General features: G+C 34.5%; 185 protein-coding genes, 1 tRNA gene, 29 pseudogenes and 1 CRISPR repeat array (2 of these 216 running past the window's edge). Of the genes and pseudogenes, 44 read left to right on the forward strand and 171 right to left on the reverse strand.

The genetic code is table 11. The features are described from left to right. The 6 genes from OEI98_RS13780 to OEI98_RS13805 form a co-directional block, all read right to left on the reverse strand. On the reverse strand, positions 1–968 hold the 5' end (the start) of the coding sequence (locus OEI98_RS13780; protein ID WP_003869669.1) for an ABC transporter ATP-binding protein. 1,258 nt of this gene lie to the left of the window's left edge; the window shows 968 of its 2,226 coding nt (coding positions 1–968); its start codon is at positions 966–968; its stop codon lies beyond the left edge, outside the window. Positions 969–1,078: 110 nt separating this feature from the next. Next, on the reverse strand, positions 1,079–1,522 hold the full coding sequence (locus tag OEI98_RS13785) for a MarR family winged helix-turn-helix transcriptional regulator (protein WP_003869668.1): 444 nt from the start codon (positions 1,520–1,522) through the stop codon (positions 1,079–1,081). Positions 1,523–1,683: 161 nt separating this feature from the next. Continuing rightward, complete coding sequence (gene polX / locus OEI98_RS13790; protein ID WP_266038513.1) at positions 1,684–3,396, reverse strand: DNA polymerase/3'-5' exonuclease PolX; 1,713 nt, start codon at positions 3,394–3,396, stop codon at positions 1,684–1,686. A gap of 17 nt (positions 3,397–3,413) precedes the next feature. Then, positions 3,414–3,842: a type VII toxin-antitoxin system HepT family RNase toxin gene (hepT, locus tag OEI98_RS13795; RefSeq protein WP_003869666.1), complete on the reverse strand. Its 429-nt coding sequence runs from the start codon at positions 3,840–3,842 to the stop codon at positions 3,414–3,416. Further along, the gene (gene mntA / locus OEI98_RS13800) at positions 3,835–4,224 is read right to left on the reverse strand and encodes a type VII toxin-antitoxin system MntA family adenylyltransferase antitoxin (RefSeq protein WP_003869665.1); all 390 of its coding nucleotides are present in this window, start codon (positions 4,222–4,224) and stop codon (positions 3,835–3,837) included. Before mntA ends, hepT begins: the two co-directional genes overlap by 8 nt. A 96-nt stretch (positions 4,225–4,320) precedes the next feature. After that, entirely contained in the window at positions 4,321–4,788 is a 468-nt protein-coding gene (locus tag OEI98_RS13805) for a methylated-DNA--[protein]-cysteine S-methyltransferase (protein ID WP_003869664.1), read from the reverse strand. A 310-nt stretch (positions 4,789–5,098) separates the two neighbouring features. Between OEI98_RS13805 and adhE the strand changes: the two are divergent. After that, positions 5,099–7,715, forward strand: a pseudogene (adhE, locus tag OEI98_RS13810) (bifunctional acetaldehyde-CoA/alcohol dehydrogenase). Positions 7,716–7,736: 21 nt separating this feature from the next. Here the strand turns inward: adhE and OEI98_RS13815 are convergent. Both OEI98_RS13815 and OEI98_RS13820 read right to left on the reverse strand, forming a co-directional pair. Then, on the reverse strand, positions 7,737–9,020 hold the full coding sequence (locus OEI98_RS13815) for an SH3 domain-containing protein (protein ID WP_003869662.1): 1,284 nt from the start codon (positions 9,018–9,020) through the stop codon (positions 7,737–7,739). A gap of 300 nt (positions 9,021–9,320) precedes the next feature. Beyond that, entirely contained in the window at positions 9,321–10,454 is a 1,134-nt protein-coding gene (locus OEI98_RS13820) for an aldo/keto reductase (RefSeq protein ID WP_266038518.1), read from the reverse strand. A gap of 143 nt (positions 10,455–10,597) precedes the next feature. Between OEI98_RS13820 and OEI98_RS13825 the strand changes: the two genes are divergently transcribed. Genes OEI98_RS13825 through OEI98_RS13835 form a run of 3 tightly spaced genes read left to right on the forward strand, consistent with a single transcriptional unit; the run spans position 10,598 to position 12,431 of the window. Continuing rightward, on the forward strand, positions 10,598–10,969 hold the full coding sequence (locus tag OEI98_RS13825) for a GntR family transcriptional regulator (protein WP_003869660.1): 372 nt from the start codon (positions 10,598–10,600) through the stop codon (positions 10,967–10,969). Continuing rightward, a complete protein-coding gene (locus tag OEI98_RS13830) occupies positions 10,970–11,671 on the forward strand; it encodes an ABC transporter ATP-binding protein (protein ID WP_003869659.1) in 702 nt (233 codons plus the stop codon). Continuing rightward, positions 11,664–12,431, forward strand: a complete 768-nt coding sequence (locus OEI98_RS13835; protein WP_266038521.1) for an ABC transporter permease — start codon at positions 11,664–11,666, stop codon at positions 12,429–12,431. Before OEI98_RS13830 ends, OEI98_RS13835 begins: the two co-directional genes overlap by 8 nt. Before the next feature lie 29 nt (positions 12,432–12,460). Here OEI98_RS13835 and OEI98_RS13840 read toward each other — a convergent pair whose 3' ends face one another. Beyond that, a complete protein-coding gene (locus tag OEI98_RS13840; protein ID WP_266038523.1) occupies positions 12,461–13,135 on the reverse strand; it encodes a hydrolase in 675 nt (224 codons plus the stop codon). 518 nt (positions 13,136–13,653) lie between these two features. On the opposite strand from OEI98_RS13840, the gene OEI98_RS13845 reads away from it, so the two are divergent. The 5 genes from OEI98_RS13845 (at position 13,654) to OEI98_RS13865 (ending at position 19,322) form a co-directional block, all read left to right on the forward strand. Continuing rightward, positions 13,654–15,396: an ABC transporter substrate-binding protein gene (locus tag OEI98_RS13845; protein WP_003869656.1), complete on the forward strand. Its 1,743-nt coding sequence runs from the start codon at positions 13,654–13,656 to the stop codon at positions 15,394–15,396. A 61-nt stretch (positions 15,397–15,457) separates the two neighbouring features. Further along, positions 15,458–16,423, forward strand: a complete 966-nt coding sequence (locus tag OEI98_RS13850; RefSeq protein ID WP_003869655.1) for an ABC transporter permease — start codon at positions 15,458–15,460, stop codon at positions 16,421–16,423. A gap of 12 nt (positions 16,424–16,435) precedes the next feature. Beyond that, a complete protein-coding gene (opp4C, locus tag OEI98_RS13855) occupies positions 16,436–17,365 on the forward strand; it encodes an oligopeptide ABC transporter permease (protein WP_006569745.1) in 930 nt (309 codons plus the stop codon). An 11-nt stretch (positions 17,366–17,376) separates the two neighbouring features. Continuing rightward, positions 17,377–18,360: an ABC transporter ATP-binding protein gene (locus OEI98_RS13860; RefSeq protein WP_004398962.1), complete on the forward strand. Its 984-nt coding sequence runs from the start codon at positions 17,377–17,379 to the stop codon at positions 18,358–18,360. Next, positions 18,357–19,322 (forward strand): ABC transporter ATP-binding protein, encoded by a 966-nt coding sequence (locus tag OEI98_RS13865; RefSeq protein ID WP_003869652.1) that lies wholly within the window; start codon positions 18,357–18,359, stop codon positions 19,320–19,322. Before OEI98_RS13860 ends, OEI98_RS13865 begins: the two co-directional genes overlap by 4 nt. Here the strand turns inward: OEI98_RS13865 and OEI98_RS13870 are convergent, their stop codons facing one another. The 36 genes and pseudogenes from OEI98_RS13870 to purR form a co-directional block, all read right to left on the reverse strand. Beyond that, the gene (locus OEI98_RS13870) at positions 19,323–20,594 is read right to left on the reverse strand and encodes an MFS transporter (RefSeq protein WP_266038531.1); all 1,272 of its coding nucleotides are present in this window, start codon (positions 20,592–20,594) and stop codon (positions 19,323–19,325) included. Between the two features lie 470 nt (positions 20,595–21,064). After that, positions 21,065–21,868: an REP-associated tyrosine transposase gene (locus tag OEI98_RS13875; protein ID WP_019908104.1), complete on the reverse strand. Its 804-nt coding sequence runs from the start codon at positions 21,866–21,868 to the stop codon at positions 21,065–21,067. A gap of 70 nt (positions 21,869–21,938) precedes the next feature. Continuing rightward, a pseudogene (locus OEI98_RS13885) lies at positions 21,939–23,056 on the reverse strand (ABC transporter permease). 21 nt (positions 23,057–23,077) lie between these two features. Further along, positions 23,078–24,193, reverse strand: coding sequence for an ABC transporter permease (locus OEI98_RS13890; protein WP_003869648.1), 1,116 nt, complete (start codon positions 24,191–24,193; stop codon positions 23,078–23,080). 10 nt (positions 24,194–24,203) lie between these two features. Further along, a complete protein-coding gene (locus OEI98_RS13895; RefSeq protein ID WP_006569749.1) occupies positions 24,204–25,139 on the reverse strand; it encodes an ABC transporter ATP-binding protein in 936 nt (311 codons plus the stop codon). Positions 25,140–25,284: 145 nt separating this feature from the next. After that, entirely contained in the window at positions 25,285–26,742 is a 1,458-nt protein-coding gene (locus OEI98_RS13900) for a TolB family protein (protein ID WP_266038537.1), read from the reverse strand. 681 nt (positions 26,743–27,423) lie between these two features. Further along, positions 27,424–28,068: an MBL fold metallo-hydrolase gene (locus tag OEI98_RS13905; protein WP_006569751.1), complete on the reverse strand. Its 645-nt coding sequence runs from the start codon at positions 28,066–28,068 to the stop codon at positions 27,424–27,426. A gap of 55 nt (positions 28,069–28,123) precedes the next feature. Continuing rightward, positions 28,124–29,812: an arginine--tRNA ligase gene (argS, locus tag OEI98_RS13910; protein WP_004398977.1), complete on the reverse strand. Its 1,689-nt coding sequence runs from the start codon at positions 29,810–29,812 to the stop codon at positions 28,124–28,126. 1 nt (position 29,813) lies between these two features. Further along, positions 29,814–30,236, reverse strand: a complete 423-nt coding sequence (locus tag OEI98_RS13915; protein WP_003867632.1) for a DUF1934 domain-containing protein — start codon at positions 30,234–30,236, stop codon at positions 29,814–29,816. Between the two features lie 27 nt (positions 30,237–30,263). Then, complete coding sequence (locus OEI98_RS13920) at positions 30,264–31,343, reverse strand: D-alanine--D-alanine ligase family protein (protein WP_019908109.1); 1,080 nt, start codon at positions 31,341–31,343, stop codon at positions 30,264–30,266. Between the two features lie 134 nt (positions 31,344–31,477). Beyond that, on the reverse strand, positions 31,478–31,675 hold the full coding sequence (locus tag OEI98_RS13925; protein ID WP_003867630.1) for a small, acid-soluble spore protein, alpha/beta type: 198 nt from the start codon (positions 31,673–31,675) through the stop codon (positions 31,478–31,480). Positions 31,676–31,741: 66 nt separating this feature from the next. Beyond that, positions 31,742–33,076 carry a germination protein YpeB gene (gene ypeB / locus OEI98_RS13930; protein WP_006569754.1) on the reverse strand — a complete coding sequence of 445 codons (1,335 nt, stop codon included), beginning with the start codon at positions 33,074–33,076 and terminating at the stop codon, positions 31,742–31,744. Positions 33,077–33,085: 9 nt separating this feature from the next. Next, positions 33,086–33,796 (reverse strand): spore cortex-lytic enzyme, encoded by a 711-nt coding sequence (gene sleB, locus OEI98_RS13935; protein WP_003870422.1) that lies wholly within the window; start codon positions 33,794–33,796, stop codon positions 33,086–33,088. Positions 33,797–33,888: 92 nt separating this feature from the next. After that, entirely contained in the window at positions 33,889–34,524 is a 636-nt protein-coding gene (spoIIR, locus tag OEI98_RS13940) for a stage II sporulation protein R (RefSeq protein WP_004398992.1), read from the reverse strand. 70 nt (positions 34,525–34,594) lie between these two features. Next, positions 34,595–35,746: a Ger(x)C family spore germination protein gene (locus OEI98_RS13945; protein WP_003870424.1), complete on the reverse strand. Its 1,152-nt coding sequence runs from the start codon at positions 35,744–35,746 to the stop codon at positions 34,595–34,597. Next, entirely contained in the window at positions 35,730–36,839 is a 1,110-nt protein-coding gene (locus tag OEI98_RS13950) for a GerAB/ArcD/ProY family transporter (protein WP_004398995.1), read from the reverse strand. Before OEI98_RS13950 ends, OEI98_RS13945 begins: the two co-directional genes overlap by 17 nt. Then, positions 36,823–38,427, reverse strand: a complete 1,605-nt coding sequence (locus OEI98_RS13955) for a spore germination protein (protein WP_004398997.1) — start codon at positions 38,425–38,427, stop codon at positions 36,823–36,825. The genes OEI98_RS13950 and OEI98_RS13955 overlap by 17 nt, the downstream gene beginning before the upstream one ends. A 10-nt stretch (positions 38,428–38,437) precedes the next feature. Next, positions 38,438–38,650, reverse strand: coding sequence for a CLC_0170 family protein (locus OEI98_RS13960; RefSeq protein ID WP_004398998.1), 213 nt, complete (start codon positions 38,648–38,650; stop codon positions 38,438–38,440). Between the two features lie 66 nt (positions 38,651–38,716). After that, a complete protein-coding gene (locus OEI98_RS13965; protein ID WP_004399000.1) occupies positions 38,717–39,445 on the reverse strand; it encodes a nucleotidyltransferase family protein in 729 nt (242 codons plus the stop codon). Positions 39,446–39,450: 5 nt separating this feature from the next. Continuing rightward, positions 39,451–40,128, reverse strand: a complete 678-nt coding sequence (locus OEI98_RS13970; RefSeq protein WP_003870429.1) for a GntR family transcriptional regulator — start codon at positions 40,126–40,128, stop codon at positions 39,451–39,453. Further along, positions 40,121–40,988, reverse strand: a pseudogene (ispE, locus tag OEI98_RS15190) (4-(cytidine 5'-diphospho)-2-C-methyl-D-erythritol kinase). Before ispE ends, OEI98_RS13970 begins: the two are co-directional and overlap by 8 nt. Positions 40,989–41,086: 98 nt before the next feature. Beyond that, positions 41,087–42,613: a DUF3794 and LysM peptidoglycan-binding domain-containing protein gene (locus tag OEI98_RS13990; protein ID WP_004399004.1), complete on the reverse strand. Its 1,527-nt coding sequence runs from the start codon at positions 42,611–42,613 to the stop codon at positions 41,087–41,089. Positions 42,614–42,719: 106 nt separating this feature from the next. Then, positions 42,720–42,989, reverse strand: a complete 270-nt coding sequence (locus OEI98_RS13995; protein WP_003867615.1) for a Veg family protein — start codon at positions 42,987–42,989, stop codon at positions 42,720–42,722. A 188-nt stretch (positions 42,990–43,177) separates the two neighbouring features. Continuing rightward, positions 43,178–44,031 (reverse strand): annotated as a pseudogene (gene yabG / locus OEI98_RS14000) (sporulation peptidase YabG). A gap of 71 nt (positions 44,032–44,102) precedes the next feature. Continuing rightward, positions 44,103–44,652, reverse strand: a pseudogene (gene spoVT, locus OEI98_RS15195) (stage V sporulation protein T). Between the two features lie 101 nt (positions 44,653–44,753). After that, positions 44,754–45,659, reverse strand: a complete 906-nt coding sequence (locus OEI98_RS14015) for a peptidylprolyl isomerase (RefSeq protein ID WP_004399007.1) — start codon at positions 45,657–45,659, stop codon at positions 44,754–44,756. 53 nt (positions 45,660–45,712) lie between these two features. Next, a pseudogene (gene mfd, locus OEI98_RS14020) lies at positions 45,713–49,221 on the reverse strand (transcription-repair coupling factor). A gap of 5 nt (positions 49,222–49,226) precedes the next feature. After that, positions 49,227–49,595, reverse strand: coding sequence for a hypothetical protein (locus OEI98_RS14030; RefSeq protein ID WP_004399010.1), 369 nt, complete (start codon positions 49,593–49,595; stop codon positions 49,227–49,229). 31 nt (positions 49,596–49,626) lie between these two features. After that, a pseudogene (gene pth, locus OEI98_RS14035) lies at positions 49,627–50,180 on the reverse strand (aminoacyl-tRNA hydrolase). A 128-nt stretch (positions 50,181–50,308) separates the two neighbouring features. Then, positions 50,309–51,682 (reverse strand): S1C family serine protease, encoded by a 1,374-nt coding sequence (locus OEI98_RS14040; protein WP_004399015.1) that lies wholly within the window; start codon positions 51,680–51,682, stop codon positions 50,309–50,311. Positions 51,683–51,947: 265 nt separating this feature from the next. Next, on the reverse strand, positions 51,948–53,360 hold the full coding sequence (locus OEI98_RS14045) for a sensor histidine kinase (RefSeq protein WP_004399017.1): 1,413 nt from the start codon (positions 53,358–53,360) through the stop codon (positions 51,948–51,950). 2 nt (positions 53,361–53,362) lie between these two features. After that, entirely contained in the window at positions 53,363–54,046 is a 684-nt protein-coding gene (locus OEI98_RS14050; protein ID WP_004399019.1) for a response regulator transcription factor, read from the reverse strand. Between the two features lie 83 nt (positions 54,047–54,129). Beyond that, a complete protein-coding gene (locus OEI98_RS14055) occupies positions 54,130–55,080 on the reverse strand; it encodes a ribose-phosphate diphosphokinase (protein WP_003870441.1) in 951 nt (316 codons plus the stop codon). Beyond that, the gene (gene glmU / locus OEI98_RS14060; protein WP_323053748.1) at positions 55,064–56,458 is read right to left on the reverse strand and encodes a bifunctional UDP-N-acetylglucosamine diphosphorylase/glucosamine-1-phosphate N-acetyltransferase GlmU; all 1,395 of its coding nucleotides are present in this window, start codon (positions 56,456–56,458) and stop codon (positions 55,064–55,066) included. The genes OEI98_RS14055 and glmU overlap by 17 nt, the downstream gene beginning before the upstream one ends. Before the next feature lie 105 nt (positions 56,459–56,563). Then, positions 56,564–56,842, reverse strand: a complete 279-nt coding sequence (gene spoVG, locus OEI98_RS14065) for a septation regulator SpoVG (RefSeq protein WP_004399029.1) — start codon at positions 56,840–56,842, stop codon at positions 56,564–56,566. Positions 56,843–56,984: 142 nt separating this feature from the next. Beyond that, positions 56,985–57,809, reverse strand: a complete 825-nt coding sequence (gene purR, locus OEI98_RS14070) for a pur operon repressor (RefSeq protein WP_004399031.1) — start codon at positions 57,807–57,809, stop codon at positions 56,985–56,987. A 405-nt stretch (positions 57,810–58,214) separates the two neighbouring features. Here purR and OEI98_RS14075 point away from each other — a divergent pair, with 405 nt between their 5' ends. Then, positions 58,215–59,405 (forward strand): RNA-guided endonuclease InsQ/TnpB family protein, encoded by a 1,191-nt coding sequence (locus OEI98_RS14075; protein WP_039931300.1) that lies wholly within the window; start codon positions 58,215–58,217, stop codon positions 59,403–59,405. 143 nt (positions 59,406–59,548) lie between these two features. Further along, entirely contained in the window at positions 59,549–60,943 is a 1,395-nt protein-coding gene (gene murC / locus OEI98_RS14080; RefSeq protein ID WP_004399033.1) for a UDP-N-acetylmuramate--L-alanine ligase, read from the forward strand. Between the two features lie 214 nt (positions 60,944–61,157). Here murC and OEI98_RS14085 read toward each other — a convergent pair whose 3' ends face one another. The 3 genes from OEI98_RS14085 to OEI98_RS14095 all read right to left on the reverse strand — a co-directional run bounded on the left by OEI98_RS14085 (position 61,158) and on the right by OEI98_RS14095 (position 63,490). Next, a complete protein-coding gene (locus tag OEI98_RS14085) occupies positions 61,158–61,403 on the reverse strand; it encodes a nucleotidyltransferase domain-containing protein (RefSeq protein ID WP_266038576.1) in 246 nt (81 codons plus the stop codon). Positions 61,404–61,462: 59 nt separating this feature from the next. Next, the gene (locus OEI98_RS14090; RefSeq protein ID WP_004399054.1) at positions 61,463–62,476 is read right to left on the reverse strand and encodes a LacI family DNA-binding transcriptional regulator; all 1,014 of its coding nucleotides are present in this window, start codon (positions 62,474–62,476) and stop codon (positions 61,463–61,465) included. Positions 62,477–62,581: 105 nt separating this feature from the next. Further along, positions 62,582–63,490, reverse strand: a complete 909-nt coding sequence (locus tag OEI98_RS14095; RefSeq protein WP_266038577.1) for a CPBP family intramembrane glutamic endopeptidase — start codon at positions 63,488–63,490, stop codon at positions 62,582–62,584. Between the two features lie 163 nt (positions 63,491–63,653). Here OEI98_RS14095 and OEI98_RS14100 point away from each other — a divergent pair, with 163 nt between their 5' ends. Continuing rightward, positions 63,654–64,091, forward strand: coding sequence for an Hsp20/alpha crystallin family protein (locus OEI98_RS14100; RefSeq protein WP_004399058.1), 438 nt, complete (start codon positions 63,654–63,656; stop codon positions 64,089–64,091). Position 64,092: 1 nt separating this feature from the next. Then, on the forward strand, positions 64,093–64,404 hold the full coding sequence (locus OEI98_RS14105) for a hypothetical protein (protein WP_012268898.1): 312 nt from the start codon (positions 64,093–64,095) through the stop codon (positions 64,402–64,404). 28 nt (positions 64,405–64,432) lie between these two features. Here OEI98_RS14105 and OEI98_RS14110 read toward each other — a convergent pair whose 3' ends face one another. The 9 genes and pseudogenes from OEI98_RS14110 to OEI98_RS15420 form a co-directional block, all read right to left on the reverse strand. Next, on the reverse strand, positions 64,433–65,791 hold the full coding sequence (locus tag OEI98_RS14110; RefSeq protein ID WP_266038581.1) for a PTS fructose transporter subunit IIC: 1,359 nt from the start codon (positions 65,789–65,791) through the stop codon (positions 64,433–64,435). Positions 65,792–65,814: 23 nt separating this feature from the next. Continuing rightward, a complete protein-coding gene (locus OEI98_RS14115) occupies positions 65,815–66,261 on the reverse strand; it encodes a PTS sugar transporter subunit IIA (protein WP_004399066.1) in 447 nt (148 codons plus the stop codon). Between the two features lie 5 nt (positions 66,262–66,266). Continuing rightward, positions 66,267–67,199 (reverse strand): 1-phosphofructokinase, encoded by a 933-nt coding sequence (gene pfkB, locus OEI98_RS14120; RefSeq protein WP_004399068.1) that lies wholly within the window; start codon positions 67,197–67,199, stop codon positions 66,267–66,269. Further along, complete coding sequence (locus tag OEI98_RS14125) at positions 67,165–67,995, reverse strand: DeoR/GlpR family DNA-binding transcription regulator (RefSeq protein WP_266038584.1); 831 nt, start codon at positions 67,993–67,995, stop codon at positions 67,165–67,167. Before OEI98_RS14125 ends, pfkB begins: the two co-directional genes overlap by 35 nt. 181 nt (positions 67,996–68,176) lie before the next feature. Continuing rightward, complete coding sequence (locus tag OEI98_RS14130) at positions 68,177–69,580, reverse strand: ISLre2 family transposase (protein ID WP_266038050.1); 1,404 nt, start codon at positions 69,578–69,580, stop codon at positions 68,177–68,179. A gap of 182 nt (positions 69,581–69,762) precedes the next feature. Then, positions 69,763–72,051, reverse strand: coding sequence for an S-layer homology domain-containing protein (locus OEI98_RS14135; protein WP_266038586.1), 2,289 nt, complete (start codon positions 72,049–72,051; stop codon positions 69,763–69,765). Between the two features lie 244 nt (positions 72,052–72,295). Continuing rightward, positions 72,296–72,490 carry a stalk domain-containing protein gene (locus OEI98_RS14140; protein ID WP_266038588.1) on the reverse strand — a complete coding sequence of 65 codons (195 nt, stop codon included), beginning with the start codon at positions 72,488–72,490 and terminating at the stop codon, positions 72,296–72,298. After that, complete coding sequence (locus OEI98_RS14145) at positions 72,487–73,653, reverse strand: glycoside hydrolase family 26 protein (protein WP_266038590.1); 1,167 nt, start codon at positions 73,651–73,653, stop codon at positions 72,487–72,489. Before OEI98_RS14145 ends, OEI98_RS14140 begins: the two co-directional genes overlap by 4 nt. 24 nt (positions 73,654–73,677) lie before the next feature. After that, positions 73,678–75,257 (reverse strand): annotated as a pseudogene (locus OEI98_RS15420) (DUF4127 family protein). Positions 75,258–75,513: 256 nt separating this feature from the next. Here OEI98_RS15420 and OEI98_RS14160 point away from each other — a divergent pair. Beyond that, positions 75,514–76,947 carry an S-layer homology domain-containing protein gene (locus tag OEI98_RS14160; RefSeq protein WP_266038595.1) on the forward strand — a complete coding sequence of 478 codons (1,434 nt, stop codon included), beginning with the start codon at positions 75,514–75,516 and terminating at the stop codon, positions 76,945–76,947. Between the two features lie 22 nt (positions 76,948–76,969). On the opposite strand, the gene OEI98_RS14165 is transcribed toward OEI98_RS14160, so the two are convergent. The 4 genes from OEI98_RS14165 to OEI98_RS14180 form a co-directional block, all read right to left on the reverse strand. Next, entirely contained in the window at positions 76,970–78,934 is a 1,965-nt protein-coding gene (locus OEI98_RS14165; protein ID WP_266038597.1) for a stalk domain-containing protein, read from the reverse strand. An 80-nt stretch (positions 78,935–79,014) separates the two neighbouring features. After that, positions 79,015–79,428 carry a putative toxin-antitoxin system toxin component, PIN family gene (locus OEI98_RS14170; RefSeq protein WP_266038599.1) on the reverse strand — a complete coding sequence of 138 codons (414 nt, stop codon included), beginning with the start codon at positions 79,426–79,428 and terminating at the stop codon, positions 79,015–79,017. Continuing rightward, positions 79,416–79,697, reverse strand: coding sequence for a type II toxin-antitoxin system Phd/YefM family antitoxin (locus tag OEI98_RS14175; protein WP_004399084.1), 282 nt, complete (start codon positions 79,695–79,697; stop codon positions 79,416–79,418). Before OEI98_RS14175 ends, OEI98_RS14170 begins: the two co-directional genes overlap by 13 nt. A 279-nt stretch (positions 79,698–79,976) precedes the next feature. Beyond that, positions 79,977–81,578, reverse strand: coding sequence for a CTP synthase (locus OEI98_RS14180; protein ID WP_004399086.1), 1,602 nt, complete (start codon positions 81,576–81,578; stop codon positions 79,977–79,979). Between the two features lie 353 nt (positions 81,579–81,931). On the opposite strand from OEI98_RS14180, the gene OEI98_RS14185 reads away from it, so the two are divergent. Next, positions 81,932–82,750, forward strand: coding sequence for a histidinol-phosphatase (locus tag OEI98_RS14185; protein ID WP_266038601.1), 819 nt, complete (start codon positions 81,932–81,934; stop codon positions 82,748–82,750). A gap of 237 nt (positions 82,751–82,987) precedes the next feature. On the opposite strand, the gene OEI98_RS14190 is transcribed toward OEI98_RS14185, so the two are convergent. The 5 genes and pseudogenes from OEI98_RS14190 to OEI98_RS14210 form a co-directional block, all read right to left on the reverse strand. Then, on the reverse strand, positions 82,988–84,685 hold the full coding sequence (locus OEI98_RS14190) for an IS1634 family transposase (protein ID WP_266038604.1): 1,698 nt from the start codon (positions 84,683–84,685) through the stop codon (positions 82,988–82,990). 245 nt (positions 84,686–84,930) lie between these two features. Beyond that, positions 84,931–85,131 (reverse strand): hypothetical protein, encoded by a 201-nt coding sequence (locus OEI98_RS14195; protein ID WP_266038606.1) that lies wholly within the window; start codon positions 85,129–85,131, stop codon positions 84,931–84,933. Positions 85,132–85,269: 138 nt separating this feature from the next. Further along, positions 85,270–86,871 carry a phosphoglycerate dehydrogenase gene (serA, locus tag OEI98_RS14200; RefSeq protein WP_266038608.1) on the reverse strand — a complete coding sequence of 534 codons (1,602 nt, stop codon included), beginning with the start codon at positions 86,869–86,871 and terminating at the stop codon, positions 85,270–85,272. 13 nt (positions 86,872–86,884) lie between these two features. Beyond that, positions 86,885–87,966: pseudogene (locus tag OEI98_RS14205) on the reverse strand (pyridoxal-phosphate-dependent aminotransferase family protein). A 237-nt stretch (positions 87,967–88,203) separates the two neighbouring features. After that, a pseudogene (locus OEI98_RS14210) lies at positions 88,204–88,674 on the reverse strand (S-layer homology domain-containing protein); the annotation flags it as partial. A 139-nt stretch (positions 88,675–88,813) separates the two neighbouring features. Between OEI98_RS14210 and OEI98_RS14215 the strand changes: the two are divergent. The 3 genes from OEI98_RS14215 (at position 88,814) to OEI98_RS14225 (ending at position 91,664) form a co-directional block, all read left to right on the forward strand. Continuing rightward, positions 88,814–89,395, forward strand: coding sequence for a DUF6431 domain-containing protein (locus OEI98_RS14215; RefSeq protein WP_266036853.1), 582 nt, complete (start codon positions 88,814–88,816; stop codon positions 89,393–89,395). A gap of 135 nt (positions 89,396–89,530) precedes the next feature. Beyond that, positions 89,531–90,847 (forward strand): DDE-type integrase/transposase/recombinase, encoded by a 1,317-nt coding sequence (locus OEI98_RS14220; RefSeq protein ID WP_266036855.1) that lies wholly within the window; start codon positions 89,531–89,533, stop codon positions 90,845–90,847. 16 nt (positions 90,848–90,863) lie between these two features. Continuing rightward, positions 90,864–91,664 (forward strand): ExeA family protein, encoded by an 801-nt coding sequence (locus OEI98_RS14225; protein ID WP_003871651.1) that lies wholly within the window; start codon positions 90,864–90,866, stop codon positions 91,662–91,664. Between the two features lie 194 nt (positions 91,665–91,858). On the opposite strand, the gene OEI98_RS14230 is transcribed toward OEI98_RS14225, so the two are convergent. The 8 genes and pseudogenes from OEI98_RS14230 to OEI98_RS14265 form a co-directional block, all read right to left on the reverse strand. Then, positions 91,859–97,375, reverse strand: a complete 5,517-nt coding sequence (locus OEI98_RS14230; RefSeq protein WP_266038612.1) for a S8 family serine peptidase — start codon at positions 97,373–97,375, stop codon at positions 91,859–91,861. Positions 97,376–97,772: 397 nt separating this feature from the next. After that, positions 97,773–99,146: a S41 family peptidase gene (locus OEI98_RS14235; protein WP_266038614.1), complete on the reverse strand. Its 1,374-nt coding sequence runs from the start codon at positions 99,144–99,146 to the stop codon at positions 97,773–97,775. Positions 99,147–99,269: 123 nt separating this feature from the next. Next, a pseudogene (locus OEI98_RS14240) lies at positions 99,270–100,465 on the reverse strand (RNA-guided endonuclease InsQ/TnpB family protein). Continuing rightward, positions 100,422–101,057 (reverse strand): IS607 family transposase, encoded by a 636-nt coding sequence (locus OEI98_RS14245; RefSeq protein WP_266038617.1) that lies wholly within the window; start codon positions 101,055–101,057, stop codon positions 100,422–100,424. The pseudogene OEI98_RS14240 and the gene OEI98_RS14245 overlap by 44 nt, the downstream one beginning before the upstream one ends. A 161-nt stretch (positions 101,058–101,218) precedes the next feature. Continuing rightward, positions 101,219–102,144 (reverse strand): annotated as a pseudogene (gene thrB, locus OEI98_RS14250) (homoserine kinase). Then, the gene (gene thrC, locus OEI98_RS14255; protein ID WP_004399641.1) at positions 102,134–103,189 is read right to left on the reverse strand and encodes a threonine synthase; all 1,056 of its coding nucleotides are present in this window, start codon (positions 103,187–103,189) and stop codon (positions 102,134–102,136) included. The pseudogene thrB and the gene thrC overlap by 11 nt, the downstream one beginning before the upstream one ends. A 3-nt stretch (positions 103,190–103,192) precedes the next feature. Further along, positions 103,193–104,449, reverse strand: a complete 1,257-nt coding sequence (locus OEI98_RS14260; protein ID WP_019908137.1) for a homoserine dehydrogenase — start codon at positions 104,447–104,449, stop codon at positions 103,193–103,195. Between the two features lie 11 nt (positions 104,450–104,460). After that, a complete protein-coding gene (locus OEI98_RS14265) occupies positions 104,461–104,901 on the reverse strand; it encodes an ACT domain-containing protein (RefSeq protein WP_003871326.1) in 441 nt (146 codons plus the stop codon). Between the two features lie 449 nt (positions 104,902–105,350). Here OEI98_RS14265 and OEI98_RS14270 point away from each other — a divergent pair, with 449 nt between their 5' ends. Next, positions 105,351–106,760 (forward strand): amino acid permease, encoded by a 1,410-nt coding sequence (locus OEI98_RS14270; protein ID WP_266038627.1) that lies wholly within the window; start codon positions 105,351–105,353, stop codon positions 106,758–106,760. Between the two features lie 90 nt (positions 106,761–106,850). Here OEI98_RS14270 and ltrA read toward each other — a convergent pair whose 3' ends face one another. From ltrA to OEI98_RS14305, 7 genes are all read right to left on the reverse strand, one after another. Beyond that, positions 106,851–108,263 carry a group II intron reverse transcriptase/maturase gene (gene ltrA / locus OEI98_RS14275; protein ID WP_266038629.1) on the reverse strand — a complete coding sequence of 471 codons (1,413 nt, stop codon included), beginning with the start codon at positions 108,261–108,263 and terminating at the stop codon, positions 106,851–106,853. A 454-nt stretch (positions 108,264–108,717) separates the two neighbouring features. Next, a complete protein-coding gene (locus OEI98_RS14280) occupies positions 108,718–109,497 on the reverse strand; it encodes an MBL fold metallo-hydrolase (RefSeq protein ID WP_003871085.1) in 780 nt (259 codons plus the stop codon). A gap of 260 nt (positions 109,498–109,757) precedes the next feature. Further along, positions 109,758–111,683 (reverse strand): NAD(P)/FAD-dependent oxidoreductase, encoded by a 1,926-nt coding sequence (locus OEI98_RS14285; protein WP_266038632.1) that lies wholly within the window; start codon positions 111,681–111,683, stop codon positions 109,758–109,760. A 120-nt stretch (positions 111,684–111,803) separates the two neighbouring features. Continuing rightward, positions 111,804–112,067 carry a CRISPR-associated endonuclease Cas2 gene (cas2, locus tag OEI98_RS14290; RefSeq protein WP_003871087.1) on the reverse strand — a complete coding sequence of 88 codons (264 nt, stop codon included), beginning with the start codon at positions 112,065–112,067 and terminating at the stop codon, positions 111,804–111,806. A gap of 16 nt (positions 112,068–112,083) precedes the next feature. After that, positions 112,084–113,076: a type I-B CRISPR-associated endonuclease Cas1b gene (cas1b, locus tag OEI98_RS14295; protein WP_004399636.1), complete on the reverse strand. Its 993-nt coding sequence runs from the start codon at positions 113,074–113,076 to the stop codon at positions 112,084–112,086. Beyond that, positions 113,073–113,570: a CRISPR-associated protein Cas4 gene (gene cas4, locus OEI98_RS14300; protein WP_003867574.1), complete on the reverse strand. Its 498-nt coding sequence runs from the start codon at positions 113,568–113,570 to the stop codon at positions 113,073–113,075. The genes cas1b and cas4 overlap by 4 nt, the downstream gene beginning before the upstream one ends. 24 nt (positions 113,571–113,594) lie before the next feature. Then, on the reverse strand, positions 113,595–113,783 hold the full coding sequence (locus OEI98_RS14305) for a hypothetical protein (protein WP_019908140.1): 189 nt from the start codon (positions 113,781–113,783) through the stop codon (positions 113,595–113,597). Positions 113,784–114,341: 558 nt separating this feature from the next. On the opposite strand from OEI98_RS14305, the pseudogene OEI98_RS14310 reads away from it, so the two are divergent. From OEI98_RS14310 to OEI98_RS14380, 17 genes and pseudogenes are all read left to right on the forward strand, one after another. Then, positions 114,342–115,562: pseudogene (locus tag OEI98_RS14310) on the forward strand (IS110 family transposase). 249 nt (positions 115,563–115,811) lie between these two features. Continuing rightward, positions 115,812–117,137, forward strand: coding sequence for a hypothetical protein (locus OEI98_RS14315; RefSeq protein WP_266038638.1), 1,326 nt, complete (start codon positions 115,812–115,814; stop codon positions 117,135–117,137). A gap of 242 nt (positions 117,138–117,379) precedes the next feature. Then, a complete protein-coding gene (locus tag OEI98_RS14320; protein ID WP_266038640.1) occupies positions 117,380–118,018 on the forward strand; it encodes a hypothetical protein in 639 nt (212 codons plus the stop codon). 5 nt (positions 118,019–118,023) lie between these two features. Then, positions 118,024–118,500: a hypothetical protein gene (locus OEI98_RS14325; RefSeq protein ID WP_266038642.1), complete on the forward strand. Its 477-nt coding sequence runs from the start codon at positions 118,024–118,026 to the stop codon at positions 118,498–118,500. 183 nt (positions 118,501–118,683) lie between these two features. Further along, positions 118,684–119,001 (forward strand): DUF5659 domain-containing protein, encoded by a 318-nt coding sequence (locus tag OEI98_RS14330; protein ID WP_266038644.1) that lies wholly within the window; start codon positions 118,684–118,686, stop codon positions 118,999–119,001. Continuing rightward, on the forward strand, positions 118,973–121,423 hold the full coding sequence (locus OEI98_RS14335; protein WP_266038646.1) for a DUF3854 domain-containing protein: 2,451 nt from the start codon (positions 118,973–118,975) through the stop codon (positions 121,421–121,423). The genes OEI98_RS14330 and OEI98_RS14335 overlap by 29 nt, the downstream gene beginning before the upstream one ends. Before the next feature lie 502 nt (positions 121,424–121,925). Beyond that, positions 121,926–122,321, forward strand: a complete 396-nt coding sequence (locus OEI98_RS14340; RefSeq protein ID WP_266038648.1) for a hypothetical protein — start codon at positions 121,926–121,928, stop codon at positions 122,319–122,321. A 24-nt stretch (positions 122,322–122,345) separates the two neighbouring features. Beyond that, on the forward strand, positions 122,346–122,765 hold the full coding sequence (locus tag OEI98_RS14345; RefSeq protein ID WP_266038650.1) for a hypothetical protein: 420 nt from the start codon (positions 122,346–122,348) through the stop codon (positions 122,763–122,765). Positions 122,766–123,262: 497 nt separating this feature from the next. Next, on the forward strand, positions 123,263–123,607 hold the full coding sequence (locus OEI98_RS14350; protein WP_266038652.1) for a hypothetical protein: 345 nt from the start codon (positions 123,263–123,265) through the stop codon (positions 123,605–123,607). Between the two features lie 193 nt (positions 123,608–123,800). Next, positions 123,801–123,929 carry a hypothetical protein gene (locus OEI98_RS14355; protein ID WP_266038654.1) on the forward strand — a complete coding sequence of 43 codons (129 nt, stop codon included), beginning with the start codon at positions 123,801–123,803 and terminating at the stop codon, positions 123,927–123,929. 100 nt (positions 123,930–124,029) lie between these two features. After that, positions 124,030–124,245: a hypothetical protein gene (locus OEI98_RS14360; protein WP_266038657.1), complete on the forward strand. Its 216-nt coding sequence runs from the start codon at positions 124,030–124,032 to the stop codon at positions 124,243–124,245. Continuing rightward, positions 124,226–125,377: a LysM peptidoglycan-binding domain-containing protein gene (locus OEI98_RS14365; protein WP_266038659.1), complete on the forward strand. Its 1,152-nt coding sequence runs from the start codon at positions 124,226–124,228 to the stop codon at positions 125,375–125,377. Before OEI98_RS14360 ends, OEI98_RS14365 begins: the two co-directional genes overlap by 20 nt. Before the next feature lie 107 nt (positions 125,378–125,484). Further along, the gene (locus OEI98_RS14370; RefSeq protein WP_266038661.1) at positions 125,485–126,912 is read left to right on the forward strand and encodes a potassium/proton antiporter; all 1,428 of its coding nucleotides are present in this window, start codon (positions 125,485–125,487) and stop codon (positions 126,910–126,912) included. 63 nt (positions 126,913–126,975) lie between these two features. Further along, positions 126,976–127,068, forward strand: coding sequence for a DUF2179 domain-containing protein (locus tag OEI98_RS15425; RefSeq protein WP_416237354.1), 93 nt, complete (start codon positions 126,976–126,978; stop codon positions 127,066–127,068). Between the two features lie 144 nt (positions 127,069–127,212). Continuing rightward, positions 127,213–127,740, forward strand: a complete 528-nt coding sequence (locus tag OEI98_RS14375) for a helix-turn-helix domain-containing protein (RefSeq protein WP_266038663.1) — start codon at positions 127,213–127,215, stop codon at positions 127,738–127,740. After that, positions 127,737–129,638 (forward strand): recombinase family protein, encoded by a 1,902-nt coding sequence (locus OEI98_RS15430; RefSeq protein WP_416237339.1) that lies wholly within the window; start codon positions 127,737–127,739, stop codon positions 129,636–129,638. Before OEI98_RS14375 ends, OEI98_RS15430 begins: the two co-directional genes overlap by 4 nt. A 396-nt stretch (positions 129,639–130,034) precedes the next feature. Next, positions 130,035–131,254, forward strand: a pseudogene (locus OEI98_RS14380) (IS110 family transposase). Between the two features lie 152 nt (positions 131,255–131,406). Next, a CRISPR array of direct repeats spans positions 131,407–134,442; the repeat unit is 30 nt; unit sequence GTTTCAATTCCTTATAGGTAGGCTAAAAAC. A 181-nt stretch (positions 134,443–134,623) separates the two neighbouring features. On the opposite strand, the pseudogene cas3 reads toward OEI98_RS14380, so the two are convergent. From cas3 to tyrS, 16 genes and pseudogenes are all read right to left on the reverse strand, one after another. Continuing rightward, positions 134,624–136,977, reverse strand: a pseudogene (gene cas3, locus OEI98_RS14385) (CRISPR-associated helicase Cas3'). Beyond that, positions 136,961–137,674 (reverse strand): type I-B CRISPR-associated protein Cas5b, encoded by a 714-nt coding sequence (gene cas5b / locus OEI98_RS14390; RefSeq protein WP_003871404.1) that lies wholly within the window; start codon positions 137,672–137,674, stop codon positions 136,961–136,963. The pseudogene cas3 and the gene cas5b overlap by 17 nt, the downstream one beginning before the upstream one ends. Positions 137,675–137,686: 12 nt before the next feature. After that, on the reverse strand, positions 137,687–138,598 hold the full coding sequence (gene cas7b, locus OEI98_RS14395) for a type I-B CRISPR-associated protein Cas7/Csh2 (protein ID WP_003871405.1): 912 nt from the start codon (positions 138,596–138,598) through the stop codon (positions 137,687–137,689). Beyond that, positions 138,599–140,362, reverse strand: coding sequence for a TIGR02556 family CRISPR-associated protein (locus tag OEI98_RS14400; protein ID WP_266038666.1), 1,764 nt, complete (start codon positions 140,360–140,362; stop codon positions 138,599–138,601). A 19-nt stretch (positions 140,363–140,381) separates the two neighbouring features. Then, a complete protein-coding gene (cas6, locus tag OEI98_RS14405; protein ID WP_003871429.1) occupies positions 140,382–141,137 on the reverse strand; it encodes a CRISPR-associated endoribonuclease Cas6 in 756 nt (251 codons plus the stop codon). 188 nt (positions 141,138–141,325) lie between these two features. Then, a complete protein-coding gene (sufU, locus tag OEI98_RS14410) occupies positions 141,326–141,739 on the reverse strand; it encodes a Fe-S cluster assembly sulfur transfer protein SufU (RefSeq protein ID WP_003871430.1) in 414 nt (137 codons plus the stop codon). Further along, a complete protein-coding gene (locus tag OEI98_RS14415) occupies positions 141,736–142,965 on the reverse strand; it encodes a cysteine desulfurase (protein WP_003871431.1) in 1,230 nt (409 codons plus the stop codon). The genes sufU and OEI98_RS14415 overlap by 4 nt, the downstream gene beginning before the upstream one ends. Next, the gene (gene sufD, locus OEI98_RS14420) at positions 142,962–144,011 is read right to left on the reverse strand and encodes a Fe-S cluster assembly protein SufD (protein WP_004399629.1); all 1,050 of its coding nucleotides are present in this window, start codon (positions 144,009–144,011) and stop codon (positions 142,962–142,964) included. Before sufD ends, OEI98_RS14415 begins: the two co-directional genes overlap by 4 nt. A gap of 10 nt (positions 144,012–144,021) precedes the next feature. Then, the gene (gene sufB / locus OEI98_RS14425) at positions 144,022–145,425 is read right to left on the reverse strand and encodes a Fe-S cluster assembly protein SufB (protein WP_003871433.1); all 1,404 of its coding nucleotides are present in this window, start codon (positions 145,423–145,425) and stop codon (positions 144,022–144,024) included. A 19-nt stretch (positions 145,426–145,444) separates the two neighbouring features. After that, on the reverse strand, positions 145,445–146,191 hold the full coding sequence (gene sufC / locus OEI98_RS14430) for a Fe-S cluster assembly ATPase SufC (RefSeq protein WP_003871434.1): 747 nt from the start codon (positions 146,189–146,191) through the stop codon (positions 145,445–145,447). Positions 146,192–146,378: 187 nt separating this feature from the next. Next, positions 146,379–146,663: a co-chaperone GroES gene (locus OEI98_RS14435; protein ID WP_003868733.1), complete on the reverse strand. Its 285-nt coding sequence runs from the start codon at positions 146,661–146,663 to the stop codon at positions 146,379–146,381. Between the two features lie 91 nt (positions 146,664–146,754). After that, complete coding sequence (locus OEI98_RS14440) at positions 146,755–147,339, reverse strand: glutaredoxin domain-containing protein (RefSeq protein ID WP_003870761.1); 585 nt, start codon at positions 147,337–147,339, stop codon at positions 146,755–146,757. Between the two features lie 585 nt (positions 147,340–147,924). Beyond that, positions 147,925–148,923: an SPL family radical SAM protein gene (locus OEI98_RS14445; protein WP_003870760.1), complete on the reverse strand. Its 999-nt coding sequence runs from the start codon at positions 148,921–148,923 to the stop codon at positions 147,925–147,927. Continuing rightward, positions 148,895–149,712: pseudogene (locus OEI98_RS14450) on the reverse strand (nucleoside phosphorylase). The gene OEI98_RS14445 and the pseudogene OEI98_RS14450 overlap by 29 nt, the downstream one beginning before the upstream one ends. 62 nt (positions 149,713–149,774) lie before the next feature. After that, the gene (locus OEI98_RS14455) at positions 149,775–150,203 is read right to left on the reverse strand and encodes a coiled-coil domain-containing protein (protein ID WP_003870758.1); all 429 of its coding nucleotides are present in this window, start codon (positions 150,201–150,203) and stop codon (positions 149,775–149,777) included. A 14-nt stretch (positions 150,204–150,217) separates the two neighbouring features. Further along, complete coding sequence (gene tyrS / locus OEI98_RS14460) at positions 150,218–151,438, reverse strand: tyrosine--tRNA ligase (RefSeq protein WP_266038681.1); 1,221 nt, start codon at positions 151,436–151,438, stop codon at positions 150,218–150,220. Between the two features lie 128 nt (positions 151,439–151,566). On the opposite strand from tyrS, the gene OEI98_RS14465 reads away from it, so the two are divergent. Further along, the gene (locus OEI98_RS14465; protein ID WP_003870756.1) at positions 151,567–151,968 is read left to right on the forward strand and encodes a 23S rRNA (pseudouridine(1915)-N(3))-methyltransferase RlmH; all 402 of its coding nucleotides are present in this window, start codon (positions 151,567–151,569) and stop codon (positions 151,966–151,968) included. On the opposite strand, the pseudogene rlmH reads toward OEI98_RS14465, so the two are convergent. The 11 genes and pseudogenes from rlmH to OEI98_RS14520 all read right to left on the reverse strand — a co-directional run bounded on the left by rlmH (position 151,959) and on the right by OEI98_RS14520 (position 162,572). Continuing rightward, positions 151,959–152,425 (reverse strand): annotated as a pseudogene (rlmH, locus tag OEI98_RS14470) (23S rRNA (pseudouridine(1915)-N(3))-methyltransferase RlmH). The gene OEI98_RS14465 and the pseudogene rlmH overlap by 10 nt on opposite strands. Positions 152,426–152,442: 17 nt before the next feature. Beyond that, positions 152,443–152,610 carry a CxxH/CxxC protein gene (locus tag OEI98_RS14475; RefSeq protein WP_003870754.1) on the reverse strand — a complete coding sequence of 56 codons (168 nt, stop codon included), beginning with the start codon at positions 152,608–152,610 and terminating at the stop codon, positions 152,443–152,445. 10 nt (positions 152,611–152,620) lie between these two features. Beyond that, a complete protein-coding gene (locus OEI98_RS14480; protein ID WP_004399620.1) occupies positions 152,621–153,724 on the reverse strand; it encodes a S1C family serine protease in 1,104 nt (367 codons plus the stop codon). Positions 153,725–153,790: 66 nt separating this feature from the next. Further along, positions 153,791–155,044, reverse strand: a complete 1,254-nt coding sequence (locus OEI98_RS14485; protein WP_004399617.1) for a UDP-N-acetylglucosamine 1-carboxyvinyltransferase — start codon at positions 155,042–155,044, stop codon at positions 153,791–153,793. A gap of 125 nt (positions 155,045–155,169) precedes the next feature. Beyond that, complete coding sequence (locus OEI98_RS14490; RefSeq protein ID WP_266038689.1) at positions 155,170–156,000, reverse strand: two-component system regulatory protein YycI; 831 nt, start codon at positions 155,998–156,000, stop codon at positions 155,170–155,172. Between the two features lie 3 nt (positions 156,001–156,003). Beyond that, positions 156,004–157,293 carry a two-component system activity regulator YycH gene (yycH, locus tag OEI98_RS14495; RefSeq protein ID WP_266038691.1) on the reverse strand — a complete coding sequence of 430 codons (1,290 nt, stop codon included), beginning with the start codon at positions 157,291–157,293 and terminating at the stop codon, positions 156,004–156,006. A 12-nt stretch (positions 157,294–157,305) separates the two neighbouring features. Next, on the reverse strand, positions 157,306–157,701 hold the full coding sequence (locus OEI98_RS14500; RefSeq protein WP_003870749.1) for a hypothetical protein: 396 nt from the start codon (positions 157,699–157,701) through the stop codon (positions 157,306–157,308). An 87-nt stretch (positions 157,702–157,788) separates the two neighbouring features. After that, complete coding sequence (locus OEI98_RS14505; RefSeq protein ID WP_323053824.1) at positions 157,789–159,495, reverse strand: ATP-binding protein; 1,707 nt, start codon at positions 159,493–159,495, stop codon at positions 157,789–157,791. Next, positions 159,479–160,174, reverse strand: coding sequence for a response regulator (locus tag OEI98_RS14510; RefSeq protein ID WP_003870747.1), 696 nt, complete (start codon positions 160,172–160,174; stop codon positions 159,479–159,481). Before OEI98_RS14510 ends, OEI98_RS14505 begins: the two co-directional genes overlap by 17 nt. Positions 160,175–160,233: 59 nt before the next feature. Continuing rightward, positions 160,234–161,040 (reverse strand): peptidase MA family metallohydrolase, encoded by an 807-nt coding sequence (locus tag OEI98_RS14515; RefSeq protein ID WP_003870746.1) that lies wholly within the window; start codon positions 161,038–161,040, stop codon positions 160,234–160,236. Between the two features lie 177 nt (positions 161,041–161,217). Continuing rightward, positions 161,218–162,572: pseudogene (locus OEI98_RS14520) on the reverse strand (peptidoglycan DD-metalloendopeptidase family protein). Positions 162,573–162,809: 237 nt separating this feature from the next. Between OEI98_RS14520 and OEI98_RS14525 the strand changes: the two are divergent. After that, positions 162,810–163,784: a DnaD domain protein gene (locus OEI98_RS14525; RefSeq protein WP_004399606.1), complete on the forward strand. Its 975-nt coding sequence runs from the start codon at positions 162,810–162,812 to the stop codon at positions 163,782–163,784. After that, positions 163,777–164,760 (forward strand): ATP-binding protein, encoded by a 984-nt coding sequence (locus OEI98_RS14530; RefSeq protein WP_266038698.1) that lies wholly within the window; start codon positions 163,777–163,779, stop codon positions 164,758–164,760. Before OEI98_RS14525 ends, OEI98_RS14530 begins: the two co-directional genes overlap by 8 nt. On the opposite strand, the gene OEI98_RS14535 is transcribed toward OEI98_RS14530, so the two are convergent. The 4 genes from OEI98_RS14535 to OEI98_RS14550 all read right to left on the reverse strand — a co-directional run bounded on the left by OEI98_RS14535 (position 164,757) and on the right by OEI98_RS14550 (position 169,946). Next, a complete protein-coding gene (locus OEI98_RS14535; RefSeq protein ID WP_003870742.1) occupies positions 164,757–166,199 on the reverse strand; it encodes a M1 family metallopeptidase in 1,443 nt (480 codons plus the stop codon). The two genes, OEI98_RS14530 and OEI98_RS14535, sit on opposite strands and share 4 nt — an antisense overlap. Positions 166,200–166,307: 108 nt before the next feature. Next, positions 166,308–167,555: a DUF1015 domain-containing protein gene (locus OEI98_RS14540; RefSeq protein WP_266038701.1), complete on the reverse strand. Its 1,248-nt coding sequence runs from the start codon at positions 167,553–167,555 to the stop codon at positions 166,308–166,310. A gap of 135 nt (positions 167,556–167,690) precedes the next feature. Then, positions 167,691–168,884, reverse strand: coding sequence for an RNA-guided endonuclease InsQ/TnpB family protein (locus OEI98_RS14545; protein WP_003870740.1), 1,194 nt, complete (start codon positions 168,882–168,884; stop codon positions 167,691–167,693). Positions 168,885–168,989: 105 nt separating this feature from the next. Beyond that, positions 168,990–169,946 carry a ComEC/Rec2 family competence protein gene (locus OEI98_RS14550; protein ID WP_003870739.1) on the reverse strand — a complete coding sequence of 319 codons (957 nt, stop codon included), beginning with the start codon at positions 169,944–169,946 and terminating at the stop codon, positions 168,990–168,992. 254 nt (positions 169,947–170,200) lie between these two features. Between OEI98_RS14550 and OEI98_RS14555 the strand changes: the two genes are divergently transcribed. Then, positions 170,201–170,350, forward strand: a complete 150-nt coding sequence (locus tag OEI98_RS14555) for a hypothetical protein (protein ID WP_208638261.1) — start codon at positions 170,201–170,203, stop codon at positions 170,348–170,350. 46 nt (positions 170,351–170,396) lie between these two features. On the opposite strand, the gene OEI98_RS14560 is transcribed toward OEI98_RS14555, so the two are convergent. Next, positions 170,397–170,804, reverse strand: a complete 408-nt coding sequence (locus OEI98_RS14560; protein WP_003870738.1) for a VOC family protein — start codon at positions 170,802–170,804, stop codon at positions 170,397–170,399. A 434-nt stretch (positions 170,805–171,238) separates the two neighbouring features. Here OEI98_RS14560 and OEI98_RS14565 point away from each other — a divergent pair, with 434 nt between their 5' ends. Beyond that, positions 171,239–171,955 carry an FTR1 family iron permease gene (locus tag OEI98_RS14565; protein ID WP_266038707.1) on the forward strand — a complete coding sequence of 239 codons (717 nt, stop codon included), beginning with the start codon at positions 171,239–171,241 and terminating at the stop codon, positions 171,953–171,955. A 988-nt stretch (positions 171,956–172,943) separates the two neighbouring features. Here OEI98_RS14565 and OEI98_RS14570 read toward each other — a convergent pair. From OEI98_RS14570 to OEI98_RS14660, 18 genes and pseudogenes are all read right to left on the reverse strand, one after another. Beyond that, entirely contained in the window at positions 172,944–173,228 is a 285-nt protein-coding gene (locus OEI98_RS14570) for an SHOCT domain-containing protein (protein ID WP_003870736.1), read from the reverse strand. A 31-nt stretch (positions 173,229–173,259) separates the two neighbouring features. Further along, positions 173,260–173,448: an SHOCT domain-containing protein gene (locus OEI98_RS14575; RefSeq protein WP_003870735.1), complete on the reverse strand. Its 189-nt coding sequence runs from the start codon at positions 173,446–173,448 to the stop codon at positions 173,260–173,262. Between the two features lie 325 nt (positions 173,449–173,773). Further along, a tRNA-Thr gene (locus tag OEI98_RS14580) sits at positions 173,774–173,849 on the reverse strand. 108 nt (positions 173,850–173,957) lie between these two features. Then, positions 173,958–175,238: an adenylosuccinate synthase gene (locus tag OEI98_RS14585; RefSeq protein WP_003871182.1), complete on the reverse strand. Its 1,281-nt coding sequence runs from the start codon at positions 175,236–175,238 to the stop codon at positions 173,958–173,960. Positions 175,239–175,253: 15 nt separating this feature from the next. Then, complete coding sequence (locus OEI98_RS14590; protein ID WP_003871183.1) at positions 175,254–176,636, reverse strand: NAD(P)/FAD-dependent oxidoreductase; 1,383 nt, start codon at positions 176,634–176,636, stop codon at positions 175,254–175,256. A gap of 233 nt (positions 176,637–176,869) precedes the next feature. Further along, positions 176,870–178,117, reverse strand: a complete 1,248-nt coding sequence (locus tag OEI98_RS14595) for a methyl-accepting chemotaxis protein (protein WP_003871184.1) — start codon at positions 178,115–178,117, stop codon at positions 176,870–176,872. Between the two features lie 58 nt (positions 178,118–178,175). Further along, positions 178,176–178,346 (reverse strand): XapX domain-containing protein, encoded by a 171-nt coding sequence (locus OEI98_RS14600; protein WP_003871185.1) that lies wholly within the window; start codon positions 178,344–178,346, stop codon positions 178,176–178,178. A gap of 128 nt (positions 178,347–178,474) precedes the next feature. Beyond that, a pseudogene (locus tag OEI98_RS14610) lies at positions 178,475–179,199 on the reverse strand (YitT family protein). Positions 179,200–179,274: 75 nt separating this feature from the next. After that, on the reverse strand, positions 179,275–180,630 hold the full coding sequence (locus OEI98_RS14615; RefSeq protein WP_003871187.1) for an FAD-dependent oxidoreductase: 1,356 nt from the start codon (positions 180,628–180,630) through the stop codon (positions 179,275–179,277). An 86-nt stretch (positions 180,631–180,716) separates the two neighbouring features. Beyond that, positions 180,717–181,802 (reverse strand): CapA family protein, encoded by a 1,086-nt coding sequence (locus OEI98_RS14620; RefSeq protein ID WP_003871188.1) that lies wholly within the window; start codon positions 181,800–181,802, stop codon positions 180,717–180,719. A gap of 102 nt (positions 181,803–181,904) precedes the next feature. Further along, positions 181,905–183,587, reverse strand: a complete 1,683-nt coding sequence (locus OEI98_RS14625) for a phospho-sugar mutase (protein WP_323053825.1) — start codon at positions 183,585–183,587, stop codon at positions 181,905–181,907. Between the two features lie 122 nt (positions 183,588–183,709). Further along, on the reverse strand, positions 183,710–185,521 hold the full coding sequence (pepF, locus tag OEI98_RS14630) for an oligoendopeptidase F (RefSeq protein WP_003871190.1): 1,812 nt from the start codon (positions 185,519–185,521) through the stop codon (positions 183,710–183,712). A 112-nt stretch (positions 185,522–185,633) separates the two neighbouring features. Further along, positions 185,634–186,437: a class I SAM-dependent methyltransferase gene (locus OEI98_RS14635; protein ID WP_003871191.1), complete on the reverse strand. Its 804-nt coding sequence runs from the start codon at positions 186,435–186,437 to the stop codon at positions 185,634–185,636. A 323-nt stretch (positions 186,438–186,760) separates the two neighbouring features. Next, the gene (locus tag OEI98_RS14640) at positions 186,761–186,910 is read right to left on the reverse strand and encodes a hypothetical protein (protein ID WP_266038726.1); all 150 of its coding nucleotides are present in this window, start codon (positions 186,908–186,910) and stop codon (positions 186,761–186,763) included. Positions 186,911–187,073: 163 nt separating this feature from the next. Further along, positions 187,074–188,759 carry an ABC transporter ATP-binding protein gene (locus OEI98_RS14645; protein WP_003871193.1) on the reverse strand — a complete coding sequence of 562 codons (1,686 nt, stop codon included), beginning with the start codon at positions 188,757–188,759 and terminating at the stop codon, positions 187,074–187,076. 4 nt (positions 188,760–188,763) lie between these two features. Continuing rightward, positions 188,764–188,907 (reverse strand): hypothetical protein, encoded by a 144-nt coding sequence (locus OEI98_RS14650; protein ID WP_003871194.1) that lies wholly within the window; start codon positions 188,905–188,907, stop codon positions 188,764–188,766. 258 nt (positions 188,908–189,165) lie between these two features. Next, positions 189,166–190,155, reverse strand: a pseudogene (locus OEI98_RS14655) (MFS transporter); the annotation flags it as partial. A gap of 82 nt (positions 190,156–190,237) precedes the next feature. Continuing rightward, the gene (locus OEI98_RS14660; protein WP_003871196.1) at positions 190,238–190,942 is read right to left on the reverse strand and encodes an ATP-binding cassette domain-containing protein; all 705 of its coding nucleotides are present in this window, start codon (positions 190,940–190,942) and stop codon (positions 190,238–190,240) included. 203 nt (positions 190,943–191,145) lie between these two features. Here OEI98_RS14660 and OEI98_RS14665 point away from each other — a divergent pair, with 203 nt between their 5' ends. Together OEI98_RS14665 and OEI98_RS15435 are read left to right on the forward strand one after the other, a co-directional pair. After that, positions 191,146–192,429 (forward strand): helix-turn-helix domain-containing protein, encoded by a 1,284-nt coding sequence (locus tag OEI98_RS14665; RefSeq protein WP_266038730.1) that lies wholly within the window; start codon positions 191,146–191,148, stop codon positions 192,427–192,429. 55 nt (positions 192,430–192,484) lie between these two features. Beyond that, a pseudogene (locus OEI98_RS15435) lies at positions 192,485–192,807 on the forward strand (IS256 family transposase); the annotation flags it as partial. Between the two features lie 40 nt (positions 192,808–192,847). On the opposite strand, the gene OEI98_RS14670 reads toward OEI98_RS15435, so the two are convergent. From OEI98_RS14670 to mscS, 26 genes and pseudogenes are all read right to left on the reverse strand, one after another. Then, entirely contained in the window at positions 192,848–194,581 is a 1,734-nt protein-coding gene (locus OEI98_RS14670; RefSeq protein WP_266038732.1) for an ABC transporter ATP-binding protein, read from the reverse strand. A gap of 166 nt (positions 194,582–194,747) precedes the next feature. After that, complete coding sequence (locus OEI98_RS14675) at positions 194,748–195,077, reverse strand: ATP-binding cassette domain-containing protein (protein ID WP_004399565.1); 330 nt, start codon at positions 195,075–195,077, stop codon at positions 194,748–194,750. A gap of 460 nt (positions 195,078–195,537) precedes the next feature. Next, a pseudogene (locus tag OEI98_RS15200) lies at positions 195,538–196,526 on the reverse strand (ABC transporter transmembrane domain-containing protein). Between the two features lie 369 nt (positions 196,527–196,895). Next, complete coding sequence (locus OEI98_RS14690) at positions 196,896–197,954, reverse strand: ABC transporter ATP-binding protein (protein ID WP_266038739.1); 1,059 nt, start codon at positions 197,952–197,954, stop codon at positions 196,896–196,898. Next, complete coding sequence (locus tag OEI98_RS14695) at positions 197,951–198,544, reverse strand: ABC transporter transmembrane domain-containing protein (protein WP_266038741.1); 594 nt, start codon at positions 198,542–198,544, stop codon at positions 197,951–197,953. Before OEI98_RS14695 ends, OEI98_RS14690 begins: the two co-directional genes overlap by 4 nt. A 30-nt stretch (positions 198,545–198,574) precedes the next feature. Beyond that, positions 198,575–199,018 (reverse strand): S41 family peptidase, encoded by a 444-nt coding sequence (locus OEI98_RS15440; RefSeq protein ID WP_416237340.1) that lies wholly within the window; start codon positions 199,016–199,018, stop codon positions 198,575–198,577. Positions 199,019–199,058: 40 nt separating this feature from the next. Then, positions 199,059–199,553 (reverse strand): hypothetical protein, encoded by a 495-nt coding sequence (locus OEI98_RS15445; protein WP_003871068.1) that lies wholly within the window; start codon positions 199,551–199,553, stop codon positions 199,059–199,061. A gap of 11 nt (positions 199,554–199,564) precedes the next feature. Further along, positions 199,565–200,881, reverse strand: a complete 1,317-nt coding sequence (locus OEI98_RS14705; protein WP_003871067.1) for a S41 family peptidase — start codon at positions 200,879–200,881, stop codon at positions 199,565–199,567. A gap of 91 nt (positions 200,882–200,972) precedes the next feature. After that, on the reverse strand, positions 200,973–201,152 hold the full coding sequence (locus tag OEI98_RS14710) for a hypothetical protein (protein WP_266038743.1): 180 nt from the start codon (positions 201,150–201,152) through the stop codon (positions 200,973–200,975). 199 nt (positions 201,153–201,351) lie between these two features. Further along, entirely contained in the window at positions 201,352–202,152 is an 801-nt protein-coding gene (locus tag OEI98_RS14715; protein WP_003871651.1) for an ExeA family protein, read from the reverse strand. 16 nt (positions 202,153–202,168) lie between these two features. Next, a complete protein-coding gene (locus tag OEI98_RS14720; protein ID WP_266036855.1) occupies positions 202,169–203,485 on the reverse strand; it encodes a DDE-type integrase/transposase/recombinase in 1,317 nt (438 codons plus the stop codon). Between the two features lie 136 nt (positions 203,486–203,621). Further along, positions 203,622–204,203 carry a DUF6431 domain-containing protein gene (locus tag OEI98_RS14725; RefSeq protein WP_266036853.1) on the reverse strand — a complete coding sequence of 194 codons (582 nt, stop codon included), beginning with the start codon at positions 204,201–204,203 and terminating at the stop codon, positions 203,622–203,624. Positions 204,204–204,466: 263 nt separating this feature from the next. After that, entirely contained in the window at positions 204,467–204,706 is a 240-nt protein-coding gene (locus tag OEI98_RS14730) for an SPASM domain-containing protein (protein WP_266038745.1), read from the reverse strand. 29 nt (positions 204,707–204,735) lie between these two features. Continuing rightward, positions 204,736–205,791 (reverse strand): radical SAM protein, encoded by a 1,056-nt coding sequence (locus OEI98_RS14735; RefSeq protein ID WP_266038747.1) that lies wholly within the window; start codon positions 205,789–205,791, stop codon positions 204,736–204,738. A gap of 253 nt (positions 205,792–206,044) precedes the next feature. After that, entirely contained in the window at positions 206,045–206,218 is a 174-nt protein-coding gene (locus OEI98_RS14740; protein WP_003871591.1) for a hypothetical protein, read from the reverse strand. A gap of 503 nt (positions 206,219–206,721) precedes the next feature. Next, a complete protein-coding gene (locus tag OEI98_RS14745; RefSeq protein ID WP_266040731.1) occupies positions 206,722–207,399 on the reverse strand; it encodes a Crp/Fnr family transcriptional regulator in 678 nt (225 codons plus the stop codon). A gap of 36 nt (positions 207,400–207,435) precedes the next feature. Beyond that, positions 207,436–208,762: pseudogene (gene dnaB, locus OEI98_RS14750) on the reverse strand (replicative DNA helicase). Between the two features lie 21 nt (positions 208,763–208,783). Further along, positions 208,784–209,227, reverse strand: coding sequence for a 50S ribosomal protein L9 (gene rplI, locus OEI98_RS14755; RefSeq protein WP_003871294.1), 444 nt, complete (start codon positions 209,225–209,227; stop codon positions 208,784–208,786). Beyond that, a pseudogene (locus tag OEI98_RS14760) lies at positions 209,224–211,189 on the reverse strand (DHH family phosphoesterase). Before OEI98_RS14760 ends, rplI begins: the two are co-directional and overlap by 4 nt. An 18-nt stretch (positions 211,190–211,207) precedes the next feature. Continuing rightward, positions 211,208–212,116 carry a YybS family protein gene (locus OEI98_RS14775; RefSeq protein WP_266038756.1) on the reverse strand — a complete coding sequence of 303 codons (909 nt, stop codon included), beginning with the start codon at positions 212,114–212,116 and terminating at the stop codon, positions 211,208–211,210. Positions 212,117–212,124: 8 nt separating this feature from the next. Next, positions 212,125–212,432, reverse strand: a pseudogene (locus OEI98_RS14780) (MazG-like family protein). An 80-nt stretch (positions 212,433–212,512) separates the two neighbouring features. Then, positions 212,513–212,779, reverse strand: a complete 267-nt coding sequence (gene rpsR / locus OEI98_RS14785; RefSeq protein ID WP_003867432.1) for a 30S ribosomal protein S18 — start codon at positions 212,777–212,779, stop codon at positions 212,513–212,515. Between the two features lie 15 nt (positions 212,780–212,794). Further along, complete coding sequence (locus OEI98_RS14790; RefSeq protein ID WP_019907098.1) at positions 212,795–213,247, reverse strand: single-stranded DNA-binding protein; 453 nt, start codon at positions 213,245–213,247, stop codon at positions 212,795–212,797. A gap of 31 nt (positions 213,248–213,278) precedes the next feature. Beyond that, complete coding sequence (gene rpsF, locus OEI98_RS14795; RefSeq protein WP_003871386.1) at positions 213,279–213,566, reverse strand: 30S ribosomal protein S6; 288 nt, start codon at positions 213,564–213,566, stop codon at positions 213,279–213,281. Between the two features lie 67 nt (positions 213,567–213,633). Next, positions 213,634–213,839, reverse strand: a pseudogene (locus OEI98_RS14800) (DUF951 domain-containing protein). A gap of 78 nt (positions 213,840–213,917) precedes the next feature. Next, positions 213,918–214,772: a small-conductance mechanosensitive channel MscS gene (gene mscS / locus OEI98_RS14805; RefSeq protein ID WP_028986059.1), complete on the reverse strand. Its 855-nt coding sequence runs from the start codon at positions 214,770–214,772 to the stop codon at positions 213,918–213,920. A 149-nt stretch (positions 214,773–214,921) separates the two neighbouring features. Between mscS and yyaC the strand changes: the two genes are divergently transcribed. Further along, entirely contained in the window at positions 214,922–215,479 is a 558-nt protein-coding gene (gene yyaC, locus OEI98_RS14810; protein ID WP_004399536.1) for a spore protease YyaC, read from the forward strand. Positions 215,480–215,481: 2 nt separating this feature from the next. Here yyaC and cphA read toward each other — a convergent pair whose 3' ends face one another. The 14 genes and pseudogenes from cphA to OEI98_RS14890 form a co-directional block, all read right to left on the reverse strand. Continuing rightward, positions 215,482–218,112, reverse strand: a complete 2,631-nt coding sequence (gene cphA / locus OEI98_RS14815; RefSeq protein WP_074592732.1) for a cyanophycin synthetase — start codon at positions 218,110–218,112, stop codon at positions 215,482–215,484. Next, positions 218,109–218,928 (reverse strand): annotated as a pseudogene (locus OEI98_RS15205) (cyanophycinase). The gene cphA and the pseudogene OEI98_RS15205 overlap by 4 nt, the downstream one beginning before the upstream one ends. 83 nt (positions 218,929–219,011) lie before the next feature. Next, positions 219,012–219,884 (reverse strand): diacylglycerol/lipid kinase family protein, encoded by an 873-nt coding sequence (locus OEI98_RS14830; protein WP_003870008.1) that lies wholly within the window; start codon positions 219,882–219,884, stop codon positions 219,012–219,014. A gap of 19 nt (positions 219,885–219,903) precedes the next feature. Further along, on the reverse strand, positions 219,904–220,407 hold the full coding sequence (locus OEI98_RS14835; protein ID WP_004399532.1) for a DUF4446 family protein: 504 nt from the start codon (positions 220,405–220,407) through the stop codon (positions 219,904–219,906). A 19-nt stretch (positions 220,408–220,426) separates the two neighbouring features. Beyond that, positions 220,427–221,569, reverse strand: coding sequence for an aminotransferase class V-fold PLP-dependent enzyme (locus tag OEI98_RS14840; RefSeq protein WP_266038772.1), 1,143 nt, complete (start codon positions 221,567–221,569; stop codon positions 220,427–220,429). A 252-nt stretch (positions 221,570–221,821) separates the two neighbouring features. Next, positions 221,822–222,682, reverse strand: coding sequence for a ParB/RepB/Spo0J family partition protein (locus OEI98_RS14845; RefSeq protein ID WP_003870005.1), 861 nt, complete (start codon positions 222,680–222,682; stop codon positions 221,822–221,824). Positions 222,683–222,706: 24 nt separating this feature from the next. Continuing rightward, entirely contained in the window at positions 222,707–223,474 is a 768-nt protein-coding gene (locus OEI98_RS14850; protein ID WP_003870004.1) for a ParA family protein, read from the reverse strand. Between the two features lie 119 nt (positions 223,475–223,593). Beyond that, a pseudogene (gene noc / locus OEI98_RS14860) lies at positions 223,594–224,399 on the reverse strand (nucleoid occlusion protein). 101 nt (positions 224,400–224,500) lie between these two features. Beyond that, positions 224,501–224,947: an NUDIX domain-containing protein gene (locus tag OEI98_RS14865; RefSeq protein ID WP_003870002.1), complete on the reverse strand. Its 447-nt coding sequence runs from the start codon at positions 224,945–224,947 to the stop codon at positions 224,501–224,503. Positions 224,948–225,390: 443 nt separating this feature from the next. Then, positions 225,391–226,113, reverse strand: a complete 723-nt coding sequence (gene rsmG, locus OEI98_RS14870) for a 16S rRNA (guanine(527)-N(7))-methyltransferase RsmG (RefSeq protein ID WP_266038781.1) — start codon at positions 226,111–226,113, stop codon at positions 225,391–225,393. Then, a complete protein-coding gene (mnmG, locus tag OEI98_RS14875) occupies positions 226,094–227,995 on the reverse strand; it encodes a tRNA uridine-5-carboxymethylaminomethyl(34) synthesis enzyme MnmG (protein ID WP_003870000.1) in 1,902 nt (633 codons plus the stop codon). The genes rsmG and mnmG overlap by 20 nt, the downstream gene beginning before the upstream one ends. Positions 227,996–228,004: 9 nt before the next feature. Next, on the reverse strand, positions 228,005–229,387 hold the full coding sequence (mnmE, locus tag OEI98_RS14880) for a tRNA uridine-5-carboxymethylaminomethyl(34) synthesis GTPase MnmE (protein WP_208638271.1): 1,383 nt from the start codon (positions 229,385–229,387) through the stop codon (positions 228,005–228,007). A 94-nt stretch (positions 229,388–229,481) separates the two neighbouring features. Continuing rightward, positions 229,482–230,102 (reverse strand): RNA-binding cell elongation regulator Jag/EloR, encoded by a 621-nt coding sequence (gene jag / locus OEI98_RS14885; protein WP_003869998.1) that lies wholly within the window; start codon positions 230,100–230,102, stop codon positions 229,482–229,484. Between the two features lies 1 nt (position 230,103). Continuing rightward, positions 230,104–230,686, reverse strand: a pseudogene (locus OEI98_RS14890) (YidC/Oxa1 family membrane protein insertase); it runs 37 nt beyond the window's last position.

The following is a 230,686-nucleotide window of genomic DNA, read 5'->3' on the forward strand; positions in this document are numbered from 1 at the left end:
ATCCAAGACATTGAAACACTTTTGCTAAGTGCTCTAAATACACCACCTATACCCATTATAGGCGCATAAAACACCATTCTTATCATAATTACAAGAAGCATTTGTATTTGTGTAATATCATTTGTAGTTCTTGTTATCAAAGAAGCCGTAGAAAATTTGTCAAATTCAGCATTAGAGAAGCTCTCTACTCTTGCAAATAAATCTCTTCTCAAATCTCTCGCTACTCCAGCTGCCACTTTTGATGCAAAAAATGCTACCATAATAGTGCTTAATGCACTCAGTCCAGTTATCAATAGCATTATAAGGCCAGTATGAAGAATGTAATCAGTTTGAATTTTGTCTGTATTTATGCCAATTGCCTTGTATTCTTCTTTTACAGCCATTGTTGCAGCTTGTATAACCATATTGTCACCTAAAGAAGCAAACTTTTTGTTCATTTCATCTCTTATTTGAATAAGTTGCTCTTCTGGCAGTTGAGACATCATAGCAAAGAGGTCTACATTTGCCGGTATTTTCTTTCCATTAAATTCTATACTTCCGTTTTTTGCACTGGCTTTAGCTTTTTCCACACCTGTAACAGCTAAAAAGGCTTTCCCCATAGGTAAATTTATTTTGTCAATTTCTGATTTATCTACGCTTTTAAGGACATATACAGGCTCTTTTGAAAGAATAGGATATTTTTTTACATATTTATCATAATCAGGACTGGATTTGTCTACTAATGTATAATCTTTTAAAATCTCTTCCTTTTCTTCAGGTGTAACAAATAGCAAAAGTTTATCCATTTCGCTTTTCCTTATAGCCTCAGGCACTGCATTTACTATGCCACCTTGCTGTATTCCATTGTTAACTATCTTGGACATATAGTCAGGCAATGACAAATCACTCATTGCTTGAACAAATATAAAGAACACTGCTAAAAAAATCAACAGAATATAGGGTTTTAAATATTTCGCCAGTTTTACCATACCAACACCTTCTCCTCCTAAAAATTTGCCTCGATTTCTTTTGTGAGAACTACTTCTTTTTAAATTTCTACTTCCTCAACTTATTTACTTAATTTTGTTATACTTCCTCACTATAAATCATGTTGTTTTTCCAATATTTTTTTCAGTGCTTCTAATCCTTCAATTATTTTATTAAGGTCTTGTGGGCTTGCTCTACTTATTAATTTTTCAAACTTCTCTTCAGCTTCTTTGAAATGTTTTTGAAAAGTATCTTTAAACTTAGGAGTCACACTGACATAAACAACTCTTCTATCTTCAGTGCTTCTCGTCCTCTCTACCAAGCCTTGCTTTTCTAACCTGTCAATAATGCCAGAAACAGTGCTATTGGAAAGCCCTAATCTCTGACTTAAGTCACTTACTTTCATTTCACCATAACGGGCTAAAATGCCCATAAGCATTCCTTGTGGTCCTGTAATGTCAAAATCTTTGCACTCGTATTTCATAGAATGCTTTATAATATTCATTATTTGTTTTAAAAGCTTAAGTATTTTCAATCCACTGTTTATCTCTTCCATTTTCACCACCGCATTTTAAATTATTTCGCACACGAATATTTTGTATTCAAATATTTCTGATACAAAATATATTGTACTCTTCTCATAATAGTATGTCAAGATTTCTTAAAGCTTTTCAAAAAAATAAAATAAAAAAACCGCTAATAAAATTAAAAGCGGTTTTACATATTAGAAAAAATCTCTAACACTGCCTCCAGTTCATAAGTATTTACAACATCTTTTGCTTCAAGCCACCCCTTTCTTGCAATACCAATGCCATACTTTACATCTTCCAACCCTTCTACACTGTGGGCATCCGGACATATGGCAAATTTTACACCTTTATCTTTTGCATATTTTATATATCTCCAGTCAAGGTCTAATCTATAGGGGCTGGCATTTATCTCAATTATTTTGCCGTATTCTTTTGCCGCGTCAATTACTTGATAGACGTCAATTTCATAGCTGTCTCTTGCCAGTAAAAGCCTTCCAGTCAAATGGCCTATTATCTTTGTGTATTTATTTTTAATGGCGTTTATCACTCTTTTTGTCATCTCTTCTTTAGTCATTTTAAAATGAGAATGTATAGAAGCTATAACCAAATCGAATCTTTTTAAAATTTCTTCGTCGTAGTCTAATGACCCATCCGGCAAAATATCCGATTCAATACCTTTTAATATGACTATATCATCGTATTTTTTGTTTAACTCTTCTATTTCTTCCCACTGTTTCAATAGCATTTCCTCTGCCAATCCACCGGCATAAAAAGCAGATTTACTGTGGTCAGTAATCGCTATGTATTTATATCCTAGCTTTCTCGCTCTCTCTACCATATCAACAAGAGAATTTCTACCGTCGCTATAAGTAGTGTGTACATGAAATACGCCTTTTAAATCTTTTTCTTCTATCAAGGCAGGTATTTCTCCTCTTTCTGCCGCCTCAATTTCTCCCATGTTCTCTCTAAGCTCTGGAGGAATATAAGACAAATTAAGTTTATTAAAAATTTCCTCTTCAGAGCTGCATTTAATAAGGACATCCCCTTTAAAAAGCCCGTATTCGTTCATTTTTATGCCCATCTCTTTTGCTCTATGCCTCATAGCTGTGTTGTGTTCTTTACTTCCTGTAAAATGGTGAAGAGCATAAGGGAATTCCTCATCTTTTACTACTCTTAAATCTGCATTTATTCCTGAGTTTAGTGTTACGATTGTCTTTGTATCCCCTTTTGCTATCACATCCCGTACCTCTTCATAGGAAGCAAACAAGTCCATAAGTTTTTCGGGATTATCAGAAGTAGCCAGTATGTCAATGTCTTTTACGATTTCCTTTTTGCGCCTTAGACTTCCCGCAATCTCACATCTTATAGTAAGCCCTGTCCCTTCCAAATACTCTTTAAGCTTGACTGCTTCTTGATAGGCTTCAAAATATAGGTGCTGTCCTGTAAACTGCTTTATAAACTGTATTCCTTCAAAAATCTTCTTCTGTGTTTTTTCACCAAAACCAGGAAGGTCCACAAGCCTATTTTCAACACAGGCGTATTCTAATTCGCCAATTGTCGTAATCCCCAGTTTTTCATGCAATGTCTTTATCTTTTTAGGGCCTAATCCCGGGATTTTTAACATCTCTATGAGGCCCGGAGGCACTGATTCCTTTAATTTTTCGTAATACTCAAGCCTTCCTGTTGTTATAAGCTCTGTCAGCTTTTTATTTAACGCTTCTCCTATGCCTTTTACATCTTTTAACCTATCTTCTTTCACAAGGGTCTCTATATCTTCATCAAGAACTTCTATAGTGCGAGCCGCATTGTAATAAGCCCTTGCCTTAAAGGGATTTTCTCCTTTCAACTCGAGTAAAAGCCCAATCTCATTCAATATATCCACAACAGTTTTTTTATCCATAATTCACCACTTCTTTTTTAATTATTTATATATAACTCAATGGTCCTCAAAAATTCATAAACATCGTCAATTTTCTTTGTCAAAAAATTTCTTATATAACTCCACTTTATATCAAGATATTGATGGGCAAGGACATTTCTAAGTCTTGCTATTTCTGCTATGGATTTGGCAAGCTCTATATCTATTACTTTTATTTCCCCTAATTTTAATATTATCTCTCTATAAGAATCGGGTATTTCAACATTTTCATTGGCAATCAAAATTTTTGAAATGTCAATAAGTGCATTGGCTATATTTTCAATCATCCTTTCAACATTTCTTCTAACTATCCTATTGGCATTGTATTCTTGAAAGCTCAACTCTTTATGCGCTTTTAAATCTTCCAATTCAATTTGTATAAATTCAATCCTTTTTATCACATTAATTTTATCAGAATCTTTAAGCATTTTTCTCCCTTCTTTCCTGTCTGTATCTATATATATCAAGAACAGTTTTTCTAAAATCTTCTGCCTCCATAGACACTTCAAGCATGTAGTTTATATAAAAATCATGGTCATTTATTATAATCTTTTTTCCTCTCAAAGCTTCCCAAGCAACAGTAGCATTGGCTATATTCAAAACAATAAGGTCAACATCCCTTTTAAGCAAATCCTCCAATTCATTCCATAAACCATAGACAAATTTCTCATCATATTCTTTAAGGTAAACTGCTATGTCAATGTCTGATTCCTTTGTAGCTTTTCCTTTGGCAACAGAGCCAAACAAAAAAGCCATAACTATATTCTCTTTATTTTTAAAAAACTCTTTTAAAGTTTCCAAATAATCCATTCTATCACCTGCTCTTTATCTCCATTATACCATAAAAAAGTTAAAAAATAATGGCACAATTGACAAAATTACTACCAATTGCACCATTGTAGATAGTTAAATCTTTACCCCCTCAAGACTTAATAAAAACTTTTTTATCTCAATCCCCCCTCCAAAGCCTGTCAAATTGCCATCCTTTCCTATAACTCTGTGACAAGGAATTATAATAGGAATAGGATTTTTATTAAGAGCCTGTCCTACCGCTCTTGCTGCCTTTGGCTTGCCAATCAATTTAGCAATTTCTCCATATGTTTTAACTTTCCCATAGGGAATTTTTGAAATTTCACGCCACACAGCTTTTTGAAAATCTGTACCTTGCAAATCCAACCGCACATCAAAATTTTTTAATTTCTTTTGAAAATATAGGTCAAGTTGACGTATACACTCTTCAATATAAAAATCGCTGCCTTCTTTAAAGCCTTCTAATGAAGATTTCTCATTTTCAAAGTCAATACGACATATGCCTTTACCCGAAGAAAATATTGTAAGCATGCCAATAGGCGATAAGAATTTTTTATACAGCACCTTCTCATCTCCTTAAAAATTTAAAAACTGGTAATTTGATTATATCACAATATAATCTGCAAAAACATAATGTAAAATTTTTTGAGTAATCGTTTCATATCGATTTATCACTATTGACATCATTTTAAACCTGTTTTATTATAAAAGTGTAAAGAGATTGTTAAATGAATAACAATTAAAATATAGAGCAAACTATTGTTAACTTCTAATTTTTATAGAAAAATACTTAAATTTTTCGAAGTACACTTTGACAATCTCTTTATTTAAATAAAATATTTTGTTAAATTATTATCAATATGGAGGTGTTCTTATGCCTAACTTATTACAAGAAAGAAGAGAAGTAAAAGAAAAAACAGAAGTGAAAGAAACGCTGGATGTTAAAAGACAAATAGACCAATTAGTAGAAAAAGCACAAAGAGCACAGGAAAAATTCATGTCTTATACCCAAGAACAAATAGATAAAATAGTTAAAGCTATGGCTTTGGCTGGTATTGAAAATCATGTGAGATTGGCAAAATTAGCCCATGAAGAAACAAAAATGGGTGTTTATGAAGACAAAATAACGAAAAATCTTTTTGCAGTAGAATATGTGTACAATTATATAAAAGACAAAAAGACTGTCGGCGTCCTTAGTGAAAACTTAGAAGAAAATTATATGGAAGTGGCAGAACCTGTAGGAGTTATAGCCGGCGTAACACCCGTTACAAACCCTACTTCTACAACAATGTTCAAAAGCTTAATCGCTATTAAAACAAGAAATCCAATAATTTTTAGCTTTCACCCAAAAGCATTAAAATGTAGTATAGAAGCTGCAAAGACCATGTACGAGGCAGCATTAAAAGCTGGTGCACCAGAAGGATGCATAGGTTGGATTGAAACGCCTTCAATTGAAGCAACGCAACTTCTCATGACACATCCCGGCGTCTCCCTTATCCTCGCAACAGGCGGCGCTGGAATGGTAAAAGCCGCTTACAGCTCAGGAAAACCCGCCCTTGGCGTAGGTCCTGGCAATGTCCCCTGCTACATTGAAAAAACTGCAAATATTAAAAGAGCAGTCTCAGACCTAATACTTAGCAAAACTTTTGACAATGGCACAGTATGCGCATCAGAACAAGCTGTGATAATAGACGAAGAAATAGCAGATGAAGTGAAAAAATTAATGAAAGAATATGGTTGCTATTTTCTCAATAAAGAAGAGACTAAAATGCTAGAAGAATTCGCTATAGACAAAAACACCGGTTTAATGAATCCAGCAGTTGTAGGTCAACCGGCAACAAAAATTGCTGAAATGGCTGGATTTAAAGTACCTGAAAACACAAAAATACTTGTAGCTGAATATCCTGCTGTAGGACCAGAATATCCTCTCTCCAGAGAAAAGCTAAGTCCAATACTTGCTTTATACACAGTCAAAGATTACAACGAAGGCATAAAAAGATGTGAAGAAATGACAGAATTCGGCGGACTTGGTCACTCTGCAGTAATACATTCTGAAAACCAACAAATTATTAATGAATTTGCAAAAAGAGTACGAGCAGGAAGAATTCTTGTAAACGCCCCTGCTTCTCAAGGAGCTATTGGAGATATTTATAACACGGCTATCCCATCTTTGACTTTGGGTTGCGGTACAATGGGTAGAAATTCAACAACAGATAATGTAAGTGTTTATAACCTTATAAACATAAAACGAGTTTTTATAAGAAAAGAGAGAATGAAATGGTTCAGAGTTCCACCACAAATTTATTTTGAAAGAGGGTCATTACAATATCTGTCACAAGTAAATGGCAAAAAAGCCTTTATTGTAACAGACCCTGTGATGGTTAAATTAGGTTTTGTAGATAAAGTAACGTATCAATTAGATAAGGCAAATATTAAATATGAAATATTCTCTGAAGTTGAACCAGATCCTTCAGTTGACACTGTAGAAAAAGGGGTAAAAATAATGAGAGGGTTTGAGCCTGACTTACTAATAGCTGTAGGTGGTGGTTCTGCAATAGATGCAGCGAAGGGAATGTGGCTTTTCTACGAATACCCTGATACAAAATTCGAAGACTTAAGGTTAAAATTTATGGACATAAGAAAAAGAACTTATAGATTTCCTGAACTGGGGAAAAAAGCTTTATTTATCGCAATACCAACCACCAGCGGTACAGGTTCTGAAGTTACTGCCTTTGCAGTTATAACAGACAAAAAGAAAAATATAAAGTACCCTCTCACAGATTACGAATTAACACCAGATATCGCTATAATAGACCCTGACCTCACAATGACAATACCACCTCTGTCACAGCAGACACTGGTATGGACGCTTTAACCCATGCTATTGAAGCCTATGTATCTGTAATGGCATCAGACTATACAGACGCTCTCGCAGAAAAAGCTATAAAATTGATATTTGAATATCTACCTAAAGCATACAAAAACGGGCAAGATAAAGTCGCCGCGAAAAGATGCACAATGCTTCATGCATAGCTGGAATGGCCTTCACAAATGCATTTTTAGGAATAAACCATAGTATGGCTCATATACTTGGTGCTAAATTCCATCTTCCACACGGAAGAGCAAATGCAATACTTCTGCCCTATGTCATAGAATACAATGCTGAGTTACCTAAAAAATTTGCTTCATTCCCACAATATGAATATCCCAAAGCAGCCGAGAAATATGCAGAAATTGCAAAATTCTTGGGACTTCCTGCATCAACCATTGAAGAAGGAGTAAAAAGCCTCATTGAAGCAATAAAAAATCTTATGAAAGAGCTTAATCTTCCTTTGACACTTAAAGAAGCAGGCATAAATAAAGAAGAATTCGAAAAACAAATAATGGAAATGTCTGATATAGCCTTTAATGACCAGTGCACCGGTTCAAACCCAAGAATGCCATTGGTATCCGAAATTGCAGAAATATATAGAAAAGCCTATGGAGAATAAGGGTAAATTTTTAGTTTACCCTTATTCTATTTCCAAAACAGAAGTGAATTTTTCTATAAAAGATACTCCTGAAGTTGTCGGCAGAAAAGTAGAGGTTACCATAACTTCATTTACAGGAACAAATTCATATTTATCTTCCTTTTTCTCTCCATACCCATGAAAATTATGTATTATATAAGGAATGCCTTTTTCTTTTCCAATGTAAATCATAGCATGCCCTGGCATATAGACTAATGCTCCTGGCTTTACACTGTCGAACACTTTTATTCTTTCTTCATTTGACATTCCCTCAATAAATTTATAGGATTTGTCCGCTACTGCTTCTTGCTCATTAGCATTCCTAGGAAGCCTTATGCCAAAAGTTTTAAAAACATACATTATATAGCTTGAACAATCTCTTCCCCCAAAACTATCTCCCCACCCATACCTATCACCTAAAAGTTTAAAAGCTTGCTTTAGAATATTTTCTCTTGTATATGGAAGGTATCCTAAATTTATATCTTCTTTTTTGGAAATCAAAGAATACTTAAATTGAAGATTTCCATTACTATCTCTTACAGGTATTTTAATTACATAATTGCCTTCTACGGATTGATTGCCTATATGCCTTGGAACTTTGTTTGTTTCGAGAGGTATCTTAGTACCCATTGTAAATTCCAGTTTAGAAATGCTTATATCAAAAGGATTACTCCGAGTTTTTGTGTAGTTTCCTGTGACCACTAAAAATTTATAGGAATTTACATAATCAAATAACTCTTTTTTGTCCTTTGAAATTGCAATATCCTCTGCTTTAATCCATCCTCTGTAATTGTACATCTGTATAAAAAACCATTTTCTATCTTTACTTTTGTGTAAAATAACTAAAGGTTCAAAAGCTTGACATCCCGTCTCTTGAAACCTGTCAAATTCAATATCTCCCTGCTTGTCAAAAACAGCTTCCTCCGTGGGAAAACTTCTAATAGAAGTATTTCGAATTGCTATACCGTATTTTACTGGATTTACATCCTCAATTTTTTCTAAATTTGTATTTTCTATTACATCGTCATAAAAGTCTTCTTCTATGAGGTTGCCGTACCTATTGTACATAGACTTTTTGGGTATCTCATAACTTTTGATTAACTTAATAAGCTCATCTTTTTTTAAACTCTCTTTATATGTCTCAATGTCACATACCATACCTACTTTATTTATTATCTTTCTGTTAAAGTTTTCAATCTCTTGTGGTGTCATAATAACTTTGTCGGCATTGTCTATTTTCCTAATCCAATATTCTGGACTTAACATATCTTCAATAACCTCAAACATACAAACTCTCCTCTCATATATGCAAATTTATACACGCCTATTATAGAAAAATTTTAAAAAAATGAAACTAAAAGCGAACTTTTTCGTCTATATTATAGAGATATGTTTTACAAAGGGGCGGTATACTAAATGGAGAAAAAATTTTATTTAGCCATTTTTTTAATACTGAGTATATTATGTCTTCTTCTTGGGATAACAATATTTTTAACTGCTTTTCATCATGGCATCTAGATTTTTAATACATAAAAGAAAGCGAGAAGGAGTGACAAAGTTTGTCAATCTCCTTCTCCTATTTTTTCGTTATGCTCTTTCAAAATAATTTGCAACTTCTTTAAGGTAGTCAATTATTGTAAGATGTTGTGGACATACGCTCTCACAGGTACCACATTCAATGCAGGAACTCGCTTTTGCATCTCCCAAATCTTTATAAGCCTTACGGTTAGCCTCATAAATGTTATACATATGAGCTTCGTTGTAAAGTTCAAAGTTCCTTGGTATATTTACACCATTTGGACAAGGCATACAGTAGTTACACCCTGTACAGGCAATTGGTGAAAGCTCTTTGTATTTGTTTCTAACTTTACTCACAATCTCAAGTTCTTCTTTTGTTAAGGTATTTATTCCTGACCTTTTTGCGCTTTCAATATTTTCTTTTAGTTGCTCAAACGTGCTCATGCCACTTAACACAACCGAAACCTCCGGCTGATTCCATAACCATTGAAGTGCCCACTCTGCAGGGGTACGCTTAACCTTTGCAGTATCCCAAATGTCTTGCACTGCTTTTAGAGGGTTGGCAAGCCTTCCTCCTCTTATAGGCTCCATTATTACAACACCTAAGCCTTTTGAAGCAGCATGTTTTAATCCCTTCTCTCCAGCCTGCACATCTATGTCCATATAGTTGTACTGTATTTGACAGAAATCCCATTTGTCATAATAATCTACAATCTCTTGGAATACAGGATACTCATCATGGAAGGAAAACCCTATGTATCTTATCTTCCCTTCTTGCTTTTTCTTTTCAGCCCAGCTTAAAGCATCAACTTTTTTCATGTTCTCCCATTTATTTTTATCTAAAGCATGCAAAAGATAAAAATCTATGTGGTCTGTCTGAAGTTTCTTGAGCTGTTCATTTAAATATTTGTCCATATCTTCTTCCTCGTTAATTAGCCAGGTGGGAAGTTTCGTAGCAAGAAAAGTTTTTTCTCGGTAACCATCTTTTAAAGCTTTACCTGCAACTATTTCGCTGTTACCTCCATGATACGGCCATGCTGTATCAATATAATTCACGCCATTGTCAATGGCATACCTTATCATCTTTATCGCTTCAGCCTCATCTATTTTGCTGTTATCATTATCAATTACAGGAAGCCTCATTAAACCAAATCCTAATGCAGATACTGCTATATTTAGTTTGCCAAATTGTCTGTATTGCATCTCATCCTCTCCCCTTTGTAAATATGTTTTAAGTTAATTATAACATAGCGAATTGCATAAACAAAAATCTCTTTAATATTGACATTTAGAAAATATTAGTGTATTATATAATTAGTTCACTAGTACAATATGGAGGTGTTGTATTGAAAATTGAGTTTGATGAAAAAATACCCATTTACCTTCAAATAATGAAGGCAATAAAACAAGAGATAGCTACAGCAAATTTAAAAGCAGGTGATAAATTGCCTTCTGTCAGAGAAATGGCAGAAATTTTAAAAGTAAATCCCAATACTGTCCAAAGAGCATATCAGGAACTTGAAAGAGAACAAATCACCTATACACAAAGAGGAATGGGAACCTTTATTACAAACGATGTACAAAAACTAAAATCATTAAAAAAAGAAATGGCAATGGAATTAGTCACATCCTTTGTAAATGAAATCAAAAATTTAGGTTTTAACATGGATGAAATAATAGAAATTGTAAAAGAATCCTTAGAAAGGGAGGTTAAGTAATTGGACACAATTTTAAAAATCTCTAATTTAACAAAAAATTATTACAATACCCAAGCCTTGAAAGGCATAGACTTAGAAGTTGAAAGAGGAAAAATCTTAGGGCTTTTAGGTCCTAATGGCAGTGGTAAAACTACATTAATGAAAATTATAGCTGGCATACTAAAGCCTACTTCAGGAGAAGTGCTAATTGAAGGTAAAAAGCCGGGAATTTATAAGAAGCAAATTGTATCTTATTTACCTGATGTAAATCCTCTTTATAAGTGGATGAGGGTGAAAGATGCTGTAAATTTTTTCAAAGATTTTTACAATGATTTTGATGAAGAAAAGGCTAAATCAAATTTAGACTTTATGGAGCTTAAAGAAAACCAAAAAGTCTCTTCCCTTTCAAAAGGCATGTTAGAAAGGCTTCTTTTAGCACTTTTCTTGTCAAGAAATGCTAAACTTTATATTTTAGACGAACCTTTAGGCGGCGTAGACCCCCGTGCAAGAGACAAAATAATAGATACCATAATAAAAAACATTAATGAAGATAGCTCAATGGTTATTTCTACTCATATTATAAGAGACATAGAAAAAGTTTTTGATGAAGTAGCCTTTCTCTCTGAAGGAACAATAATTTTAAAAGAAGAAACAGAAGATTTAAGGAGAAAAAAAGGAAAATCAATTGATGAAATTTTTAGGGAGGTATATGCTAATGTTTAAACTTATAAAATATGAATTGCAGGGAAGATCCAAATATTACATTGCAGCTTTAATAGGGATGTTTTTTATGTTTTTTTATATAAATATGAGACTTACTTCCAAGGATTTTACAGTTTCGCTAGCTTTTTCATTTTTAGCAATTTACTTAGTCTACATTGTTCTTGTAATATCAGGTATAATACTCTATGCAAAAGATGTCTTTGGAAACTCTGGATATTTGATTTTTACAATTCCCAAAAGAGGAGAAACAATATTGGGGGCAAAATTAATAGTTGCTATTGCTGAATTTCTAATATTTATGTTTACTGTTGTTTTGCTATCCTATTTGAATCTATCAATAAATTACCCTGTGGAAATAGTAAACAATTTTATTTTAGAATATAAAAATACTCTAATACCTGCTTCTACACTTATAACACTTTTCTTTATCTTTTTAATTCTTCTGTCATATTTTAGCATAACTCTTACAAAAACAATTTTTTACTCAAACAAATACGCCATATGGATTTCTCTCATGTTGATGTGGTTAATTTATTTTATAATAAACAAACTTATTACCCTTATATCAAAATTATTCCCTTATTCCACTCATATTGGAACTGGCAGTATAATCGCAAAAGCCGTTAACACTAACTCTAATATAACAATGTATCTTACACCATTAGAGTTAAATATCGCCGCTCTAACTTTTGAAACATTTACACTTTTTATTCTCTTTATCGCAACCTCATATTTAATTGACAGCAAAATGAACTTATAATAACTAAAAGGGCCAAAAAGCCCTTTTAGTTATTCCCTTTCTTTTCTGTATTTGTCCATTATCTCTGAGAAAATCTCTGCATTTGTAGGAGGAGTATAGGATATAGCATTAGCGCCTGCTTCTATCGTCTTTAAAATGGTTTCCTCAGTAGGACCTCCTGTTGCAATAATGGGTATGTCGGGACAAATATCTTTTACACGTTTTACTAAATCAGGTGTCTTTTGTGCACCAGATATGTTAAGTATTGTAGCGCCAGCTTCTACTCTCCCTTTTATGTCCTCTTTCTCCGACACTATAGTTACAACAATAGGTATATCTATTGTCGCTCTAATTTTTTTGATTATATCATTGGCAGTAGGAGCATTTACAACAACTCCCATTGCTCCAGAAAATTCCGCGTCAAGAGCCAAGTTAACAACTCTCTTTCCTTGTGTAAGTCCTCCACCCACCCCGCAAAATACCGGTATATCCGCTGCCATCATAAGAGCGTGAGTAATAACTGGCTGAGGAGTAAACGGATATACTGCTAAAACAGCATGAGCATTAGTATTTCTAATCAAAGCAATATCTGTTGTAAAAACAAGGGATTTTATTAATTTACCATAGACCTTTATTCCCGAAGCTTTTTGATGAATAACTTCAGGAACTAAAACCATCTTTTGCCTTAAAGGTGAAATTATCTCGGGAACAAAATTATCAGACATTTTATCACCATCTTTTGCTCTTATTTTATAAAAATATTATACCAATAATTGTTTATAAATCAATGCCTTTTAAGAATTAATTCCATATTTTTCAAAGATCCATTTCTTACCGTATAAAGTCCATACAAAGCAAGAAAACACTATTAAAATTATCTTATTATTTCTTTACTTTTTAGTGTTTGAAAACAATTTTAGTTTAAAAATAATATTAAATTTTAAATTGTATTGTGTTTTTGCCACTTTTTTTGAAGGCTTATTAAATTTTTGTGAAAAAATTTCACAAAATATGTACAAAAATCATCTTTGTTTGCATAAAATTTAAATAGGAATTTAAAAGTTAATAATTTTTATCTTCACATTTTAATAGATTTTAAAAATATATATACAAAATTAAAAAAAGCCCGCAAAAGATTTACACTTTTAATGGGTATGTTGTCAATATGTATTAAATATGCTATAATAGTAATTGTGTACAAAATAAATATAATTTAAAATAAAATGTAAGGGGGATTTAAAAAATGCTAAGAAAAAAGTGGCTTCCTCTAGTTGTGACCCTAATTTTTATCCTATCTGTTTTTTTGACCTCCTGTGGTAAGACAGAAACTCAAACGCCACAACAATCTCAAGAACAAAAAACAACACCTACAGCTTCAGTTCAAGATAGCGACAACTGGACTAAAGCAAAAGACACTTCAAAAATACCAGAAGCATCAAAGGCTCGTACCGACACACTTATAATAGGTCTTCATGAGCCAAAAGGAGTTTTCAATCCTCTCTATTCTGAAACATCATATGACAATTATGTAAACAGCGCTATTTTTGATAGTTTACTAGAGGTAGACTTCGATGGAACATACATTCCATCTCTTGCAAAGAGTTGGGATATAGACAAAGATAACAATACTATCACCTTCCATTTACGAGATGACGTAAAATTTAGTGATGGAACACCTTTGACAGCTAAGGACGTAGAATTTTCTTATTATGTACTAGCTGATCCTACTTATGATGGGCCAATTGCTTTATCTGCAGCAGGAATCAAAGGGTTTAAAGAATATAATGAAGGAAATGCAGACAAAATTGAAGGAATAAAAGTAATAGATGACCATACAATACAGATTCAATTAGAAAAAGTTCTCGGAACATCTTTGTCAGACCTTAATATCCCAGTTATCCCACAACATTATTATGGAAAAGACTTTGCTAAAGGCAAATTAGACGGAGTAAAGGCTTTAGAACAGCAGCCACTCGGCTCAGGTCCCTATGTATTTGAAAAATTTGTTCCTGGTCAAGAAGTTCGCTTAGTAGCAAATGAGAATTACTGGAAAGGTGCTCCAAAAATTAAACACTTAATTTACAAAACTACAACAGAGGAAACAGCTGTTCAAATGTTACAAACCGGTGAAACAGACTATGAGACCTCAAACATCACAGCAAAGAAAGATAACGTAGAGTTGCTAGAAAGCCTTGGATTTGTTGATTATAGCTTACTTCCAACTAATGGTTATGGTTATATAGCTTTCAATCACAAATTGCCAAAATTCCAGGATGTAAGAGTGCGTAAAGCATTAGCTTATGGTCTTAACCGCAAAGCTATAGTTGATGCTGTATATCAGGGCTTAGCAGAAGTAAGAGATGTGCCACAGTCTAAAGTATCATGGGCATATCCTGATGAAAAAGACATAATACATTATGACTATAACCCAGAAAAAGCAAAGCAGCTTTTAGATGAAGCTGGTTGGAAATTAGGACCAGATGGTTATCGTTATAAAGATGGTCAGAAATTTACAATACACTTCTTAGCTTCATCACCTAATCCAGTAAATGATGCTTTAGTGCCAATGGCAGTAGAAAATTATAAAGAATTGGGTATAGAATTTGTGGCAGAACCTCTTGAATTCAACGCCATAATTGACAAGGTCAATAAAGGCGATTTTGAAATGTACTTCATGGCTTGGGGCTTAACTCCTGAACCAGATCCTTATACTATATTCTTCTCAAAAGGGTCTCAGAATAAAATAGGGTATGCAAATCCAAAAGTTGATGAACTCATACTAAAGGGCCGTGAAGAAACAGATATTAATAAACGCAAGGAAATTTACCATGAACTTTACAAAGTATTAAACGATGACTTGCCATACATCTTCCTGTATCAGAGAAATGACCTCAATGCAAAGAACAGCAGAGTAGTAGGATTCCAGATCTCATCTTTCAGAGATTTTACTTATTCACTGTATCAAGCAGAAATTCTTCAGTACTAATTTAAATTTAAAAAGCCCGGGCTGTTAAGGGCCGGGCTTTTCATCTATTAGGAGGGATAGAATGACACAGTTTATTATACGCAGACTACTACAGAGTATTCCTACATTAATTGGAGCTTCTATAATAATATTTTTAATTTTTGCAATGGCACCTGGTGACTACGTCACCTCTCAACTTCAAAATCCTAAGATGACTGAGGAAAGGGCTGCACAATTAAGGGCCCTTTATGGATTGGACAAACCACTCCCTCAAAGATATATATCTTGGGCAAGCGGTGTCTTAAAAGGTGATTTGGGCGACTCTTTATTGTTTAAAAAACCTGTAGTACGAGTAATAAATGATTTTATATGGAATTCCTTTATATTGGGAGTAGCTATAATGTTTTTTGAATGGTTAATTGCCTCTATAATAGGTATCTATTCTGCTATACGGCAGTATTCTGTATTTGACACTATAGCTACCTTGCTTGTATTTATCCTTTACTCTTTACCCTCTTTCTTCTTAGGTCTTGTTATGCTTAAAGTTTTTGCAGTAGACCTCAAATGGTTCCCCTTAGGTGGAATGATAACAACAGGATCCAATTATACTGGTTGGGCCCATATAGTTGATGTTGCAAAGCACATGGTGCTTCCTGTTGCTACTCTAACTTTAATAAGTGTAGGGGGCTTAAGCCGCTATTTTAGGGCAAATATGCTAGAAGTCATAAAGCAAGATTATATAAGGACTGCCAGAGCTAAAGGCTTAAAGGAAAGAACTGTTATTTTTAAACATGCTTTAAGAAATGCTCTTCTACCTTTGATCACTTTGTTTACTTTAGAATTACCTAGCTTATTTGCAGGTGCAATGATAACTGAGAGGATATTCAACTGGCCCGGCATTGGTAAAGTCGTTCTAGAAGGAATTTATATAAGGGATTATCCATTGTTTTTGGGATACACAATGCTCATAACCGTTCTTACAATTTTAGCAAATATTTTAGCTGACGTTTTGTATGGCGTTGCTGATCCACGTGTAAGACTTAAATAGGGGGGATAAAGCTTGGATCAAGTCAATGTAAATCAACCTCTTGATTATAAAAAGAAAAATAATCTGAAAAAAGCACCTTCGATTTGGAGAGACGCTTTCCATAGATTTTTAAAAAATAAATACGCCATATTGGGACTGGTAATTTTGACTTTTATGTTCCTTTTCTCTTTTGTAGGGCCTTATTTTTCGCCTTATCTGGATGCAAAAATAGATGTATCAAAAGGGAATCAACCACCAAGTGCGGAACATTGGCTTGGTACAGATAATCTAGGAAGAGATGTGCTTTTAAGGCTTATGCTTGCAGGTAGAATTTCCCTTACAATAGGGATTGCAGCTACTTTGATAATCGTTTTAATCGGTGGAATGTTAGGCTCTATCGCAGGATATTACGGAGGCTGGTTAGATGTCATAATAATGAGGTTGGCAGATATCATTTACGCTATGCCTGGTCTTCCCATTTTAATCATGTTAGGTGCTATAATGTCCGACTTAAAAATTCCGCCACCTCAAAGGATATACTATGTCATGTTTATCTTAGGATTTATATCTTGGGTAGGTCTTGCAAGGCTTATACGAAGCCAAATTTTGAGTTTAAAAGAGCAGGAATTCATGCTGGCAACAGAAGTTTTAGGTTTAAGAGATAGTAAAAAAATAATAAAACACCTTTTCCCCAATGTATTACCTACTGTTATAGTTTCTGCAACATTGGGAGTAGCTGGCGCAATATTATCAGAATCTGCTTTAAGTTTCTTAGGACTAGGTGTCATCCCTCCAACACCTTCTTGGGGATATATGCTGTCTGCTGCAAATAATATGATCGATTTTGCAAAGCGTCCATGGCTTTGGATTCCGCCAGGTGTTGCTATAATGCTAACTGTCGTAGCTATCAACTTCATTGGTGATGCTTTAAGAGACGCTTTCGATCCTAGACAAAAAATTTAGGAGGAATCAAAATGGCAAAAAATCTAGTAGAATTTCGCAATCTCAAAACTTTTTTCTACACTGAAGAAGGTGTTGTAAAAGCAGTAAATGATGTAAGTTTCTCTATACGAGAAGGGGAAACGGTGTGCATTGTCGGTGAATCTGGCTGCGGCAAAAGTGTAACTGCTTTATCCCTAATGAGATTAATTCAGTCTCCTCCTGGGAAAATTGAAGGTGGCGAAATAATCTTTGATGGGCGAGATATTCTTAAATTAAGTGAGGCAGAAATGAGAAGAATACGCGGTAATGAAATAGGCATGATATTCCAGGAGCCAATGACTTCTTTAAACCCTGTTTTAACAATTGGAGAACAAATAATGGAGCCTTTAATGGTGCATAAACTCATGACTAAAAAAGAGGCCTGGAATAAGGCTATTGAACTTATTAAACAAGTTGGCATACCAAGAGCTGAACAGATAATGACAAGTTATCCTCATGAACTAAGCGGTGGTATGAGACAGCGTATAATGATTGCAATAGCTCTAAGTTGCGATCCAAAACTTTTAATAGCTGATGAACCAACCACTGCTCTTGATGTAACAATTCAAGCCCAAATCCTTGACCTTTTGAGAAAAATAAAGCAGGAAAGAAATATGGCTTTAATGCTTATAACCCATGACCTTGGAATTGTTGCTGAAATAGCTGACTACGTAGTAGTTATGTATGCTGGAAAAGTTATTGAAGAAGCTCCTGTAAGAGAACTTTTCAAAAACCCTAAACACCCATATACAAGAGGTCTTTTAAAAGCAAAACCAATAATTGGTCAAAGGCAAGAAAGACTATACACAATCCCAGGGCAAGTGCCTAACCCTATTGGTTTGGGAGACTATTGTTATTTTAGCGATAGGTGCGAATATGCAATGGACATTTGCCGCCAAAAGATACCTCAACTTGCAGCTGACGAAAATGGGCACAAAGTCGCCTGCTGGCTCTATGAAGGAGAGTGGAAAAAATGAGTGAACCTTTAATAGAAGTAAAAAACCTTAAAAAATACTTCCCAATACGAGGCGGTATTTTACAAAGGACGATAGGATATGTAAAAGCAGTAGATGGAGTGACATTCACTATAAATAAAGGTGAAACTTTAAGTCTTGTTGGCGAATCTGGTTGTGGTAAAAGCACAGTCGGGCGTACTATAATAAGGTTGTATGATAAAACTGACGGAGAAGTTTTTTACAAATCTATTCCTATTCACAGTCTCAAAAAAAGCGAGCTTAGAAAACTAAGACCTAAAATGCAATTGGTTTTCCAAGACCCCTTTAGCTCTTTAAACCCACGCCTTAGAGTAGGAGATGCCATAGGAGAAGCTCTTTTAGACCATGGCCTTATTTCTAAAAATGAATTGCGGGATAAAGTCATAGAAACAATGGAGATATGCGGATTAGCTCCGTACCATATAGACCGCTATCCTCACGAATTTTCTGGTGGTCAGCGTCAGAGAATAGGAATAGCTCGTGCACTCATTTTAGATCCTGAATTTATTGTGTTAGACGAACCTGTATCTTCTCTTGATGTCTCAATACAAGCCCAAATAATCAACCTACTTATGGATTTGCAAGAGCAAAAAGGGTTAACTTATTTGTTTATTTCTCACGATTTGAGTGTAGTAGAGCATATAAGCACAAGAGTTGCAGTAATGTATCTTGGGTCTATAGTTGAAATGGCAGCACGAGACGAACTTTTTGCCCATCCACTTCACCCCTATACACAAGCCCTTTTGTCTGCCGTTCCAATTCCAGACCCAGACTTAAAAAGAGAAAGAATAATCTTAGAAGGAGATATCCCGAGCCCTGCGAATCCACCAAAAGGATGCAAATTCCACACAAGATGCCCACTTGCTAAAGACATTTGTAGAGAGCAAGTACCAGAATACAAAGATGTAGGAGGAGGGCATTTCGTAGCTTGCCATTTGGTATAGCTAGATGCCTTCCACATCTTTTTGAATTTCTTCTTCAAAAGAAAAGTTACTATTGCTTAGCTTCTCAATAAAAATCGGTTTAATAAATATAGCAAAATACAAAAGACTTACTAATAGTATTACAAACGTAATTAGAAAGGGATAAGTATAATTTTGATTTTCTAGGATATAGCCAGCTAAATAGCTGGCTATTGCTGATCCTATACTCCTTAAAAGTGATTTTACTCCAGCAAAAAAATCCCTTTTTTCTTCCTCTACAACAGACATTGTTTGACTTTCTATCATATTATTCAAAAGCGTAAAACTACCACTTCTTAGTAAAAATATTGTTGAAAACATCATTACAGAAATATTATTAAAGGCTAATATAAGTGCAAACAATAAATTCATCCCATATACATAGTAATAAGCTTTAATGGTTCCAAATTTATTTATTATCCATGGCATTATCATAGAAGCAAAAAACAAAATTAGCCCATTTATTGTAAGCAAATAGGAGACATATTCATCGCTCCAACCCATCCGAAATTTCACAATCACGTTTTGGAAAGGAATTATCGTAGAAAAAGCCATACCCGCCAAAAAAAGATAAAAAATAATTAAAAGAATTTTTTTATCAAAAACTTGGTAAATTCTAATATTTGACAATAACAACTTACTCTTACCTTTATCAAAACTATTGTTTACGCATGGCAACAAAATCCCTCTTAATAAAGCCACCACTAAAATTAACACGGCTGATATATACACAGAACTTTGATATTTTGTATTACCATATGGAAACCAATTGGGTATAAAGCCTCCCAAAAGCGTACCTACTCCACTAAATAGAGTAAAAACAGCAAATAAAAGGCTATAACTTACAGTTTCCAATTCATTTGTCTCAGCATATGAAAATAAAAGCTGTATTTCTGTTGTAATCAAAAAGGAAATTCCTATAAATTGTATAATCTGTGCCAAATAAAAAACTCCTATAGATTCCCCTAATCCAAAAAGCCCATATCCTATCCCTGTAAGAGTTATTCCTGATATAAAAATTCGTTTTCTCCCAATATAATTAGCAAAAAAACCTGCTGGAATAGCAGCTGCCCCCATCACTAAAGTTCCTACAGAATTAAGAGCTCCTATTTGTTCAGGAGAAACGTTTAAAGCAAGCAAATGCAAATTTAATACTAAACCAAAAATCCCCATTCCTATACCCAATAAGGCTTCAGTTGCTATAAAACGTTTTACTTCTTTGGGCAAAAATTTAACCTGGGCGATGAACGACATATATGTTCTCCTTTCCTCCCGTATATATCCTCCAAAAAAGCCGCTTTAAAAGGCGGCTTTAGAAATACTCAAAAGTTATCCATGTCTTCTTAAAAAAGGTATTTCACAAAGTCATTGATTCCAAAGGAAAGCAAAACAGACAAACCAATTACTACCATTACCATTGTTAACTTCAACTTTTAAATTGCGAATTACTTCATCAACACTCATTTTATGTAAAGCACTTTTTTACTTCAACACTTTTGTCTTCCATAAAATATCACCTTTTTACTTTTTCTTTCATTTTCATTATACTCCTAATAACTGCAAATTGCAATCAGTCAAATTCTCTATTGCGGGAAAAGTAAAGAGCAATTTGAGTGCCTTTTCCTTGTCTTTTGAGAAAATCCCCAAAATTAAGTCTGCAGACAAAGCAGACAAAGGGGACGGTTCCTCTTGTCTGATCTTTTAAATTTAATCAGCCTATATAGTCAGGCTTTGCCTTTTTCTTTCAAAATCTTATGTATACTATACCTAGTCACCCCAGCAATAGAAGCAATATCTTTAATTGAAAGTCCGGTTTTTTCTCTGTATTTTTTTATTAAGTCATGCCATTCTTTACGTTTTTTAATTTCCAGATTTTCTATATCTTTAATCCCAAATTCCATCGCCATTTCTTTAAATAACTCTTTGGCTTCTTCCGTACTCATTTTTTCTTCTTCAATGTCGATAAAAACTTCAGTGCCTTCTGTCTGCTCCATATATTTCTTAAACTGTTCTATAGCTTTCTTTTTATCATCAGAGAAAATACCTAAAATCAAGTCTGTATCTACAATTTGACACATTTCATCATTATCGCTAAGATAACAGCTATAACTGCTCCACTTATAATCAGAAACTTTTTTCACTAGTCCCGCTTTTACCGGATTTTGATGAATGTATCTCACTAATGCTATAACGTAACTCTCATCTTCAACTGGCTCACTTCTAAACCTATCCTGAAATAAATGCCCTGTCCTATCGTATTTTTTATTAAAATAAGAAGCATAAGTTCCTGCAATCCTCTTAATAGAACCTGATAAATCTTCATTGCCTTCCTTGATCATCAAATGAACATGGTTACTCATTAGACAAAAAGCAGTTAAATAAAACTTCCCGTCTAGCTTTTTCTCTGCCAATATTTCTATAAAGCGCTTTTTATCATCATCATTGTTAAATATATTTTTCTTTTCATTTCCCCGCAACATCACATGATAATATCCACTCTTGCTTTTAACTCTTGACTTTCTAGGCATTTACATCCACTCCAAAAATAATAATTCAGACAAAAGGAACCGTCTCCCTTGTCTGATTATAACATATAAATTAGATAAAATCTCCCATTTTTTCAGAAGTTTTAATTTTATATATTCCTAACAGGATAAAGGTTAATGCAAAAGCCAACAGTATGATTATATTCATATAAACATCGCTTAAACTACCACCCATTTGAATTTTTTCTATAGCGTCTATTGCCCATTTCTGTGGTATAAAATCAGAAAGCTTTTGAAATGATTTTGGCATTAAATATAATGGCCAGAAAGCTCCCCCTAACATACAAGTAGGTGTAATAATTAAAGTAGACAAGGTATTAGAATAACTTGTAGAGGTGAAAAAGCAACTATCATTGAACTTAAACCAATAGATGTTATTCCAAAAGAAACCAGTACTAAAAAAACATCAAATGTCGCTTTTGTGAAGCCTAAGTTTAATATAAAGGTAATCAACGCAAGTATAAAAGCTATTTGAAAAACTGTCAAAATTAAATTTACAAAGAAATTGCTCACTAAATAAGTTCTTGGCTTTAAAGGAGAAGCAAAAATTCTGTAAAAAGTTTTATCTCTCTTCTCCACAAGTACAAAATTAGAAATATTAAAAGTGCTAAACATCAAAAACATTATAAAAAATCCTAAACTTCTTGTTGTTGCCACTGCCATCTTCCCTATATCTTCAACAATATATGTTTTCAAGCTAAAAGGACTGTTCTTATAAAGGTCGTACATCTTATAAAAATTTTCTTTATTTCCTTCAGATGCCTTGCTTAAATTGTAAAGAACATTTATCTTGCGGTCAAGATAACTTTTCAAAAATAAGGTGGTTTCTTCCCCTTTTATTGATACAATCTCTACATCCTTTGGATTTCCCTTCAAAATTTCTTCTTCAAATCTTTGAGGAATCACTATAGCGCTGTCAACTTCTCCTTTCGATACTTTATCATTTATCTCATTTTCTTTCAGAAAAACAACCTTGAATTTATCCGTTTTTTCCAATGAATTAATTAAATCTGTTGAAATCTGACTTTTATCTCTATTTACAACACCTATTCTAAGTTGCCCGCTGCCACCATAGGTAAAAAGCAAAAAGAAAAGTGGAATTATAATACCAGAAATCAATAAAATAATATTCCCTTTCCTTCTAAAAAACAACTTTACTGTATTCTTCATAACCAAAAATAGCTCTCTCACTTAAAAAGCCTCCCTTCTGAATAAATAAGCTGACAACACTATGAAAAAAGCTGCAGGAATTAAATTTACCATGAGGGCTGTAGGTACATATTGATAATTGCCTCCCAATATCACATTAAATATGGCTGTATTTGTCCATGTAATTGGAGAAAAATTTGAAAGTTTCTCAATAAATTGACTTCCCATTTCTTTTACAGGAATATAAGAACCACCTAAGAAGGCTATAAAAGGAATTATACCGTTTAGTAAACCTTGTGCCATTGCTCCATTTTTTATAATAAACCCCAAACTCACTCCCAAGCCCACCACAAAAATTATCTCACTAATTATAATCACAAAAACTGTTACAATATCCTTTCCCCAATTAGTTCCGAAGATGTATTTGCTAAAAAGAACAATAATCAAGGCCTGTATAAAAACAGAAAAAGTTACCCCTAACACCTTCCCCATCAATATTTCATATTTCTTAACAGGAGAAGCTAATATTCTGCGCCCTGTCTTTTTTGTCCTTTCCATATCTATTGAAAATACACCACTCATAGCACCGTATAAAATTATTAAAGTAAGCATCGTAACAGAATAATAATCGAATGATGTTTGTTTAACTTTTCTGTCAATAGAGGTTATTTTTATAAATTCTCTATTTAAATTTATATCGCCGCTATTTTTAAGAAAGGCAGGATTTTGTGAAGCTATAGCTGTCATTCCTTTAAAAGTATCAGCAAAAGAGTCAATCATACTTGCTGCAATCTCCGTTTTTATATCTCCATGTGCATTCTTATAAAAAGTTATATCTTTACCTTTTAAAAAAACATAACCATCATATTTGCGTTTTTCTATTTCACTTATTCCTTTGCTGACATCTTTTATTTCTACAAATTTTACTCCCATTTTATCAGTTTCTTTAATGAAAATATCAAAACCCTGTGAAAGTATCGTATCTCCTTCATCTGTATATATGACTTTTATATCCCCTAATTTTATATCTGATGTTGACGAAAACGCAAAACCTAAAATTCCAATAAGAACTATTGGCAATAGTATCATAATAGCCATTACCTTCTTGTCATAAAGAATTTCCTTTATTTCTTTAAGCATTATTGTAAGGATTCTCATATTTTCACCTCTAATCTCTCAATTTTCTTCCTGTCAGGGTAAGAAAAACTGTCTCCAAATCGGGAATTTCGTTTCTTAGGTTACGTATTGGTATGTTTTTTGAAATAAAATAGTGGATTATATCATCAAAATTGCTCACATCTTTTAAGCTTGTTATCTTTATCGTGCTATCTCTTATCTCAACAGCTTTTACACCCTTTATTCCTTTCAATTCCTCCTCTTTTATTCCATCAATTGAGCCAATTTCAATATAAACTGTATTCACATCTGTAACCATTGAAGTGAGTTCTTCCTTTGTTCCTTCAGCTATAACCTTGCCATGGTCCATTATAGAAATCCGCGTGCAGATAGCCTCTACTTCCTCCATATAGTGACTTGTGTAAATAATTGTACTACCCATTTCATTTAACTTTTTAACAGATTCCAAAATGTGATTCCTCGATTGAGGGTCTATACCTACTGTAGGTTCATCCATTATTATTAATTTAGGTCTATGGGCAATGGCACAGGCAATATTTAGCCTTCTTTTCATACCACCTGAAAATTTATTTGGTACTTCTTTCGCTTTATCTGAAAGACCTACAAACTCTAATGCCATCTCTACACTTTCTTTTAGCTCTTTTCCCCTAAGTCCATAAAGACTTGCAAAAAACTTTACATTTTCATAGGCTGTTAAATCTCCGTAGATAGCCACATCTTGAGGCACAATACCTATACTCTTCTTTATGAATTCCGGTTCTTTGCGTATATTTTTATCAAAAACATACACCTCTCCTCTATCAAAATTGAGCAAGCCGCAGATTATGCTTATAGCTGTCGTCTTCCCTGCCCCATTAGGACCCAATAGTCCGTAAATTTCCCCTTCTTCTATTTCTAAATTCATATTGTCTAAAGCTATAACATCACCAAACCTTTTTATTACATCCTTCATTTTAACTATCTTCATGAAACACCCTCTCCCTACAAAATAAATTTTCAGACGAAAGGAACCGTCCCCTTTGTTTGAAATTGATTTGGTTTTCTAGGAATATAATAAAGGAAATGGTGAAAGTTTTGTAGTATACAAAGTCACCATTTCCTCATGACTAAAGTCACATTGTATTTAAATTTTTCATCATGTATTCCATTATTCTTACAGCCTCATTTATAGTTTTTACATCATCCTTTAATGGTCCAAGCCATATGCAGTAAGCTAAATCATTGTCTGCAATTGGAATAATTCCAAAAATCTCAATATATGTTGTAGGGTCATTGGAAGCAGCAGGAGGGCTTCTCCTCAAAACGGCAATTTTTCCTTCTCCGATAGGCGTTTTTATATTTTCTTCTTTTAAAAGTTCGCTGTGATTTGGAAGAAAACCTCCAAAATATTGGTCTTTGTAATAACTTATAACATATATACCACCGTTAATTTCATCCTTTGAATTTAAGATATAAATTTCATTTCCGCCTGTAAATTTCTCCTTCCACCCATTTGGCAGAGCAATCTTGAGTTTTTTTAAATACCCAATCTCATTATTGCGGCAAAGTACCGTTTCCATATAGGGCATATCTTGAAAGCTATTTAAATCATAAAAGAGTACTTTCTCAGCTCGACTAACGCCAGCCAGCTTCCTTTCAGAAATAAATTCTACTGAATTCCATTCCAAATTATCGCTTTCCTTTAATTCCTTCACATTTCCATTTAAATCAACACTTACTATAGGAGCCTCTATAAAATTACCTTTATCGTCATATTTATAAATCTTGAATATAACATGTTCACCATCCGGAAATGCCATACTGTCAAGCGAATAAAATCTGTATTTTAAAATGTTTTTGTACGTTTTTATTATTTTAAAGTTATTTCCATCCAAAACATCTAAGCAGTTTTTCTCATCGTTTAGCACAAATATAGTTCTACTTTTATCTAAACTCCCATACGTTACACTTCCGTTAAAACTGTAAACCGGCTTTACGACCTTGTTTTCAAAATTTAGATAGTTTATTTTGTTATCACAAATAAACAGCACCCCTTTATTGTCAAAATATGGTTTGATTTTGCCACAAGAATTTATTTCACTTTCTAAAGGATACTTCTCAAATGTCCCTTTATTTACATCATAAGAAAATATATACCCACTTTTAGCATTTAAAGAATCCGGTGAAATACCATAGATATACTCCCCATCATCACTCCACACTGGATATATTCCATCTCTTACAGGAAGAGTAAGTCTTTCTGGAGCGCTGCCATCAATGTTTATCACATAGTATTCAAATGAAGCAGCATCGTAATGGATTCCCACAACAATTTTGTCTTGTCTTGGTGATAATTTATAATATCCAATGCGTTTATTTTTTAAAAATTCACTTGCTATTTTGTTAGAATTGTTGTCGTACAAAAGGCCGGTATAAAGGGTATTATCAAAATCTTCGCTTGAATTAGGAAGTGAAAATACCAACCTTATAGGTGGTTCTTCCCTGGTTGTAGACGATTCTTTAAGCTTTACTACATCACAGGAAGTTAAAAAGAACATCACCACAGCAAGAAGTAAAAATAATTTTCTCATTTGCTATCCCTCTAATCTTATAATTTTCCCCTCCTTTTTAAACCGATTATATCATAATAAAACAAAAATCTCCACATCATCTATTTTTAAAAATTCAGACAAAGGGGACGGTTCCTCTTGTCTGTTTATTTTGATTTTCAGACAAAAGGAACCGTCCCCTTTGTCTGTGTTATGCCAATAAAAAAGTAAGGCTCGTAATGGTCTTCGCTTCAGCCAGTACAAATCTCTTCATACCTCACTTAAAAGGCAAGGTATTGCAAAACCCATACTGACCTATGCTCGACTATTATAGATACCTTAGAAACCTTATGCACTTTGCATAAGACCTCCAGTCTAAGTACATGACGTACTTCGACCTGCGGCACCTATAATAGTCTTAGCTCGACTATAATACATCCTTTTTAGCCTTAAAATTAAGGCTCTACATGGACATATTATAATCTGCCCGCTGACTAGCATCCGACCTTTTGATCGAATACCAATCTTTGGCCGACCATCACAGAACTTGCGTTCTGTGATGATCTTGGCTCGACCATTACGAACCTTACACTATTATATTGCCCTTTTTGTCTTTTTATATTCATTTGTTTTTAAAAAAATTTAAAAAGGAATGAGATACCCACTTTTTTGGTTTAAGCTAAAGCTCTTAGTGAAAACAAAGGAACTGTACTTCATTTTAAATTATACAGAATATTGATAATTTAAAGCAATTACTTTTGGCTCACCTTCTAGATCTTTCTTAGTAATACCTATTTCTGTGGATAAAATCTTTTTGCCACCTGTCATATCCAAAAAGTTATCCACAGTATCAATAGGGAAATTAATAAACTCCGTTTTATAGTGCATTGGTATAGTTATTTTAGGCTTTAACTGGTTCATCACTTCTACCGCTTGTTTTGCATCAATTGTATAATAGCCTCCAACAGGAATGAGTAGAACATCAACTGGTCCTATTTCTTCAACTTGCTTTTCTGTTAAAACATGTCCCAAATCTCCCATGTGACAGACTCTGATTCCATCAATATCAAAGACAAAAACTATATTTTTACCTCTTTTTGCACCATGTTCGTCATCGTGAAATGTATTTACACCTTTTATGTTGATACCTTTTATATTATGTTCTCCTACTGTGTCAACAATATCAAAGTTTCCCTTTACTGCTTTAAAATAATTGTGGTCAAAATGGGAATGAGAAGATGTCACAATGTCTGCCTTCACATTTGGCATAGGATAGCCAACCGACTCATCAAAAGGGTCTGTAACAATAACCGTACCCTTCTCGGATGTCAACTTAAAACATGAATGCCCTAGCCATTTTATATTCATAAAAAACACCTCCTAACCATATTATACCACAAAATAAAGGCGGAAAAACCGCCTTTTACATTCTCTCTGGTGCTGTTATTTTCAATATATCTAAAGCGTTCTTTATAACAGTCTTTACTGCTAATATGAGCACAAACCTTGCTTTCATCAAATCCTCTTCTACGCCTTTTACTCTATGACTGTTATAAAAAGAATGGAAAAGCGATGCTACATCAAGTACGTACCTCGTAATTCTGTGGGGTGCCAATGTCTTTGCAGCAATAGTAATTTCTTCAGGGAAATATGCCAATTTTTTAATTAATTCTTTTTCCTCTTCTTCTTTTAAAAGGCTTAAATCTACTTCATCTATATTATCTATCTTTACACCCTCTTCTTCTAACTGCCTTATTATGGAGCAAATCCTCGCATGGGCATACTGCACATAAAATACTGGATTTTCATTCGATTGCTCTTTAGCCAAGTCAAGGTCAAAATCAATGGGACTGTCTGCAGACCTTAAGTTGAAAAAGAATCTTGCTGCATCTTTTCCTACTTCATCTATCAGATCTCGTAGTGTCACCATTCTGCCTGTCCTTTTGGACATTTTAACAACTTGACCGCCTTCTATGAGTTTCACAAGCTGCATTAAAACAACGTCAAGCCTGTCAGGGTCTATGCCAAGTGCCTGCATCGCTCCTTTCATAGGAGCAACATGGCCATGGTGATCCGCACCCCAAACATTTATAACCCAATCAAATCCGCGAGTTATAAATTTATTTTTGTGATAGGCTATGTCAGAAGCCAAATAGGTAGGAAATCCATTAGACCTAACTAATACATCGTCTTTTTCTGCGCCAAATAATGTCATTTTAAACCACAAAGCCCCGTCTTTTTCGTAAGTATACCCTTTTTGCTTAAGCTCTTCAATTACTTTATACACTTCTCCGCTGTCATAAAGAGATTGCTCAGAAAACCACACGTCATATTCTATACCGTAAAGAGCTAAATCCTCTTTTATTTTTTCTAAATTCTTCTTAAGTCCATATTCTATGAGCGCCTTTCTTCTCTCTTCTGATGGCACATCTTTATATTTATCTCCGTATATTTCTAAAAACTCTCTCGCTCTATCTATTATGTCCTCTCCGTGGTAGCCGCCTTCGGGCACTTCAGCCGGTATGCCCAATAATTGCAGGTATCTTGCCTCAAGTGAATATCCAAACTTCTCTATCTGATTTCCTGCGTCGTTTATATAAAATTCCCTTGTAACATCGTATCCTGCATAGTCAAGTACTGACGCCAAGGCATCTCCCAAAGCACCGCCTCTTGCATTTCCCATATGCATAGGACCCGTCGGATTTGCCGATACAAATTCCACTTGTACTTTCTTGCCATTCCCAATGTTTACTCGTCCATAATCTTTCCCTCGTTCATAAACGAGCTTTAAAGTTTCTTCCAAAAATTTATCCTTCAAAAAGAAATTGATAAAGCCAGGTCCTGCGATTTCAATCCTTTCTATAAAAGTATTTGAAGGGTCCATTTTTGAAACAATGATTTCCGCAATTTTCTTAGGGGGCATTTTAGCCTGCTTTGATATTACCATCGCTGTGTTTATTGCAAGGTCACCATGTTGTTTTTCTTTTGGCTCCTCTATTTCTATCTCTGGAATAACCTCTATATTCATCAAACCTTCTTTTACAGAATTCTCTATAGCGGTAGTCACCATGTCTTTTATTTCATCTTTTACTTTTTGTATAATGTTTTCCAAATCAGTTTACCTCCCACACTTTTAAGTATAGTTCATTATTGCTCACAGTCTTGTTATTAAGGTCAAGAGCATATTTTATAGTAATCTCACCGCCAGCTTCCGACATAGCCACTTTTACATCTGTTGGCAGTATTCCTAAAGGAATTTTCCCATAAGGAGTATCATAGTCCGATTCGTATCTTTTGTTTTTCTCAAAAACCATTTTCGATTTGTTAGTGCCAAACCGCAATAATGTAACTTTGTCTTCTGTAATTTTTAAAGTAGTAGTAGTTCCATCCATTCCTGATAGTTCACTTTCTTCATATACTACATAAAAAGTATTGCCTTTAATATAGAAACTACCCTCTGTAATAAGTTCTATTGTATCAGATTCATTTTGATCGTTTTTTTGAGTACCTTTTACAGATATAATCGCTTTTTTCAATTACCTCTCCCCTTCTTCCCTTATTTCTCACCATTCCCTACATTTTTCATTATAGCTCTCTATCGCTAAGTTTATAAGTTCGTCCAATAATATTGAATACGGCTTTCCACTTACTTCCCACAGTTTAGGATACATGCTTATTTTCGTAAACCCAGGAATGGTATTAACTTCATTTAGATAAAGGATACCTGTGTTTCTATCCATCAAAAAGTCTACTCGCGCCATACCTCTCAAATCCAACGCCTTATATGCTTTTATAGCCAATTGTCTTACCTCTTCCATTTTTTCATCTGGAAGTGGTGCAGGTATTAAGAGAAGAGATTTACCCCCATCAAAATATTTAGCATTATAATCATAGAATTCATTAGAAGGAACAATTTCTCCTGCAATAGAGGCTTGCGGATTTTCGTTACCTAGCACGGAACATTCAATTTCCCTAGCATCTATTCCTCTTTCTATCAACAATTTTCTATCATATTTTGCAGCTAATTTCAAGGCCCCAGGAAGTTCTTCCTCATTGTGGACTTTGGTAATACCAACACTAGAACCTAAATTAGCAGGTTTTACAAAGCACGGATATCCCAAGTGTTCAACTTTTTTCTTTATAGCTTCTAAGTCTTCAATCTCTTTTCTATATACTACTACAAAATCAGGTGTAGGTAGCCCCGCTTCCTTAAAAATCCTTTTTGTAAAAACTTTATCCATGCATAAAGCAGAAGAAAGCACATTAGCTCCTACATAAGGTATATCTAATAATTCTAAAAGCCCTTGTATAGTCCCATCTTCTCCATTAGGTCCATGCAAAACAGGAAATACCACGTCTATAGGATAAAAACCATTTTTTCCGTCTTCGAAAGTTATTATTCCTCTATACTTCGTAGAAGCTCCCATAGTTGCAGGAATTCCTTCTTTTTCCCATTCTCCGGTTTCTATTTTTTCTACATCTCCTCTATATAAATACCATTCTCCTTTTTTTGTAATACCGATCATGTAAATCTCGTATTTATCTTTATCAAGGTTGTTTATTATAGACTTTGCAGACATTAAAGAGACTTCATGTTCTCCCGATTGTCCACCAAATAAAACAGCTATTTTCTTCTTCGCCATTCTCTCACACTCCACTAATTTTTCTTACATTATCTTTATTCTACTCTTTTAAGAATATGTATTCAAGAAAAATTTTATTTTATAAATTTAAAGCCGGGAAAGAAGAAGTTTTTCTTCCCCGGCTTGGTGGGCATTTAGAAGGTGGTATTTCCGTTGTTATAATTTTCTACAAGCATTTTTTCTGCTTTTTCGATTGCAAGTTTTACAAGATTACCGCAATTTCTAGAAGAAACACTTCCCCAACCTTCCTTCATTACTGTGTCGTAAACGCCGAGTTCTTTAGCCAACTCATATTTAAGTTGGTCAGACATTAAGCCTCTGCGTCTACCCATTTTTATCCCCTCCTTCTTTTGCCCTACACTTATTTTGCGCCTTTAAAAGCACTTTTATGTTATGGACTACATGGTCAAATCTCCATGTTCTGTTTTTATAACCTTTAAAATTTTTTCTTCATTTCCATTTAATGCATTTATATACACGTAAAATGTATCACCTTTGTATGTTCCTTTAAATTCGTAAGCCAATACTTCTTTTCCGCCCTCCAAAGGAATGAGTGTTAACTTTGTTCCTTCTATTTTTAAGTTTTTATTTACTTTTTGCTCCGCTTCTTTTTCCGTAAGTTTTGGCTTTTCTAATTTTCTCTCCGTATGATTCATGTAGTAAGCTGTAGCGTCAAATCCGATTATGTCACCATTGTCAAGTGCCACTTTCACTTTGACAATGTCTGGATACAAATATACCTCATCTTGTACAGGAACAAAATTAAACTGTACACTACCATCCGCCTTCATAGAATAAGTACTTTCCACGTTTTTGAAACCGTGTTTTTCTAAAAATTTTTTAGCATACTGCAAAGCTTGTGATTGAGAAATATTTATTTTATTCACACTTCTCTGGTCCATCATCCATACAACATATCCACCTTTTTGACTCACATTTATATAAACAGGTAATTTACCTGGAGATTTTAATTCTATCCCATAAGCTTTTATTTTTCCATTGTTAGGACTATACTTGTTTTGTGATTCTACAGGCTTTCCATAAAAATCTTTTGCTATTTGTAAAGCTCTATCGTAAGAAACTTCTTTCCCAACTAAACCTTTAGGTGTAGTTTTTGCTAAACTTTCAGAAAAAGGGCCGTCATATATCAAAGTAGGGTAATTTGTCATAGTCTGATTGACACTACTCATTTTTACATTTAAAATTTTACTATCAATCTCACCCATTTTTTGTGTACCTTTTTGACGTAAGTTTCCAAGTTCATATCCACCTTGAATTTTTTTTCTTAAGTCTTGTAAGTTTTTACCTAAAAATACCGCATAATTCTGTAATTTCGTAAGGGTTGCTAAATCTTGTTGTGATAATTTTTGCCCTGAAGCAACTTTTTTTGTAAGACTGTAAGCGTAATCGCCAATTTGTGTCAAAAACTTTGAAGTATTATCTATTTCAGGCTGCCCTATAGGAAGTTGATTTAAGTGCTCTTGCCCTGAAAAAGCTTCCCTCCATATTTCATCTAAAATAGGAATAGTGGTTTTATCTGAAGAAGCTACCATTAGTTTTCCCATAGAAGTTTCGATGTTCTCTACGTTAGACACCAATTGATAAAAAGACCTATCATATTGTGCTTGTAAATACCTGTGATAAGAAATTTTCTCAATATATTGTCTATATCCCCATGCTCCGAGGATTAATATTAAAATTAAAGCAAAAGCCGTCAAGCCTCGTTTTAACATTTTTTCACCTCACCTTGCAAAGATATGGCTGCCTATTTGGGTTATAATTGGCCTGTTAAATATCCAATAACTTGTCACTCTCGCAGCGTTGTAATAATACAAGGCACCACCAGTAGGGTCCCATCCAGCAATTGCATCTCTTGCCGCCCTTATGCTGTCATTTGTAGGAGGTAGCCACATTTGACCATCATCTACTGCAGAAAAAGCCCCAGGTTGAAATATAACACCTGCTATAGTTTTTGGAAACCTCGGGTCTCTTACTCTATTCATCACCACAGCTCCAACTGCAACTTTTCCAATATAAGGTTCCCCTCTCGCTTCTCCATTTATAAGCATTGCTAAAAGGTAAACATCGTCATTTGTGGTGACAGAGGAAGAAGCCTGATAAGCCGCTAAATCTTGAGCAGTAGTTGTAAAACCTAAAGCTACTTTTGTATCGTCATCTACAATTCCAGTAACTCTGAGTCCATTATATGCTTGAAATTTCCGAACTGCCAGCCACGTTCTAACCCCAAAAAATCCATCTACAGCTCCCGTATAATATCCCCAGTCTTTAAGCCGTGCTTGCACTTTTGCAACATCACTACCTGTATTTCCCCAATAAAGGTTAGACATAGCTGTTTTGGTCAAATCATAAGCCGCATACTCAAAAACTGCTGTTATAAAAATAGCCAAAACTGTTATTATAATCTTTATGCGGAGAATAAAATCTATTTTCATTTTGAACCTCCTTTTCTTTGGTGTTTGTAAATATTTTTTGTAGTAGTAAAAGTATTATACGCTGTTTTTAATTTAAAAAATTAAAGCGCCCTTTAAGGCGCCTTCCATGCCACTTTAAATTTATTGTAATATTCCTCTATAATTTCAACTATTTTAAATTTAACTTTAGGTTTTTCTTTCTCAATAAGTTTCATTTCATCTTGAGAAAGATATTTAGCCACTTCCTCTGCAGTTTGTGTATCTGTAAACCCATGGGTAACATCAATAAAACAAAGGGGAGGAAATATTACACACCACCAATTTTTACCTTCTCCGTTTCCGATAACTACTTTAAGCGCATTATAATTCCCCGCAGGAAGAGTAATAGTTCCATAATACCGTGTAGGAAAATCAAAGGTGCCATAGGCAACTTTCACACCATAATTCTTACCCTCTCTACGAATTACTTCCTCTGCAACCTTTTTAATCTCCTCAATACTTTGCTTTATAATCCTTTCCGAATCTTTTACATCTTTTACTTTTTCAAATTTAGGCGTTAAATCAACAAGTATAGCATCTCTAACCTTAAGTTTTAATTCCTGGTCTTCTTCGGAATCGCTGTTGGCAATCACATGAAACCTTATTAATTTGCGGGATAGGTCTTCTCTTTGCAAATTAGAAGCTTTAGCTCCATAAAAATTTGCTGCTATAATAATTGCTAATACCATCAATGCAATTAACCTTTTCATAATTTTATCCTCCATCACAAATCTTTAGTTTAACTAAAGTATAACCAAATATATTAAAAAATATACCCTTCTACCTGAAAAGCCCTATCCTTCGGACATGAGAAGTAACATCTACTTTTATCTCTACCTCCGGAAAAATTTTATCCCAATCTTTCCCCACCTTTTCCCATAAACTTGGATGATATTTTTCAATATAATCTCCTATACCTAGCATGTCTACTTTTAATTCTTTTTGAAATCTATTTATAGCTTTTTGTGTCATCTTCTTTATTTCGTCACTAGTTTTTCTTTCTATGACGTTTAACAAGTCACCTTTCATCATTTCTCCGTGCTTTTCAAAAGTATATTCCGTTATATCTCCTTCCACCTCCAGTTTAACTCTATAAATAATTTTCCCATTTTCTTCTTTAACATCTCGCCTTCTAATAACATTTGAAATATTAAAAGGAACCTTTATTTCTTCTCCATCTCCTGGCATATTTATAGAAATATCTCCTCCCTTCACAAGACCAGTCAGCCACATATATCCCATGTTTTCATCATCTTCCATCCAACCTACTAATTTATAATTTTTAATAATAGCAGAACCTGCTATTTTAATTTCATCTTTTCCTGCAATTATTTTGGGGATTATCGCATTGCCGTTCGTCTCATGAAGAGACTTAGTAATTTTATTATAGTCAATTGTTGGAAATTTTGATGTCAAGTTGTAATGTTTGAATATATCTCTAATATAAGCTCCTGTATTTGGTTCCATCTCGTATTTTTTTAGAAGAATATCCTGAGCTTTTTGTGGAGTTACAAGAAGGTAAACTTTACGGCTCAATTCATAACTCCTGTCAAGAGAATCTAAAACTTGCTGAAATTTATCCTTGTTTTCCACTACGTCTTTGCCAAAAATAATAGCTTGTGTATGACCTAAATACAGCGCTTTATTAATTCTTGTACTTATATGACGGGAAGCAGAAAAAATCGTATCAGCAACTTCTGAAACAGCAAAACTTGGCTTTTCACTTCCTCCTCCACCGCCACTGGTACCTTTTGTAATTTGAGCAGCATTAGGAAATTGAAAAGTCACAACATATCTTTTATTCGAAGAAGATAAATCTATACCAATTGCCATCACAAAAGCCCTGTCTTCTATCTCAATTTTATCCCAACAGCCTGTCAACATGAGAGCAATTAAAACCCATAATATCACTATTTTAAGTTTTCTCTTCATCTTTATCACCTAATCTTTTAACTTTTAAAATGATAAACAATAGTATTGGCAATATAGCTATAAAAAACACTGACATGTACTGGGAAACATATCCCGCATATTTATAAACTGTCACAATAGAATCGGGAATTAAAGCCATTAAATACATTATAGGAACTGCCGGCAATACAAAATAAGAATGTTCTCTGGTCTTTAAAAGCTTTGAAAGAGCCAAAGTAGCAAAATAGTGAAAAGAATAAATAGAAGTAAAAATGGTGAATGTCCATATTCCCATTACAATTCCCTCTACATTTTCAATGAAAAACACAGGAAAATTAATAGATTTAATGAGGGTCAAAAAAGGCCACAGCTGTTCCCTTGTTTCCTTGTATCCAAATATGCCAACTACAAAAAAAGTTATATACATGTAAAACAACATCGTAGAGATTATTGCTGAATTGACACTTCTTTTCAATTTGTCTGTATTAATTATATATGGAAAAAGCAAATACAATATCTCAAAGCCAACAAAACTATATGTAGTCACAAGCATTCCTTTAAAAAACTCAACTAATGAAACCCTCATAAATGGAAGAAAATTACTTAAATCTATATCAGTTAAAGTCGGTAAAAAAAGTAATACAAGAGGTATCACTATTATGGGAAACAAAATTTCTGACATTCGTGCAATTGGCTCAAGTCCATATCGCACTAAATAGGCAGAAGTAAAAAGCATTGTAATAATTATCGTTTCAATAGGGGTACTTGGCAAAAGATATATTTTCAAAACTTCCCCAAAAATCCTTACATCAAGGCTTGCAAATATTGTGAAGTAAAAAACAAGTATAATACTTATAATAATAGAAATAGGTCTTGTTATAAGTTTACCGGTATATTCGACAAAAGTTTCTGTAGGAAATTTAGAAGATAGATAAAGTATCAGCCTTGCAAAAAAAAGAGAAGCTATTCCTCCTCCCAAGATAGCTATAAGCCCATTAGGTCCTACCTCTTTGGAAACATCTGCAGGAAGACTTAATATTCCAGCTCCTACCATAGTAGTGAAAAGCAATATTGATACTTGATTTGCAGAGATTTTATCATTGTTTTTTATCATTGTTGTCTCTCCTATCGTCTTCTATGCTTTCTATTTTTTCTTCTCTTAAATCTTTCATCTTTTTTCTATCAGGAGTATCTAAAATTTCTGGTCGGTTTTTAAAATACATTATAGGAGCTTTTATTAAAGTATCCGCAAGGTCACTTAGGTCTATTTCCACAAAAGGAGAAAGATAAGGAACTCCAAAACTTTTTAAAACAACCAAGTGAGTGAGAACTATCATAAATCCCAACATTATACCATACAAACCAAAAACAGCTGCAAGAATCATAAATATAAATCTTAGCATTCTAAAAGCAATGGCAGCGCTGTAACTGGGTATTGCAAAAGAAGCTACAGCTGTAACGGCTACCACTATTACCATCAATGGGCTTACAATACCCGCTTGGACAGCAGCTTGTCCTATAATAAGACCACCTACAATGCCAATAGTTTGCCCTATAGGTACGGGAAGTCTAACTCCTGCCTCTCTTAAAAGCTCAAAAGTCGCTTCCATAATAAAAGCTTCAAAAAAGGCAGGAAAAGGCATACCCTGTCGTGTTGCTGCAACATACAAAGTCAATTTAGTCGGTATAAGGCCTGGATGATAGGCTGTAAAAGCTATGTAAACAGCAGGCGAAATTAATGCGACGATTGCTGCAAGAAATCTCAAAATTCTTAAAAGTGAAGATATCATCCACCTTTCGTAATAATCTTCAGGCGATTGAAAAAGAGTAGCGAGAGTAGTAGGTATTATGAGAGCAAAAGGAGTATTATCTGTCAAAATTGCCACTCTTCCCTCTAAAAGAGAAGCTGCAACCTTGTCAGGCCTTTCTGTACTCAAAACTTGAGGAAATGGTGAATGCCAATCTTCTTCAATCAATTGTTCTATATACCCGCTTTCAAAAATACCGTCTATTTTTATATTTTTGAGCCTTTCCATCACTTTATTCAAAACATTCCTATCGACAATATCTTCTATGTAAAGCACTGCTACATCTGTATGAGTCCTTTCTCCAATCTGCATCTGCTTTATTTTTAACTTGGGATCTCTAATCCATCTCCTTACAAGAGCAGTGTTAACCCTTATTGTTTCTGTAAACCCTTCTCTCGGTCCTCTTACAACCGTCTCTGCCTCGGGAGGTGAAATTGACCTCATCTGCCATCCTTTACTAGAAATGATGACTATTTCAGGAGAACCATCAAAAAGCAAAGCAGTGTCTCCACTCAAAATTGACAAAATACACTTGTCTAAATCTGTAATCTCTTTTATGTCTCCTCCTGTTATAGTCCCTTTCTTTATGACCTCATACAAATTTCTCTTTATCTTTTCAATAGAAGGGGCTGCTTGTCTTGAATCCAAAAGCAAAGAGTGGAGTACATGGTCATTTATGAGGTCTTTATCCACAAGCCCGTCTATAAATACAATTGCAAGGTTATACTGCTGGTTTTCTCCCACCCAAATATCTCTATATATTACATCATCACAATCTTTTAATTTATTTTTTATATAATCTAAATTTACCTTAAGACTATTTGAAGCTAGTGTACCATTTTTTTCTTCTTTTTTATCGTTTTTTTTGCCAAATATCTTATCAAAAAATCTCATATTCTCCTCCTTACATAGGAAAAAAGGTTCGTAAAATAATAGCAACTATCCCAATAAAAATATAAAACAATCCAATCCATTTACACAGCTTAGAATCCCTATCTAATCCTTTCCTCTCTAAAAATTTAGGCTCTATAAAAGCTTCATAAATCCCTACAATGAATACATTAGCAAGCATATAAACAGTAAAGTATTGTCTTACAAAATGCAGTAAACTATACATACCATCACCTTCTGAATATATATTTTGCATTCAGAAGAAAAATATACAAAAAAAATAGGCCTATGCCTATTTTTGACTAAGATATTTAGTTGCCATTACTACATCTTCTTCTTTATCAACATCGTTACCTATTTCTGGATATTTAGATATGATAGCCTTTCCTTTTATGTTAAATAACTCTTGTGCTTTTTTCTCAATATGAGAAATTGAAAGTCTCCCTATTAAAAATAAAAATAATATCTTTCCTCCTAATAATTTTCCTAATTTCCATGGTTTTTTTCTATAAGCTATAAATTGTTTCGCATCTTTTATTAATCTATCTATGATTCCAGGGTTAACATAAAAAATATTGCCACCTGTAAAAACTCCTTCTTTCACCCGTGCATAAGTCCTTTTAGCCTCAGGAAACTTTTTTAAATTATCTTCTTTTCTAACAATAGGATAACATAAGTCCGCTCCTGTAGCCTCTGACTTTTCAATAAAATCGCAAACAGCTTCTTTAGTCAACATAGGAATATCACAAGTAAGAATCAAGACTCTTTTGTCATTTTTAAAAGGCTCTACTCCTTTCAAAACATTGTCCATTATATTGTCAGCTTGTTCAATGATAACATCTATCCCTGCTACTTTTTTAAGTTTTTCGGGATCTCCAACTACTGCAATTTTATCTATTTTATCACAACCTCTTAAAGCCTCAATTACATAAGAGACCATATACTTCTCATTTATTTTAACAAAAGCTTTATCAGGCAATTTGTCCTCTTTAGTACTGCCGGCCAAAATTATGGCATTCACCCAAATCACTCCTTGTAACTAAAATACTTTATGTCTTTTACAACCTCTGTCTGGAAATTGCGTATATGCTTCTCTGCCCATCTTCTTGCAGCATCTGTATCTCTTGCTTCGATAGCTTCTGTAATTTTTTTATGCTCTTGATGTATCTTTTTCGCTTTTTTCTCTTCGTTTATATACCTAACTCTAAATCTGTGTACATGTTCTTGTAAATTATTCATTATTTGAATTAATTTGTCATTTCGTGAAGCAGTAAAAATTAAATCATGAAATTCTTTATCCAACTTCACTAGCCCTTCATTATCACCTTCTTCTATCTTTTTTTGAAATTCCTCTACAATTTTCTTTAATTTATCAATTTCTTCATCCGTTATCCTTTCAGCAGCTAGGGAAGCAGCTAATCCTTCTAACGAACTTCTTACTTCTAAAACATTCAAAAGGTCTTTTGCATCCAAATCTGCCACATAAGCACCCTTTCGAGGAACCATAACAACTAGCCCCTCAAGTTCTAATTTTCTAATCGCCTCTCTCACTGGAGTCCGACTTACTCCCAGCTTTTCTGCCAGCTGAACTTCCATAAGTCTCTCTCCAGGTTTTAACTTGCCTGTAATTATGGCATCTTTCATGTAATCAAAAACTACATCTCTTAGCGGTTTATAATTTTCCAATGGAAGAAAATCATTCATACAATTCTAACCCCTTATCTATAGTTTTTGAAAAAAACACAAAACTGTAAACTTCTTTTAAATCCTCATAAGCTCTCTTAAGTCTTTCTAAATCGTCAAAAATTCCGTAAACAGTGGGACCACTACCTGACATAGCACATCCTAATGCGCCTTTTTTAAGCAATTCCTCTTTTATTTGATTAATAACTTCACATTCCCGAGAAGTTACCAATTCTAAATCGTTTTTTATATTTTCTGCAATTTTGTATATGTTTCCTTCTTGTATAGCTTGAGCAACTAAAAAGTAGCATGGTGACTTTTAAAATTAAGTCTGTCCCATTTATCATAAATTTCTTTTGTGGAAATTTCAATATCAGGTTTTACAAGAAGTAAACTCATAGAGGGAACCTTTAAATTTTCAAATATTTCCCCTATGCCTTTCGCAAGCTTTGTCCCACCTTCCAGACAGAAAGGAACATCTGCTCCAACTTTCAAAGCAATTTCTTTTTTCTCTTCTTTTGACATATTCAAATTCCATAATTTGTCTAATGCAACAATTGTAGCAGCAGCATCAGCACTTCCCCCAGCGAGGCCGGCAGCTAAAGGAATTTTTTTATTAAGCTTGACTAACACCCCTTCTTTTTTTGGTATTTTTCTTTTAGAAGGTTGATGACCTTCACTATTAAATTATCTTCTCCTTCTGGCACTCTATGATCACTGCAAAAAACCTTGACTATTTCGTTTTTTTCAAACTCCAAAATATCAGCCAAATCAATTGATTGCATCACCGTAGAAATTTCATGATATCCATCTTCTCTCTTTCCTAATACATCTAAAGATAAATTAATTTTAGCATAGGCCTTTACTTTGATTTTTTTCATTTTTCCATCCCATCCACGCTCTTTCAATAATATTATAGTTATATATTATACATTATACAATAACTTTTCTGTAAAAAAAATACGCAGTCTCCTGCGTATCATTCTTCCATAGGTATTATTAATTTCATTCCCTCTGAAACTTTTTCTTCTTCTAAGCCATTGGCAGAAATTAATTCTTCAAGGCTCACCCTGTACCTTTTAGCAATATCCCATAGGGTTTCATCTTTTTGCAGCATGTAGATAACAATGCTGTGTTTATTATCGATTTCTCTTGGAGCTTCGATTTCCTTAAGGTCTACAATAACCTCTATTTCTTTCTCTACAAGTAAATCAACAGTATTATCAATTGCAAACTTTAATTCAATTTCTTTCATAGCTATTATTTCATAGGAAACATGAGAAATTTTTATATCAACCAACATAAGTCCTTTAACTTGACTTATCTCAACAAAAGTCTTAAAAGGATATTCATCTCTATAAGACTTTACACTACCTTCTTCAGACAAATATAAAATAGTATAATCTAATATTCCTTCTAAAACCAATTTATCTACATCTACACTGTAGTCAGATATAACAGGAATAACCACAACATCTATAAATCTTTTTAAGAAAGAAGGTAATTCTACATTAGTTTTGACTACAAATTGAGATTTAAAAGATTCTAATTTCTCTATCACAGTTAAATTTTCTTTTATGGGTTGAATATAAGCTTTTGTACCATAGGCATCAACAGGAAGCTCTCTATCCTCCGTCTCCAACACTTGAACTTTTACTCTTATTGTGACTTCTATATCTAAAATAGTATTTTCTCCCTTTTCATCCTCCAATATGGTTGTAACTACGTCCACGACTTCCTCTTGAGTTTTAGCAGACATATAACTTAAAGCCCCAGGAATATCTACAAAATTTGCATAATTTAAATCTGTTTCTAAATTTCCAAATTCTCCTCCCTGGGAAATATATAAAATATTACATTGTACACTTCCTTGAACTATTACCTTGTTATCAGTGACTTTAATTTCTTCCGGTTTTACTGCGACATCTGTTTTTATGACTTTTTGAATAGGGGCCTCTCCATCAGGAACTTTTATTTTATCTTTTACAAAGACTTCTACACTATTTTGTCCCACTGTATGCATTAACTTCACATTTTTCTTTAGAGACTCCACTTTTATCGAATCTTCAGCTCCTATTACTACTTCTTTTTTATCAGATACTACTAATCTGCATTGTATCTTTATTACAGCCCTCATACTTATTTTTCTACTGTTTACCAACTTATAGTCAATATTTTCAACATTTGCAACTAGTATGCATCTGCTCCTTTTATCAATGCCTTCATCCTCGATAACATGGGAATAGTCAATTTCTTTTTCAATTCTTTCAAGCTCTCCATTTTTTTCGCCTAAATACAAAATGTCTAATGTTAGTTTACCTTCAAACTGAACTTTTCCTTCTGTTACAAAAATTTCATTAATATATGTCCGGGGATTTACCGCCAAAAGTACCAGCACGTCCGGTTCATTCTCAGGAACAATTATATCATTCTCTACAAGAAGTTGAGTATCATATGTACCTGATACAGAATCAAACTCTAAAATATCTTTATACACCTGTGGCATGCTTTTACCTCCTTAAAATAATTGTCCTTCACAATAAGATATGCTAATATAATATATAGTTATTGAAATAAAATTATGCCAAAAAAATAAGACCGAATATCTTCGGTCATTGGAGACACTGGATTTTTTTATTTCCTTCCATCACTGTTAACTCTACTGTATCTGTTAAAATATCTGAATAACTGTAAGAAACCCTCCGGGTCGCTCCTTGTCCATCTAATACCACAATAAAAATGCTCGGATATGTCTTTTCTAGTAATCCTTCTTTTATTATGGTCTTTTTTCTGCCACCATTTGTTTTAAGGCGAACTCGAGCACCTATATGTTTATCCAATTGTTTTTTTATTTCATCAAGGGTTGATCTATCTGCCACCACTATCAACTCCTTAACACATGCTGTGAATATTGTACCACAATTTTCAGACAATGTCAAGGGTATAATATTATATCAGTGCACCTGCCTATTTGTCAATAATGATTTTTGTGCAAAAAACAAAAAAAATATGCAAATCTCAGAGATATTTGCATTTAATCAGTAATTTTTAGCTTACGGAGTAAATTAATTTAATATTTGCCTTTTGGAACGCCATATCTAAATTTTCCCATTGTCTGCAATCCTCCAATTCCTGGCGCTCCCGTTATAGTGTTTTCTATTAATTCTTCAATTTTTACAAGCTCATTTATATGGGAAAAAGCCACTTTTTCACTCACCAAGACTGGATCAAGGCAGTGTATTAAAACCCTTTCTGGAGAGCTGGCATAATTAGCTCCCGCCTTTATAAGAGCTTCGTAATTTGATTGACAAGCTCCTGCAAAAATCACTAAATTGTCAAGTGCTGGTTCGTACTTCCTTGCATTTTTAACCGCTTCCACAAAATATTTGGAATTTCTGTAGTTATTTATATCGCTATAATCTCTGGTGTTGCTTCTTATACTATCATGACCTGTAAGAACTAATATATCAGGCCTATATTTTTCTAAGAGGTCATACACTTTATCTGGTTGTTCTTCTTCCTTTACCACTACTCCTACGACTTCCATACCTACCTTTTTATAGGCATCAAGACATACATTTAAATATTCCTCATCTCCGTCTATGTGAAGAACTTTTCCTGGTCTTCCGTAAGGCTCTTGCCGACTTGCACGCACCATCCCTTTTTTCGCTGAAGGCTTTTTGAAGAGGCAATTTTTTTTAAAAGGTATTCTGCCTTTTCTCTATAAGGCCTATCATACTCCACAATTTTGGCGCGAGAAACCTCTATAAGGTCGTCTTCTGGTGCATCTGCAATTATTCTCATGTTTAAACCGTGTAAAAGATAATGCCTTACTCCTTTATTATCTATAACATTAATGACTCTAAACAAAATGTCAGAGCCATAAGACTTTCTCATTACAATGTCATTAATGCGAAAAGCCATAAATTAACCCCCTGCGCAGCTTAATTCATAGTTTATAATATGCAGAGGGGTATATATAGGTGTATATAAATTTATTCTTCCATCTGTTTACCCAAAAAAGCAGCAGCTGTTTCAGCGATTTTTGCTTCAACTTCTGTAACTGCTTCACCGGCTTCTTTAGTAAAAATCACCACACTTCCTATTGTATCTCCTCTTGAAATAATAGGAACTATAACTTGAGATGTAATGTTAAATTCCTGTCCATCTGCTATTTTAATCGGTCCTTTATCTTTCCCAGTCCCAAGCATTATCGTCTTTTTTCTTCCAAATATTTTTCTAATTCTTGACTTATTGGTTTATCAATTAATTCTTTTTTGCAACTCCGGAAACAGCTATTACATTATCTGTATCTGTAATGCATACAGGGTGTTTTGTAGATTGATATATGCTATCAGCGTACTCTTGCGCAAAATCGCTTAATTCACTTATTGGAGAATATTTCTTTAAAATTATCTCTCCTTCTTTATCTGTAAAAATTTCTAAAGGGTCTCCTTCCTTGATTCTTAATGTTCTTCGGATCTCTTTAGGAATAACAACTCTCCCTAAATCATCTATTCTGCGTACAATTCCTGTAGCCTTCAAAGTAAATACCTCCATTTCCTAAAATTTTTAGCTCAAGATTAGTATTTATATTTTTCCATAAATTTATTCGCAAAAAAACCGGCAACTAAACTGCCGGCTTTTTACCCCACTGTTACTTTTATATTTTGAGGAAACTTTTGTATTTTTGCTGCTTTCTCAAGGGCATCATATTTTTCTTTAATAACTTGATTTTTCTTATCATTTAACAAATAGCTTTCTATCGCATCCTTTACTTCATTAAAAGGTTTTATTGCAACACCCTCTGACTTTATTATATGGTATCCATAATCAGTCTTAACAGGTTTTGATATTTCACCTTTCTTAAGTGAAAAAACTACTTGGTCAAACTCGGAAACCATAACGCCATGAGGAAATTCTCCCAAATCTCCTCCTTGGTCTTTTGTAGCAGTATCAATAGAATACTCTTTTGCTAATGTAGCAAAATCTTCGCCTTTCATAAGTCGATTGTATATATCTTCTGCTGTTTTTTCATCAGCCACTAATATATGACTAGCCTTCACCACTTCAAACTGCTCTTTATTATCCTCATAATACTTTTTTAACTCTTCTTCTGTAACTTTTACATCTTTTGTATATTCGTCAAAGAGCTTATTTATTAAAAGATAATTTTTCACATCTTCTTTTGTAATATCTTTATTAACTTCTTTTTCTTTTTGATACTCATCCGCTATTTCTTTGTCTGTAACTGCAATATTATTTTTTAGGGCCTCCTGCACAAGTAATTTTTGAGCAATCAAACTATCAAGCACATTTTCTTTTACTACATCTAAAAACTTTTTCCCTTGATAATCCTGATTCCATATGTCTTTTGTATATTGTGGACTACTTTCAATTTGAGCCTTTACTTGGTCAAAAGCTTTTTTGTATTCAGCATTAGTAATGTTTTCACCATTAACAGTTGCAACAACGTCTTTTTTGGCAGAGCAGGATACTGTTAAAAATACTATAAAAACAAAAAATAAAAGTAATGCGATTTTCCTTTTCAATATAACATCCTCCTGACTTTAAAAAGTTTACATAGGCATAACTTAATTATATATCATTTCTCCACTAACTGCAAACTTTTTATTTTTTCTACTAATTCAATAAGTTCCTTTTGTATAGTCTCTTTTTTATTGAATCTATAAGTAAGATATGGTTGTACTTGACTTGAAAATATTAAATTCCCTCCATATTCTTTTATTACCTTCTCTATAACCTCCATATTTACTGATTCCATATCTTTAAACTTTAAAATAACGACGTTTCCTTTTTCCGTTATTTCAGTAATATAGAGCTGAGAGGCAATAGCCTTTAAATAAGCAATTTCCAATAGTGCCTCTACAGGCTTTGGATAATCGCCAAACCTATCTACAAGCTCTTCTGAAATCTCTATCATATCTTCTCTAGATTCTATAGAGGCTATTTTCTTGTACATCTCTAATCTTAAATTTTCGTCTTCAATATAGGAAGAGTCAATATAAGCATTGACTTTTATGTCTATTGTGGTAGTAATCTCTTCTTTGGGAGCTTCTCCCTTTAAATTCCGTATAGCCTCCTCTAAAAGCTTTAAATACAAGTCATAACCAATTGCATTAATATGACCATGTTGTTCTGCTCCAAGGAGATTTCCTGCACCTCTTATCTCCAAATCTCTCATGGCAATTTTAAATCCAGAACCAAATTCAGTAAACTCTTTTATCGCCTCCAACCTTTTTTCCGCCACTTCACTTAAAACTTTATCCTTTCTATAGGTAAAATAGGCATAAGCAAGTCTATTTGACCTACCTACTCTTCCTCTTAATTGATACAATTGGGAAAGCCCTAACTTATCCGCATCATAAACTATAATAGTATTTACATTTGGTATATCAAGCCCTGTCTCAATTATTGTAGTACTTACTAAAACATCGTATTCCCCATTTAGAAAGTCAATCATCACTTTTTCTAATTGGCTTTCTTCCATTTGCCCATGAGCCACAGCTACTCTACAACCAGGAACTAAATCTTTTACCAAAGAAGCCATCTTTTCTATGCCATTTACTCTATTGTAAACAAAATAGACTTGTCCCCCTCTTCCAATTTCCCTTAAAATAGCATCTTTTATTAATTCTTCATTAAATTCCATCACATAGGTTTCTACTGGAAATCTGTCTTCAGGAGGATTCTCCAATACGCTCATATCCCTTATACCAATCAAGGACATGTGCAAAGTTCTAGGAATAGGAGTTGCTGACAATGTCAAAACGTCTATATTTTCCTTAAGTTTTTTTATTTTCTCTTTATGAACAACTCCAAACCTCTGTTCTTCGTCTATAATTAAAAGTCCTAAATCTTTAAATTTCACGTCATTCTGTAAAAGCCTGTGAGTACCAACAATAATATCGATAGTCCCTTCAGCCAGGCCTTTAATTATTTGCGCTTGTTCTTTGGGAGTCCTAAAACGGCTAAGCATTTCTATCTTTACAGGAAATTCTTTGAATCTTTCTATGAAATTAGTATAATGCTGATAAGCCAAGATAGTTGTAGGACACAAAAAAGCAACCTGTTTTCCATCAGCCACCGCTTTAAAGGCAGCCCTTAAAGCTACTTCTGTTTTACCATATCCCACATCTCCACAGAGCAATCTATCCATTGGCCTGTCTTTTTCCATATCCTCTTTAATTTCTTTTATACACCTTAACTGGTCTTCCGTCTCTTCATAGGGAAATTGCTCTTCAAACTCCTTTTGCCATGGAGTATCAGGAGAAAAAGCATGTCCTTTCACCATCTGCCTTTTGGCGTAAAGTTGTATCAAATCCTTAGCAAGGTCTGCTACTGCTTTTTTGGCTTTTCTTTTTGCTCTAAGCCATTCACTACCCCCTAATTTATTTAACTTAGGTGGATTGTCTGTAGGCCCCACATATTTTTGCACAAGGTCTAATTGTTCTACTGGTACAAAAAGGGTATCTCCCCCTGCATAAATTATTTTTAAATAATCCCTTATAATCCCATCTACTTTTATCTTTTCTATGCCTTCATACTTTCCTATACCATAATTTACATGCACAACATATGACCCTACTTCTAATTCAGTAAAGCTTTTTATCTTGTCGGCATTTCTAATTTTTACAGTTTTTTTGCTCCTTTTAGTCTGACCAAAAATTTCTCCATCGCTTATAACCGCAAATTTTGCATCCACATACTCAAATCCCTTGCTAACAGAGGCAGGATATATGACCACTTGCCCTTTTTGTATATCGTATTCACTGTCTTTAATCACTACAGTATCAATATTAAAACTGTCAAGCGTATCTTTTAAAATTCTTGCTCTTTCTTGATTCCCACTTAAAAGCAATACTTTATATCCTGCGTTTTTGTAATACTTCAAATCATCTACTAAAATATCCATTTTGCCGTGAAAAGGGTGCATAGACCTTGATACAAAATTAACAATTGTTTGAGGCTGTAGTTCATTGTCAGGCTTTGCTAAAGTATTCATTATGAGTAAAAAGTTATTTTTCACTCTTTTTAATATCTCCTCATAATCAAAAAAAGCTTACTTTGCTCTGGCAAAACCTCTCCTTTTTCTAACAAAACCTTGAAATTTTCATTAAATTCCATTTGAAGGTTATTTACCCTTTGTTTAATGCGACTGCTTTCATCTAAAATAATAATTGCCTCTTCTCCCATATAGTCAACAATAGAATAGACATCATCATAAAAATAATCTATAAGCTCATGAATATTTTCCACCCTTTTAGATTCTGTAATCTCCTCCATAATTTCTTCAAATTTTTGCTGTAACTTTTCTGCAATGCCACTTTTCGATTTTTTTATTTTTGACAAATAGGAATTTAAATAGTTCGAAACTGCCGAAATCCCCTTTTTGATGTGCTCTGCCTCTGCGATAAACTCTGTAGCTGGAAAAATATTTATTTTATCAATATTTTCTAAAGACCTTTGGGTAATCACATCAAAAGTCCTTATGGAATCTATTTCATCGTCAAAAAGTTCAATCCTATAAGGATATTCTTCCGTAGGGGAAAAAACGTCAATTATTCCTCCCCTCACACTAAATTGCCCTTTTCCTTCCACCATTTGAACCCTTTCATACCCCATGGTCACCAAATTTTTTATAACTTCTTCTAAATTTACAGTATCACCTAATTTAAAAACAAATTGATACTTTTTAAACAAATCCATAGGTATGAGCTTACCTACTGCTGCGTCTATAGAAGTAACTACAGCATGGGGACTTCCTTCTGACAATTTTTTAATTACCTGCAATCTCTGAGACACCACTTCTTGACTCGCAGCATCTATTTTATAAAACAAGGCTTCTCTTTTGGGAAATAAAGAGGCATTGCCAAAATTAAAAGAATACAAATCTTCGTATATTTTTCTTGCTTCCACCTCATCAGGAGCAATAACTAACACCTTTTTGTTAAACTTAGTCATTATATAATGGGCAATATGGGCTTTTTGAGAATCTGTAAGCCCATAAGCCAAAATAGGTCCTTTCCTCTGTTGTAGAAATTCTTCTATTGTTTTAATCTCTTTTAATTCTTCTATTTGACGAGTAAACATGTTCATCACCTCAACACAAGCCTATTCCATAAGCCATGTATTAAAGAAGTTACAATAATAGCCAAAAAAATATTTGTATGCATCACTAATATGTAAGAGGTTATACCAAAAAAGCTGTGGCTTAAGATACTTAAAATAGAAGCCCTTAAATTGATTTTATAGGAAGCTTTTATGTAATCATTTACTGCCTCTGCAATTCCAAATATCAAATGAGACAAAAGAATAGAGGAAGTCAAATACCCTGCCACTGTCTTACAAGTTTCTTCAATGGCTGGTACAAGATAAATTATAGCTCTTCTCTTATATTTAGTTACTGCCATCCTATTTAGAAAATATGCTAAAATTACACCACCAATTCCAGATAATAGCCACATGTATTCATTTTTCTCCTTTATTGCCTTTTTATCAACCGTTAAATTTGCTCATAGAATGTTCTATCCCATTTTCTATAATATCTATCACCGCATCTGCTGCTTTTATAACAGCTTCATCAATTAGTTTTTTCTCTGACTCTTCAAACTTTCCTAATACATGACTTACTAAATCCTTTTGCGGTTTTCCAATTCCTATTCTAACTCGTGGTAATTCTTCGCTATTTAAAAGATATATGATAGACTTCATTCCATTGTGACCGCCTGAACTTCCTTTTTTCTTATCCTTATTTTGCCCACATCCAAGTCTTTATCGTCATAAATCACAATTACATTTTCAAGTGGAATTTTATAAAAATTTACAGCATCGTATAAAGCTTCACCACTTGAATTCATAAATGTCTGAGGCTTTAAAAGAATTATTTTCTCTCCTTTAAAATTCCCTTCACCCACAAGGGATTTAAATTTTAATTTTGTAACATTCATACCTAATTTTTTTGCCAATTCATCTATTACCATAAACCCTATATTATGTCTCGTTCCTTCATATTCTTTACCAGGATTCCCTAAACCCGCAATTACGTACATACGACCACCCTTCCTTATCAAATTAATTATACACAATTAAGCAAAAAAAAGCTATAGCATTTACAAAAGACTACCGGCAAGTTGCCACTTGCCGGTAGTCTTTTGTGCGTGGGAGGCCTTTATTTCATTTATTGAAAGTTTGCACTGCTTTGCAATTTTACAGGAACTGTAAATGTTTTGCCATTTCTCCAAACTGTTACACTTATTACATCTCCAACTTTGTGGTTATTTATTATGCTTTGCAAATCCTCAAAGGAAGTAATGGTTTTGCCATCAGCCTTTATTATCACATCTCCTGGTTGGATACCAGCTTTTTCTGCTCCACTATTTGGCTGAACTTGTACTACATACACTCCTACAGGCAAATTATATTGGGCAGCATCTTGTTGTGTAATAGTTTGAGCACCTATTCCCATCATAGGCCTTTCTACATAGCCGTGTTTTATTATCTGGTCAATTATAGGTTTTGCTTCGTTTATTGGAATTGCAAAACCCATACCTTCAACAGGGGTTCCTTGGCTCTGGAACATTCCAAAAGGGTCTTGTATACTTGGTCCTATTGAAGTGAGCTTAACACTTGTTATACCTATAACTTCTGCTTTACTGTTCACAAGAGGTCCGCCGCTGTTACCAGGATTTATAGCTGCATCTGTTTGTATGAGTTTGACAGGCCCGTAATCACTTTGGAGGTTTCTGTTAAGTCCGCTTATTATACCAGCTGTGACTGTACCTGCAAAGGAATCTCCAAGAGGATTACCTATAGCAATTGCCAATTCCCCAGGTTGGAGTTTTGAAGAGTCTCCCAGTCTTACCACGGGTAAATTAGGAAGGTTTATTTTAAGTACTGCGAGGTCTGTTCTATCATCTTTTCCTACAAGTTTTGCATCAGCACTCCTTCCATCTAAAAGTTTTACTGTGATTTTCGATGCTCCGTCAATTACATGGTTATTTGTGACAATGTATCCATCCGAACTTATTATAAAGCCAGAGCCACTGCCTTTAGGGACATATTCTGTTCTATAACCATTTGTATAAGCTGTACTTGTATCAATTTCTACCACGGCTGGGCTGACAATTTTGTATATGTTAGGTATTAAATTCAAAATACCACTATCATTTGAGGAAGTAGCATCTAGAGGTAAATATCTTGTAACAACCTGTGCTGATGCATCATTTTGAGTTCCATAGTATTTCATCACAGCACCTGTAACTCCTCCGCCAATTAAAGCTGATACTAGCGCTACTGCAATAAAAGATGCTACCATCTTCCTTCTAAATCTTTTTACCATCTTCCCAAGACTCTTTTTGTTGTTTCTAAATTCCACTTTAGGAATTGGTGCAGTAGTTTCCAATTCCTCTTGCTTTTGTTCTTCTGCCTTTAATATTTCGCTATTTAATTCTTCTGTTTGATATAGCTCTTCTTTTTCATTTTCTTCTGGAGGAACTACATTCTCCGGATCATTTTTTTCAATTTTATCTTCAAAGTCTTTTTCGTAATCCATAATCACTCACTCCTTTTGTTTTTTCTTGCTTTTAATTATAACCCCTTTTTATTAACAAATTATGAACATGATGTAAAGATTTTAAGTAGTTTTTATTAAAAAATTTTTTGCACTGTTTTTTATAAATAAATGTGCGGCCCAAGTATTCACTTGGACCGCTATGATAAGGGAGGTCAAGGAGAGGCATTTGTCGCTCTCAAGTATCATTATATCCTTTATTTATGAATAAAGTGTTAACAAAGTGTAAATATTTTATTGTGATTTTTTAAAATTTTTTCACCGGTAAAGTAAAAGTAAATGCTGTACCTTTGCCGAGTTCACTTTCTACCCATATCTCCTCATTATGAGCATTTATAATGCGCTTTACTATATAAAGTCCAAGGCCTGCTCCATCTTTCCCTCTCGATTTGTCCGCTTTATAAAATCTATCCCATATATGCTCTTGGTCTTCTGGAGAAATACCTATTCCATTATCTTTTATAGTAATAAATGCCTTGTCATCTTTTATTTCAGTAAAAATATGAATTATACCCTTTTCTTTAGAAAATTTTATTGCATTGTCTATAAGATTTGTCAAAACTTGTTCTATCTTATCTTTATCAGCTATAACTATTCTTCTGTCTTCTTCAAAATCGACTTTAACAGTTAGATCTTTTTCCACTATCCTTTTTTCAAACTTTATAACGGCCAGTCTTATAAGTTCATTTATATCAAATTCAGTCTTATTAAGTGGGAATTGCCCTGACTCAAGTTTAGTCATTTCAAGGAAATCATTTATGAGTCGAGACATCCTCCTTGTTTCTTTTTGCACTATTTTAAGATAATCGCAAGCTTTTTCCTTGGGAATAGTACCATCTAATATCCCATCTATATATCCTTGTATAGAGGTCAATGGAGACCTCAATTCATGGGAAACATTTGCCACAAAATCTTTTCTCATATCTTCTAATTGTTCTAATTCTTTTGCCATAACATTAAAGGATTTAGCTAAATCCCCTATTTCATCTTCTTCTTTATGTTGCACCCTTGCTGAAAAATTCCCCTTCGCTACCTGCTGAACAGCCAAGCTCATTTCTTTAAGAGGCTGAGATATTTTACTGGAAGTATAAGAAATGAGCACAAAACCTATTATAAGAGCTACTCCTCCAGATAAAAGCATTAAAATAAAAATGTTTATAATGGTTTTATTCATTTCTGTCAAAGGTGCATGCATAAATATAGCCCCTTCAATACGGCCATTTATAACAAGAGGCACTCCTACTGTCAAAACAGGCTGATTAAATTTACCACCAAAATATCCTTTTTTTACAACAGATTGTCCATCTAAAATGCTTTTTATTTCTTCTTTACTGAGGCTTACTCCTGTCCACGCTTTGCCCTGCTGCTGTGATTGACTGTAAATTAGCCCTTCTTTATCTACGATCCATACAGTAGCATTAATCAACCTAGTAACAACATTTAATTCTTGATTCCATTTATCTATGTTTATGTCACCTACTGCAAATTCATTTAAAATTGCATTTATTTCTTGAGCCTCTTCCAACATTATTTTTTCTTTGTCGGCAAAATAATAGTTTTGAAACATCAGATAAAACATCCCTGAAAGGATAGACAAAGTAATAAGGATGATAATTATATTGCTTATAAAAAGTTTTTTAAAGAGTCTATTTTTGCTCAAATTTAGTTCACCTCAAATTTATAGCCTACACCCCATACGGTGGTAAGTTTCCAATTAGGACCATCTCCCATTTTCTCTCTAAGCCGCTTTATATGAACATCTACTGTACGACTATCTCCCATATAATCATAACCCCATACATTTTCTAATAGCTGGTCTCTCGTGAAAACCCTGTTGGGATGTGTACATAAAAAATATAAAAGTTCTAACTCTTTGGGAGTTAAATCCACATTTTGCCCTTTATAAACAACTTTATATTCGCTCAAACTTACATAAAGGTCTGGATAAGAAACAGCCTGTTTTTCATCACTTTCCGGTTCATATCTTCTTAAAACCGCTTTAACTCTTGCTACTAATTCTTTCCCGTCAAAGGGCTTTACAATGTAGTCATCAGCGCCAATCTCTAAAGCCAATACCTTATCAAGTGTATCCCCTTTTGCGGTAAGCATTATTATAGGTACTTTTGAGAATTTTCTGACTTCTCTGCAAAGAGCTATACCATCAATTCCTGGTAACATTATATCAAGTATGACGAGCTTTGGAGGTTTTTCTTGTATTTTCTTTAGTGCGGTTTGCCCATCGTATATCTGCTCTACATCAAAACCTTCTTTTTCAAGGTACAAAGAAACTATTTCACATATATTTTTATCATCATCCACCACATAAATTTTTTCATTCTCTCCCACAAAACCACCCTCTACTTCAAGTTTCCTTGTTTAAATTATATCATAAAATTTAAAACAAAATATAAAAAAGGCACATAAAGTGCCTACACAAACAATTTACTGACAGACATGCCTTCGTGGATTCTCAAAATTGCTTCTGCAAATAAAGGAGCCACAGACCGAACTTTAATTTTATCAATTTTTTTCTCTTCAGGAAGAGGGATTGTATCTGTTATAACCAATTCTTTTATTGGTGATTCTTTTAACCTTTCAATCGCAGGACCTGACAGCACTCCGTGGGTCGCGCAAGCATAAACTTCAGTAGCACCACTGTCAAGAAGAGCCTCCGCCCCTTGTACTAAAGTACCAGCAGTATCAATAAGGTCATCTACCAAAATAGCCTTTTTCCCTCTTACATCACCTATTATATTCATTATCTCTGCTACATTGGCTTTTGGCCTTCTTTTGTCAATAATAGCAAGAGGAGCATTCAATTTTTCTGCAAAATACCTCGCCCTTGTAACACTGCCGTGATCAGGAGAAACAACTACTACGTCGTCTCCCAATTCTTTGTCAATAAAATATTTTGCAAGAATAGGTCCTCCTAACAAATGATCAACAGGAATGTTAAAATAGCCTTGTATTTGAGGAGCATGGAGGTCCATAGTAACAACTCTATGAGCTCCTGCTGCTGTTATAAGGTCTGCCACAAGTTTTGCAGTAATTGGGTCTCTCGCTTTTGCTTTTCTGTCTTGTCTTGCGTAACCATAGTAAGGTATAACTGCATTAATTTCAGCCGCAGATGCCCTTTTAAAAGCATCAATCATTATCAATAATTCCATTAAGTTGTTATTTACAGGTGCACAAGTTGACTGTATTACAAAAACGCTTGCACCTCTTACACTTTCTCCAATCCTTACACTAATCTCACCATCACTAAAAGTCCCTACTTCTGAATCGCAAAGCTTGAGTCCAAGATGCTCTGCTATTTCACTGGCTAACTTAGGATTTGAATTTCCTGAAAAAATTTTTAGAGAATTAGTATATCTCGCCATTTAATTTAAAGCCTCCCTTTTTTATTCTTTCCTGTACCCAGCCCTCTTTATTAGTTTGCCTACTTCTGGCTATGGCAAGTGCTCCTTCAGGAACATCCTCTGTTATAGTTGAACCAGCAGCAATATAAGCATTATTTCCAATCTTTACTGGCGCTACAAGATTTACATTGCACCCCACGAAAACATTATCTCCTATCACTGTCTTGTGCTTTTGTTTACCATCATAATTAACTGTAATAGAGCCACATCCCATATTGACATTTTTACCAACTTCCGCGTCTCCCACATACGTAAGATGAGGAACTTTACTTCCTTCATCAATTATTGACTTCTTTATCTCCACAAAGTCCCCTATTTTGACATTACTCTGTATCACAGTTTCTGGTCTTATGTGGGCAAAAGGTCCTATTTTAACATTATTTTTTATTTTTGAAGAGAGTATTACCGAATACGTGACACTACATCCATCACCAATTTCCGAATCAACAATCCTACAATTAGGCCCTATCTCACAATCACTTCCTATTTTCGTTTTCCCTTCTATAACACAACCAGGCAATACTACAGTATCTGCTCCAATCTCCACTTCAGCCCCTATATAAGTGGTATCAGGGTCCACTATTGTTACTCCGTTTTCCATATGACGATAATTAATCCGCTTTCTCATTATTTTCTCTGCTTCAAAAAGCTGCACCCTTGAATTTACTCCCGTTATCTCCTCTGAAGGTACAGTAAAAGCGCCAATTTTTCCATCCATATCTCTTATAATTTCCACAGCATCCGTCAGATAATATTCACCCTGTGCGTTATTATTTGTTATCATTCTTAGCGCTTTTTTTAGTTTGGCTATATCCATAACGTACATGGCAGAATTTATCTCATGGATGCTTTTTTCTTCTTCCGTTGCATCTTTATCTTCCACAATCCTTATAACGTTTCCACTTTTATCCCTTATTATCCTCCCATAACCTGTAGGGTCCTCTAATACTGAAGACAAAATTGTAACACTGTTGCCCTCTTTAATATGAAAATTTATTAATTCTTTTAAGGTATTGGAGGTAATAAGAGGTGTATCTCCTGTCAAAATCAGCACATTGCCTTCCTCAGGGAGTAAGTCTTCTGCCATCATCACAGCATGACCTGTGCCTAACTGCACTTCTTGATAAGCATACTTGACTCTTTCTTTTAAAACTTCCTTTACCTCTTCTGCTTTGTGGCCGACTACTACAATTACTTCTTTACTGCCTATCTCTTCTACCGCATCTACTACCCATTCTATCATCGGTTTACCACAGACTTTATGAACCACCTTTGGATGCTTAGATTTCATCCTTTTTCCAAGCCCCGCTGCTAAAATAAGCGTCACTAGCCCTTCCAATTTTCCACACCCTCTATACTAAATTTAATTTTCATACCCTATACTATTTTAACTATAATTGCAATAAAGTTCAACAAAAAAAATAAAAAGGAGACCAGCTCCTTTTTATTCCTTATGTGCAGCTTCTTGTTCTTTTGCTTTTTCATATTCTTTTAAAATAGCGCTTTGTAATCTATTTCTTGTGTCTGAATTTATAGGGTGAGCAATATCTTTAAACTCCCCTTCGGGAGTCTTTCGACTTGGCATAGCAATAAACAACCCATTTTGGCCCTCTATAACCTTTATGTCGTGAACCACAAACTCATTGTCAAAGGTTACAGAAACTACAGCCTTCATTTTGCCTTCCTCATTAAGTTTTCTCACCCTTACGTCTGTAATTTCCATAAGCTCACCACCTTCCTGAAGTTAAACCCTAAGTTAGCATTTGCAAACTCTCTTACACTAATAAATATTCGCCATAAAATCAAAATTTCCTTCAGGAAAAACTAAAATTCCGAAAAATTTTTAAAAAAATTTTTTACTCTCTTTAACCCTTCAATATCCAGTCACTTATTTCAATATCAATTATATTTTTCTCCTCCTCCATATTTTTTAACACAAAAACCGAAATGTAATTATCCACCAGCTTATTCTCCGGTTTTTCCGTCGAAATCATAACTCCTGCACCAACTACTTCTGCATCAAATTCCTCCATAAGTTCCATCATACCTCTAATCGTTCCGCCTGCTTTCATAAAGTCATCTATCAACAATACTTTAGAACCTTTCTGTAAAGACCTTCTAGCCAAAGACATAGAACGTATGTGTCTTTGAGACCCAGAAATATAATTAATAGAAACAAAAGAACCTTCTGTAACTCTGCTATCTTTTCTAATTATTACAAGGGGAACATTAAGCGTCCTTGCGCACATTAAGGCAATAGGTATACCCTTTGTCTCCACAGTTACAATCGCATCAACGTTTTTATCCAAAAAAGGAAATACTAAAATTTCACCAATTTTTGTTACAATATTGGGAGAATAAATCAAATCGGCAGTGTACAAAAAACCTCCGGGAATTATTCTCGACGGATCCTTTAATTTTTCCTTTATTTCTTGTACAAAAGGCAAATAACTTTTAATATTAGCTATAGGAATGTATTTTACTCCACCACCAGCTCCAGGCAGCGTAATTAATTTACCAAAATTAAATTTTTCTATTACACTCTTTAAAATATCGATATCTTCCGAGGCAGTAGATTTAGCTATACCAAAAAAATTCATAAAATACTCCAAATTTATTAGTGTATTAGGATTTTCACTAAATATCTTAACGATTGCTGCCAATCGTTCATACCGTTTGTACTTATCCATAAAAAATAACCTCCGCACATACAAACTTTTATACCAAAATTATATTTAAAAGTTCACTTTTCTGCAACATGTGATATAATTTTTTTATAAATATAATAGAGAAAAATAATAAAAAAGTTAAAATGTATTGAAATTTTTATAAAATATATTTTAGGGATGTGCAAAATTAATTAAAATAATCATAATTAAAAACCAAAATATGTATGACATACAATATATAGTAATCAACACTGACAATCGAACATAAAGAAAGTGGTAAAGGAAAAGAAAAGACAAAAATAGGAGCTAAAAAAGGGCATAAATATCCTGTAGAAGTCAAATGTTAAAAAGTGGCATGAACCAAATTCAGCAAAAGTATTTTGCACAAGTCTATAAAAATATATTTAGAAAGTGAGGTGAGTAAAAATAATAGTCAAGAGAGTAGAACAAATACAGATAAATAAAAATCACGAATTATGGAATTACTGTGATAAAATATGTTTTGCAGCAAAAAATCTATATAATTACGCTAACTACATTGTAAGGCAGGAATTTATAAACAACCATAAATGGATAAGATACAGAAATCTTAATAAAATGCTAAAGGAACATGAGACTTATAAAAACCTGCCTGCCCAGACAGCACAACAAACTCTAAGACTTCTTGATAGAAACTGGAAATCATTCTTTAGAGCAATGAAAGAATGGGGAAAAGACAAAAGCAAGTTTAACGGCAAACCAAAGTTACCAAAATACAAAAAGAAAAATGGCAGGACTGTTACTGTATTTACAAATCAGCAGTGTAAAATAAAGGATGGATATATAACTTTTCCAAAAACAGATTTAAAGCTTAAAACAAGGATAACAGGAAATTTAAGAGAAGTCAGAATAATTCCAAAAGGAAGTATTTATGTTGTTGAAATAGTTTATGAAAAGGAAATAGCTGAAATACAAAGGCCGCCAAAAAGGGTAGTGGGAATAGATTTAGGGCTTAATAACTTTGCAACTTTGATAAATAACATAGGCATAAAGCCTATTGTTATTAATGGCAAAGTTATTAAGTCAATAAACCAGTATTACAACAAGAAGAAAGCAGAATTGATGAGTTATGTAGGTAATAGAGGTACCAGCAACAGAATCAAAAAGTTATCAATAAAAAGAGACAACAAAATAAAAGACCTTATGCACAAAATAAGCAGATTTATAGTTAATTGGTGTAAACAATACGGCATAGATACACTTGTAGTTGGATACAATTCTGGATGGAAGCAGGAAATAGAATTAGGAAAGAAAAATAACCAAAATTTTGTAAGTATTCCCTTCTATAATTTTACAAATATGCTCAAATACAAATGTGAAGAAGAAGGAATAAACTTTATACTTATAGAAGAGAGTTACACCAGTGGCTGCAGTTTTTTAGATGGAGAAGAAATTAACAAAACAAATTATAATCCTAAAAGGAGAATAAAAAGAGGATTATTTAGGAGCAACAAAGGTATTTTAATAAATGCAGATGCTAATAGTGCTTATAATATCATACGAAAAGTATTCCCCAAAGCATTTGCGGAGGGGATAGAGGGTGTAGGGTTACACCCGGTTAGGCTTAATATTGCCTAACAAAGAATAGTGTTTAATAAAATTTTGAATGGTTTTTAATACTTTAAACACTATTCATAACCTAGTTGCTTTTGACAAGCTTTAATCATATTTTAACCATGAAAAGGCAATAATAACAATAGGAACTGAGAGGAGCGTAAACTATGGATATAAATCTTGAAAACTTTAAAAGAGTGCATTTTATAGGAATTGGCGGTATAAGTATGAGCGGTTTAGCTCATATACTTTTGAATAACGGCCATATAGTAACAGGCTCAGATATAAAAAATTCTCATATAATCGAAAGGTTAAAACAAGAAGGAGCAGTTATAACAATACCTCACAATGAAAACAGTGTCATAGGTTCTGATTTAGTAGTGTATACAGCTGCTATCCATGAAGATAATCCTGAATATCAAAAGGCTAAAGAATTAAATATACCTACTATAGATAGAGCTACCCTTTTAGGTCTCATTATGAAAAAATACAAATACGGCATTGCTGTTGCAGGAAGTCATGGAAAGACAACTACTACTTCTTTAATATCTGTAATACTCGATGGTATGGGATTTGACCCAACAGTTTTAGTAGGAGGAGAAGTAGATGTAATAGGAGGAAATGTGAGAGTTGGAAACAGTGAATATTTTGTCACAGAAGCTTGTGAATATACAGATAGTTTTCTAAAGTTTTATCCTTACATAGCTGTTATACTAAATGTCGATTCAGACCACTTAGATTACTTCAAAAATATTGACAACATAAAACAGTCTTTTAGGCAATTTGCTAATTTAGTTCCACCAGATGGATTTGTGGTAGCATGCAAAGATGATGCAAACACCATGTATGTTGTAAATGGGTTAAATAAAAACATTGTGACCTATGGTATTTACCAAGATAGTGATTGGAAAGCAAAAAACATAAGTTTTGATGACAAAGGCTGTGCAATTTTTGACGTTTATTATAAAGAGGAATATATGGGCAATTTTAAATTATCAATACCCGGAAAACACAATGTTTACAACGCCTTAGCTGCTTTGGCAGTAAGTCACCTTGTAGGAATTGACATAAAAAAAGCTTCTCATTATTTAACTGAATTCAAAGGCACTCATAGAAGATTCGAAATAAAAGGAATAGTTGATGGCATAACAATTGTGGATGACTATGCTCATCACCCTGCTGAAATTAAAGCAACTTTAGAAGCAGCAAAAAATTATCCTCATAAAAGAATTATTTGTATATTCCAGCCACATACTTACTCAAGAACTAAATCTTTGCTTAATGATTTTGCAGGATCCTTTGACAATGCGGATAAAATAATAATAGCTGACATATACGCCGCAAGAGAAAAAGACACAGGAATTGTTTCATCTAAAGATTTAGTGGAACTAATCTCTCAAAGAGGAAAGGATGTTTTGTACTTAAAAGATTTTGACTCTATAGTTGAGTATTTAAATAAAAATGCAAAAGCAGGCGATTTAGTATTAACAGTTGGAGCAGGAAATATCTACGAAGTAGGAGAAACGTTTTTAAAAGGCCATGAAAAAGCTGTAGGAGCATAGAATTTATTTAAAATGATTTCACCAATTATTTCTAGTAAGGTGAAATCATTTTTGTTTAATTTTACATATATCAGCAGCTTTCAGGTCTTGTTCCGCTTTTTTAAACCAGTCCTGATAATACTTACTGTCTGTCATACAAAACAACTCCTTCTGAATTTATTACATAGGCAAAACTTTGCTTGCTTTTTATGTGTTTATTCCATTCTTCCGGTGTTTAAACTATTATATCTATTGGAATACTGTGTTCTATACCATATATCTCAGTTTTAATTTTTCTTTTATTTTCAGTATCAATAACAATACATAAATCTATATCGCTATCAAACTTCATTGTATTTGCAGCACACGAGCCGAATAAAATTATTTTTTCTGGATTAAACTGTCTAATGATCTGATTTTTTATTTTTTCTATTTCACTTTTATAAATTTCATCAATATTAACTTTAGTAGCTTCAATCATAAAAAAACACCTCTTTATAATTTTTCTAAAAGCAGACTCTAAACTTAGAAGTCTGCTTTTTATCTTGCAACACAAGATTTCCTCTCCACAAGCTTTACAGGCACAATGATGTGGTCTGTGTCTACATCCTTTTGCTTTAACCTTGCAATCAAAAGTTCTGCAGACTTAATTCCCAAATCAAATGTAGAAATATCTATTGTCGTAAGGGGTGGGTTTGCAAAAGCTGACAAGGGAATGTTGTTAAACCCTACTATTGATATATCCTCAGGAACTCTATATCCTTTATCTATTGCAGCCCTTATAACACCAAATGCCATAACATCATCAGTAACCACAACTGCAGTAGGTTTTTCTCTTTCTAATATTCTCATCATCGCCCTGTATCCACCGTCTTCTGAAAACTCGTCTTGTTCCACCAACTCTCTCTTAAAAGGTATTCCATTTTCCTCAAGGGCAAGTTTATAACCATCTAACCTATCTAAACTCACTACATATTCCAATGAACCACTTATAAAAGCAATTTCTCTATGCCCATGTTTAATAAGGTAATTAGTAGCAAGCTTAGAAGCCCCTATATTGTCATTGTCAACCCAATATACACCTTTAGCATCAAGAGGTTTACCTATTACTACAAAAGGAAATTTTTCATCTCTTAGCCAAGGTATAAGCTCATCGGTTGTACGAGAAGATAAAAGAATTATTCCATCTACTCGTTTGCCTTTTACCATATTTATAACCGCTTCTTTTTCCTCTTCTTGATTTCCAGATGTCGACAAAAGCAAATCATACTTTTCTCTATGGGCAACAACACTTATGCCCCTCATAACTTCTGGGAAAAAAGGATTTGAAAAAGCTTCTTCTGTGGAGCGAGGCATTATAAGTCCCAAAGTATTTGTCACTTTACTTGCAAGGCTTCTGGCAATGGCATTTGGATAATACCCCAATTCCTCCATCGCCTTCCAAACTCTTTCTTTTGTCTCTTTACTTATACGCGGATTATCAGCAATAACCCTCGATACAGTAGAAGGAGCAACATTTGCCCTCTTTGCCACATCTTTAATCGTTACATTCATGTATATCACCACCTTTAAAATGAAACCGATTGCATTTCTTCTATTTATTATTCTATCCTATTCTTTTATTTACGTCAACAGTTTTCATTTTCTTTTAAGCATTCTTTATATAACCCCAGCTATTTTTAATATCTGTTCAGTAATTCTATACAAAAATACTAACACTGATAAAAGTACAGGCCAATACAAGAAAATATATAAGTCTTCTTTTAACTTTGTAGTACCGCGAATAACATATGGGTCAGTTACTTTCTTCAAATATCTTAATAGCACATACAAAAGAATAGCAGCAAATAATGCAAAAATCCCATAACCAATGACAACAATAAATGGAAGATCTACCTGTTGTAATGGAGTTGCTTTTCCTAAGTTTTGTTGTGCTACAAAATATGATAACAATACAGAAATAGTGTTATTTGTAAAATGGCCTATCATTCCTCCATATATGGAATTAGTTCTATACACCACATATCCCAATAAACTACCGAGAAAAAGTATACCTAAAAAATTTTGCACATTTAAATGAAGCATTGCAAAGAATATAGCGGTTATAAAAATACTCTTTATAGAACCTCTCATTTCAAAACTTCTCATAACAAGTCCTCGCATAAATATTTCTTCACAGCAGGCAGCTACAGCTCCAAATATTAGAATTTGCATAAAAAGTTCTTGTGTATTGGAAGCTGCAGGTATTGGCATAACCGGAATTTTACCTAATTTAGATAGAAAGTAATTTGTTAAAAGTGCAAAAAAACCTGATACTATCCAACCTAAAACAGCTATTATTATTACTAAAAAAGCTTGATCACCCTTTATAGGATTTAACCTTAAAACATATTTTACATCATATCTTTTAAAAAGAAGGTAGAGAATAACAGGCAGTAAAACAAGAAAAAATTCTGTGATTAGTATACCTATATATAAAGAAGCCTTTTGCACCAAATATCCCACTGTTATGAGAAGTAACATGACAAAAAAGTACAACTTACTTACATCTTTTTCATCTGGCCGCATTTAATCACTTCCTTTTTTACATCATCAATTTCACCCTTATAGATTTTAACATAAAAAGAATAAAAAAGTAAGAATTAAATGTGAGGATTTTGTGAAACCTAATAATTGAAAATTTCAATCAATGTGATATAATAAATAATAGAAAAATATGGAGGTGATGTAAATGAGCCTTATGAGGCGAGGACGCGACTGGTGGGATTGGCCCTTTGATTTCAATATTAGAAATTTGCCAAGCATTTTTGATGTGAATTTCCCATCTATTTCAGGTCTATTTTCTCGGCCAAGAGTGGACATCACCGAATCTGAAACAGAAATAGTGGCAACAGCTGAACTACCGGGCGTTGACAAAAAAGACATTGAAATAAATGTTTATGACAATATACTGGAAATAAAAGGGCAAACCACAGTAGATGAAGAAAGAGAAGATAAAAATTATTACATGAGAGAAAGATATTACGGAAGTTTTGCCAGAAGAATAGAATTACCCGCAGAAGTAGACCCTGAAAGAACTACTGCTAAATTTGAAAACGGCATTCTCAAAATCACAATGCCAAAATTACATCCAAGCAAACCAAAGGGAAGAAAAATAGATATAGAATAATATGAACAAAGGTAAGCAAAAAGTGGAGATGCAAAATATCACATTATCTTTGCCTAAGGGTTTATTACAAAAGATAAAACATATAGCTATAGATAGACAAACATCAGTATCTAGCCTTTTAACAGAAACTCTTGAGGAAATTGTAAGAAAAGAAAATTCATATGACAAAGCCAAGTCACGCCATATATTAGAAAAAGGTTTTAACTTGGGTACGGAAGGCGAACTTACCTGGAGCAGAGAAGATTTGTATAGAGACCTAAATTCAGGTCAGTACTCTGGCAAAGTAAAGGTGCAAAATCCTTTTAGCAAATAAAAAACTGGAAGGCAACAGCCTTCCTTTTTTATTCTACTTTTTTCTTAAGAAGCGCTACCATTAATGCAGTAACTACTGTACCAACTGCTATTACTCCAATGTAAAGAAGAGGATTTGACACAGCTATCGGTATTACAAATATTCCTCCATGAGGAGCTCTTAATTCAATGTGGAAAAGCATTGAAAGAGCACCCGTCACAGCAGAGCCCACCATTATTGAAGGTATTACCCTGAAGGGGTCTGCTGCCGCAAATGGTATAGCACCTTCTGTTATAAAGGAAGCACCTAAAACCCATGCTGCCTTACCTGCTTCTATCTCTTCCTTTGTAAATCTATTCTTAAAAAGAACAGTTGCAAGTGCAAGTCCAAGAGGAGGTGTCATACCAGCTGCCATGACCGCTGCCATTGGAGCAAAAACATTTGATGCTAAAAGACCTGTTGCAAAAGTATAAGCTGTCTTGTTTACAGGACCACCCATATCAAAAGCCATCATAAGTCCCAATATTGCTCCAAAAATCACTGCATTTGTAGAACTCATCCCAGTAAGCCAGTCAGTCAAAGATGTCATTATGGCTTTCATTGGAGAACCAATTACATATATCATTAAAAGTCCTACTATTAAAGTCGATAATACCGGCAATATGAGTACTGGCATTAAACCTTCTAATGTTTTAGGAAGCTTTATTAACCTTTTCAGATAAACTATCGTATATCCTGCCAAAAATCCTGAAATGATACCGCCTAAAAATCCTGCCCCAGTGGATACTGCCAGCATACCGCCTACCATACCGGGAACAAGACCAGGCCTATCTGCAATAGAAAATGCTATATAGCCAGACAAAATCGGCACCATCAATGCAAAAGCTGAACCACCGCCAATTTTCATCAAAGCCCAAGGAAGAGTTCCTTCTACCTCAAAGGCTTTATATCCCCAGAAAAAGGAAAGTGCAATTAAAATACCACCTGCAACTACAAAAGGTATCATGTAGGAAACACCTGTCATAAGGTGTTTGTAGGCACCTGTCCTTTGCGCTGACCTTTCTTTATGAATTTCTTCTACCTTTTCTACATAATCTTTTGGCTTTTCCATCTTAAGAGCCTTTTCAATAAGTCCTTTTGCATCCTTTATAGCATCTTCAACTGGTACCTCAAGTACAGGTTTACCGGCAAATCTTGATTTATCAACTTTTGTCGCAGCTGCTATTATGACAGCATCAGCAGCTTTTATATCTTCTTCAGTAAGCTGGTTTTCTGCACCTATTGACCCTTGAGTCTCTACCTTTATGTCTACTCCCATTTCTTTGGCTGCCATCTGAAGATTTTCCGCCGCCATATAGGTATGAGCAATACCTGTAGGGCAGGCTGTAACAGCAACTACCTTTTTCATAATTAATCCCCTCTCTTAAAAATTTACTTATTAAAAGCGTTTATGACTTCCTCAGGTGTCAAAGCTTTTTCTAACTCTTCTCTCACCTCCTTATGCATTAAAGACCTTGAAAGCTCAGCCAAAACTTTAAGATGTAACTCATCAGAGTTGTCTGGCACAGCAATTAAGAAAAATAAATGGGCAGGTTTGCCATCCATTGAGTTATAGTCTATTCCTTGGCGAGACTTACCAAATACTATTGCTGGCTTTTTCACAAGACTGCTTTTGCCATGAGGTATTGCAACCCCATAACCTATACCTGTAGAAAACTCCTCTTCTCTTTTTTTCACCACTTCTAAAAAGCCTTCTTCATCATCTACAACTCCATTTTCTTTTAAAACACTTACTAACTCTTCCAACACTCCATTTTTGTCCTTTGCCTTTAGATCAAAAACCATCATTTTTTCGTTCAATACATCTTTTATTTCCATTTCCCTCACCTTTCTATCCTTTCTATTCCAATCTTATCCTTTAATATATTTACCTCCTCAAGAGTGCCTGCTCTTGTGCCTTCTTTCATGACAACGGAGGTAGATAAAGCTGCTGCTATTTTTATTGTCTCCTCAATCGGAAGTCCTTTGTATATTCCATGGGCAAAGCCTGCAACAAAGGCATCTCCTGCTCCAACTGTCCCTTTTACTTCAACTTTTACAGGCATTACCCTATATATCCCTTCCTTTGTTATCACAACACTACCGCGACCTCCCATAGAAATCGCAACTATTTCTATACCTGAATCCTTCAGCTTTTTTCCTTCTTCAATAACCTCTTCTAAACTCTCAAGCTTTTTGCCTACTACATCTTCTAACTCCTGCACATTAGGCTTTATCATGTAAGGCTTTTCTTCTATGCCGTATAAAAGCGCTTCTTTGTCAGCATCAAGAATTATTTTTAAATCACCGCTTTTTACTTCTCTAATTATGTCTTTGTAAAAAGTCTTTGGCACTCCTTGTGGTAAACTTCCTGAAAGCACAAGCACTTTTGACTCTTTAGTATATTTAAATATACTTTTTTTAAGTAGCTCTATTTCTTCTTCGCTTACATGAGGTCCATATTCATTCAAATCAGTAACTTCCATCCTTGAAATATCAGAAATCTTTATATTTGTCCTCGTCTCATTTTTTATTTTCACAAAGTCAGTTTTTATGCCTTCATCTTCTAAACAATCGATTATATATTTAGCATTAGGTCCTATAAAGCCAAGAGCAATAACATCATCTCCAAAATTTTTAAGGTTTTTAGCGACATTTATACCTTTTCCCCCAGCATCTACTCTTGATCGAATTACCCTATTTACATAACCAATTTTCAAATCCTCAACAATTATTGTCCTGTCAATTGCTGGATTCGCCGTTACCGTCGTTATCATTATTTTCATCCTTTCCAAAGCTTACTATATCTATATTTGCCTGTTCATATTTTCTCACTATCTCATAATCAACCTCATCATCTGTTATTATTGCCGTAATGTCTTTTATATCTGCAAATTTGACAAAAGACTTTTTCCCAAATTTAGTGTGGTCTGCTACTATATAAACTTCACTTGACACATCACACATGGCCTTTTTTGTATTGGCCTCAATTAAGTCTGGAGTCATAAGCCCATCCTCAAAAGATATAGCATTTGTGCCTATAAAAGCCTTATCCACTTTAAACTGTCTTATTACCATTTCAGCAATAGGACCAACTAAAGCCTTAGTCCTCCACCTCTGTATGCCTCCTGTCATAATAAGCTCAATATCCTCGTGTTTTGAAAGTTCTATTGCAATAAGAGGTGAATTTGTGACAACAGTAAGTTTCACATTTTTAAGATTTCGCGCAATCTCAAGAGTAGTCGTACCAGCATCTAAAATTATAGAATCTCCTTCTTCTATCATTGAAGCAGCAATTTTACCTATTTTCCTTTTTGCCTCAAGTTCTACATCTTCTTTTTCAAAAAATGCAGGCTCATAATGAGTGCCAGCATTCAATATTGCGCCACCGTGAGTCCTCTGTATGAAACCCTTTTCTTCCAGTACACGCAAGTCTCTTCGTATTGTAGATTCAGAAACGTTAAAAAGTTTACTAAGCTCAGAAACACTGATACTTTTATCCTTACTTATAATTTCCGCAATTTTTAAGCGTCTCTCTTCACCAAACATCCTATCAGATATACTCATATTCATTCACATCCATTCAATATTATCCCGCTCAAATGTGATTGATTTTGCTTAATTTTGATTATATATTATCATTTTTACTTTGTCAATAGGCAAAAAAATAAACGATAGTGTCAAGATACTGTAGGATTTTTTTAAGACAACCCCTGAAACTTAGTTAATTTCAGCCTCCAACTTATCATGCTTTTTATATAACTTGTGCATATTTTAATGCTCTTAAAACCCTATATATTGGCGTTACTTTCCCTATATTCAAAACCGTAATATTGTTTATTTTTTCATTTGTAGACGTTTTAACTCTCCTTACTGCCTCTTTTATTTGCTTCTTCGTTAATTTGTAGCTCCCTTCATTTATATTCTTTCTCTTACCCCATTCTATTTCTCTCAAATCTCCTCCATTCTTGCTGAATACTCTTAATTTCGCCATTAACTTTAATCCTTCTCTACTCCATCCTAATGGATTCCTACTTAATCTAGAAGAAAATACATGACTTATATGCCCTTCTGCACTGCATCCTATTACATCTTTGTCTTTACTGTATATCTCTACTCCTTCCCAATTATTTAGTATGTACCTCTTGGCCTCTTTTACCTTCTCTTTTTCTCTCTCTTCCTTTGTTACCTTTATTAGTTCATTAAATACCTTCTTTAGTTCTTCTTTATCTCCTTCATTTATTGCTCTCCATATCTTATCCCTATACTTTGGCTCTTTTGATGTCGCTTTCAATACGTATTTGTTTAAATGATATCTGTCTAACACAAACCTTGATTTTACTATCCATTTTAATCCCTCTTTTATCCACGGTGCTCCATCTCCTGCTATGTATATCTTCTCTATCTTCTCTTCCTTGTAATTTTCTTCTATGTAATTTGCTACATCTATCCATATGTCTTCAGCTTTCTCTCCTACGTATGCCTTGTAATGCACATTTCTCAGTACATTTCTACCATTTTTCTCTTCTTTACCTTCATGTATGTATATCAATCGCGGTGTTTCATTGCTGCCATCTTGCAAAGGCACATGGTCTTCATCTGCTTCTATGTATAATACCCTTACTTCTTTCTTCTCTTTTATTTCTCTCTTTACCTCTACTTCTCCTATTTCCCTTATTGCGTTTAATACCGTCTGTTTACTTAACTCCTCTGGACATGCTTTTTTACTGCTTCTTTCATATGATTCTTCTATTGCGTTCTCTACTAACTTTATTTTTACACCTTTTTCTATCCTATCGTGCCGTCCTATCTCTAATGCATCATCCACCAAATATGTATATCTTCCATCCTCTCTGGATTTGTAATATGTCCTCTCATATTCTATATCCCCAAGGATTGTGGTTAATCTCTTTTTATCTTTCCTCTCTACTACCCATTTTTCTTTCCTTCTCTTATCTTCTTTTATTATCCTATCTAACTCTTCAATAATTGCTTCTATTGCCTCTCTACCTAGTTTGTCCGTGAGTTCTTTTATCCTTGCTGCAAGCTCTGTAATATTCATTCCTTTGTTTAATAAATCACTAAAAATTTCTATCACTTCTCTAGTGAAATTTAGAGCATTTTGTAGTATAATATCTTCAAAGATATGTTTGTTCACAAGAGACACCCCTTTCTGTGTTGTTTTGTTTTCCATAATCTATTTTATCACAGGGGTTGTCTCTTGTTTTTTTTACTCAAAAAATCCTACGATAATTTTACACTATGAAAATAAACAGGCAGTGCCTGTTTTAAAGCAAATAAAAGAGTCCCCCAAGGAGGAGGACTCTTTATGGTTGAATATTATTGTACTATTTCTATTACAAATACTTTACCTACGTCGTTAGTATAGAGGTTAACTACTGTATTCTTTGTAATATCGCTTAATCCTTTGAGATTACCATTTGTATCTACTACTATAAAGTTAGGATCCAAGAGATACCCTTTATCGTTAGTATCAGTAATTCTCAAATTAGCTTGATCAATATTTGTTAATTTTACTCCTGAAGCAACAGTTGGTGACGCAATGTCTGTAATTTTTCCATTAGTTAATGTTAATACAACAGCTTTATGTGTATAATTTGTATTTAATTGAGAATTTGCATCATATGTCTTTGTTTGACCATTTTCAAGAACTGTTAATCTAGTAAATGTTGAGCCATTTACATACACATCTGCTGTACCTGTTACATATGCGTAAACTGTAGATATTGTAGTTGATACAAAAGATGCATTATTAAATACTACTACTTTTGCCACATTGTAATTATCCGCTACAATACTACCGCTCAGGTTTGTAGCATCTTTTAGATCTGTCAATTTTAATGCTTTATAACCATCACTTGTGTTGTTAAGAAGCACTGTGTTGTCTGTGATGTAGTATGTCTTATCTGCTGTTAATACTTTTGCATCAGCTTTATATGAAGCACTGCTAAATGGTTGTGCATTTGCATTGTTTATATCATTCAATTTACCATTTGCATCAACTTTGTAGGTTACAATAGTACCTTCATTTAGGCTAACTTTATTATATACGTCGCTGTATACCGCATCAAATACATTTTCTGAACCATCTGGCATTATTAATTTTACTTTTGCAAACCAAGCAGTAAATGGATTTGATACCTCTTTAAATATAGCGTAATTTGCAGCTGTTGTTGTAGTTGTTGAAGCTACTCCTACAATTACATTATCTTTATTAAGTATGACTGTTACTTTATTACCTGGAGTAAGTTGATTCCATACATTATTATCAGCTACAGTATAAGAAACATTATCTATGGAAGCCTTATATGTTGACTCACTAACAGCCTTCTCTGTAACAGTACCAGTTACCTGATTTCTTACAACATATACTACTGTTCCCACAACATTTCCATTTACATCATATTGATTGCCATAGTAGACATAATCATTAGCTTTGATATCCGTTACTTTTGATACTGCACCACTTACTGTTACTGTTCCTTTCAATTCGTAATTAGAATCTCTATTGAGGTACTTGTCACCACTTTGTACATCATTGTACACAATTGTTGATTTGTCATAAGAACCATTTACAATGAGATAATTGTTGTTTATAATTGTTACCTCAGCACCTTTTTTAACCGTTACCTTAGAAATCTTTGTTAAATAGCCATTGTAAAGTACATATGCATTGTCAGCCACTTTTACAGCAGTTTTAGCATCGTCATTCTTATATACTGTTGTGCCAACAGAATCTTGACCCTCTGTAAAGGTTACAACATCATTTGTTCTTTCAACAGCATATACTGGATCACCATTTTTGGGTGAATACACGGTAACTTTTTTACCTAAGAATTTTGTAAAATCAACTGTACCTGCATTAATAGTTGTTAAATTATTATCTTTATCCAAAACTGCAACTTTACCATCTGCAACTGTGCTGTCCTGGGCTTTCGTAGCTATAATAGTATAATCTGCTGTTGTTGCAATTTTTGATATAAGTGGGTCTCCAGGAATTACAACCCCATCCTTATCATACTTGACCATAGGTGTCTCTAAAGCTTTATCCATTACTAATGCAAGATCTCCACGTGTTATTACATCATTATAGCCAAGATTTACTCCTGCTGTTAATCCAATCTCTTTAGCTTTCGCTAACACACCATATGGCCATGAAAGGTCTTTGTAACCGAGCAAGTTGAGCATGAAGCCAAGAGCTTGTGCATATGTTACTTTCCCTTCTGGATCAAACATGCCATTACCTACACCATGTGTAAGACCCAGTTTTGCTGCTAAGTTGATGTCACCAACTGCCCAGTAATTTTTTGAAACATCTTTGAATGCTGGTGGATCATTTTTAGCATATTCAGCCAAATCTCTGTTGCCTGATAATCTGTTTACGAAAACAGTCATCATGGCTCTTGTAACAGGCTGATCTACGCCATATGTGCCGTCTGTATTACCATTTGTAATGTTTAAAGCATACAGACGAGCCACTGCTGATGCATAAGGCGCATCATCTTTCACATCGGTGAACGGTGTCGTTGCAGCAAAACCTACTGCCATCGCACTGAACACCAATGCGAACGTGAGAACCACTGCTATTAACTTTTTGAGGTTTTTCATACAGTCAATCCTCCTCCTTGTATTTGTATTTTAATTTTTATATTTTTTGTTTTGAAAGGCATAATGCCTTTCAAAAATTTTTTACCTATGTAAGTGCATTTTAGAATATGTAGTATGTTTTGGATAAACAACCTGATTATATTATAGCATCAGGTATTTAATGAGTCAATAAATGTTACCAATTTGTAATATTTCTGTAATATTAATTTAACATTTCTCGTGGGTCTGGGGCCCTTCGTTGCGCTCAAGATGACATGGATACTTTAATCAATTTTTCATTCCCATCCCATTTAACTGTATAGCCTATTTGTTGAGCTATTTCTGTTAAAGGGAAGTAGGAGGTGCCGTTTAAAATAAATGCACCTCTTTGACCGTTTGTAACATCTTTATAGGATTCTATATCAAAGGTAATGGCGTTACTCCCTTTTGAAACGGTCAATTTATTGTTTTCTGAATCCCAAAAACTCTCGCTTTCATGTATTTTTGCAATACAGCAGATGATACAAAAGTTTTTCCATTTAATACTAAAATTCCGTCCTTTACTACCATAAATTCATTGTTTGCAGTGCCTTCAAGGTTAGGCCCTACGTCACTTAGAAAATATGGATCACTGATTAGATTAGAATAGGTCTTTAAAATTCTTTCATTGTCTGTTATAGCATAGTTGTTTATTCTTCTACCGGCTGGTGCATTTACCAAGTTATTCACATCAAAGTAAAATATAGATTTAACCCGCGGATACTTTGTCTTTAAGCCCTTGTACATGCGGGTTATCTTTTCAATTGCAAAGTTTTCATAGTATTTCCCGTCAGTTATGGTATAGTGAGTAGCACCAAATTCAGAAATCTGTATCGGCTTTCTTTCACTCAATGTGTCGTAAACATAATCCAATAACTCCAATGGGTCTTCTTGGTCTGCTCTTAGGTTTATATTGCCATTGTGATAAATTACGTTGTATATATTTACTCCGACCCAATCAACATAATCGTCGCCAGGATAATATGACAATATATTTGATTGTGGAAATGTAAATACAGTCCACACCATCATGACATTTGGTGCTTCTTCTTCCATCACATCATGGACAAGTCTCCATTTTTCTATGTATTTTTTAGGATCGCCGCTATAGGCTGTCCAGTCCCCATTCATTTCTGAGGCAAATCGCAAAAAAACAGGTATTCCAGCTTCGTTTAATTTTTTTGCAAAACTCCGTAAATATTCGTCATCTTTTACTTCATCTAATCCGTTATTCGGTTCAAAAGCTATATGAGCAGCTGCGCCTACTTTTTTTAGCTCATCTATCCACTTTTGAGGAAACGGACTGCCATAACCGACGTAAATGAAAAAAGAAGCATCTTTTTTGCCTGTGAGTTCATTAAACTTTTTCATATCACCATTTATTAAAGTGTCTTGATATACATAAGCTCCAAGGTATACGCCTTTTTTAGGCTCGTATTTTGACAGTTTGTAGTCATTTACTTCAATTAGAACTCTTATGTTTGAATTCGCATCAAATGTTTGTTCTGCCTTTGCAGAAGTAAAAGATGCACAAGTAAAAGCAAAAATTAAAATCCATAATGCAAGCTGTTTAATTTTTGTCATCTCCCTACCTCCACAACTTTATCTTTAGTTTTGTAAAGTTACTTGGGGCATAACTTCTATTTCAAACATTCTACTCCAAGGGTATCTTACTTTTACTTCTATATCTTTTATTGTAACAAAACTATTTTCCCTCTTTACTATTTCTCCAATATATTTTTCCTTTATTGTATCAATAATGGGTTTCATCTTTATTGAAAGTTCTTCATCTGCAGTTTTTCTATCTATGTTATCTTTGCTCATGTGGTTTGACTCTGCCCATTTGTACATTTTATTTCTTACATCAGCCTGATAGGCAAAGTCATCCGCATAACGTATAAAAGAAAAAGAGATAAAACTTTTTATGGCCTCCTCCTCTATGTAAGGAGGAAGTATGCTTTTGTCAAGGACCATTTTAAAAGACATTTCAGATATAACTGTCCCTATTGCGTTGCTGGGAGTATTCCAGCCCGCATAGAGAAAGCTTAAGGGATTCAAGTCAAAGAGCACGTTGATTAGCTTTTTATCCGCCATATTAACATATGCAACATCTGCTATTCCGAAAATTTGTCCTTTATTTTTATATTTTTGTATGTCATTTTTTATTCCTAAATTTTCATGTGTATGGACATACAATATACATTCGCCACTTGAATCGGTTTTTCCTCCTATAAAATTAATTTTTTCTTCCACAATTTTCTTAAGGTCTGCTCCTTCATAAGGCAAAATAACTTTATCAGGGTCTTTTACGTCATAAACGACATTAAAACGCGGAATTTGCTTGTAGTACTCATTTGCAAGCCTTGCCGTTATCTCCATACCTATTTCATCAGCACCATGAAGTACATATACTTTATCTGATATATGCTGTGCTTTCGCATATTGGTTAAGTTTTCGCGCCACCATATTTGACATGCTAAACTTCTGTGTGTCGTCAATGCCTATTACTAATGTTTTTATATATCCCTCTTTTGTCCAATCAATGAGCTTTTCATTTACTTCTTTATTTAACTCAAAAAGTTCAGTGTACTTAGTAAGCACATCAGTTGGTATGCTTTTTTTATTTTTTCAAGCCCGGTTTTATCCTTTTCTTGATTAAAAAGGTCCACTTTATCAGTTAACTCTGAAAATTCTTTTAGCTTGTCACTGTATTTTACATACTGGTAGTCGGAAAATTGTGTAGGTGTAAGGCGAGGTATTATTGAAAATATGATTATATTTTTGTTTTCACTCTCTGTCAAAAATTTATAAAGGAGTGAAAGTCTTCTTTCATAATCATTATAGTTTTTGATATCACGGGATGCTATAAGGCCTCCATTCAAATACTGTTGCAGTGATATTACAACAGCATAAACGTTACTTCTAGGAATAACCTCATTAAGCCATTTATTAAGCCCTTCAAACTTTCCCGGCTTTGTGTAGTCATCAAGTACATTCTGTGGAGGCAAAATCAAGTTTTTCCCCCACATATTTGTCAGAAGGCTTACATTTTGGGTATTTACAGGCCGGCTGTCAAGAGGAATAAAAATTATGTCGTCTTTGGGCATTGTAAATTTTTCATTGTAAGTAGAAGCTGGCAAGGAAAATATACATAAAGTCAGTACAAACCACAAAGCTTTTTTAAACATATCCTTCTCCTGCTTGTCTTTTTGTATAAATTATACCATAACAAAAGGGAATTTTCATTTTATTATAATCTTTTTTTGGGCTTGGGGATTCTTCTGAGTACTTTGCACTCCTCATAATTACAGAAAAAGAAAACTTGGCTCATAATTACAAATATTTCTTTTATAAAAAATTTAATGTTTTGTTAACTTTTTTGTAACATATTTGTGATAATTATGTGATATATTTATGATAAATTTGTGTGAGAGGTTGGAAAACATGAGCAAAAAAGCGTTAATCATCCTTACAATCATGGTAACAATTGTACTTGCTGCATCAATTCCAGTGCTACATTCAAAGGCACAATCTAAAAAGCCATTTGTGCCTGTTTTAATGTACCATCACCTTCAAAAAGAAGGTACATTTGATTCTAAAAAGTATGGTGGTGTAATAATTGACCCAGAAAGATTTGAAAAGCAAATGCTTTACCTTAAAGCGGCAGGATATCACACTATAACTTTAGAACAGCTCAGAGATTTTGTACTGTACAACAAGCCTTTGCCACCAAAACCTATTGTAATAACTTTTGATGACGGATATTTAAGCAATTACACGTATGCATATCCTATACTTAAAAAATTAGGAATGAAAGCTGAAATAAATATTATAGTAAGTTATGTGCCAGATGAAGTAAACAAGCAAAAACCCGAAGTTGTTATACCGCATTTTACGTGGCAACAAGCAAAAGAAATGGCAGACAGCGGAGTAATAGAGATTGAGAGTCACACATATGACCTCCACGGTTACAGGTCAAATGATTTTAAGAAAATCCCAATGGTAATGGGACCTGTAATCATTGATGGACATCTTGAAACAATGGAACAGTATAAAGAAAGGCTTTATCTAGATTTCTTGCGCTCACGAGAAATAATTAAAGAAAAAATAGGTAAAGCGCCTATATGTTTAGCATATCCTTTTGGTTCGGGAAATAAAATAAGCGACGAGATAGCAAAAAAAGTAGGTTTTGAAATGGCATTTGGCATTAAAGAAGGAGTAAATTATTATGGCGATAATATTATGAAGTTAAAACGAATTACTGTGAGGGATTCCGATACAGGTCAAGACATTGTTGAAAAAATAAACAAGTTAAGTAGGGATACAGGGTTTATTCCTTTTTGGGATATTAAAAATATGTGGTCTGAAAAGAATATACTTAGTTCGGTAATAAAAGGGATTTTTGCAGGATATGAAGACGGATCTTTTAGGCCAAACAAAATTATATCTAGAGCAGAATTCGCTTCTTTGATAGATAGAGCATTTTTAAAAGATAAACCGGTATTGCAGCAAGAAATTTCCTTCAAAGATGTTTCTCAAAATGCATGGTACTATAAACCTATTGCAAATATAGTAAATAATGGAATTATGAAAGGATACGAGGATAACACTTTTAAACCTCATAATCCCATAACGCGAGAAGAAGCCATTAGCGTTCTTATGAAATTTTATGAGCCAGAAGAGAATGTTGATTTTGCTATTTTTGATCCTGCAGACAAAAATGACATTTCATCATGGGCATATGATTTCATTAAAAAAGCTTATGAGAATAATTTAATAGCTGGTACAAATATAGATGGTAAAATATACATTTATCCTAAAAAGCCTTTGACCCGAGAAGAAGCAGCAGTACTATTAGATAAAATAGTGAAGGAGTAGCGAAAAAGCCACTCCTTCATTTTTAATAATTAGCAAATACGTCTTTTAGTTCATCATTTAGTGTATTCCACGTATATATTGAATATCCAACTGCATCTTTTGAAGCATCAAGAGCACCCCTTAATTCGTCTACAGAGGGAAGTCCATAGCCGTCATCATAACCGTGCAAAATGACTTCTATGTTGACGTTGTTTCCTGCTAAAAATTGTACTTTTTTAATGGAATCAGATACAAAATTTTTTGCATCATCATAGGTGTAGTTTGCGCTTGATACGTGCCAGTAGTCCATTAAAGCAATTGCATCAAAATATTTTGACATTGTAGCATAAGGGTAGTTAGGTCTGTATTGGGGTGGATAAGTGATCGCGATAAAAGGCATTCCTGCAGGTAAATTTTTTAAAGTTTGTGTTGCATAGTCTTCTACCTTCTTTGAAGCTGTAACTGGATCTTTTTGAGGCAATTCTTCTATATCTGCAGCAATCCCATCTACGCGATAACCACTTGGGGTAACATAGTTGGCAACTTGAGCCGTCAAAGATGCATCATATGTGGTGTCTTTCAAGTCTGTGTACAGCCATGCTATGACCTTTATTCCAGCTCTATGTGCAGCAGGAAGTAAGTCATCCAGCCATTTTTTCCATTTGTCTGGAAATCCCGCTTTTGATGTAGCAACTTCAAGGTAAATATGAGTTACTCTGGCATTTACAAAGCGGCTTAAATCATTTGCAGTAGGCATCGTAGAATATATACTGTACCATACTCCTTTTCCTGCATAGGGTAAAGACGTAAGAGCTTGACCGATATTTCCTCTTGAAGATTGACTGCCACCAGCTGTCAGCGTCCTTCTATCAAAATTAGAAATATCACTCGCTACTTGATTAGGATTGTTATATGCAATTGTAAGCCATCCTGCAATCCAGCCTACTACTCCGTTTTGAAGTTTGACTTTATACCAATCGCCTGATTTGTTAATTACACTTAATATGTCCCCGTTATTGACCTGCGTTATAATGTCATACTGTGTACCTGGGCCTGTCCGTATATTTACTACATCAGCGTTTACCATTAAAGAGGAAGGTAGAGTTGTAATAATCGGTTGTATGTTAATTATCAATTTGCCATCCTGTTGCGCTACGGAATAATCAGCATCACTGCTCAAGGTAATAATTACTCTCACCGTGTTAGGAGTAAGCTGTGTCGGAATAACACCTTTTACAACTTTATCATCAAGGGCAAATCCATATACTCCATTTTTTAAAACTGCATTGTTTAGATCTACAAAAATTGCGTCCTTATTTGGCGATTTTGAAATGTTATAGTTAGAATCTTGAGTTAAAATAATTACACTTCTTGCATCATTCATATTAGTAAATCCTATACTATCTACAGTATACGGTTTGACAGAGGTATCTTGTGTATTTTGATTTGTGGAAGTATTGTTTAAATTAGGTTGGGAAGTCTGAGTAGTATTTGAGCTTTGGACACTCAATTTTGCAGAAGCAATTTGCGTGTCTGTCCCTGTTTTACTGTCTATATACACAGTGTTTGTATTTTCGTCCCAATTGACGTTATTTTTGAAAGCTTCACTTATAAATCGCAATGGGACATATGTATAGCCATAGTTTACAAGTTTAACAGATGAGTCAAGTTTTACAGGCTTGTCATTTACATAGGCAGTGTCTTTGTAAAAATAGAGGACGATTTTATCTCCATTGTAAGTAATCCACACTTTAGTGCTGTCATAACCTATTTGCGCCCCCATTTTTTCTGAAATAAACCTTACTGGCACAAATACATGATTGTCAATCATGAGGGGCTTCATATTCGGATTTTGTTTTACCCCGTCTATGAGGATATTTATAGGTGGGTAATTGTAGGAGATGTTTTTTCCATCGATGTTATAAGTTTCAGCCGCATATGCAAATGTTCCACTGTAAATTAGAAAAATTAATAAAAAAATGAACAGATACTTTCCCTTTCTTCGCATCGGCCTCCTCCTCTTTTGTTTCTCTACTTTTTATTGGATTTATTGTAATACACTTATGTTACAGTTATATTGCAAAAGGATTACAATATGGTTACAAATTCTTCTGCTTTTACTATTTTAATATTTTTATACTCTTTAAGTTGAAGCAAATGATTGTCACCTGTGACTATGAAGTCACAACTTCCTTCTAAAGCACACTCTAAGAAAATATTATCTTTTGGGTCTTCTTTTATAACCTCTATTTTTTGTTTTGGATATACAAATAAAACCCAATCAAAAGATAAAAGCCTATTTAGCAAGTCAAGTCTTTTCTCAATAGTGCCAAAAACAGCAAACTTATCTCGCGCCAACACATTGGCATATTCTTCCACAATTTCTTTGCTTACTACTGGGTCAAATTTATTTAAGACCCAATAATCAATAACTTTTGCAGGATAGCTTTTTTTGCTAATAAAAGCTGAAATTAAAACATTAGTATCAATTACTGCACGCATTTTCGTGCTTCCTCTATCTCTTTTTGTACGTCTTCCTCAGATAAGCCTGCTGTTTCGGCTTTACTTCTAAATTCGTTTAAAATTTGCATAATCTCTAATTGTTTTGCCTTCTTTTCAAGTTCTTTTAATTGATTGTACATAGAATAACTGATTATAACTCCTTTGGGTTCAGATCGAGAAGAAACTATTATCACATCGCCTTTTTCTACTTTTTCTAAATATTCACCTAATTTGGGCCTTAATTTGTCTATTCCAATGACTTCTTCCATCTATTTTCACCTCTAGATTAATTTTAAAATTAATTTCTAGATATATTATAACCTTTTTGTTCATAACTATCAAGTAAAATTTAAGGGCTGGATAATATCCAGCCCTCCAAATTGTATATAAAATCAATGGGTAATCCTGAGGAGTGCGAAGCACGACGAAAGGATCGCAGACCCTAAAGAACTCTTAGGTATTACTTTCGGGTCTAGGGTTCTTCGTTGGCGCTCAGAATGACCCAGGGAAGTTGTGTACTCCGACGCAGAATGACATAAAAAGCTCTTTTATTCCTTGTCTTTTAACATTGCACCAATGAAATCTCTAAACAATGGATGAGGTTTTAAAGGTCTTGACTTGAATTCCGGGTGGAACTGGGATGCCACAAAATAAGGATGGTCTTTTAATTCTATCATTTCAACCAACCTTTCATCAGGAGAAAGACCTGAAAGCACAAGGCCTTTTGAGGTTAAAAGCTCCCGGTATTGGTTATTGAATTCGTACCTATGTCTATGTCTTTCATAAATTAATTCGTCTTTATAGGCTTCATAAGCTTTTGTTCCTTCAATTACTTTACAAGGATACACTCCCAATCTCATTGTGCCGCCTTTTTCATCTATGTCTTTTTGTTCAGGCATGAGGTCTATTACAGGATGGGAAGTATCCAGGTCAAACTCTGTAGAATTAGCTCCTTTTAGTCCTGCTACATTTCTCGCAAATTCTATTACAGCACACTGCATCCCAAGGCACAATCCAAGGTAAGGAATTTTGTTCTCCCTTGCATACTGGATAGCCCTTATTTTGCCTTCAATGCCTCTATCACCAAATCCTCCCGGCACTAATATACCGTCTGCTCCCTTTAAAAGTTTTTCCACTGTCTCATCATTTACATGCTCAGCATTTACCCACCTTATATTCACAGCAGCTCTATGATAAACTCCCGCATGTTTTAATGCTTCTACAACGCTTATATAAGCATCATGAAGGTCAACGTATTTTCCCACCAAAGCTACTTCTACCTGTTTTGTGGGGTTTTTTTCTTTTTCTACGTATTCTCTCCACTCTTTTAAATCCGATTGGCCAAGGGGCAAATTTAATCTTCTTAGCACATATTCATCTACTTTTTGCTTTTCGAATTCCAATGGTACTTCATAAATTGATTCTACATCTCTATTCTCTATAACCGCTTCTACATCTACATTGCAAAAAAGAGCGATTTTTTCTTTTAAGTCCTGCGTTAGAGAAAGTTCTGTTCTGCATACAATCATATCCGGTTGAATACCTATTGACCTTAATTCTTTAACGCTATGTTGAGTAGGTTTTGTTTTTAATTCCCCTGTATTACCAAGATGAGGTACTAATGTGACGTGGATAAACATAACATTGTCTTTACCTTGTTCAATTGCTACTTGTCTTATAGCTTCAAGGAAAGGAAGGCTTTCTATGTCTCCTACTGTTCCGCCAATTTCTGTTATTACTACGTCCACATTTTTTTCTTTTGCAACTCTGTATACTCTTTCTTTAATTTCGTTCGTTATGTGAGGTATCACTTGCACTGTGGCACCAAGATAATCCCCTTTTCTCTCTTTTGTGATGACAGACCAATACACTTTACCTGCAGTTACATTGCTATTTTTGGTAAGGTTAATGTCTATAAACCTCTCATAATGGCCAAGGTCTAAGTCTGTCTCCGCCCCATCTTCTGTAACAAAAACTTCACCATGTTGGTATGGACTCATTGTGCCGGGATCTACGTTTATATAAGGGTCAAATTTTTGAATAGCAACTGATATGCCGCGACTTTTTAAAAGCCTTCCCAATGATGCAGCAGTTATGCCTTTACCAAGAGAGGATACAACTCCTCCTGTTACAAAAATATATTTCGCCATCATCTCACCTCTTAAGTGTATTATCGTTTTTTATGATTAATTTTTAATGGTTTATAACCCATAAAAAAATCTCTATTTTGGAAAAATAGAGACTCGTATCCCTTTAAGTTTAAATAAATTTTTTTAAATTTTTGTCATCCCGCCAGTACATAAAAACACCTCGTGAAAATAAATACTTATTTATTATATAGGATTTTAAAGTGATTGTAAAGAGGATAAAACATCTCACCTCACAAATTAAATCAATCACTTTAAATTATTATAACACAAATTGCATTAGTTTTTGCAAAATATTATAATGTTGTAAGATATTAAAATCTTAAAGCTTTATCTTATTGAAAAGGAGGAAAAATATGGCTGCAGATTATCACGTCCACATAGAAAACGGCCCTTATACTATAGAATGGCTTAAGAAGTTTATAGATTCTGGTTTAAGTAAAGGTCTAGTTGAGATTGGCATTTCTGAACACGGACATAGATTTAAAGAAGGATATAGCACTTATAAAAGTGACGGTTTCAGAGGAGAATGGATAAAAAGTTACATGGACCAAAGCATTTCTAATTATGTTGAATTGATAAAGGAAGCAAAAGCAATGGGACTACCTGTAAAATTAGGTATAGAGGCAGACTACTTCCCCGGAAAAGAAAAAGAATTGAAAGAATTTCTTGAACCTTATCCATGGGATTATGTTATAGGGTCTGTTCATTGGATTGAAGATTGGGGAATAGACCTTGAAGAATCTATAGAAGAATGGAAAAGGCGTGATATTGATGAGGTTTATCTTGAGTATTTTAATATAATTGAAAAAATGGCTAAAACAGGTCTGTTCGATATTATAGGACATATTGACCTTGTAAAAATTTTTGGATTTAGGGCAAAGCCTTATACTTTTGATAAGATAAATCGGAATATTGAGGAAATCTCTAAAACAGGTATAGTAATTGAAGTTTCTACTGCAGGCTTTAGAAAGCCTGTTGGGGAAATATACCCTTCAAAAGAAATAATGGGAATGATCAAGAAATATAATATACCTATTGTAGTAAATTCTGATGCCCATAATCCTTACGATGTGGCAAGAGATTTTGACAAAGCTTATGCTTATGTAAAATCATACGGGATAAATACTCTTTATTATTTTGAAGGGAGAAAAAAACTACCCTATAATATCTAAAAGGAGCAAGAAAGACCTTGCTCCTTTTTCATTTTATTTATTTATATATATCTCCTCTTGTATCAAAAGCTTTCACTTTAATAGCAAAATCTACGTTGTCAATCTCAAAAATCAATCTATAGTCTCCAACTCTTAACCTATATAAACGCTCCTTTTTCTTGACTTTGTCAGTTCGAAACCCAAAAAGCTTGGGAATACAGGTATTGACAAAAAATGGGCGTGAAATTTGTCACTACATCACTTTCTCATGCTAATTAATTCCATGCCTTCCTCATACGTAATGAAATTTTTTGGTGCTTTTATTTTCATCACCTTCAATATGTTTTCAGCTTTCTCCTCCATCTTTTGTTTAATTAAATATTTCTTCCCATTTATCTCTATCTCCACAAAATTCATTGAACCTATCGCTTCTTTTATTCTATCACTGCTTAATTCTTTCCCCTTAGACCTCAAGCTGTATTCTAAAGTTCTTTCCAGTAAAAATGCTAAATAGCACACAACAAAATGCCCTCTTATCCTTTTTTCCGTCCAGTGAAATATTGGTCTTACCTCCAGACAGCTTTTCATTACTCTGAAAGACTGCTCTATCTTCCATAAATCATGATATGCATTCAAAACTTCTGTCACACTCATTTCTTTCTTGCTGGTCTGAATTGCATAAAAACCGTCAAATTTCTCATCTCTCTTTATTGCTTCTTCATCCAGTACATATTCTTCTGATTCGGAAATGCGTCTTAAATATTTCCTTCCTCCTCTCTTTTCTGCTGCCCTTACATTGCCGGGCCTTTCTAAAAGTTCTTTTGCTTTTTCTACTAGCCTTTGCCTGTCTTCTTTATCTTTTTTGGCCCTCTTGCTTGAATAGGTTATTACTAGATTCTCAGGTATCTTGAATATTTCCCCTTCTCCCGTTTTGATAATATTCTCTCTTTCTATGACCTTGAATCTAAACTCTTCACCAAATATTTCTCTGTCAAATCTCCACTTTTTCTCTTCAAGAACTTGATATCCTTCTTCATCAAATACTCTATCTAAAATCTCTTTACTCATGTTTTTCAGTCTGCTTGCCACAATGTAGTCGTATCCCGCTTCTTTTATCAGCTTTAAATTAAGTTTACTGTTAAGACCTTTGTCCGCCACTATTATTACCTGGTCTATGCAAAATTTCTCTTTCAGTTTCCTCAAAATTTCTATCATGGTCTTGCTGTCAACAGTGTCTCCAGGAAACAGTTCATATCCAACTGGTCTTCCTTCTTTATCTACAAGCATGCCCATTACCACTTGTACCTCATTTACCTTGTTATCCTTGCTAAATCCAAAATCCCTTAAATTATCTTGCTTAATACTTTCAAAGTAAAATGTTGTCACATCATAAAAAACAACATCAACTACCATGTTAAATAAATCTCTATTCTTGTGATAAAGATATAGCTCTAAATCCTCTTTTATCTGGGCCAGAATATCTAATCCCCTGTACAGCTGATTTAAATCAATATCTTCTTCAAATTCAAAGTATCTGTTTTTGCGGTAGTATGTCTGAAGTTTGCTTACTGGCTGAATTAATCTTTGTACTGTCATCAAAAATGTCACTTTATCAATGTCAAACTTTATCCTGGAATTTTGGGAGCTATACCGTTTGAGAAATTTACCTATTTCAAGCTCTTCCCAAAGTTTTCTATACACAACATATCCCCAGTTTTTAATAATTCCTTCTGAAACATCTTCTGGAAAAAGCTTGATGGAACCTGTTTCTTCACTGGAGCTTAAAAATATTTTTTGCAATTTATCTACAAGATTAATGAAAGAAGGGTCATTTTTGAGTTCATCAATTCTACCGAGATTAAGCAAGACTTTTTGCTTTATTTTACCATTTTCGCGATAATTATGGACAATTTTGGCATACTCATAGCCACCAGCTTTAGTTATTTTGAGAAACATATGGCATCACCTTTATGTTAGTTTATTACATTATACTACAAAAAGTGAATATAGTCAAGTATTATGGCAATAATTAGAAGAAAAATTGTCCCTACAGTTTTGAAAATTTTTTTAATCCTAAAAACAAAAAACCCTTGAAAATCAAGGGTTTGATATTTTTTACCAGCCTAAAAATGGCCTCCAACTGACAAAGTCGAGAACTCTTAACCTATATAAACGCTCCTTTTTAGATGTTTTTAGTTTTTTTATATCTCCCTCAAAAGGCAACTTACTGCCTTCTTTGCTTCTTCTAAAGTTATATATTCTCCCTCGCTTTCTTTTAACAATTTTTCCTCTTCATGGGTCATTTGTTCTACTTCTAAAGATTTATCCCAATCGTTAAATTTTTTTATAAGCTCTTTCTTTTTTCTCTTTAAGATACTCAGCAAAGTCAATCGCTTCAGCAATTTCCTTCTCCGTTAAAGAATCTATAATTTCATTTAATTTTTTTATCATGCTACTATTTTGCATTTTTATCACCTTAATAAAATTTACTTTACATATATTATATCATCTTTACAATATTCTGACAACAATCCATATCTCTATATCAATCCTTTAACTGCTCTTGCTTTTATTATGCTATTTAATTTATTTAGAGACTCTACTGCTTCATCAGGGATTTCTTTGTCTGTGCTTACAATCATTAATGCTGTTCCATCATTTTTATTTGGGCTTACTTGCATGGTAGAGATGTTTATGCCAAAGTCTCCTAACACATTCCCTATGTGACCTATAACCCCTGGTATGTCTTTATTCTTGACAAATAGCATATACTCCGTAGGTTCAAAATTTACTTTATGTCCCATATACTCTACAATCCTCACTTCTTCTCCGTATGTGGTTCCTGCAAATTGTGTTGTTTTGCCATTGGTATCTGTAATCTTGAGAATGATAAGGCTTGAATAGTGGTTTATTTCTTCGATTTTACCCTCTACAACTTCTATTCCCATTTCTTTTGCCCTTAATTTTGCATTTACAACACTTACATCCTCCTCTAATACAGGCTTTAAAAAGCCTTTAAGAGCATAGAGAGTAACAATATCTGTATTAGTTTTCGAAATTTCTCCTCTATATATCACTTCAACTAATCTAACAGGAGTATCATTTATTTGATAATAAAATGCTCCCATGGCTTCAGCCAATTTCATATAAGGTTTGAGCTGTGAAAATTCGTCGGATTTTACCCCGGGTAAATTTACTATATTTCCGTACAGATTACCGTTTAAAGCCGAGATTACTTCTTGCGCAATGGATATACCTATGTTTTCTTGCGCTTCATAAGTTGAAGCTCCAATATGAGGCGTAAAAACGACATTTGGCAGTTCAAGAAGTGGATTGTTAAAATCTTGTCGTTCTACATTATATTTGGGTTCTACTTCAAGAACGTCTAATCCTGCTGCCGCTACAATGCCCTCTTTAATGGCATTGTAAAGGGCTTTTTCATCAATGATGCCTCCTCGTGCGGCATTTACTATTCTAACTCCCTTTTTCATTTTTTTGAACTCTTTTTCGCTGAGCATTTTTTTGGTCTCTTCCGTTTTCGGGAGGTGAATTGTTATAAAGTCTGATTGCTGAAGCAATTCATCTAAAGTAACTTTTTCCACACCGTATTTTTCAAAACGGCTATCAGGCATATAAGGGTCGTAAGCAATTACTCTCATGTTGAATGCTGCCAACCTTGCAGCAACAAGGGAACCGATTCGACCCAAACCTATTATGCCTACAGTTTTTCCGTTCAATTCAACGCCTTTGAATTTATCCCTTCTAAAGTCTCCATTAAGGCCAGCATGATATGCCTGTGGTATATTTCTGGCTATAGCCAGCATAAGACCAATGGTCAATTCCGCGGCAGCAACGATATTTCCAGCAGGAGTATTTACAACAAGGATTCCTTTTTCAGTAGCTGCTGTTACATCAATGTTGTCAACGCCATTTCCCGCACGACCTATGACTTTTAATCTTTCACCTTTTTCGATGAGTTCTCTATCCACTTTTGTAGCACTTCTAACAATAATAGCATCATAATTTTTAATAATTTCTAAAAGCTCATCTCTTGAAATATTAGTTTTCACGTCTACGTCAGCGTGTTTTTTTAGATATTCAATGCCATTTTCTGATATTTTCTCTGTGACAATTATCCTCAAGTTATATCCCTCCTTACCCCTCTATTGCGTCTTTCAACGCCTCAAGAGTTTTAATAAGCATTTCTTCAGTCACATAACCCATATGACCTATTCTTATAATTTTCCCTTTTAAAGGTCCTTGTCCTCCTGTTATCAATACCCCATGTTTTTCTTTCATATAGTTTATAATTTCTGATGCTTTGTATTTTTCAGGAACTTTTATGGCAGTTATTAAATCAGAAGCTGTGTCTTCTTCCGGCAGTAGCTCTAATCCTAGGCTCTTTACGTATTCTCTCACTCTTTTTCCATAGTCGGCTTGCCTTTTGTATACATTATCCAGTCCCATTTCTAAAAGCATATTTGTCGCTTTTGCTACAGCCATTATTATGGAAACAGCAGGAGTAGCAGGAGTATCGGGGTTGGGCTTTAAAACGCCTTCTCTTGCTTTTTTTAAGTTAAAATAATATTTTGGAAGATTAGAAGTTTCAGCCATTTTCCATGCTCTTTCACTTAAAGCAACAAAGCTAAGTCCAGGAGGCGACATAAGGCATTTTTGAGAACAGGTTATTACTGCATCAATACCCCATTCGTCCATTTCAAGTGGTATACCGCCTAAAGAGCTTACAGCATCAACGACAATTGCCACCCCGTATTTATTAGCAATTTTTGCAATTTCTTTTACATTATTTGTAACTCCTGTAGAAGTTTCATTATGAGTGACTAAAAGGGCTTTGTAATTACCATTTCTTAATTTGTCTTCTAATACGTTAAGGTCTACGGCGTTTCCCCAGCCAAAGTCTTGAAGTTCTGCATCAAGGCCATAAGCTTTTGCTATATCATAAAACCTTTCTCCAAAGTAACCTATACTGGCTACTAATACTTTATCACCGGTGGAAAAAAGATTCGCAATGACAGCTTCCATTCCACCTGTTCCTGATGAGGTCAAAGTTATAACTTCATTTTTAGTTTTAAATATTTCTTTTAAATTTCTATTGAGATTAGAAAATAATTCATAAAATTCTTCCGTTCTATGGTGTAATGGCTGTGCACCAGCAACTTTTTTACCTCTTCCGGTACCATTGTAGGCCCCGGTGTCATCAATGTCATCTCTTTCATCTTATCACTCCCTGTTACTAGATATATATTTAATATGATAAATCAATAAAGTAAAAAATGCAATAGCAAAAAATACATTTGTCCACGCAAAGTGGACATTGTTAAAAAAATATCGATTACTGATATGCAAAAATGAAAAAATATATTATCACGAAAGGTAAGAATTATTAAAAATTATCCATAATAATAAAATAAAAAGAAAGCGCCCGTTAGGGCGCATTTTTCTTTAGCTCCATCTTATATGTTTCCTGTTTTCTCTAAAATTCTGTAAAGCATAGCTGCTGCCTCTGCTCTTGTAGCGTTGTCTTTTGGCTTGAAAGTGTTATCTTCATATCCTCTTACTATTCCAAGTTTTACTGCATTCGCTACTACATTCTTTGCCCATTCGCTTATCTTGTTGTTATCACTGAAAGTGGTATTCCCTATACTGTCCTCTTTGTACTCTGCAAGCTTTCCGTATACCCTCATTATTACTGCTGTCATCTCTTCTCTTGTTATTGGGTCATCCGGCCTCATATTCTTGCCGTCTCCTAACATTATCCCTGCTTTGTATGCTGCTTCTATTGCGTTAGCATACCATGTTCCTTCTTTTACGTCATTGAATTCTCCTTTGTATGGCTCTTCTTCTATTCCTAATGCCCTTATCATTAATGCTGCAAATTCTGCTCTTGTTATTTTTGCGTTCGGTACAAATGTTTCACTGTCTACTGTCATTTCTCAAATTAATTTAGCTTAAAATCGAAAAAATTTCTCAGATTAAATAATCTTGTGATAAAATTAATGCTAAAGGAATTTGATAAATTTTTTCAGATTCCTTTAGCATTAATTTTAATTGGAGAGGTTACTTATGCAAATAGTTTTCCATGTTGATAACATTGAAGAATATTTACATAAAGGTAAAGATTACAATTTCCCTGCCCCGCCAGATAGATGTCCTCATCCCGATTGCAAGTGTAAAGTAAAATTAAAAAAGCACGGGTTTTATTACCGTTACTATTTAGACGGATCCAACTGTGTAAAAATAGCCATAAGAAGATATATATGCCCTGTGTGCAAAAGGACTCTTTCCTACCTTCCTGATTTCTGTATTCCTCATTTTCAGTATTCTTTCAATATGATTGTAAAGTCTTTAAAAGAGACACTTCTCAGAGAAAAAACTCTCAGTTCTTTCATAAGTGACTTAAAAAGAAACTTCCCTACCATACTATTTTCAAGACAGCATATATATTTTTACACCAAAAGGATAATGAATAATTTAAGTTTTATCATATACGGATTAAGGCAAATAAACCCTTACATAAAGTTATCTGAGACTGACTCACAAAGAGAGAGGGCCAGAGAGATTTTGGACATAATAAGCATTGTACCACTCTTCTCCCAACGGTTTTATGCTCATTGCCAAAAATCATTTCTGGCCTCTCTCACATAATTCTAGCATTAAACCTGAAAGATTTAAATAAAAATTTTGATTTTTCTTAGCAACATAACTTTTTCCTTTAATGTCCCCCAGGTATGAGCTAAAATTACGATTAAGAAATCAAAAAAGTGAAGGGGGAACATATAAATGCTTGATGAAAAAGCGAGAGAAGCTATAGCATTAAAGAGATTTTCACTGATAAGTCCGGTGTTAAACGGACAGGTAAAAAATCAGAAAGAATATTTTGATGCTCTTTCCGATAAACCTATTGAGATACCTTATCTTGGAATGAGAAGATATACTCCCAAGACACTTAGAGGGTGGCTATATCAGTATTTAAGAGGCGGTATAGAAGCGTTAAAGCCGGGTTATCGAAGTGACAGAGGCAAATACAGAAAGATAGACTTTGAACTTTCAGAGAGAATAAAGCAAAAGAAGCTTGAACATCCTGAAATGCCAAACAAACTTCTTTATGAGACATTGATAGGAGAAGGAATAATATCACCGGATAAAGTATCCCTTTCGACATTCTATAGGTTTTTGAAAAACATTCCTGTAAAATCTTTAGATAAAGAAAAAGAGGGTAAAACAAAGAGGTTTTCCCATGAATACATCAATGAACTGTGGCAAACTGATGTCATGTATGGGCCATATATTAAAGAAGGTAAAACAAAGAGACAAACGTACCTTATTGCATATATAGATGATGCTTCCAGGCTGTGTACCTATGCTCACTTTTACTATACCCAGAATTTTTTAGCTTTAAGAGACTCATTTAAAGAAGCAGTGCTAAGAAGGGGAATACCCAAAATGCTCTACACTGACAATGGAAAGATATATAGAAGCAGTCAATTTGAATATATATGTGCCTCACTAGGTACATCTCTTATTCATGCTGAGCCCTTTTCACCTCATTCAAAAGGAAAAATAGAAAGATTCTTTCATACGGTGAGAATGAGATTTTTAAGCACAATAGATCCTACATCCATAAAGAGTATAGATGAGCTCAATATGATGTTTTTTAAATGGCTGGAGGATGATTACAACCGAAAAGAACACAGCAGTATTGGCATGAGTCCTTTAGATTTTTTCATGTCTCAAATATCAAGGGTAAATATGTGTAAAGACATAGATATGTTGAATGAATGTTTTCTCATAAGAGTAAATCGTAAAGTAAACAAAGATGCTACACTTAAAGTGGAAAATATACTTTATGAAACAGAAGAAAAGTTTAAAGGTATGCGCTTAGAAGTCAGATATGACCCGCAGTGGCTTAAGGATAATACACCTCTTCTACTTTTTCATGAAGGCAAAAAAGTGGGGGAAGCGTATAAGGTAAATTTTCATGATAATGCTAAAATTCCCATAGGATACACCCAAAACAAAAATGCTGTAAGCAGAAATGAAGAGTTAGTTGATTTTATTAAACACACAGTGATATCCTTTAACGATATCATTGATTAAAAAAGAGGTGTTTACAATGTTTACCCAATATTTTGGAATGAAATTTAATCCATTTTCTAAAGAGATAAGTGTAAACGACCTTTACATAAGTGAAGACATTGCTGAATTAAATGCCAGGCTAAAATATTTACAAGAAACAAGGGGTATAGGACTTATCGTTGGGGAGGCCGGTTCAGGCAAATCTACCGCATTAAGAAGATATGCTGAAAGCCTCAACCGTTCTACATTTAAACCATGTTACTTTGCTCTATCTACACTCACAGTGAGAGAATTCTATCAAGCATTGGCTATGATTTTAGGCGAAACACCCTCATACAAAAAAGTAACGCTCTTTCACCAGATACAAAGAGCGATAACAGAACTTTACTATAGCCAGAAGATAACTCCTGTCATAATATTAGATGAAATACAACTGGTTTCTAACGATGTTCTTGAAGATTTGAGAATAATATTTAACTTTAATATGGATTCTCAAAACCCGTATATATTGATACTTTCAGGACAACCACACATAAGAAACAAACTAGCCTTGAATGTAAACAGTGCACTAAGGCAAAGAATTTCTATAAAGTATGTGATGCAAGGGCTAAAAAAAGAAGAAATTCAAGATTATATAAAAACAAGAATGAAAATAGCCGGAGTGGTGAATGATATATTTACACCATCAGCATATGAAGCAATATATTCTCTAACAAAAGGGCTCCCAAGGATAATAAATAACCTGGTAACAGCTTCTCTTCTCTATGCGTATTCTAAAAGGCTAAGAGAAATAGATGAAGAAGTAATATACCAGGCACAAAATGAAATCAGTTTGTGAGAGTAGTAGCTTTCGCTACTCTCATTTTTTATTATACATCAATTAACCCAAATTGCCAATAACAGATATTAACATATTTTAGCGGTAATGCTCTTAAAAAGTGAAAAAAATTTTTAATCAGGCTGTGATAATTTGAGAAAAAATACTTTTATGCACTTAAAAAATGCCATTATAATTTGAAAATCTTTGGAGATTTAATTTGAGAATTGACAGTCTACTCCTTTTATTATGTGCCTTGATGCAAGGACATTTACTACGTCATATGCCCAATTGTCTTTTGTTACGTCTTTGAATTCTTTGTTGTATTCAAAGACTTCATAGGTTGAGAAGTGTTTGGCTTCAAAGGTTATTGTGTTTGTTCCTTTGTCAATTTTTCCTCCTACGTATTCCCATTGATTTGTCTTCTCGTTTAAGTAGTATACTCCTATTTTTCTTATGTCTTTTCCACCTTTTATGTTAAATGTCATTTTTACTGGTGACCCTATTTTTATGTCTTTGTCTCCTGCTTTTATTGTTATGTCATAGGCGCTTGTTATTGGCTCGAAAGATGATGCGGTTATTTTGCCTTTGTTGTGTATGTTAAGTTTTATTGTTCCTGCTTTGTTTATGAGGTCAATTGCTTCTTGTGATACTCCCAAAGTTTTTGCATCAAATTGAAGAGCTACTTCGTCTGATTTTACTACTACGTTTTTGTTGTTCTCTGCTATTAAATTAAGTACAGTTACAGGTATTTCTAATGCTTTTTGAGGTGTAGTTCCTATATTTGTTAAGTCAAATTGTATTTCTTTCTTTGAAGTGTCTTTTATGTCTTTTGCCACTTTGTTTTCGTCTACTGTAAGTGTTGTTGTGTTATTTTCTACAACTACTTTGCCTTGTGATACTTCTTGAGTTGGCTTTGCTGTTTCTTCAGTGCTTGCAGGTGGAGTCACTGGGGGTATAATAGGTGTAATACCTACGCCTCCGCCAGAAGAAGGTACTTCTTTTACTGTAACATTGACAGATGTAGTTTTGTCGTCATAACTTATTTCAATTGTGGTACTGCCTGCTTTAACCCCTTTAACAAGCCCTTGGTTTACTGTAATTATATTTGGATCAAAATTATATTTAGCATCTTTTGTCACGTCTTTTGTTGTGCCATCAGAATAGTTTGCTGTAACTTCTATTTGTGTAGTTTCTCCCACTTTTATTTCAATAGAAGAAGGTTGAACTTGTATATTTTCAAGAACTGGGTCTGTTACTGTAATTGGAACATTTAACGCACTATTGTTATACACGGCAGTAAGCACAGTGCTTCCTTTAGAAAGGCCTTTTACAACTCCCATAGTGTAGTCAGCAATAAGCGGATTTGCAATTATAAATTTAGTGTAATTTGTCACATCTACTTGACTGCCATCTGAGAAATGATTATAAACTGCAATTGGCATTGCTTTGCCTGCTGGAACTGTTATAGATGGCGGGTCAACACTTATCCCCAATGGTACAGCTTCTGAAACTACAACTTTTATATCAACAGATTTATTATCATATGTGGCAGTTATTGTAGTCTCACCTGGATTCATTCCAACTACAATTCCATTACCCTCTACTTTTGCAATGTCCCCATATACAGATTCAAACACTGCTTTATCTGTTATATCTTTTGTTGTACCGTCTGTATATATTGCATTAACGGTTATTTTGCCTGTTCCCCCAACCGGTATATAAAGTGGATTTGGATTAGCATTAAGTGAGTCAAGCGTGACTTTTGCAAGTTGTATTGTCTTTTGTGTTCCATTGTAGGTTATTGTAACGTAATTTTGTATATCTGAAGTATACACATTTGCAGCTACTGTAACTTCGGCTTTATTTGTTGCCACATCTACTGCACTTATCGAAATGATATTATTTCCCACGTTAAGAGGTACTCTGGCAATAAAGTTATCATTAAATGTTGTGTAATCATCAGCTTCTTTGTTAAGTATATTGTTGCCATTGATAAACAGTTTGTATCCAAATCCTGTATCGTACACATTGCCTGCTACTGTAAGGCTTACTCCTTCAGGTGAAATAAAGCCTTTGAAATTATCTACATTTAAAGTAATTTCGGGTTTTGTAGTATCTATATAAATGGGTATTGCAAATTCTGTCTTGTGTTCATATGTTGAAGGGTCGTCTGCATTATACAAATTATCAAATGCAAGGAATTTTATTTGTTTCTTTCCATCACTGTAAAAATGTATTGTTGTTTTGAAAGTATTGTCTGGATTGACTGTTACTTTTTCATCATTAATATAGAGTTCACCCATAAATGTCGTCTCATCTTCTATGGTTCCTGAAACAACAATATCTCTTGTATTAAATATTTGTGCTACTTGAGGTTCTTTTACAGTAATTACAGGTCCAAAATTGTCTTTTATTTCTGGGTTAAATGCAATACAGCTATTATTTACACCCATTATATCAGAAATATTTCCTGCATAGTCTACACCAAGTACAGCAATAAATGTATAGCGGTTTGGAAGAGGGACTTCTGCTGAAGTCACATCATTTGGTAAGACTTTTGCTTCAATATTTGCTACGTTATATGTCACAGGGTCAATCTTTCCTGTAAAGAGAACATAATAATCTATACCTGAACCTTCTTTATCAGTAGCTGTCCATTCAATTATTGCTTTTCCGTTTGAAATGTAATTTTCGTTTAAATATCCATATTGATCGACATAGCCATCATTTATCATAACTTCAGGCAATATTGTATCGACTTTAACAGGCATTTGAAGAACTTGTGTCTTTGCATTTGGATAATCTATCTTAGATTCAAAGCGCATATAATATTGTCCATCAGGAACTGCTTCAAATTCTCCTGTCGCAGGGTTAAATGCTTTGCCGTCCCATATCCATGAATCGGAAATTCTCGCCTTGGAAGTTTCTGCAACGTTCTTTCTTAAATATTCTTCTTGCGATATTTCTCTTATTACATTTCCATTACCGTCTACAACGCTTACTTTAAATTCTCTTGCATTTCTCATAAATGAAAGCACTGGCTGTGCAAAATCAAATACACCATCACCATTTGGCGATATAGCAATTGTAGATGGATCAGGTTTTTCTTCCTCACGTCCCAAGTTACCTAAGAAATACAAGTCTTCATCTATAACTCCTGCCATACCTGTAAGTCCATAATAAGTGTCATCTTCCCAAAGAGGTGAATCTATAATTCTCGGTTCATCCCAACTTCCATAAAAAGCTGTATAAGGTACGCTTAGTTTGGGAAGATTGCTATCTTCTGGAATAAAGCTTAAAAATCCTTCCGCAAAAATATTTTGTGGAGCATTTTGAGGAATTATCAATGTAACATTGACAGTCGCTTGTCCGTTCGCAGGCACTGTCACAGTATCTTTATCAAATTTAACTGTCGCCCCTGTAAGGGTTGTTGTTTCAGCAAAGTTAAATCCCCAAAGAACATAATCTGTCAAAACTCCATACTCGTCCTTTAAGGTATACGTAACATCACTCTTGCTGTGATTTTTAAGAGTCAAGATAAAGGTTGCACTATTTCCAATACTGCCAAGGGCAATACCGGCTTTCCCATTCACATCTGTAATTGTCACAGGTGTCTTGATTGCCTTATCTATTTGAATCATACCTGCCCCTTGTTGTCTCGGTGAATAAGGCTTAGGACTTCTTAAGATTTTACCTGTATAAAGAGCAGCATTGTCGTTTGTATCAATTATAACTTTGGCTGTATTCATAGCCATTATTTTAGCCATTTCAACAAAGTCTCTGCCATCTTTGAAAGTTAATTCACCTTTAGATACTTTATCTTTAAGAGCTTCAGCAATTAACGCCATTGCACCTGCCACATGAGGTGATGACATAGATGTACCGCTCATCAAACCGTAAGAATCTTTGTTAAGTGTTGAATATATTCCGCCGCCAGGTGCCATTATTTCCGGTTTAAAGTCAAAGCTTGGTGTAACACCCCAGGATGAAAAGTCTGTTACATTGTCTCCCGGAGGAACTCCTAATTTATTTGTTCCTATAGCACCATCAAATTTTACTGTGACTTTTTGCCCTTGATCTAACAAAGCTTTAATTGCAAGACCTGCATCTCTTAAAATAGACACAGAAGGAATTTTCGTACCTTCTCCTAATGCCATTGAAATTGTTCCTGTAGTATTATTGAAAATTACTGCAGCTACTGCACCAGCATTTTGTGCATTTATCGTCTTTGCGTTAAATGTAATAGAACCTCTTGAAATAAGGGCAACTTTACCTACTACATCTTTACCTTGAAAATCCTCGGGTCTACCTAATCCACAGTATACTACCTCATACTCTCCTTTCAAGACATCTGCAGGGTCAATAGGGTCATGGTCTGTAGGACTTCCTACAGAATATACTACTCTGTCAAAATCTTGTGGAGCAGGATTTACAGAAAAGCTTTTTCCTGTAAGTCCAGGATTTATAGAAGCAGCCACTTGAATAGCATCAAGCCACAATCCAGGCGAGCCGACAGTTCCTATATCTGGATCCATTGCATATGGATAAAATTCTGCGCTCGTCGAATAACTGGAGTTACCAGCTGAAACAACAACTATTACGCCATTGTCAACAGCATTTTTTATCGCCAGGTGCTCAGGGTCATCTGGACGGACAAAACCTGCTGTTGAGCCTAAGCTCATGTTTATGACATCTGCTCCAAAAGCGACTGCGTGGTCAATACCTGCTACTATATCGTCTGAAAAAGCAGATGCAAAATTAGGGTTATTTGAAAATACTTTTTCAGCTATAAGCTGCGCCTCAGGTGCAACGCCTTTAATATTGCCATTTGCTGCAACTATACCTGCAACGTGCTGTCCGTGCATTGACTGTGTAGCACCAATATCTATAATTTGATCATTATTGTCTGCCCAGTTCCAACCAACAGGTACTTTATCTGTAAAATATTTATAAGGAAGACCTGTTGTATTTGCTATTTCCTGTACTTTTGCTTGAGTCAATTTTACTTTGGAACTATCTGTTATTTTCATATCCTGGTGCCTATAATCTATTCCTGTATCTACTATTGCTACAACCATTCCTTCTCCTTTATATCCCAATTCATTCCATACAGTAGGAGCATTTGTAGAATAAACTGCTGTTTTCATATCAAGGAAATACTCATTTACAATTCTTACATCTTTTACTCCAGGCAATGTTTTAATTTTTTCTATATCTTTAACTTTTACCTCACCACTTATGCCATTTAAAACAGTTTTATATGTATGTCTTGGTTTAAAATTGAAATTTTTGCTCAATACGCTTTTTAATTGAGTTTGTTCTTGAGTAATTTTGCTTAAAATAGTCGTTTTTTCATTTTGCGTCAAAGTTTTGAGAGTCTTGTTAGACTTTAATGCAAAAGAAGCAAGACTATCCTTTTCTAATTCCACAATAACTCGTACAGTTTCATCAGGATTATATTTTTCAATCTCTTGCTTGGAACCATCTCTTAAATTTTGCATCTCTTCTCCAAATTGTTCCACAACTTTTGACTTGCTTTGATAGGGTTTAGCAGTTTCTTTAAAATTATCTTTAGCAATCTGTTTTACAAGATTATAATCGATTTTTAGCGAATCTAAGGTAAGTTTTGGGTTATTCGATGATGGCATCTGCTCCGAATAACCAAAAGAGCTAAAAGCACCAAATACCAATGTAAATGCAATCAGAAAAACTAAAAACCTTTTACCCATAAAATCTTAACCCCCTTGTTTTTCATCTTCCTTATGTTTCGACAAAAAGATACAATTTTCTTCCCTTCATCCCCCCATTTTATGAAATATCTATAATCTAAGGGAATAAACCCTTAGATAGCATATGTTTAATAATTATAAATAAAATTTGTAATTATTGTTGAATTTGAGACATTTTATTTAAAATATAATATACTAATCCTTTGTATATCTTTTGCTTTGCTATTTGTATGATTACTATTTAATGTTGCATAAATTTCATATTCAATATTATTCTATATAAATTACATTTTTCCTTCTCTGGAAAAATAAAATTTTTTATTTATAAAACACACTCTTTGCAAGAAATTATTCATTTTATAAAATTAAGAAAGCTACATGCAAAGCATGTAGCTTGTTACATTTTCTTTAGCACTTCTATTGCCTTATCTAATTGAATATCCTTATTGTTTAATTCTTCAAGCAGTTTAACCAATGCATCATAAGTGTTTTTATCAAAAACCCCTGTCGGAGTTAATCCCGCTTTCCTTTGCAGTTCTTTTACAGCGTTCGCCGTTTTAGGTCCAAAAATACCATCTTCTGGGCCCGCATTAAACTTCAATATATTTAAATTCTTCTGTAAAATTTTCACATCATTTCCTCTGGAACCTACCTTCAATGTGCCATTAAATTTAAATGAAGGAGTATATTGAGTATTTACCACATATATATCTGGTTTCAAGCCTTGTTTGTCAATATATCTGCCTGAAGGGAGTTTATACCTTGCAATTGTAAGCTTAAAACCACTTCCATCTGGCAATGGCACTACTGATTGGACAGTCCCTTTTCCAAAAGATTTTTCCCCCACTAATATACCTGCTTTTGTATCCTGTATAGCCCCTGCTAATATTTCAGCTGCAGAAGCAGTATTGCCGTTAATTAAAACTGCTAATTTATACTTAGGATTATTGAGATAAGAATAATATGTTTCATTTTCTCCATTTTTTGTCTCTACAGTCAATACAACTCCTTTTGGAACAAAAAAGTTTGCAACACTTACCGCCTCTGTAAGAAGTCCACCGGGATTATCTCTTAAATCAAGGACGATTTTATTTATGCCGTTATTATCCATATACGTGAGGGCATTTGCTATATTAGATGTGGTATTTTCATTAAATTCTTGTATTTTTATATATCCAACTCCATCGATTATTTTATAGGAAACTGGATTGACACGAATTATTTGTCTGGTAAGTTCAAATTCTCTTATTGCCCCTCCTACGTCAAAAGTGACCTTTACTTTTGTGCCTTCTTCTCCAATTATCATATTTACTACGTCGTTTATATTCATTCCCTCAACGCTTTTGTCGTTTACTGCTTTTATAATATAACCACTTTTGATTCCAGCTTTTTCAGCAGGCGAACCTTCTAAAACGGAAGTTACAACAATTTTTCCGTCCTTTTCAGTCAAGACCATTCCTGTCCCACTGAAAGTTCCGGAAGTATTTTTGGTAAAATCTTTAAACTCTTCTTTTGTAAAATATGTACTATATTCATCAAGGCTTGAAAAAATTCCTTTTAAAGCTGCTTCTTTGAGTTGATCGTATGTCACATCTCCAATATAATTATCTGTTATATACTTCATTATAGAACCAATGTCTGCAAGATTATCATATAGTTGTTGGTCTGTCGTGGTTTGCGTTGAAGATTCAGCAAAAACATGTACTGGAACAGTAAAAGCAAGACTTGCAGCAATTAAAAATATCAAAATTAGCGCCAAAAATTTTTTCACAATATATACCTCCATTTCTAATATATTGAGTTATAATCTCTCCGCTACTACAGTTTAATTAGGTTATGAATAGCGTTCAAAATATTAAAAACTATTCAAAATTTTATTAAACACTTTTCTTTGTTAGGCTACATTCAGCCTAACCGGGTGTAACCCCACACCTCTATCCCCTCCGCAAATGCTTCGGGGAATACTTTTTTGATAATGTTGTATGCGCTGTTTACATCCGCGTTTATTAAAATACCTTTGTTGCTCCTAAATAATCCTCTTTTTATCCTGCGGCTTGGGTCATAGTTTTCTTTGCTGACCTCTTCTCCATCTAAAAAACTGCAACCACTGGTATAACTCTCTTCTGCAAGTATGAGGTTTATCCCTTCTTCTTCACATTTGTACTTGAGCATGTTTATGAACTGATAATAAGGGATACTCACAAAATTTTGATTGTTTATTTTCCCTAATTCTATTTCCTGCTTCCATCCCGGGTTGTATCCAACTACAAGTGTATCTATATTATATTGTTTGCAAAAGTTTACTATAAATCTGCTTATTTTATGCATAAGGTCTTTTATTTTGTTGTCTCTCTTTATTGATAGCTTTTTAATTCTATTGCTGGTACCTCTGTCTCCTACATAACTCATTAACTCAGCCTTTTTCTTGTTGTAATATTGATTTATTGACTTAATAACTTTGCCATTAATAACAATAGGCTTTATGCCTATGTTATTTGCCAAAGTTGCAAAGTTATTAAGTCCCAAATCTATTCCAGCTATTCTTTTTGAGGATTTCTTTGTTTCAACTACTTCTTTTTCATAAACTATTTCAATAACATAAACACTTCCTTTTGGGATTATCCTGACTTCTTTTAATTTGCCTTCCACTCTCGTTTTAAGCTTTAGATCTGTCTTTGGAAAAGTTAAATATCCGTCTCTAATCTTACACTGTTGATTGGTGAATATAGCAATGCTTCTCCCATTTTTCTTTTTGTATTTTGGTAATTTAGGTTTCCCATTAAACTTGCTTTTATCTTTTCTCCATTCTTTCATTGCTTTAAAAAATGATTTCCAGTTTCTATCGAGAAGTCTCAAGGTTTGTTGTGCTGTCTGGGCAGGTAAATTTTTGTAAGTCTCGTGTTCTTTTAACATCTTATTGAGCTTCCTGTACCTTATCCATTTTTTGTTGTTTATAAATTCCTGCCTTGTAATGTAGTTAGCATAATTGTATAAGTTTTTTGCTGCAAAGCATATTTTATCACAATAAGGCCATAATTCATGATTTTTATTTATCTGTATTTGTTCTACTCTCTTGACTATTATCTTCAAACACCTCGCTTTCTAAAAGCTTTCTTATTTTTTGAATTTTTCTTTTGCTGTAGAATTTCATACTGTAACAGTGCAGCAAACTTATAATTTCTTCAATTATTTCCTGAGAATCAAGCTCCTCATTACCAACTTCTGATACAACAATCATTTCAGTATTAAATTTTCTAAATAAATGTTTAAACAATTCAAATCCTGCTCTGCTTAACCTGTCTTTGTAGGCTATAATAACCCTCTCTACTTTACCCGCAAGAACATCATCAAGCATTTTAAAAAATTCATTCCTCTTTTCAAAGCTAATTCCACTTGTTATGTCAGAGAATACTCCGTGTATTTTATACCCATTACTAAAACAAAATTGTTTCAATAATTCAATTTGATTTTCTAGATCTTTCTTTTGTTTTGGGGTTGAAACTCTTGCGTAAATGTATGTTTTCCTTTCAACACCTTTCATAAAAATTTTGTATACGTCTTCCTCATTATAATCATAAAATCCATTTGGCATAACTGTTACTCTTATTTTTCCTTCTTTTACATATTTGGTTAGTGTTGGCCTTGATATTTTTAATAATTCTAAAACTTCTTTTGCTTTCATATTTATATCACCCATAAATATTATAGCATAACTCACGAAGCAAAGTAAATATATTTTATTAAAAACTTTAATATGTTTAAAGCATTTTAATATTTTTTTGTTACTATATCACATTGGTTAATCATAAAAATTTATCACATAATAAAGTTTCAAAGGTTTCCCTATACTGATAGAGAAACCTTTGAAACTTGAGCACCGTTATTTTCACAATGGAGTTTATATACTCTATAATCTATCTCCATGCTAGTATACACACTTCCTACTCCTTCTACTACTGTATCTACCTTATCTTCCGAGCAAATAGCCATAATTGTGGGGCCTGCTCCACTTAAAAAAACAGAATAAGCGCCTGCTTCTAAAGCTTTTTCAAAACAGGCATACATTTCAGGTATAAGTTTAGAGCGGTATTTTTGATGGAGCATATCTTGAGAGGCAATCTTTAACAAGTCGTACCTTCCACTAAACAAAGCAGCTGTCAAAAGAGAAGACCTACCTGTATTGAATACAGCATCTTTAAAATCTACTTTTTTGGGCAATATACTCCTTGCTATTTCCGTCTTTAAAACTTTTTTGGAGTAAAAGTGATAAATTTTAAATCATTTTCTAATTCTTTTTTTACATAATAAGTACTTACCCCGTCAAAAACAGTTATATTTAATCCACCATTTAGAGCAGGGCCTACATTATCAGCGTGTCCTTCCATAGAAGCCGCAAGGTCTAAAATTTCCTCATGTGTTAAAATACCTCCTGCAAGTTCATTTGCTGCTAACATCCCACCAATTATCGCCGCCGCACTACTTCCAAGACCACTGCCTATGGGAATACCATTTCTTATCTCTATTTTTAATCCCTCATATTGTGTCTCAGTTTTTTCAAAAACTCTTTTAGCCGCTTTATAGACGAGATTATCCTCAGTTGTTTCTATTTCTTTATAGTCATCTCCTGAAACCTCTATCAAGAGCCCTTCTTCTATAAATCCCATAGAAATTTCTGTATACAAATTTAGTGCCACTCCTATGCAGTCAAAGCCCGGTCCCAAATTTGCTGAAGAAGCGGGAATTCTCACTTTTACCATGTCACTCTCCATATAAAACTTCCTCCAATGCTTTTAGATTCGCCTCTATTGTTTTTATCTCTCCACCTAATTTAACAGCAGTATCTGGATCCTTTAATCCATTTCCCGTTAAAACACAAACAACAGATTCTCCTTCTTTAAAAAATCCTTCCTTGTATTTCTTAATAACCCCTGCAATAGAAGCTGCTGAAGCAGGCTCTGCAAAAATACCTTCCTTCTTGGCTAAAAGCGCATAAGCCTCCAGTATTTCTTCATCTGTAACTTTGTCAATGAGTCCACCTGACTCATCTCTCGCAGCGACAGCCTTTTCCCAGCTGGCAGGGTTACCTATTCGTATCGCTGTTGCAATAGTCTCAGGGTTTTCAATTACTCTGTTTTCAACTATGGGTGCAGCCCCAGCTGCCTGAAAACCTAACATTTTAGGAAGTTTATTTATTTTCCCCGCATTATAATATTCTTTAAAGCCCATCCAATAAGCTGTTATATTCCCTGCATTCCCCACAGGAAGCGCAACATAGGAAGGAGCATCTTTAAGTTCGTCACATATTTCAAAAGAAGCTGTCTTTTGTCCTTCTAACCTATAAGGATTTATAGAATTCACCAGCGTTATGGGAAATTTTTTTGAAATCTCTCTAACTAACCTCAAAGCATCATCAAAGTTTCCATCTATAGCAATAACCTTAGCACCATAAGCAATCGCTTGAGCAAGCTTTCCTAAAGCAATTTTGCCGCCAGGTATAAGTACAATGCTCTTGAGCCCTGCCTTTGCTGCATAGGCAGCTGCAGAAGCAGAAGTATTTCCTGTTGAAGCGCACACAACTGCATTAGAACCCTCTTCTTTTGCCTGCGACACTGCTACAGTCATACCCCTGTCTTTAAAAGAGCCTGTTGGGTTTAACCCTTCGTATTTCAGATATATTTTTATGCCTGGAAAAAGTTTTTGAAGATTTACAGCCTCATAAATAGGTGTATTGCCTTCTTTTAATGTAACTATGTTTTCCTCTTTTATTCTAGGCATAAACTCTCTATAAGCTTTTATTAGGCCTTCCCACCCCATTGACTATTCCCCCTCTACTCTTATGACACTTTCTATACTTTCTACTTCCCTCAGATTTTGTATTTCTTCCAGGGCTTCAAATACTTTCCCTGTATTCGCGATATGAGTGATCAAAACAATCTCCGCAGTATCCCCTAAAACCCCTTTTTGTACTACCGACAAAAGACTTATTCCTTTCTCTCCTAATATACCAGTAATTTTGCTCATTACGCCAGGTTTATCAAAGGCTATGAGCCTTATATAATATTTGGATGCAGTATCCACAATAGGAAGAAGGTCTGCATCTTCGCACCCATTTTGAATTACAATATGGTTTTTTACATCCATTATGTCCGCAACAACTGCACTGGCAGTAGGCATCATACCTGCACCTTGTCCATAAAACATAACTTCCCCTACTGCATTTCCATCAACTAAAATAGCGTTAAAGACTCCATTTACGCCGCTTAAAGGATTGTCTTTTTTTATCATGACAGGATGTACCCATGCTTCTAATCGCTCTTTTTCGTCAATTTTTGCATAAGCTATGAGTTTTACATTGTACCCCAATTCTTCTGCATATTTTATGTCAGATTTAGAAATAGACTTTATACCTTTTGTATAAATTTTTTCAGGCAAAGTGAATTTGTTAAAAGCTAAAGTGCATAGTATGGCAAGTTTTCTTGCCGCATCAAAGCCTTCCACGTCATCTGTCGGATCTGCTTCTGCATAACCTTTTTGCTGAGCATCCTTTAAGGCTTCTTCAAAATCAAGGCCTTTTTCTTTCATTTCTGTCAATATATAATTTGTAGTTCCGTTTAATATTCCTTTGATTTCGTATATTTTATTTGCTGCAAGACATTGTTTTAATGGCCTGATGATGGGAATGCCACCACCAACTGATGCCTCATAGAGAAGACTAACTTTATTTTCTGTCGCAAGTTTTATTAGCTCTTTACCGTGAACTGCTATGACTTCTTTGTTGGCAGTGACGACGTGCTTACCACTTTTGAGAGCTTTTATAATATAATCCAGAGCGGGATGTTCTTTCCCCATCACTTCTACTACTACATCTATTTCTTCATCTTCTAAAATGTCATCTGCATTAAAAGTTATTTTTCCTTCTGCAAGGGGTGTCCTCTTTTTATTGGGGTCTTTCACAAGTATCTTTTTTATCTCGATTTTCTCCCCTATCTTTTTTTCAATGTTTTTGCCGTTTAGGTTGATTAAATGAACTACGCCTGTTCCAACTGTTCCAAGCCCCATTAGTCCTATTTTCATTCATATCCCCCTTATTCTCCTAAAATTTCTATTTTCCTAACTCCGTTTTGACTGGATAGTTTCTCAAGGAAATTTTCCAAACTCATTTCCATGTACTGGGTATCAATAGAAATAGTTACGCTCGCAACCCCCATCGAAGGTATACTTTGATTTATAGTAACAACATTGCACCTCGCATCTGCCACAACGTCAAGAATAGAAGAAAGCACTCCTGGCATATGCTCCAATACCATAGATAAAGTTATGATTTTCCCTTTGCTAAATTTAGAAAAAGGGAAAACATAATCTCTATACTTGTAAAAAGCACTGCGAGATATGCCTACTTGTTTTACTGCTTCATTGATGGTTTTCACTTTGCCCGATTCTAATAATTCTTTCACTTTTAAAGTCTTTTTAAGAGAGTCTGAAAGGATTTCTTCTCTTATTATATAGAGTTTCCCATCTTCTCCCATGAATTTCACCTCCACTGTTTTTGTTGCATAAACATTATTCCATATATAGAATACATATTATCACATTAAATTATAAAAATCAATAGCAGTTTACGTTTACTAAACAAAAAAGCAATTGACAGAAACTAAAAATATGCTCTATAATTAACTAATAACTGCATAAATTGTTTGTTAAATTGCGTGTTTCTCCGCTTTTTAAAATAATTATTTAGTCAATTTTGCAATTTATTAGTTTTAAATTTGCAATTTTTTCTTTAACCAGTATTTTGAAAAGAATGTTGAATATATTATTGTTTTGTTTTAATATAATAGTAAAGTAATATATTATCACTTTAAAGTTTTAAATTTTTTATTTTATACTTTTTTATTATCTTCTATATTAGAAAAAGGGGGCATACGGTTTTTGTTTACAAAATTTTGTTTAATAGTTGCTATAAGGAGGTAGCTTAATGACAAATTCAAATGGACTTTTTAGGAAGAAAACTTTGGAAATGATATTAGCTGATACAGAAAGCGAACAATACAAACTAAAAAAATCATTAACAGCAATTGACCTTGTTGCATTAGGTATTGGCGCAATCATAGGTACTGGTATTTTCGTTATAACTGGGGTTGCTGCAGCAGAACATGCGGGACCTGCTATTATACTTTCTTTCGTGTTGGCTGGTTTGGCTTGTGCTTTTGCTGCAATCTCATACGCAGAATTCGCATCAATGTTCCCAATTGCAGGTTCAACTTATAGCTACAGCTATGTTGCATTAGGAGAAATCTTCGCGTGGATCATAGGATGGGACTTAATACTTGAATACGTCTTTGCACTTCCAGCAATAGCTTTGGGCTGGTCCGGTTATTTTACTAACCTTCTTGCAAGTATAGGAATAAATATTCCTGATTGGGCAGCTCATTCTGCTTGGCAAGGTCCAGGAGGACTTATAAATTTGCCGGCAATAGGCATTTTATTATTAGTGGCTGCACTTGTATATATAGGTACAAGAGAAAGTGCTACTGTCAATAATATAGCAGTTGCATTTAAAGTATTTGTCGTACTTTTCTTCATAGTAGTTGCAGTATGGCACGTAAAACCAGTAAACTGGCATCCATTCATGCCTTATGGATGGAAAGGGGTTTTTACAGGTGCAGCAATTGTGTTCTTCGCCTATATAGGTTTTGACGCAGTCTCAACCGCAGCTGAAGAAACAAAAAATCCTGCAAGAGATTTACCAATAGGAATATTGGGTTCTCTCGGCATTAGCACTATTCTTTATATAGCTGTTGCTGCAATACTCACTGGTGTAGTTTCGTATGCCCGGTTAAATGACCCAGCACCTGTTGCTAAAGCTCTTAACATAATAGGTTTGAACTGGGCAAGGGGCCTTGTATCCATTGGTGCTTTAACAGGTATTACGACAGTTTTGTTGGTTATGACATATGGTTCTACAAGAATAATTTTTGCAATGTCCCGTGATGGATTGCTTCCACCTGCTTTTTCAAAGCTTCATCCAAAATTTAGAACACCTACTTTGGCTATATATCTTATAGCAATAGCAACTTCTTTAGTGGCAGGCTTTTTACCAATAGGAATTATAGCAGAACTTGTTAATATAGGAACTATGCTGGCATTTGTACTTGTATCCATTTCGGTTATAGTACTAAGATATACACAGCCAGACTTGCCAAGAAAATTCAGAGCACCTGGTGTACCATGGACACCTCTTTTGGCAATTATATTTGTAGGTGCTTTGATGGCATCTCTCCCATGGGAGACATGGGTAAGACTTATAGTATGGCTTATAATAGGATTGATTATTTACTTCTCATACGGCAGACATCACAGCAAACTAGCTCAACAAAAGCAATAGCTAAAATAAAGATCGAGTAGGAGCTGAATAATTATTTTATTCAGCGTCCTCTCACACCACCGTACGTACCGTTCGGTATACGGCGGTTCATTAGGAATTGTGTACAATTAGATATCTTTGGGATAAACTCTTATAACCTATGCTTTCAAAGTATTTATTTGTAAGAGTCTTATTTAGGATTGGGCTATTGGATATTCTCCAGTAGCCTTTCCTTGTATTGGCGTATTCCCAGGCTTTTTGTTCTTCTACTCCTAGTTTTACTAAGTTATCATGCTTCGTTTTTATCTTCTTCCATTGTTTCCATATACATGCCCTTAGTCTTCGCCTTATCCATTCGTCAAGGGTTTTCATTATGCTTTTCGCGTCTGCTAATCCAAAATAGTTGACCCATCCTGTTGTTATTTGATTTAGTCTTTTTATTCTGTTTTCCATGCTTATTCCCTTGTTCCGATTGGTTATTTCTCTTACTTTTTCCTTAAACCTTTTGATGGATTTTTCATGGATTCTTATTCTTACTTCGTTTTCTTTTGTGTAGAATGAAAATCCAAGAAATTTTCTTCTCCATGGTCTATCTACAGCACTTTTTGCTTCGTTGACTTTTAGTTTTAATTTGCTTTCTATGAATTTCTTTATGCTCTTCATTACTCTGTTTCCTGCAGACCTGCTTTTTACATATATGTTGCAGTCATCTGCATATCGGCAGAATTTATGCCCTCTCCTTTCAAGTTCTTTGTCTAGTTCGTCCAACATTATGTTTGCTAATAGTGGACTTAATGGCCCTCCTTGGGGTGTCCCTTCTTCTGTTGATACTTTGATTCCGTTTATCATTACTCCTGATTCTAGGTATCTTCGTATTAACTTTAGTACCCTTTTATCTCCTATCCGCTTTTCTAGTTTGGACATTATTATGTCGTGGTTTACTCTGTCAAAGAACTTTTCTAAGTCCATATCTACAACCCATGTGTATCCTTCATTTATGTATGCTTCTGCGGCTTTTATTGCGTCTTTTGCACTGCGTCCTGGTCTGAATCCATAACTGCTATCAGAAAATGTATGGTTGTAGACTTTATTTAGTATTTGGGCTATTGCTTGTTGTATTAGTCTGTCTAGTACTGTAGGTATTCCTAGTAGTCTTTTCCCTCCATCAGGTTTTGGTATTTCTACTCTTCGCACTGGTTGTGGTTTGTATTTCCCCTCCAGCAGTTGTTGTTTTATGGTTGCCCAGTTTTCTTTGAGATACGGTAGAAGTTCATCTACTTCCATCCCATCGACTCCATGGCTTCCTTTATTTGCAACAACGCGCTTGTATGCTGCTTCCATGTTCCCTCGTTCTACTATCATTTCAAGCATCTTGCTGGTATATCTTTGTACCTCGTTTCTTCCATCTTCCGACGCCGATGATATACTATGCACTTCCGTTGTCTTTTGAAATTCCATTTCTCTATTCAACGGATAGCCTCTTTGTTGAGTTGTCTGCAGTCTCTGCATATCTTTCGAGTCCATAAGATTTCCAAAACCTCCTAACGTTCGGTCCTTCCTTATCTATTCATGTCTAGATAAGTACTATGACCTCTGCTGACTTCTCAAGGTTCAGCCATACATCACTGCATGGGTTGTCACTTCAGATTTTACTCCCATGACTTATCCTTGAGACCTCCCCGGGTAAGAACGATAACTTTCATCTCATATATCTGCCAGATTTACTGTATGGGATTCGGGTAGTGTTGGACTTCGTTTTGTTACGCAAACTCATCCATCCCAATTCAGCCTCTTATCTGGTTCTTATTCATCAGACCGAGATTTTGCCTTAAGCTTCCTTCAGATTCCACCTCACGATGGACACCCTTGCTCTTGGCTAGTGGTTCCCACTACCAAGCCCACAGCGGACTTTCACCGCCTAGTTATCGCCCATGCCGGGCGCACATACAAAAACAGGGCCTCGCAAAATAGGCCCTGTTTATATTTCTACTAAATCACTTTCAATATTTCTTAAAGCCATACGCACCTCAAATTTTACTCCTGATTTTTTAAGTACATTTGTAACAGTCGCAAAGGCAAGTTCTGGTCTGTTGTTATTTTGGCTTAAATGGCCTAAAAAAGCTATCCCTATCGCTTTCATTTTAAACAGCTTCATGAGAGTGTCTGCTGCAGCATCATTAGAAAGATGCCCTAAATTAGATAAAATCCTTTTTTTAAGAGGCCATGGATATGAACCATTGATAAGCATTTCTATATCATGGTTTGCTTCTAAAAGTACTATATCGGAACCTATAAGATGATTTGCAACACCTCTCGTCATGTATCCTAAATCAGTAGCAATGGAAATTTTTTTATCTCCACATTTAAAGGAAAAACCTACCGGTTCCACGGCATCATGAGACTTTTTAAAGGGCATTATTTTTACATCCCCAATTTCAAATTCTTCTCCTGTGGTAAAATAGAGTTTGTTTTTTTCGGAAATTTCTTTTATGTCTTTCTCCATTACCTCCCATGTAGCTTTATTGGCATATATAGGTATATTGTATCTCCTTGAAAGTACCCCGGCTCCGATAATATGATCTTTATGCTCATGAGTTATAAGAATGGCAGATAGACTTTTAGGGTTTATCCCTATGTTAAGTAATGCTTTTTCAATTGTTCTACCGCTTAAACCCGCATCAACAAGTATATGTACATCTTTATGATTTATGTAAATAGCATTTCCACTGCTTCCTGACCTCAAGGAACAAAACTTCATAGCCAATATACCCGCATTGCGGGTATCCCCCTTTCTTTTGCTATCACAATTAATTATAACAATTTTTCTAAGGCAAGTGAAGAAATTTTCTTTTTAAAGGAAAAGTAATTATTCACATTCGATCTGTGTGCAAATTTTTCATAGCTCAAAAATTCCTCATAATTCTAGCAGAAAGACTTTCAACATTAAATTATCAACATATTCACATACATTTGTGGATAAGTTGATAATTTAAAAATATAAGAGGGGAATAACCCCTCTTATAGGGAAAGACCTAAATTACGTCCCTCAGAAATAGCGTGAACAATCTTTCTCACTTCTTTAGCATCTCCTATAACATGAAGCTTTTCTTGTGGTAAAATCTTACTAACCTCTTCGTAAAGCGAAGGATCTGGTTTTAAACCTACGGCTAAAACTATAGTATCGGGAAGTGGCAGCTCTTTTTCCCCTTCAGGTGTCTCCACCAAAAGGGCCTTTCCTACTTCCTTTAAACGAGTTTTTACATAAATTTCAACACCTCGTTCTTTTAAGCGCTTCATAATGAGAATCTTCTCAAAAACTCCCATGTCTCTTGCTACTTCCTCCAAAAGCTCAATAACCATTACCTTTTTGCCTTGTTCTGAGAGATAATCAGCAGTTTCCATGCCTATCAAGCCGCCACCAATTATAGCAACTTTATCGCCTGCTTGTTTTTCTCCTCTTAATACTTCCACAGCTGTCAAAAAGCCGTATTCTTTAAGTCCGGGAATAGGTGGTACAATTGGCTGTCCTCCTGTCGCAAAGACGACTTCGTCAGCCTCCCATTTTTCTATTTCTTCTGCTGTAACTTTATGATTAAGATTTAAAGTGACACCAACCTTTGGAAGTACCACTTTATAGTATTCCACGATGCCTTTCAATTCTTCTTTGTGAGGAGGAACAGAACCGGGCAAAACTTGACCTCCTATCTCTCCTTTTTCTTCATAAATGTATACTTTATGTCCTCTTGCAGCAGCAGTATAAGCTGCTTCCAAGCCTGCAAGTCCAGCACCAATGATAAATACTTTCTTTCCAGGTTGAGGTGCTTTTTGTATTTCGATTTCCTCCTCCTTGCCAACTGATGGGTTTAAATTACAACCAAAACGGCGTCCTGCTCTTAATTCATCTAAACAGCCTTGGTGACAAGCAGCACAACGGCGTATTTCCTTGCTGCGTCCTGAGATAGCCTTTTCTACAAATAGCGGATCAGCCACCAAAGGACGTCCAAGAGCAACTAAATCAGCTTTGCCTGATACCAATATTTCTTCTGCCAATTCTGGCGTATTGATTCGCCCGACAGCGATAACAGGAATATTGACCTGTTCTTTTATTTTTGAAGCAAATTCCCATGCCAATCCTTTTTGCGTTCCCAAAGTTTGCAATGTAATAGCACTAGACTCACAGCTACTTCCTAAAGAAACATCAATAGCAGCAACACCTTTATCTTCTAATGCTTTAGCCAAACGGATCGCATCCTCTAATGTCCAACCTCCTGGCACAAATTCATCAGCACTAATGCGTACAATAATTGGAAAATCAGCACCTATCTCTTTCTTTATTTCATCTAATATTTCCATCCCAAAGCGAATTCTATTCTCAAAACTGCCACCATATTCATCCTCTCTTTTGTTAGTATGAGGTGAAAAAAACTGGTGAATGAGATAACCATGTCCAAATTGAATTTCCAATGCATCTGCACCAGCTTCATAAGCTCTGACAGCAGCTTTTACGTAAGTATTTTGCCATTTCTTTATGTCCTCATGAGGTATTCCTTGTGGTTCAACTCCAATAGTTGGACAAGCTATTGGAGAAGGTGCGATAAGGGGTAATTTAGTTACCATTGGATTTGCTATCCGCCCCGCATGGTTGATGTAGACTGCGACTTTGCTACCATCCTCCTGTATGGGGGTAATAAGGTGGCGAAGCCCCTCTACCATTGAATCATCATAAATACCTAATTGACGCGGAATTTCTTTCCCTGAAAGGTCTACATATGCTGATTCTAAAACAATTAAACCTACTCCCCCTTTTGCTCTATTGACATAATATTGAATTAGGTCCTCTGTAACCTGTCCCTCTGATGTAGCATAACCAGTTTTAACAGGCGCCATTACTACCCGATTTTTTAAATTTAAATTACCTATTTTTATTGGCTTTGTAAGCTCCATTATATCACTCCTTTAGTGCAGTGTATTTTAAAATAATGTTCATAATTATTAAATTCGACATAAAATAGTCAATTCCTGCTTTGTTAAATTTTTGTCTTTGTTTGCTCTGAAATGTAAATTTTATATAATTATGTCTTCTCCACCTTTTCTAAGCCCAAGGATTTCTCTTTCAGAATATTTGGTAGTCCGTAAAATATAAAAAATAACTGAATCCTCATCTTTGTCTATTATTCTTGAAAGCTCTATTTTTAGTTTTTTAAGATTGGCTTCTGATATTTCGCCTTCTAAAACAGAATTTTGAACCCAGTGAAGGTATTTTCTGCAAGTCTTTAAAACTTTATTGACCCTTTTTTCATTCACATCGTATACTAAAATTAAAAACATATCTTATCACCTAAATTTACCATTGTGCAATAAAAGGCTTGTACTGTTCTTCTTCAATCAAGTGTTTTTCCAATTTATAAAGCTCTAACCTTATAAGTCTTCTATAAGAAACATTGTTAGAAAGATTCCTGTGTTTAATAGTTGTAGCAAGCTTATCTTCAAATTCCTGCACAAATACTTTTTTCCCTTTTTCTTTAAGTAATAATCCTTCTGCATCTTCTTCAAAGTCTTCTTTAGTAACCATTTTTTTGCTAAGCAAGGTAAATATAGTCCTATCTACAATGATAGGCTTAAAAATCTCTGAAACATCAAGATTTAAAGAAAAACGTCTAAAATTGGTCGCATGCAAAAAACCTATTCTCGGGTCTAAGTGGGTTTTGTATATTTCACTTAAAGTTGTCGTATACATCAAAGAATTTCCAAAGCTTATCAATGTATTCAAAAAATTTTGAGGTGGTCTTTTGCTTCTAAAGTCAAACTTAAAATCTGGGTTTTGAATTATCTCATCAAAAGCCTTATAATAATATTCCCTAATATTACCTTCTATTGCCATTAATTCATTTATTGTAGAAGTTGAATCAACGCTCTCCCCTAATTTTTCTATGGAATAAATGACATCTTCCAAATCTTTGCCTCTATTTGAATAATATTTCAAAACTTGCCTTATATTCTTATAAGCTCCTTCGACAAATTTTTGAGCAAGATAAAGCCTTTTACTTTCATCATTATAGTGCTCAGCTTGTCTTAATATCATATAGCCTGAGTTTAAATGTTCTCTTGGATAATAAGACCCTACATAATATCCATAATGATTGAAAAAATGAAGTATAATCTCTGATTGTGTTAAAAACTCAAGAAGTCTTTTGTTAAGGCTTACTTCTCCAAAAACCATTATTTCAGAAGTATTTTCTACTGGTATAAATTTTCTTCCATTTTCTCCTTCAAAAAATAGAGTATTATCTTTTCTTTTTAATTCCCCATCTGAAAAAATATAAATCGTTTTTTTCATGACATACAAAACTCCTTATACCCACAATTTTTACAATATGGAATTTTTATAAAAGCAGGTGGCTTTTCTTTATATACTATATCTTTAATTTCTTCAATTGCCTTTATAACTTCTCTTTCAAATTCTGGTGTAAGTTCTACTACTTCCCTCTTCCTTTCTTCTGGAAAAAAAAGTTGCCCTTTTGCAGTTATTCCGCTTTGCTTTAACTTGTAGAGATAAAATAAAAGTTGCATTTTAGCACTATCTTCAGCTTTTGAACTTTTCTTTACCTCGCCAATTAAAATATTATCTTTTTCCATTCTCACAAGGTCTAATACCACATTTTCAAAATGAATCTTTTTTCTATCCCTTTGATAAGAATTTTCATCAATAAGCCTACCTATTTCAATATAAGGATGTTCTTGGTCAGGCACTATCTGATGTGCCATAAGCCAAACTTGCCTTTTACAAATGGTATAACTTTGCATCAATGCCCCTGTAACCTCAAATTCCATAGTATCACCTGTATATTTTCTTTTCTACGGCATTTCCCATATAATTTCCTCTATTTGGTCTTCGGTTATTGTTATAATTTCTTCTTTGTCTAATAATTCCAAATCATACCCTTTAGGTAAACCAGGAATATTATAAACTTCAATAACAGTTCCTTCTTTACCATCTTTCAACCTGACAATATCATAAAGTTTAGCTTTCATCTTTTCGCTCATGTAGATCTAACCTCCTCTTTATACCACACATTTTCAAATTCTTTAAAAAAAACTATTTTAATAAGCACTGTTCAATTCCTTATATGTATTATATGTAAGCCAAAAACGAGATATCAGGGCAAAATTAATACCTATACATTCAATTCCTATAGGTAGGCTAAAAACACAATCCTTCTAATGCAGTCGGGCCTGTTGTTTGGTGTTTCAATCCCTTATAGGTAGGCTAAAAACTTGTATACGTACCACCTGGAGCAAGAGATGTTGTAGTATCGTTTCAATTCCTTATAGACTCCCATGCCGCAAATGCAGCACCAGCAGAGGATGAAAATGTCCTTTTTTGATGATATAATCAGTACAGCGGCTGGTGAAGAAAGGTCGTTCTTACCTTGGTGCTTTGAGCCCGACTCATAGACAGACTCCAACGACCAGGTGCACCACAGATTGTTGCTCCCTTTACGGGAAGCACGCAGGATAGAATAACCCCTTATGGTTGTTGCACCAGCTCTTCAATTTTACAGTCGCTATCGTTCAAATTTTAAAAAAGGAGTTGGTTCTTTCATGGATTTAGTTTATTCTCATGTTTGCGGATTAGATGTCCATAAAAAGAATGTCGTAGCTTGTATAATAACACCAGAAGGTAAAGAAATCCGCACTTTTTTCAACTATGACCGATGACCTTATTGCATTAAAAGAATTTATTAAAGCTAAAGGTTGTTCTGTTGTTGCTATGGAAAGTACCGGCTCTTATTGGAAACCTATTTACAATCTACTTGAGCTTGAGAGCATTAAAATCCTACTCGTCAATGCTAAGCATATTAAAAATGTCCCTGGTAGAAAAACCGATGTAAAAGATGCTGAGTGGATAGCAAGTCTCTTACAACATGGCCTTTTGCAAGGCAGCTTTGTGCCAGATCGTGAACAAAGAGAACTTCGCGAGCTTGTACGCTATAGAAAAAGCCTCATTGAAGAAAAATCAAGAGAACTTAATCGCATACAAAAGGTTTTAGAAGGAGCTAATATCAAACTGTCTTCGGTAGTCTCTGATATCAACGGGGCATCCAGTCGTTCTATACTTGAGGCTATTATAAATGGTGAAGAAAATCCCGAAACCCTGGCTGAGCTTTCTCAAGGCAAGCTAAAAAATAAAATGGATGAACTAAAACGCGCTTTAAAAGGCTTGATCAATCATCACCAAAGGATGCTTCTGGAAATACAGCTTAGACATATTGATTACCTTGATGAAGAAATAGCAAAATTAGACGAAGAAATTAAAAATCGAATGCTCCCTTTTGAAAAGACCTGGCACTGCTGGATACAATCCCTGGAGTCGGAAGAAGAACTGCAGAACAAATAATAGCCGAAATCGGCACGAATATGGAACAGTTCCCCTCTGCTGCCCATTTGTGTTCTTGGGCAGGGTTGTGTCCAGGTCATAATGAAAGTGCTGGTAAACAAAAGTCTGCAAGAACTCGAAAAGGTAACCAAAAATTGCGAAGCTCTCTTATTGAAGCTGCCAGAGCTGCCTCAAGGGCAAAAGATACTTATCTCTCAAGTCAGTACCACCGCATCGCTGCTCGAAGAGGAGCAAACCGTGCAGCAGTTGCAGTGGCACATAGCATTTTAATTATAGTTTATCATATTCTCAAGCAAAAGCAACCATATATTGAATTAGGTCCTACTTATTATGAAGAGAAAAAGCGTAATATGATTATTCGTCAATCTTTAAAAAAGCTAGAGTCTTTAGGCCTTAAGGTCACGGTCGAATCTGCAGTGTCTTAACTTTTAATTTAACTTTATTAACCATTTATTTATCCCATATTTTTACATCGGTATGGGTTTAGTTTTTTGTTGCCTTTTTGAGAGACACTATTTTCAGGATAGGTAGGCTAAAAACCTGTATTTCATTATCTGCCATATTCTCACCTACCTTTTGTTTCAACGAACTAATCTTGAATTTCCCTCAAGTATCGGTTTCCTGATTACTATTAAAGCAGCCTAATCATTCATTGCAAGGGAGGTGTTTTCAAGATGTCGTTCGTTGATTGGGTCGAAGAAAAAGTCAATACCGAATTCGGCCCAGCAATTAAGCGATTTAATCCAGTAACAGGCGAGACTGCCTTTTTCGCTCCACACGGAGAGCAGATTGGCAAGTCGTTTATTGACCCGCTTGCGAAACGCCCAATCAAGAAAAATAACACCTGTGAGGTAGAAACAGCCCGTAAAATAGCACGGGAACAACTGAGCCAATTCCCGCAGGAAGATGCCTTCGTTAAATACGTTAAGAGCAGTTTAGAAGAAGCTCGGACAGTGGAGCGCATTGACAATTTGATGCGTCTGCTCTCTCAACATTTTATCACTAAAACCGCAAGCACGGCTACTGTTTCAAAATCTCAAAAGGAGGGGTCAAATATGCGAAATGAGATAAGAAAGCGTTACGAAACCGATGAGATATTCCGCAAGAAAGTTGACAAGGTTGCCAAACAATGGCAGGCATTGAGAGGCAGCAAAAACTCTCTGGAAAGCTACGTGGAGGTAGTGCTCCGCAACTACGAGGTATCGAAATCTGTTGTTAAAGGGACATCCTTTGCCCTTTCAGACGATGAAATCCTTCAGGGACTCTTAGATTCTGTTAAGAAGGATGTTGTCCAGAAAAATTTCAGGCGAGCTACCGCTTTGCAGAGAGAGGTTGAGGAAGGAAGCTACGACTTGGAACGTATTGGTCGCTTCCTTGAAGATACCTACGGGCTGAAACGCCCGCCGTTTACCCCTAACGATTTTGCAAGACTGTCTAAGGACAATAAGGAACATTACGAACCCTACCCGTCAAGTATGTACCGCGCAGTAACGCTGCAAGCAAAAGATTTGCAAGGGCGGTTAAGCCAATGGTTGAAAGAATTGCCAAACGCTCTTAGCTATCGTGACAGGCTAACTTCCACCGCAAAGGAAGGGGTTGCAAAACAGCTAACCGATATTCTCTCCATGCTGATGACCGTGGGTACTTTGGATGATGCCACAGTCGATAAGGTTTCTACGCCCACCCGAAAACGTGACAGTGCCACGTACACGCAGATGGAGATGGAAGAGTTCTTCAAGAGAGGCCAAGAACTTGCCAACAAATGGCACACCTTCGTTAAGAGAGTGCAAGCTTCTGTGGAAAAGGAGAAGTCCGAAAGGAGTTACCTCTCCGGAGACTTAAAAACTTTGTCCAACGTGGCACGCTGGCAGTATCCTAACAACCTTCAACCGGATATTGAAAAGCGTGACGATAGCGGTTTCTGGAGCGGTGTTTTTAGAGCATTACCACCTTCTCACGAGCTTAGCAGGCTGATTAACCAAAGAATCTTTAACGAGTAACCGAAAGGAGATGAATATGATGCTACCCATTTTTTACTGGATTAAGTGGAATGACCTGATGAAAGACGAACTGGCTCAGAAGTTGTCTCAAACCTGTTTCGGAAATTTCGGGTATGACTTCCTCTGCGCCTTTGGCGACAACGAATGGCAAGCTTTACGTCACTGTCCACTGGGAATGCAATGCTGCGAAGCAACTTACCACTACGAGTTAGTACCTCAACACATCAAAAAGCAGCTGGAGTATGCAGGATAAGACTGGAGCAATAACCATGATTGCGTATCATCAGGTTAACATTCGTCTGGTAGACGGAAAGCCACAGTTCGTATCTCCGTTCATTAGCCGGTTGAGGGTTACTCACACGTGTCCTACCTGTGGGAGGGAGTTGAGACCGCTAACCTTCGAGGTCGGAAAGGTTACAAAAGCAGAGCACTTCCATCCGAAGAGTCCAGTAACTGATGACGATGGAGGTATCTACTCCTTTCCAATCAAACCGCTTTTTTCATCCTTTGGGTTTATTACGTTGGAAGGTCAACCGGTCGGAGAAATTCGTGAGCAGCGTGTACCTGACCTACAAGTACCAATTTTGCAGAGCGAGGCGTTTCTCCCACAGAGCATTGAGCAGGTGTTCTGTGGTCTATGCCATCGTCCAATTGAGTTGGAAGTCATTCCTCTCTATCACCATCGACACGGAAGGCTGATACCAGTCTGCTGTTTACAGGAACCACGAACACTCTTGGAAGTTGCCTTCTCACACCAGAAGTCGGAGTGGAACTTGAGAATAGCTGATGGAACATTCTTCTTGGAGAAGAAAAAGTTCCTCTCTATAAAGTTCCGTTGGTGTAACTTAAAATTTTATCCATTAAGGAAGCTAAGGAGGTGAGATTCATGGTTCTGCCTAAAAGAGGAACACCTGAATATGAAGCGTGGCGTAATTCTCCAGCCTATGAAGAGTGGCGAAAAAAGACAAGTCAAGTAGTAAGGAGCCTCTGGCAAGACCCTAACTCAAAGATACGTCAAAAATTGCAATCCGATGAATATAGAGAGAAAAAACGCCAATTTTTGAAAGCGCAATGGCAGGACCCTAACTCAAATATTCGTCGCGCTTGTCAGTCTGAGGAATTCCGGAAAAAAGTAAGTCACGGGGTAAAAGCAGCGATGAACGACCCAGAGGTAAAATCACGACAAATCGAGGGCGTAAAGCGAGCTTGGGAAAATCCGGAGATTAGAGAAAAGTATCTGAACTACCTCCGTGACCCAGAAGCTAACCAAGAACGCAGGAAACGCATTTCTGAAGGAATGCGAAAAAGCTCAAAACGTATTGGCAGACCACCCAGGGATGGTGATAAAGAATGTTCTGGCTGATATGGTCACTGGTAACTCTATCTGTGATCGGAAACGGCTATCTTTATTTGAAAAGAGACAAAACCGTATTTTAGCACGTGAAAATATCGTTGGATTAACGTTTATAAGCCTCTATGCACCTAGGAACTTTTTTCTTCAACTATTTTTATACGTAAAAATAATAACCAACTTATTTAAGGAGGTATGATAACTGTGCAACGAGAGCCTTTCTACACAAAAGACTTGCACTTCGCTGCTTATCTAATGCTAAATGGGTATGAGCCGGAAATCAGAATTCCATTTTCTAAGGCGAGAAGAGCGATATTCCTTTACCCAGATGCTGACTTCTCCACCCTACGGGACTTGCGGACGAAGTTCGAGGGTGACAAAAACCTGACTGTGAACCTGTTCGACTACGTTAGAGCGATGCGGGAGCTTGGCGACCGCATTAACTACATCAAACGAGAGACATTGAAGAAGGAGGCTGGTCAAAATGACCACAGCGAGGGCGTTGGAATGTAACGTTCAGGACAACTTGCTGCAGCTACTTTCACCACTTTCAATGGAAGACCTGAAACGAAGCGGACTAAACGAAGAAACCATTAAGAAGATGGGCGTAAGGGATGCTACAGATGTAGAGAGAAACTTGACTCCTTTCCCACAAAGCACCGGTTACGTTATTCCGTATTTCGATAAGGACGGAAATCCCATTCATGACAGGCTTATTACTGGTGAGAAAGAGGAAATTCCGTTCTTCCGTATTCGCTACCATCAACCGCCGGTCAATTCAGAAGGAAAACAGATTAAGTACGCTCAGCCAAAGGATACTGGCGTTCATGTTTACGTACTACCGGATATATGGAAGATAGCTAAAGATACGTCTAAACCGCTCGTTGTAGTAGAGGGCGAAAAGAAGGCTGCCAAAGCAGTACAGGAAGGAATTCCCGCTATTGCTCTTGGCGGTGTTAATAATGTCAAACATGGTAAGTACAGAATTAAGCCTAACGAAATTGAAGAAAGCAAAAGAGGCTTTATCACTTTTACGATAAAGGATGCTGATGCTATCCAGTTGCTGGAAGAAAATGTGGCTCCAGAACTTCTTGAGTTTGACTGGAGACAGCGGACAGTATACATCGTCTTTGACAGCGATTCAGCAAGTGGCTTTCCAGTCAAAGAGCAAGTTCAGCAAGCAGCCTTTGATTTCGCCTTCTGGTTGTTCAAACGTGGTGCTGATGTAAAACAGGTAATCCTACCTCATCCGGAAAAGGAAGGAGAAAAGATTGGACTGGATGACTTCTTGCTTACACACACCGCTGACGATTTTTGGGAATTGGCTAAACAGGCTCGTTTTCCGATACAACCGCAACTGCGAAGTTGGTTGCAAAGGCACCTAAGAAAACGAGGTCTAAACCAGGACGATTACAAAATGGCAGCTACGGCAATAGTAGCCGACCTTGATTATGAAGGACGACGTTATCGTGATGAAGCGGATAACAGAAAATTCTACTATTTTGACGGGAAAGATAAACTTCTTTACGAAGTAGACTGGACTGAAAATGCAAATGCTTTCCGGGTTGGAGAGTTTGCGGAGTTAATCACAGCTAAATACGGTATTGGAACCGCTGATAGAGAAGTCATAAATCGTCTGTCAACAGCTTTCATACAGGGCTGCCCTCGTGTGAGGATTCGCAAGGTTTCATACGTAAGCGAGCCACCAAAAGTATCAACGGATGCCTTATACGTCCAGCTTAGCGATTCGGCAGTTGCAAAGGTAACTAAAGATGCTATCACTTTGGAGGATAATGGCGTTGACGGAGTGCTGTTTAAGAAAGGAATTGTTAAGCCGGTTAAGATAGACTTCCAAAACCTGCCTTCACGACCAAAACGGTTATGGCGTCAGGTAGTGAACACTCTCAACCTTGACAGTCATTCTATTTTTACGGACGAAGAACAAAGAGCACTGCTTGAAGTCCTTTGTTACCTCTCCCCTCTCTTCCGGGATTGGAGAGGATTGGAGTTGCCAGTTGAAATGGCTATCGGTGAAGCTGGTTCAGGTAAATCTCGTTTTTACTATGTTCGGACAGGAGTTCTTGTTGGAGAGATAGGCGTTGGAGTTACTCCAAGGGATATTCAAGAGTTGCGAACTTTCCTTGCCAGTGCCCGTGGGATTTACGTTTTTGATAACGTCAGACCAGGTAGCCTGAGAAATTACCGGGAACAGTTTGAAGAGGAAATCGCAAGGGCGGTTACGCTTAAGAAAATCCAATATCGTCCGCTCTACTCTAACACGGATGTGACAATTAAGACAGACTGCACTTTCGCTATTACTGCTACTCGTCTACCTATTCACGCGTCAGATTTGATGGAGCGGTCGTTGGTTTTTCGGTTCAAAAAGATACCGGAAGGGCAAAAAGTAGATGACTGGGAGTGGAAGGTTCTTTATGATACGCCGGGAAGAGAAGCCTTGCTTTCCGATATGCTCGTTGCCGCTCAACGTTTCTTCCAGCTTGTCGATACGAAGTTTGAAGCGTACCGGCGTAAGAGTATACGTCTTGAGGGCTTTGAGAGAGCATTGCTACTGATGGCAGAAGCCCTTGATGAAAGCAAGCAGCTACTTTCCACAATGGAAACAGTGGTTGACAAACTGCCACAGGTTATACGGGAAACACAGTACCAAGCCGATAACGCATTGATGGTTTTGAGAGAATTTGCGGAGAAGAGAAGACAAGAAGTAGAAGCAGGACAAAAGAAACCTGTCTTCCAGCTTAGAGAAATTACTGATTGGGTTCTTGCTAACTCCAATGGCCCAAGCACCATACCTTATCCCTTCCATAATCCGCAGGAACTCGCTGGTTACATTCGGGAGCAGGAGGAGCTAGTAGCAGAAGTTACTGGAATTCGAGTTCACCGAAGAGACCCGAACACCACTTATTACACCTGCTAAAAACCACCACTCATTAAAGCTCAGCTAAGTGATAATGCTTGGCTGGGCTTTTCTGTTGGTTCCCACGCCTAGCTTTGCTAGCATCGAAGCTAGCTAAGCTAGCACGAAGCTAGCAATCGAAAATCCAATAAAATCAATAGTTTGCAGCGTTTTTGCTAGCTTTTTTAGCTTTTTTAGCATATCTCTTTATATGGAATTTTTTAAGAGAGGTGTTTATAAAAACTATATATAGAGATATACCCAAAAACCTAAGATAGCTAGGCGCGAATCGTAAAATACTTGCAAATAGTAGATTTGCCGTTGCTAGCTTCGAGCTAGCGGGTGCTAGCCCTAAGCTAGCAAAGCTAACAATAAGCTCCTCTGTAAGGCAGCTACTTCCTCCCTCTTCCGAAGTAAAAAAGTTCCTCCCTATAAAGTTCCTGTCAAGCCCTTTATAATTTAATCATTAACAGTAAATGGTAGGGAGTGAGATTATATGCGTAATTCCGCTTACGAGGAATTCTTGAAGGAAATCGAATATCAAAACCAGCGATGGAGCAACCAGCAGTACGCCATCCTGATTGAGGTCATACCGTGGGTTACGAATTACGACCAGGAGTTTTGGGATATAATCTGTGCTTCATACTATCACGATATTGATGAGTTACCGGAAGCACCGCTGGTTGTCGTTGAAGGGAAAACGTATAAATGGCACGAGGATGTAATGGACGCTCTTGGAGACGGTTTCACTATGAAGATGTTACCAATTATGCTAGAACTAGGAGCGACAGTCCGACCAACCTACTACATCAACTCTCCGGACGAAAGAGTTCGCTACTTCTTCGATGTTATCATCCCTCGGCACGAGAAACAGCAGTTCCTTAACAAGTTTTTCGATGCCGTCCGAAGTGGAAATTAGAGGAAAATATTGGAGGTGATTACTATGCCCTACCCTGTTCTTAAAATAAGTGACTGCGACTCTACCTCTTATCAAAGGTTTGAGACATACAAGCAAGTATGTTACGAAAACAGTCTTCCAATGATTGTTGTAGATTTCCAGACGGAGCATAATTATTGCGAAGTTACCCTTGACCTCTCTTCCACCGGACTAAAATTTCTCCCTTCCGAGATGAAGGCTCTGGAGAGAATTAGCAAGCGTCATGGATGGCTCTCCTGTGTTGACATTACCCCTACAAAAGCAAGATTCTTATACAGTAACTGGAGTGACCCATCAGAACAAGAAGACTACAGCTTCCTTCTTGAAGACATTTTGAAGTGGGTGGACAAAAACATACCTCGTTCTTCCATTTTTGCTATTCTTACCGCTCCGTTTTACGCTACTGCTCAAGTATCTGTTGGCTGAAAAACCGTAAAGCTCAGCAGCGTATCGAAGCTAAATTGATGGAACTCTGTTCTCGCAAGTAGCCTCCCCTTCCTTATTCGGTATTGTTTTCTGACGATGAGCCTTAAAAGCAGGCTCTTTTTTCTTGTAAAGTTTTCGACATTATCCGACAAAAAATCTGGTTCCCCTCTTTTATTCATGACTGACCTATACTATAATATAATCATAAAATGTTAAAATTTTCCAACAAGGAAAGGAGATGATTCTATGACCAAACGGGAGACACTCAAAAGAGTGCGAGACATCATCCGATGTCTGGAACACCAACAAACCCTACCTACAGATACCTGTTCTGTGGTAGCTGCAAAGAAGCTGGAGATGCTCGTGAAAGAGGCTCCAGCTTCTCTCGTTTATGAGCTTTCCTGCATTCACAGCCAGCTTATCCACTCCGGAGAGGACGTAGGCACTGTCCTGAACCGACTGAAACGACTCCTACATAACGAGGGGAGGTGATTACCGTGGCACCAAGAACCAAGAGCGAGCCGGTTGAACCCAAGCAGTCTTTAGTAATCCCAGCAGGTAATACCCCACCGGAATTGCAAGCATTACGGTCAAAAAGAGATGCTTTCCGTGCTAACCTCCAGTACGCTATCAGGCAGGAGGAAGTTTACCGCAAGAAGTTTGAAGCTGGCGACGAACTGGCAGAACTGAAGATGCTGGAACAAAGGCTACGGGTTGACTGGTACTCAAAAAAGATTGCCGAAGTAGAACAAGAAATCCAGCGATACTATCTCAAGCGTAAATCGGAGAAAAAAGACCTGGAACCTGAACAAGAAAAAGCCAAAAAGGAAGGCGTTGCGTAAAGAAAAGCGTGGCGCCTTCTGGTTTTTCTCTCTTGCAAACCAATTATACGACTCTATGCCCTACGGAACTTTTTTCATCAATATTTTTATACTCCTACGGTTATTAGCAACTTTCTTGGGAGGTGATACCATGACGAAAATACGTACCTGCAAGACCTGCCCTCTCTACGATAGAGAGCTTTCTCGCTGCCGGATGGGTTTCGTTAACCCTTCCACTAAACAGGCTACCACGAAAGCGATGGGTACTTACGGCAGCGATTACATCTGCCATTACAACCGCTGGAAGAATTCTGGTACATTGAAGTATCAGCTTTATCTATAAGTAGCCTAACCCACCTCGATTTACTTTCCGTAGTTGACTTTCGTGATAGACTTTGATATAATATCCATCAGAATACATCAAGTTGATTGAGGTGGGTTGCATGGCTCCTCGGAAAACGGAACCACGTACTAAATTAGTAAGCGTTACCTTTACCGAAGACGAATACGAAGCCGTTAAGAAAGCAGCATTGATGACCGACCGTAGTCTAGCTGCCCTTGTCCGGTGGGCTGCGATAAAGTACCTTAGAGAGGTTGACCTGCTCCCAAGCGGAGAAGAATTCGGGAAGGAGAAAGTAGATGATGAAAAATTGGTATAAATTTGTCATCCCGGTGGTAATAGCTGCTGCCGCTATCGGCGGATATTTAATTTTTTCAAAGCCTCAAGTGGTAACACAACCAGCAAAGAATAACCAAGTACAGGAAGTAGATAAAACAGCTTCTGAAAATACTTCCGCTGCTCAAGAAGTTGCGTCTGCGGATACGCCGGATATTGTTATCACCAAAGAAAACCTCCATATGTCAGATGTTCCCCTACCCGATAAAAATGTGGTGGAAAAAGTTCAAGCTGAACTGTTTAAGGACGTTAAAAAGGAAGACCTAGAAAAAGCAAAAAAGACCGTTCACGAACTACATATGTCTTTCGAGTCCGGTTTTGTTTATGAAGCAGAAAACTGGATTAAAAAGTACAGCGACCCTAACAGTCCGGGTTGGGTCTTCTGGGAGAAAACCGGCACAATCGAAATCCCCGATTACACCGAAAAGGTGTATAACGAAAAGGACGGTAAATGGTATATCCAACAACTTGAAGAAGTTAAAACCACTTTCGCTGGTAAAACAGCCTTCGCTGACGATATTGCTAAAGCTCAAGAACTGATAGACGAAGCCGTGAAGAACCACGACATCAAAAGTCTGTGGTATGCTCATCAGGTGTTGCATGACATCGACTATTGGGTATTAAATTATCCTATTCAATATCCCAAAGGTACTGCTGCCCCACCTGATTGGAAGGGTGTGGAGACTTATTTTGGTGTCACAAAAACAATAGAAGGTCTTTATCAGACGGCACTTGCAGGATACATTTATGATGAACAAACTGGACGGTATATTAACAAAACTACCGGTGTTTGGTATGTCATTAAGGACGGATATAAGGTAATACCATCCGAAGAATATTTTGACCCCGATAAAGTAGGCATACCCAGCGGTATAAATATTTCAAACCGTCCCAATGATGTATGGGAGCTAAAAGAGGTACGGGAAATAACCGTTCAATCAGGGGATACGTTGGTTGACATTATCAACCCGTACTTTATGAATGAGCATTTCAGAATGGATTATGAATGGTATGCCAAACAAGTTCTGGAGCTTAACAACATTGCTGACCCACATTTTATCAAAGCGGGAGACACATTAAAAATACCAATTTACATTGATAAAGAAGCTGAGTAGTTGCTCGTTTATCGGTGTATCTGCTCTTCCTTATTAGAAGGGTGTGGAGACGTATTTTGGAACACTAGGTGTTTTAGATTGGTTTTATGGAAAGGGAGGAAAGACAGTTGATCCTGTTATTATCTATTTTGTTACTTCTGGCCACTTTTTCGACCAAACTGATTTCTCGACTCGGCGTTCCCGGTTTAGTGATTTTTTTGGGCTTGGGAATGCTTTTCGGGAGCGATGGCCTTAACCTAATATATTTCGATGACCCTTTACTAGCCCAGCGGATAGCCAATGTAGCCCTGATTATTATCCTTTTTGAAGGTGGCTTTAATACCAAAAGAGAGGAATTACAGTCGTCCTTCAAACCAGCTTTTACCTTGGCGACGGTAGGTGTCTTTATTACCGCCGTAACTCTAGGACTGGCCACCCACTACATCGTTGGGCTCAGCCTCGAGGCCTCCCTACTGGTAGGGGCCATCGTTTCTTCCACCGATGCTGCAGCAGTTTTTTCTATTTTTCGCAATAAGAGCATTCAGCCCAAACTGGCCACCACCCTGAAAGCCGAATCTGCCTCCAACGATCCAATGGCCATTATCCTGACCATAGCTCTGCTCGACTATATGAAGAATACAAATTTTAACCTTTTTCCCTTTATCGCTCACTTAATGTGGCAGATTGTGGCCGGAATTGGTGTGGGGTATCTGCTTGGTAAGCTTGGACCCTATCTCTTTAACCGGGCTCGCCTTGAATCGGGTGGTTTTTACTATGTTTTGAGTCTCGGTTTCTGCTATTTGAGCTTCGGAGTAGCGGAGATAATCAAAGCCAACGGCTTCCTCGCTGTATTCATAGCTGGTTATTTGTTGGGGAATAGCAAGTTCGTCTACAAGCAGGGAGTAGCACGCTTCCTAGAAGGCTCCTCCACTTTCTGCAACATCATCCTCTTTCTAATGCTGGGGCTGCTGGTCTTTCCTTCGCAACTTCTCCCCTTTATCAAGGAGGGGGTGTTTATTGCTCTGCTACTAATGCTAGTGGCACGGCCAACAGCGGTCTTTTTAACGACCCTGTTTTGGGATTACAACCTCAAGGAAAAACTATTCCTCTCTTGGGGAGGTATAAGGGGCTCAGTCGCCATTGTACTGGCCACTTACCCCTACGTTGCAGGAGTCGACCACAGCAACTATTTTTTTAACGTTGTGTTCTTCATCATCTTCCTAACGGGCTTAATCCAGGGGTCAACCCTCGACATTTTAGCCCACAAGCTCCGGTTATTTGCTGGAACCAAAAAGACTCCTCCCCATTCCCTTGAGTTAATCTCTACGGAAACTACCGAATGCGAGTTGTTGGAGTTTGAAGTCGAAAAAGGGTCTTCTTTGATCGGTAAGCGTTTGGAGCATATCCCTCTACCAAAGACCACGCTGGTTACTGCCATTGTAAGACATGACGATATAGTAACCCCCCGGGGCGACACGGAGATCCAGGAGGGAGATATCTTATTTATCCTGACCCACCAGGAAGATAAAGAGCACCTGATAGCGCTGCTGGAGTAGCCTAAGATAAGAGATTCTTTATTGCATTGTTTCTCGCCTAGAATTGGCTAAACTAAAATTTCTATTATCCGAGAAATTGACGATAGCGCTTTCGTAGCCATAGAAAATGTTCACGAGGTACTTGAGGAAGGGTTCTGCAAACAACTAATTCATTAAATGTTCAGCCGGTAAGAGTAGCTATTGCCTAAGCTAGGCGTGTCGAATTATGTAGAAAATTTTGGAAGCCCTCTTTTAAGTTGCTAGGAAGCATCTTAAAATATAAACATAGAGCTAATAAGTACGGTGTAGGAGGTGAATGCTTTGGCTAAAACTCATTTAGGTAGATGCGAGTGCTGCGGTTATGAGGTCTATATCGAAGACTTCGCCGGTCATGATAAACCCAGGAAATTCGCCAAGGTTCCAGGGCGTGGCGATGTACTTCACGCTCGAATAGTGATGGAGAAGAAACTTGGTAGAGAATTAGACGGCTACAACGAAGCTGTTCACCACATCAACGGCGACTGTCTCGATGACCATCCAGAAAACCTAAAAGTAGTGACACGCAGGCAGCACGCTATTGAGGGTCAGAACACCTATATTGACCCACCAGGGGAAGATGAGCTAAGCACTCGACAAGCTGCAGCAATCCTTGGGATAAGTCCGAATGCAGTACTTCAAGCGGTACATCGAAAGAAAATTCCAGCGATACGAAGAAAGACTGTTCATAATGGAGACCAGTGGTTTATTAAACGAGATGACTTAGCTCTTTATTGCATGGCAATTTCCATGCTTAACATGCTCCAACAGAAGGCAAAAATGCAACCAGTGGAAGAAGGTGTCCCATTGTGACTAAGGCTGTAGGTTACATTAGAGTAAGTACGGAAGAACAAACTTTGCATGGTTACTCTCTTGAAGCTCAGGCACAAGCAATCAAGAAATACTGTGAGCTTCAGGGATGGGAACTTGTAAGGATTTACCGAGATGACGGTTACAGCGGTGCCTCTATGGAAAGGCCAGACTTGCAGCAGCTTCTCGAAGATGTTTATTTAAGAAAGTTCGATGTGGTAGTAGTCTGGAAACTTGACAGATTAAGCCGTAACTTAAAAGATACCCTCTACCTCCTCGATGATGCCTTAGAGAAGAACGGGATAGGCTTCACCAGCATACAGGAGCAATTTGATACTACTACTCCTATCGGTAAGGCAGTTATGCAAATCATTGCAGTATTCGCTCAACTGGAAAGAGAAATGATTACCGAGAGGATGAAAATGGGAAAGTACCAAAAAGCTCGATTAGGTCAGTTCCCGGGTGGTCATGTCCTATACGGTTATAGGAAAAATCCACAGACGGGAGAATTTGAGGTTAACGAGGAAGAGGCAAGAATCGTCAGGCTCATTTATCACTGGTATGTGTATGGCGATGAAAGCGGCCAACCATTGGGTATGGAAGCTATTGCTGATAAGTTAACAAATATGGGTGTCCTTCCTCCCTCTGCTGTCCGTGGAGTTCGGGTAGGAGTCAGAGGCAAGAGAGGTCAAAAAGGTGAATACGTCAAGCACTGGTCAAACGCTACTGTCAGACAGATTCTTACTCATCAAGCCTACATCGGAAAAAATTATTTCGGACGTGACGGAAAAAATGCAGAACCTGAATATACTAAAGATGATTGGATACCTATTCCTTTCCCGCAGATTGTTGATGACCACATTTACCAGTTAGCACAAGAACGCAGGAAACGTGCTAAATTCTGGCAACGCACACATGAAACGCCATTACTTACTAGCATTATTCATTGCGGTGTATGCGGGTTACAATTTAGAGGAACTTACGACCACGGAAAAACAGCAGTTTACTCCTGTTATGGCAGGCTTAAACGCTACCACAGAGATGGAAGTCCTACATGCGATTCTCCGAGAATTCCTGCTGACTGGCTTGACCAACAGGTTGTGCTGAAGGTATTGGAGGCCCTACAGAGGCCAGAGCAGATGAGAGAAGCAATAATGGCTCACTTAGAAAGTTGGGAACGGAGAAAGCGGGAACTGGAGCTTCTAGTTGGGCCTTCGGTTAAACAAATGAAAGAATTGCAGGATGAGCAGGAAAGGCTGAACTACCTCTTCCGCAAAGGAAGAATATCGGTATCAGAATACGAGAAGGAAGCTTCTTCACTGGATAAGAAGATAGCTGAGCTCCGTGAACAACATAAGCATCAAACGAATGAACTCCGTCACTTACAGAAGCTCGAAAAAGATTTGGACTTTATAAAACAGGCTCTTGAGAACGGCTACTGGAAAGTAGAGTACGAAGCACTGCAAAATGAAATTAAAATGATGTGGGATACCGCTTTAACTATTGACAATAAAACAGGAGAGGTAGTAGTTACCACTCCCAGACAGGAAAAGAAAGTTACTATTGATTTTAGCGAAGCTGGTAAGCAAATTCCGGAACAGGAAGAACTATTAACTTTTGCAATACACGGAGGTGGCAAGATTGCAACACGCCAGCTATTTGATAGGCTTCATATTACCGTTCACGTATACCATGACCGAGTGGAGGTGAGAGGGTTAATACCAATAGGGAATATCAATATTAGTTCGTTTCAATTCCTTATAGGTAGGCTAAAAACTTCTATTCTATTCATGTCCGCTGGTTGTACTACATCGTTTCAATTCCTTATAGGTAGGCTAAAAACCAGTTTTGAGAGACACAAATATGCCAGCAATTTTACTGTTTCAATTCCTTATAGGTAGGCTAAAAACTTTCTTTTCCATTGATGGTGATAATTCTTTTTTCAGTTTCAATTCCTTATAGGTAGGCTAAAAACGGAATGCCGTAATGAATATGGCAAGAGAGATTGATAGTTTCAATTCCTTATAGACTCCCATGCCGCAAATGCAGCACCAGCAGAGGATGAAAATGTCCTTTTTTGATGATATAATCAGTACAGCGGCTGGTGAAGAAAGGTCGTTCTTACCTTGGTGCTTTGAGCCCGACTCATAGACAGACTCCAACGACCAGGTGCACCACAGATTGTTGCTCCCTTTACGGGAAGCACGCAGGATAGAATAACCCCTTATGGTTGTTGCACCAGCTCTTCAATTTTACAGTCGCTATCGTTCAAATTTTAAAAAGGAGTTGGTTCTTTCATGGATTTAGTTTATTCTCATGTTTGCGGATTAGATGTCCATAAAAAGAATGTCGTAGCTTGTATAATAACACCAGAAGGTAAAGAAATCCGCACTTTTTCAACTATGACCGATGACCTTATTGCATTAAAAGAATTTATTAAAGCTAAAGGTTGTTCTGTTGTTGCTATGGAAAGTACCGGCTCTTATTGGAAACCTATTTACAATCTACTTGAGCTTGAGAGCATTAAAATCCTACTCGTCAATGCTAAGCATATTAAAAATGTCCCTGGTAGAAAAACCGATGTAAAAGATGCTGAGTGGATAGCAAGTCTCTTACAACATGGCCTTTTGCAAGGCAGCTTTGTGCCAGATCGTGAACAAAGAGAACTTCGCGAGCTTGTACGCTATAGAAAAAGCCTCATTGAAGAAAAATCAAGAGAACTTAATCGCATACAAAAGGTTTTAGAAGGAGCTAATATCAAACTGTCTTCGGTAGTCTCTGATATCAACGGGGCATCCAGTCGTTCTATACTTGAGGCTATTATAAATGGTGAAGAAAATCCCGAAACCCTGGCTGAGCTTTCTCAAGGCAAGCTAAAAAATAAAATGGATGAACTAAAACGCGCTTTAAAAGGCTTGATCAATCATCACCAAAGGATGCTTCTGGAAATACAGCTTAGACATATTGATTACCTTGATGAAGAAATAGCAAAATTAGACGAAGAAATTAAAAATCGAATGCTCCCTTTTGAAAAGACCTGGCACTGCTGGATACAATCCCTGGAGTCGGAAGAAGAACTGCAGAACAAATAATAGCCGAAATCGGCACGAATATGGAACAGTTCCCCTCTGCTGCCCATTTGTGTTCTTGGGCAGGGTTGTGTCCAGGTCATAATGAAAGTGCTGGTAAACAAAAGTCTGCAAGAACTCGAAAAGGTAACCAAAAATTGCGAAGCTCTCTTATTGAAGCTGCCAGAGCTGCCTCAAGGGCAAAAGATACTTATCTCTCAAGTCAGTACCACCGCATCGCTGCTCGAAGAGGAGCAAACCGTGCAGCAGTTGCAGTGGCACATAGCATTTTAATTATAGTTTATCATATTCTCAAGCAAAAGCAACCATATATTGAATTAGGTCCTACTTATTATGAAGAGAAAAAGCGTAATATGATTATTCGTCAATCTTTAAAAAAGCTAGAGTCTTTAGGCCTTAAGGTCACGGTCGAATCTGCAGTGTCTTAACTTTTAATTTAACTTTATTAACCATTTATTTATCCCATATTTTTACATCGGTATGGGTTTAGTTTTTTGTTGCCTTTTTGAGAGACACTATTTTCAGGATAGGTAGGCTAAAAACCCTTTCTTCTGGGCTTAAAGGCCTGTCCTCATATTCAGTTTCAATTCCTTATAGGTAGGCTAAAAACCTGATGATGTAAGACCGTTGACCGACCATGTAACAGGTTTCAATTCCTTATAGGTAGGCTAAAAACGCTGTATCTGGTGCAACATCATCACAGATGCAGAAAAGTTTCAATTCCTTATAGGTAGGCTAAAAACCCACCAGGCGATGGGGGGAAGCCTGGTCAATAGATAGTTTCAATTCCTTATAGGTAGGCTAAAAACCGATACCCCTTATGCGGTCGAGGATGCGGCCTTCATGTTTCAATTCCTTATAGGTAGGCTAAAAACTCCTGGAGCGGGCTCGAAGATAGGGAGGTGTAAAAAGTTTCAATTCCTTATAGGTAGGCTAAAAACATGTTCGGACTTAAGAACATATTCTCTTACGGAGCCAGGTTTCAATTCCTTATAGGTAGGCTAAAAACGTAGACTTTCTCATCGACTGCGGGAGGTACCAGGCTGTTTCAATTCCTTATAGGTAGGCTAAAAACACGCCATCCCTGGCAGTAGAACGGCCAAGGATTTTGTTTCAATTCCTTATAGGTAGGCTAAAAACCCGCACTTTTAGCCGCCGCTAGATTGTCATACTGGCGTGTTTCAATTCCTTATAGGTAGGCTAAAAACCCGCACTTTTAGCCGCCGCTAGATTGTCATACTGGCGTGTTTCAATTCCTTATAGGTAGGCTAAAAACTGGAATACCTTGCGAAGGGTAATTATCCGGCCGTCGTTTCAATTCCTTATAGGTAGGCTAAAAACCGGCGTATCAGATATATTTTCTTTGGCCGATATAACCCGTTTCAATTCCTTATAGGTAGGCTAAAAACGGGAATAAGTTTGGCCCGAACAGTCTTCACAGGATTTGTTTCAATTCCTTATAGGTAGGCTAAAAACATTTGCTGGAGTTTTGGCTGATGATGTTATTCTAATGTTTCAATTCCTTATAGGTAGGCTAAAAACAAGAAGCAATTGTTTGAACAAATGAAAGCTCTTGCTTGTTTCAATTCCTTATAGGTAGGCTAAAAACTAGCGGTAGGCCAATCAGATTTATCATTACAGAAACACCGATGTTTCAATTCCTTATAGGTAGGCTAAAAACCAGAAGCTACCCCTAAATAATATCTTGCAGTAGGCATGTTTCAATTCCTTATAGGTAGGCTAAAAACTGTCTTTTGCAGGCACTTTTTTATTTGTCTCTTTTTAGTTTCAATTCCTTATAGGTAGGCTAAAAACTGCTCAAATTTTTTATTATTTAAATTGCCCAGAACCCTGTTTCAATTCCTTATAGGTAGGCTAAAAACAAGAGTTATTGTCTGAATTAGAATTAGACAGATTAGAGTTTCAATTCCTTATAGGTAGGCTAAAAACCAGCAATCAGACAACAGTCCAACGATATGAGGAGAGTTTCAATTCCTTATAGGTAGGCTAAAAACTCAAATGCTTTGTCGGTTGTGCCCGCAGCATTCCCCAGTTTCAATTCCTTATAGGTAGGCTAAAAACTATTGTTAGAGGCGCTTTAAAACAAGCGGTAAAAAAGTTTCAATTCCTTATAGGTAGGCTAAAAACTCTGAACAGCTTGATGTCATACGTGGGCAGTTCCGTAGTTTCAATTCCTTATAGGTAGGCTAAAAACTTGTACACTACGTAGGCATCGCCTATTTTATCTACGTTTCAATTCCTTATAGGTAGGCTAAAAACGCTCCTGTTACAGCCATATAGTGCATGCATTGTACAGTTTCAATTCCTTATAGGTAGGCTAAAAACTAGGCTAGCAAGTGATTCCTCTTCACGATAGTACCCAGTTTCAATTCCTTATAGGTAGGCTAAAAACTCCTCCTTTTTATTTTTTTCTTTCTGTTTTATATTAGTTTCAATTCCTTATAGGTAGGCTAAAAACGTTATAATTGAGTCAGAAGCAAGGGAAAAGGAAAAATGTTTCAATTCCTTATAGGTAGGCTAAAAACTCTTGCTTTGACGTGGCAGGACATAGATTTTAAAAAGTTTCAATTCCTTATAGGTAGGCTAAAAACTAAGTGCTAACTTTTATGAGTTTTTGTAAAAGTTCTTGGTTTCAATTCCTTATAGGTAGGCTAAAAACACAAAGAATTACAACACGTTATACGCTTGTATCTGTTAGGTTTCAATTCCTTATAGGTAGGCTAAAAACGGAGGGTCTATTTCTATGTGGTTTTCTATCTTTTCGTTGTTTCAATTCCTTATAGGTAGGCTAAAAACCAAGCCTATTCCTTCTTGTTCGTATTTTTCAAAGTTTGTTTCAATTCCTTATAGGTAGGCTAAAAACTCTCTTGTACAGAATCCATCATCTTGTTTTCCTCCTTGTTTCAATTCCTTATAGGTAGGCTAAAAACGATAACACAGTTTTAAAAATGGCAAAAAAGAGAGCTTGTTTCAATTCCTTATAGGTAGGCTAAAAACTGCACAAATCCAAATAAGGCTGATATGTAAGCCTTCGTTTCAATTCCTTATAGGTAGGCTAAAAACAAGCAATGTAGAGAAAGGTGTAGTAGAAACAGAACTGTTTCAATTCCTTATAGGTAGGCTAAAAACATTTCACGGGCTGGAGTTACTTCTTTGTTGGAAACTGGTTTCAATTCCTTATAGGTAGGCTAAAAACTCAAAAAATATCAAAAATAAAAATGCCTTCAAATTCAGGTTTCAATTCCTTATAGGTAGGCTAAAAACATTGATTGCTTACGTGGTATTGCAACAAAAGTTGTAGTTTCAATTCCTTATAGGTAGGCTAAAAACTCATTTTTAACCTCCTTTCAATACCGGCAGTATTTGGTTTCAATTCCTTATAGGTAGGCTAAAAACCTGTCGTCGGTTTGACACCAAAACAAGCAGAAGCGGGTTTCAATTCCTTATAGGTAGGCTAAAAACGTAGAAGATGTAAATTCAAAGATAAATACCTTCATGGTTTCAATTCCTTATAGGTAGGCTAAAAACAAGGCACAGATGTAGTAAATATTGATGACCTTAACTAGTTTCAATTCCTTATAGGTAGGCTAAAAACTCATTCTAACATGCATAAATAGCACATTATACACCTTACAATTTTTTAATTTCTGTCAAGTATCTTGACTTTATTATACCATATTGTCCAATAAAATCAATTACTTTATGAAAATCAGAAAAATAAAAATGTCGTCTATCCCCAGGTGTTTTTGCCTTATTTGGGATCGACGACAAATTTGTTACCATATACTTGTGACTCCTTTTGTTATAAAACCTGTTTCTTTGTCATAATAATCATTTAAACTATCATAATTTACATACTTAAAACCCCAAATATCAGGAGGCATATTTTCCACTGTTGCAGGTATTGATATTACATATTTATAAAAGTCAGCTTTAAATCGATTAAAAATATTTCTCCTTTCAAATAGATTTTTTATGTCTTTAAGCTCAACATACTTATGCCACAATTCTTTAGCTTCATCATTCAATTCAATAAATGCATCTACTTTATAATAGTCATCTTCAATTAATTCAAATTTGGAAATACACATATTTCCATCTTCGCTATCATACCTCAATGTGTATATAGCATCTAATAGCTCTCTTCCTTCATTTGAGGACATTCTCTCTGATACTTCTTGATAATATTTCTCTATAATCTTCAAAAGTTCTTGCTCTTTTATAGTATCATATTTACTTAGTATTTCACGCGTTATGCCAAGTAATATTTTATCATAAACATATTTTGAATATTTTTGACCTTTTTCATCTATCAATGATACAACATAGACTTCTCCTTTTCCTCTCCAGTTCCTGTTGCACCTTCCTGCTGATTGATTAATAGAATCAAGAGGTGCTATATCTCTTACAACAACATCAAAATCAATATCTACCCCTGCTTCTACTAATTGAGTCGTTACAGCAAACCTTATCTTACCTTCTTTTATTTTTTCTATTCTTTCCAACCTTTCCATAGGTACTACATGTGTTGACATGTAAATTATTTCATCATTAGGTATCTTAGCCCTTAATATATTATAAAATTGTTGAGCAGATTTTATAGTATTTAGTATGAAAAGATAGCTTTTACCATCATTTAAATCAAACATTTCGCTTAGCTCTTCTAAGGTAATATCTCGACTCAATTTGGGAATAATTTCTACCCTATCCATTTGAGTAAAATATTTAGTCTTGGCTACTAATGGATAAATTTCCTCTTCTCTAAATATTAACGGCTGAGTAGCAGTTACAAAAATTATATATGAATTTAATTCATTTGCAACCGCTTTTAAAAGTTCTTTTGTCAAAAGCCAATATTTAAATGGTATTGATTGGACTTCATCAAGTATAATTATAGAATTCGCTAATCTGTGGAACTTCCTCAAAGTTTTATTTTTTTCAGACACTAATGTATGAAAAAATTGAACAAAAGTAGTTATTATTATTTCTGAATTCCATCCTTCTATCAATATTTTGGCTTGTTCATCTTCAAATTCAGTATTATTTTTAGTATATCTTATATCTGACAAATGATGATGTTTCAATATTATTTCTGTATCTGGTTGAATTCCATTATATCTTAACAAATCTTCAAGCACATTAGAATTTTGTTCTATAATACTTAAAAATGGCAAAGAATAAATAATTCTATATTTTACACCGGTTTCTTTATACAATTTGGCCCATAATTTCATCGCAAAAGCAATTGTAGTCAACGTTTTGCCAAGGCCTGTAGGAAGATTGATAGACATTATTTTTTGTTTAATATCTATATCCTTCTCTAATACTTCTTTATAGGCTTCCTCTCTCAATAAATTAATTTTACTTTCTTTATCTGGAAAAGATGCTTTATACTCTTTTACAAGCTGCTCTTCAAACTTTATTTCCGGCCGTTTTATATTGTCAATTCCAACAACAACTTCAGTTTTATCGGCATCAACAAGTAAAGAAAACAAAAAGTTTAATAATAAATATATAGAAACATCTTGCTCCTCTTTAAGTCTTCTTAATTCTCTTTTGATTTTTCTTAATTCAGAATTAATACTATCAATATAATCATTTATCGCTGATTTAGTCAAATTTTCATTTAAGCCAGCATTTCTAAGCTTTCCATTTAATACTTGTAATTTTTCATCATCTATACTGTTAAGCTGTTTTTTAAGTACTTCTAACTCTTTATCATCTAATATAACTTCATTAAAAACATTTTTTAAATCTCCATGGTGATTTTTAACAATTAAAAAAGCTATAAAAGGAAACAATATCCCCTTTCTATCCTGAGCATTTATTTCATTTTTAACCAAATAAAAGGCTACAACTGCAGATAATAAAGAATGGTGCGTTTCTTCCATTGTTTTTAATTTATTTCTCTCTTTCTCGTTTTCAGTAAACAAATACTTTTGAAAATAATTTGTCGCTTTTCCAAAGTCGTGGCATAAAGAAATTATAGTAGCTGTTTTTAAGAAAGTCTCTTTATCTATTATCGCCACCTTTTTTCGTTAAAGTAGCTTCTAATTATTTTAGAAGTATTGATGAGATGGTCTTCTAAAAATTTGTCAGGATGGGAGTATAATTCAGAAAAAGATGACATGTTCACCCTTAACCTCCCAACATTTCTTTACATGACACTTTATGCTTTGTCCATTTACTTCATATAAAACATCTTCGTAACTTAAAACAACCCTATCTTCATTCATACCTGCAGGTATCTTTTCTTTAAAATATTTTTTGCCATTTTCAAAATAAATTTTGTCCTCTACAATAGATTGAAATGGTAGTACTGATAAAATATCTACTTCTGCATTTTCTATTTCTTCTGCTTCATATACCCCTATAAACTTATAATCAGCAATCATTTCACTTAACCCTAAAGACAAAGTATACACATTTCGGCGATTTTTTATTTTTTCCACTATGTCTTCAAATAAATCATTATCTTTATGCATAAAGTAAATCCGATACGCTGCATCTTTTACAAATTCTGTCTTCACTTGCGTTCTCGCCTCATGATTTTTAGCTTTATAAGGTATCCAGTAATTCCCTTTTGTATTTATTAAATTCAGTCCCAATCTGATTTTTTTAATAGGGTTCAATATCCTGATAGCAACTTTGCAGTTTTCCTCTGAAAAAACTTTGAGATATTCTTTTTTGTCAATCCCCGCTATCGCCCCCAACATGCCTTTGACAGTTGGGGGTGGTGGAAAGGAAAAAGTAAGCGGGGAAGAAGTAGTATAGTATTTTCTGAAATGTCCATAGTCCCCGAACACATCAAAAACTAAAGTCTTCATCTCTATATCCCCTTAATATTGGAGTTTTTGAATGTTTAATCCTTCCAAAGCTTTCTCTAATGTACATTCTTCTCCATTACATGTAAATGTAACTCTATAATCGTAAATGTATTTTATCAATTTTATTTTCTCTTGGTTTTGTTTTAGCACTGCCACAAGTTCTGTTATATCGAGTTTGCCATCTTGTATATCTCTTATTTCTTCGTCTTCCATCTCATGCACAAATTTTATGCGTTTTTCAAGCTCACCTATTTGATAGTTGTTCTCTTGGTATACCACTTCTATTAATAATCTTGGCATATGTCCCATTTTTGAACCTGACATTAAATTTTTGGTACCATTCCACATTCCTTCTAACATCAAATCAACATCTTCAACTGTCAAAGGTATATTCTGATTTATTGCAGCATTTTCATTAACAATCCCATAAAAAGCAATTAATGAGTAGGGTAATATGTATTTTTCTGTAAATGTTCCTTGCCCTCTACCCTCTCCAGATGGCATAACTGTTGTACCTTTTATATACATTAAATCTACCTTATGAAGAGATTTGCCATATTTGAATTGTACTGGGCCAGTGAGGGTCATTACTTTGTCTTTTACTGCAGTTGTTGCTCCAAATAGCCTTACATCAATGCACCTGGCAATTATATCTTCATCTTTACCAAAATCCCCTATCCTATCTTCTTTTGTCCTTAGTTTTCCATCCTCTTTTCTTGTTTCAATTATAAACACTTCTTTGCCTTTGTAATAAGCAAGATAATCCCTTATCGTCCTTTTAAGTCTTACATCTGTCACTATGTTTATTCCCGTTTCTTCATCTATACGCGGCTTGTTTTCATCCACCGGGTCGCCATTAGGATTTGCAAAGCTCACATCATAGAGAAATAAAATCTCTGCACGATTTTTAATAACATTTTCCATTTATTTTTCCTCCCCTTCTTTTTTATAAATAATACTTGTCAATTCATCAGCTAAATTAATACCACAAGCAAAGTAAAAATTTATTTCGTCAACAGACATATTCCAATTATCTCCCGCTAAGAGAAGATAATCAGAAGCTTCTTTCGCTAAGAGTCTTTTACCTTTGTCAAAAGAATCGTATTCTTCAAGTTTATTTTGCACTTTAGGAAGAAGACCTTTTATGTCTTTTTCATCCATTTTTAATCCTTTTAAATTTTTCATGAAAGGCTTAGCTTCTCTATCTGAGTACTGTTTTCTCAATAAAAGTTCTGTTAAAGCCCCTAAAAGAACAAGTCCTCTTTTTAAAGGCATTTCAAAAGTAGGACCATATTTGGCAAAAAAGCTATCAAATATTCTTTCCTCCATTGGGATAACCTCCATTTTTATCAATTTCATTTTTTCAAGAAAAGCTATCGTCATTAACCCATCTGCAGTTGCAGCTTTATAATAACCATCCTTCACAAACTCTTCTCTTATTTTTTTCATTATAAGGTTGTATAAAAATCCCAAATCCACTGCCCTTCCTCTAAAAATCCTATCAGTTATATCGAGAAAATAACCGTCCAAATCATTATCCCTTTTATTTGAGTCAGATTTAGACATAAAGCTTCTTATATTTTTAAAAGTAAAACTATTTCCAAAAATTTCATCTACTTGTTCTTTCGCATTAAAAATTTCTCTCAAATGAGAAGGAAACACATCTTCTATTAAAAGCAATATCCTTTCTGCTGAATTTGATTTTCTTAAAAACAACAAATTGACAGTCATAGAATCTTCTGCATCAGCCAGGTAATCTAATATCTCATCTTCATCTCCAATAAATCTCTTTTTTACTTCTCTCTTAAGAGACAAAAGTCTTTCCGAACTCTCAAATATTTCTCGTACTTCTTTTCTTACAAATTCTTTTCCTATAATGAAATTAGGTATTAACTGATACTCCAAACCATAAAATCTGAAAGTAAGCTCATTTTCAAGGTATCTCTTTCCTTCTTCTAAAGCAAGTCTACATTCTGCACATACAGGATAGTTCTTCCATGATTCTTTTTCATTAAAGCCGCCTGCAATATATCCTGGTTTGTCAATTGTATAAAATTTATATGTATCAACTGTACCAAAAACAATATCTTTCTTTTGTCCGCAAATTGAACATACTTTATCTTCTGCATAAATTTCCTGATACTTTTGACTGTCTAATTGTAACATTAAATCTCTAAATACATTAAAATCACCAATATATTTGTACTCTCCATCTACATTAAATTTGAGTATAAGAGATAATCCTTCTTTTTTGGGAAAATCTCCTCGAATTTTCTCTGCTTCTTTGATAATTTCATCACTTTTTTCTTCTAATATGTCTTTTATTCTTTCAAGAAAAGCTCTATCTTTTTCATCGATTTTTATTGACTTGTCTTTTAGCACCTTATTAAACCAATTTTTTATTTTGCCATTAAATGTTTTTGGCACTTCTGTTATTTTTGCAGCAGGGGTATATCCAGGAGCATTACCACCTGTATCTGTAAAAATGTATCTACTTATTTTTGAATCGTCATACTCTTCAAGTCTAATTCCTTCATATTCAATCTCATCTTCTTTTACAATGAAATTTATAGCAATTATTTTAGAGTATCTACCATCCTGATTTGGATTTTCTATAAGTACGTCCAGCAAAGTTTTGTTTTGAGATTTTAACACCATCTCCCCTAACTCTTTTATTGCTGTTATCATCCTCTCTCCCTCCTTTCTTTCACCCAATTATCTCAAAACACCCAAATCCTTGGGAGTTTTTTGCACCCAAACCTGTATAGTAAGCAAGTTCTAATAATTCAGGACTGCTTTCTACGTCGTATATACCCATCCATCCCTTCACATAAACATTTTTGTATTTAATCATCTTTGAATATCTCCTATCTTCCTTTTCTGATAAGGGATAAAGCTTAAAATATGGATCTTTCGCTTTTATTTTGTATACTAATTCATACTTTTTAAGCAGATTATTAAGTAAAAGAGGAGAAAATTTTTCATCCCAAGGGGAATAATAATAAGTATACTTTATGTCACCATCCTTTAAAGTAGTATACATCACAACTGGAGAAATAAATTTTATCCTTGCTTTATTTTTAAAAACAGGAGGATTGTCTATATTGAGTGAATTCAAAATAAATTTTTGACCATTAAAATGGCAATACTCCTTTTTTAACGCATTTTTTGAAATATCAAATATAAATTCATCTAAAGGAGAGGCAACAGTAAATTTAAAAGGAGGTTTTATGCTTATTTTTTTCTGCCCTTTGGAATCTGTTAAAATCTTGAACTCCCCTTCAATTCTTGAAAAAGTAAATAATTTAAATTTTCTTTTTTCATATTGAAATCCTTCATCATGTAAAAAAGCTGCAAACTCACTGTCCCCCATGAGGTCATACAAAAAGCCTTGAACTATATAATTATAATGAATTGGCAATACTAAATTTTTTTCTCCCACAAATTCCAAAGTAATTCTCATAATAACACCTCATAAATTTATTCCAGTGAAGATATGGATATATTGGTTTTACGTGTATATAATTCTACATTAATTCCCATTTTTCCTTCTTAACTTTTAAAAAATTTTTAATGATTTTGTCTAAATTTATTTAATAAATAGTAAACCATAAAACAAAAAAGAAAAGCCCATTTTGAGCTTTTCTCTCTTTACAAAATTTCCTGAAGTGTCTTCCAAGCCAGTAAAGCACATTTTACACGGGCAGGAAAGTCAGATACTCCCTGCAATACCTGTGCATCCCCTAATTCATCTAAATTTACGTCTTTTTTGTGTATCATGTCTATAAATTCTTGAACAAGCCTTAAGGCCTCTTTTTTGTCTTTCCCTTTTATAAGGTCTATCATCATAGAGGTTGAAGCTTGGCTTATAGCACATCCATGACCTGTAAAAGATGCGTCTTCTATAATGTCACCATTCATTTTTAGATAAAGGGTAATGTCGTCACCGCAAAGAGGATTGTGCCCCCTTTCTTTGTGAGTAGCATCTTTAAGCTCTCTCCTATGAGGGGAGTTTTCATAGTGTTCCATTATAACTTCAGAATAAAGCTGATTTAAATCGCTCATTTAAACCACTTCCTGACTTTTTTTAGTCCTTCCACAAGGGCATCAATATCCTCAAAATCGTTGTAGAGATAAAAGCTTGCTCTTACAGTTGCAGGAACGCCTAAGTATCTCATTAAGGGCTGGCAACAGTGATGCCCACTTCTTACAGCAACTCCTTCTTCATCGAGAATTGTAGCAACATCGTGAGGATGAACTCCTTCTACATTGAAGGAAATTATTCCTCCTCTTTCCTTCGCGTCTTTGGGGCCATACAATTTTACAAAGTCTAATTCTTTCATTTTTTGAAGACCATACTCCAAAAGCTCGCCTTCGTGTTTATATATATTGGTAAGCCCAATTTTTTCTATATAATCTATGGCAGAAATAAGCACATACGCTCCCTCTATATTAGGAGTACCTGCTTCAAATTTAAGAGGGGAAGGTGCAAATGTGGAATAGTCCTCGTAAACCTCGTCTATCATTTCTCCTCCTCTTAAAAATGGCGGTACCTCTTTAAGTAAATCTTCTTTTATATATAAAACCCCAATCCCCATAGGTCCTAACATCTTGTGACCAGAGAAGGCAAAAAAGTCACAATCTATCTTTTGTACATCAACAGGCATATGAGGTACACTTTGTGCTCCATCTATTAATACTTTTGCCCCGTATTTGTGGGCAATATGTGTAATCTCCTCCACAGGATTTATTATTCCCAAAACATTCGACATGTGTTGCACAGCAACTAATTTTACTTTTTCAGACATTTTTTCTTTAAAGTCTTTCATAGAAAGCCTAAAATTTTCATCAAGATAGACATATTTAAGCTTTGCCCCTTTAGCTTCTGCTACCATCTGCCATGGGAGTATATTACTGTGGTGTTCAGCTATGGTAAGTAGTATTTCGTCTCCTTCGTTTATATGCTTCATACCCCAAGTGTAGGCTATAAAGTTTATAGACTCTGTTGTATTTCTTGTGAAAACTATAGACTCTTCTTTTTTGGCGTTTATAAATTTTTTTACCCTTTCTCTTGCCTCTTCATAGGCTTGTGTTGAAAGTACACTTAAATAATGGGGGCTTCTGTACACATTGGCATTTAGCTCTTCATAATATTTATCCATAGCCTTTATTACTTCAATTGGCTTTTGTGTTGTAGCGGCATTGTCAAGATATACAAGCCTTTTTCCATGGGGCTTAACACTCAATATAGGAAAGTCTTTTTTTATTCTTTCAATATCGATATTTTTCACTTTATAATCCTCCTTCCTATATGACCCTTTATGATGATTTCTCTTACAGGGTCATAAGGAATCAAGTCTATAACAGGATTTAATATGGCTTGAACCATTAAAAGCCTTGCCTCTTCTAAACTAAAGCCTCTGCTCATCACATAATAGAGTTTGTCTTCATCTATTTGCCCTGCACTGGCTGAGTGGTTTGCCTGTACATCATCTTCTCCGCAGTAAAGAGCAGGAATTGCAACGGATTTTACAGTTTTGTCTAATAAAAGTACTGTTTCATTTTCTTCAGCTTTTGCCTTTTTTGCACCTTTTTTAATGTCAATATTTCCTATAAAGGTAGCCTTTGCACTTCCTTTTAAGGCTCCTTTTAAGTCCACACTGCTGGTAGTTTTAGGAGCTTGGTGGTATACTTTATAAGCCATGTCATATTTTTGACTATCCACACCTAAAAAAATGGATTTGGAAGTAAAGGTACCTCCTACCTCATCAAGATATACCGCCACATCAAAAGCGCTTACTTTCGAGCCTATCACAACATTTGACCAGTTGACCATAGCATTTTTCCCTACAATTACAAGGTTATTGTCAAAGTCGTTGAATTCGTCTCCCAATCTTTGTATTTTTACTATATTTACAGTAGAACCTTCTTTTGCAATCACCTGCGTTATGCCATTGTGAAAGCCTTTTGTACCTGAATTATAGTCAAAAACGATTGTAACTTGCGAATTAGCTTCCGCTTCAATTATGTTATAATCAATCAATGTGTCATTTTGTTCATTTGTTATATAATCAATCACTATAGGTTTTTCAACATTACTGTTTTGAGAAATCTCAATGTGAAAACCTGCATTGTAAAAATCTTTTACCATATTTATAAATTTGCCTTCTATACCAAAAGCTTTATCCCTTAAAGCCAATATCTCTGTCGGCAATCCAGCTAATTTCTTTGTCTCTTTTATTTTTACTGTATCATGAGACAAATCTTTTATTACTGCTGAAGTGTATTCTTTATAAGAAGGCTGTTGTATTTCCTCCATACTAACTCTCTTCCACATATTTTCACTCCTATCCTATTGCGCCTTCCAGCTCAAGTTTAATGAGCCTATTCATCTCCACTGCATATTCCAATGGCAAAGCTTTAGCTATAGGCTCAACAAAACCTCTTACAATCATAGCCCTTGCATCGTCTTCGCTTAAACCTCTGGACATGAGGTAAAATATCTGTTCATCGCTTATTCTTCCCACTTTCGCCTCATGACCAATGTCCACATTGTCATTTTCTATTTCTATTACTGGCATTGTGTCAGACCTTGAAATATCGTCCAACATCAAGCCTTCACACTGGACAGAAGCCTTTGCACCTTCCGCATTAGGTCCTATTTTGAGAAGTCCTCTATAGCTTGATATTCCACCATCTTTTGATATACTCTTTGCTAAAACCTTTGAAGAAGTATGAGGAGCTAAGTGTATCATTTTTGAACCTGTATCTAAATGCTGCCCTTTTGCAGCAAAAGTCACACCGGTGTATTCCGCCTTTGCTCCTTCTCCTTTTAATATAGAAGCAGGATAAAGCATTGTCTTGTGGCTTCCAAAAGAGCCGGATATCCACTCTATAATGCCATCTTTCTCAACAATTGCCCTTTTTGTATTTAGATTATAGGTATTTTTACTCCAGTTTTCTATAGTAGAATAAATTATGCGAGCCCCTTCATTTACAAAAAGTTCTACGCAACCTGCATGTAAGTTTGAAACAGAATACTGTGGTGCAGAACAGCCTTCTATAAAATGTACTTCACTGCCTTTGTCAGCAATTATGAGAGTGTGCTCAAACTGTCCGCTTCCTGGTGCATTCATTCTAAAATAAGCCTGAAGTGGAACCTCCACTTTGACCCCTTCTGGAACATAAACAAATGTGCCTCCGCTCCATATTGCAGCGTGAAGGGCTGCAAATTTGTGATCATAAGGCGTCACGTTTTTTGTCATAAAGTACTCTTTTATTATGTCAGGATATTTTTTTATTGCAGTGTCCATGTCCTCAAATATGACACCCTGTTGAGTAAGGCTTTCTTTAATATTGTGATATACAACTTCAGAGTCGTATTGAGCACCTACTCCCGCCAATGCTTTTCTTTCCGCCTCAGGAATCCCCAACCTTTCAAAAGTACGCCTTATCTCTTCTGGAACTTCATCCCACGACCTTTGCATTTTTGCACTTGGGCGTATATAGGCAATAATAGAATCTATGTCAAGTTGACTTAAATCAACACCCCATGTGGGCATAGGCATTTTTTGATATATCTCCAAGGCTTTTAATCGAAAATCCCTCATCCAGGAAGGTTCATTCTTTTGCTCAGATATTTCTAAAACAACTTCTTTAGAAAGTCCTTTACCTGTCTGATACTCATACTTTACGTTGTCTTTGACGTCGTATATGCTAAAATCTATTTCCTTTATATCTGGTTTTTTCATTATTTTCGCCTCCTATGGGTTACACGCCATTTCTCACAAAGTCATAACCCTTTTCTTCAAGAATCTTTGCAAGGTCCCTGTCACCACTTTTTACAATCTTTCCATCCATTAAAACAGATATTACATCTGGCTCAAGGTAATCCAATATCCTGTTGTAGTGGGTGACTATTAAGATAGACATCTCTTCAGTCTTTAGCTTTTTGACCGCTTCCGCGACAACTTTTAAGGCATCTATATCAAGACCAGAGTCAATTTCGTCAAGCATTACAAGTTTAGGCTTTAGAAAAGCCATCTGGAGTATCTCAGTTTTTTTCTTTTCCCCTCCAGAAAAACCTACATTTAAATACCTACTTCTGTACTCGGATTTCATGTCTAAAAGCTCTAATGTGTTTTTCATGTCTTTTGCAAATTGAAGCATCGACACATTTTGGCCTGTCACAATATTAACAGAGGTCCTTATAAAATTATCCACTGTTATTCCGGGTATTTCTTCAGGGTACTGAAAAGACAAAAAGATGCCCTTTTTTGCCCTTTCATTGACTTTTAGATTTGTTATATCTTCTCCTTCAAATAAAATCTGTCCTGAAGTCACTTTATATTTAGGATTCCCCATGATGGAATTGCACAATGTGCTTTTACCACCACCATTGGGTCCCATAATTGCATGTATTTCTCCTTTTTTTATTGTTAAATTAAGCCCTTTAAGGATATATTTGTCCTCAACTTCTACATGCAAATCCTTTATTTCTAACAATGTTTCTCTCATCTTTTACAACTCCTTTTTAATTCCGACTATTTTAATAGGAATACTCAAGCAATACTATTATACACCACCTAAACAACCAAATCAATAGAAAAAGACACAAAATTGATAATTATTTTCATTTAATAAACATATGTCAATAATTATCTATAAAAATATAAGAAGTCGGGACTTCAATTTCCCCGACTTCTTATATTTCGTCAACTTCCACAAACTTAGCCAGTATGTCATCTACTGGAATTATGAGATATTCCTCTCCCTCGTGTTTTATCTTGGTACCTGAAAACTCTTTATATATAACCCTATCCCCTACAGCAAGCTCATCGGAGGCACCTGCTGCAAGAGCTTCAATTACTCCCTGATTTAATTTTTCTTCAGCAGTCTTGGGAATTATTACTCCGCCTATCTTTTTCTCTTCAGGCTCTTTTTCCAATTTAATAAGTGCATGGCCATTTATAGGTTGTATTTTTGTCATAACTCCTTCTCCTTTCTTTTATTATTTTTTACCGCTATTATTACATTATTTATTATACCTCACTTATAAGAAAAGGTACAAGAACAAAAACTTATTGTTCAGTAATTCCCAGCAATCTATTAAGCTTAGCTTTATCAAACCCTACTACAATTGTGCCATCAATATCCGTCTGAGGCACACCTCTTTGGCCGCTCCGCCTTACTAATTCTGCTGCCGCACTTGGATTTTTGCTCACGTCTATTTCTCTAAAAGGTATATTGTGTTGTCTTAAATATGCCTTTGTAGCATTGCACCAGGGGCAAGAGGGAGTGGTGTAAACAGTCACTCTGTGGGCCTTTTGACCTTTCCCATCAGAAGCTTTTGAAGGAGCGACAACTAAAAGTTTTTCATAATATTCTTTGCTTTGAAGTCCAAATACAAACTGCCAGGGCTCTTTATCCTTGAAAAGTATCACTGAAGGCACTACTTTGATTCCATATTGTGGATGAATATCTCTTATCTCAGAAGCATTTACTACATAAACGGGCACTTTAGGATTGTCTTCACTGAATTTCTTCATGACCTCTAAAGCTTCAAGACTCTTTTGTGAAGAATTAGAATAAAACATTAGCATAAAAAATTCTTCTTTATTTTTTACTTCTTCAAAGTGCTGAGTATCCTTTATAAACTCTAACATCAAATCACCTCTTTAAATATTTATGTTATCCAAAATCAAAAATTTATATAAGCAAAATTGCAATTCCTTTTTATTACAAACCGTTATAAACTACGGCTACCCCCCATAAGTATTGGGTCGCAATTTATATTATAAGGAAAACTATTTTAAAAATCAAGATATTTTTAACAATCCTCCTTATTGAATTAAGTAAGAGCCTCTCTGCTCTTAGAATGACAGATAAAAACTCCCCTTAGTTAGAGGGGAGTCAGTTTGTTGACAAAGTTAAAAAATATTCAAAGGAGATATTTTGCATCGTCGCTCCGATGTTCCAAAGCGACAAAACTAAAGCTCGACCTTCGGGCTCCGGCAGGGTACCTACGTCAGGTGGCATCCATGCCTTAAGGTGCCCGCCTCCGCCCTCCTTGGCTTCGGCCCTGCCTCCACCCTCGGTCTTGCTAAGTTTCCCGGCACTCAAGTAAGAAAGTTTATAAAGCAAAAATAGAAAAGACAAGCATACTTACTTGAGTGCCGGGCCGCTTTGTAACAAGTCGCTCCTTATGCAAAATATTTCCTTTACGAAAGTTTGTCTACAGTCTGACCCCCTTAGTTAGAGGGGAGTTTGTTTAATACATACACTTTTTCCTTTTCAATATATTTTATTACTTCTCTATAAACAAATTCCTCAAAATATTCTGCCTCTTTATAGGTAAATATTCCATCTTTCAAAACCGTATCATAGCAAAATATTGGAGAATATTCTTTTAATTTTTCTATTTTTTTAGCTTGCTCCTTTACCATTCTAAAAGCTCCAATATTGACATCTTGTATACCTTCTTTAGGTATTTTTGAAAAAACATATTCCACAAAATTTTTATATATTTTTTCAAATCCTTCTATATACATCACTGGTTCAATAGAAATTCTAACTTTTAAACCCTTTGATATGGCCCTTTTTATGCTTTCTATTCTTTTACTGAGAGAAGGTGTTAGTTTTTCATATTTATCGATGACCGGTTGTGGCAACAATGTCCATGCGAAAATTACATTAGAAGGTATGTCGATAAATTCTACGGAAGAAAAATTGGCGCTTTTTGTTCGTATTTCTATTACAAGGTTTTTATTCCCTTTGGCATATTCAATCCACTGTTTAGTAAAGCCTGTAAGGTATTCTAAAGCAAGTAAATCCGTCTCATAGGATATGCTTAAATAGACCTTCTGGTCCTGTGTAAGTTTATCTATTTCTTTAAAATAGTCCTCAATATTCACAAAAATAACAAGATGTCCTGAAGGGTACATACCCTGTAAATAGCAATAATCACAATCATAAATACAATTGAATATATTTGATGTATGGTAAAAATTGATATTTCCAAAGTCTTCACAAAGCTTAGAACCTTTATATATAAAATCATATCTTTTTTGGGCCAATATAAGATTTTGCCTTTCTTTTTGTATAAGGTAGTTTTGATTAGGTCTATTGAAAACCTCACTATATCTGTCAATAAGCACTACTTTACTTTTAGGAAATTTCTTTAAAATATTTTGCGTTATAGGATTAGGAAGTACCTCCTTCTCAACGTAAATGTGAGAGAATTTTTTCAAAAGCCTTCTTCCTTTCTTCTTTATTATTTACCTGTACATCATAAAAGTTTTCTAAAAAATCTATACCTTCACTTTTTCTAACCTTATAATGTAGGCAAGCTTTATAAAAAATTTGCTTTTGACTTACCGTAAGTTTTAGCTTTTGTGAAAGAAAATTTATAATTTCTCTTTCATAAAAGGAAAATATTTCGCTAGTCTTAAAACTATTTTTCAATATTTTAATAAATTCATCTATTTCCTTTAACTTGTTTTTTATTAACTCATAAATTTTATCTTTAGACACATCCTCGAAATCTGTACTATCAGAGACAATTTTTAAAATATAAATTCTGTGGGTCTCAAAAAATTTAGAGGCTGCTTGATAAAAGCCGCTGGTTTCCATATCACAAAGTCTTGCTGTCATCAAACCTTTATCTTTTACTATATAGTTAAAAGTCTCTATATCGCTTTCTTCAAAAGGATGATTTACCAAGATATCAGGTATATAATTTTTCTGAGTTTCATTGTCTACAATTTTGTTAATAAGGTATATGTTCCCTATTTTTTCATCAATATCTTTCGAACCACATACACCAAGGTTTATTATAAAGCTTTGTGGATCCCACAAATATCGAGTTGCCGCATGAGAAACAGCTATACTGCTATTTATTTTGCCCACTCCTGTTACTACCAACGTTATTTCTTCATTTTTAAAAACTTGAAAATATCGATTTTCTACATCTTTTTTAAGCCAAAATATTCAATTAGAGGTTTTGCCTCAATATATAAAGCGGTTGCGATAAAGACCATCTTAGCACCTCTTTCAAGAACATATAAAATTTGTGTCAAGAGAACTCTCTTGACACAAATTTTTATAACCCCACTTTTTCTAATAAAAGCCTCACATCTGCTTCTCTTTCTAATATATGGTTATTTAAAGCTTCAAATTTCTTGTCAATGCGCTTAAATTGAAAGTTTATCTCCGTAAGAGATTCAGTGTTTCTTGCCACTTGTTCAAAAGTACTTGTAACAATATTTTCAATTTTATCCACTTTTTGTTCGAGCCTATCTAACCTCTGTTCAAAAGTGTCCATCCTATGTTCAAAGTTATCCATTCTTTGCTCTAACTTATACATCCTTTGCTCAAAATTGTCCATTCTTTGTTCTAATTTGTCTATCCTTTTTTCAAACTCAGTAAATTTAACTTCTAACCTGTCAATGCGGTTTTCTAAATTCTCAAGCCCTGTGTCAATACTGTTAAGTCTTTCTAATACAAGGTTTAATAATTCTTCACTTGACACAAAAAGCTCCCCCTTTATTCTTTAATGACAAGCCTGTAATACTCTTTTTTGCCCTTTCTTATTAAAATGCTATTATCTTTTATCATATCATCTTTTATATATTCATCAATGCTTTCAACTTTTTCATTGTTTATATACAGTCCACCTTGTTGAACGAGCCTTCTACCCTCACTCTTTGAAGGTATTATCTTTGCTTCAAAAAGCACATCTAAAATTTTTTTACCTAAAACATCAGAAGAGACAGTAACAGAAGGCACATTATCTAAATCTCCACCACTTTCAAATAAAGCCTCTGCCGCCTTTTGGGCTTTTATAGCCTCTTCCTCTCCGTGTATAAGTTTCGTGACCTCATATGCCAATATTTTTTTCGCCTCGTTTATCTCTTTATCTTTTAATGCCCCTAATCTTCTCACTTCATCCATAGGCAAGAAAGTGAGAAGTGCCAGGGCCTTTTCCACATCCGCATCAGCTATATTTCTCCAGTATTGATAGAATTCATAAGGAGAAGTCTTATTCGGGTCAAGCCACACTGCTCCCTTTTGTGTTTTTCCCATTTTCTTCCCTTCACTGGTTGTAAGTAAAGTAAATGTCATACCATAAGCCTGTTTACCTTCTTTTTTTCGTATAAGCTCTATGCCAGCAATAATATTAGACCATTGATCGTCTCCGCCCATTTGCATTACGCAATTGTATCTTCTGTTTAATTCAAGAAAATCATAAGCCTGCATCAGCATGTAGTTAAACTCTAAAAAGGAAAGGCCTCTTTCTAATCGGGACTTAAAGCATTCCGCTGTAAGCATTCTATTTACAGAAAAATGAACCCCTATATCTCTTAAAAATTCAATATAGTTTAAGTTTAAAAGCCAGTCAGCATTATTTGCCATGATGGCTTTGCCATTCGAAAAATCAATGAGTCTTTGCATCTGCTTTTTAAAAGCTTCAGCATTTCTATCTATTTCTTCTTTAGTCAACATCTTTCTCATATCAGTCCTGCCGCTTGGGTCTCCTACCATCGCTGTGCCACCGCCTATTAACACAATAGGCCTGTGGCCTGCTTTTTGCATGTGAGACATCACCATAATTTGAAGAAAATGTCCCACATGTAAGCTATCAGCAGTAGGATCAAAGCCTATGTAAAAAGTAATTTTTTCTTTTTCTAAAAGCTCTCGTATTTCCTCTTCATGAGTCATTTGCTGAATATATCCTCTTTCTTGCAAAACATCAAGTACAGACACGATAATACCTCCATCATCTTATTTTTGTATATTGTATCAAATGAAAAACATATTTTCAAATATTTTTGACAATATAATTTTATCACTTTATAATATTTACTATCAACAAATAAAAGAGAAGTGATTGTATGAATTACAAAGTCTATGCTACAGGTAATAAAATAGAAAAGTTTTATTCTGATGCAATAAAAGAATATCAAAAGAGGCTGAGCCGATTTTGCAATATCACTTTTTCAAGCTACAAAAATTCTCAAAAATTACCTTTTCAAGAAACGGATAAATATTACAAAATAGTAATATCACCTGCAGGTAAATCCTTATCTTCAGAGGAATTGGCAGAAAAAATAAAAGAGTTTGAACTTACTGGAATAACAGATATATTAATAATCATAGGAAATGAAGAAATTCATTGTAATGAGACCATAAGCATAAGTAGCATGAAAATGAGTTTAGGTTTGACTTCTACTATTTTCTTTGAACAGTTATATAGGGCATATAAAATTTTAAACAATGAACCTTATCACAAGTGATTTTCTCCACTAAAAGCTAAATAAATCTGCTCTAAAAGTATAAGTCTCATAAGCTGGTGAGGAAAAGTCATTTTAGAAAAAGAAAGATTTAAATGAGACTGTTTCTTTATATTTTCCCACAAGCCCAACGATCCACCTATTACAAAGGTCATTTCTCTATAACCAGATTGAAAAGTCGCCTTTATAAATTGGGAAAATTTATATGAGTCTATTTCTTTTCCTTCTATAGCAAGAGAAACAACAAAGCTTCTCTTTTTTATTTTAGAAAGAACTCTTTCTCCTTCTTTACGCAAAATCTCCTTTTTTCTTTTTCACTTAAATTTTGAGGAGCTTTTTCTTCTTCTACTTCTTTAATTTCTATTTCACAATAAGGGCGCAATTTTTTTAAATAAAAAACTATTCCATCGCTTATATAGTTCTCCTTTATTTTTCCAACAGCTATTATATATATCTTCATTATTAAGTCCCTCATTTTTAAACTACAAGATATTTAGGTGGCTCATCGCAAAAATCACATTTATGAGGTACCAGCCAATCAGTAAAAGAAACTTCATCCAATTTGTAAATATCCGGTGGTTGTTCGTACACTTCGACAAATTCTTCAATGGCATCCTCTAAATGCTTTTCACACACAACAAACATAAAATCTCTCCTATTCTCCGAGAGTTATAGTAGTATATCCTGTCTTTCCCGATACGGTTTGGTACTTAACTTTTATTTTGTCACCTGGATTTTTTTCATAAATAATACATTTTAAACTTGTCATAGTATTTACAGGTCTTTCATCTATCTCCAAAATAATATAGCCTTTTCTAATGCCAGCTTTATAAGCAGGACCTTTAGGGTCAATATCTGCCACATATATCCCTTCATATATATAAACATCTGCGGAAATGTAACTGGCAATTTCTTTATCATACGCAACTATGCCAATATAAGGTGCTTTAAATGTACCCGTTTCTATCACTTTCTTAAGTATAGGCTTTACAATGTTTATAGGTATAGCAAAGCCCAATCCTTCAGCAGTTGTTACCTTCGCAGTATTTATTCCAATTGCATAGCCTTGAGAATCCACTAAAGGCCCTCCGCTATTCCCTGGATTTATAGAAGCATCTGTCTGTATCAAGTCTTCCATGATTCGCGGTTTTCCATCCTCAGTAATGGGAAGGCTTCTATTTAAAGCGCTTATTATTCCAGAAGTAACCGTCCTTTGAAACCTAAGACCTAAAGGATTTCCAATTGCTATTGCGGTTTGCCCTACCGATATCTTGTCAGAATCTCCCAAAGGTATAATTGGTAAATCTTTTGCATCAATTTTTAAGATAGAAAGGTCTAAAACAGGGTCAGTCCATAAAACTTTACCCGGAAGTATACTGCCATTGCTTAAATATACCTTTATATTTTTGGATTTTTCATTAGCTACATGATTGTTTGTTATAATATAGCCATTTGGATTAACAATAAAACCTGAACCTACGCCTTCTACAGCCTTTTCTATAAAATAATACTCTCTTTGAAATTCTACAGTAGTAATTCCCACAACAGCAGGAGTATCCTTTTTCGCCACTACTTCCGCTATTGTAGGAGATTCTTTTGTTGGTATCACTACTTCTGTTCTTATTCCTGAAGAAGGAGGATAAGGTATAGGAATAACCTTACCCCATAAATATTTTGGTGCAATATATACAAATACTAAAGAGATAACCAAAGAAACTATAATTGCAACAGCAAAAAAACTCTTCAATTGACGCTGCATAATATCACCTCACTAAATAGGATGAGATATTATGCAGCACATTATACTCAAAATTTTATAGCTTTTTTACTCTTTTACCCTTACTATATCAGCTCCTAATTGTTGAAGCTTTACTTCCATCGCTTCATAACCTCTATCTATATGATAAACCTCCATAACCTCTGTCGTACCCTCAGCAGCAAGCCCTGCTATAACCATCGCTGCACCTGCTCTTAAGTCTGTCGCATAAAGAGGTGCACCTGTCAATTTCTCTACGCCTTCAATTATTGCAGTCCTTCCTTCTACTCTTACTTTCGCTCCCATTTTCTTTAACTCATTTAAATATTTAAATCTATTTTCATATATATTTTCAGTAATGACACTTATACCATCAGCCAAAGCCAAAAGCACCGCAAAGGGCTGTTGCATATCTGTTGGAAAGCCAGGATAAGGTAAAGTTTTTATATCAACATGTTTTAAAGGTCCTTCTCTTCTTACTCTTATCACATCGTCGTATTCTTCAACAATGACGCCCATTTCTGCAAGTTTTGCAATAATTGCTTCTAAGTGATTTGGAATTACTCCTTTTATATACACATCACCTTTAGTTGCGGCAGCTGCCACCATGTAAGTTCCTGCTTCTATTTGGTCAGGAATAATAGTATAGTGACATCCGTGAAGCTTGTCTACGCCTGTTATCTTAATAGTATCTGTACCAGCACCTTTGATATTCGCTCCCATGGCATTTAAAAAGTTTGCTACATCAACTACATGGGGCTCTTTTGCACAGTTTTCTAATATCGTTACCCCTTCAGCTTTAACTGCTGCCAACATCAAATTTATAGTAGCACCTACACTCGCCACATCAAAATATATATGATTCCCTACTAATTTATCAGCTTTAATCCTTATAAGTCCATGTTCTATAGTAGTCTCCGCACCTAAAGCTTCAAACCCTTTAATATGCTGATCAATAGGTCTTACACCAATATTACACCCACCTGGCATAGCTATTACTGCCTCATTAAATCTACTTAAAAGTGCACCTATAAGATAATAAGAAGCCCTCATCTGGCTTGCTAAATCTCGAGGAGGGTAAAAGGAATTAAGCCCTTCAGGGGCAATTACTACTTCGTGTTTTTTCTTTTCTACTTTTCCTCCCAGATGGCGTATCATCTGGACTAATAATTCTATATCTTTTATATCAGGCAAATTATCTATCACACTCGGAGTATCAGCCAATAGGGCTGCGGGAAGGATTGCAACAGCAGAGTTTTTAGCACCACTTATCTGTATACTTCCTTTAAGAGGCTTTCCTCCTTTTATTATAAACTTTTCCATTCTTCAATCTTCCCTTCAAATCAATAAAATAAATTAAACTTAAACAGTATCACAATATATACTTTAATACAATTTAAAATATTTTACAAGTATTTAAGGGTTAAAAAAAGAAGAAGAAGGTGGTATTATTTACCTTCCTCAAAATTTCCCGTATAAGCGTTTATGTAATATCTGTTGCCATCCTGAGTAGTTATCCTCCAAACAGGTACTGCTTCTCCTTTAGTAGCACTGCTCCAGTTAAAATAATAGCCTAATTTTATTTCTTTTACAACCATAGGTTTTGCATCCGTCTTTATCTCCACAAGCTTCAAAAGAGCATAAGCCGCATTTATCACCTCTTTTTTCGCCTTTTGCATCACAACAGAACCAAACCAAGACTTTGAAAATTCAAAGCTTTTGTCATCTATTTTCCCTTCCATCCATCCGCCATCTATGAAGTAATCCTTATAGGTTTGAAAATACTTTATCTTTACCTCTTTACCTTGAGAAATTTTTTCAACTTGTACATTTATTTCTTTAAAATGATAATTATTTATAAAATTCTGTACATACTCTTCCTTTTGAGAAGAAGACATATCTTTAAATTTATCGTTCTTTTCAAAATAATAAAAACTAATGCCATCTACTTTGATAGTTTTATCTTCAAATTTAAAAATTGTATATCTATTTTCTTTGTATTTTTCATATTTTTGACTTTTAATAAAATTTTCTAAAACAAAACTTTCATCAAATATTTCTCTCGTTACCTTAACAAGAGGCATTGGCTCTGTCTCTTGCGGAATTGTAGTTTTCAAAATTATGTTGTTTTGCAATAAGACTTCCTCTATTGAATACAAATCTTGCCTTGATAAAAGCTGGGGTTGCGGTTTATTAATTTTAGCAATAGTTAGATATAAAAGAACATTCAAAATCGCAAAGGTGATTATCAGCACTGTCTTTGCTTTAGACCAGTTCATAATTTATACCCCATTGTAAATCAACTTTCCATTAAATATGTTTATAAAAAACACTTTATTGTTACTTTCTCCAATCCAAACAGGGATAAATTGTCCCTCATAATACGCATAACCTATTTTTAAATCAGAAAGCGGTTCTCGCCAGTTTATCTCTTTTAATCCCATTGCAAGAGGTTGCTTCAATTTTGCATGAGAAATTAAATAACTTCCATTACTCATCAAATCTAAATACAAAACTCGTGCATATTTAATATTGCCATTTGAAATATTTATTTCGATTGGAAAATCCAGCATTTCTTTTTGCAAAATTCGAAGAGGATAATCAAATATATAATTAAAATAAAAAGTATATTCCCCTTTTTCTTCTTTGAAATCCATCAGATAAATATCGTCAACTTTTATCCCTATTTCCTCCAAAAAGACGACAGATTTTCTCAGTGCAAAAATTTTATCAGTGGGAGAAGCTTCAGAAACAGTGTCATAAAATTCTATATACCCATTTTGATATAAGCGCAGACTTTTTAAACCGTCGGTATAAACAGTACATCCGTTATTCTCGGTAATTTTTCTTACAACAGAGATATTCGTAAAAAATTTTTCTAGAAAATGGGGGTCAGATTCAAAATTTGTTTCTTTACTATATATTTTTTTTATCGAAAACGTTAGAGAAGGTATGTACACGTTTTTTTCAAAATATGCATTGCCTTCCTCATAAACAGATTCACACACACTGACCTCATCTTTAGGGAAATTCTTTATAATGTTTTTTAAATCCTCCATCTCTGAATAATTGAAACTATAAAATTTTTTATTGGCTGCATCCTTCACAAAAATTTGATTTTTGTCTATGTTAACGATAATCTCTTTTACATATACATTGCTATTTATTTTTCTAGACCAGCTATCTCTGTTGCTAAAAATATCTTTTAACAAGTCACCATTTGCACTTTTTCCCATTAAAAACCGCATAAACTTACCTTTTTGTGCGTTTTCCCAACTATTCTCATCGACCACATTTATTTTTTCTTCTTTATTTGAACTAATAAAATCCGTTGTTTTTTTCCATAAAGAAAAGGAAAGATTACCATCTGATACTAAGTACACTTTTCCTTGCAAACCCACAAAAGTGTATTCTGGCCTTATTATACGAAAAATGTCCACCTTTGTATTTGTGGACTTTTTATTAATAAATGATAATTCATTTTGCGGAAAGGATATCCACAGTTTATAAGTTAAATACACGCTAGTTAAAACAAGAAAAAACAATAGCAGTGACTTAATCTTCTCCCTCATCCTTCAAGACCTCTATTTTAAAAGAGATTTTATTATATCCTCAATGGCAGTAATTGTTATTTGCAAAATCCCATCCTTTTTTGTAAGTATCACATGGCCTTTTATTATTTGCAATTGGTCGTCTTTATAAGCTTTTATTACTATATAATTATCTCCATAGCTTAAAGTCAATAATTTTGCGAAAAGCATTGTATCGCCAATTACCCATTTGTCGCTTAAATTATCGTTTAAGATAAGCTCTACAGTAGTATTAGGTTGTCCACTCCCAGAAATTATAAAATATTTGTTGTCCGTTTTTACATCGTTTATATTAGTTTTAACTTTTATGAGGTCATCTGCATATCCATATGACATAAAAAGAGCCATAAACATCATCACTGCTACAAATAAAGCAACTATTTTTTTCAAGGATATCCCTCCTTCTCCTTTATGGTTTTATTATACAGTACTATTATTACAATATTGTTACAGTAATATTAAATTATTATTACGAATTTACTGGTATGGCAGTTTAACCCTCACTATAGTGCCTTTTCCTACTTCGCTTTCTATGTTTACTTCTCCTTTGTGAAGTTCTACAATTTGTTTTACAATAGAAAGCCCCAAACCTGTACCTCCAAGCTCTCTGGATCTGGCTTTATCTACTCTGTAAAACCTTTCAAAGATTCGAGGCAGGTCTTCTTTAGGAATTCCTATACCGTTGTCTTCCACAATGAAGGTTGCAAAATTTTCATCGTATTCTGTCATAACTTTTATCATTCCGTTTTCTGGAGTGTATTTTATAGCATTGGTTACTAAGTTAACTATTACTTGTTCCATTTTATCTTTGTCAATATACACATGCCTTGGCGTTTCTTGAAGGTCTACGATAAGTTTCTGATTTTTTTTATGAGCTTCAATAGAAAGTCTATTTATTACGTCAATTATTACTTCATTTAAATTTTTATGCTCAAATTTGAGGTTTTTGTCTTCAGAATCCATTTTAGATAAAAGAAGCAAATCTTTTACAAGACGTGTCATTCTGTCAGTTTCTGAATCTATTATTTTTAAAAATCTCTTTAAATATTCAGCATCTACGTTGCTGTAAAGAAGAGTTTCAACATAGCTTTTTATGGTAGCAAGAGGAGTTCTAAGTTCATGAGAGACATTTGCCACAAACTCCTTCCTCATGGCATCCAATTTGTGTTGCTCCGTGATATCGTGAAGTACATAAACATATCCTTCTATTTGTTGATTGCTTTTTAGCGGAGCTATGTTAACTGTTAAAACCTTGTTTCCGCAATTCATTGTCGCTACTGCATCTTCTTTTTCTAAATTTAGTATTCCCTCTATTGGCATTCCTAATTCCAGCTTCACATTTAACATTTTCTCGGCAGCCTCATTATAGTGGATTATGTTGCCTTTTGCATCTGTTGCCACAACACCATCGGTCATAAATTGTATAATAGCTTCTATTTTGTTTTTTTCACCTTGAATATCATTTAAAGTCTGTTTTAATCGCAAAGATAAAAAATTAAACATTTCACCTAATTTTCCTATTTCATCATCAGATTTTATCTTTATCGTCACATCAAAATTACCTTCTGCCATCTTTTGAGCATATTTTGTCACTTCTTTGATGGGGTCAGTTATAGTCTTGGACAAAATATATCCAAGCACCATAGTAATTCCAACAGCAAAAAGAGTAGCACTCGAAAGAATCAAATTGACATCCCATAAAGTCTCATATATTCCATTTAAAGAACCGCTAATATACACAACTCCATTTATTTTACCATCGCTATTATAAACTGGCATGGCAAAGCTTTTTATTTTTCCAGTAGAATTATAATCATCAGTCACTTCACTTCCGATTTCTCCTGATAGGGCTTTGACAATAGCAGGAGTCATCATTTTACCCCTATCCCCAGTTGAACTAGCTAAAATATTTCCTTTATTATCCAAAATATACACATACTTTACGTTTGAATTAGGACCCATGTACATATTTATCACATTTTTTAAGCTTTTTGCATCCATGTTGTCTTTAAGGGTAAAAGAAATACCTCGTGCTTGCGCTTCAAGGTAATTGTCAAAGTTATTCATGTGGTAATTTTCAAGAGATTTATAAAGATATACCCATATGATTTCCATTGCTACAAGTATTAACAAAGTATATATGAGAATTATTTTCCATTGAATGCTTTTAAATCTGCTTCTCATCGCTAAAATAGTAACCAACCCCTCTTTTTGTGTGAATAAGCTTGGGGTTACTGGGGTCATCTTCAATTTTTTCTCTCAGTCTTCTTATGGTGACATCTACTGTTCTAATATCACCCAGATATTCATAACCCCATACCTTTTCCAATAGCATTTCGCGTGAAAAAATAAGCCCCTTGTTTAAAATGAGAAATCTCAAAAGTTCAAATTCTCTGGAGGTAAGTTCTATCTCTTTATTGTTTTTTTCTACTTTATATTTCGACATGTCAATTTTTAAATTTTTTACGTAAATGATATTCCCAGACTCGTTTCCATTTAAACTAATTCTCCTTAAATTAGCTTTTACTCGTGCTATGAGTTCTCTTATAGAAAAAGGTTTCGTTATGTAGTCATCAGCTCCCAATTCCAGTCCCAATACTTTGTCTACTTCTTCCTCTTTAGCCGTCAACATCAAAATAGGTATAGTCATTGATTGCCTTAGAGTCCTTAGTACTGAAAAACCGTCTAATTTAGGCAACATCACATCAAGTATTATCAAATCTGGATTTTGCTCTTTTGCTATTTTTAAAGCCTCTTCCCCATCATAAGCTTCATAAGTTATGTATCCCTCTTTTTCCAGATTGTATTTGATTATCTCAACTATAGGCTTCTCATCATCAACTATCAGTATTCTGTAACTCATTTTACTTCCCCCTTGTCTTTTTATAGGGTTAAAGCAAGAAGAGCAACACTCTCCTTGCTTTATTTCACTGAATCTATAAATTTCTCTAAATCTTGTCCTGTAACTTTATAAAAACTCTCACTTAAACTTAACCCTCTCCCCAAATATTTTAAAATATCTCTTATGCTTTGCATCCCATATTTATCACTTATGGCTTTTACTATTTCAAAAGACCTTTTATAGGCCAATGTCTCATCTAATTGGTTAAAGTTATAAGTCAACTCTTTGAGGGAATAGGGTTTATCACCTGTTACACCTTCACCCCAGACAAAACCGTTTTCTCGATATTCTTCCAAAAGGGCTATACCTTCTGTAAACCATACGGGGTAATTGCCTCTCGCAATATCATCTACAACAAGGTGGGCAAATTCGTGTACAATCGGTCCGTCATGCTCAAAGACTTTTTCTAGGTCTTCTGTAGGACTAATCCACAGTTCAGGTGATACTATGCTTATGACTCCATTTAAATAAAGCCCCATCGCAGTATCCCCTTTTGCTAGTGAAAAATCTGTGTTCATTTTTTCAGGGTCATGGTACATTATAATGACGGTTTTACCAGGTGGTTTGTAATCTAAATCTTTAGTAACACTATCATAATGTTTTTCTGCAATTTCTAAAACAAGAGAAACGTATTTTTCATCTGGCATGGTATATCGCACTATAAAGTGCTCACTTTGTGTTGTTTTGTAATCTTTTACATTATCTGTTAAACTATTTTCTTTTATTTCTCTCACATAAGGATAGGAAGCCACCATAATTTTGTTAGCATAATAAAGAGAAATGAACAAAATAAGTGCAATAGCAAAAACAATAATTTTCTTTTTCATCCTGTATCACCTCACATACATTTAAAACCCCGTATGTAATTTATATGTAGAGGCTTTTATATGTATGAAGCGATACAGTTTTTTTGACAAATATAATTACAACTGTATTATAACATTCATAAATACTTGTAGCAACCCTACAAAAATAAAAAGCCCTCCATAGGGCTTGTCACAATTTCATCTATTTAAATATGATAAAGGATTAACTGGAACGCCATTTTTTCTAACTTCAAAGTGGAGATGAGACCCTGTTGCACGACCTGTCGAACCTACCAAAGCAATTTTTTGTCCTTTCGCCACTTTATCGCCTTTCTTAACAAGGAGTTTACTAGCGTGTCCGTAATAAGTAACATAACCATTGTGATGGTCAATTTTCACTAAATAGCCATAGCCACTTTCCCAACCAGAAAATATAACAGTTCCTGCATCTGCAGCATAGATAGGAGTTCCTTCTGAAGCTGCTATATCAACTCCCGTATGAAAACTCCCCCATCTAGGACCAAATCGTGAGGTTATTGTACCTCTCGCAGGATAATTAAAAGACCCTGTAGCAACATAAGATATTCTTTTTGAACCTACGGCAACTATTTTGTTGATAGGATTTTCAAGGACATTTTCGTTCTTTATTTTTTTGAAACCTCAATGCCATTGTAACTTACAACAACAGCAGTTACCTCTTTCAAGCCTTTTTTACCTTCTACTAACACTTTAGACTGATTGGTATACAGTTTGTCATCTTTAGTAAGCTTTGTCTCAAAAGGTATTTCCTCTTTGTAAACTATTCTCTTTTCAGTAACAACCGTGACATTAGGTACAGCAGAAGATAAATATATTATTTGTCCTGGTTTTAAATTTTCTGTAAGGCCAGGATTTAATTTTAAAATATCATCAATGTACATGTCGTGGTCTCTTGCAATAGACCACAAACTATCGTTTTCTTTTACAGTGTATGTAACAGCTTTTTTTACAGGTTGTTGCAATATTTTTAACGCTTCCTCAAAGCTTACTAAATATTTTGGAGGTATGTACTTTTCTTCAATTTTGACATCCTCTTTAAAATATGTTCTATCAGAATCCTTTGCGTATTTATTCTTTAACATTTCAAGAACCTTATTTGCCTCTTCTTCATTTTTTAACGCAGTCACAAACTTGCCATCTACTATTATGGCAGCAGCTTTGCAGCTAAAACTCATAGCATTTTCCAAATTAGCATAAATTTTATGTACATCTGTCAACTCTTTATTTGATACTCTTACCCTTTCAAATTTTATTTGCTGATTTAAAACTATATCCGTTCCTGTCTTTTGCTTTTCTTTTTTATGTAATTCTTCTATAAAACTTTTTACCTCATCTATATTCTTGGTAATTCCAATAGTTTCACCATCTACTGTTATCTTGTAGGCAAATCCTTTTTCATATACAATAAAAGAAAGACCTATGGACAGTGCTACCACAAAAGCTATAATATTGTTCTTGTAAGTCTTTAATAAACCAAGAAAAAACTTATAGCTTTTATCCCCCACCTTCCCCATAGTATTCTCCTTTCTTCTGTTAATCTTTTTTAATTATACCATACTTTTTTGTAAAACCAAATTTTAATTAATGAAATTTTTAGCATCTTTCTATATTGTATGTTATACTTCAAACTAATATTCCTATATATACTTATTTAATTTAACAATATACTCAAATATTCCGATAATTATGTTAAATTCTTTTCAATTGAAGAGGCTATTTCGCTGTGTTATAATATATTCGAGGTGGGGAGGATGAGCGTTTTTAGATTTTTAAACGAAAATGACGATTGGGGAAGTACTCCCATCAGCAATTATTTTATAAATCATTTCATGTTGGATGCCCCAGGCGAATATGTCAAAGTATATATTTTGGGATTGAAATATTGCTATTATGGCAATGAAATACCTTTGAAAACTTTAGCAGATAAATTATTTATGTCAGATATAGAAATTGACAGAGCTTTGAAGTATTGGGAAAAATCAGGCTTAGTTAAATTAAAATACATAGATGGTGAATACACAGTTGAATATCTCCCGGTTATTCCACAACCAACCTCAAATCACAGCGTGTCCTTACAGGACCCTCAAGTAAAACAAATGTTTGAAGCAATTGAATTGACTTTGGGAAGGCCTTTAACCCCCACAGAAATGGAAACATATTTAAGCTGGATAGATGAATACGGCTTTTCCTTGGAAATAATAACGATGTTAGTAAGTTATTGCGCTTCTAAAAACAAAACTTCTTTAAGATATATGGAAAAGGTAGCAATAGCCTGGCATGACGCAGGTCTTAAAACCGCATTAGATGTAGAAGAATACTTAAAAGCAGAAAACAAAAGATGGCAAAATTATAGAAAGATTTTAAATGCTTTAGGCCTTAAAGAGGATGAATTAATGGAATCCCACAAAGAGATGATGGACCGCTGGATGGACGATTTAGGTTTTGATGTAGATGTGATAATAAAAGCCTGCAACGAATGTACTCTTAAATTGAATGAACCCAGTTTCCCTTATATAAATAAAATACTAATCAACTGGTTTAATGAAGGTATAAGAACAGTAGAAGATTTAGAAAATAAAAAGTCCTCTACAAAGAAAAAAACTCCTGTTACCTCAGGTTTTAAAGCTCCTAAAAACTACTTCAACAGCTACTCTCAGAGAAGTTACGACATAGAAGATTTGGAGAAAAAGCTTTTAGCCCATTCAAGGGGTGAATTAAATGAATGAAAACATCATCCATGAAATCCTTAAAGAATATGAAATGAAAAGAGATAAGGCTTTGCAAGAAGCCCTTTACCGTAAAAACAAACTTTATAAAAAAATTCCTGAACTTGAAAAAATTGAGGAAGAGATTAAGAACGTAGGAATCGAAATAACTCAATCAATTTTTAAAGAACCTGAAAAGGGAAGAGAACTTTTAAATCTTTTAAAAGAGAGGTTAAATAAATTAAAAAAGAAGAAGGCTTATCTCTTAGAATCTAATGGATACCCTGAAGATTATCTAGAACCTAAATACGAATGCAACATATGCAAAGATACAGGATATGTAAATGGAAAGCGATGTAAATGTTTTGACCAAAAGCTTATAAATATTTATTATAAACAATCAAGTATAGCCGAAATACTTAAAAAAGAAAATTTCTCTAATTTTAATTTCGAATATTATTCAGACAAACCCTATGAAGATAAGCCTTCCCCAAGAAGCAACATGAAAAATATTGTAGAGTTTTCTCTTAATTTTATAAAAAATTTTGATACTACCGCTGAAAGTCTTTTTTTCTATGGAGACTCGGGTCTTGGTAAAACATTCCTTGCTAATTGTATAGCAAAGGAATTATTAGATAGAGGTAAAAGTGTGATATATCGAACAGCGCCAGATTTAATTGAAGGTTTGAGAATAAACAAGCTTAATGCTGATGGCAGTAGTTATAATAAATATTTGGAATTGTTAAAAGAATGTGACCTCCTTATAATCGACGATTTGGGAACAGAATCTATAACTGCTTTTAGTTTGCAGGAATTTTTTAATATTTTAAATACAAGATTGTTGCTTGGCAAAAAATTTATTATTTCTACAAATTTACCTCTATCAGAAATAATGGCAATTTATCCCGAAAGAATTTATTCACGAATATTCGGCCATTTTAAATTGCTTAATTTCTACGGTGAAGATATAAGACTAAAACGAAAAATGATAATTTAATAGAACCACTCTTGGAAAAATCCACCTGTATCTTTGCCTGTCACACTGTCCACTACGTCAATTAAGTCTTGCGTAGTGGCAATTTTATATTTGTATTTATCGTAATAATTTTGAAGCACTTTTTTGAATTCTTCGTCACCTACCAGATTCCTCAGATTATAAAATACCATTGCTCCTTTGTTATAAGCTATATTAGTGTACTCCTTCCACTCTTTAAAATCTGCCAAAGTCTTAGCAAAAGAAATATCTGAATTGGTATTTAGAAATTTATTAAATTCCCCCTCTATAACAAGCCTATAAATCTCATCAGCTGTTGCCTTACCGTAATACCTTTCTATATACATAATTGTAGTGTACTCCGTCAATCCCTCATCCAGCCAAGATTCTTTTATTTGGTTGTTTCCCACAGCACCATACCACCATTGATGAGCAGTCTCGTGAGCAATTACATATTCTAAATGAAACAAATTAGCTTTTGTGTACAAATCTTTTGATATCATTACAAGATTAGGATATTCCATGCCTCCCATGTAAAAATCAGTCTGTACAACAGAATATTGTTTATAAGGATACTTGCCAATATAATCATTGTAAAACTTAATTGCATCTACAGCAAATTTAAGAGCTTTGTCTCCATATCCTTCCGTAAAATAATAGGATTTAACTTTTATGCCATCTACCTGTTGCTCTGCTATCTTAAATTTCGTACTTAACACCATAGCAAAATCCCTTACTTTTTGTGCTTCAATAACTAATTCTTTGGAATCTCCATAGTTTTTCTCTTCTTTTATTTCTCCAGTGGAAGCAACTATCATGTTTTTAGGTACTGACAATTTTACTTTGTAATTTGCTATATTACTATAAAAAGGATCTCCAAAAATGTAGTACGGATCATTATTCCAGCCATTTTTATCATATACAGAGAGTATAGGATACCAATTTCCTATCTGTACGGTATTGTTCCCATAGCCAAATCTACTTCTACAAGGTGGAATTTGTACTTTGTAGGTCATATTGATTTCTATTGTTTCTCCTTTTTTTAATTCTTTAGGCAAATTTATTTTTAAAATTTCCTCATTAGGTTCTTCCAATTCGTAAGTAGCTGGAATGTCTTTATCAAAAGTAACTTTTTCAATCTCTATAAATCCCGGTTGAAAACCATCAGGATAGGCAAAAGGGAGCTCTCCCTTCGTAAAAGGCAAATTCTCTTGTGTCTTGAAAGCATTTGGATATAAATGAAAGTATATTTCTTTTAAAGGAATATCATTAGTATTTATATATTTTACTGTTTGAGTAGCATAAATTATTTTATTTTGGTCATCATATTTTGCTTCAATTGTGTAAGATGTAAGTTGACTCTCTTCAGGCAAAAGATAAAGCACTAAACCGATAATTACAATTATAGCTAAACCCAATAGTGCTTTTTGTTTTATTTTCATATAACCAGCTCCCCTAAATTATCCTTCAATATATATTAGTACAAATTTTTAAATAATAGAACTTTTTCACTTAAAAAATAAAAAGCACCTTAAAATGAAAAGGTGCTTTTAGCTCAATTCGTGAATAAATAATCCGCTTCTTAGTTTAGGCTCAAACCAGGTAGACTTAGGAGGCATTATCATTCCCGCGTCGGCAACAGCAATTAAATCTTCAACTGTTGTCGGGTGCATAGAAAAAGCTACTTTCATGTCTTCCTTAACTCTTCTTTCTAATTCTTCTAAGCCTCTAATTCCTCCTACAAAATCAATCCTTTTGTCAGTTCTCGGATCTTTTATTCCCAAAATAGGATCCAAAAGATTTTTTTGTAAGATGGATACATCTAAACTTTCTATCGGATCCGATGGATTAAAAGTACCTTCTTTGGCAGTAAGTTTGTACCAATTTCCTGATAGATACATGCCAAAAGTGTGCTTTTGCGAAGGATTGAAAGGCTGACCTTCATTACATTTCTCTACTTCAAATTTCTCTTCTATTTTTTCGATAAATTCACTTTCGGAATAGCCGTTTAAATCCTTTACCACTCTATTATATGGCATGATAAAAACTTCATCATTGGGCACTAACACTGCTAAAAAATAGTTAAACTCCTCATCTCCTTTATAATCACGATTTTGTTCTCGCCTCTTTAAGCCTACTTTTACAGAAGCAGCAGCCCGATGATGTCCATCTGCAATGTAAAGATAGTCTATTTCCTTAAAAACAGAAGTAATTTTATTTATTAAAGATTTGTCATCTATAATCCATACTGTATGTCTTATTTCATCCTCTGATGTAAAATCATATATAGGATCTTTGCTCCCCATCCAGCTATTTAACAACTTTTTAAGCTCTTGATTGGCTTTGTACGTTAAAAAAACTGGACTGGTGTGAGCATCACAGTAATCCATGTGATTTATTCTATCCTGTTCTTTCTCCGGCAGAGTAAGCTCATGCTTTTTAATTATTCTTTCTAAATACTCATCAATCGAAACAGTCGCTACCAATCCCACTTGACTCCTGCCATTCATTATTTCTCTATAGATGTAATAGTTCTCCTCATTATCTTTTATTAACAGCCCTTTTTTAAGCATTCTGTCAAAATTTTCTCTCGCTTTTTCATAAACTATTTCATCGTAAGGATTTATAGAAGGAGCTAAATCTATTTCTGCTCTATCCACATGAAGAAATGAATAAGGATTATCTTTCGCCAAATTCCTCGCTTCCTCGGTATTTACGACGTCATAAGGCAAGGACGCTATTTTATTTGCCAATCCTGGTGCAGGCCTTATTGCCTTAAAGGGTTTTACTGTAGCCATAATAATCCTCCTAAAAATTTATTTCAACTGGTTTCAATGCTTTTATTATATCATATCACTTTATAAATGCAATGTATTAAACTGACACACTCTCTCCACTAAAGTGGAGAGGTTCTTTAAGCGAAGATTGATAGTCTATGCTACCCTTATTCGCTTGGGGTTGCCAAACCCTCTACCCCTATCCAATCTCGGATTCAGGGTTACTCTCTTTAATATGTTCACTGCACCGTTTATATCTGCATTCATTACTGTCCTACACCTACTGCAAACATATAATCCTCTGTATATGCGATTATTCTTCTCCACTATACCGCATACAGAACATGTTTGAGAAGTATATGCTTCTTCTACTTTTTTTGCCTCTATCCCATATTCTCTAGCTTTGTATTTTATCATATCAAACAATCTACCAAATGGTATTTTGTGCAGTTTCTCGTTATTCTTATGTCCTATATCCATATCTCTTATTCCGTCACTCATTCCACCTATTATTATTTTGCTTACTCCGTTCTGCCTCGCCAGTTCTATTATATACCTTGAAACTTTATGTATGTAGTCTTTTACAAAGTTCTTCTCTTTGATTATTAAATTGTGAAGCTTATACGATGTTTTGTATCCTTGTTTTGAAATTACAGATTGGATTCTCGCTTTTTCCTTGGCTAATAATCTTAATCTTGAGATAAGATAACCGCCATCAATAATAAATGTTTCTGGATTTTCTTCTATAACTATTGCTGCAAAATTCTTTATTCCAAAATCTATTCCCATCATTTTTTTATCTGCAGGTTCGACTTCTGGTATATCTTTTTTATAAACGATATGAACAAAATATGTAGTATGTCCATACAAAGTTTTTGGAACAATTTCAATTTCCTGTACAGTATTGAGCGATAGATTTTTCGGTAAATCTATCCATAGATATTTGGACTCAATACCGTACTTTTCTTTTAAATATTGCTTTGTTTGTGTGGACAATGATAGTCTGATTTTGTTATTAATTATTTTTATGCCATTTTTCTTCCATCTTACAGGGATATGCCCGTTTTTGGGTTGATACTTCGGCTTTTTAGTATATCCATCAAAAAAATTCTTCCAAGCTATCTGTAGTTTTTGCAGTATTGCTTGTGCAGATTGTGAATGCAAGTTTTTATACCAGAAATTATCCTTTAAGCACTTTTCTAACTGATTTACTGATATTTCTCTGTTCTGAACAGCGTAGTTTGCGACGTTCCACAGTTTTGATGCTGAGTATGTTAAATGTCCCAATATTATTCTGTGTTCTCTGCTGCAGTGAGAAAGTTGAAATACTATAACTCTTGTTACTTCCATTTTTCTCACCTCCTTCCTGTTTTAACTCTACTTTATTTTATCACATTTTTTACCGCCTTTCATCTCTCAATAAATTGGAAAGCGTTCTCGGCGGATGATCGTAAATTATCTTTTAATCTCACTTCCCGACAAATAATCCCCCGGCTCTACATTAAAATTTATAGTTTTGCCATCACTTACTGCAATTACAGTCCCACATTCATCTGTTCTATATACTATTATTCCTAATGACCTAAGCTTTTTCATTGTTTCTTTGTGGGGATGACCATAGTCATTGTATTTACCGCAAGATATAACAGCATATTTAGGATGTACTGCCTTTAAAAATGCCCACGTAGAAGCTGAAGAACTGCCATGATGCCCAATTTTTAATACGTCAGCTTTTAAATTATATCCTTCACTCAGCATTTCCTTTTCAGATTGTTCACCAGCATCTCCTGTAAACAAAAAAGAGGTATTACCATACGTAATTTTTACTACTGCACTATAATTATTTAAGTCCTCGTAATGGGAACTATTTGGCGCAAGCATTTTTGCAATTATGCCATCTCCAAGGTCAATTACTACTCCTGCTTTTGCAACATTTATCGAAAGTCCTTTTGATTTTGCTGCCTTTAGAACTTCTTCAAATGTCCTTGTTGTCGTCGTTACTTTAGGCATATAAAACTTTCCTATTTTAAAGGTTTTTATAACTTCTACTATACCACCTATGTGGTCATTATGAGGGTGAGTTCCGATAAGTATATCAATTTTATTGATTCCGCGGCTTTTTATGTAATTTTCAACTTCACTGCCCATTTCAGGCGTTCCTGCATCTATTAATATCGTTTTGCCTGATGGAGTTTGTATAAATATACTGTCTCCTTGTCCTACGTCTATATAATTTATTGTTAAACTATCTGTTTCGGATTTTTTAACTGTTTCTTGCTGGCTTTTTGTCCCCTCATCCTGTAAAAGTTGTTGAACTTCATGAGTAGATGTATTGTCAAATATTGTACAGCCTGTCAATATAAATGCAAATAGTATTAATATAAAGGGCAACAGTAATCTCTTCTTGTACATAGCTAAAACCTCTCCTTCAAATTATGCACTTTTTTAACATTTATCCATCTTTATTCATCTTTAAATAAGTCCTTTGCCAAATCTTCAATAGACTACTATCTACAACACAAATTTCATTTTCTTTAGGCATTATTATCGCCTCTTTAAAAAATAATTAATTCTTTTTTCGAATGAACGAAGCCAAAAGACCCTGATTTCATAAGGCTAATTTTTGTTTTGAGCAAAGCGAAAATGAAAAATTACAAAGTGGTGAGGTGGATAAAAAATCATTCATAAAAAATAGTGAACTTATTCTAAATGCCTGCTATAAAAGGAGCATAAGAATAAAAGCATATAAATTATATCACAAAATTTCTGCAAGATGTCACGACGATTATATGCTTCAGTTTAAAACTAAAGGGTAGGCATTCAGAAAAATACCCACCCCAACTCTTGACAAAGAGCCCACAATCAATATTGGTAATTTAAATCCCAAGTTATTCCAAATTTATCAGTAACTTTCGCATATTTAGCATTCCAAAAAGTTTTTTGAAGCTCCATATGTATCTTACCACCCTCTGATAAGGCAGTATAAGCCTTATCAATAGCCTCTTCTGTGTCAAACTCAAGTGTTAAAGATACATTAGTTCCTTTTTCAACCTTCTGTCCCTGGAATGTGTCAGATAAATATAAAATAAATGATTTATGTTCAAGTCTTGCATGCAATATTTTATCCTTATATTCTTCCTTAACTGGCATCTGTGAATCTCCATATCTTATAACATTAGATTTTTCTCCGCCAAATACATCGCTGTAGAAGTTTAATGCTTCTTCTGCATTTCCTTCAAACATTAAATATGGCACAATTTTCTTAATCATTATTTATCCACTCCTTAGTTAATTATACGTTGGCTTGTGCATAATTTAAAAGCCTTCATTTAAGCCATTCCTAGGATGTACTTTTTATTATCATTCCTAAATTTCTTATCTTTTATGTAGGATTTCCTCCCTTATTTATCGAATTATTTCTATTCTTCTATGTTTGAAAATCTTGATCTATCTCCAATGCTGAATTTCCTTCTTCCACCCCCAGCCGTAAAGATTATACTTCATCATTATATTTTCTTTGTCCTCTTGGCATTTTGTAGACACTTCCTCTCTTTATATTTTTATTTTATCCTGTTCGAGTTAAAGTGTCTACAATAATATACTAACACCACAACAAATATAATATAAAAAAGTTGACAAAATGAATATGCATAGTCTAAAATAAAATTGATAATGATTATCATAATCATATAAGGAGGGTTTTTATGTTAGCAGGTATATTAATTACAATCCGCGAAGGACTCGAGGCTTTTTTAGTCATAGGTATACTATTAGGATACCTTACAAAAATCAACCAAAAAAAGTACTTTAAACACGTATGGCTAGGTGCTATTGGTGCTATAGTTTTGAGTGTTGTTATTTCGTTTATATTCCAGGCTTTAAAAATTAGTTTTGAAGGCGAAAGTGCTGAATTATTTGAAATAGTTGTTGCAGCGATAGCCATTATTATCCTTTCATATATGGTTGTCTGGATGCAAAAGCAGAGCAAGAACATCAAAGGTGAGCTTCAAGCAAAGGTTGATGAAGCTTTGTCAAATAATCAGGTATGGGGCATAACGATATTAGCATTTGTAACAGTGATAAGAGAAGGGATAGAAACGGCACTATTCTTAACCGCCTTAAAAGGTGAAGGTTTATTATTAGGATCATTTACAGGGTTATTTATAGCTGCAATAATATCTGTATTATTATACAAAACAACAATAAAATTGAATTTAAGGAAATTCTTTATGATAACTGGCTGGCTTTTGATATTCATTGCAGCAGGTTTAACATCTCATGCAATTCATGCATTAGGAGAATTAGGAATAATACCTCCAATAATTGAAAAAGTATGGAGCCTAGAATGGTTAATTCCAGATGAAAGTTTGTTAGGTAAGTTACTGCAGCGTTTATTGGATACGAAAGCACTCCGTCTTTAATGCAGGTCATTGCGTATAGTGCTTATATATTGATTGTAGGTAAAATGTTTATGAATAGTTCGAAAGGAACCACCTAATACGTAATTTTATGTGAATATATACCTATTTGCGATACAAAATAGCATTAAATTGTGGCGATAGTAAGATGGAAAATAAAAGAAACATCCGGGTAGTTGATGATGAGAAACAGATCATCAATGTACTGAAACCTTGTCTAGAGAAAGAAGGGATATAATGCATTGTTAATTCTCAAATTAGATCTCCAAAGATTTTCAATTATGATGGTATTTTTTAAGGGCATAAAAATATTTTTTCTCAAATTATTACAGCCTGATTAAAAATTTTTTTCGCTTTTTAAGAGCATTACCGCCAAAATATGTTAATATTTGTTACTGGCAATTTGAATTAATTAATGTATAAGCGAAAGCTACTGCTCTCATAAACTGATTTCATTTTCTACCTGGTAAACTTCTTCTTCGTTTATTTCTCTTAGCCTTTTAGAGTATGCGTAGAAGATAGAAACTGTACCATCTCAAAGACGCCGTTTTCTGCGACGCTAAGGTCTAAAACGGCCTCTTGTAGCATTTCCGAAAGAAATACAAAGAAAGGGGGAAAGCGAAAGTTACTCGAAGCAATCTAACTTAAAGGAAATATAATACCATTAATTTTCATTTATTAAGCTGGTAAAGAGTCTAAAACTCTACCGTTTTCTCATATAAGTAATGATTTTATTATAAATAAAATGTATTCCACAACTGAACAAGCAAAGTATGTAACCGATGGTAAGCCAATTCAAATTAAAATATTTTAAAAACTTACATACAAAATCTTAACACGGACATACTTTACCCTAACTTTTGACAAACAACCTAAATAAATTAGGACCTTTACATAATATATAAAACATATTATGTAAAGGTCTCGTCTTTTAAGGTCATAAAATGTCAATAGGAGCAATGTAAGCAAAAATAATGTCAAATTATTTAGCTTATTTTTTTAACATTTTTACTATTTCTGTATATTCGTCTGAAGTAATTTCACCTCGAACGTATCTTAACTTGGCAATTTCTAATGCTTCATTATTAGGATCTGTATCGTGTTTTTTAAAAAAGTTAACATTTCTAATCTGTTTTACTAGCAAGTAAATTACTACACCTATTAAAATTAAGAACAATATATTGGTAAGTCCACCACCGAACCAAGTTCCATAACCGTACGGATAATATCCTCCAAAACAATGACCTAAACCACCCGGTATATATCCTCCAAACATTGTTTTCTCCTCCTCTCTAAATATTTAAATTTTACAAAATACTTTTTAATTTATTATATTCTTCTTCTGTAATTTCGCCTTTAGCCAAGCGTATATCGAGTATTCTTTTTGCTTCGTTTGTTTGGTAATTTTTGTTTTCATGTAAATTATTAATCATTCTTTGCAGGTCACCTGTTTTGTACAAATAAAAGCCAATTGCCAAGATTAATATAAGACACATACTTTTCAACTCCTTTCTATTTATCGAAAAATTGTTAACTTGCTTTACCTTTATTTTAAAACTTACTTTTGAAGAAAATATGAAGAGAAAATAAATATAAAAGTACGTTTTTCTTCATGAACTGGCAAAGGTCTTGGGCATTCAGACGTAAAAATGACTCTTAATACATTATTCGCATGTACTTCCCGAAATGCAGAAAGAAGCAGCTGAAAAACTAAGTAAGTTATTTATAAACGGTAAAGATAAGATGTTGTCATTTTGTTGTCACCAACACTAAAATAAAAAAGCAAGGTACTTAAAAACCTTGACTTTTTGACAAAAAAAATGGAGCTGGCGAAAGGACTTGAACCTTCAACCTGCTGATTACAAGTCAGCTGCTCTGCCTATTGAGCTACGCCAGCACCTTTATTAGCTATCCAATTGTCCTGACATTTATATATTATACTTAGAGCAACAGTATATGTCAAGCTTTTTTATAAAATTTTTGTAAAAGAGCCTTAATCACTTTATCAAAAATCCCTTAAAACAATAGTCTGATTTCTTTCAGGTCCTACAGAGATTATTGCTGCTTTAATACCTATCAATTCTTCAATTCTTTTTATATATTTTTGAGCATTATAAGGTAAGTCGTCAAAAGTTTTTGCTCCTTGTATATCTTCTTCCCACCCGTCAAATTCTTCATATACAGGTTCACATTGAGCCAAATCCTCAAGGCTTGCAGGAAAATCTGTTATTATTTCTCCCTTAAATCTATAACCTGTGCATATTTTTATTTTTTTAAGCCCTGTCAAAGTATCTAATTTGGTAAGAGCAAAATGAGTTATACCAGACACTCTTACAGAGTATTTAAGAATAACAGCATCCAGCCAACCACATCGTCTCGGTCTTCCTGTAGTAGTCCCATATTCATGACCTTTTTCTCTTAAGAAATCTCCATTTTCATCAAAAAGCTCTGTGGGAAAAGGCCCTTTACCAACCCTTGTAGTATATGCTTTTACTACACCTATTACTTCATCAATCATTGTAGGTCCTATTCCTGCTCCTACTGTCACTCCTCCTGCTATGGGATGAGACGCAGTAACATAAGGATAGGTACCCAAATCTAAATCAAGAAGTGTCCCCTGTGCTCCTTCAAATAAAACTTTTTTGCCACTTTTAATTAAATCGTATAAAAGCACTGTTGTATCAGTAACAAAGGGTTTTATTTTTTCAGCATACTCTAAATATTTTTTATACATTTCATCAAAATCAAAGCCTTCTACACCATACAAATCTCTAAAAAGTTTATTTTTCTTTTCTATATTTCTTTTAAGCTTTTCCTCTAAAACCTTTGGCTTTATAAGGTCGCATACTCTTATTCCTATCCTTTCTGACTTATCCATATAGCAAGGACCTATGCCTTTTCTCGTAGTACCCAAGTCATTTTTTCCTTTTGCTAGTTCTTCAAGTTCGTCTTGTCTTATATGATAAGGAAATACAATATGGGCTCTATCGCTTATTTTTAAATTCTCTATACTAACCCCTTGTTTTTCTAAATTTTCTATTTCCTCAATCAAAGAAGCTGGGTCAATTACCACTCCATTTCCTATTATACAAATTTTATCAGGATATAATATTCCAGAGGGAATTAAATGAAGTTTATACTGCACTCCTCCTTTTTCAACTGTATGACCAGCATTATTTCCTCCTTGGTATCTTACGACTACATCTGCCTTTTCCGCAAGATAATCAGTAATTTTCCCTTTCCCTTCATCTCCCCATTGGGTACCAACTATAACTAATGTTGACATAATTATTCTCCTTCCCTATTTAACTCTCGTTAGAATTTCTCTTGCAACTACAACGCCAGATACAGAGGCTTGTGCCAGTCCCCGTGTAATGCCTGCTCCATCTCCCGCCGCAAATAGATTTTGAATTTGCGTTTCAAATTTGTCAGTAAGCTTTACTCGTGAGGAATAAAACTTTACCTCAACACCGTATAAAAGTGTATGTTTAGAATATACCCCTGGAGATACTTTGTCCAAAGCTTGCAACATCTCAATTATTGACTGCAAAAATCTATAAGGTAACACCAAGCTTAAATCCCCTGGTGTTGCATCTTTTAAAGTGGGCTCTACAAGTCCTCTTTTAATCCTTTCCGGAGTAGAGCGCCTTCCTGCCAACAAATCTCCTAACCTTTGGACAATCACTCCATCTCCTAACATATTAGCAAGCTCTGCAATATAACGACCATATTCTATTGGCCTATTGAAAGGATGAGTAAACTCTTTACTTACCAGTATTGCAAAATTTGTATTCTCCGTTTTTATATCTTTGTAACTATGCCCATTTACAGTTTTTATGCCATTATTGTTTTCAACAACCACCTTGCCATAAGGGTTCATGCAAAAGGTCCTTACTCTGTCATCAAAAGACTTAGAATAATATATAAATTTAGATTCATAAACCTCCTTTGTAATATCCTCCATAACAACAGCAGGGATTTCTACTCTCACACCTATATCTACCGCATTATTCTTTGTCTCTAGCCCAAGTCTATCAGCTTCTTTCTTAAACCACTCTGCCCCTTCTCTTCCAGGCACAACCACTATATATTTGCCGTAATATTCTTCTCCTTTTTCTGTAACTACACCTTTCGCCTTCCCATTTTCTACAATTATCTCAGTTACCATTGTCTCTGTTTTAATCTCCACTTTTTCGCCAAGGTATTCTCTCATATTTTTTATGATATCGAAACTTTTATCTGTCCCCAAGTGTTTAATAACAGCAGGAATCAATTTTAAATCTGCTGCTTGAGCTCTCTTTTCAATTTCTCTAATCTTTGCTCTATCCGTTCCATGAACTTCTGTCGTCCCACCAAACTTTACATATATGCTGTCTACATAACTTATGAGATGATTAAGCTGAGACTTCGGCATGTACTCGTCTAAAACACCACCAAACTCTGAGGTTAATGTTAACTTTCCATCACTAAATGCCCCTGCACCACCTATGCCTGAAGTAATAGAACAAGGTTTGCAATTAAGGCACTTTGAACCATAAGCATTAAGAGGGCAAATTCTCTTTTGTATATCTTTTCCTTTTTCAAACAAAAGTATGTCTAAACTTTCATTTTTGTCTACAAGCTCTAAAGCCGTAAAAAGGCCTGCAGGTCCGCCTCCTACAATAATAACATCGTATATTTTCATAAAAATATGACCCCTTCTCTTTGATGTAGTAAACTACAAAACCCGTAATATATATTACCAAAAAAAGAATTACAAATCAATAAAAATGCGAATTTTATTTGAATAATTCTATTAAATGTTCGTATTTCATAATGGCTATCGCCCAACTATATTTATTAAAATCTTTTCAAAACAATTCCTATAAAAATAAAAAGACAGGCTATTACGCTCTGTCTTTCATTACTCATTAATTTTTATAAAGATACAACCAATTTCGATAATACATTTTCTAGTTGTGTAGCTGATTTTAGCAGATTTTCCGAACTTTCTTTTATTTCCTCAATAAATTTCATGTGCTCTTCTGTAGATGCGGCAACTTCTTCAGTGGATGCAGCAGTCTCTTCTGACACTGCTGTAATATTTGCTATAGATCCTATTATTTCATCTTTATACCTTGCAAGTTCCATCATCGCATTATTCAACATATGTATATTTTCAGTAATAGTATCTATTGAACTCTTGATCTCATTAAAGGCAGCATATGTAGTTTCCACTTGATGCGCTTGGTCTTCCGCAATTTCCTTTACCACATTTGCTTTTTCAACTGTCTTGTCTGTTTTTTGCTCTATTTCGCTTATAATCTTGGCTATTTCACTGGCAGCTTGTCTCGATTGCTCTGCTAAATTTCGAACTTCTTCTGCAACAACTGCAAATCCACGACCAGCCTCGCCGGCTCTTGCTGCCTCAATAGCAGCATTTAAAGCAAGCAAATTGGTCTGGTCTGCAATTCCCGTTATCACCTCTATAATCTTTTCAATATGATGAGAATTTGCTTGCAACTCATTTATCGCACTAACAACTTCGTCAATTGACTCTTTTGTAACATCAGTTTTTTCTTTTAAAGAATTTACTGTGTGCATGCCATTTTGACTAAGTTTATCAGCATTTATAGTAGACTCTTCTACGGCTTTGAAAAATTTAGCGGAATCATCAATACTATTCCCAATATTCTGCACCATATCGGCTGCATTAGAAGTATCTTTTGCTTGTTCAGAAGCTCCATTTGCAATCTCTTCCACTGCCTTAGAAATTTGTTCAAAAGTCATATTCCCTTGTTCAATAGATTTAAAAAGAGCATTTGCCGTATCTTTAGTGTTTTGAGCAAAAGTAGAGACATCTTGTAAAATTGCTCTAACATTTTCCATCATCGTATTAAAAGTCGTTATTAATGTACCAATCTCATCTTTTCTCTTTAAATCTACCTTAGCTGTAAAATCTCCTTCTTGTGCTTTTTTAAGTTCTTCAATTAATTTTTTAATAGGTCTTGTAATATTTAATGAAATAATTACTGATAAAATTAATGACAAAGCAAAACTAACACTTGCTACTGTAACAAAGAGATGCATTACTTTATCGTCAACCGCAAAATAATAAATAGCCCCCACCGGTATGGCTGCTACTATAAGAAATGAAATAATGAGTCGCCAAAATATGCTTCTCATATGTGTTCCCCCTTTTATAGATTATGTTTTCACCCCACCACCCTGCTACTTTAAGACTTCACCTACCAATCAATTTAAGGATGTATTCAAACAATACTCCCCCAAGGTAAATTCCTATAATGCCAGCTATTCCTGGTAATACATTCGGAGCAGGGAGTGGCAATTTTAAAGATGAAAAAATTAATCCTACAATCATTCCAGTAACTAATGCTAACAATGTCTCTTTCACATTAACACCTCACTTTATTTTTATCGGTATTTTTATTATTTACTTTAACCAATTTTATATTATATCACAATTTTTTGTTATTTGTCAGACGTCTAATCACTTTTCAGAAAAATAAGATGTGTACAGCATTAATGAATCGACCTCTTTTGCAATTTACCTCCTAAAACATCGTAGACATCATGTATGGTAACAAAGGCTCTTTCGTCATGTTCCTTCACAATCATTTTTAACTTAGCAATCTCCAAACGGCTAACTACAGCATACAAAATTCCTTTTGTTCCTTTAGTATAACCACCCTTCCCTTCCCTTCCCAAAGCGTAACACTTCGTCCTAAACGGGCTATTATAGTTTCTGCAATCTCATCTGCTTTCTCTGTAACTATCATAACAGCTTTCGCTTCATCTAAACCTTCTATAATCAAATCAATAACCTTAAAAGCAATAAAATAAGTGATGAGAGAATACATGGCTCTATCCCAAGTAAAAACTATTCCAGCACTTCCAAGAATAAAAATATTAAAAAATAATACAATTTCTCCTACAGAAAAACCACTCCATTCTGAAATTACCACTGCCACAATTTCTGTTCCATCCATTGAACCTCCATACCTTATTACAAGCCCTACTCCAATTCCCAAAATGATACCTCCAAAAACAGAAGCCAGCAAAGTATCACTTGTAAGAGAAGGGAGTTTCTCTAAAAAAGTGACCCCTATAGAAAGAATCGTAACAGCAAAAAAAGTAGAAATTACAAAACTCTTACCTATTTGTTTATAACCAAAAACTAAGAAGGGAATATTTAATAGAAAAATAAAAGCTCCAAGAGGCAATTTTGTTAAATAGCTTAATTCCAAATGCCTGGTTAAGTCGAGATTTTTAAAACATATAAAAAGGTCCTACCATGAATATAGGTAAGACCTTTTTGATCGTTATTTTTCTCTTTGTGCTACTGTCGCTGCTTGTTGGAGAGGATCCCACACTGAGTTATATGGAGGTGCATAGGCAAGGTCCAAGGCCTGAAGGTCATCAATTGTCATACCATGGAAAAGCGCTGTAGCAAGAACATCAATTCGCTTGTCTACCCCAGCACCTCCTGCAATTTGTCCTCCTAAAAGCTTGCGGTTGTCTTTATTAAAGTGGAGACGAATAGTCAAAACTTCATCTTCCCAGGGATAATAATGACTTATAGGTCTTGCCTTAATAGAAACAGTCTGATATGGAAGACCTAAAGCTTGGCATTCCCTTTCCCCTAAACCGCTTCTTGCAATCGTCCTATCAAAAACCTTCACAATCGCTGTACCGACAATACCTGCAAATTTTGCATCTCCGCCCGCCATGTTAATTCCAGCAATTCGCCCTTGTTTATTAGCCGTTGTCCCTAATGGCACATAATCTGGCGCATTTTTTATGCGATGAAAATGAGTAGCGCAATCCCCCGCGGCAAAAATATCTGGAATATTTGTTTGTAGGCGTTCATTTACAAGAATCGCATTTCGAGGGCCTAACTCTATACCAGCTTCTCTGGCAAGCTCACTAACTGGGCGAACTCCTATAGAAATAATGACTAAATCGGCTGGGAAAGAATCATTTTTTGTCACAACAGCCCGTACGCCTTTTTCATCTCCTTCTAACCCCACAACTTCTTCATTTAAATGAATTTCTACCCCATGCCTTTTAAGAACATCCTGTGCAATTTCAGCAATAACTGAATCAAAAGTTGGTATAAGTTGGGGTGCTAGATCTAAAACAGTTACTTTGAAACCTCTATTATGTAAGGCTTCTGCTGTTTCTAAACCAATATATCCCCCACCAATTACCACTGCTTTATTAGGAGTATGAGTTTCAAGCCAAGACAAGAGCTTTTCTGCATCTCCCATTGTCTTCAAAGTAAAAACTCCAGGCAAATTTCTACCTTCCCATGGCGGTACAATCGCTGCACTTCCTGTCCCAATTAAAAGCACATCATAAGGCACTGTAATTTCATCTTTTTCTTCCCGGCGATATACGCGAATCTGCTTCTTTTGAGGTATAATCTGTGTAACCTCATGATAAAGCTTTACATCGATATTATAGCGAGTGTAAAACTCTTCAGCTGTTCGCGCAATAAGCTTTTTCCTTTCAGCTACTACTCCCCCTATCCAGTAGGGAAGGCCACATTGAGCATAAGAAATGACCCCCTCTTTTTCAAAGACAAGAATTTCTCCTTCAGGGTCCTGTCTTCTAATTTGAGAAGCTGCACTCATTCCAGCAGCATCGCCGCCAACAATTACATAACGCTTGGCCATTTTTTCTCCTCCTTTTTTGCACTTATGTCCATATTTACATTATACTCTTACCTGCTTATTTTTTCAAACCAAAAGCTTCTTGAAGTTTAATTTACCCACTTTGATAACATTTCAATCTTTTTTAATACCCTCTCTTTTTCTTCCCCTTCTAAAATAACCGGTTTATAGTCATTCCTATCTTTTTGTGAAGAAATAGAAACAGGTATTATGTTCATCTCTACTTTTGCTATTTCTCTTTTGTCATTAAAAAGAAAAATTTGTTGTAAAATTATAGAATCCTTATCTTTTGGATTTCTATTACCTCCGAAAGAAAAATTCCCAAGAGAATATGCAATATACCTATCTTTATACTTCTCTATTCCCTGTAACACATGGGGATGATGACCAATTACTAAGTCTGCCCCTTCATCTATTACAAAATGCCCTAAATCCCTTTGAATCTTATTTGGATAGTATCTATTTTCTTCCCCCCAGTGAAAACTGACAATCAAAATATCTACACTGGGCCTCAACTTCTCAATATCTTTTTTAATTTGATTTTTAGTCCATTTGCTATTGTCAAAACCTGTATACCCTAATATTCCAATTTTTATCCCTTTTACAGTCATAATATACTGATACCCATATCCAAAATACCCAATTCCTTCTTTCTTTAAGGCTTTTACAGTGTCTTCAAAGCCTTCTTTCAAATAATCAAAAGTGTGATTATTAGCCAAATTCACAACTTCAATGCTTCCTTCTTTCAAAATCTTGGCATAGGAAGGGTCCCCTTTAAAAGCATACTCCTTTTCAGCCCGCTTGGTTGCATTAGTAAGAGTTGTCTCTAAATTGGCGATGGTCAAATCATCCTTTTCTAATACACTCTTTACATTTTCAAAAAAATATCCATAGTCATAATTATGTTTTTTAAATTCTTCATCAAAAGTGCCATATTTCCCATAAGACTCATCTGAACCTAAAACGCAATCCCCTACTGCACTTATGACTATTTTTGTATAATTATCTTCCTTATGAACATCTTCTTGAGGAAGACTTTGTGGCTTTTCTTCCACAATAAATTCCTTTAAAAGAGTTTCCGAAATCCCCAGATTTACTGCCTTTAATGGAATAGCAATTATTGCCATTATGAGAAAAACAAAAACTAAAATTTTAGTCACCGTTTTTCCTTTCATATCCACTGCCCTCTTCTTAACATTCTGTAACAATTTTACACATTCATACAAAATAAATCAATATAAAAAGGAAACCACTTATTGTGGTCTCCTTTGAAATAACTAATCTTCTAAACCTAAAACTTTTGTAAACTCTTCTTTTGCCTTTTCTAATAGAGATTTAGCTTCTTCAAAAGTTTCCATATTCATAACCATAAAGTAAAACTTCACTTTTGGCTCTGTCCCTGAAGGCCTTGCATAGACCAAAAGCTTATCTCCAAACTCCATCCTCAAAACATCTGAAGGCGGAATTTGTCCATGTCCTTTTAAATAATCTATCATCCCTGTCAGTTTATGTCCCGCAAGATTTTCAATAGGATTTTCCCTCAACCTTTTCATTATTCTCTTTATCTTTTCTACTCCTGCTCCCCCTTCATACACAGGAGAAAGCTGCCCTTCAAGATAATACCCGTATTTTTTATAAATCTCTTCTAAAGCGTCCACCAAAGTCATGCCCTTTTGCTTGTAATAAGCTGCCATTTCACAAGTCACCATTATTGGAGTCCCAGAATCTTTATCGTAAACAAAATCACCTATATTGTATCCATAGCTTTCCTCATAAGCAAAAAACACTGTCTTGCCTTCTGCTCTCAATCTGTCAGCCTCATTGCAAATCCACTTAAATCCAGTCAACACTTCAGAAACCTCAACCCCATGAGCCTTTGCAATTTTAGCAAACAACTTTGAAGAAACAATGGACTCTATAACTGCTGGATTTTTAGGCATGCCCTTTTTTGAATACATCTCCAACAAGAAATTCAAAAAAAGTATCCCCATTTGATTGCCATCTATTCTCACATAATCTCCCTTATGCTTCACTAATACTCCCATCCTGTCTGCGTCAGGGTCAGAAGCTACAACTATATCTGCATCAAGCCTTTTCGCATCATCTAAAGCTAACTTAAAGGCGTCATCAAATTCGGGATTAGGATAATTTACTGTAGGAAAATTTCCATCAGGTACTTGCTGCTCTTTTTGAATGTAAATATCAAAACCCACTTTCTCAAGCAGTGGTGGCACTATCTTTATGCCTGTTCCGTGAAGCGGTGTATAGACAATATTTAAATCTTTTGAAGAAATTCCAAAAGAATAAGAAAGTGCTCTTTCAAAATATGCCAAATCAATTTCCTGACCCACCATTACAACAAGCCCTTTTTTCTTTGCCTCTTCAAAAGGCATCCTCTTTATTTCACCAAAAGATTTTATTTCCTCATATTCTTTTATAATCCCCTCATCATGAGGCGGTATCACCTGCGCTCCATTTGACCAATATACCTTGTAACCATTGTACTCTAGAGGATTATGACTTGCAGTAATCATTATACCTGCTGTTGTCTTTAAATACCTAACAGCAAATGACAAAAGAGGAGTTGGTCTAAAGTCGTCAAACAAATACACCTTTATGCCATTTGCAGCAAGAATTTCTGCCGATTCAATTGCAAAATCCTTAGAAAAATTCCTTGTATCATAAGAAATAGCAACACTTTTTTCTCCTCGTACCGTCTTATTTATGTAATTGGCAAAAGCTTGTGTTGCTCTACCTACAGTGTAAAAATTCATCCTATTTGCTCCAAGCCCTATAACGCCCCGCATACCTGCTGTGCCAAATTCCAGGTCTTTAAAAAAAGCATCCTGTATTTCAGATTCATTCATTTTCCTTAAAACTTCTTTATCCTTCTCTGAAATTGAAGGGTCATTTAACCATGCTTGATACCTCTCCATTGTTTCCTTCTCCATCTCATCCACGCCTTTCCTACTACCTATTTTTTGTACTTCTATTTTAACCAATTTAAATTTTATTGTCTACAATTTATAAAAAAACTGATACTCAAAGCTGAGTATCAGCGAAAATGTCAAGTTTTGTAAATTTATTTTTCTAATTCCTCTGTTAATTTAATTATCTCATCTATTATACTGCCAATATACTGGATTGTATCCAATAACGGCTTTTCTGTTGTTATATCTACTCCCGCCATTTTCGCCAGTTCTACTGGTGTCTTTGTACCGCCAGCTTTTAATACCTCTTTCCAATCTTCCAATGCCTTTTGCCCTTCCTCTAAATATCTCTTGTTCACTTGGGTGGCTATAGTAAGCCCTGCACTGTAAGTGTAAGGGTAAAGTCCCATATAATAATGAGGCTGTCTCATCCAAGTGAGTTCTGCTCCTTCGTTTATTTTAACAGCATCTCCCCAGAACTTTTCCAGAACTTCTCTTTTAATCTTATTCAAAGTGGGAGCAGTAACAGACCCTCCCTCATCAATTATCCTGTACACTTCTCTTTGATAAGCTGCTTCTAAAAGGTGCGTCACAAAATTGTGGTAATATGTCCTGGAAATCAAAGTAGAGAGCACCCATCTCTTCATTCTCTTATCATTGCTATTTTTCTGCATCAAATAATTAGCCATGAGAAGCTCATTCATTGTGGATGGCGCTTCTATAAAGTAAAGGGATGGCCTTGAATCAAAAATATTTTGATGCTGATGTGCCAAGTAAAAATGCCCAGCATGCCCCAGCTCATGCGCTAGGACAAACACTTCTCTCATTTTATCCGCCCAGTTTATCAAAACGTACGGGTGAGCACCGTAAGGTGTGGCACAAAAAGCACCTGTAGCCTTTCCTCTATTTTCCGCAAAATCTATCCATCTCTCGCTAAAAGCTCTTCTTATCATCTCCCTGTAATCTTCGCCGAAAACTGAAAGCCCCTCTTCTATGTACCTTTTTGCCTCTTCAATTGTCACTTCTGGCTCAAAATCAGGGTCTACTTCCAGCTTCAAATCGGCAAAAGTCATCTCATCTAACCCGTGTATTCTTTGAAGAAGTTTAGCAAATTTTCTTATATGAGGTGCAAGATTTTCCATTATAAGGTCAATCTGCCTCTCGTACATATCCCTTTCCACTTTCTGAGGGAAAAGCAAGCTATCAATGACAGAATCAAACCCCCTCAAAGTGGCTATAATCTTCTCTTTCTGCACCTGTGCCTGGTAAACAGCTGCTATAGTGTGCTGATATTCCTTTAATTTTCTGTAAAAAGCTTCAAAGGCAGCTCTTCTGACTTTCGCATCTTTCTCATACTCCCATTTAGTCTCAAATAGTGAAAAGCTCAAAGGGTATTCCTTGTCTTCAACCTTAAAAGTTCCAAAATCCATATCTGCCAATTTTGCCATATTGTAAATATCTTCAAAAACTTCTAAAACAGGAGATAAAGCAGACAAAGCCTTTTCAACTTCGGGATGAAGGGCATGTTTTTTCTTCCTTAAAATTTCTTTCAGATAATTTGCATTTTCCTTCGACCCTTCTATCGCTTTATTTATCACCTCTTCTTCCTGCTGTATAATCTCAGATTCCACAAAACTTATGCGGCTCTCAATATTTGATGCGACATTTCTAAACTTCATCTGCCTCTGAAGATTTTCTGTATTGGTCTGGTCAACTGCCACAGCTAGATAAGCATAGCTACCTGCCAGTGTAAGAAGCTCTGCTATACTTCTTAACTTGTCCAGGCACTTATTAATATTTTCCGGAGTTGTGAGCTTACCTTTAAATTCTTCTTCAAGCTCTTTTGTAAGCTCTTCCGTTTTTTTAACTGTCGCTTCATACTCTTCTTCTGTCTTGAAAATACCCGACAAATCCCAAGTCAGCCTTTCATCAACATCCTTTCTATCCAACAAATGTGTACTCAAAAAAATACCCCCCTTTAATTTTTGGTAATTATATGATACCCCCTCAAAAAAATAAAATCAACCCGAATTGATTCTGCATTGATTTCCTTTTTTTGTATTTAGTTTTGTTTTCTTATTTACATTTTTGTGCAACAAATAATAAATGATTACTTGCTCCGAAAAACTCTGGCTTTTCGCTATAATAAAAATGGAAATTAAGCCACAATTGATAACTCTCATCATCCATGTTGTTTATTTTATCCGCTAATAATTCACTTAAACCATCGGTTGCAATTTCAGCCACAATTGTCAATCCGGAGTTTTTAAGTAATTCTCTTGCTTGTTGGACTGTTATAAATACAAAAGGAAAATCTCTTACCTTAAAAGTCTTGCGGTCATAATTACCTTTCCTTAAATAATCAGGTTGATAACACATGGTTTCTGTAACAATAACCATATCATTATTAATAAACGCAAAAAGCATCATTCCATCATCTTTACATACCCGTTTTACTTCCTCTATACATTTCAATCGATTCCCTATATCTTCTAAATGATACAATGGGCCAAGACATAACACAATATCATAGCTATTATTTTCGAATCTAGAAAGATCTAAAGCATTACCTTGAAATATGTCAAGTTTCATATATGGCTTTTTCTTTTCTTTAATACGTTTTACATGTTTTTCAACCAAATCTACCGCAGTCACTTGATAACCCTTTTCTGCAAAATACAAAGAATATTCTCCAGTGCCTGCTCCTAAGTCTAAAATTTTCATTCCCGGTTTCAAATATTTTTCAATTTGTCTTACTGTAGTTAAAAATTCAATTCTTGAAGCTTTTGAAGATAACCTGAAATCTTCATCAAAGATTTCATAAAGAGCTGAAATTCTCTCTTCTTCACTTTCTATTTTTAGTAAGTCTTCCATTTTCATTTATCATTACCCCCATTAAATGGATAGTTTCATGAATCTTATGATTTTATTCTATCAACTCTACTCTCTTTATCAATAGGGAAATTACTTGATAATTTCATCAGCCAATATACCAATTCTTTCCCTGGATATTCCATTGTTTTACGTGTTAATTGTATTATACCTTTCCCTTATATGACATACATCCCGTCAAAGCTTATATGTGATGCTAATTTTGACATTGAAATAGTAAATAAAGGATTGTTTATTTCATTAGTTTGGGTGTTAATACTTGGTTTCATTGTTTTTTTACTCATGAAAAATGGATTAAAAAAATACACCTCTCATGGAGCGTTTGCTTTGATAGTAACAACTTCTGTTAGCCTTTGTAATCCAGCATATCCTACACCCAAAATAAAGAGAAATATTGGCCATCTTTGTCGAATAGAAACCTTCAAATATGTAAAGATAGTATATCCCCCATTAAATTTCAAAACACACATTTTATTTTCTTCTAAATTTTCTTTTTTACTTATTCTATTTCCTATATTATACAAAATAAAGAAAACAATTTTAACCCGATTTAAATCGGGGTTTGATGTAAAAAAATGGATATGCGCATAAAAAAATAAGCCCACATAAAAGGGGTTATTTAAACTAGCTTACCACTGATAAAACTACACTCGCAGGTGTGAAAATCTCATCAAAAGTACCTATTTTTATTACTTCTCCATCCTCTACAAAAATTATCTTGTCATATTTTCTCAACACCTCTTCAGAAGTATTATGAGTAATTACCAATGCTGTCAAACCTTCTATGCTTAAAATAGAATCTTCTATGCTGGAGGCTGTCTTTTTATCCAGTGAAGAAGTAGGTTCATCTGAAACCAAAATAGGTGTGCCCTTAATTAGTGCCCTCGCAATACTTATTCTCTGCCTTTCTCCACCTGATAAATTGCTTCCTTTCTCTCCTACTTCAGTGTTTTCTTTTTCAGGTAGTTTCTCTATAAATTCCTTTAAACCAGAGAGAGAAATTGCTCTCTCTATAATTTTTTCATCATACTCTTTAAAAAGAGTTATATTGTTTTTTATACTAGTATCAAACATAAACACATTTTGATGTATTACAGATATTAAATTATTGTACAAATCTTCTGTTTTTATCTTCCTTATATCTATACCGTCAATTAAGATTTTACCCTCAAAATTGTTATAGTATTTCAAAAGAAGTTTTAGTATTGTAGATTTTCCGCTGCCACTTGGACCAATAATTGCACATTTTTCTCCTCTTTTTACTGTAAAAGATACATTCTTTAAAACTGGTTCTTTTCTGCTATCATAAGAAAAACTAACATTGTCAAACACTATTGCATCATTAAAGTCTTCCTTTGAAACAAATTCCTCTTTTCCGTCTTTCTTGTCCTGCATAATATCTATTATTTTCTGCTGTATTGACTCTGTTCCTTTTAAAGCATTTACTTTTTCTATAATTCCTATCATCGGATTTACAATGTTATTCATCAATTGTACTGCAGCTATCATCAATCCCGGTTCTATAACATGCTTTATCACAAGATAGGCTCCAACGCCCAGTGAAACAAAAAACATTAAAGATCCAAAAAATTCCGTCAAAGCATTTGCTAAAGCAAGTATTTTTTCAAAGAAAAATCTAGTGTCTTCTACTTTTTTGTTGTATTTCTGATACTGTTTCTCCACCAATTTTTCCACATTAAAACTTTTGACTATTTCAAAGCCAGACAATATGTCATTTGTCTGCACTGTCAAATCAGATAAACTATCAGAAAAATCTTTTTTAGCTTTACTTATTTTCTCCCTAAAAAGATAAGGAATAACTATGAGAAAAATATTTATGACAAAAACTCCTACAGCAATGTAAACATTTAATTTAAAAATCGCCACAGTAGCGATTATAAAAGAAAATATTTGCTCTAACATTATCAGTATATTCTTAAAATAATCCTGTTCAAGTATTGTGATATCATTATTCAAAGTAGAAATATACGCAGCACTATTGCCCTTTTGAAACTGGTCTATTTCTCTATTTATGACTTTAGAAAATATGTCATTTTTTAAATTGTAAAGCATTTGTCTTACATAGTTCGCCCTTAAAACTCTCAAAAAATACCATACAATGAGTACTCCAATTAAATACAATACAAAAATTATACTGGTTCTATAAAGGCTTTCCATATTATATTGTACAGCTGCATCTACAAAACTTCCCAAAATAAATGCCACCATAACAGTTAATATACTTTCTGCCAATGTGAAAATTATATTTGCTGTAAGTAGTAACTTATGCTTAAAAAAATACTCCCTCATTCTCTCACCTCCCTAAAGCCTCTACTAATACAAATCCCATTCCAACTCCTAAAAACAGACCACCCATGAAATGTCCAAGAAGTATCCCTAAACCTGTACCAATAAATAAGCATCCTACAAAAATTTTGCCTTTCTTTATAAATCCCAAAGTATCCCCCCTATTTTTCTTAAACTAATCAACACTAATCTTAAATAATACAAATTTAAAATTAATTTTTTTTATTTTTGTTGCTTTAATAATAACATTATTTAAATTCCAGTAAAATTTATTAAATCACGAAAAACGGCCTTTATTTCGCATTTAATGAATTTGGCTTATGAATTCTCTAAATTTTAAAGTTTTATTCCTTTTTTCTGTGTAAATTAAAAAAAGCATAGAGTAAAAGCTCTGCAGTTTACTCTATGCTTACTTCTTTTCCAATACCATTGCCTTTTTAAAGGGTATGCTGGAAATTAAAGCAGTAATCAAAGATAAGAAAAGTGCAGCATTAAGGCCCATTCTGTCACTTAAGATTCCAAATAAATAAGTGCATAGAATTGTCGAAACACTAATAAACAGACTGTATATTGATATAATCGTAGCACGCTCTGAAGATGGTATTAATTTATTAAAATATGGCATAAAAATTGGTGTATGAGCTGAATATATCACTGTATAAATAATATAAGGTATAAATGAATAGCTTGGAATTACATACATCATAAATATAAACAATGCCGAGATAATACTTATAATCATTAATGTCCGAAGTAACCCGCCAAATTTTTCAGCTATTCTGTCAGCATAGCGTGGGACAATAATGCTAAGTATCATGGTTAACGCTAATATGACTCCAAACCATTCTACAGGTATACCTGCTTTTTCAAAATAGGGCTGCCACAACATTGACAAAATTCCCGAAGAAAAAAAGAAGAAAAATGCTCCAATTGTAATAGATAATAAAATCCGATGCTTAAATAGATATCCAGTTCCTTTAGAAATTTTACTAAAATATTCTCTATAACTGTATTCTACCTCTTTTTTCTGTGATTTATCTTTTTTGCCTGTTAAAAATACGTAAATAAAAACCAGAAAAATTCCTATACCTTCTATTAGCCAAATTTCTCTGAAGATGTTATAGCGTACTAAAATACTCCCTCCTAAAAAACCCATTGTGCTTCCCAAGTAATTATAACTTGTAAGACGTCCCCAGTATTTTGTAAGGTCTACGTCTTTTTCACTAAAAAGAATCGAATCAGCAAACCAAGATTCAAAGGCCCCAGAGTTGAGGGTAGCTCCAACCCCTGATAAAAAATAGAGAAATAATAAAACTGCAAAAGAGGTATTAAAGTATATACCGATAGAAGTCAAACTGCCAATCAACAAAGATAAAAGAACAGAAAATTTTCGACTATATGTATCCGCAAGAGCTTAAAAACAGACAGGTCCCTGTCCCCTTGTCTTTTGAACATTTTCATGTTTTACTGTGGGTGTTTCTTTACACCACAAATATTCCTTCTTCCCTCACTGGCTCCTCTACTTTATCCAACTTCTCTATATTAAATAAACTGTAAAAATATCCTTTCCTATCTAATAGCTCATCAAATTTCCCACTCTCTATTACTTTCCCATCTTTTAATACTATTATCTCATCATATTTCTTCAGTAACTCACTCCATAATCTGTGTGTCACTACTATTGCTGTTATATCTTTCATCTCCAATATCGTTTTCTCTATTAAATAGGCTGTCTCATTGTCTAACGCTGCTGTCGCCTCATCTAACGCCAAAATCGATGCATTTGTTATTATTGACCTGGCTACCGCTATCCTCTGCCTCTCCCCTCCTGATAATAATTTACCTCCTTCCCCTACATCACTGTATATCCCCTCTGGCAATTTCTCTAACAATGGCCCTAACCCCGCTATCTTTGCTGCTCTTATTACTTCTTCATCTGTGTATTTGTCATTAAAAAGAGTTATGTTGTCTTTTACTGTGCCGTCAAATATGAATACATTTTGATGTAATAACGTAATTATTTTGAACAAGTCTTTCTTATCTATTTGCCTTAATTCAATCCCATCTAATAATATCTTCCCTTCATAGTTTTCATATTGTTTTAACAATAATTTCAGTATAGTCGATTTTCCTGCCCCACTTGTTCCTACTAAAGCGTATTTTCCACCTTTTTTGATTGCAGACAAAGGGACAGGGACTTGTCTTTTGTCTAAATTCTTTCATCTAAATAAATGAAGATATTTAGAAGTAAAATATGGAAATTTTCAAACAAAGAGAACCGTCCCTGCCGTTTGTTTACTCGTCAATTTTGTGTATTCCCTTTTATGGCCATAAATGCTATAATTATAAAAAACACTTAAACATTTTCATCCCCTCTGGTGGTGAAATTATGCTCTCTTCTATAGGCGATAAAATTAAAGCTTTGAGACTACAAAAAAATCTCTCACAAAGTGAATTGTGTGGAAATTTTATGAGTAGAGTGGTCTTGAGCAGAATTGAAAACGGGAAAGCACTCCCCTCATTAGAACAGTTAGCTTACCTCGCCGAAAAATTAGAAGTACCTGTAAGTTATTTCTTTAGTGATTCTACAGGAGAAAAATACATACTTTTTGAGAAAAATTCGTCTTTACTTAAAGACTTGTTTTTAGCCAAAGATTATTACGAAATTATTAAATGGTCCGAGGAAAATCACAATGCTTTTTGTGAAGTAGAAGATTCTAATAAATACTACTATCTTGGCATGTCTTATTTTTACTCCAATATCTTTGATAAAGCTTTAAAAATTTTGAAAAAATATATAAATGCTTTTACTAAATCAAGCACAGACTTTAAAAGGGAAAATATAGAAAAATTTTCTGATGCCTTAAACTCTCTTTTTAAAATAATGCTTAAAAATAAAAACTATGAAAAGGGAATTCATTACTTAGAGCTTGCAAGAAAGTATCTTTATCAATTTAATGCCTTGAGTTTACCTGTAAGTTTTGCAATACATAATAATTTAGCTTACACTTACCTCAAAACGTGTCAGTTCCAAAAAGTAGTAATTATATTGGAAAATTTCATTAATTACAATAATGATATTATAAGCCTTAAAATTATGCCAGATATATATACTTCTCTAAATATCGCCTATTACAACTTAGGAAATTATGAAAAAGCCCTTTACTATATAAAAAAAGCGATACTTTTATTTGAGTTTCAGGGCGATCATTTAGAAGCTGGAAAATGCTACCTGAACTATATAAATACCTTAAGGCACAGTAGCAAATTTAAAGAAGTCTTTGAAGTGCTTGAAAAAGCTAAGAATGATTACAAAGATGACGCTGAACTTTATCACAAGTTTAAAATTCAAGAGATGATTCTTTATTTTAATATCGGTATGTATGAAAAAGTTATTGAACTTTCAGAAAGCATTAATACTTCTTTACTCAGCATGAGAGGGAAAAAAGAGCTCGCTTTCATATTAGGTCATATAAAATACTTGAATAAAGAATTTGAGGAGGCTTATAGATTTCTTAAAAAATGCGAAAAATATTTTGCTGAAGAGAATTTTTACAATGACCTATCTGTTATCTATGAAGACTTATACGCAATTACAGGTGATGTTAATTATAGAGAAAAAGTATTGGCAGTAAAAAATAAATCAGGTAGGAAAAATGTAATTATAAAATAAGCAAATGTCCTGTATAGCAAAAAGCAGGAACCCTCCTCATAATAATGAGTTCCTCCTTTATATGAATCTCCTTATGGAAAAAACAGAGTATTATTTAGCTTTTACTAAATACCTTGAACATTTAAGAAAGCATATTTATACCACTAATATTATAGAAAGTAATATTATAGAAAGTGTCAATAGCCTGATCGAGAAAACCCGCATAAAAACAGGTGAATATTTCAATTCCGCTGAGGCCTTGAAATTAATATTTATCTCCAGAGAAAAAATTTAAAACAGACAAAAGGGAAAAAGCCGGTTCCAATGACAAATGGCCATATCTATGAAATACAACAACTTTTCCAGTTACGTTACTTTAACCAGACACAAAATTCTTGACAAATCTCCGAGTATACGCCTAGATTAAGAGGCCCTCAATCTATACCACAAATATTCCCCCTTCTTTCACTGGTTCCTCTACCTTATCCAGCTTCTCTATGTTAAATAAACTGTAAAAGTATCCTTTCCTCTCTATTAAATCGTCAAACTTGCCCCTCTCTACAATCCTACCATCTCTTAATACTATTATCTCATCATATTTCTTTAGTAGCTCACTCCACAACCTGTGTGTCACCACTATCGCCGTTATGTCCATCTCCAGTATCGTCTTCTCTATTAAATATGCCGTTTCATTGTCCAGTGCCGCTGTTGCCTCATCCAGTGCTAGTATTGACGCATTTGTTATTATTGACCTCGCTATCGCTATCCTCTGCCTCTCCCCTCCTGATAGAAGTTTTCCCCCTTCTCCTACATCGCTTAATATGTCCTCTGGCAATTTCTCTAACAATGGCCCTAATCCTGCTGTCTTCGCTGCTCTTATTACTTCTTCATCTGTGTATTTGTCATTAAATAGGGTTATGTTATCCTTTACTGTCCCGTCAAATATGAATACGTTCTGATGTAATAGCGTAATTATTTTGAATAAGTCTTTCTTGTCTATTCTCCTTAATTCTATCCCATCCAGTTTTATTTCTCCTTCATAGTTTTCATATTGTTTTAACAATAACTTGAGTATTGTGGATTTCCCTGCTCCACTCGTCCCTACTAATGCGTACTTTCCTCCTTTTTTGATTGTAAAGTTTATGTTATCCAAAGCTTTTGTCTCACCTGTGTAGCTAAAAGATACATTTTTAAATTCTATTGAATCGTTAAAAGATTTTACTGGTATATAATTATCCCCCTCTTCCTTTTCCTGTAATACTTCATTTATCTTCTGTGATATGCTCTTTAAGGCGAGTATCCTATTGAGATTTTGACCCATACTGTATATTGGCATAATTATGCTATTGCTAAGCTGCACACAGGCAATCATTGTTCCTAAAGTCATCACTCCTTTTATGGTAAAGTACAAACCTACTGCAAATACAGAGAGGAAAATAAAACTACTTAAAATTTCAGACATAGTGTCAGAGGTATTTAAAAGTATGCTGTATTTAAGCTTTTTATCTTCCACATCTTCATTAACTTTTGAAAACTTCTCATGTACTTTATCCTCTATCCCGAAGCTCTTTATCACTTCAAGTCCTGTAAGAGTATCTTTAGATTCTATAGTAAAAAGTTCTAAGCTCTCAGAATAATCGTTTCTCATTTTAGCAATCTTATCATCAAAAATGCGAGGAATTATTACACTAAGAATTGCCATGAGTATTATCATCACAGTTATTTTGTAACTTAATATAAATAGAGAAATTAATGCAGCCACAAATCCTACTGCACTGCCTAAAAGCCTAAAGAAATTGTTAAAATAATCCTCTTCTACAATCTTTACATCATTTGAAATAATTGAAATGTACTTACCTGTATTAACTTCATTAAAATGTTCCACATCCTTTTTAATGATTGCTCTAAATAACCTGTCTTTTAGGTATATCAAAGTTTTTTTCATGTAATGAAATCGAGTTGTTCTATTTAACCATCCAACTACTGCTTCCAATATGGTAAACATTACTGCGAATTTGACAACAGAATAAAATTTCACCAAATCACGTGTAGTTGCTACATCTATGAGTTTTTTATAAATAAAAGCAAAGTAAATATTTATCAATACAGAAGCTACTAAGAAAAATACTGCAAGCACAAACTCTTTTTTGTACTTGAATAAAAATTCTCTCATACAGGTCTTTCTCTCCTTTTATATAATAGTTGACAATTTGTTTGTTTTCCCTTTACTTTCCCTTCTCTTGCCCATATAATATCTGGTAAGTGAAACAATTTCAACCCGAATTGATTCTGGGTGGTGTGTTAAAAAATTGAAATATATAGAAAAAAGTTATAGTTTACTATAAAATAGAAACATTGCTATTTTTAGTTTCTATAAGTTGCTCCTTAATAATTTCTCTGTAGATAGGACATGAACTGGGCAATTCTTCATGAGCTCCATTAGCGACAATTTTCCCTTTATCGAGCACATAAATTTCCTTGCACTGGAGAACTGTTGATAACCTATGGGAAATCACAATTAAATTTTGGACAATAGTTTTTATGTTTTTAAATATCATACTTTCTGTTTCAGTATCAACCCCTGATAAAGCTTCATCTAATACTAATAATGTTGGCTTCCTTAAAATTGCCCGCGCTAATGCTAAACGCTGCTTTTCCCCAGTAGACAAATAAAATCAAATCTATTTGCTCTTCTCATATATACACATGTTTTTTATATATGGCACTTCTATGCTACTTAAAATCAATCAAATTTAAAATTATATAAATTCTGAATTAATTTTTTTAAATTTATCTGCACTAATAATAACATTATTTAAATTTATAATAAAACTTATTAAAGTATCAAAAAACGCTTTTATCTTTCATTTAATCAATTTAACTCTCAATCCCTTTAATTCCCTCAATTTTTCTTTGTTTATCTGCATAAAATAAAAAGCAGAAAGTAAAATTTTATATTCTGCCCTTCTGCTAACTATATAACTATGGCTCTTCTTCTCTTCAATTGCACATCTTTCATATTTCCAGAAAATACACCAATCTAGATCTCTTACAGCCTATATTAGTGCACCTTTTAAACTATAAATATCTCTCTTTTTCGTTTCTCTGGTATTTCACACAAATTCTTTTTCATACAGTTTCTTCTACAGTCTCAATCTCTTCTTTCTCATCAATCCCATAATTATACATATAATAGAAATACCCTCTCTTCTCTAATAGCTCATCCAATGTGCCTCTTTCAATGATTTCTCCATCTCTCATTACAAATATTTCATCATACCTTTTAAGTATCTCTGGGTCTAACTTATGGGTTACAGCAAGCACTGTCGCATCTAAATTTATAAGCGTCCTCTCTATATCGCTCGCTGTAACTTTGTCTAAAGCTGCTGTAGCCTCATCTATCAGCAGTACTTCCGCTTTCTTGATTAGTGCTCTTGCAATTGCTATCCTCTGTCTCTCTCCTCCTGATAGCTCTACTTCCCCTTCTCCTACTATTGTATCGAGTTAAAAGCTTTTATTACTTCAAATCCCTGAGCCATCTCTTTTATCCTGTTGGTAAACCTCTCAAGTTTTTTAAGGTACTGTCCTTTTAGCTCTTGATTTATTTTTGTGAAAAGCTGAGGTACAATCACTGGAACCCAGCCAAAAATGAAAATGACTATAGTGAGATAAACGTTTATTCGAAGTATTAGATATAAAGACACGATAAATAGTAAAACGTCTTCCATAATGTTAATGAGACTTGTTAAGTAATTACTCTCTATCATTCTCACATCATTGCTAAGTAAAGATATCAATTCTGAACTTGTAATTTTTCTTCTTCTAGAATTTATGAAACTTTCTATGATGGATTGTTTGTAGTCTATTAATACTTTCTTGTTAAAAGCTGCTGAAGCTGCCTTTGACAAAGTTTCAGCTGTAAATACTGCTATTAAAAACCCTACTGAATACCATATTAAAGCAGAAATACTGTAATTTAAATTTCCAACTGATGTGTCAACAATTATTTTAAAAAGTATCGCCTGCAGGGCTTTAAGGGCTGATACAAAAATTACAAGTATAGCGTTTACCAGAATTAAAAACTTATACTTTAAGATGTATTTCTTTATCGTCTCCATTTATATAACCTCCCTGGAATAAAGTTGCAATATCAAATTAAACTTTCCCCTTTAAATTAAGACAATTCGTTTTTTATACAAGCTGAAATTGCGCCATATATGTCAGTATCCCAAACAAAAAAGTGAATATCATCAATAAAGCCACAACTTTTTCAATTTTATCCTAACATTCTTATCTCTCCCAGTAAAATAGCAAAAATGTCTATAAACTTTCCTGATATTTCATTTTGGTGAACTTATCCATACTTTCCTCCATTTTTCTCATTTTTTCATATATCGCCAGTGAAAAATTTTAATTTTGTAACTGTAAGTTACAATTTCAGCTACAACCCAAATGTAAAAGCCATTTATACTTATATTGACGTCTTCTTACACCAAACATTCCACCTTTTTAGAAATTCTATTTAAATCTATCACTTCATCCGCTATATTTAAAAACTCTTGATTATGAGTAACAATTAAAATTATTTTTTCCTTCTTGAGTGCTGTTAGCATAGATTTTAATTTCTCAATACTAACAACATCTAAGGCAGACGTGGGCTCATCTAACACTATAACATCTGGATCTTTTAAAAATGTCCTGGCAATCGCTATCTTTAATTTTTCTCCTCCTGAAATGTTGCTGGAGGCTTCATTTAGTTTTGTATTCAATCCTTCATGAAATTTATCTATATTTACATTTAAATCTTTTAGCAGTTTATCAATAGTTTTATAATCGTAAACCTCCACCCCATATATTAAGTTATTGATAATTGTGTCATTAACTAATTTTGGTTCCTGTTCAGTAACTCCAATAATTTTCCTTCTTATGTAATACATGTCTAGTTCCTTAAGTTCTATTGAATTGTAATATATCTCACCTGAATAGTAATTTACCAAAATACCAAGGATTACATTGATGAGAGTACTTTTGCCAGCTCCATTATCTCCAACAATGCAGTATATCTTTCCTTTTTTAAATTCATAATTGAAATCGTGTATAATTTTCTTAGAATTGTCATAAGCAAAGGAAACATTTCTAAGCTCAATAGTGTCTATCCCTTCTAATCTGATAGTACCATTTATCTCTTGGTGCTCATCTAATATTTGTCTTAATCTGTCATAGGAAACTAAAGCATCCTGATATGATTTACCCAAGTTTAAAAAATATCCAACACTTCCTATCATCATTGAAAAATAACTACTAATTATCGTAAAATCTCCTATTGTCAAATTACCATTTATTATTTCCATTCCGCCAACAAAAAATATTATTACCCTTGCAATAGTAGTCACCATTGAATTGCTGCTATTAAAAAGATAAGAAACTTTTGTATACCTTAGTAATGAATTAAACATTTTTTCAAATGCGCTATTTAATCTTTCTGTTTCTTCCTTAAAAGTGGCATTTAGTTTTATAACTTTTACATTTTGCAAATTATCATTCATTTTTGAAAAAATTCGTTCTGTTTTTCTTTTAATTCATAGCCTCGTATATATAGAGGTTTTCTAAACACAAAGTAAAGAAATATATATAAGGGAATTAAAGCCATTAATTCTAAAGTTAATTTGGCATTTATTCTCATGGAAATATAAGCCAAGAAAATAATAGTTAAAGCATTAGTAAGAATATCTAGCATATTGGCTAATACAAAAGAAACTACAGTATTGCTGTCAGAGTTTATTCTTTGATTTAGATATGCACTGTCTACTCCTTTAAAGTAAAGAATAGGCAATTTAGTTACATGGTCCAATACGTAAAAGTTTAAGTCTGTCATTGATTTGGTCTGAATTTTAACATAGGTATAGCTCACTATAAAAGAAGTGAATATAGTGGTTATGCCAATTAATATTATCTTTACTGTAAAATCGTAAATTACTTTGAAATCTTTACTTTGCAATAGAAGGTCAATATAATTACCTGTAATGTAAGGCACTATAATTGACATAAGCCAACCAATGATACTAAAAATCAGAAATACTATCAGGGAACCTTTGTACCTAAATATAAATTTTTTAACAAAGTTAAATATTTTCATATTGATCAACTCTCTTGCATTTTTTAGAAATTACTTCTCTTTTCCTAAAGATTTAATTAATTCAACTGTCTTTTGCTTCAATATTTCTGCTCTTACTTCTGGATAGCCAGCATTTGTATCTGGAACATCTAATTCTATGTCCGGTTTCACACCTTCTATAAAAAATGAACCCTCGTCTCGGTTTAAAATTGTGCCGGCTTCAAATCTCACAATCAATCCACTGTTGGGAAGTCTCATATATGAGGTAAGTGAACCATGGCCTAAAGTATTTCTTCCCACTAATGTAGCAAAACCTGTTTCTTTACAAAACTTGGCAAATTCTGTGGCTGCAGAAAAAGTCGCTCTGTCTATTATTAGAAATATCTTCCCTTTGAAATTTACATATTCATTTGATTTGAAAAACTTTTCTATATACTTTTCCTCTTGTTTAAATAGGTTTTCTTTAAATTCATAGATTGTAAAATCTTTTTTCATCTCTTCTGAAAGTTTATCGTATATAGGACTCTCTCTGAATTTATACTAGCAATTCACTCCATTTTTCATAATTTTTCTTGGAATCTTTAAATATTTTTATAAAAGGCTTTAATTCAACAAAATCTCTTATCGCTTCATCTTCGATTAACTTTAAAAAATAATTAAAATAGCTAGGACTTGCTACATAAAGGTGCCCATCATGCAATTTCCCTAAAATTTCATTTAATTTATTATAAAACTCAATATTATTCCTTGTATTTTTTATCTCTTCTATAAACTCTTCCTTATGGGCTAGCCAGTCGTAGCCGTACATCTTTTTTACTTCATAAAAATGTGCGTAATTGTCTTTTAAAATGTTATACATATACTCAAAATCTTCTATCTTTTCTTTCTCTGTTAAATCTTTTAATTCCTTTGATGCAAATAGAGTGTTTGAAGTATATATACCGGTAAAAAATCCTGTTGAAAATATCAGAATCAATAAAAATATCAAAGTAATCATAGAAATTGACAGTTTCTTACTCAACAGTATCACACCTTTTTTCCTTATTTAATGCCTTTTTCCTCATTTTCTAACGATTTAATTACTTGCAGTATTTTTTGTTTTAGCTCCTCATCTTTTTCAAATGGGTTTTTAGGAATCATTTTTATTTCTATATCTGGTATAGTCCCTGTTTCAAAATATGAAGTACCATCCTGATTTATAAGCATTGCTCCATCAAATCTCACAATTAACCCGCTATTAGGAAGGCGCATTAAACCTGGCATAAGCCATCCTCCATCTCCTTTTCTGGTTCTTTCACCTATTACTGTAGCAAAGCCCGTTTCTTTACAAAATTCTGCAAATATATTTGCTGTTGAATAAGTGGTTCTACTAACGATTAAAAATATCTTCCCATTAAAATCTACAGGTTCTACATATTTAGAAAATTTTTCAAAATCTTTTACTATATCTGTGGTCGCATAGTACATGAAATTTTCTTTTACTCCTGCAGGAAGCAAATCATACATAGGAAGTTTATCTATAGTATTATTTTTCAAATCTGGTATATAATTTTCAAGCAGATTAACAATATATTCCCCACCTCTTATAAGATAAGTCTTTTCTACTGACAAGTTTTTAACTTCTTTTAACTTATTCCTCAAAGGTGCTACTATAGCTTGCAACCAGTACTCCCTATTACCCCCTTCATTATCACTAATATCTATGAAAAGATACGGGTAATCTTTTATACTTTTCAAAAAATCGTATATGATCTCTATTTCTTTCTTGTATTCTTCTCCTTCTTTGTGATAATCAATTAAAAAAGAATAGATTTTCAAATAAGCGATCTTTCCAGGTTCTATAACGTCTGTCACAACATTTTCTCTTCTTTTCTTTAGTGAATAATAATCTTCTAGTTCGCCCTGTCTATATGTATTTTTAAAGATTTTTTCCCACATCTTATAAGAACTTTCTGATTCCCTAAACATATCTTCATAAGGTTTAAAACCTAATGGTCCAAATAAATATTTATAATACCCGGGACTTAAAACATGTGTATGCCCATCATGCAATTTTAGTAGAATATCATTTAATGCATAATAAAATTCTAAATTATTTTTTGTCTTCTTTATCTTTTCTTTAAATTGCTCTTTATATTCTAACCAGTCATAACCATACATCTTTTTCACTTCATAAAAATGAGCATAATTGTCTTTTAAGATGTTATACATGTATTCAAAGTCTTCTATTTTTTGCTTTTCTGTTAATTCCTTTGTCCAATATAAATTAAGCCGTGTATTCAAAAAAATATGTGTACTGAGTAATATAATTACTGAAAATACCAAAGTAACTATTAAAATAGGTAACTTTTTTCTCAAGAATATATCCATCCTTTCACTTATAATTTTTAAAAGTAGCGATGCATCTAAAACTTAAAAGTTCCAGATGCATCGCTATTAAGATAACAATTTACTTTATTGCTCCGTAATAAGGCTCCATCTTAGGACGGCATGCCTGCACCCAACAATATGGACCCCAGCACACACAGGGACCTGGTCCTTCTGGTAATTTTATTATATCACAAGGTGTTATAGGAAAAACGTCATTAGGTATCTCATTGCCAATTTCTTTATTATTGTCAATTCTCAAATTAAATCTCCAAAGATTTTCAAATTATAATGGCATTTTTTAAGTGCATAAAAGTATTTTTTCTCAAATTATCACAGCCTGATTAAAAATTTTTTTCACTTTTTAAGAGCATTACCGCTAAAATATGTTAATATCTGTTATTGGCAATTTGGGTTAATTGATGTATAATAAAAAATGAGAGTAGCGAAAGCTACTACTCTCACAAACTGATTTCATTTTGTGCCTGGTATATTACTTCTTCATCTATTTCTCTTAGCCTTTTAGAATACGCATAGAGAAGAGAAGCTGTTACCAGGTTATTTATTATCCTTGGGAGCCCTTTTGTTAGAGAATATATTGCTTCATATGCTGATGGTGTAAATATATCATTCACCACTCCGGCTATTTTCATTCTTGTTTTTATATAATCTTGAATTTCTTCTTTTTTTAGCCCTTGCATCACATACTTTATAGAAATTCTTTGCCTTAGTGCACTGTTTACATTCAAGGCTAGTTTGTTTCTTATGTGTGGTTGTCCTGAAAGTATCAATATATACGGGTTTTGAGAATCCATATTAAAGTTAAATATTATTCTCAAATCTTCAAGAACATCGTTAGAAACCAGTTGTATTTCATCTAATATTATGACAGGAGTTATCTTCTGGCTATAGTAAAGTTCTGTTATCGCTCTTTGTATCTGGTGAAAGAGCGTTACTTTTTTGTATGAGGGTGTTTCGCCTAAAATCATAGCCAATGCTTGATAGAATTCTCTCACTGTGAGTGTAGATAGAGCAAAGTAACATGGTTTAAATGTAGAACGGTTGAGGCTTTCAGCATATCTTCTTAATGCGGTAGATTTGCCTGAACCGGCCTCCCCAACGATAAGTCCTATACCCCTTGTTTCTTGTAAATATTTTAGCCTGGCATTTAATTCAGCAATGTCTTCACTTATGTAAAGGTCGTTTACACTTATCTCTTTAGAAAATGGATTAAATTTCATTCCAAAATATTGGGTAAACATTGTAAACACCTCTTTTTTAATCAATGATATCGTTAAAGGATATCACTGTGTGTTTAATAAAATCAACTAACTCTTCATTTCTGCTTACAGCATTTTTGTTTTGGGTGTATCCTATGGGAATTTTAGCATTATCATGAAAATTTACCTTATACGCTTCCCCCACTTTTTTGCCTTCATGAAAAAGTAGAAGAGGTGTATTATCCTTAAGCCACTGCGGGTCATATCTGACTTCTAAGCGCATACCTTTAAACTTTTCTTCTGTTTCATAAAGTATATTTTCCACTTTAAGTGTAGCATCTTTGTTTACTTTACGATTTACTCTTATGAGAAAACATTCATTCAACATATCTATGTCTTTACACATATTTACCCTTGATATTTGAGACATGAAAAAATCTAAAGGACTCATGCCAATACTGCTGTGTTCTTTTCGGTTGTAATCATCCTCCAGCCATTTAAAAAACATCATATTGAGCTCATCTATACTCTTTATGGATGTAGGATCTATTGTGCTTAAAAATCTCATTCTCACCGTATGAAAGAATCTTTCTATTTTTCCTTTTGAATGAGGTGAAAAGGGCTCAGCATGAATAAGAGATGTACCTAGTGAGGCACATATATATTCAAATTGACTGCTTCTATATATCTTTCCATTGTCAGTGTAGAGCATTTTGGGTATTCCCCTTCTTAGCACTGCTTCTTTAAATGAGTCTCTTAAAGCTAAAAAATTCTGGGTATAGTAAAAGTGAGCATAGGTACACAGCCTGGAAGCATCATCTATATATGCAATAAGGTACGTTTGTCTCTTTGTTTTACCTTCTTTAATATATGGCCCATACATGACATCAGTTTGCCACAGTTCATTGATGTATTCATGGGAAAACCTCTTTGTTTTACCCTCTTTTTCTTTATCTAAAGATTTTACAGGAATGTTTTTCAAAAACCTATAGAATGTCGAAAGGGATACTTTATCCGGTGATATTATTCCTTCTCCTATCAATGTCTCATAAAGAAGTTTGTTTGGCATTTCAGGATGTTCAAGCTTCTTTTGCTTTATTCTCTCTGAAAGTTCAAAGTCTATCTTTCTGTATTTGCCTCTGTCACTTCGATAACCCGGCTTTAACGCTTCTATACCGCCTCTTAAATACTGATATAGCCACCCTCTAAGTGTCTTGGGAGTATATCTTCTCATTCCAAGATAAGGTATCTCAATAGGTTTATCGGAAAGAGCATCAAAATATTCTTTCTGATTTTTTACCTGTCCGTTTAACACCGGACTTATCAGTGAAAATCTCTTTAATGCTATAGCTTCTCTCGCTTTTTCATCAAGCATTTATATGTTCCCCCTTCACTTTTTTGATTTCTTAATCGTAATTTTAGCTCATACCTGGGGGACATTAAAGGAAAAAGTTATGTTGCTAAGAAAAAATCAAAATTTTTATTTAAATCTTTCAGGTTTAATGCTAGAATTATGTGAGAGAGGCCAGAAATGATTTTTGGCAATGAGCATAAAACCGTTGGGAGAAGAGTGGTACAATGCTTATTATGTCCAAAATCTCTCTGGCCCTCTCTCTTTGTGAGTCAGTCTCAGATAACTTTATGTAAGGGTTTATTTGCCTTAATCCGTATATGATAAAACTTAAATTATTCATTATCCTTTTGGTGTAAAAATATATATGCTGTCTTGAAAATAGTATGGTAGGGAAGTTTCTTTTTAAGTCACTTATGAAAGAACTGAGAGTTTTTTCTCTGAGAAGTGTCTCTTTTAAAGACTTTACAATCATATTGAAAGAATACTGAAAATGAGGAATACAGAAATCAGGAAGGTAGGAAAGAGTCCTTTTGCACACAGGGCATATATATCTTCTTATGGCTATTTTTACACAGTTGGATCCGTCTAAATAGTAACGGTAATAAAACCCGTGCTTTTTTAATTTTACTTTACACTTGCAATCGGGATGAGGACATCTATCTGGCGGGGCAGGGAAATTGTAATCTTTACCTTTATGTAAATATTCTTCAATGTTATCAACATGGAAAACTATTTGCATAAGTAACCTCTCCAATTAAAATTAATGCTAAAGGAATCTGAAAAAATTTATCAAATTCCTTTAGCATTAATTTTATCACAAGATTATTTAATCTGAGAAATTTTTTCGATTTTAAGCTAAATTAATTTGAGAAATGACATCTTTATTATACCCTTCTATCAAATATTCCATTTTCTTTTACCTCCCTTCTTTTTATCTTTTATATAGAATGTGCGCACATTCTAATCAAAATTAATACCCTAAAACATCAAACTCAAATTGGTTTAAACCCTTTCTTGTTTTTTCTCTAACAATTCTTTTGCTATATCTTTTAAATACTCTTCTAAAACATACTTATAATCCCTACACCTCTCCGTCACTCTCTCTATTCTTCTCCTTGGACATCCTCCCATACAAATTGGCAGTAGCTTGCAATCAATACACATCTCGTCTATCGTAGGGTCATAAAGAAGATATTCCATATATTTATCAACATTCAAAGAAACTAAGGACGTGTCGTCCAATATATTCCCTACTCTATACTCTTCCATACCTATATCAGACCAGACTTGTATATGTATCCTTCCGGGTCTATCACCATTGAATTTACACTATCTGCTCCACAAAAATTGTATTTTAAATGGGGGTACTTATGCATTAAATTATTCGAAAAACCTCTTTCTTTTAACACTTTTTCAAACATATAAGTTACTTTAGAGTATTCATACATAGATAGACATTTATTTGGTACGTAACTGTCATTTGTATGTTCTACATGTCCCAAATAAACGCTGAGTCTATTTTTCAATCCTCTTATTTCTAACTCATCTAATATCTTATTAACTCTGGTTACGTTTTCTTTGTCCACGTTTATTCTTAAGTAAATATTTGGCATTATATCAATATTTTCTTCTATGTTGATCAGTATCTTTTCAAAAGTCCCCTGTCCACCTTTTAAAGGACGTCTTTTATCATGCACATCCTGGGGACCGTCTAATGTTATTTGTATAAATGATAATCGCAAGTTCTTAAATTGTTCTACTACTTCCCTTGTCAAGTTATATCCATTTGTTATAATAGATGCTCCATACATAACTTCATTTTCATCACAGAGCTTTATAATTTTTTCTGACATATCTTTGACAATGTCAAAAGCTAATAAAGGTTCCCCTCCATACCAAGTAATATTTACACTCTGCAAATACTTTATCTGCCGCTTTATATATTCAACTATTTTATCTTGTACTTCTTCACTCATAAATACATTTTTCTGACTATCCTTTTCATAACAATATACACAGGCAAAATTACACCCTAGTGTAGGTGCAATAGTTAAACCCAAATTTTTGTCATTAAATCTACTCCGCCAGAGATTGAAACGTAACAACTGGAGTTCATCAACATTGTCATCTATGAGAAATTGCCCTTTTTTCAAGTCCTCTATTAATTTACTGTCATCAATTGGAATGCCTTTTTCCACATAATTTTTATACTTATCGTAATTATTTTTTTCCATTAAGGCTAAAGCTCCTGTTCTTGAATTATAAGCTACTATTTTCTCCGGCTCTTCAGGAAAGTCAAAGAAAAAGTTATATCTAGACGGTTTCATTTTCTTTCTCTCCTTAAAGAATTTTTATGCTGAGCCCATCTCAAAAATTTTTTACATAAAAGTTTTAAGATGTGCCTTCAGCCTGCCTGAAATCTATTTTTGCTTTGCATCTTTTTTATTTATAATAGATTGGGGAAAATTCAAAAGCTTTCATCTAAGCCGTTCTATAGATATCTTTTTATCCTTCTTGAGTTTTTATCTTCTACGGTATGTAAGCATTGGATATTAAAAATATTTTTCAATTTCTAAGCTTCTATCCACCCCATGGATTATTTATATCTCCATGTACCCTTGGTTCTCTTTCTTCTGCTAACATGTATTGTTGCATTACTTTTTTATCATTTATATAGGAGGGCTTTACGTTAATGTACGTCACTATCCCAAGTAAAAAAGCTACTAATGCCAATAAAGCTATAGCTTTCTTCAATTTTCTTCACCTCCCAAATTTTCTTTCAATTTTATCCTACCATTCTTACCTCTTTCCAGTAAAATGGCAAAAATGCTTATAAGCCCTCCCAATATTTCGTTTTGGCGAAGTTATCTATATTTTCCTTTCTTTTTCTCTTTTTTTCATATATCGCCAGTGAAAAATTTTAATTTTGTAACTGGAAGTTACAATAGGCTAAATTTGTAAAATGTCTTCAAAGGCAGTAAAATAAAGCTTTTCAGAGCTTAATAAGTGATGTTTAAAGTTAATTATCTGAAAATTTAAACTTTATATGTTTATTTTGATTTCTTATGTATCCCTTTTTGTGGCTATAAATGTTATAATTACAAAACTTTCAATGCTTTTGTTTCCGCCGTTGATGAAATGATGTCTTCTAATAGGCAATAAAACAAAAAGCTCCCCATCTTCTGGAGAGCTTTTTGTTTCCGGACAACAAGAACCGTCCCCGGTGTCTATGGTATAACCCACTTGAGGCGAAATTTTTACAACATTTCTCTTAATCTCTCTATATCTTTTATTATTACCTTATTTCTATTTAATTTAATAATCCCTTCTTTATCCATTTGGCTTAGAACTCTTGTTACAGTTTCTCTAGATATACCTATTATGTTAGCGAGGTCCTGCCTGTTTAAATTTAGATTTAGCAAAATCCCTTCTTTAACATTTACTCCTCTTTCCTTAGCAAAGGTCAAAAGCACGGAGGCAGTCCTTCCTATTGAATCTCTTAAAGCAAGGTTCTCTATTATATATGACACATTTTTTAATCTTTTCGCCATAAGTTTAATAATGCTTAAGGCTATTTCGCTGTTTTTTAGTATCAAGTTTTCTATGTCTTGATTTTTAAGCATAATCACTTCGGAGTCCTCTATAGCCTCTGCAGTTGCAGGATATTCTCCACCGGCAAATAGAATAGACTCAGCAAATATGTCCCCTTTTTCCATTATTTTAATAATGTACTCTTTCCCGATAGAAGATGTTTTTGATATTTTAACTTTGCCGGATTTTACAAAATATATAGCTTCTCCCTTTTCCCCCTCTATGAAAATAATAGAGCCTTTTTTAAAAGATTTTATGATAGAAATCTTATGTATCTCTTCAAGGGATTTGTCCTCCAGTTCATTAAAATAAGGGACTTTTTTAAGGTAATCAAAATGAGCCATAATGACTTTCATCCCTTCTTAAAAGCAAACTAAAGATTATTCCGTTCTATATTTATCAAGACTTACAAATTTTGTATACTGTGCAAGCCATAAAAGTTCAACTGTACCTGTGGGTCCATTTCTGTGCTTTGCAATTATAACTTCTGCTATGTTTTTCTTTTCAGAATCTTTATGATAGTAATCATCTCTGTACAAAAACATTACTATGTCAGCGTCCTGCTCTATTGCTCCAGATTCTCTCAAATCGCTCAAAATAGGTCTGTGGTCTGACCTAGACTCAGGTGCGGGAAAGCTGTGAAAGGGTAATTACAGGAACATTGAGTTCTCTTGCTAAACTTTTAAGAGACCTCGATATTTCTGAAATTTCTTGTTGCCTGTTTTCTGCCCTTCCTCTTCCCTGCATAAGCTGCAGATAATCTATCATCACCAAGCCCAATCCTTTTTCCAGTTTAAGGCGCCGGCACTTCGCCCTTATGTCCATTACGCCAATTCCAGGGGTATCATCAATATAGATAGGAGCTTTAGAAAGAGGAGTCATCGCAGCTGCCAGTTTCATCCAGTCATCTTCATCAAGGTTTCCTGTCCTAAGCTTTTGGCTATCTATATTGGCAGTAGAACAGATAAGCCTGTTTACCAACTGCTCTTTTGACATCTCTAAGCTAAATATGGCAACAGGAAGGCCTGTCAAAAGAGCTGCATTTTGAGCAATATTTAAAGCAAAAGAGGTTTTTCCCATTGAAGGTCTTGCTGCGACTAATATAAAGTCAGAGGGCTGAAAGCCGGCAGTTTTTAAGTCAAGGTCAGGAAAGCCAGAGGGAATTCCCGTAAGCTGTCCTTTGTTTTTGTAAAGTTCTTCTATTTTATAAAAGGTATTCATTAACACGTCTTTTATAGGTGAAAAATTAGTAGTGTTTCTTCCTTGAGCTATATCAAATATTTTTTGTTCTGCTATGTCAAGGACAGTTTCTACGTCATCCCCTTCGTAACTTAACTCCATAATCTCTGAAGAGGCCTCAATGAGCCTTCTCAATGTGGCCTTTTCTTTTATAAGCTTTGCATAGTAAGATACGTTAGCAGTGGTAATAACATTGGAAGACAGGCTTGCTATATAATCAATTCCGCCAACAGCCTCCAGCATGTTTCGCTTTCTAAGTTCATCAACTACTGTCACAAGGTCAACGGGGATGTCTTTTTCAAACATCTCCATCATTACATCGAATAATTTTTTGTGGGATTCTTTATAAAAGTCGTCGGCTTTTATTATTTCAGAAACGTCTATTATAGCATCCCTAGATAAAAACATTGACCCTAAGACGGATTGTTCAGCTTCTATGTTTTGGGGAGGGATTTTGCTCCACTCCATCCTTATTCCCCCTTGCTTTAATTACTCTGCCACAACATCTACCTTCACTTTTGCTATGACTCCTTGATAAAGTTTTATGTCTACATAATAGGTACCTGTAGTCTTTACAGTCTCGTCAAAAGATATTTTCTTCTTATCAATGTCAAAGCCTTTCTCCTTTAAAGCCTCTTCTACGTCTTTTGAAGTGATAGATCCAAAAAGTTTACCATTTTCTCCTGCTTTTACTTTTAAAACTAAGCTTAAGTTTGAAAGCTTTTGGGCCATTTCTTTTGCTTCCTCTAATTCTTGCTGTCTCTTTTTCTCTTCTGCCTTTTTCTTTTCATTAAGCACTTTTATGTTGGATTCTGTAGCCTCTATGGCAAGTCCTCTTGGAAGGAGATAATTTCTCCCATACCCGTCGCTGACATTTACAATTTCTCCTGCTTTTCCTACATTTTTAACATCTTTTACTAATATAACTTTCATTTGTCTTCACCTTCCTCTTCAAAATATTCTTTAATAGCATTTTTTAAGTCTTGCAGTACTTCCTCTATAGGCTTTTTGACCTGAGCTCCTGCAACAGTTAAATGTCCTCCTCCACCAAGCTTTTCAAGGATAACTTGAACATTTATGTCTCCAAGAGAGCGTCCGCTTATGGCTACATCTTCTTCTCTTTTTAAAAGGACAAAAGAGGCTTGTACTCCCTTTATTGTAAGAAGTTCATCAGCAGCCTGGGCTATAATGAGATTGTTGGCATTTGGAGGGCTAACTGCTATTGCAATGCCGTTATCCAATATCTCGGCATTTTTCACTATTGAAGCTTTTATTATGTAAGAATCTAAGTCATTTTGGAAAAGCTGCTTAACAGAGGTTGTATCTGCCCCTTTTCTCCTCAAAAAGGAGGCTGCTTCAAAAGTCCTGGAACCTGTCCTGAAAGTGAAATTTTTTGTATCCACTGATATTCCTGCCATTAAAGCCTCAGCTTCTATAGGTTTTATGTCAATCTTGTCTACTATATATTGCAAAATTTCTGTGACTAATTCGCTAGCAGAAGAAGCATAAGGCTCTAAATAGACAAGCAAGGCTTTATCAATAAACTCTTTCCCTCTTCTATGGTGGTCTATTACAACTATTCTGTCTATAATATCTACAAGTTCGGGATAAGTAAGATAACTGGGTCTATGGGTATCAACAACTATTAAAAGGCTGTTTTGGTCCACCATGTTTTTAACTTCACTGCTTTTTATAAATAAATCTTCATAGCCTTTTGTGTTTTGTATTTTCTTTACCAATTCATCTATTGCTACATTAGATTTATCTAATATTATATAGGCTTTTTTGCCTAAAGACATGCTGGCTCTATACATGCCAATTGCAGCACCTAATGAATCAAAGTCCATAAAGTTGTGACCCATTATGAAAATGGTAGAGGATTCTTTTATGAGCTCTTTTATAGCGTGGGCAATTACTCTCGCCTTTACTTTTGTCCTCTTTTCAACAGCTTGTGTTCTTCCTCCATAAAACGAAATTTTATCTCCTCTTTTTATTACTGCTTGGTCTCCTCCTCGCCCTAATGCTAAGTCTAAGGCGCTAGAGGCATATTCATTTAAGGCTAAAAAGTCATTGGCATCTGCTCCAATTCCTATGCTTAAAGTTAAAGGGATTTTTATCTCTTCTCCAATTTCTCTCACTTTATCCAATATTTCAAATTTATTTTCTTCTAAGCTTTTTAATCCTTCCTCTTTAAATACGACAAAGTATTTATCATCATCATATTTTTTCATAAAAGCTTTTATTGAGGAAGCCCATTCTGAAAGTTTTTTTCTATTTCTGAAGAAACCACCGCTTTTTTAATATCTTCTATTGCCATCATCGCTTCTTCGTAGTTGTCAATTATTATATGCCCTACCACAGGTCTATCGAAAGCTAAAGATTTCTTAAGCTGAATGTATTCAGTGTTATCAAGGAATAAAAGAGTACAGCTTAGGTCCTTCCCTTTTTTTCTTTTTGCTTGAGAATCTACTTTTAACACGGAATAGTTCCGGCCATTGAACTCTATTTGGTTTTTTTGTCATCTATTTTGTTTCCAGCATATTTTTTTATCAATTTCTTTATCTCTTCATCTTCATTAAAGACCTGAGAATAGCTTAAGTTATACCACAGGATTTCTCCGTTATCATTTAAAATAACGGCGGGAATTGGCATTTTTGCTAAAACACTTTTTGATGCCTTGTCAACATTGAAAAATATATTTTCTATATATTTATCCAATTCTAATCGCTTTTTCTTTACGCCATAGTATTCACTTAAAAGCACATAAAGAAAGATGATTAATGAAATAGAAGCAATTATCTCGTTGTAGTAAAACATTAAAGCTATTAATAAAGCTGATAGTAAAATATTTATCACATTGACAGAAGAAATTATTTTATAAAATTTCTTATCCACAAAAACACCTCTCATTTTCTAACTCATGTATTTCCTTAAATCCATACTGGTATCTGCAATACCTATTATGGTGAATAGCCAAGAGGTAAGAGGAAAAAGAAATAAAAATACAAGGATTAAGTTAGCAGCCAATGATTTCATATTCAATTTATGAGTTAAATAATATTTTACTACCGCCAAGCCTCCTAAAGTAAAACCTAGAGAAAGCAATACTATTATATTGGTAGTTATTGCTTCAGGTTGCTTTAGAAAATATTGATACAGTAATGCTCCAATGAAAATCCATCCTGTGACATAAGGCATTTTCCATTCTTCAAAAAGTGGAAGTGCATCTATATAAACCCTTTGAGTTTTCAAGATTTTGTATATAATTATATAATTAATTAAAATGACAGCTACGACCGCGATTATTATAGATGCAGGTAAAGTCATTTTTAGCATTTCTTCAATTGTTAATAAATTGCTTTTTATAGCCGAAAAGTTTGGATGTCCCTGATAAATAGATAATACTTCTTTTGTGCTCATATCAATTGCCTTAAAAAACTGATCGAGTGCATTTATTTTGAAAGCCACTTTTATGAAATAAAATATTACAATCACACCAAATATTGACACAACAGAAGTATCTATAAGTGTCTCACTAGCTTTACGTTTTTTCGATATTAAATACCCCATAACAAATCCTTGTAAGGCAAAAAATAAACTTGTAAAAGCTGTACCTATATCTGTAAAAATTACATTTACAATAAATACAGCAAAAGATGATGCAATAGCATAAGATTCAGAACTTCTTATACAAGTTATAGCAATGGGAGCTGGTATCAAAAAAAATAGCACAAATAAGGGCGGAATATACACTCCTATTAATGTCATTACTACAGCCATTGCTGTCATCATTGCCGCATTGGTAAGTTTTCGTAAATCCATTAAATCAATCACTCCCGCTTTCTACCCTTTATGTATCTCTCTAATCCAGAAAAATTATATTCTCCTTCAAAGTTTTTATCAATAATTTGAAGTTTGAGTTTTTTTGAAGCGCTTCATCTATTTCTTCAAAGTCATAGCCTAATTTCTCTCCTAATAAGTACGCAGAAATTAAAATATCACAAAGATTGTCTACTAACACTTCTCCACTTTCATCTTCATTAAAGGCTTTCAAAAGAGAATATACTTTTCCTAAAATTTTTATTTTTAAATTTTCAATACTCCTTATGTTTTTAGCAATCTCAAGATTATTTTTCATACTTTTATTCCACCTTTATTTTTGACAGCTTTTTTAAATAGTAAACTAAAAGAGGGCATCGCCCTCTTATTATTATATCATTATTCTACTGTATATGGTAGTAGTGCAATCTGTCTTGCTCTTTTAATAGCTTTTGTAAGCTGCCTTTGATGCCTTGCACAGTTTCCTGTAATTCTTCTCGGCAGAATTTTTCCTCTTTCTGTGATGTACTTGCGGAGCCTTGCTACATCTTTGTAATCAATCTTATCTATATTATCTGTGCAAAAAGCACAAACGCGCTTTTTCGCTTTTCTGCCTCTTTTTTTAGTAGCTGCGTTATCTTTCGCCGTCGTATTAGCTGTTGTCATCCTTCAACCTCCTTTTTAAAAAGGTAAATCATCTTCACTCTCTATAGGTGTAAAGCCCTCAAACTCTTCCGGTATATCTTCAAATACACTGTCAAAGCCTTCATCAAAATCTCTATTTTCTTCAGCATTGCCACTGCTGCCAAAACCAGATTTCGGCTCTAAAAATCTCACGTCATCTGCTACAACTTCAGTAACCCAATGTCGATTGCCGCTATTATCATCCCATGTTCGGGTTTGAATGCTTCCAGTTACCGCTATTAATCTGCCTTTTTTTAAATTGTTAGCGCAAATTTCTGCAAGTTTTCTCCAAGTTACGATGGGTATAAAATCTGTAGGCCTTTCCCCGCTTTGACTGACATAATTCCTGTTAACCGCTAATGTAAATGTAGTAACAGGAACCATGTTAGCACTATACCTCATCACAGGGTCTTTTGTAAGACGGCCTATTAAAATAACCTTATTTAACATTTTTAACCCACCTTTTTATATTAATAAACGATCATTCGTCAGTTCTTATTATTAAATATCTCAAAACGCCATCTGTGATCTTATAAACTCTCTCCAATTCCTGAGAAACCTTTGAGTTGCTGTTAAAGTTCATCAGTACATAATATCCCTCAGGCTTTTTGTCAATTGGATAGGCTAATTTTCTCTTACCCCATTCATCAAAATTGGTTATTTCTCCACCATTTTCAATGATGAGGTTTTTAAATCTTTCTATTAAGCCTTTTCTTTCCTCTTCACTTAAATCTGGAGAGAGAATGTACATTGTCTCGTATGACCTCATCTTTTCACCTCCTTTTGGACTAAACGGCCCCAAAAAGGGCAAGGCGGCAATCCATATCCATATTCTATCATTGTCCAGAGGGATTTTCAACTGTTTTTAAAATTTTTTTGATGCTCTTTTCAAATTTAGCTCGCGGCATCAAAACCATTCTTCCGCATTTTAGGCATTTTATACGAATATCCATACCAACTCTTAAAATTTCCCATTCGTCAGAACCACAAGGATGCTTTTTTTCATCTTTACAATATCTCCTACATGGAGTTCTTTTGGCAAAACAATCACCTCAATTAATTTATGAACTTAATAAATCAACTAAAAAGGTGCTTTGATTTTCACACATTACTAACCGAGTTATGTGTCAATATTTGTTATTGTAACATCTGTATGCGGATACGGAAATGTAATCTTTTCTCTATCAAATACTTTTTTTATCCTGTATCTTATATCCCTTTCAACTTCCCATTGTTTCATAGGCTCTGTTTTCGCAATAATCGTTATTAAAACTTGCGAGTCCTGAAAATCCGTAATTCCCAAGACTGTAGGGCCCTCTATCACATCATTCCTGGATTTTTTTATATCTTCACAAATTTGTGTGAGCACATTTATTATTCTATCAATATCTTCCTCATAAGGAATACCTACATTTACAAGCGCTCTCATACTGCCTCGTGTATGGTTTGTTACAGTCTTTATTTCTCCATTTGGTATTATATGTAAATCGCCCGAAAAATCCCTTATTTTGCTTGTTCTTAGTCCTACTTCTTCAACAAGACCCGAAAAATTATTTATCGTTATATAATCCCCAACTCCAAACTGATCTTCAAATATTATGAAAAACCCCGAAATCACGTCTTTGACTAGATTTTGAGCACCAAAACCTATAGCCAAACTGCCAATTCCGGCAACTGCCAATATTGATGTCATTTCTATGTTGAAAATTTTTAGTATTGAAGCAGCTGCTATGAAATAAATGACATATCTCAATATATTTTTGGTAAGAGACATTAAAGTGCCTATCTTTCTTTCAGGAAGCTGTATTTTTCCTTTTGTCTGTAATTTGTAAAACCTTGATATAAGTATGTCTCCTATTTTTATACCTATAAAAGCTATAACCAAAATTTTTATGATGTCGAAAGTTACTTTTAATATTTTTATATCGTAAAGACTTGAAAGTTTTTGGTATAGTTGAGCTATTGTCTCCATCATATCACCCGCTTTATTTCCTTTATATTTTATATATTACACAAGTAAGAAAGGTTTTTCAATAATCAAAACCGGAAATTACCTGTATTTAATTTTACATAGTTGACAAAAATATATTTGTAAGACTTATCAACTTAAGAAAGGAGAAGCATATGGAGTTAATAAATATTGAAGACAAAAGTGCTGTAGGGCATTTTTATAAATTTTTCTCTAACTACCTGACAGAACTATATGATTATCGAAAAGAAATAGTTTTGCTGTGTATAGGGACTGATAGGTCCACAGGGGATAGCTTGGGACCTTTAATTGGTCATAAACTAAAGCCTCTTCTTAAAGGAAAAGCCCATGTCTTTGGTACTTTAGAAGAACCACTACATGCAAAAAACATACATCAGGTTTTAAAGTACATAAATTTAAATTATGGACGTCCTTTTATGATAGCGATAGACGCTTGTTTGGGTTCTTTAAACCACGTAGGTCATATCTCTGTTGGAAAAGGACCTATAAAGCCTGGAGCGGGGGTTTCTAAAGACCTGCCTTCTGTAGGAGATATGTTTGTTACAGGAATTGTCAATATCTCTGGTTTTATGGAATACATGGTGCTTCAAAATACAAGACTTAGAACTGTAATGAAAATGGCAGATATAATTTCTGTGGGAATATACAAGACAATAAATGAAATATATGAACAAAATAAGATAAGGGCTTAAACTCAAGCCCTTTCTAATTTTATTTCAATATTTTTCAAATCTTTGTTTTTGATAAACTCCTCTATCACCTCTATAATTGGCTGATATTTTTCATAAAAGACTACTATTAAATCTCCTCCTTCAGCATTGTACATAGCCGCCCTTAATGCTTCTGTCTCTTTTAAAATAGTCTTTATTTTTTTCCTATCTATACCCCCTTTTATTGCACCTTGTTCTAATAATTTAGCTACTTCTCCCGGTTTTCTACCTCTTAAATCTAAATCTTCTTTTACATATATAAAGTCAAATCCTTGACCACAAATTTCTCCTACTTTTAATATGCTAGAATTTATTCTATCTCCTGGAACTCCTATCACACCGATGAGCCTGTTCGCATCAAGTTTTTGTGCTGCTTCTATTACACTTTTTATTCCAGCTATGTTGTGGCCATAATCTACTAATACACGGAAATTACCTACATTAAACAAGTTAAACCTCCCAGGATTGTGTGTAGTATCGCAGTAAAATGTCTTTATACCTTTTGCAATAATATTTACAGGCACTTTTACTCCATAAGAAGCAGCGATAGCTGCAAGAGCATTTTCCACGTTGTACAAAACTTTCCCTGACAAAGCTGCAGGAATCTCCTCTATCTTTACAACAGGAATTATTTGCCCATTCGCTATAACGATGACACCGTCTTTAACGTATACTGCTATTCCGCCTTTTTCTATATGTTTTTTTACAGTGAGGTTATTATCGTACATTGAAAAATATATTATTTTCCCTTTTGCCCTTTGGGCCAAATAAGTGGTCATCGGGTCATCAGCATTTAAAACACTATAACCGTCTTCTTTTACCGCTTCCACCACTAAAGCCTTAACAAAAGCCAAGTCTTCTAAAGTCTCTATCCCATCAATGCCAAGATGGTCTTCTGAAATATTGGTTATCACCCCTACATCTGCCAAATCGTAACCTAAACCTTCCCTTATAATACCTCCTCTTGCCGTTTCTAACACTGCAGCATCTATGTTTTTATCAGCAAGGCAAGTTCTTGCACTTTTAGGACCAGTATTGTCACCTTTGTAGACACAGGTGTCATCGATATAAATGCCGTCAGTACAAGTCATTCCTACAGTATAGCCATAGGTTTTTAAAATATGAGCTGTCATCCTGGTGACTGTAGTTTTCCCGTTTGTACCCGTAATAGATATAATAGGTATGGTAGCTTTGCTTCCTTTAGGGAAAAGCATATCTACAATCGCTTTTGCTACATTTCTAGGTTTACCTTTGCTAGGATAATGGTGCATCCTTATGCCCGGAGATGCATTTATTTCAATTATTGCTCCATTTTCTTTAGTTAGAGGCTTTTTTATGTCCTCCATTGTAATGTCTATACCAGCTATATCAAGGCCAATGGCTTTTGCCGCTCTTACAGCAATTTCTATGTTATATGGGTGAATGTCATCTGTTTTGTCTATTGCAATTCCTCCTGTACTTAAGTTTGCGCTTTCCCTTAAAAACACTTTTTGCCCTTTTTTAGGGATCTCTTCTAGATCAAATCCTTGTTTTTTAAGGGTCATTTTAGAAATCGTATCTATTGTGAGTTTGGTAAGGGGTTTTTCATGGCCTTTTCCTCTTAAAGGATTTTTATTTTCTATTTCTACTAATTCTTCAATAGTATGAATTCCATCTCCTATCACATGGGCAGGAATTTTTTCAGCTACCGCTACTACTTTTTCACCTACAACTAATACTCTGTAATGTTTTCCCTTTATATGTTTTTCTACAATAACAAGGTCACTGTAAGCTTTGGCGTTTCTATAGGCTATACTTACTTCTTCTTTATTGGTTATGTTTAAATGAACTCCTTTGCCTTGATTTCCGTTGTAAGGTTTTATAGCGACAGGATATCCAATTTCTTCCGCAATAGCAATCGCTTCTTCTTCATTGTAAGCAACATCTCCTTCCGGCACAGGAAATCCATGGTCTCTTAAAATCTGCTTTGTCAAGATTTTATCTGATGCTATGTCTACAGCAATACAACTAGTATTTTGTGAAATTGTGCCTTCAATCATTTTTTGATATTTCCCATAACCTAGCCGCAAAATGCTTCCATTTCCCACCCTTGTAACTGGGATTCCCGCTTTTAAAGCTTCATTTTTTATAGCCATTGTGCTAGGCCCTAGTTCTATCTCAGCAATTATATTGCGTATTCTTTCTAGTCTTTCTTCTAAATCAAATTCTTCCCCCTGTATAAATTTATTTACCATTTCAACCGCTAATTTCCCCACTCTTATGCCACACTCTTCTAATCCATATTCATAAATTATATAATACAAATCCCCTTCTATATTTCTCGCTCTTCCAAATTTTACATCATACCCTAACATATTTTGTAGTTCCAAAATTATATGCTCTGTCACATGGGGTAAATAGGTGCCTTCCTCTAATCTCTTTAGAAATCCCCCTTCATATCCGTAAGAACAACTATGTTTTGATAGGCCAGGAAGCCGTTTTATCAATCTCTCATTAAAGTTGGGTATATCTTTTGTAGGAATATCCAATCTCTCTATATCTACTACCATTTTTATTACAGGTCTATGGCTGTATATATTTCTCCCTCGATATACCCTTATATCTTTAATAATCATACTTTATCCTCCTTGAGCTTGACTTTGGGTATCCATTTTTCTAAATCATAACCATAACCGGATGGCAATATGTGAAGTATAACATTGGTGAGGGCTAAAATTTCATTAGGACTTGATTCAGAAACATTAGAGTGTTTTAGCTTTCTTCCCTCCACTACTGTCACAGCATTTGACCCTATTACCCTAAATTCATTTTCTTCTACAACTATGGCAGTATCTTCATCAATCCCTATTCCGAGATTGTTTGGGTTTTGAGCAATTGCTGCAAGAAGCCTTCCAATGCGCCCTCTTTGTGCAAAATGTTGGTCAATTATTACATCTTTTAATAAACCTAATCCAGGAGCCATTTTGATAGTGCATTTCCTGGGAGAATCTTCATCATTTCCCTCCACAATCATAGTTTGTGACATCACCGAAGCCCCTGCACTTGTACCTACAATCAAAGTTCCTTCTTTGTGCAATTGTTTTAACAATTTATCTATGCCACTTCCTCCTAAAATACTGGTTATCCTCAATTGGTCACCACCTGTAAAAAACGCAACTGCAATCTTCAAGTACATCCCTTGCATAGTTTATTTCTTTGTCTTCCCTTGAATTTATGTTTACAACTTTTACATCATTTGCCCCTAATTTTTTAAAAATAGAAATGTACATATTGCCCACTTCCACAGGTTTTTCTGTGGCTGTTGTCATTACAACTATTCTACTCTCTCTTCCCCCAGCTAAACCTACAACTTCTCTCAATATTTCACATTTGTCCTCTTTGTCTTCTGCTCCTCCTATGATAATCAACTTTCCTTTTACTTTCTCCGCCATTTATCCGCCTCCAAAAAATAATAAACTCTCAGGTTTCATAATTTATTATTCCTGAGAGTTTAACGCAATATACTCTATTAAATTTACAGAGTGCATAATTTTATTGCATCTTTTTCCACTTTTATTTCCAGGTTTTTGATATATAATATTTCACCATCGACAGTAACAGGTACTTCTCGATCTGCCTCTATTTCTACTTTTTTTGCTCTATAAACTTCTACAATTTTAAGTTTAGTATGGGTTCCAAAAAGAACTAAGGGCAATAAAACCAATAATTTAATCTTACTTATTTTGTCAACAATCATGACATCTAAATAGCCATCATTAGGATCAGCACCCGGCAAAAGCTTTAAGCCGCCTCCATAATAGCTTAAAACTCCCGCTGCAAAAATTGTTATTTCTCTATTTAACTCTTTATCATCCATCTTTATCTTTACAGAATAGGGCTTGTACTTAAAGAGGACATTTAAAAGGGCAGACAAATAAACCCATATTCCAGATAAAAACTTTTTAAACCGCACAGCCATTGCCGCTGTTTCAGAAGCGATGCCTGTGCTTGTAATATTTCCAAAAGTTAATATATCGTTTATCACAGCTCCGTCTATAATTTTAATATTACCCATTATAAGCACATCAATAGCCTTTTCTAACTTTTTAGGTATGTGGAAAAATCTTGCAAAGTCATTTCCTGTCCCTACAGGAATAATTCCCAGTACAGCCTGTGTACCTTTTATTCCATTTACTACTTCAAGTACAGTACCATCTCCTCCAACTGCCGCCACAACTTTAAATCCACTAAGAGCTGCTTTTCTTGCTAATATTTTCCCTTCCCCTGCATATTTTGTTATAAAAATTTTGTAATCGATTAATTTCTTTTTCATGATCCTTCTAATTTCTGGAATCTTCCGATAGGCCCTTCCTCCACCCGCCACTGGGTTCACAATAAACGCAATCAAGGTTATCACTCCCTGTTTTTTACAAAGCTTTTCTTTTGGCTCTTTCTATAGCTTGTACTTCTTCAGCAGAAAGAGGATATTTAGATTGCCCTCTTTCAATAGGTTTTGCAAAAGTAGCCGTCTCATTCCTTCCGTATATTCCAGACAAAACAATACCATCGTCATTGCTATCTAATAGGGCAATAGAAAAGCTTAAATCAGAGCCTACATCAGGAAAAGCATTATACCGCACCATTCCCACTTTTTTAATTGCTGTTTTTCCTTCTTTGTCTAAAGAATTTAAATCAATTTTTAACTTGTCCAATTTGTTTTTTATCTCTTCATTCTCTGTAAGGATTCTAGAAAAAATATCAAAGACATCTCCTTTTTCCAATGTTTTAATTACCTTATTATAAGTCCTGTTTAATCTTAAAAATTTCCCATTAATTATAAGTATGAAAATTAATTCTATAATTGATAAAACTGATAAAAACAGGATAATCATCGTAGCATTTTGAGAAATAATGTCTAAAAAGTTTTGCATAAGTTTCTCCTCCAATTCGTTAGAATGTTTTTCGCGAAATTATTTCAATAGCTTTTATAGCTTTTTCTACTTCTTCTTCAGTGTTAAAATAGCCAATTCCAAATCTCAAAGTGCCAGTCTTTAGTGTGCCAATTGTTGAATGGGCTAATGGAGCACAGTGTAATCCTGCTCGAGTAGCTATGTCAAAGTCTCTATCCAAAATATAACTTATTTCTCCTACATCTCTATCTTTTAATGTTATTGAAACTACTCCAACTCTTTCTTCTATTTCGTGTGGACCATATATTTTAACTTCTTTTATTTGCTCCAATCCTTCTATCAACATTTTAGTAAGCTTTCTTTCATGTTGATATATAGCATCTACACCTATGTTTTTTACAAATTTCACTCCTTCCTTTAGTCCTGCAATCCCTGGAGTATTAGGAGTACCACTTTCTAATTTGTCTGGCATCAAATCAGGTTGATACATTGACTCTGACTTACTTCCCGTTCCCCCTTCTTCAAGAGGCAATACATCTATACCTTCTCTTACATATAATCCTCCTGTACCTTGAGGACCGTACAATCCTTTGTGGCCAGGAAAAGCTAAAAGGTCGATGTTTTGTCTTTCTACATCTATAGGCAATACTCCCGCCGTCTGAGCTGCATCCACCAAGAAAATTAAATTCATTTCCCGGGCAATATTTCCTATTTCCTCAATAGGATTTATCGTACCTGTCACATTGGAAGCATGGGTTATTGCAATCATTTTTGTTTTTTTTGTAATTGCTTTCTTTATATCCTCAGGGTCAATCTTTCCTTCCTCATTTGCTTTCACAATTGTAACTTCTATTCCTTTTTCTTTCAATGCCATAAGGGGCCTTATCATAGAATTATGCTCCATACTAGAAGTTATTACATGATCTCCTTCTTTCAAAAGGCCCTTTAAAGCAATATTCAAAGCTTCTGTTGTATTAGATGTAAATACCACTCTCATAAGGTCTTTAATATTGAAAATGCTGCATATCTCTTGCCTGGCTTCAAAAATAACCCTTCCTGATTCAAGTGCCATTTTGTGTCCGCCTCTTCCAGGGTTTCCGCAGTTTCTTAAAACTTTCTCTACTTCCTTATACACTCCCTCGGGTTTAGGCCAAGAAGTAGCAGCATTATCAAAATAAATCATAATCCTATCTCCTTTAAATTAAATCTCCCGCTATTAATATATGCAAACCTCCTTTTAGAGTTCTTAACTATATTTTATATTTATTTTTTCTCATTAGCAACAAAAAACTAATTAAAGTGTGTGTCAAAAGTTAGGTGAATAATATGCTGACAATTGCACGTACCTAATTAAATCCCTCGTTTTGCTTTAAAAATGGTAAAATTGCTGCAAAATTGGATAAAATTAAAAGCCTCCATAAAAATAGGAGGCTTTTTAGCCCTTTCCATAAATGATTTCAATAATTCTTGTCAAATCTTCCTCACTGTAATATTCTATTTGTATAATTCCTCTATCTTTACTTCTTTGAGATATTTTTACTTTTGTTCCTAAAAAACTGCATAAATTATCTTCTATTTCCTTAACATGCACATCTATCTTGTCCAACTTTAGCTTTTTCGTGATTTTTTCATTTTTACGCAATAGATTCTTTACTAAATTTTCTGTTTCTCTTACATTTAAATTTTCTTCAACAACTTTTTTTGCTGCTTCATACTGTAAACTTTTATTTGGTAAAGAAAGTATAACCTTTGCATGGCCTATTGTTATATCACCTTTCACTAACATTTCTTGCACTCTATCGTCGAGATTGAGAAGTCTTATGCTATTTGCAATTACCGAACGGCTCTTGCCAATTTTTTTAGATATCTCTTCTTGTGTAAGATTAAATTGTTCTATCAATGCTTTATATGCTTTAGCTTCCTCGATGGGATTTAAATCTTCCCTTTGCAAATTCTCAATCAAGGCTATTTCCATAATCTGTAAATCATCAAAATCCTTCACAATTGCTGGTATTTCCGAAAGTCCCGCAATTTTAGCAGCTCTCCAACGTCTTTCCCCTGCTACTATTTGATATCCAGAATCTACCTTTCTTACTATAATTGGCTGAATAACTCCATGTTGTTTAATAGATTCTGCTAATTCTTTTAAACTTTCTTCATCAAATTGTTTTCTCGGTTGGTATTGATTGGGATGAATATAGGCTATATTTATCGTTTCTACCCCTTGCAGTTCTTCTGTTTGATATTCCGGTATAAGAGCCTGTAATCCTCTACCTAGCCCCTTTTTACCAGCCATTTCATCACCACCTTTGTAAATTTTTCATATCCCTGCCCTTTCTATCACTTCTAATGCCAATTCATCATAAGCCTCTGCTCCTTTAGAATTAGGGTCATATATAGAAATTGGTTTTCCGAAACTTGGTGCTTCTCCTAAGCGAATATTTCGTGGAATAATCGTTCTATAAACTTTGTCTTTAAAAAATTTTTTCACCTCATCTACCACTTGTATAGATAAGTTTGTCCGAGCGTTAAACATAGTAAGAACTACACCTTCTATTTCCAATTCAGGATTCAAGCTCTTTTTTACGAGATTGATTGTGTTCATAAGCTGAGTAAGTCCTTCTAAAGCATAGTATTCGCACTGAATTGGAACAATTACTGAATCAGCAGCAGTAAGAGCGTTTATAGTCAAAAGTCCAAGAGATGGAGGGCAATCTATTAATATATAGTCAAATCCATCTTTAATTTGATTTACAGCATTTTTTAATTTATATTCTCGCGAAAGCATAGGAACTAATTCGATTTCTGCTCCTGCCAATTGAATACTGGAGGGAACTATTGAAACCTTTAAATCATTCAAATATATTATTGCATTTCTTATGTCTTCCTCTTCAATCAATACCGTATATGTAGTGTGTTTTAAAGAAGCCGGGTTTATCCCAAAGCCACTCGTCATATTACTTTGAGGATCTATATCTATACATAAAACTTTTTTCCCTTGCACTGCTAAAGAATATCCTAAGTTTATAGTTGTAGTAGTTTTACCTACACCACCTTTTTGATTTGCAATAGCAATAACCTTGCCCATTTTTTCACCCCCTTTTGCGTACAAATACCTCTTTAAGGATGCTAAACTTATATGTCTATTATATCATTGTTTATACCAATGTTCCACATGGAACATTATCAAGGGGGTGAAAAAGTTTTTTACTTTTTAGAAATTTTGATTACAAACTCTACATATTCTTCCATATCATTTTCAATATATTCTGCCGGCACACCAGATTTTTTCATTAAATCTACAGCTTGTTTCACTGTATTTACAAAAATTCTTATGTCTTTATAAAATTTCATCATCTTTTTGTTTGCCTTTTTTGTTTCTTCCTGTTGTTTAGTAATTTTATCTATCATATCTTGTATAAGTTTTTCCGTTTGGCTTACATTTAACTTTTTCTTTACAATTACTTCTAAAGCTTTTTTTGCAATTCTTCATCAGGAAGCCTTAAAAGGGCTCTGGCATGTCTTTCTGTTAAATCATTTTCTAATAACTTTTCTTTTATTTCTTTACTTAACTTTAAAATTCTCAGCTTATTGGCAATAGTCGATTGACTTTTGCCCAACATTTTTGCTAACTGTTCCTGCGTCAAATGGTGATCGTTTATCAAATTGTAATATCCTTCAGCTTCCTCGATAAAATTCAGGTCTTCTCTTTGTAAGTTTTCAATTAAAGCTAAAACAGCTGCATCTTCATCTTGAGCATTTACAATTATTGCCGGTATTTCAGTAAGTCCTGCTAACTTTGAGGCTTTTAACCGCCTTTCCCCCGCTACTAATTCATAGGAATTGTTACCTACCATTCTCACAGTAATAGGTTGCAGCACTCCATAAACTTTGATTGATTCGGATAATTCTTGTAAATTTTTTATATCAAAAGTCTTCCTGGGCTGATAAGGACTAGGTCTTATAGAGTCAATCGGCAAATAAGAGATTTCCTGCATTTTGCTCGACAACACCTTTACACACCCCACTTTTTTAAAACAATAATAGATTTTCTAACATATATATTCGACAAATAATGTAAAATTCCTCCTTAAATTCAAATATATTGTTTAAATTATAAAAAAGTCTCAGGAATAGGAATAAGACAATTGAAAAAATCTTTTTGTTGTATGAGTTCCGCCAATTTTTGAGGGTAAACTTGATAGTTTTTCAAATCCTTAAGATCAACCCATTTTACTTCTTTTAAAACCTGTTTCTCTTTAGGTAATTCAGGGTCACTTCCTAAGGTCAATTTTCCCCCAATAATAGAGGAATAAAAATATGTTACATAGTAAATATCATATTCTTGAATATAACACACTCCGTTCAACTTAATGTCATAGCCTGTTTCTTCTTTACATTCTCTTATAGCGGCAACTGCTACTGATTCATTTTCTTCTACCCTACCTCCTGGAAAAACCCATGCTACTTCCTCCCCCTCTTGATGTTTTACTAAAAGAACTTTTCCTTTTTCAACAATGACAACTCTCGCAACTAAAAAGCTCGCTCTAAATTTTAACATTTTTTCTTCCCTCATTCCAAGATTGATATACTAAAATTATACCATAAAAATTTTTTATAAAAATAAAAAAGAACAGTCTAACCTGTTCTCAGTTTGTTGACAAAGTTCTATTTTTGTTGGCATTTTGCATCGTTTGCTCCGGTAACATCACAGACTAAACTAGCGCTCGGCCTCGGACTCAGGCGGGGCTTCTGCGTCAGCGGCATCCTTTCCTCAGGTGCCCGCCTCCGCCCTCACAAGGCTGCGGCTCCGCCGACCTCTCTCTGTCTCGCTAAGTTTCCCGGCACTCAACTGAACACGCTAGTCCTCTCTCTTATTACTTTTTTCTAACATGTTTAAGTTGAATGCCGGGCTGTTAAGTCACTCACTTATGCAAAATGCCAACATATCATAAAGACATTACACTTTTATGCGTAAAGTGCATTGATGACAAACTTCTAACTTCACAAAGGAGACCTTTTTATAGCATTGGCCTTTCTGGGATATTTCAGAGGACAGTTATCTCCTTTTCTTATAATTATCAAATGATGAAGTATATCACTAAAAGGAAGTCTGATTTGCTTTACCTCCTCAATTTCACCTTTTAACTCCTTTAAAGCTTTTTGACTGCTTTTTATTTCTTCCTCAACTTCTCTTCCTTTTAAAGCAATAAAATACCCACCTACTTGTACAAAAGGAAGAGTATATTCCAATAAAACATTTAAAGGTGCAACAGCTCTTGCCACAGATAAATCAAATTGTTCTCTATATTTTATGTCTTTTCCTATATCTTCTGCTCTTCCATGAATTAATTCTATTTCATTTATACCCAATTTATTTATAACCTCTTCTAAAAAAGTAATTCTTTTTTTAGAAGAGTCTAAAAGAGTAGCTTTTAATTTAGGAAACACAATTTTTAAAGGAATAGAAGGAAAACCAGCCCCTGTACCAACGTCTATAATTTTTTCGTCCCCTTTTATTTTCCCACTCTTAACCACAGATAAGCTATCTAATAAATGCTTAATCACAACTTCACTTTCTTCTGTAATTGCCGTTAAATTCATCTTCTGATTCCATTCCAATAAAAGAGCATAATATTTTTGGAAATGTTCCACATGGAACATTTCCAAAAATATACCCCACTCTTTAGCGCCCTCAATTAGCATATCAACCGATTTGTTCTTCATCGTCTTTATTTCTCCTTAACTGCTGCATGTAAATTAAAAGCACAGAAATATCAGCAGGTGAAACTCCCGAAATACGAGAAGCCTGTCCAATTGAAGTAGGCCTTATTTTTGTCAATTTTTCTTTTGCTTCATTACTCAAACCATGAATTTGATAATAATCAATATCTTCTGGAATTTTTTTGTTTTCCAATGCTTTAAAGTGTTCAACTTGTCTCAGTTGTTTTATTATATATCCTTCATATTTAATATTTATGTCTATTTGCTCAGCCACACTATCTAAAATATCATGCGGTCTATCTTTATCCAAAAATTTAGTAGACTTATAATCAATTTCAGGTCGCTTTAACAAAGTATAAAGGTCAATTCCTGTAACTAAAGGAGTACTTCCTTTAGATATGAGAAAATTGTTGACTTCCTCAGAAGGTCTTACCATGACGCCAGGAAGTCTTTGCATCTCTTTTTCTAACTGAATCTTCTTCTTTAAAAATTTTTGATATCTTTCTTCTGTTACAAGACCAATTTTATACCCTAGCTCTGTCAATCTAAAATCTGCGTTATCTTGTCTTAATAGAAGTCTATATTCCGCTCTCGAAGTAAGCATCCTATAAGGCTCATTTGTACCTTTTGTCACTAAATCATCAATTAGCACTCCTATATAAGCTTGAGACCTATCCAAAATTACAGGAGGTTCGTTTAAAAGCTTCATAGCAGCATTTATTCCCGCCATCAAACCTTGAGCAGCCGCTTCTTCATATCCAGATGTGCCATTGACTTGTCCTGCAAAGTACAACCCTTCAATTTTTTTAGATTCTAAAGTAGCTTTTAATTGTGTTGGGTCTATACAGTCATATTCAATAGCGTAAGCTGGCCTCATCACTCTTACATTTTCAAGACCGGGAACAGTCCTCAAAAATTCCAGTTGTACATCTTCAGGTAAACTAGAAGACATGCCTTGTACATACATCTCATAAGTATTTAATCCTTCTGGTTCAATAAAAATTTGATGCCTTTCTTTGTGGGGAAATTTTACAACTTTATCTTCAATAGAGGGACAGTATCTTACTCCTACCCCTGTTATTTCACCACTAAAAAGAGGAGAACGGTCAATATTTGCCATTATTATTTCATGAGTTCTTTTATTCGTATAAGTGAGCCAACAGGGTAACTGTTCTATTTCGATTTTATCATGCATATAGGAAAAAGGAGTAATAACTTCATCCCCCGGCTGTATTTCCATTTTGGAAAAATCAATGCTTCTTTTATCAACTCTCGCAGGAGTACCTGTTTTAAATCTCATCAATTTAAAACCTAATCTTTTCAAAGTCTCAGAAAGCTCATTAGCTGGAAAAAGCCCGCTAGGTCCACTGTTAAAACTTACATCACCAATTATAACCCTTCCTTTTAAGAAGGTCCCTGTAGTAATAATGCAAGCCTTACATTTATATATCGCACCTAATTTTGTCACAACCCCCGTGACTTTGTTGTCTTCTACCAAAATGTCTACAATTTCCGCCTGTTTTATATCAAGGTTTTCTTGTCTTTCTAAAGTGTACTTCATGTTCATCTGGTAAAGTTTTTTGTCAACTTGTGCTCTCAAAGACCTTACAGCAGGGCCTTTACTGGTATTTAAAGTGCGAATTTGTAGTAGCGATTTGTCAGTATTTATAGCCATTTCCCCACCTAAAGCGTCAATCTCTCTCACCAACTGAGCCTTGGCAGGGCCACCAATAGAAGGATTGCAAGCCATCAAAGCAATAGAATCTAAGTTTACAGCAAAACCTACTGTTTTAAGTCCCAACCTTGCACAAGCGAGAGCAGCCTCACTGCCCGCATGTCCCAACCCAACAACTACCACATCATATTCTCCAGCAATAAATCTCATACTTTTCACCTACTTTCCAACACAAAATCTTTCAAAAATTTGATTTATTAAATCTTCAGTTGCTGTTTCACCAGTAATTTTCCCTATTTGCTCAAGAGCTGCATTTAAATCAATTGTAATTAAATCCTCACTATACTCCCTCTCAATGGCTTCTACAACACTTTCCATATATTTTTTTGCATTGATAAGGGCTTCCTTGTGCCTTGAATTTGTAATTATTTCGTCTTCCTTAACATTTATATTTCCCTTAAAAACCAAATTGTATATTGTGTCTTCCAATTCTTGTAGCCCAATTTTTTCAACAGTAGAAACCTCTATTATTATACCATCTTTGGTAAGATTTTTTAATTCTTTTTCATCAATTTTTTTAGGTAAATCGATTTTATTCAACACAAATACAATATTTTTACCTACCAAAATGTCGAAAATTTCGTAGTCTTCTTTAGTTAACTCTCTTGAGGCATCCAGCACAAACAATATTAAATCTGCTTCCGCCAGAACTTCTTTGCTTTTAGCAACTCCTATTTTTTCCACCAATTCGTCTGTATCTCTAATTCCTGCCGTATCAATAAGTTTTATTGGAATACCTTTTACATTAACATATTCTTCAATAATATCCCTGGTAGTTCCTGGTATGTCTGTGACAATAGCTCTATTTTCTTTCAATAAGGCGTTTAAAAGAGAGGATTTACCAACATTTGGTTTACCAATTATAGCAGTTTTAAGTCCTTCTCTTATAATCATTCCACTTTCAGAAGATGCAATAAGTTTATCGATATCTTCCACTATTTCCTTGGCAGTTTCTAACATTTCTTTTCTCTCAAGTTCCTCCACATCATCTTCAGGAAAATCTATTAAAGCTAAAAGATGGACTAATAGACCCATGATTTTGTCTTTTAATTCTTTCATCTTTTGCCCTATATGACCTGATAACTGCTTTTGAGCGTATTTATTAGCAAGCATAGTCTTAGCGGTAATTATATCTATAACTGCTTCGGCTTGAGATAAATCAATTCGCCCATTTAAAAAAGCTCTTTTTGTAAATTCCCCTGGTTCAGCTAAACGAGCACCTTGTTTTAATACTAATTCCAAAATTTTAGAAGTAACTACTATACCTCCATGACAATTTATTTCAACTATATCTTCTCTGGTATAGGTATTAGGTTTTTTCATAATAGATACTAAAACCTCGTCATATACTTCTTCTGTTTCTGGGTCTACTATGTGTCCATAGTGCAAAGTATGACTTTTCACCTTTTTTATATTTTTAGGCTTATAGGGTTTAAAAATTTTTGAAATTATCTCTAAAGCATCATCTCCACTTATTCTAACTATTCCAATTCCTGCTTCTCCCGGAAAAGTGGAAATAGCTGCAATTGTATCAAAAACCATTTTCATCACCAACCAAAAAATTGTCTTATAAAATAATATACCAATGTTTTTGGCTTTTCAATCACAAATATAAAAAAACCCCCTTGACAGGGTATTATTTTAAAGCTATTATGACTCTTCTGTTAGGCTCCTCTCCTTCACTATAAGTCTCTACATATGGATGGTCCTGCAAAGCCATGTGAATTATTCGCCTTTCATTAGGACTCATCGGCTCTAACTCAACGCTTTCTTTTGTCTCCATTACTTGTTTGGCTAATTTTTTTGCAAGCCTAATTAGAGTCTCTTCCCTTCTTTTTCTATAATTTTCTGCATCTAATATAATCCTTCTATATCTATCATATTCTCTATACTTGCTGGCAACGACATTTACAAGATATTGCAATGAATCTAATGTCTCTCCCCTATGACCTATCAGCAACCCTACATTTTTTCCATATAAATTAAACTTTATAGTATCCTCATCTTCTTCTATATCAAATTTAACATCTAATTTCATCGCTTCAATTACTTGCTGTAAAAAATTTCTAGCACTCTCCTTTACTACATCTTTTAAAATCACTTTAACTATTGCCTGCTTGCTTATAAGACCTAGAAAACCTTTACCCCCTTCATCCAACACTTCTACTTCTACCATTTCCCTCGGTACGCCAAATTCCTGCAACGCAAGATTTACAGCTTCTTCCACCGTCTTACCTGTCCTTATAAGCTCTTTCAATTTATGATTCCCCCTTAGCAGTATTGGTCTCTCTCATAAAAATATACTGCTGCACTATCTGGAATATATTGCTTGTAACCCAATATATTCCTACCCCTGCCGGCAAAGAAACAGTTACCCATCCCATAAAAATTGACATCATTATATTCATAGAATTTTGACTCTTGTCTGTTGCTACCATTGCAGAAGATATATAAGTAGTCACAGTAGCTAAAATAGGAATTATATAATAAGGGTCCTTTTGTGCAAGGCTATGCATCCATAAAAAAGAAGCAGTTGAAAAAGCTGGATAGGTTCTAAGCATCGTAAAAAGCGGCCACAATATTATCAAAGGCAAAAGCATAGGTAAACATCCACCGAAAGGATTTACTTTTTCTCTTGATACAATTTCATTGTTTCCATGTTTAATTTTTGAGGGTCTTTAGCATACTTCTTTTGAAGTTCTTCTACAAGAGGCTGTATTTCTTTCATCTTTTTCATTGTGCTCATTTGCTGTATATAAAAAGGCAAAAGAAGTATCCTTATTAAAATAGTAAAAATAATTATAGCGATACCATAATTTCCCACATAATGATGTATAAATT

The organism is Thermoanaerobacter sp. RKWS2, from assembly GCF_026240795.1.
Classification (GTDB): Bacteria; Bacillota; Thermoanaerobacteria; order Thermoanaerobacterales; family Thermoanaerobacteraceae; genus Thermoanaerobacter; species Thermoanaerobacter ethanolicus.

Excerpts from the sequence above, each read along its gene's own strand:
- OEI98_RS14105 (WP_012268898.1), top strand. The coding sequence starts at position 64,093 with ATGAACAAAGGTAAGCAAAAAGTGGAGATGCAAAATATCACATTATCT.
- OEI98_RS14615 (WP_003871187.1), bottom strand. The coding sequence starts at position 180,630 with ATGGCCAAGCGTTATGTAATTGTTGGCGGCGATGCTGCTGGAATGAGT.
- mscS (WP_028986059.1), bottom strand. The coding sequence starts at position 214,772 with ATGATGGAGACAATAGCTCAACTATACCAAAAACTTTCAAGTCTTTAC.
- OEI98_RS14620 (WP_003871188.1), bottom strand. The coding sequence starts at position 181,802 with ATGAAAGGAAAAACGGTGACTAAAATTTTAGTTTTTGTTTTTCTCATA.
- OEI98_RS14260 (WP_019908137.1), bottom strand. The coding sequence starts at position 104,449 with ATGAAAATAGGACTAATGGGGCTTGGAACAGTTGGAACAGGCGTAGTT.
- OEI98_RS14175 (WP_004399084.1), bottom strand. The coding sequence starts at position 79,697 with ATGGAAGAAGTCATTGGAATAGACAAATTAAGGCCCAAATTAGGTGAA.
- purR (WP_004399031.1), bottom strand. The coding sequence starts at position 57,809 with ATGGATAAGTACAAACGGTATGAACGATTGGCAGCAATCGTTAAGATA.
- OEI98_RS14265 (WP_003871326.1), bottom strand. The coding sequence starts at position 104,901 with ATGGGAGAAGATGGGAAACTCTATATAATAAGAGAAGAAATCCTTTCA.
- OEI98_RS14635 (WP_003871191.1), bottom strand. The coding sequence starts at position 186,437 with ATGAAAATGGAAGACTTACTAAAAATAGAAAGTGAAGAAGAGAGAATT.
- OEI98_RS14215 (WP_266036853.1), top strand. The coding sequence starts at position 88,814 with ATGCAAATAGTTTTCCATGTTGATAACATTGAAGAATATTTACATAAA.
- yycH (WP_266038691.1), bottom strand. The coding sequence starts at position 157,293 with ATGAGGGAGAAGATTAAGTCACTGCTATTGTTTTTTCTTGTTTTAACT.
- OEI98_RS13955 (WP_004398997.1), bottom strand. The coding sequence starts at position 38,427 with ATGAGATTTTTTGATAAGATATTTGGCAAAAAAAACGATAAAAAAGAA.
- OEI98_RS13850 (WP_003869655.1), top strand. The coding sequence starts at position 15,458 with ATGACACAGTTTATTATACGCAGACTACTACAGAGTATTCCTACATTA.
- OEI98_RS14540 (WP_266038701.1), bottom strand. The coding sequence starts at position 167,555 with ATGGCTACAGTAAAACCCTTTAAGGCAATAAGGCCTGCACCAGGATTG.
- OEI98_RS14095 (WP_266038577.1), bottom strand. The coding sequence starts at position 63,490 with ATGCGGCCAGATGAAAAAGATGTAAGTAAGTTGTACTTTTTTGTCATG.
- mnmG (WP_003870000.1), bottom strand. The coding sequence starts at position 227,995 with ATGAGATTTATTGCTGGAGAATATGATGTGGTAGTTGTTGGGTTGGGA.
- OEI98_RS13875 (WP_019908104.1), bottom strand. The coding sequence starts at position 21,868 with ATGCCTAGAAAGTCAAGAGTTAAAAGCAAGAGTGGATATTATCATGTG.
- OEI98_RS13870 (WP_266038531.1), bottom strand. The coding sequence starts at position 20,594 with ATGTCGTTCATCGCCCAGGTTAAATTTTTGCCCAAAGAAGTAAAACGT.
- OEI98_RS14575 (WP_003870735.1), bottom strand. The coding sequence starts at position 173,448 with ATGTGTCTTATATTAATCTTGGCAATTGGCTTTTATTTGTACAAAACA.
- OEI98_RS14320 (WP_266038640.1), top strand. The coding sequence starts at position 117,380 with ATGCAGGATAAGACTGGAGCAATAACCATGATTGCGTATCATCAGGTT.
- OEI98_RS14435 (WP_003868733.1), bottom strand. The coding sequence starts at position 146,663 with ATGACAAAAATACAACCTATAAATGGCCATGCACTTATTAAATTGGAA.
- OEI98_RS14695 (WP_266038741.1), bottom strand. The coding sequence starts at position 198,544 with ATGAAAATATTTAACTTTGTTAAAAAATTTATATTTAGGTACAAAGGT.
- OEI98_RS14360 (WP_266038657.1), top strand. The coding sequence starts at position 124,030 with ATGGCTCCTCGGAAAACGGAACCACGTACTAAATTAGTAAGCGTTACC.
- OEI98_RS13785 (WP_003869668.1), bottom strand. The coding sequence starts at position 1,522 with ATGGAAGAGATAAACAGTGGATTGAAAATACTTAAGCTTTTAAAACAA.
- OEI98_RS14645 (WP_003871193.1), bottom strand. The coding sequence starts at position 188,759 with ATGAGGGAGTATTTTTTTAAGCATAAGTTACTACTTACAGCAAATATA.
- thrC (WP_004399641.1), bottom strand. The coding sequence starts at position 103,189 with ATGGGGTGGGAAGGCCTAATAAAAGCTTATAGAGAGTTTATGCCTAGA.
- OEI98_RS14135 (WP_266038586.1), bottom strand. The coding sequence starts at position 72,051 with ATGAAAAACCTCAAAAAGTTAATAGCAGTGGTTCTCACGTTCGCATTG.
- rpsF (WP_003871386.1), bottom strand. The coding sequence starts at position 213,566 with ATGAGGTCATACGAGACAATGTACATTCTCTCTCCAGATTTAAGTGAA.
- OEI98_RS13835 (WP_266038521.1), top strand. The coding sequence starts at position 11,664 with ATGTTTAAACTTATAAAATATGAATTGCAGGGAAGATCCAAATATTAC.
- OEI98_RS14335 (WP_266038646.1), top strand. The coding sequence starts at position 118,973 with ATGACCACAGCGAGGGCGTTGGAATGTAACGTTCAGGACAACTTGCTG.
- sufU (WP_003871430.1), bottom strand. The coding sequence starts at position 141,739 with ATGAGCGATTTAAATCAGCTTTATTCTGAAGTTATAATGGAACACTAT.
- OEI98_RS14030 (WP_004399010.1), bottom strand. The coding sequence starts at position 49,595 with ATGTGGCTATTATCTGGAATTGGTGGTGTAATTTTAGCATATTTTCTA.
- sleB (WP_003870422.1), bottom strand. The coding sequence starts at position 33,796 with ATGAAAATAGATTTTATTCTCCGCATAAAGATTATAATAACAGTTTTG.
- cas2 (WP_003871087.1), bottom strand. The coding sequence starts at position 112,067 with ATGTTTTTAATTTTAGTATACGATGTGAATGAAAAAAGGGTCAATAAA.
- yyaC (WP_004399536.1), top strand. The coding sequence starts at position 214,922 with ATGGAGTTAATAAATATTGAAGACAAAAGTGCTGTAGGGCATTTTTAT.
- OEI98_RS13960 (WP_004398998.1), bottom strand. The coding sequence starts at position 38,650 with ATGTATAGTTTACTGCATTTTGTAAGACAATACTTTACTGTTTATATG.
- OEI98_RS14230 (WP_266038612.1), bottom strand. The coding sequence starts at position 97,375 with ATGGGTAAAAGGTTTTTAGTTTTTCTGATTGCATTTACATTGGTATTT.
- OEI98_RS14440 (WP_003870761.1), bottom strand. The coding sequence starts at position 147,339 with ATGTTAGAGTTTATAAAGGATACTCAGCACTTTGAAGAAGTAAAAAAT.
- OEI98_RS13865 (WP_003869652.1), top strand. The coding sequence starts at position 18,357 with ATGAGTGAACCTTTAATAGAAGTAAAAAACCTTAAAAAATACTTCCCA.
- OEI98_RS14465 (WP_003870756.1), top strand. The coding sequence starts at position 151,567 with ATGAATTACAAAGTCTATGCTACAGGTAATAAAATAGAAAAGTTTTAT.
- OEI98_RS14475 (WP_003870754.1), bottom strand. The coding sequence starts at position 152,610 with ATGTTTGTTGTGTGTGAAAAGCATTTAGAGGATGCCATTGAAGAATTT.
- OEI98_RS14145 (WP_266038590.1), bottom strand. The coding sequence starts at position 73,653 with ATGACAAAAATTAAACAGCTTGCATTATGGATTTTAATTTTTGCTTTT.
- OEI98_RS14325 (WP_266038642.1), top strand. The coding sequence starts at position 118,024 with ATGGTTCTGCCTAAAAGAGGAACACCTGAATATGAAGCGTGGCGTAAT.
- sufD (WP_004399629.1), bottom strand. The coding sequence starts at position 144,011 with ATGTGGAAGAGAGTTAGTATGGAGGAAATACAACAGCCTTCTTATAAA.
- OEI98_RS14280 (WP_003871085.1), bottom strand. The coding sequence starts at position 109,497 with ATGAAGTTTTGTTCCTTGAGGTCAGGAAGCAGTGGAAATGCTATTTAC.
- polX (WP_266038513.1), bottom strand. The coding sequence starts at position 3,396 with ATGGATAAAAAAACTGTTGTGGATATATTGAATGAGATTGGGCTTTTA.
- OEI98_RS14670 (WP_266038732.1), bottom strand. The coding sequence starts at position 194,581 with ATGAGAGAATTTTTATTCAAGTACAAAAAAGAGTTTGTGCTTGCAGTA.
- OEI98_RS14055 (WP_003870441.1), bottom strand. The coding sequence starts at position 55,080 with ATGGCGAGATATACTAATTCTCTAAAAATTTTTTCAGGAAATTCAAAT.
- OEI98_RS14510 (WP_003870747.1), bottom strand. The coding sequence starts at position 160,174 with ATGAGTTACAGAATACTGATAGTTGATGATGAGAAGCCTATAGTTGAG.
- OEI98_RS14170 (WP_266038599.1), bottom strand. The coding sequence starts at position 79,428 with ATGCGTGCAGTAATTGATACTAATGTTTTAATTTCAGCTTTTATTAGC.
- OEI98_RS14100 (WP_004399058.1), top strand. The coding sequence starts at position 63,654 with ATGAGCCTTATGAGGCGAGGACGCGACTGGTGGGATTGGCCCTTTGAT.
- pfkB (WP_004399068.1), bottom strand. The coding sequence starts at position 67,199 with ATGATAACGACGGTAACGGCGAATCCAGCAATTGACAGGACAATAATT.
- OEI98_RS14485 (WP_004399617.1), bottom strand. The coding sequence starts at position 155,044 with ATGGAAAAGTTTATAATAAAAGGAGGAAAGCCTCTTAAAGGAAGTATA.
- OEI98_RS14515 (WP_003870746.1), bottom strand. The coding sequence starts at position 161,040 with ATGAAAAAGAAAATTATTGTTTTTGCTATTGCACTTATTTTGTTCATT.
- spoIIR (WP_004398992.1), bottom strand. The coding sequence starts at position 34,524 with ATGAAAAGGTTAATTGCATTGATGGTATTAGCAATTATTATAGCAGCA.
- hepT (WP_003869666.1), bottom strand. The coding sequence starts at position 3,842 with ATGCTTAAAGATTCTGATAAAATTAATGTGATAAAAAGGATTGAATTT.
- mntA (WP_003869665.1), bottom strand. The coding sequence starts at position 4,224 with ATGGATTATTTGGAAACTTTAAAAGAGTTTTTTAAAAATAAAGAGAAT.
- rpsR (WP_003867432.1), bottom strand. The coding sequence starts at position 212,779 with ATGACAACAGCTAATACGACGGCGAAAGATAACGCAGCTACTAAAAAA.
- OEI98_RS13860 (WP_004398962.1), top strand. The coding sequence starts at position 17,377 with ATGGCAAAAAATCTAGTAGAATTTCGCAATCTCAAAACTTTTTTCTAC.
- OEI98_RS14090 (WP_004399054.1), bottom strand. The coding sequence starts at position 62,476 with ATGAATGTAACGATTAAAGATGTGGCAAAGAGGGCAAATGTTGCTCCT.
- OEI98_RS14190 (WP_266038604.1), bottom strand. The coding sequence starts at position 84,685 with ATGTTTCTCAAAATAACTAAAGCTGGTGGCTATGAGTATGCCAAAATT.
- OEI98_RS13900 (WP_266038537.1), bottom strand. The coding sequence starts at position 26,742 with ATGAGAAAATTATTTTTACTTCTTGCTGTGGTGATGTTCTTTTTAACT.
- OEI98_RS14245 (WP_266038617.1), bottom strand. The coding sequence starts at position 101,057 with ATGAAAGCAAAAGAAGTTTTAGAATTATTAAAAATATCAAGGCCAACA.
- OEI98_RS14270 (WP_266038627.1), top strand. The coding sequence starts at position 105,351 with ATGACAAATTCAAATGGACTTTTTAGGAAGAAAACTTTGGAAATGATA.
- OEI98_RS14330 (WP_266038644.1), top strand. The coding sequence starts at position 118,684 with ATGATAACTGTGCAACGAGAGCCTTTCTACACAAAAGACTTGCACTTC.
- OEI98_RS14315 (WP_266038638.1), top strand. The coding sequence starts at position 115,812 with ATGTCGTTCGTTGATTGGGTCGAAGAAAAAGTCAATACCGAATTCGGC.
- OEI98_RS14285 (WP_266038632.1), bottom strand. The coding sequence starts at position 111,683 with ATGGAGCTTACAAAGCCAATAAAAATAGGTAATTTAAATTTAAAAAAT.
- cas6 (WP_003871429.1), bottom strand. The coding sequence starts at position 141,137 with ATGAGAATTACTTTGGAATTTGTGGGAGAAAAAAATTTAGTATTGCCA.
- OEI98_RS14085 (WP_266038576.1), bottom strand. The coding sequence starts at position 61,403 with ATGATTGAAGCTACTAAAGTTAATATTGATGAAATTTATAAAAGTGAA.
- OEI98_RS13820 (WP_266038518.1), bottom strand. The coding sequence starts at position 10,454 with ATGCAATACAGACAATTTGGCAAACTAAATATAGCAGTATCTGCATTA.
- OEI98_RS13970 (WP_003870429.1), bottom strand. The coding sequence starts at position 40,128 with ATGAATGATTTTCTTCCATTGGAAAATTATAAACCGCTAAGAGATGTA.
- OEI98_RS14590 (WP_003871183.1), bottom strand. The coding sequence starts at position 176,636 with ATGAAAATATACGATGTTATTATTGTAGGAGGCGGACCTGCAGGCCTT.
- OEI98_RS14565 (WP_266038707.1), top strand. The coding sequence starts at position 171,239 with ATGTTAGCAGGTATATTAATTACAATCCGCGAAGGACTCGAGGCTTTT.
- OEI98_RS14720 (WP_266036855.1), bottom strand. The coding sequence starts at position 203,485 with ATGCTTGATGAAAAAGCGAGAGAAGCTATAGCATTAAAGAGATTTTCA.
- OEI98_RS14735 (WP_266038747.1), bottom strand. The coding sequence starts at position 205,791 with ATGAAACCGTCTAGATATAACTTTTTCTTTGACTTTCCTGAAGAGCCG.
- OEI98_RS14865 (WP_003870002.1), bottom strand. The coding sequence starts at position 224,947 with ATGTTAAAATTTAGAGCGAGCTTTTTAGTTGCGAGAGTTGTCATTGTT.
- OEI98_RS14840 (WP_266038772.1), bottom strand. The coding sequence starts at position 221,569 with ATGATTTATTTTGATAATGCTGCTACTTCTTGGCCTAAACCCGAGGGA.
- OEI98_RS13895 (WP_006569749.1), bottom strand. The coding sequence starts at position 25,139 with ATGAAGATAGTTAAAATGAAGGATGTAATAAAAAGGTTTGGTGATGTT.
- OEI98_RS13840 (WP_266038523.1), bottom strand. The coding sequence starts at position 13,135 with ATGTCTGATAATTTTGTTCCCGAGATAATTTCACCTTTAAGGCAAAAG.
- OEI98_RS14725 (WP_266036853.1), bottom strand. The coding sequence starts at position 204,203 with ATGCAAATAGTTTTCCATGTTGATAACATTGAAGAATATTTACATAAA.
- OEI98_RS14165 (WP_266038597.1), bottom strand. The coding sequence starts at position 78,934 with ATGCGAAGAAAGGGAAAGTATCTGTTCATTTTTTTATTAATTTTTCTA.
- OEI98_RS14585 (WP_003871182.1), bottom strand. The coding sequence starts at position 175,238 with ATGTCAACATTAGTTATAGTTGGTACCCAATGGGGAGATGAAGGGAAA.
- cas5b (WP_003871404.1), bottom strand. The coding sequence starts at position 137,674 with ATGAAGACTTTAGTTTTTGATGTGTTCGGGGACTATGGACATTTCAGA.
- cas1b (WP_004399636.1), bottom strand. The coding sequence starts at position 113,076 with ATGAAAAAAACGATTTATATTTTTTCAGATGGGGAATTAAAAAGAAAA.
- OEI98_RS13905 (WP_006569751.1), bottom strand. The coding sequence starts at position 28,068 with ATGAATATAAAATGGCTAGGGCATTCATGTTTTAAGTTGACATCCGAG.
- rplI (WP_003871294.1), bottom strand. The coding sequence starts at position 209,227 with ATGAAAGTTATATTAGTAAAAGATGTTAAAAATGTAGGAAAAGCAGGA.
- OEI98_RS14345 (WP_266038650.1), top strand. The coding sequence starts at position 122,346 with ATGCCCTACCCTGTTCTTAAAATAAGTGACTGCGACTCTACCTCTTAT.
- OEI98_RS14110 (WP_266038581.1), bottom strand. The coding sequence starts at position 65,791 with ATGAAAAAGGTAGTTGCTGTTACAGCCTGCCCTACAGGTATTGCTCAT.
- OEI98_RS14180 (WP_004399086.1), bottom strand. The coding sequence starts at position 81,578 with ATGGCGAAATATATTTTTGTAACAGGAGGAGTTGTATCCTCTCTTGGT.
- sufB (WP_003871433.1), bottom strand. The coding sequence starts at position 145,425 with ATGAAAAAACCAGATATAAAGGAAATAGATTTTAGCATATACGACGTC.
- OEI98_RS14550 (WP_003870739.1), bottom strand. The coding sequence starts at position 169,946 with ATGTACAAGAAGAGATTACTGTTGCCCTTTATATTAATACTATTTGCA.
- OEI98_RS14665 (WP_266038730.1), top strand. The coding sequence starts at position 191,146 with ATGCTCTCTTCTATAGGCGATAAAATTAAAGCTTTGAGACTACAAAAA.
- OEI98_RS14535 (WP_003870742.1), bottom strand. The coding sequence starts at position 166,199 with ATGAAAATAAAACAAAAAGCACTATTGGGTTTAGCTATAATTGTAATT.
- OEI98_RS14570 (WP_003870736.1), bottom strand. The coding sequence starts at position 173,228 with ATGTTTGGAGGATATATACCGGGTGGTTTAGGTCATTGTTTTGGAGGA.
- OEI98_RS14160 (WP_266038595.1), top strand. The coding sequence starts at position 75,514 with ATGAGCAAAAAAGCGTTAATCATCCTTACAATCATGGTAACAATTGTA.
- OEI98_RS14850 (WP_003870004.1), bottom strand. The coding sequence starts at position 223,474 with ATGGGCAAGGTTATTGCTATTGCAAATCAAAAAGGTGGTGTAGGTAAA.
- cphA (WP_074592732.1), bottom strand. The coding sequence starts at position 218,112 with ATGATTATTAAAGATATAAGGGTATATCGAGGGAGAAATATATACAGC.
- OEI98_RS14115 (WP_004399066.1), bottom strand. The coding sequence starts at position 66,261 with ATGGAAATAAAAGATGTATTGAACGAAAAAATGATGGTTTTTGATCTA.
- OEI98_RS14225 (WP_003871651.1), top strand. The coding sequence starts at position 90,864 with ATGTTTACCCAATATTTTGGAATGAAATTTAATCCATTTTCTAAAGAG.
- ypeB (WP_006569754.1), bottom strand. The coding sequence starts at position 33,076 with ATGTTAAAACGAGGCTTGACGGCTTTTGCTTTAATTTTAATATTAATC.
- OEI98_RS13815 (WP_003869662.1), bottom strand. The coding sequence starts at position 9,020 with ATGTTTGAGGTTATTGAAGATATGTTAAGTCCAGAATATTGGATTAGG.
- OEI98_RS14545 (WP_003870740.1), bottom strand. The coding sequence starts at position 168,884 with ATGGAAGTAACAAGAGTTATAGTATTTCAACTTTCTCACTGCAGCAGA.
- OEI98_RS13950 (WP_004398995.1), bottom strand. The coding sequence starts at position 36,839 with ATGATAAAAAACAATGATAAAATCTCTGCAAATCAAGTATCAATATTG.
- rsmG (WP_266038781.1), bottom strand. The coding sequence starts at position 226,113 with ATGAAGAACAAATCGGTTGATATGCTAATTGAGGGCGCTAAAGAGTGG.
- cas7b (WP_003871405.1), bottom strand. The coding sequence starts at position 138,598 with ATGGAAAATGTTATTAAAAATCGTGCAGAGATTTTATTTCTCTATGAT.
- OEI98_RS13890 (WP_003869648.1), bottom strand. The coding sequence starts at position 24,193 with ATGAGAATCCTTACAATAATGCTTAAAGAAATAAAGGAAATTCTTTAT.
- OEI98_RS14835 (WP_004399532.1), bottom strand. The coding sequence starts at position 220,407 with ATGCAAAACTTTTTAGACATTATTTCTCAAAATGCTACGATGATTATC.
- OEI98_RS14560 (WP_003870738.1), bottom strand. The coding sequence starts at position 170,804 with ATGATTAAGAAAATTGTGCCATATTTAATGTTTGAAGGAAATGCAGAA.
- OEI98_RS14355 (WP_266038654.1), top strand. The coding sequence starts at position 123,801 with ATGGGTTTCGTTAACCCTTCCACTAAACAGGCTACCACGAAAGCGATG.
- OEI98_RS14125 (WP_266038584.1), bottom strand. The coding sequence starts at position 67,995 with ATGAATATGAGTATATCTGATAGGATGTTTGGTGAAGAGAGACGCTTA.
- OEI98_RS14525 (WP_004399606.1), top strand. The coding sequence starts at position 162,810 with ATGAGCGTTTTTAGATTTTTAAACGAAAATGACGATTGGGGAAGTACT.
- OEI98_RS14690 (WP_266038739.1), bottom strand. The coding sequence starts at position 197,954 with ATGAATGATAATTTGCAAAATGTAAAAGTTATAAAACTAAATGCCACT.
- OEI98_RS13920 (WP_019908109.1), bottom strand. The coding sequence starts at position 31,343 with ATGGCGAAGAAGAAAATAGCTGTTTTATTTGGTGGACAATCGGGAGAA.
- ltrA (WP_266038629.1), bottom strand. The coding sequence starts at position 108,263 with ATGGACTCGAAAGATATGCAGAGACTGCAGACAACTCAACAAAGAGGC.
- OEI98_RS14220 (WP_266036855.1), top strand. The coding sequence starts at position 89,531 with ATGCTTGATGAAAAAGCGAGAGAAGCTATAGCATTAAAGAGATTTTCA.
- OEI98_RS14790 (WP_019907098.1), bottom strand. The coding sequence starts at position 213,247 with ATGTTAAATAAGGTTATTTTAATAGGCCGTCTTACAAAAGACCCTGTG.
- OEI98_RS14505 (WP_323053824.1), bottom strand. The coding sequence starts at position 159,495 with ATGAGAAGCAGATTTAAAAGCATTCAATGGAAAATAATTCTCATATAT.
- OEI98_RS14530 (WP_266038698.1), top strand. The coding sequence starts at position 163,777 with ATGAATGAAAACATCATCCATGAAATCCTTAAAGAATATGAAATGAAA.
- OEI98_RS15440 (WP_416237340.1), bottom strand. The coding sequence starts at position 199,018 with ATGAAAAAAGATTTTACAATCTATGAATTTAAAGAAAACCTATTTAAA.
- OEI98_RS13925 (WP_003867630.1), bottom strand. The coding sequence starts at position 31,675 with ATGGGTAGACGCAGAGGCTTAATGTCTGACCAACTTAAATATGAGTTG.
- OEI98_RS13945 (WP_003870424.1), bottom strand. The coding sequence starts at position 35,746 with ATGAAGAGAAAACTTAAAATAGTGATATTATGGGTTTTAATTGCTCTC.
- OEI98_RS14715 (WP_003871651.1), bottom strand. The coding sequence starts at position 202,152 with ATGTTTACCCAATATTTTGGAATGAAATTTAATCCATTTTCTAAAGAG.
- murC (WP_004399033.1), top strand. The coding sequence starts at position 59,549 with ATGGATATAAATCTTGAAAACTTTAAAAGAGTGCATTTTATAGGAATT.
- OEI98_RS14185 (WP_266038601.1), top strand. The coding sequence starts at position 81,932 with ATGGCTGCAGATTATCACGTCCACATAGAAAACGGCCCTTATACTATA.
- OEI98_RS14845 (WP_003870005.1), bottom strand. The coding sequence starts at position 222,682 with ATGGCTGGTAAAAAGGGGCTAGGTAGAGGATTACAGGCTCTTATACCG.
- cas4 (WP_003867574.1), bottom strand. The coding sequence starts at position 113,570 with ATGGAATTTGAGGTTACAGGGGCATTGATGCAAAGTTATACCATTTGT.
- OEI98_RS14595 (WP_003871184.1), bottom strand. The coding sequence starts at position 178,117 with ATGAGAAGCATATTTTGGCGACTCATTATTTCATTTCTTATAGTAGCA.
- OEI98_RS13990 (WP_004399004.1), bottom strand. The coding sequence starts at position 42,613 with ATGCCACAGGTGTATAAAGATATTTTAGAGTTTGATTCTGTATCAGGT.
- OEI98_RS13845 (WP_003869656.1), top strand. The coding sequence starts at position 13,654 with ATGCTAAGAAAAAAGTGGCTTCCTCTAGTTGTGACCCTAATTTTTATC.
- OEI98_RS14775 (WP_266038756.1), bottom strand. The coding sequence starts at position 212,116 with ATGGATTTACGAAAACTTACCAATGCGGCAATGATGACAGCAATGGCT.
- mnmE (WP_208638271.1), bottom strand. The coding sequence starts at position 229,387 with ATGGTTTTTGATACAATTGCAGCTATTTCCACTTTTCCGGGAGAAGCA.
- OEI98_RS14040 (WP_004399015.1), bottom strand. The coding sequence starts at position 51,682 with ATGGATTACGAAAAAGACTTTGAAGATAAAATTGAAAAAAATGATCCG.
- sufC (WP_003871434.1), bottom strand. The coding sequence starts at position 146,191 with ATGAGAGAAACATTGTTAGAAATAAAGGATTTGCATGTAGAAGTTGAG.
- OEI98_RS14745 (WP_266040731.1), bottom strand. The coding sequence starts at position 207,399 with ATGGCTCATTTTGATTACCTTAAAAAAGTCCCTTATTTTAATGAACTG.
- spoVG (WP_004399029.1), bottom strand. The coding sequence starts at position 56,842 with ATGGAAATTACAGACGTAAGGGTGAGAAAACTTAATGAGGAAGGCAAA.
- OEI98_RS14365 (WP_266038659.1), top strand. The coding sequence starts at position 124,226 with ATGATGAAAAATTGGTATAAATTTGTCATCCCGGTGGTAATAGCTGCT.
- OEI98_RS14490 (WP_266038689.1), bottom strand. The coding sequence starts at position 156,000 with ATGAACTGGTCTAAAGCAAAGACAGTGCTGATAATCACCTTTGCGATT.
- OEI98_RS14400 (WP_266038666.1), bottom strand. The coding sequence starts at position 140,362 with ATGATAACAGCAATAAAAGAGTTAGGGGAGATGGTGTTAAAATCTCAA.
- OEI98_RS14480 (WP_004399620.1), bottom strand. The coding sequence starts at position 153,724 with ATGCAGCGTCAATTGAAGAGTTTTTTTGCTGTTGCAATTATAGTTTCT.
- OEI98_RS14305 (WP_019908140.1), bottom strand. The coding sequence starts at position 113,783 with ATGAGCGAAAAGATGAAAGCTAAACTTTATGATATTGTCAGGTTGAAA.